Here is a 230,686-nt window from a genome sequence, read left to right as displayed (position 1 = left end):
TTACATTGAGAAATTATACTACTCACACCAGGCATTTACAACCAATAAATAATAAAATTTTCCATTTAGATTCGTTTTCATTTAATAGATAGAGATAACGTATAAACAGAAACATTAGGCGTATTTGTTTTTAGTACAAATGATTAGGCGATGCAAGGTAGATAATCGCCTGTCTATACATTTTGAGTTGGTTAAAATATATGTGAGTCACTTTCTCAATCAAGCGAATTAGCCGATTAGAGGGACTTTTGGCAATCTGGATTTAATTTGACAAAATTATCATTCTTTGGTAAGGTGTTTAATATTAATTTTTTAGAGGGGTGAGAAAATGAAGCAGAAGATCATTGTAAATACATTGATGTTTATCTTTATGCTGCTGTTTATTTCTTTTTTTCAAAATGTATTCGGTGTTTCTAACAAAATGGTTGGAATTACGGTTTTAATTATCGGACTTGGTATTTGTGAGAAAGATTTAACGTATAACTTGGGCCTTTTGGTGATTCGATTATTATGTTTTCTACTTGCAATGGGGATCTTTAGTTATTTAAGTTTATTAAATCCTATTTTGGGGTTAATTCTTAATTTCGGTTTTATTTTTTATGCAACGTATGTGATGGTTGAGGGAAATAAAAAACCTTATCACTTCCCCTTTATTTTAGGGTATTTATTCTTGATCTTTCTTTCACCCTCTGCACCGACTGATTTGCCAGGTCGTTTGATTGCTTTAATAGGAGGGGCCTTTTTAATCGTTGGATTGCAATGGTTATTTAATCATAAAACGTACGATAAAGTTTTAAATTCGCGATTGGATCAAGTTCTTAACCAATTAATTCATCGTCTTGAGCGCCTGTTGGCGAAAGATTCCGGTTCATGCGAGGAAGAAGTTCATGCTTTAAAAGCGAGTATGGGACGATTTATGAAGGCGATTTATGAGCGTTTTGGAACAAATGGATCGTTTAATAAAGAAGGCGTAGAACAGGTTACTCATATGGTCGCTTATGAAAAAATGTATTATTTATTAGACGAGGTCGCTAAAGATTACGAGGCTGGATTAATCGATGATGAGACGATAGAAGACTTAATTGTGTTTATTAAAGAACATCGAGGTGGGCATCATGCTTACTCAGGTGTATCGATGTTTGATCAAGGCGCGACGTCTGTGAAAGAGTTAAAACAGGTGCTACTTGTTTTACAGACAGCGGAGCGAGACGAGTATTCACATGATCAACGTACATTATGGGAGCAGTTTCTTAAACCAATAGATCGCGAATCTTATGCATTTAAGTTTGCGATGAGATTATCGATTTTATTATCGGTATGTTTGTTTATTAGTCAATTATTCGGATTAAGTTATGGGCGTTGGTTATGTTTTACAATTGCAGCACTTGTTCAACCGGATGCTGAATCTAGTCACAAGAAAACAATTGAACGTTTAATTGGAACAGGCGTTGGAGCGACTATTTTTGTTGCTTTGATTACGATTTTTAAAGAGGAATCTCAACAAATGATTATCGTCTTACTCTCTTCTTATATCGGAATGTATATGAACCGTTATGATTTTAAAATGATTTTTATTACGATCCAGGCATTAGGAGGGGCTCTTTTAACCGCAACAGGTTCAATTGTTATTGGTAATCGCTTGTTTTATATTGTAGTAGGTGCTGTCATTGCCTATCTAGGAAATAAGTGGTTATTTCCAATTCGAAGAAAAGACATTAAGGAACATTATATTGATTTATATGAGCAACAAAAGAATCATTTAATCAAGACTCCTCAAAACAATCCCCATGAGGCCATTGTCGATGCCTATCATTACCTTGAAATGGGAAAATTAGAGGATGAAAAGTATTCGGAATGGTTAGATGTCAGTTTTGAGGCTTTAGTTCGGGCCCAATCGTAAAACGAGTCACCTCTTCCCTTGTGGGAACAGGTGATTTTTTTATACACGGATATATTATTCGGTTGATTTTATAGAGCCTGTAGTCGGGGGATGTAAAGATAATGATTCCTTTATTAGTCAAGTGTTTGAAATAAGAGGGAACTTTTTGATGATTGGCTGGTCACGTCGTTTAAAAGTGGAAATCCCTAGAGGAATCTTTCGCTAGGAGTAAGGTCAAACGATTAATGGGCAATTTTTTTATGGGGAGAATGATGAGAAAATAAAACATAGTTTAACATTTTTTGATATAATGAAAGAGGAATTTTAACTTTTAGGAGGGTTACACATGAGACGTGAGTTGGCAATTGAGTTTTCCCGTGCGACAGAGGCAGCGGCTTTAGCAGGGTATAAATGGTTAGGTCGTGGAGATAAGAATGAGGCGGATGGTGCTGCCGTTCTTGCGATGCGTCATGTATTAAATGAAATTAATATTCGTGGTGAGATTGTGATTGGTGAGGGTGAAATTGATGAGGCTCCAATGTTATATATTGGGGAGCGAGTTGGAACAGGATTTGGTGATGATGTAGATATTGCTGTTGATCCAATTGAAGGAACACGCATGACGGCGATGGGGCAGGCCAATGCGATGACAACCCTTGCCGTTGGAGAAAAGGGTTCATTTTTAAAGGCGCCAGATATGTATATGGAAAAGTTAATTGTCGGTCCAAAAGCCAAAGGTGTTATTGACCTGGACTTATCTTTAGAAGAAAATATTAAGCGTGTCGCAAAAGCAGTTAATAAACCGTTATCTGCATTTACGGTGATGACACTTGCCAAACCACGCCATGATGAACAAATTAAACAAATGCAACAGTTGGGTGTGCGTGTATTCGCAATTCCAGACGGAGATGTTGCAGCCTCTATTCTAACGTGTATGCCATTTAGTGAAGTGGATATGGTTTATGGAATTGGTGGGGCGCCAGAAGGTGTTGTATCTGCTGCTGTTATTCGCGCTTTAGATGGAGATATGCAAGGACGTTTAGTTTTACGCAAAGATGTAAAAGGTGAAACGGAAGAAAACATTCGTATGAGTGAAGATGAAGCGCGTCGTTGTAAAGAAATGGGAGTTGAACCTGGTCAAATTTTAAAATTAGAAGATATGGCTAAAAGTGATAACGTCATGTTCTCTGCAACGGGAATCACAAAAGGTGATTTATTAGATGGAATTGTATGTGAAGATGGAATGGCGACGACTGAAACATTATTAATTCGTGGGAAATCACGTACCGTTCGTCGCATTCAATCCGTGCATTATTTAGATCGTAAAGATGAACAAATTAAAGAGATTATTTTATAAAAATTGGTTATGATAAAAAAAGAGCTCCCATCAACTAAATGGGAGCTTCTTTCATAAGAGGAGTGAGTCGATGTATAGTGTCATTATTTTAGCAGCAGGAATTGGGAGTCGCATGGGACTAGGCTATAATAAAATGTTACATTCGCTAAAAGGACAACCAGTCGTTGTTCATACCATCAAAAAATTCTTAAAAGATATAAACTGTGGACAACTTATTTTAGTAGTCAATGAGTTAGAACATCAAATGATGGAACAATTATTAGATAAAGCACAGATTAACGATGATCGGATTGAATTAGTGAGTGGTGGGAGTGAACGTCAATACAGTGTTTATCATGGGCTTCAAGTTGTTCGTGAAGAGGTGGTGCTTGTGCATGACGGGGCCCGTCCGTTTGTTACCTCACAGATGATCGCGGAATGTGTGTCATTGGCGCAAGAGGAAAAGGCAGCGATTGTTGCGGTTCCCGTAAAAGACACGATGAAGCGGGTGATTGACGGAGTCGTCGTTGAAACCCCTCGTCGTGATGAAATGTATAGCGTACAAACCCCTCAAGCAGCACCGACTTCGGTCTTGAAGCAGGCTCATTTAGGGGCAAGACAACATCATTTCTTAGGAACAGACGAGGCGAGTTTAATTGAGAAATTTACAGATACGCCGGTGCACATTGTGAAGGGCTCATACACGAATATCAAATTAACAACGCCAGAAGATTTAGTATTAGCTGAGCAACTTCTTCATCTAGAAAGTTAAGGATAAAGTTATCCACAAGAAATATTTTCAGTCATGTGATAACGATAAAAGAAAAAAGATTACCTTCTCATTTTTATGTATGGATTGTGGTAAAAAAAAGCTTAGTTGATTTGTAAAGAATAGTTATTATCTAAAGTGTGGCGCGAACCTTAGGTGAAGGGTGCACTCGTGAAGTGAATGGAAGACTAGAATCTCTTTAGGGAAATAATCAAACTCATCCTAAAAAGATTGGAAACGTTGGGTAACGCTATCATCAAATGTATAAGGAATTTTTTAATAGAAAATGTAAATTTAACCTTTTGGTGTTCGTATTTCTTGCTTTTTCGACACGGGGGGGGGGAGTTACAATCAAGTTGTTTATATTTGGAGAAAAGGAGATGTAGAAATGATGGATTTTAAAAAAGGATTATTAGCATTATCTTTATTCGGTGTATTTTCAGGGGGGTAACTTATTTGCTTCAGCAAGTACACTAGATCGAATTGAACCACAAGAGCCACTTCCAGGGTTCGGACTAGATTTAGTAGAGTATGATACTGCTATTTATAATGGAGAGGCTCCACAATCAAGAGTTGCTAAATTACTCAGTAGTGGTGTTTCACGTTATGTTGACCATAGTACGGGTCAGTACTATGCTAGTGGGGCAACTCGTGTTGTTGAAAGTACAACTGGTAAAGATTTGTACCATAAAACGACTGTTACGTTAGAAAAACGAGGATGGCTTTTTACAACGACGTATGTTAGGGAATCTGAGTGGGGAACGGGAGAAGTTTGGGCAACTACTGGAAAGACTCCTAATGCAGGAAGCCCTTATGTATATTGGGATGTGCAATAAGTAATAAGTTAAATAATAAAAACACAACAAGATAAAATGATATCTTTGTTGTGTTTTTTAGGAGGAATTGAGGATGAAGGAACGGGCGAAGGTTATTATAGTTTTTGCGATAGTCAGTGTATTATCTTTTGTGAGTCTTTTTATGATGTATCAAGAAAAAAATGATTTTGAAAAACAATATTTTCAATTAGTAGATTTAGATTTTAGGGAAGAAGGACATCTCAGACAGTTGTTAAATCAAGAGGACATTTTACCACGATTGAATGCATTTAAGGAAGATTTAAGAAACAATGAGCAGTTTACTTTTATTGAATTTTTGCCTAATGTTGTAGAGTTTATTGGAGAATGGGATAAACCAGATCAACTGGTCAATGGATATGAATATGGGAAAGATTTAAAAAATCAAACCGTTCATGTGAATAATAAAGAATTATTAATTACGCCGATTAATTGTATTTCTATGGATCAGGATGCATGGGATTTATATGATTTATCGTTAAGCGAGGGGAGTGAATTTACAGAGACGGATTATAGTTTAACTGAAAAAAAAATGCCCTTAATTTTAGGAAGTGAGTTTAAAGAATATTATGACATAGGTGACGAAATTCCTTTATTATATTTTTATGAGGAATGGACAGGGGTTGTCCAAGGATTTTTAGAAGATGATGAAGTCATCAAGCAGGACTGGACTGAATATTCTTTAGATACTAGAATTTTAGTTCCTTCTTTTAAGGAAGTGAGTGATAAAATAGGTGAAGAGTTACAAAAAAGGATAACTTATGCTCAATTAGATGCGTATGTTTTATTAGAGGATAAATCTGAATATTCAAAGGTAAATAGGGAAATAAAGAAATTATCACAAAAGTATAACTTACCGTATGGGTTATTGAGAGGCTATTAAATTTTTCAGTCAAGTCGTTGTGATGGTTTAGCGTGATAAGAAACGTTCTAGGAGCAAATTAAAAGGGAGGTTACCGATCATACGTTCGGCGACCTCCCTTTTAATTAGGTGGAGTTGGTGTATTCAATCATTGAAAAAGGGTGAGTCCTATTTTAGATAGGAAGACATGACCTCAGTTGTTGATTCGAAAACTAAAAAAACGTTCATGGGGGAATGAACGTTTTTTTAAATATATAAAAGTTTTGGGAGAGTAATATGTGAAAAAATTTTAGGGGGGGATGTAAGTTTATCACTTACATATTTGTTATGGTAAAATAAGTAAAAGTTATTCATTAAAATGAATAGATTTATAAATTTTTTTGATTTCTATCTTTGGTGGCCTGTTTCAGGGCGAATTTAAACGTTAGGGCTGAATGGTTGATGAAATTATCGCCCTTTTTTAGAAGAGGATTACGGAAGGTAAGCAAGCCATGTGAAAATCTATTTTACTTGGGAATAGAGTTTGTTTCACCGTATGAGAAGAGGGAGAAAAGGGTACGATATTTAGAGGTAGCGATAAATTTTAAGTGAGTGTACGGTTTTTTAACCTCATTACTATTAATGTGCAATTTTTAAGAAAAATTTTCCAAGGAATGAAAATACACTTACCCTATGCAATTTTCAACTCTTCAAAAATGGTTTTTAATTCCACACCTTTTTGAGCTTTATGATAAATTAATTTCACTAATTCTTGTTTTTGCTTTCGTTGACACTGGCGTAAACTGTCACCCAAACAACGATTATTTAACGTTATTCGTTTTAAATAAAGGTAAACGAATTGAATCATTAACATCAATCGTTTAATCCCTTGTAAAGTTCGAATTTGATAGTTCCCCATTCCGAAATTTTGCTTCACTTCTCGGAAGAAAATTTCAATAGGCCAACGTTTAGTATAGTGTTTAAGTAGTTGTTTGGCAGACATTTTCAAATCATGACTCATAAAACAACGTAAAGCTTTTTCTTCCAAAGGAGCCGTTTGGGGCCAACTTAAAATGATTTGGACGACATGTCCCCCTCTTATTCGTCCCTTATATAGATATGTATAATAACGCTCAGATCCGACGGTCACTAAGTCGAGATCATGAAGGGATAATGTTTTCGCAAATTGTTTCAGTTGAATTCCGTTGGGACGGTAACCTTTAGGAAGAATGATTCGATTCGTTTTAATCGCTCCTAAATAATGAAACCCGACTTGCTTAGCCGTTTGAAGGAGAGCTTCACACGTATACCAACTATCCGCTAAGACATAGCCTTTATAGGGAGGTTTGGGTAATTCCATCAGAGCTCTTCGAACGAGTTCGATTTTACTCTGTTTCTCTTTTTCATAGGGAATGATTTGATAAGGAAGAATTAAATCCTCACATTGAAGCATCAAGGCGACAAATTGATGACCATAAACGTGTTGATGATGAAGATGAGAAAAGTGCCAGCTACATCCTTGAATAGGATGTGTTGCCCGTGACGAAGGTTTAGTTTTAACACAAGTCGTATCATCAACCATCACGTAAATAGGTTGTTGAGTTTGATAAGAACGCTGATAGATACAGGATAAAACATAGGTTTGAATCTGGTGACTGATCGCCTCCTCATCCCAAGGACTATCCGTTAAAAATCGTCCAAAACTTGTCCGATGACAGTGTTTAACGGCAGAGATTTTCCCCTGATAATTTTCCTGAATCATCAAGTTTAGAAACTGGTTAACATGATTAAACTGAGGTTTAGATAAGAATAAATCTAAATCAAGTTGTTTTAAAAATTTGAAAATTGAATTTGAATCTGATATAATACTATCCATGAACATTAACTTAATTCCCCCTCGTTAATTGGTTGTAGGAGACTTAATTATACAGGGATTTAAGTTAATGTTTTTTCTTTTTTTACTGGTATTTTATAGCTGGAAATTAATTGGAAGTAGTTTTGCACATTAATAGCTCATTATTCTAGAAAGTTAGTTAGTAATGATCGGAATAAGGATTAAAGAATTTGATAAATGACTTTTTTTTTACACTACTGGACAATGTATAGTAGTTAATGGTATACTCTATTATGCTTTACACAGTAGATAAGAAGATGTTTCTTTTCATCAATAAATGAGGAGGTTTTAGAAATGAACAGGGTCTCTTTATGTTCAATGGTTGTGATGGGTGCCCTTTTATTGGGGTGTTCGAAGTCACCAGGTGATCTTAATCAGGAGCAATCATCGCTCTCTACGATGACCGAGGCTCAGGCAAAGGAGCTAGCGCTTCAGGAAGTAGGAAGCGGGAGCATTATTGATTTCTCCTATGATCATGACGATAAGTTGCCACATTATGAATTTAAAATTGTGAATGATGGGGTTGAACACGAAGTTGAAATTAGTGCGATTGACGGAAGTGTTTTAAAGCACCAGACAAAAAATCATTCGGAAGCTCCACTCTTAGAAGAGCCACGAGTACGTGAGATTGTCGAAACGTTAGGAAATGGAACGATTGTTCGCGTTCAGTTAGAGAAAGAAGACCATCATGCGAGTTATGAGGTAACAGTGGTTGATGAAACATATACGTATGAATATGAAATTGATGCACGAGATGGTCATGTCATTCATCAAGAAAAAGAATTAATTAATCAGGTGATTGCCCCTAATCAACAGGCGTTAACAATTGATGTCGAACAGGCGAAGTCAATGGCGAGTGCCCAGGTTCAAGGCGGAGTTGTAACGGAAATTTCTTTAGATACTGACGACGGAACTCCCATTTATGAAGTAAATGTTATAGCGAATGGGATAGAGTACGAATATGAGATTAGTGCAGTAGATGGCCAAGTGCTTCGGGCGAGTACAAAATAGACTAAGGTCGAGTTTTCAACGGGTGGCAGCGTCGTGAAGAGGGAGGTTTAATGTAACAGGATTGTTATAGAAGGAAAGATATGAATGCACAATATAAAAAAGGTGTTTTAGAATTATGTGTTTTACGATTAATTAAGCGTCGTGATTTATACGGGTATGAGATGGTACAACAAGTTTCTTTATATATTGAAGTGACTGAAAGTACGATTTATCCACTTCTTCGTCGTTTAACAAAGGAAGGGTATTTGCAGACGTACAATAAGGCGTCGTCAGAGGGACCGACGCGAAAATATTATTCGATGACGGTTGAGGGAGAGGTCTATTTAACGACTCTTTTAAAGGAATGGAATCAGATGGTGGAATCCGTGCAACGATTATTAGAGGAGGGAGACTAAAAGATGGAGATTTTGAATCAGTGGTTAGAGGAACTCGCCGGGGATTTACAACGCATTTCTCCTGAGGATCGGGAGGCCATTTTAGAAAGTTACCGGGAACAAATAAATGAGATGGTGTCTTGTGGGATAAAGGAATCAGATATTTTATCTGAAATTGGTTCTCCAAAGCAGGTAGCCAAAGAAGTTCTTGAGTCGTTTATCGTGGATGAGGAGTTAGAAGAAGAGGTAAAGGTTTGGAAAGGTCCCTCTCGGGAAACGAATCACGGTAAACAATTGTTTGGGGTTGCGGTGATGGGGATTTGTCTTTTTATTGCTTGCTGGTCATTTCTTATGATGCTTCGTTTAGTGATCGGAGGCTTTTTTATCTCACTAATCTCGTTGGGATTAATGATTGCTCTCTTTTTCGCCGCCATCGTGGCCTTTAATTTAGCAATTGCTTCAGGATATGTTGGGTGGTTAGTTTGGAATCGGGAAAAAAGAGAACGGGTTAGGAAAAAAGGAATTGAAAGGTATTTAATAGTTTCGAGTGTTGTTGCTATAATAGTGGGAAGTGCGGTCTTTGTTGGGAGTATTTATACGAATCCGTTTTTGAAGCAAGGGGTTTCGGAAGGGGAGTTATTTGACTTGATTGAAGAGAAGTCGCAGGGGATTCTTGATTTTGACGACTTATTTGAGATTGATTTTAGTTAGTTGGAAAGGAAGATAAGTATGATTCGAATTGGACATTCAACGGATATTCATCAACTGGTTGAAGGGCGAAAGTTAATTTTAGGTGGGGTAGAGATAGAGCATTCGAAAGGGTTGCTCGGTCATAGTGATGCGGATGTCTTATGCCATGCGGTGACGGAGGCTATTATCGGGGCATTAGCTAAAGGCGATATCGGAACTCATTTTCCTGATACAGATCCTAAATATAAAGGGGTAGATTCTCGCATTTTGTTGCGTGGGGCTAAGGAAATGTTAGATGAGGCGGGATATGTGCTTGGAAACTTAGATGCAACGATTTATGCTGAGCGTCCGAAAATGCGTCCCCATATTGATGCGATGCGTGCAAATATTGCCGCCGATTTAGGGGCGACGATGGAGCAGGTTAACATTAAAGCCACACGTGGCGAAAAGTTAGGCTTTGTCGGTCGTGAAGAAGGAATTGCGTCAGAATGCGTGGTTCTACTCTTTAAAAAGAATGCCTTGTAAATAAAGTTGAAATAAAAAAGTGATTTTCCAGTTACGGAAAATCACTTTTTTATTAGAATTTGTAACTCTCTTTTAAGGGGTCCCCGTTAGAATGGGAATAACGTTAGTAGTTATCAAAGGTGACAAATATAAGTCGCTTGAACAAAGTGGCAGTTATCCGCTGAGGATACTAGCCGTTAATCAGGAAGGATAACCTTGCAGAAAATGATTTATTAGACGAGCGTCGGTAAATGAATTAATGGATGACGTTGCAAGATAACTTCGGCTTTTTTTATTGCTAGAGCTCCTTAGTCAGTGGACGACGTAAAATAAATAAACTCGCCCAGTTATACTGCTTACCTTTTTTTATTTTTTTCTCTCCCTTCAAAACTTTTTCGACAAAATAATACATATAATAAAAAGCCAGAAATAATCGTAACAATACTTAAGCTTTTTATTACCCTCATATCATTAATATTAAAATTATAAAATCCCATGGTTTGTATAGGTACTCCATAAAGTGAAATTAAAAATATAGTTAGTAAAATAAAATAATCCTTATCATATTTAATTTTACTAACATTAAAAACTTTAAAAAAATATTCTTCTCTCTTTTTTTTCAATATACCACCCACTATACACTTTTTATGAAATTAATTCCAAATAGGGTTAAATTTATTATAAAAATAAAAAATTTAAAAGTAAATATTTTTCCTTTTAGGAGACTAGCCGTTAATCGGGAAGGGTAGCCTTGCAGAAAATGCTTTATTAGACGAGCGTCGGTAAATGAATAAATGGATGACGTTGCAAGATAACTCTGGCTTTTTTTATCGCTAGAGTTCCTTAGTTAGTGGACGACGTAAAATAAATAAACTCACCCATTTATAGCATTTAAATAGTTCCCAACCTTCCTTAGCTAATGAATTCATCGTGTTTTCGAAATTAGTTAATGTTTCCTCTCTTTTATAGAGTTTTTTTAATAGTAGAGGTAAAAAATTTAGGGTAAATAAATTTTTGATATGAATTAATTTATATTCATAGATGATATTTGAACGAGTTTTCTTTAAATACAATTGATGATTAAATAAATCTATTTCAAACAGTTCCCAACCGTCTTTGGCTAACGAATTCATATTAATTTCAAAAATCTTCTTTTTTATTCCATCATAAGTAAACATTCGTTTAATCTGAATGGTCCTATACTCCCTCATCTTACAGCCCCCCTCATCACGTAAAGTTTACTATAATAATATTGGATTTGTCCAATGTTTTATGATGCCACGGGGGACGCTATTAAATGAGGAAGTAGGCTGTCTAAACACGACTATTTAGGCCCTTAACGTTGGGCGATATTTTGGCTATCGAGGTTAGTGACTACTTTTTTGAATGGGTCCTCATTAATGGTTAGCATCAGTATGTCTGATGTTTAAAGTCAGACTAGTTACATGACTGATATTTGATTTGAAAAGAATCTTTTTTAACCGGTTATTGTCTTTTTATCGTCTAGGCTATGTTTCTAATTCCGATGTCCCAAATTTAGTAGAGATAGAACATGATCAAGTAATAGACTTCCTAATAGGGGTGATTCCATAAGATAATGAGATAAAAATTTTAAATTTAAAATAATAGGGTATATCCCCCCAGATTGTAAATAATGATTCTCCTGTTACGAGGAAAGAAGTTATCCACAAGCAACCGAACAGGAGAAAAAAGGGGGGAGAGCCTCTTAGAAAGCTTCCTTTTGTTATGAAGACTTTGTCGTTTTAGCGGGATTTAGGTCTTTCCAATCAGTGGGGGAAGGTGGTGAGAGAATTTTCTTAATCGGGACTCGTGCTTTTTTCGGTGAAAATATTTAATATTTTGTTTCAATCGTATATAATATGAAAAGAATAAAGTAGTATTTTAATTAGGAGGCAAGATTATGACAGTTCGTGTTCGTTATGCACCAAGTCCAACAGGATTTTTACATATCGGAAATGCTAGAACAGCATTATATAATTATTTATTTGCAAAGCACCATGGTGGTGACTTTATTTTACGTATTGAGGATACTGATGTTGAGCGTAATGTAGAAGGCGGAGAAGAATCGCAAATGAACTATTTACGTTGGCTAGGTATTGAATGGGATGAGTCATTTGATGTTGGTGGAGACTACGGGCCTTACCGCCAATTAGAGCGTTTAGATATTTACCGTAAATATGTAGACGAGTTAATTGAAAAAGGATTAGCTTATAAATGCTACTGTACAAGTGAGGAACTTGAAGCTGAACGCGAGGCTATGTCAACTCATGGGCATGATAATATTCATTACTCACGTCGTTGTTTAAATGCGACAGCTGAGGAACGTGCACAGTTAGAAGCACGTGGGGAATATGTTGTTCGTATTAAAGTTCCAGAAAATGAAGTTTATACATTCAATGACATCGTTCGTGGAGAAATTACATTTAACTCATCAGATTTTGGTGATTGGGTCATCATGAAGAGTAATGGAATTCCAACGTATAACTTTGCGGTTGTAGTGGACGATCACTTAATGAAAATTACTCACGTTTTCCGTGGAGAAGAACACATTACAAATACGCCAAAACAAATGATGATTTATCGTGCGTTTGGATGGGATGTCCCAACATTTGCACATATGACGTTAATTGTAAACGAACACGGGAAAAAGTTATCGAAACGTGACAAAGATACGGTGCAATTTATCGAACAATATGCGAACATGGGATATTTACCAGAAGCCTTATTTAACTTTATCGCCTTATTAGGATGGTCTCCAGGAATTGAAGAAGAAATTTTATCACATGAACAATTAGTGGAATTATTCGATGAAAATCGTTTATCTAAATCACCTTCAACGTTTGATAAAGCTAAATTAGCTTACATTAATAATCGCTATATTAAAGTGTTAGACGCTGAAGAATTACTTGAACTTTGTATGCCTCACTTAGTAGAAGCGGGAATCTTAGAAGGGCGTACACACCAATGGGCGGTAGAATTAGTTTCGTTATTCCATGACCGTTTATCATATGGTGCAGAAATCGTTGATTTATACGATGAATTTTTCTCAGAAGAATTAACATTAGATGAAGAAGCACAAGCATTCATTAATCAAGAAGGTATTTCAGCAACATTAAAGGCTTTCAAAGATCAATTAGAATCTTTAGAGGACTTTACAGCAGAAGGGATCCAAGCTTCTGTTAAAGCTGCTGGGAAAGCAAGTGGAGCAAAAGGAAAAATGTTGTTTATGCCTTGTCGAATTGCGACAACAGGTCAAATGCATGGACCAGATTTACCAAAAGCGTTAGCTTTACTTGGAAAAGAAACTGTCGTTTCACGTATTGAAAAATTTATTTAAGAAAAAAACCTCAGAATTTAGGCTCTTTGTCAAATCGTGTGGGTAAATAAAATCTATACATATAATCGGGAGGAATTAGGCCATCTTTTAGACGGCTTGATTCCTCTTCTTTTTTTGTTCAAAAGTGTATTTATGGATAATCAAAATTCTTGCTTTGACTACCCTACCAGTGGAGGAAACATGCTCCGCATGGCAGGTGACCCAGTGATAGAAACTCCGATATCCGAAAGCAATACGTTTAATGACTTTGATGTTATTGTTAATTCCTTCGAGTACTCCATTGGTATAAGGAGTTTTAATTGTATTTTTTACATAGTCTTGATAATGAGTGAGTGTTTTTAAAGCTGTTTTCATTTCGAGTGAAAGCAGGTCAGAGGGGTGTTGAATGGCATGATGAAATATTTCAAGGTTACGAAGTTTAATAGCCTGTTGGACAGTTTGGTAGAAATCATAAGTCTCCTTTAGTTCAGGAGATAAGTCTAGTAAAAAGTCGACAATTTCTTGTTGAGAAACCATCTTTTTAAAACAATTGGAATAGAAGAATTTTGTAGCGTTAAGATCTTCTTGCGCTTTAAGGAGAAGTCGACAATAATGTTTGAATTTATTATAAAACTCTTTATTTTGATTCATGAAACGAATGCGGGTTTTATTAAGGGCACGAGAGACTAGTTGAACGATATGAAATTTATCTAAAACAATCTTAGCCTTAGGGAATACCTCTTTAATGAGTGTCATATAAGGGGCGTACATGTCAATGACGATGTGGGTTACACCTTCACGAGTTTCCTTAGAAAACCGCATAAAATAGTCCTTTAGAGTACTTAAGCGACGGTCTTCAACGATATTAATTAGCTTTCCATTGGACGCATCACAAAAAATGAAGGACATTGCTCCGTTCCCTACCAATGGAGGATACATGCTTCGCATGGCAGGTGACCCTCGGCCGATTTAACCGACTTAAACTCGTCAAAACAAAGAACTTTTGGGAGAGAATTAAAGGGAAGCGGCTGTTCTTCATAGGAAGAATGAATGACGCGGTTAACGGTTGAATGAGAAACGTTAAGCTCACGTGCAATATCTGTTTCGGATTTCTTATGACTAGCTTCTAAAAAGATGGCTTGTTTTACGGGAGTGGAAATAAAACAATTAGGGTTAACAAGAGATGTTTCTAGGGTAAATGTTCGGTCACAATGACGGCATTTATAACGTTGTTTTTTTAAGTCTAGATAAGCATCAAATCCGGAAATTTTGACTAGCTTAATACGTGAAGTTTTGAAGCCGTGTTTAATGATATTTGAGTCAAAAGAATGACCACAGTGGTAGCAATGAGTCGGTTGAAAAGAAAGAGTTCCCAAAATAAGTTTAGAACGAACATTCTTAATCTGAGTTTCTTGGATACAATTTTTTGAAAAAGTAATATTTTTATCTTTTAAATCAAGTAAAGTTGAGATACAATTAGTGTGAGACATAAACCCAATCCTTTCGTGTTTTTTTGGTCGATTACATTGTATAGAATTTGGGACGTTATGTCTCTTTTTTTGTACTTATTTTTTAATTCCAATAAAAGAGGTGTGGGCATCACCCACACCAAATATTATAGAACCAGAATTTAATTCTGAGGTTTTTTCTTTTTAAAGGCGAGAAGGAAAAGGATTAAGTAGAGAGTAGTGATGATAAAGTAAATGACCCACACCAAACGATAAGTTAAATGATCGGCGATAAAACCAGAGATAACAGGACCTAAGGCACTTCCTAGTGTAAAAATCATATTAATAAAGCCGAGATGCATGGAGTAATGATCTTTTCCGAATAAGGCACTTGTTCCATAAGAGGGAAGGAGTGAGGGAAGACACAAACATAGTCCAAACAGGGCGGCAAAGATGAATAGAAGTGAGGGGTAAAATCCAAAAATGAGGCAAAGATAACCGATAAGCGCCATGGAAACAAAGGAGGCGATTGATGTTCTTAATCCGAGTTTATCGAAAACGATTCCGCCAACTAAGCTCCCGATGAGGGCGAAGATAGCTTGCGTAGAACCTACATTAGCATTAAAGCTTAGGGGATGGTGAAGACTTGTTAAATACGGTTGAATATGCATCTTTGTTCCCGAAACACTCATTCCTAGAAGAAAAAGCCCCAAAGAAAATAGAATCAATTGAGTGCTCCAATGGATATCGTTGAATGATAATTTTTCTTTTTTCTTCGACTCAATGGTTGCATCAGGTGGCAACGCCATGACTAATAGAGAGAGGGGCAGGCAAACAATTAAGATAATTCCGCCTAAAAGGGCATACGTTGTTTGATAGGTCAGATGATTTAACATCCGCGAGACAACCTGCATCCAAACAAAAGAGCCAGTTCCCGCACCCGCCATCGCAATACCTAAGGCAAATCCTTTTCGATCCTCAAACCAAGAAGTTAGTGCAGTGGCGATTGGAATAGTCGTTAGACACGAGATTCCGATTCCAACAATAATAGCAATCAGATAAAACATCCAGATCGTTTTGGCGAGGGCGTAACAAAAAAATCCTCCACCGGCTAAAATAGATCCAATGGCCATTAATAACTTTAATGGTACTTTTGAAACTAGATGTCCCGTTATGGGGGACATTAGTGCTGTTGTCACAGCCCCAATCGTGAAAATTAAAGAAAATGAGGAAATTGATAAACCTAGATGTTTCGTCACGGGGTCAAGAAAGAGTGAAGTAATATTATTAACGATACTAAACGAGACCGACATAATCAGAAAGCAGGCCATTAGCACGAGATACTTCTGAAATTTCAATTTATTTGACATGGATGTAAACCTCCGAATTCAACCTTTTTATTAGAATGGACGCCTAGGAATGAATTATGTAGCGATGAAAAGGAATAATGAAAATGATTTAAGAATCTTTCAGTTAAACGAAAAAAAGTTATCCACAAGGGACTTTTTTTGCTTTTATTTCAACAGGGGTTAAAGAAAGAAGGTAACTTTGTTTGAAAGGGAGGGCATGTTCTAATACGCGTGTTGAGTTTTTTCTCAATGTAAAGTAAAAGACGATTAACCTTGTTGTTGAAGAAGGTTAATCGTCGGGAGAGAACCGTTTAATTTCTAACGGCAATGGCCTCGATTTCAATTTTAACTTCTCGAGGAAGTTTAGCAACCTGCACACATGAACGGGTAGGTTTATGTGAGTGAAAGTATTGGCCATATACTTCATTGACAATTGAAAAATCGTTCATATCGGTTAAAAAAATCCCACATTTCACTACATTATGAAGCGAGTACCCCGCTTTTGTTAAAATGGCGTCAATATTCTTTAAACATTGGTGCGTTTGCGTAGCAACATCATCGGCAATAACTTCCATCGTTTGAGGATCAAGAGGTATTTGTCCAGAAATATAGAGGGTGTTGTTGACCTCGATAGCTTGTGAATAAGGTCCGATAGCTTGGGGTGCAGCGTTTGTTGAAATAATGTTCATTAAAATTCCTCCTTTTTAAGACAAGAGTGATGAGAATATCTCCCATCATTTTATAATAACATAGTCCTATAAATAGTGTGGTTTATTGGGGGCAAATTAATAGGCAAAAGAATAAGATAAGCTAGAAGTGCGAAAATAAAGGGGAATAATAATTGATTTATTGGAGGAATTTGAAATGGAAAATGTAACCTTTCAAATGGTCATTGAGGCGGCTAGAGAGTTAAAGGGAATCATTAAAGAAACTGATTTTTGTTATGCAGAAACGTTGAGTGGATTGACAAAGGGGGAAATCTATTTAAAGCTTGAAAACCTACAACAATCGGGATCGTTTAAAATTCGAGGGGCTTATAATAAAATGGTTCATTTAACAGAGGATGAGAAAAAAAGTGGTGTTGTAGCTTCAAGTGCTGGAAATCACGCGCAGGGGGTGGCCATTAGTGCAAGCAAATTAGGTCTTAAGTCCACCGTCGTGATGCCTAAGAATGCACCTTTCGCAAAAATTTCGGCGACGCGTAAATATGGGGCAGAAGTGGTGTTAGAGGGGGATGTTTATGACGAGGCCTACCAAAAAGCATTAGAAATTAAAGAGGCGACTGGCGCAACCTTTGTTCATCCGTTCAATGATCCGTATGTCATTGCAGGTCAGGGGACGATTGGTCTAGAGATGTTAAAGGAACAACCGGATTTAGATGTGGTGTTAGTTCCTATCGGTGGAGGGGGGATCGCGGCAGGGATAGCATTAGCGGTAAAAACGATTAATCCCAAAATTCGTGTGATCGGGGTACAAACAGAAAATGCACCTTCTATGTATGAATCGGTTCGATTAGGAAAGATAGAAAAAGTTAATATTCATCGAACCATTGCTGATGGCATCGCAGTTGGTAGACCGGGAGATTTGACGTTTCCCCTTATTTGCCGCTATGTAGACGAAATCGTGACAGTGACTGAAACAGAAATTTCTCAAGCATTTTTATTTCTTCTTGAAAATTGTAACCTAGTGTGCGAAGGCGCTGGTGCCGTTCCAGTTGCGGCGTTATTATCCGGTCATCTAGATGTTAGAGGTAAAAAGGTAGGGGCCGTTCTCTCAGGGGGAAATATAGATATTAATTTAATTGAAAGTATTATTAATCATGCGATGATTACAACCGGCCGTCGAACAGAAATTAAAGTTTTATTAAATCACCGGGCAGGAGAGCTAAGTCTCTTTTTAGATACTATAGCGAAAGAATTCGGAAATGTGTTGGTTATTCATCAAAATCGTCATAAGGAAGGATTATCGATGTATCAATTAGAAGTATCGGTTGTTATTGAGACGATTGATGAAGAACATAAAAAACGCGTCATTGAAAAATTATTAGAGGCAAATTATGAGATTGAGTATACAAACTAGCAAAGTTTGGTGAAATATATTAAAATGAAGATATCGTTTCGGAAGATAGGAGTTGGGACCTGTAATGTTAATTTATAATACGTATACGCGTCAGAAAGAGGAATTTAAGCCGATTGAAGAAAATAAGGTCAAGATGTATATTTGTGGACCAACTGTTTATAATTATGTTCACATCGGAAATGCACGTCCAGTTTTATTTTTTGACCTTGTTCACCGCTACTTTAATTATCTAGGATACGAAGTAGATTATGTCTCTAATGTGACAGATGTGGATGATAAGATTATTAATCGTGCGATTGAAGAAGAGGTAACAGAGGCAGAAATTGCGAAAAAGTATTTAGAATACTTTTTAGAGTGTAATCAACTTTTGAATGCCTTACCGTTTAATAAAATGCCTAAAGTCACGGAAAATATGGAAGAAATGATTGATTTTATTCATGCGTTAGTTGAGCGAGGGTATGCGTACGCAGTAGAGGGTGACGTTTATTTCCGTATCGATAAGGTTCGGGAGTATGGACAATTATCAGGTAAAAGGATAGAAGAATTAGAAGTTGGTGCACGTATTGCAGAAGACTCTAAAAAGGAAAATCCTTTAGACTTTGTTTTATGGAAAAAAACAGATAAGGGAATTACTTGGGATTCACCGTGGGGAGCAGGTCGCCCAGGATGGCATACAGAATGTGTCGTTATGATTCAGAAAGAATTTAAAGGTAAGATTGATATTCATGGAGGCGGAACAGATCTTCAATTCCCTCACCACGAAAATGAAATTGCGCAGTCATTATGTATGCATGGTCACAGTATAGCGAATTATTGGATGCACGTAGGACGTTTAGGTCTTAATAACGAGAAAATGAGTAAATCTTTAGGAAATGTGATTAATGTTAAAGATTTAATTGAGAAAATTGATGCTAATGCGTTTCGCCTATTTATGTTGTCGGTTCACTATCGTCAACCGATCAACTACACAGAGGAAAATATCCAGTTAGCGATGAAAGAGTGGCAAAAAATTAAAACAACGTTTAATCAGTTGCATCTGAAACTTGATGTGGCGGAGGCGCTAGATGTGAAAGAGGAAAAAGTCGACGCAATAGCGGCGTTAATGCAACAATTTACGGACGCGTTAGAGGATGACTTCAATACATCAAATGCTATTACAAGTTTATATGGAGTGGTTAAAGAAGTGAATAAGATGATGCGTGCGAAGGTTAGCGAAGGAGCCTATAAATATGCGCTGATGACTCTTCAAAATATGACGTATATTTTTGGTTTTGATTTGAAGAAAAAGCGTCTAACCTCTGAAGAAAGAGACTTGTTCAAGTCTTGGGAAGCTGCTAGAAAGGCGAAAGACTTTACGCAGGCTGACGCATTAAGAGAAAGATTACAGGCTTTAAATGTCATTTAAAATACGTTATGATAAAAAAGGTTCCATTTGAAAAGGTGGAATCTTTTTTATGTGGCTTAAGAAAATAAGGGCGTGATTGGGATAGAAAACAGGGTCGAAAAATGACTTTTTTCGCTGAAAAGCATTGAATCTAAGAAAGTGAGGGTAAAAAAATGCTTTTTCGTTAAAGCGGGAAAATTTAGTGTATAATAATGACGAGATTAGAAAAGGCGTGTGAGACAATGGAAGTAAAGCAAATGAATAGTACAATGTTGGCCTTTGTAGGGGATTCGTACTATGATTTAAGAATTCGAGAGACGTTGTGCCGAATGGGAATTAATAAACCTAAACGTCTGCATCAATTAGCGGTAAAGTATGTTTCTGCGCATGCTCAGGCAGCAACGTTAACCTACTTAATAGAAAATAATTTATTGAATGAGAAAGAAGTAGAGGTTGTAAAAAAGGGACGGAATACAAAGAGTCGATCAGTTCCTAAAAACACGGATGTTTTAACTTATACACACTCAACAGCTTTTGAAGCGTTGATTGGATATTTATATTTAACTAATCAGATGCAACGATTAGACGAGATTATTTCCTATAGTATTGAATCTAAGGGTGAGGTGACGAAATAATGAGCAAGTATCATAAAGGGAAAAAGAATGATCAAAACCCTAAACGCATGAATAAAAAAGAGGCGAAGCCAATGAATAAAAAAGATAGTGGACGCGAAGTCGTTTACGGAAAGAATACAGTAAACGAGGTTTTATCTTCAAATCGTAAAATATTTGAAGTTGTCGTCGCGGATGCGGTGTCTAAAAACGATGTGAAATTAATGGATTTATTGGCCGAGAGAAATATTACGTGCCGCGTGCTTCCTAAACAAAAATTTGAACAAGTTGTAAAGGATAAGTACGATGTTAAGGGAAATCATCAAGGTGTTTTAGCCATCGTAGAACCTTATGGATATCTTCCATTAGCAGACTTGATCCAAAGGGCGACTAATAAGGACGAACCGGCTTTTATTATTATTTTAGACGGCCTGGAGGATCCGCATAATTTAGGTGCGATTCTTCGAACTGCTGATGCGGCAGGGGTCGATGGAATCATTATTCGTAAAGACCGAGCTGTTGGGTTGACGAGTACGGTAGCTAAATTATCAACGGGTGCTATTGAACATGTTCCAGTTGCGTGTGTTTCGAATTTAACAGTTGCAATTAATCAGTTAAAGGAAGCGGGGCTTTGGATAGCTGGAACAGATGCTAACGAAGCACAAGACTATCGAACGTTAGATGCGCAATTACCTTTAGGTCTTGTAATAGGTAGCGAAGGAAAGGGAATTAGTCGTCTGGTTCGTGAAGCTTGTGATTTTAAAGTCTATTTACCGATGAGAGGTCATGTTACCTCGTTAAATGCGTCGGTCGCTGCTGCATTACTGATGTATGAAATTTATAATAAGAGAAATCCGATAAAATAGTGTCCTAGGAGGGATATGGTGAAGGTTAAGTGTAGTGATTATGAATTGGTACGTTTAGTTCGAGAACAAGATAAAGTTGCTTTGGATACACTCATCAAGAAATACTCACTGTTAATAAAAAAAATAGCCTATTCTTATCGTGGAATCGGTATAGATCCTGAAGATTTTTTTCAAGAAGGGCAATTAGCCTTCATCCAGTCTATTTACACCTATGACCAAGAGGCAGAGTTTAGTTTTTATTCTTATTCAATGACATGTGTAAGAAATGCGATTATAACAGAGTATCGTCGGGTTAAAAGAAGCGCCGGTCTGGATTTATTGACGGATTATAGCACAACAGAAGTTTGTGTTGTAGCGGAGTCACAGGCATCCTATTTAGATCGAGGGTATTTTAACTTAGATGAAAAATTATTTATGGAGTACGCCTTTAAAAAAGAAGGATTTTTATCCGATTTTGAAAAAATGTGTTTGAAATATTATTTGTTAGATAATACTTATATTGAGATAGCACAAATGTTAAGTGTGCCTCCTAAAAAAGTAGATAATGCTTTACAACGTTGTAAAATGAAATTAAAGGCATTAAATAAAAATAGTTCATCTACTGGGCAATATTGTTAGTTTTATTGACAATAGAAGATGTTTTTGATAGAGTAAATAGAGTTACGAAATAAGAAATTGTGAGGTTAAATCATGCGCACAAAAATAATTTTAGCTTGTGATGAATGTTTAAGTCGCAACTATTCAACCGTAAAAAATAAACAAACACACAATGAACGTCTTGTAGTTAAAAAATTCTGCAAGCGTTGTGGGAAACATACAATGCACAAGGAAACTAAATAAAGTTGGTATAGGGGGCCACAGGATGAGTCAGGTAAAAGGTTTTTTTAAAGGTGTGTCTGCTGAATTAAAGAAGATAACTTGGCCGACAGAGAAGGAGATGAAAACTTACACAGTACAAGTAATGTGTTTCGTTATTGTGTTATCAGTTTTCTTCTTCGCTGTTGACTTAGTGATTTCCCAAGTAATCGGGTTACTTGGATAGGAGGTCATATTAGTGGAAAAACGTTGGTATGTTGTTCAAACGTATGCTGGTTATGAAAATAAGGTAATGACCAATTTGTTAAAGCGTATTGAAACAATGAATATGCAAGAAAAAATCTTTCGAGTATTAATTCCGGAAGAAAAAGAAGTTAAAATTAAAGATGGTGTCCGTAAAGAAAAATTAAAGAAAACTTTTCCTGGATACGTTCTTGTTGAAATGATCGATACTGATGATTCTTGGTACATGGTACGTAATACACCAGGTGTTACGGGATTCTTAGGATCAAGTGGTAAGGGAACACGTCCAGTGCCACTTCCAACTGAAGAAATCACACCGATTCTTAAAAAGATGGGAATTACAAGCGTGGAAGTTTCAGTTGATATTGAAGTAGGTCAACAAGTATTAGTTGCAGCGGGTCCTTTCTCAGGGCAAGTTGGAAAAATTGAAACAATCGACAAAGAACATGGTAAGGTAAGTGTATTAGTGGATTTATTTGGACGTGAAACGCCAGTAGAATTGGATTTCGGACAAATTTGTGAAGTCGAATAAAAAAAATCCTTGCGAAAAATAAAAAAAGGTGATAAACTAGCGTAGTCGATATGAGATTCATATCAAGTGGGAGGGTGAAACACCCAAATAACCACATCACGGACTTAGAGGAGGTGTGTCGCGTGGCAAAAGCAGTAAAAAGTATTATTAAATTACAAATTCCTGCAGGAAAAGCAAATCCAGCTCCACCAGTAGGTCCAGCATTAGGACAAGCCGGTGCGAACATTCAAGGATTCTGTCAAGAATTCAATGAACGTACACGTGAACAAATGGGAAGTATTATCCCAGTAGTAATCACAGTTTATGAAGATCGTTCATTTACATTCGTTACAAAAACTCCACCAGCATCAGACTTATTAAAAAAAGCGGCTGGAATTCAAAGTGGATCAGCTTTACCTCATAAAGAGAAAGTTGCTACTTTAACTAAAGATCAAATTCGTGCAATCGCTGAGCAAAAAATGCCAGACTTAAACGCGAATACAGTAGAAGCTGCAATGCGTATTATTGAAGGTTCTGCAAGACAAATGGGAATCGTTGTAGAAGACTAATCTACCGTTTTAGGTTGTAGATTACAACCTAAATCTGTGGGAGGAGATTCCGTTAACCACAATTTAGGAGGTATTTGAGATGGCTAAAAAAGGTAAAAAATTCATCGAAGCCAAAAAATTAGTTGATTCTACTACTTTATACTCTGTAGAAGAAGCTGTTGAGTTAGTTAAAAAAACTAATGTTGCTAAATTTGACGCAACTGTAGATGTAGCTTTCCGTTTAGGAGTTGACCCACGTAAAGCGGATCAACAAATTCGTGGAGCTATGGTATTACCTCACGGAACTGGTAAAGATCGCTCAGTTTTAGTTTTCGCTAAAGGTGAAAAAGCTAAAGAAGCTGAAGCGGCTGGAGCAGACTTCGTAGGAGATAGCGATATGATCAATAAAATTCAACAAGGTTGGATGGATTTTGATGTAGTAGTAGCTACTCCAGATATGATGGCTGAAGTTGGTAAATTAGGACGCGTGTTAGGTCCACGTGGTTTAATGCCAAACCCTAAAACTGGTACAGTTACAATGGACGTAACAAAAGCAGTTAATGAAATCAAAGCTGGTAAAGTTGAATACCGTGTTGATAAAGCTGGTAATGTTCATGTTCCAATTGGAAAAGTATCATTCGATAACCAAAAGTTAATCGAAAACTTCAAAGCTATTTTTGGTACTATCTTAAAAGCTAAACCATCTGCAGCTAAAGGAACTTATGTGAAAAACATTGCTGTTTCTTCAACAATGGGTCCTGGTATCAAAGTTGCATCTGAATCATTAGAAAAATAATTTTTTCTTTTTGATAATTGAATAGAATTACCGTAGACAGTAGGGGCCTTGGGCTTAATGTCCTACCGAGGTTTTGGATATATATACTATTTATTTTCATGCCTTAGTTATACCCTTCTGTCCACAACTTAATGGATATAAGGGTTTTTCTACGGACTAATAACGAATATAGGAGGTGTGAATGATGAGCGCTACTGCAATCGAAATGAAATCTCAATTAGTTGCTGAATATGCAACACAATTCAAAGAATCAGCTTCTTTAGTTGTTGTTGATTACCGCGGATTAACTGTTGCTGAAGTAACTGAATTACGTCAACAATTACGTGCTGAAGGTGTTGAGTTTAAAGTATTAAAAAACAACATTTCACGTCGTGCTGTGACTGAAGCAGGATTCGAAGGTTTAGGTGAAGCATTCGTTGGTCCAACGGCTGTTGCTTATTCTAAAGGAGACGTTGTTGCGCCTGCACGCGTATTATACAACTTCTCAAAAGAACACCAAGCATTAGAATTAAAAGCTGGTTTAATCGAAGGAAGTGTTGCTTCATTAGAGCAAGTTATGGAATTAGCTAAGTTACCAAACCGCGAAGGTTTATTATCTATGTTACTTTCTGTATTACAAGCTCCAATGCGCAATATGGCTTGTGTTGTTAAAGCTGTTTCTGAACAAAAAGAAGCTGGTGTTGAAGCACCTGTAACTGAAGAAGCTGCTGAGTAATTTTTAAAATAAAAAAACCTATAAGGGTATAGCCCTATTTTGAAGGAGGAAAATATAATGGCAAAATTAACTGCTGCTGAAATGATTGAAGCAATCAAAGAAATGTCAGTTTTAGAATTAAATGATTTAGTTAAAGCTATCGAAGAAGAGTTTGGTGTAACTGCTGCTGCTCCTGTAGCTGTTGTTGGTGGAGCTGAAGCTGCTGCTGGACCATCTGAAGTAGATGTAATCTTAACAAGCGCTGGAGCTAAAAAAATCGGTGTTATCAAAGTAGTTCGTGAAATCACTGGTTTAGGATTAAAAGAAGCTAAAGAATTAGTAGATGGAACTCCTGCTAAAATCAAAGAAAAAGTTTCTCCAGAAGAAGCTGAAGAATTAAAAGCTAAATTAGAAGAAGCTGGAGCATCTGTAGAAGTTAAATAATTAACTTTTAAGAAGCTATAAAAAAATAAATTTAAAAACCTGAGTGAGTAGTATCGCTCAGGTTTTTATTTAATACATAAAAAATGTAATAATTTACTTTATTATGGCAATAATAGAACGTGTAAAAATGTTCATATTCTCTAATTTTTAGGTAAAATCAAAAGGGGTTGTGATCATGCATTATTATACTAACAATGTCGATGCTCACTCAGATGAGAAGAGCTTTAATTATAGGCTAAGAGGCTATGATTTTAGATTTACTACGGACGTTGGAGTCTTTTCTAAGAAGGAGGTTGACTTTGGGTCAAGATTATTAATAGAAAGTTTTACTGTTCCTGAAGTAGAGGGGGATATTTTAGATGTTGGTTGTGGTTACGGACCTATCGGTTTGAGTTTAGCTAAGAGTTATGAGAATCGAAATATTCATATGGTAGATGTTAACCACCGAGCGTTAGAGTTAGCTAAAAGAAATGCTAAAAATAATAACATTTTAAATGTTTCTATTTACGAAAGTTATTGTTATGAAGGGGTAAAGGGGAAGTTTGCGGCCATCTTATCCAATCCACCTATTCGAGCTGGTAAGAAAGTTGTTCATGGAATTTTAGAAGAGGCTCAACATCATTTAGTGGATGGTGGAGAGTTGTGGGTGGTTATTCAAAAAAAACAAGGGGCCCCATCGGCTAAAAAGAAAATGGAAGAGGTTTATGGTAATTGTGAGGTTATTTCTAAAGATAAAGGATATTTTATTTTAAGGTCTATAAAATCTTGACAGTATTGAAAAAAAATGATATTATTGTAAAATGCCTAATACTGCTTGTATTTAATGTGAGTTAAGTCGAAAAAAATTAGGTATTGAGGAAAAAAACAATAAAAGTTAACATAAATAAACAAAGAGGTGAAACGCGTGGCAGGGAAAATTGTTCAATATGGTAAAAAGAGACAACGTCGTAATTACTCAAGAATTAATGTTGCACTCGAACTCCCTAACTTAATTGAAATTCAAACTGCTTCTTATCAGTGGTTCCTTGATGAAGGTATTCGTGAAATGTTTAAAGATATTTCACCAATTGAGGACAATAATGGAAATTTAGCACTTGAATTTGTTGGTTACAGTTTAGGAGAACCAAAATATTCTGTTTTGGAAGCGAAAGAACGCGATGCTAATTATGCTGCCCCTTTACGTGTTAAGGTTCGTCTGCATATTAAAGATGAAGAAACACACGCGATTAAGGAAGTTAAAGAAAGTGAAGTATACATGGGTGATTTCCCATTAATGACTCCAACAGGGACATTTGTAATTAACGGTTCTGAGCGTGTAATCGTATCACAATTAGTTCGTTCGTCAGGTGTTTATTATAATAAAGAGATTGATAAAAAAAGTGGTAAAGAAAAATATGCAGCTCAAGTTATTCCAAACCGTGGTGCATGGTTAGAGTATGAGTTAGATGCAAAAGACATCGTCTATGTTCGTGTAGATAGAACACGTAAAATTCCAATCACTGTTTTATTACGTGCATTAGGGCTTTCAACGAAAGAGCAAATTATTGAAATGTTTGGTGAGAATCAATACATTTTAAACACATTAGAAAAAGATCAAACAGTGAATTCTGATGAAGCTTTATTAGAAATCTTCCAAAAACTTCGTCAAGGTGAGCATGCAACAATCGATGGTGCTCGTACGTTGTTTATCTCTCGCTTCTTCGATCCAAAACGTTATGACTTAGCTCATGTTGGACGTTACAAATTTAATAAGAAATTAAATGCCCAAGAGCGTTTGTTAAATCAAAAATTAGCTAGCGATATTTTTGATTCAGAAACAGGTGAGATTCTTGTAGAAGAAGGAACAGTTATTACTCGCCGAATTTTTGAAGAAGTTTTAGCGGATAAAATAGATCGTTTAAATATTAAAAGAGTTGAATTAGTAAATCCATTGGAGGATTCAGCTACATACATTCAGGAGTTTGAAGTATATTCTCCTAGAGTGAATGAAGGAGATCAAATTGTAAAAATTATCGGTAATGTGGAAGATGAGTGTAAATATATTACAACATCGGACATTTTTGCGTCGATTAGTTATTTCTTTAATCTTTTAGATTCTGTAGGATATTTAGACGACATCGACCATTTAGGAAACCGCCGTTTACGTTTAGTTGGTGAGTTGTTACAAAATCAATTCCGAATTGGTCTTTCTCGTATGGAACGTGTTGTTAAAGAGAGAATGTCTATTCAGGAAAGTGAAGGGATTACGCCATCGAGTTTAATCAATATCCGTCCGGTAACAGCGGCTATTAAGGAGTTCTTCGGAAGTTCTCAGTTATCACAGTTCATGGATCAAACAAACCCATTATCTGAGTTAACGCATAAGCGCCGTTTATCAGCTTTAGGGCCTGGTGGGTTAACACGTGAACGTGCTGGAATGGAAGTGCGTGACGTTCACTACTCACACTACGGTCGTATGTGTCCAATCGAAACACCAGAGGGACCAAATATCGGATTAATTAACTCGTTATCATCATATGCAAAAGTTAATGAATTCGGATTTATAGAGACACCATATCGTAAAGTGGTTCCAATTGAGGATAGTGTAACGGGAACAACTAAGATGCAAGTAACAGGAGAAATCCGTTATTTAACTGCTGATGAAGAGGATCGTTATGTTGTCGCTCAGGCAGGTTTAGATTTAGATGAAAATGATTGTTTACCAGAAAAAGTAATCGTGCGTCATCGTGGTGAGAACTTAATTGTTCCTGCAGAACGCGTAGATTTTGTAGACGTATCTCCAAAACAAATTGTATCTGTGGCAACAGCATGTATTCCTTTCTTAGAGCACGATGATGCCAACCGTGCATTAATGGGGGCCAACATGCAACGTCAGGCAATCCCGTTATTAATTCCAGAGGCACCATTTGTTGGGACAGGGATGGAGTATGTAGCTGCAAAGGATTCAGGGCAAGCCGTTGTTGCTCATAATACAGGTACGGTGGAATATGTAGATTCTAAACAAATCCGTATTCGTAGAGAAGCTGATGGTGGATTAGATCGTTATCCATTAATTAAGTTTGTTCGTTCAAATTCAAGTACGGTTCTTAACCAACGACCAATTGTTCGTTTAGGGGATAAGGTTAATGCTGGAGAAGTTTTAGCTGACAGTTCTTCAATGGAAAGTGGAGAATTAGCTTTAGGTCGTAACGTAGTAGTAGCATTCATGACATGGAATGGTTACAACTATGAGGATGCCATTATCATGAGTGAGCGTTTAGTGAAAGACGACGTTTATACTTCAATCCATATAGAGGAATATGAGTTAGAGGCTCGCGATACAAAGTTAGGTCCAGAGGAAATCACACGTGACATCCCTGGAGTCGGTGAAGAGGCACTTAAGAACTTAGATGATCGTGGAATTATTCGTATCGGTGCAGAGGTAAAAGAGGACGACATTTTAGTTGGTAAGGTTACAGCTAAAGGACAAACTGAGTTGACTGCAGAGGAACGTTTACTACACGCTATTTTCGGTGAGAAGGCTCGTGAAGTACGTGATACATCTTTACGCGTACCACATGGTGGAGATGGAATCGTACATGACGTTAAGTATTTCTCAAGACAAAATGGTGATGATTTATCACCAGGTGTAAACGAAGTTATTCGTATTTATATTGTTCAAAAACGTAAAATTTCTGAGGGAGATAAAATGGCCGGACGCCACGGTAATAAAGGGGTTATCTCTAAAATCTTACCTCAAGAAGATATGCCTTATATGCCAGATGGAACACCAGTTGATATCATGTTAAACCCACTTGGGGTACCATCACGTATGAATATCGGACAAATTTTAGAAATTCATTTAGGTATGGCTGCTAAGAAATTAGGAATCCATGTTGCTACACCGGTATTCGATGGTGTTAAAACGGAAGATTTAGAGGCAATTATCGCAGAAGCTGGCATGGATCCAGACGCGAAAACTGTACTTTATGATGGGCGTACAGGTGAAAAATTTGATAATCGAATTTCAGTCGGTGTAATGTATATGATTAAATTAGCGCACATGGTTGATGATAAATTACATGCTCGTTCAATTGGACCCTATTCATTAGTTACACAACAACCACTTGGTGGTAAAGCACAGTTCGGTGGACAACGTTTTGGTGAGATGGAGGTATGGGCATTAGAGGCATATGGTGCAGCTTATACATTACAGGAAATCTTAACAGTAAAATCGGATGATATCACAGGACGTGTTAAAACTTATGAAGCAATTGTACGCGGTGAGAATGTTCCTGAACCAGGTATTCCAGAATCATTCCGTGTATTAGTGAAAGAGTTACAGTCATTAGGTATGGATGTTAAAATCTTATCTGATGCGAAAAATGAAATTGAAATTCGCGATCTTGAAAATGTAAAAACTCATCAAATTGTTGTTCCAGAAACAGTTGAAGAATAATTAGCGGCAAGGAGGGAATCGCCTTGGTAGATGTTAACAAGTTTAAATATATGAAGATTGGTTTGGCATCTTCGGATACTATTCGTAAATGGTCTTATGGAGAGGTTAAAAAATCTGAGACGATTAACTATCGTACATTGAAACCTGAAAAAGATGGATTATTCTGTGAGCGTATTTTCGGTCCACAAAAGGACTGTGAGTGTGCTTGCGGTAAATATAAAAGAATTCGCCACGAAGGAATCGTTTGTGATCGCTGTGGTGTTGAAGTAACAGTAGCAAAAGTTCGACGTGAACGTATGGGGCACATCGAACTAGCTGCTCCTGTAGCTCATATTTGGTATGTAAAAGGAATTCCAAGTCGTATGGGGCTATTATTAAATATGTCTCCACGTGAATTGGAAGAGGTAATTTATTTTGTAAATTATGTTGTAATTGATCCAGGTAAGACTGATTTAGTAAAACAAAAAGTTTTAACTGAAAAAGAATACCGTGAAGTGTATGAAAAATGGGGTAACGAATTTGAAGTAGGAATGGGTGCAGAGGCCATTAAGAAACTACTAGAATCGTTAGACTTAGATAAATTAGCAAAAGAATTACGCTCTGAATTAAAGGTTGCACAGGGACAAAAGCGTGGGAAAGTAATCAAACGTCTTGAGGTAGTAGAATCATTCCGTAACTCAGGAAATCGTCCTGAGTGGATGATTTTAGACGTTTTACCAGTAATACCGCCTGAATTACGTCCAATGGTTCAATTAGATGGAGGACGTTTCGCAACATCTGACTTAAATGATTTATATCGTCGAGTTATTAATCGTAATAATCGTTTAATTCGTTATTTAGAAATCGGTGCCCCGAATATCATTATTAATAATGAAAAGCGTATGATCCAAGAGTCAGTGGATGCATTAATTGATAATGGACGCCGTGGTCGACCAGTTACTGGGCCTGGAAATCGCCCATTAAAATCACTTTCACATATGTTAAAAGGTAAACAAGGACGTTTCCGTCAAAACTTATTAGGTAAACGTGTTGATTACTCTGGACGTTCAGTTATCGTTGTAGGACCAGATTTAAAAATGTACCAATGTGGTTTACCTAAAGAAATGGCCCTGGAATTATTTAAACCGTTCGTAATGAAAGAGCTTGTTGAACGTGATTTAGCACAAAACATTAAAAGTGCTAAGAAGATGATTGAACGCATGGATGATGCGTTATGGGATGTTGTTGAAGATGTTATTCGCGAACATCCAGTATTATTAAACCGTGCCCCTACGTTACACCGTTTAGGTATTCAGGCATTTGAACCTAAAATTGTTGAGGGGCGTGCCATCCGTTTACATCCCCTTGTTACTACAGCATTCAATGCCGATTTTGATGGGGACCAAATGGCGGTTCACGTTCCATTATCTCAAGAGGCTCAAGCCGAGGCACGTTTACTCATGCTTGCTGCCAATAATATCTTAAACCCTAAGGATGGTAAACCAGTAGTAACTCCGTCTCAGGATATGGTACTAGGAAACTATTACTTAACGATGGAGGAAGTTGGAGCCATCGGTGAAGGGAATATTTATAAAGATACTAATGAGCTTATGATGGCTTATGCAAATGGTTATGTTACATTACATTCTCGTATTGCATTAAATGCAAGAGCATTAAATAATATGACTTTCACAGAAGATCAAAATAATAAATACATTATCACAACTTTAGGTAAGGTAATATTTAATGGGATCCTTCCTAAAACATTCCCTTATTTAAATGAACCTACAATGAAAAATTTACAAGGGGCTACTCCTTCTCAATATTTCGTTGAGAAAGGAACTGATATCAAGGCGTATTTATCAGACGTTAAAATTGTATCCCCATTTAAAAAGAAATTCTTAGGTGATATTATTTCGGAAGTTTTCCGTATTTATAAAACGACAGAAACGTCACGTATGTTGGACCGACTAAAAGATTTAGGATTCAAGTATTCAACTGTTGCAGGTATTTCTGTTGGTGTGGCGGACGTAGTCGTATCTTCAAAGAAAAAAGATTTATTAAAACAAGGTGACGATAAAGTTGCGCAGATCCAAGAGTTTTATAATCGTGGATTGTTAACTGATGATGAACGTTATCGTTTAGTTATCGATGTTTGGGCAAAAGTAAAAGACGAGATTCAACATGTATTAATGAATGAATTACCGGCAGATAATCATATTTATATGATGAGTGATTCTGGGGCCCGTGGTAATGCCTCAAACTTTACTCAGTTAGCTGGTATGCGTGGATTAATGGCCAACCCATCTGGTAAAACAATCGAATTACCAATTAAGTCTTCGTTCCGCGAAGGTTTAACTGTAACCGAGTTCTTCATCTCTACCCATGGTGCGCGTAAAGGGTTAGCCGATACGGCATTAAAGACAGCCGACTCAGGATACTTAACACGTCGTTTAGTTGACGTTGCACAAGATGTTATTGTACGTGAAGATGACTGTGGAACGGATAAAGGACAATATATTACTGAATTAAAACAACGTGGACAAACTGTTGAAACTTTATTTGACCGTATTGTGGGACGTTATACGGCTAAGCCAATCTACCATCCAGTAACTAAAGAAAAAATTGCTGATAGAAATGTTTACATTTCAGATGAACTTGGAAAAATCATAGTTGATGCTGGAATAGAGGGTGTGGATATCCGTACAATTTATTCATGTAATGCTCAGAAGGGTGTATGTAAAAAATGTTACGGTCAAAACTTAGCAACTGGTAAAGAGGTTGAGGTAGGGGAAGCTGTAGGTATTATGGCGGCCCAATCAATCGGTGAACCAGGTACTCAGTTAACGATGCGTACATTCCATACTGGTGGGGTAGCCGGAGCCGATATTACACAAGGTTTACCTCGTATTCAGGAGTTATTTGAAGCACGAAATCCAAAAGGGCGTGCTATTATTGCCGAGATTGATGGGGTAATTACTACAATTAAGGCTAATACTAAAAATCGTTATGAGATTACATTAACAAATAAATTAGAAAGTCGTAATTATTTACTTCCTTATGGTGTTCAACCTCTTGTTTCTGAAGGAGACGAGGTTTTAGCCGGAGATATGTTAACGGAAGGTTCAATTGATCCGAAAGAATTACTACGCGTTAAGGATGTCGCTGCCGTGCAAGCGTATATTTTGAAAGAAGTTCAAAATGTATATCGTGCGCAAGGGGTAGAACTATCTGATAAGCATATCGAGATCATGGTTCATCAAATGATGAAAAAGGTAAAAGTTATTGACGGTGGAGATACGGATATTTTACCAGGATCGTTAATTGATATTACGCACTATACTCGCGTTAATGCAGCGGCAATTCAACGTGGTAAACGTCCAGCAGTAGGTATTCCAACAATATTAGGTATTACAAAGGCATCTCTTGAAACGGAATCATTCTTATCAGCTGCTTCATTCCAGGAAACAACACGCGTTCTTACTGATGCGGCAATCAAAGGTAAAGTGGATGAATTAATCGGATTAAAAGAGAATGTTATCATCGGTAAATTAATTCCTGCGGGTACTGGTGTATTACGCGAAGACCATATCTTACCTGTTCATAAAAATGAGGATGAATTAGAAGATGATGTATTACCTTACGAATTAGAAATGTCAGGAATTTCTAATTCAGAAAGTCAAATTGATATTTCATTAGAAGATGATTTAGACGAATTAGATATAGAGCTTGATTTTGATGAAACAGATTTTTTAGATACTGATGAGGAATAAACGATATTTAGTAACTAATTTTTAAAAAAATTCATAGTTTTTCGTAGTTCTGTTGACATTAGTCGAAAAAAATGTTAGATTAATAAAGGCTTTTAAAAACGTAAAGTGAGTTTTGCTTAATAGCAAAGCTTACTTTTTCTAACAAAAATGAACCACCTGGATAAGTGGACTAAGTTTATGAGAGGAGGACTAATATGCCAACTATTAACCAATTAGTTCGTAAAGGACGTCAAAGTAAAGAAACAAAATCTAAATCTCGTCATTTAAATGTAGGATACAATAGTTTAAAGAAAGAACAAACTAACTTATATTCTCCGCAAAAACGTGGGGTATGTACTCGTGTTGCTACAATGACGCCTAAAAAACCAAACTCGGCTTTACGTAAATATGCCCGTGTTCGTTTAACAAACGGTTTAGAAGTAACAGCATACATTCCTGGTATTGGACATAAATTACAAGAGCACAGCGTTGTATTAATTCGCGGTGGACGTGTAAAAGACTTACCAGGGGTACGTTATCATATCGTTCGTGGTACATTAGATGCTACAGGTGTTGATGGACGTATGCAAGGTCGTTCTAAATACGGAACAAAAAAACCAAAAGCAGCTAAAAAGTAATTTAACTTTTTCGATAAATATGGAAGGGAGGCTAAATTATGCCACGTAAAGGACATGTAGCAAAACGTGATGTTTTGCCAGATCCAATTTATAACTCTAAATTAGTATCTCGTTTAATTAACAATATCATGCAAGATGGTAAAAAAGGTACTGCACAAACAATTTTATATAACGCATTTGATCTTATCGCTGAAAAAACTGGACGCGAGCCAATGGAAGTATTCGAAGAAGCAATCGAAAACATTATGCCTGTATTAGAGGTAAAAGCTCGTCGTATTGGTGGGGCTAACTATCAAGTACCAGTTGAGGTTCGTCCTGAACGCCGTATTACTTTAGGATTACGTTGGTTAGTTCAATATTCTCGCTCACGTGGAGAAAAAACTATGGAACAACGTTTAGCTAACGAAATTATCGATGCAGCTAATAATACTGGTGCATCAGTGAAAAAACGTGAGGATACTCACAAAATGGCTGAAGCAAACAAAGCATTTGCTCATTACCGTTGGTAATATTTTAAATAACTATAGGATTACTGGATTTCTAGTAATCCTAAAAGTTTAGTATTTTACTATGAGAGGAGTAACGAAACATGGCAAGAGAATTCTCTTTAAATCATACTCGTAATATCGGTATCATGGCTCACATCGATGCTGGTAAAACGACTACTACAGAACGTATCTTATACTACACTGGACGTATTCACAAAATCGGAGAAACTCACGATGGTGCTTCTCAAATGGACTGGATGGCTCAAGAACAAGAGCGTGGGATTACGATTACTTCAGCTGCAACAACAGCTGCTTGGAATGGTCACCGCGTAAATATCATTGATACTCCAGGACACGTAGACTTCACGGTTGAAGTTGAACGTTCATTACGTGTATTAGATGGTGCGGTTGCTGTATTAGATGCACAATCAGGTGTAGAGCCTCAAACTGAAACAGTTTGGCGTCAGGCTACTACATACGGTGTTCCACGTATCGTATTTGTTAATAAAATGGATAAAACAGGTGCAGACTTCTTATATTCTGTAAAAACATTACATGATCGTTTAGGGGCTAACGCACTTCCAATTCAATTACCAATCGGTGCTGAAGATGATTTCGAAGGTATTATCGATTTAGTTGAAATGAAACAATATATGTATACAAACGATTTAGGTACTGATATTCAAGTTGGAGAAATCGATGCAGCTCATTTAGAAGATGCTGAAATGTATCGTGACCAATTAATTGAAGCAGTATCAAACTTAGATGAAGAGTTAATGATGAAATATTTAGAAGGTGAAGAAATTTCTATTGAGGAATTAAAGGCGGCAATTCGTCGTGCAACAATTAATGTTGAATTATTCCCAGTATTATGTGGATCTGCCTTCAAAAATAAAGGTGTTCAGTTAATGTTAGATGCTGTTATTGACTATTTACCAGCTCCTACTGATATTCCTGCAATCAAAGGAACATTAGAAGATGGAACAGAAGTTGAACGTCATGCATCAGACGACGAGCCATTTGCTGCATTAGCATTCAAAGTTATGACTGACCCATTCGTAGGTAAGTTAACATTCTTCCGCGTGTATTCTGGTACAATTCAATCAGGTACATATGTATTAAACTCGACTAAGGGTAAACGTGAACGTGTTGGACGTTTATTACAAATGCACGCTAACAGCCGTCAAGAAATCTCAGAAGTTTATGCTGGAGATATTGCTGCAGCAGTAGGATTAAAAGATACTACAACTGGAGATACTTTATGTGATCCAGATCACGAGGTAATTTTAGAGTCAATGGTATTCCCAGAGCCAGTTATCTCGTTATCAGTTGAGCCAAAATCAAAAGCTGACCAAGATAAAATGGGTATTGCATTACAAAAATTAGCTGAGGAAGATCCAACATTCCGTACGCATACTGATGAAGAAACAGGTGAAACTATTATCTCTGGTATGGGTGAGTTACACTTAGATATTATCGTTGACCGTATGCGCCGTGAATTCAAGGTTGAGGCTAATATTGGTGCACCACAGGTTGCTTACCGTGAAACATTTACTCAAGCTGCTGACGTTGAAGGTAAGTTCGTACGTCAGTCAGGTGGACGCGGACAATATGGTCACGTATGGATCAAATTTGAACCACAAGAAGCTGGTGCTGGATACGAATTCGTAGATGCAGTAGTAGGTGGGGTTGTACCACGTGAATATATTGGATCTGTAGATGCAGGTTTAAAAGATGCATTACAAAACGGACAATTATCAGGATTCCCTGTTGTTGACGTTAAGGCTACTTTATTTGATGGATCTTACCATGATGTCGATTCAAGTGAAATGGCATACAAAATCGCAGCTTCTATGGCATTAAAAAATGCTTACGACAAATGTAAACCAGTTCTTTTAGAACCAGTTATGAAAGTAGAAGTTGTTATTCCAGATGAATACTTAGGGGATGTAATGGGTGATATTACTTCTCGCCGTGGACGTTTAGATGGAATGGAAGCTCGTGGTAACGCACAAGTTATTCGTGCTTATGTTCCATTATCAGAAATGTTTGGATATGCTACTGCTTTACGTTCAAATACACAAGGACGCGGAAACTATTCAATGGAAATGGACCACTACGAACAAGTTCCAAAATCAATTGCTGATGAAGTCATCAAGAAACATCGCGGATAATCCCTGTTAATTGATGTGTTCATATATACACTACTAATAAGAATGTACTTGCATTCTTATTAGTGGTATTGTAAAATAAAAATGTTAAATACAAAAATGTAACTTAGAGGAGGATATTAGCATGGCAAAAGCTAAATTCGAACGTACTAAACCGCATGTTAACATCGGTACAATCGGTCACGTTGACCACGGAAAAACTACATTAACAGCTGCTATCACAACTGTATTATCTAAAGCAGGTAAAGCAGAAGCTCGCGCATACGACCAAATCGATGGTGCTCCAGAAGAGCGTGAACGTGGAATCACTATCTCAACTGCACACGTTGAGTATGAAACTGACAACCGTCACTACGCACACGTTGACTGCCCAGGACATGCTGACTACGTTAAAAATATGATCACTGGTGCTGCACAAATGGACGGTGGTATCTTAGTAGTATCTGCTGCTGATGGACCAATGCCTCAAACTCGTGAGCATATCTTATTATCTCGCCAAGTTGGTGTACCTCGCTTAGTTGTTTTCTTAAACAAATGTGACATGGTAGACGACGAAGAATTATTAGAATTAGTTGAAATGGAAGTTCGTGACTTATTATCTGAGTACGATTTCCCAGGTGATGAAGTTCCAGTAATCCACGGATCTGCATTATTAGCTTTACAAGGACAACCTGAATGGGAAGCTAAAATCAACGAATTAATGGCTGCTGTAGATGAGTACATCCCAACTCCAGCTCGTCAAACTGATTTACCATTCTTAATGCCAGTTGAGGACGTATTCTCAATCACTGGACGTGGTACTGTTGCAACAGGACGTGTTGAACGTGGTGTTGTTAAAGTTGGTGACGTTGTTGAAATCATCGGTTACCATGAAACTAAATCAACTACTGTAACAGGTGTTGAAATGTTCCGTAAATTATTAGATCAAGCAGAAGCTGGAGATAACATCGGAGCTTTATTACGTGGTATTTCTCGTGAAGAAATTCAACGTGGTCAAGTATTAGCTAAACCAGGATCAGTTAAACCTCATACAAAATTTACTTCAGAGGTTTACGTATTATCTAAAGAAGAAGGTGGACGTCATACTCCATTCTTCGGAAACTACCGTCCTCAATTCTACTTCCGTACAACTGACGTAACTGGAGTTATCCAATTACCAGAAGGTGTAGAAATGGTAATGCCAGGTGATAACGTGGCTATGACTGTAGAATTAATCGCGCCAATCGCTGTTGAAAAAGGAACTAAGTTCTCTATCCGTGAAGGTGGACGTACAGTAGGTGCAGGTTCAGTTGTAGATATCATTGAATAATTAATATCTATCCTTTGAATCTTCTGTCCTAGAGGTTAAAACCTCTAGGACTTTTTTTATTTGGCTCTTTGTCAAATCGTGTGGGTGAATAAAATCTATACATGTAATCAAGAGGAATTAGGCCATTCTTTAGACGGCTTGGTTCCTCTTCTTTTTTTGTTCAAAAGTGTATTTATGAATAATCGTAAGCACGTAATATAAACATGTCTATTATGACCTTCAACTTTGAGCTATACTGTAGCTATCAAAGTAAAGGAGGTCTATTTTTTATGAAAGAAAATCCTATTATAGTTCCAGTCGCATTGAGTGACTCTAATTTAAAGTCTCATTCAGTATCTGAGACTAATAAAAATACACCTGTTTGTCACTTTAAAATTAAGGATGCTGAAGTCACGTTTTACAATGGTGTGAACAAATATATCTTACATACTGTTCTAGCGGAGATGTCTAAGTATGCTCGTTGATTTTACTACGGTTCAAAATATCTTTATCGTTTGTGGCCATACTGATATGCGTTGTGGGATTGACGGTTTAGCTAGTGTCGTCTCGGATAAATACAACTTAGATTTATTTAATGATGCTATCTTCTTGTTTTGTGGAAGAAAAAAGGATCGATATAAAGCTTTGTACTGGGATCGTGAGGGATTTATGTTATTGTACAAACGAATTGAAAATGGAAATTTACAATGGCCTAAAGATCAAGATGAAGTTAAGAAATTAACGGCCCAAGAACTCCGTTGGTTATTAGAGGGGTTATCCATTCAACAACCCAAAGCCATTAAACCTGCTAAAACAGGATGTTTATACTAATAGAAATAAGGGATTTTCGACAAAAATCTCTTATTTCTATTTTCATAAGTTGTAAGATTAGGTATACTAATCTTAACACGAAACCTTTTTGAAAGCAGGTGAATTTGATGACAGAACTTGAACAACAATTAATGGAACAAAATAAGGCACTTCTGGAACAAGTTCGCCAACTAACTGAACAAATTCAGTACCTAAATAAAAAGCTATTTGGATCTTCGAGTGAAAAGACTAAAGTAGCCGACGGCCAAATTTCATTATTTAATCCAGATAATTTTTTGAAGAGACAGAGACAACTGAAGACCAAACCGTCGAAGAAATAACCTATCGACGTAAAAAACAAAAGGGAAGGAAGGCAGAATTAATCAAGGACTTACCAATTGAGGAAATCCATTGTCAATTACATGGAGAAGACTGCTTATGTACAAATTGTGGAAACGAAATGAAACAGATAGGAAAAAAGATCATTCGTGACGAAGTTTGTTTCGTTCCAGCCCGATTATATAAAAAGCGATACATTAGCTACGCGTATGCATGTGATTGTCATGATGCATCGATCGAAGCTAAACCGATTCGTTGTGCCGAAACTCCAAAAGCTCCGATTCAAAGAAGCTTTGCCGGAGCGAGTATGTTAGCTGAAGTTTTTCATCAAAAATACGTCTTAAGTATTCCTTGTTATCGACAAGTATCAGAATGGGCACGCTATGGATTAAGTGTGAGTGATAAGACGCTCTCAAATTGGATAATCACTACCTCTTATGATTGGTTACTTCCGATTTATGAGCGATTGAGAGATGAACTAGTTCAACAGACCGTTTTACACGCAGATGAAACACCGTATCAAATTTTAAATCGAGCGGATGGAAAACCTGCCACCTCTCAATCAAGGATTTGGTTATTTAGAACCATCAAAAATGCCCAACATCCTGTAGCTTATTACCACGCTGATCTAACACGTGAACGCGCGGTGGCAACCACTATCTTAGAAGGATTTAAAGGTTATCTTCACTGTGATGGGTACTCCGGCTATAAAAATATTCCCAACGTGAAATTAGTTGGATGTTGGGCTCATGTCAGAAGAAAGTTTTTTGAGATACCTGGAAATAACGGTAAGGCAAAAAAGGCAGTCGAATACTGCGATCAAATCTTTCGTTTTGAAAAGACGATTAAAGATTTATCTCCTGAGCAACGTCAAAAACAGCGCCAACTGATCATCAAACCAGTCATCGAAGAATTTTTCAAGTGGCTCGAATCCTTCTATGTGATGAAAGGAAAACTTCAAACAGCGGTGATGTATGCCCTCAATCAAAAGGTAGAGCTTTTGCGCTTTTTAGATGATGGAAATCTTGAAGCCTCGAATAATCTAGCTGAACAAGCGATTCGCCCCATCGCGATTGGTCGTAAAAACTACCTTTTTTCAACCAGTATGAAGGGTGCGACTGCTAATGCGATGGCATACACAATCCTGGAGACAGCCAAGGCAAACAGTCTAAATCCATCCAAATATCTCACTTATCTTTTTCAAAAACTACCTAATACGGACTTCATACGAAATCCAGGCGTATTGGTGGACTTTTTGCCATGGGCGAAAACAGTCCAAGAGATTTGTCAGTAACAATATAAGATAAAAGCTACCAACTCTGTACTTTTAGTTTACAGGATTGGTAGCTATTTTTGTATCCGTGTTATTATTACGTGCTTACGAATAATCAAAATTCTTGCTTTGAAATGGTAGAAACTACGGTATCCGAAGGCAATACGTTTAATGACTTTAATGTTATTGTTAATTCCTTCGAGTACTCCATTTGTATAAGGAGTTTCGATAGTATTTTTGACATAATCTTGATAATGAGTGAGTGTTTTTAAAGCTGTTTTCATTTCGTGTGAAAGCAGGTCAGAGGGGTGTTGAATGGCATGATGAAATATTTCAAGGTTACGAAGTTTAATAGCCTGTTGGACAGTTTGGTAGAAATCATAAGTCTCCTTTAGTTCAGGGTCTAGGGCTAATAAAAAGTCAATAATTTCTTGTTGAGAGATCATCTTTTTGAAGCAGTTGGAATAGAAGTAATGAGTGGCATTAAGATCTTCTTGGGCTTTTAAGAGAAGTCGCCAATAATATTTGAATTTATTATAAAACTCTTTATTTTGATTCATGAAACGAATGCGTGTTTTATTAAGAGCACGAGAGACTAGTTGAACGATATGAAATTTATCTAAAACAATCTTAGCCTTAGGGAATACCTCTTTAATGAGTGTCATATAAGGGGCGTACATGTCAATGACGACGTGGGTTACACCTTCACGAGCTGCTTTAGAAAATCGCATAAAATAAGTCCTTAGTGTACTTAAGCGACGGTCTTCAACGATATCAATTAGCTTTCCATTGGACGCATCACAAAAAATGAAGGACATTGCTCCCTCGGCCGATTTAACCGACTTAAACTCGTCAAAACAAAGAACTTTTGGGAGAGAATTAAAGGGAAGCGGCTGTTCTTCATAGGAAGAATGAATGACGCGGTTAACGGTTGAATGAGAAACGTTAAGCTCACGTGCAATATCTGTTTCGGATTTCTTATGACTAGCTTCTAAAAAGATGGCTTGTTTTACGGGAGTGGAAATAAAACAATTAGGGTTAACAAGAGATGTTTCTAGGGTAAATGTTCGGTCGCAATGACGGCATTTATAACGTTGTTTTTTTAAGTCTAGATAAGCATCAAATCCGGAAATTTTGACTAGCTTAATACGTGAAGTTTTGAAGCCGTGTTTAATGATATTTGAGTCAAAAGAATGACCACAGTGGTAGCAACGAGTCGGTTGAAAAGAAAGAGTTCCCAAAATAAGTTTAGAACGAACATTCTTAATCTGAGTTTCTTGGATACAATTTTTTGAAAAAGTAATATTTTTATCTTTTAAATCAAGTAAAGTTGAGATACAATTAGTGTGAGACATAAACCCAATCCTTTCGTGTTTTTTTGGTCGATTACATTGTATAGAATTTGGGACGTTATGTCTCTTTTTTTGTACTTATTTTTTAATTCCAATAAAAGAGGTGTGGGCATCACCCACACCAAATATTATAGAACCTTTTATTTTTCGAAAAAGTTAGTATAAGAATGTGCAGGTAACTTTAACTATAAAGTTATTATCTTTTAGATTGGACCTATTCCAATGGAAGCAAGGAGTATTGAATTTATTTTGGATGCGGATACTTCATATGGAATTATGCTTTTACGGTAAATTGAGATATGATGTATCTATAAAACTACTCTTAATTACCTTATGGTTTGATGGAGATTAGTTTTTAAATTAGATTAGGTTGGGAAAAGATAAGCTAGGATTACTAATGATCGAATTATAAAATAAAAATTAGCATACTAAAGAGAAAAGATACAAAGAGAGCATTCCCATATCTATTTGCAGTTTGCTTAAATTATATTATTCATATAACATATATATTCAATAATCTAAACGTATTATATTTAGGGAATAATAAATTAATAATTTTAAAATAAAATTATTAAGGGTTGATACATAAAAAAATATATAAATTGGAGACTATGAGTAGCAGGGGCGCGTTGAATAACTTATTTAATACTAATAGATAGATTTATTAGATTTTTAGTAGCGTTCATTAATATTAAGAAAGATTAGTTGTAAAATAAAAACTGTTTCTTATACGAAGGTCATATTAGAGGAACTTTCTAAAAATGGTTGATAATGATATCTTTGTATTGTTGTATTCCCATCTCCCTGATGCAAAAAAATAAAGTGTATCATAGAAGAGCGCTAAAATTTTTAATAGTTGGATAGAATCTTTATAAGTAATTTAGACAATGAATAATTAGAATAAAGTATTACATAGATAAAGTGATTTTTTAAAAAATACACCAAACTCTGATTCAAAATACAATATTTACTTGTCATAAATATTTGATTATGGGTTAAAGATATGTTAAATTTATAAATGTAAATTAGTCCGAAAACAGTGAAGAGATAAGTTGATAGTCAATTATACATTAATAAACAAAAAAATATAAAAAACATTTGCTTTCTTTATTTTTTTCATGTATAATAGATATGTTGACTTAAGCGTTGAGATGAAAGGTTGCTGACACACCCGGCCGATTTGCCATGGCATTGTGACAGGTAATTTTCATGGAGCTAGTCTATTCCTAAAATAGGCGAAGGGAGGAAATAAAATGGCAAAACAAAAAATCAGAATTCGTTTAAAAGCTTATGATCACAGAATTTTAGATCAATCTGCAGAAAAAATCGTAGAAAGTGCTAAAAAAACAGGTGCTAAAGTAGCTGGACCAATCCCACTACCAACTGAAAAGCAAGTTTACACGATTTTACGTGCGGTACATAAATATAAAGATTCTCGTGAGCAATTTGAAATGCGCACTCACAAACGTCTGATTGACATTGTTGAACCAACTGCTCAAACAGTGGATTCATTAATGCGTTTAGATTTACCATCTGGTGTAGACATTGAAATTAAATTATAATATATGAAAAATAGGAGGTGTAACTCATGGCCAAAGGAATCTTAGGTAGAAAAATTGGTATGACTCAAATTTTCACTGAAGAAGGAAAATTAATTCCGGTAACAGTTGTGCAAGCAACACCTAATGTTGTTTTACAAGTTAAAACAAATGAAACTGACGGATATGAAGCTGTTCAGGTTGGTTTTGAAGATAAACGCGAAAAATTAGCAAATAAACCAGAAATGGGACATGTTGCTAAAGCTGAAACAGCGCCTAAGCGCTTCGTTCGTGAATTCCGTAATGTAAATGTAGCGGAATATCAAGTTGGTCAAGAGATCAAAGTTGACACTTTTGCTGAAGGAGAAGTTGTTGACGTAACAGGTAAGACTAAAGGTAAAGGATTCCAAGGGGTTATTAAACGTCATGGTCAATCTCGTGGTCCAATGGCTCACGGTTCTCGTTACCATCGTCGTCCTGGTTCAATGGGATCAATTGCTGCTAACCGTGTTTTAAAAGGTAAAAAATTACCTGGACAAACTGGTGGAAACATCGTAACTGTTCAAAACTTAGAAGTAGTTAAAGTTGATACGGAACGTAACGTTTTATTAATTAAAGGAAATGTACCAGGAGCTAAAAAATCATTAGTGATGGTTCGTTCTGCTGTTAAAGCAAAATAGTTTAGTACAGTAGGAAAGGAGGATTCATAATGCCACAAGTAGCATTATATAACCAACAAGGTGCTCAAGTTGGGGAAATCACGTTAAATGAAACGATTTTCGGTATTGAGCCACATAAACAAGCAATGTTTGATGCTGTAATTATGCAACGTGCATCAATGCGTCAAGGAACGCATAAAACAAAAACACGTACTGAGGTACGCGGTGGTGGACGCAAACCTTGGAAACAAAAAGGTACTGGACGTGCTCGTCAAGGATCTATTCGTGCCCCTCAATGGCGTGGTGGAGGAATTGTATTTGGACCAGTTCCACGTAGTTACGCATACAAATTAAACAAAAAAGTTCGTCGTTTAGCATTAAAATCTGCATTATCAACAAAAGTTGTTGAAAATGAAATTGTAGTTTTAGATGCATTAGCATTCGCTGCACCAAAAACGAAAGAAATGATTTCTGTTTTAGGGTCTTTAAATATTACATCTAAAGCATTAGTTGTTACAGCTGAAGAAAATTCATCAGTTGAATTATCAACTCGTAACATTCCTGGTGTTAAATTCTTAACTGTAGATCAATTAAATGTATTAGATCTTTTAGATGCAACTAAGTTAGTTATTACTCAAGATGCAGTTAAAAAGATTGAGGAGGTGCTTGCATAATGAAAGATGCTAGAGATATTATTAAGCGCCCAATTATCACTGAAAAATCATACGATTTAATGAATGAAGGTAAGTTTACTTTCGAAGTTGATAAAAAAGCTAATAAAATTGAAGTTAAAAAAGCATGTGAAACTTTATTCAATGTAAAAGTTGAAAAAGTTAACATTATTAACGTTCGTCCTAAAAAACGTCGTGTTGGACGTTACGAAGGATTTAAACCTTCAATGAAAAAAGCTATTGTAACATTAGCTGAAGGACAAACAATTGAAAAGTTTGAAGTTTAATTAATAAGTCGCAAAAGGAGGGAACAAGATGGCTATTAAAAAGTATAAACCTACCACAAATGGTCGTCGTAATATGTCTGTTTTAACTTTTGACGAAATTACGACTAATCAACCAGAGAAATCATTATTAGCTCCTTTAAGTAAAAAAGCAGGACGCAATAATCATGGTAAAATCACAGTACGTCATCATGGTGGTGGACATAAACGTAAATACCGTATCATCGATTTCAAACGTACAAAAGACGGTATTCCAGGACGTGTTGCTACAATTGAATACGATCCAAACCGCTCAGCAAATATTGCATTAATCAATTATGTTGATGGGGAAAAACGTTACATTATTGCTCCTAAAGGATTAAAAGTAGGAATGCAAATTGAATCAGGTGCTAATGCCGATATTAAAGTTGGTAATGCGTTACCAATTATGAACATCCCTGTTGGTACATTAATTCATAACATTGAATTAAAACCAGGTAAAGGTGGACAATTAGTTCGTTCTGCAGGAACATCTGCACAAATTTTAGGACGTGAAGAACGTTATGTATTAGTTCGTTTAGCTTCTGGTGAAGTTCGTAAAGTATTAGGTACTTGCCGTGCTACAATCGGTGAAGTAGGTAATGCGGATCACGAATTAGTTAACATCGGTAAAGCAGGACGTACACGTTGGTTAGGTACTCGTCCAACTGTTCGTGGTTCTGTAATGAATCCAAATGACCATCCACATGGTGGTGGGGAAGGGCGTACGCCAATCGGACGTAAATCTCCAGTTACACCTTGGGGTAAACCAGCTTTAGGTTTAAAAACTCGCAACAAGAAAAAAGCATCAACTAAATTAATTGTTCGCGGACGCAACAAATAATAAAAATATATGCTAATCTTAAATGTTCGAAAGGAGGAAATTAAGAATGGGACGTAGTTTAAAAAAGGGACCTTTCTGTGACGATCATTTAATGAAGAAAGTCGTAGCTGCTAACGAAAGTGGCGACAAAAAAATTATTCAAACTTGGTCACGTCGTTCAACAATTTTCCCTCAATTTGTAGGGCACACAATCGCTGTATATGACGGACGTAAGCATGTTCCAGTATATGTTACTGAAGATATGGTAGGACACAAATTAGGTGAATTCGCACCAACTCGTACTTATAAAGGACATGTTAAAGAAGATAAAAAAACTAGACGTTAATATTGAGAGGAGGACATGGCTATGGAAGCTAAAGCTATGGCTAGAACAGTTCGCATTGCTCCTCGTAAAGCACGCTTAGTGATTGATTTAATTCGAGGAAAACAAGTTGGCGAAGCATATGCAATTTTAAAACATACTCCTAAAGCGGCATCTCCTATTGTAGAGAAAGTTTTAAAATCAGCTATCGCAAATGCTGAACACAATTTAAACTTAGATATTAATTCATTATATGTTAAGGAAGCATATGTGAATGAAGGTACAACATTAAAACGATTCCGTCCACGTGCACAAGGTCGTGCATCACAAATTAACAAAAGAACATCTCACATCACAATCGTGGTTGCTGAGAAAAAATAATTAAAGGAGGGATACGAAGTGGGTCAAAAAGTTAGTCCAATTGGTTTACGTGTTGGTGTAATTCGTGATTGGGATGCTCGTTGGTACGCAAACGACAAAGACTTCGCTACTTTATTACACGAAGACTTAAAAATCCGTGATTACATTAATAACAAATTCAAAAGAGCTTCGGTATCACGCGTTGAAATTGAACGTGCAAAAAACCGTGTTAATATTATTATTCATACGGCTAAACCAGGTATGGTAATTGGTCGTGGTGGATCAGAAAAAGATGCAGCTGTTGCTCAATTAGAGAAAATGACAGGTAAACGTGTTTTCATCCGTATTGTTGAAATTAAACGTCCTGAAGTTGATGCGCAATTAGTTGCAAATTCAATTGCAGAACAATTAGAAAATCGTGCTTCTTTCCGTCGTGTTCAAAAAGTTGCAATCCAACGTGCAATTAAATTCGGTGCTAAAGGGATTAAAACACAAGTATCAGGACGCTTAGGTGGAGCAGATATGGCTCGTGCTGAAGGGTATAGCGAAGGAAATGTACCTTTACATACATTACGTGCTGATATTGATTATGCAACTGCTGAAGCAGATACAACTTACGGTAAATTAGGTGTTAAAGTATGGATCTATAAAGGTGAAGTATTACCTACAAAAAATCGTCAAGTAACAAAGGAGGGTAAATAATATGTTAGTACCTAAACGTACAAAATATCGTCGCCCTCACCGCTTGTCTTATGAAGGACGTGCAAAAGGTGGAACAACTGTAGTATTTGGTGAATATGGTTTACAGGCAACAACTGGTGCATGGATCACTAACCGCCAAATCGAAGCAGCACGTATTGCTATGACTCGTTATATGAAACGTAGCGGACGTGTTTGGATTAAAATTTTCCCTCATCAAGCTAAAACTGCAAAACCTTTAGAAGTCCGCATGGGATCTGGTAAAGGGGCTCCAGACGGATGGGTTGCAGTAGTAAAACCAGGAAAAGTAATGTTTGAAATTGGTGGAGTATCTGAGGAAATCGCACGTGAAGCTTTACGTCTTGCTTCTCACAAATTACCAGTTCAAACTAAGTTTGTAAAACGTGTAGACGGTGGTGATAGTAATGAAAGCTAATGAAATCCGTAATTTAACCACTACAGAAATCGAAGCTAAAATTAACGAATTAAAAGATGAGTTATTCAACCTTCGTTTCCAATTAGCTACAGGACAATTAGAAAATACAGGTCGTATTCGTGAAGTACGTAAAGGAATTGCACGAATGAAAACGATCATTAGCGAACGCGAAAATAATAAATAATGAGCTTGAGAGGAGGTTCAGTTATGGAACGTACTAAAAAAACCTTTACTGGACGTGTAGTTTCAGATAAAACAGATAAAACAATTACAGTACTTATCGAATCTTATAAAGTACATCCTCTATACGGTAAACGAGTTAAATATTCAAAAAAATATGCAGCTCACGATGAGTTAAATGATGCAAAAGTTGGAGATTTAGTTCGCATTGAAGAATGCCGTCCTATGTCAAAAACAAAAAAATTCCGTTTAGTTGAAATTGTTGAAAAAGCAGTTATTATTTAATTTATTCTATGAAATACTGGAGTCTTGAAAGGAGGTCCAATCATGATTCAACAAGAAACACGTTTAAGAGTTGCTGATAACTCAGGAGCTAAAGAATTATTAGCAATTAAAATTTTAGGTGGTTCTCACAAAAAAACTGGAAACATCGGTGATGTTATTGTTGCTACAGTTAAGTCAGCAGCACCAGGTGGAGTTGTAAAAAAAGGTGATGTTGTTAAAGCAGTAATCGTCCGTACGAAAACTGGAGCTCGTCGTGCTGATGGATCATATATTAAATTTGATGAAAATGCAGCAGTTATTATTAAAGACGATAAATCTCCACGTGGTACTCGTATCTTCGGACCAGTAGCTCGTGAATTACGCGATAAAGATTTTATGCGTATTGTTTCATTAGCTCCAGAAGTACTTTAATTAACACTTAATCCTTAAGATTAGGAGGTGCACGATATGCAAATTAAAACTGGAGATAAAGTAGTTATCATTTCAGGTAAAGATAAAGGAAAAGAAGGGGTTGTTCTTGCAGCACACCCATCTAAAAATAAAGTTGTTGTTGAAGGTGTAAATGTTGTTAAAAAGCATGTACGTCCTTCACAAATGAATCCAGATGGTGGAATCGTTGAATTTGAGGCACCGATCCATGCATCTAACGTTATGATTGTAGATCCAAAAAGCGGAAAACCAACACGCGTAGGATATAAATTCGTTGACGGTAAAAAAGTACGCTTCGCTAAAAAATCAGGTGAAGTATTATAATAAAGTTTAACAACGAAGGGAGGTAAACCTGCATGAATCGTTTACGTCAAAAATACGAAAATGAAGTAAAAAACCAAATGGTTGAAAAATTCGGATATAAATCTGTAATGCAAATTCCTACTATTGATAAAATCGTTATCAACATGGGGATTGGAGATGCTGTTAGCAACTCTAAAGTTTTAGATGAGGCTGTAGCTGAATTAGCTTTAATTACTGGACAAAAACCAGTTATTACACGCGCTAAGAAATCTATCGCTGGTTTCCGTCTTCGTGAAGGAATGCCAATCGGATGTAAAGTTACATTACGTGGAGAGCGTATGTATGATTTCTTAGACAAGTTAGTATCAGTTTCTTTACCACGTGTACGTGATTTCCGTGGTGTTTCTAAAAAATCATTCGATGGACGTGGAAACTATACATTAGGTGTTAAAGAACAATTAATTTTCCCAGAAATCGACTTCGATAAAGTAAATAAAGTTCGAGGAATGGATATCGTTGTAGTTACAACTGCCAACACAGATGAAGAAGCTCGTGAGTTGTTAACTCAATTAGGGATGCCATTTCAAAAATAATTAATGAAAGGAGGCGTCACTCATGGCTAAAAAATCTATGATTATTAAACAACAGCGTAAACAAAAATTCGCGGTTCGTGAATATACACGTTGCGAACGTTGTGGTCGTCCACACTCTGTCTTACGCAAATTTAAATTATGCCGTATTTGCTTCCGTGAATTAGCATATAAAGGACAAATCCCAGGTGTAAAAAAAGCAAGCTGGTAATAAACTTAATTCTCTTTAAACGGGAAGGAGGAAAAATAAATGGTAATGACAGATCCTATTGCAGATATGTTAACACGTATTCGTAACGCAAACCAAATGCGTCATGAAGTGGTTGAAATGCCAGCTTCAAAGATGAAACGTGAAGTATTAGAATTATTAAAGCGTGAAGGTTTTATTCGCGATGTAGAATATATTGAAGATAACAAACAAGGTGTTTTACGTGTTGCTTTAAAATACGGTAAAAACAACGAGCGTGTTATTACAGGTTTAAAACGTATCTCTAAACCAGGGTTACGTGTTTATGTAAAAAATAACGAAGTTCCTAAAGTATTAAACGGATTAGGTATCGCTATCTTATCTACATCTAAAGGAATTATGGCTGATAAAGAAGCTCGTCAACAACAAATTGGTGGAGAAGTATTAGCTTACGTTTGGTAATAAATAAAGACAGGAGGTGTCACATAAATGTCTCGTATTGGTAATAAACCAGTAGCATTACCTTCTGGTGTTGAAGTGATTGTTGCTGAAAATAATTTAGTTACTGTGAAGGGACCTAAAGGGGAACTTTCTCGTACATTTAATTCAAATATGCAAATTACAGTTGAAGGAAACGAAGTAACTGTAGTTCGTCCAAATGACAATAAAGAAAATAAAATGTTACACGGAACAACACGTGCTTTATTAAATAACATGGTTGTTGGTGTTTCAGAAGGATTCACTCGTGAATTAGAAATTATCGGGGTTGGATATCGTGCACAAAAACAAGGAGAAAAACTTGTTTTAAATGCTGGATACTCTCATCCTGTAGAAATGGAAGCACCAGCTGGTGTAACTATTGAAGTACCTAACAATACTACTGTTGTAGTAAAAGGGATCGACAAACAAGTAGTTGGAGAATTCGCTGCTAACATTCGCGCTGTACGTGCTCCTGAACCATACAAAGGAAAAGGAATCCGTTACAAAGGTGAACATGTTCGTCGTAAAGAAGGTAAAAAAGCTAAAAAATAATTGAAAGGGGTGGCCTGAATGATTAAGAAAGTATCACGTAATGAGTTACGTAAACAAAGACATTACCGTGTACGTGCTAAAGTTACAGGAACTGCAGAGCGCCCACGCTTAAATGTTTTCCGCTCTAGCAAACACATTTATGCGCAAATAATTGATGATGTAACTGGTACTACATTAGTTAGTGCATCAACTTTAGATAAAGATTTAAACATCGCTTCTACAGGTAACGTTGAAGCAGCTAAAGCAGTAGGTGCTTCAATTGCTAAGCGCGCTTTAGAAAAAAATATTTCATCAGTTGTTTTCGACCGTGGAGGATATATCTATCACGGACGTGTTGCAGCATTAGCAGAAGCAGCTCGTGAAAATGGATTAAAATTCTAATTAAAGAAGGAGGGACAAAGATGCGTCAAATCATTGACCCTAGTAACTTAACACTTGAAGAACGTGTAGTTACTATTAATCGTGTAACGAAGGTAGTAAAAGGTGGACGTCGTTTCCGTTTTGCTGCATTAGTTGTTGTCGGTGACAAAAATGGTCACGTTGGTTTCGGTACTGGTAAAGCTCAAGAGGTACCAGAAGCAATCAAAAAGGCAGTAGAAAGTGCTAAAAAGAACTTAATTTATGTACCTACAGTTGGAACTACAATTCCACATCAAATCATTGGGGAATTCGGATCAGGTAACGTATTATTAAAACCTGCTTCTGCCGGTACAGGAGTTATCGCAGGTGGACCTGTTCGTGCGGTATTAGAATTAGCTGGTGTACAAGATATCTTATCAAAATCTTTAGGATCAAACACACCAATTAACATGGTACGTGCAACAATTAATGGTTTAGAAAATTTAAAAACAGTTGAACGTGTAGCTGAATTACGCGGGAAAACTGTTGAAGAAATCTTAGGATAAGGAGGGAACTCCAATGGCTAAAGAATTACACATTACTTTAACACGTAGTGTAATCGGTCAAAATGAATCTCAACGTGCAACAGTTAAAGCATTAGGTTTAAAAAAATTAAACCAAACAGTTGTTAAGACTGATAATGTAGCTATTCGCGGAATGATTAATAAAGTATCTCATTTATTGACTGTAGTAGAGAAATAATTAAAGAGGAGGTGGCTTTCGGTGAAATTACATGAGTTAACGTATACTGAAGGGTCTCGTAAAGATAGAAAACGTATCGGTCGTGGACACGGTTCAGGTCAAGGTAAAACTGCCGGTAAAGGACACAAAGGACAAAACGCTCGTTCAGGTGGTGGAGTTCGCTTAGGATTCGAAGGTGGACAAACTCCTTTATTCCGTCGTTTACCAAAACGCGGGTTTACTAACATTAACCGTAAAGAATACGCCATCGTTAATTTAGATCAATTAAATAGATTCGAAGAAGGTACAGTTGTTACTGCAGAACTTTTATTAGAAACTGGAGTAATTAAAAAATTACACTCAGGGCTTAAGGTTTTAGGAAACGGACAACTAGATAAGAAATTAACTGTAAAAGCAGCTAAATTCTCAAAAACAGCAGAAGAACAAATTGTGGCTCAAGGTGGATCAATCGAGGTGCTATAATGACTACTTTCAGTAAAATATGGAAGAATGATGATTTACGCAAAAGAATCTTATTTACCTTATTGATTTTTATCGTATATCGTATTGGATCTTATATTCCTGTGCCAACAATTAATACATCGGTTCTTGAGGCAACACAAACTCCGATGCTTGGATTCTTTGATACGTTAAGCGGAGGGGCTTTAAAAAGATTTTCATTGTTTGCAATGTCAATCTCCCCTTACATTACCGCATCAATTGTAATCCAGTTGCTTCAAATGGATGTAGTTCCGATTTTGTCTGAATGGGCAAAAGAGGGTGAAACAGGGAAGCGTAAATTAAATCAACTAACCCGTTATGTTACTTTAGTTCTTGCATTTGTTCAAGCCATTGCGATGTCAATTGGTTTTGACTTAGGATATGGTGGAGTATTACTTGAAAGTCATTCAATTCTTACTTATCTATATATTGCATTAACTATGACTGCGGGGACAGCTGTTATGATTTTTCTTGCTGACCAAATTACTAGTAAAGGGATTGGTAATGGTACATCAATGATTATCGTAGCTGGTATTTTATCTCGAGTTCCATATATGCTAAACGATTTATACACAAAGTACTTGGTAAATATAACAGTTTCTAACGTGTTAGCATTTATCTCGGTGCTAGCATTGTTATCTCTGACTATTATTGCTGTTATTTATTTACAGAGCGCAACTAGAAAATTACCAATTCAATATGCAAATAGACATAATTCAGCTCAGTTATCGGGACGCAAAGATTCATTTATTCCGTTGAAATTAAATTCAGCAGGAGTAATACCGGTAATCTTTGCAGCTTCACTTGTGAGCTTACCATTAACTGTGGTTAATTTCTTGCCTGAATCAGGCGTTGCGAATGTAATTAAAGCTATCTTTAATTACCAGCAACCAATTGGATTTATTTTATATATTGTACTAATTGTTGCTTTTACTTACTTTTACGCTTTCGTACAAGTAAGTCCAGAAAAAGTAGCAGAGAATTTAAAAAAGCAAGGATCATACATTCCTGGTGTAAGACCTGGTGTTGATACTGAAGAATATTTATCAAAAATTTTATCTCGTATCACTTTTATTGGAGCTATTTATTTAGTGGTTATTGCAGGATTACCAATTATTTTTGGGGCAATCACTGATTTACCAAGTAGTGTTGAAATTGGTGGTACAAGCTTATTAATTGTAGTTGGTGTTGCAATCGAAACTGCTAAGCAAATCCAAACAAAAACAATGGATCAAAAATATAAAGGATTCATCAAATAATTGAGGTGATATGATGAAAATCGTATTTATGGGGCCTCCGGGTGCTGGAAAAGGTACTCAGGCAGAAAAAATTGTTGAAAATTATCAAATTCCACATATTTCAACTGGTGATATGTTTAGGAAGGCGATAAAAGACCAAACTGAATTAGGTATGGAAGCTAAGCGTTACATGGATCAAGGTGCATTAGTACCTGACCATGTTACAATTGGTATTGTAAAGGATCGTTTGTCTGAATCAGATTGCAAGTCGGGATTCCTATTAGATGGTTTTCCGAGAACAGTAGATCAGGCAAAAGCCTTAGATGAAATACTGACTTCTCTTGATTCGAAGATTGATTATGTAATTAATATTGATGTTGATTTGGACATTCTTAAAGAGCGCTTAACAGGACGTCGTATTTGTCGTTCATGTGGGGCAACATATCACATGATCTTCAATCCACCTAAAAATGCAGATGTCTGCGATAAATGTGGTGGAGAATTATATCAACGTAAAGATGATAATGAAGAAACGGTTGGTAATCGCTTAAATGTTTATGTTAGTCAAACTAAGCCTTTATTAGATTATTACTCTTTAGCAGGAAATCTTGTTAATATTAATGGTCAACAATCAATTGATCTTGTATTTGAAGAAATCCGTGAGGTGCTTGGAGGCAATAAGTAATGATTATTTGTAAAACTCCACGCGAAATTGATATTATGCGAGAAGCCGGGCGTATTGTAGCTTTAGCTCATCAAGAGGTTCAAAAGCATATTAAACCTGGTGTAACAACTAAACAATTAGATAAAATTGTTGAGGATGTAATTCGTAGTCATGGCGCAATACCTTCTTTTAAAGGTTATCACGGGTTCCCTGCAAGTATTTGTGCATCAGTAAATGATGAATTGGTTCATGGTATTCCTGGAAACCGTATATTAAAGGACGGAGATATTATCTCTATTGATATTGGTGCCAAGTATCATGGTTATCATGGAGACTCAGCATGGACTTATCCTGTAGGAAATATTTCAACTGAGGCTCAACGCTTACTTGATGTAACAAAAAAATCATTATTTGTCGGTCTAGAATATGCTAAAGCGGGGAATCGTTTATCTGATATTTCACATGCTATACAAGAATATGTGGAATCAAATAATTTCTCGATTGTTCGCGAGTATGCTGGACATGGTGTCGGCCAAGATCTACATGAAGATCCTTCGATTCCACACTATGGACCTCCTGGACGAGGACCAAGATTAAAAAAGGGCATGACTTTAGCAATAGAGCCTATGGTTAACTACGGGGAGAGATATGTTCGTACTCTACCTGATAATTGGACTGTAGTCACTCGTGATAAGTCACTCTGTGCTCATTTTGAACATACCATTGTCGTTACAGAGAATGGATATGAAATATTAACTAAGTTATAAAGGTAAGGAGGCATAATCAATGGCTAAGCAAGACGTTATTGAAGTAGAAGCTACCGTTATCGATAATTTGCCAAACGCTATGTTTAAAGTAGAATTAGAAAATGGTCATCAATTAATTGCTCACGTTTCTGGTAAAATCCGTATGAATTTCATTCGTATTTTACCAGGTGATAAAGTAACAGTAGAATTATCTCCTTATGACTTAACACGTGGGCGCATTACATATCGTCACAAATAGACTCCGATATACTGAAAAATGAGGAGGTTTTAATTCATGAAAGTAAGACCATCTGTTAAACCTATCTGCGATAAATGTAAAGTTATTCGCCGTAAAGGAAAAGTAATGGTAATTTGTGAAAATCCAAAACATAAACAAAAACAAGGATAAGCTTTAGGAGGTGCAATGTATGGCACGTATTGCTGGTGTAGATATTCCTCGCGATAAACGCGTTGTAATTTCATTAACATATATCTATGGAATTGGTAAACCAACAGCTCAACAAATCTTAGCTGCTGCTGGTGTATCAGAAGATACACGTGTACGCGATTTAACTGAAGACGAGTTAAACCGTATCCGTGTTGAAGTAGATAAATTAAAAGTAGAAGGAGACTTACGTCGTGAAGTTTCATTAAATATTAAACGTTTAATGGAAATTGCTTCATTCCGTGGTATCCGCCATCGTAGAAGTTTACCAGTACGCGGACAAAATACTAAAAATAATGCCCGTACTCGTAAAGGTCCACGTAAAACAGTTGCTAATAAGAAAAAATAGTTAGGAGGGTCATCATATGGCACGTAAACAAGTTAGTCGTAAACGTCGTGTTAAAAAGAATATTGCTACAGGTGTAGCACATATCCACTCGACTTTCAATAATACAATTGTTACGATTACTGATCCTCATGGTAATGCAATCTCATGGTCAAGTGCAGGTGCATTAGGATTTAAAGGATCTCGTAAATCAACTCCATTCGCTGCTCAAATGGCATCAGAAGCTGCTGCAAAAGCTGCAATGGATCATGGAATGAAAAGTGTAGACGTATCTGTTAAAGGTCCTGGTCCTGGTCGTGAAGCAGCTATCCGTGCTTTACAAGCTGCAGGATTAGATGTAACAGCTATTAAAGACGTTACTCCGGTTCCTCATAACGGATGCCGTCCACCAAAACACCCACGTGGTTAATCAGGAAGTTATTTGAAAGTAGTACCCTACTATTAAGCGATCCTGAGGAGGGAAATCGATGTTAGAAATCGAAAAACCAAGAATTGAAATTGAAGAATACATCAAAGATGAATTCTATGGGAAATTTGTTATTGAGCCTCTAAAACGTGGATATGGTACTACGTTAGGGAATTCCTTACGTCGAGTATTACTATCATCACTTCCTGGAGCTGCGGTAACATCTATTTCTATAGAAGGAGTTCAACACGAATTTACCTCTATTGATGGTGTTGTTGAAGATGTAACGCAAATTATTTTAAATTTAAAAAATTTAATTTTATCTATTGATTCAGAGGAAGTTAAAGAACTTCGTATTGATGTTGCAAGAGAAGGCGCAGTAACTGCCGCTGACATTGAGTGTGACGAAGAAGTAGAAATTATTAATCCAGATTTACATATTGCTACATTATCAGCTACTGGTCGTTTAAGAATGACTATGAAAGCTCGTCGTGGAAATGGTTATGTAGGTGCGGATGATAATAAAAAACTTTTAGAAAGCACTGGTGAAATTGCAATTGATTCTATTTATACTCCAGTAACACGCGTTTCATACGATGTAGAAAAAACACGTGTAGGACAAGATGCATCATATGATAAATTAACTTTAGAGGTATGGACTAACGGTAGCGTGAATCCTCAAGAAGCAATTTCTTTGGCATCTAAAATTTTAGTTGAACACTTCAGCATTTTAGTTAATTTAAATGAAGCTGGACAACTTGCAGCATTTATTGTTGAACGAGAAGATGAAGAAAAAAATAAAGTATTAGAAATGCCAATCGAAGAGTTAGATTTATCAGTTAGATCATATAACTGTTTACGTCGTGCTGGAATCAATACGGTTGAAGAGTTAGCTCGTCATTCTGAAGAAGATATGATGAAGGTTCGTAATTTAGGTAAAAAATCATTAAAAGAAGTTAAGGACAAACTTGACGAATTAGGATTAAGCCTAGGTTGCACTAAATAAATAATGTTATAATTCCATTTTCATATGGAAGGAGGAATTTTAAGTGGCTTATAGAAAATTAGGACGTCTTAGTCATCAACGTAAAGCAATGTTACGTGATTTATCAACAGATTTAATCATTAACGAACGCATTGTTACAACTGAAGCTCGTGCAAAGGAATTACGTTCAGTAGTTGAAAAATTAATTACTTTAGGTAAACGCGGAGACTTACATGCTCGTCGTCAAGCAGCTGCATATGTACGCTCTGAAGTTGCAAACGATGAAACTGGAGCAACAGCTGTACAAAAATTATTCTCTGATATCGCACCTCGCTATGCTGAGCGTAACGGTGGATACACTCGTATTTTAAAAGTTGGACCTCGTCGTGGGGATGCAGCTGAAATGGTAGTTATCGAGTTAGTATAATTTTTAGAACCATAGAGGACTTTATCTTCTATGGTTTTTTTTATGCTATAATCCTGAAGATGAATTTGAATTGTTAGTATGAAAAAATTAAATTTAAAATCCTAGTGCTTATATCGCTAGGATTTTAAATTTAATCTTAGACATATTTTACTATATCGTTGAATTCTAATAATCAGGATATATAGTATAGAAAATGTGTTATACATTTGGTGAGATAAGCATTTGTATCCATTTAACGGTAGTTAATATAATATTTATTTAAAATATATGAAAATGTATCTTATAAATAATAAAATTAACTCAATTATTTTATTCAATCAAAAGAATAGGATCTAGTAGTATAAATGTCAATAAAAAAGTGATTCTTCCGCTATTTTGGTGAAAAGCCCTTTCTAGGAATAGAGCACTTTAATACGTAGAAGTTCAAAACTTGCTCGTCCATACATTTGGCGTTTAATCATTTTAATTCGGTTGACATTCCCTTCACAAATCGCATTAGTGTATGGATAAACTAATGCGTTACTGATCGATTGCTCATCACGTTTCATTCGAAGACAAAACTCACGCAGTAATTTAATCTCATGAGTAGCGTAACGTTCTAGCCATTGAGATAATTTGAATACTTGCCCCATCGTGACCAAATCTCTAAATACTTGGATGGCTGTATATAGTTCACTTAAGTCTGCATGAGCTTGAAAGAGTTCATTTAATAAATTTAATTCTGGTTGAGTTAAAGACGTTGGTTTTCGCCAAATGAATGAGGTGAGTTGAAACTTCGTTGCTTTCAATAATTTACTAGATTTTTTTGATATTTTTTCTGTTGCCTTCTCACTTGTTTTTACGGGGAGATTTGCTTTAATTTCTTGAACTTTTCGACGAGTTGAAGAAGCTCCTCCTTTAAACCCTTGGTGGATGAGTTGTTCATGAATCCAACGAGCAGTTTTTCCCTCCTGACACCATTGTGTGATTTGATTTAAATAGGGGACAAATTGATTAACACGGGGCTTTCGTATTTGCTTGGGAGGTTCAGATAACTGAATATACTTCGCTACGGTTGTCCGACTTAACTTAAGTTGTCTGGCTGTTTGACGAATAGAGCCTACTTGTTGGTAGACCTTTTGAATCTCCAAAATGAGTGCCCATTTTGCTTGTTCCTTTTCAGATAATGATTCATGACTGGATATTGAGTTCACGTTAGTAATCGTTATATCTGTCGCTGGATCTGTTTTTTTAGTGATTGAAGATTCAGGCATGATAAACCATCCTTTAGGAAAACGAGAACTAATGGTTTCTTTAACAACCGTTAATAGGTTTTTAAGAAAGTGCCACTTGTCGGCAACCTGAATAATGTTAGGATTCGTTAAATGAATGGCTTTAGTATAAGTTGTTGCACGATCACGTGTCACTAATTCAACTGAGGGATGTTTTTCCAACCATTCTTTAAACGCTTGAGTCGAACGAGAGGCCAGAATTTCAACCGGACGATGCGTTTCTAAATCACAAATAACCGTTCCAAAGTCGACCCCTCGACGAAAAGAAAAGTCATCAACCCCAATATGGGTTAATGACTGATTTTTTATATCTTTTTCAGTAGAATCGATACGTCGTAATAAATCTAATAGTGCATCTCCACTTCGTTTATATCCAAGTTTAAAAAGAAAGCGTGATAAAGCTTCCGCACTCATCGATAATGATAATTGAAGAAAAACCTCTTCAAGACGAATGGTTAAACGCCGATAGGCATTTAAAAAGCCAGTAAATCTTTCAGTAAAAATTTGACGTTTACAGTTAGGATTTAAACAAAAAAACTTTTTAGCTTGTATCCTTAATTGAACAGGTTTATTAAGGATAGACGCATCTAATGGTTTTCTAAGATACGTACTGTGTACCTGGTGACTTTTCATCCCACATAAGGGACAGTGGTTAAATTTTGATTCAGATTTTAAACAAATCAAGATTATATGCTCATTATTTTCAATGGATTGAATCATAAGATTTTCAGGGAAAAAGACATTAAGATTCATGATGATATACCTCTCTACGATGTCTTTTCATTATATCAGGTAAAGCGTTTTATCACCAAAAGTCAGGAAGAACCACATTTATGTTAGCATTCATATAGTAGTTTTAAATATTTTCTTCGCCAACGGATAATTAATAAAAAATATATTTTTAGTAAATTTAGAATGATTATTCTAATACATTAGAGTATTGCTTAGTAGAACAGATGGTAGATAAAATATCGTTTTATAAGCATATACTGGAATATTATCTATAAAAGACTAGAGGTTTATTTATATTTGATTGAATTGTGTTATAATAAAACTAGTAGAAAAAAGGAGGCTCTGATTTGATTAATACGGTAGAAAACTTTACATTTTTTGAACTGTTATTAGTATGTTTAGATGTCTATTTCGTATGGTTGATTATATACTACATATTAAAATTGATTAAATCAAATGTTCGTGCTGTTCAAATCCTTAAGGGAGTTATGCTCATATATTTGATTGATATTATTAGTCAAATATTTGATTTATATACTCTAAGTGCATTAATCGGTAATATTATTGATTGGGGATTACTTGCTGTCATTATTATTTTTCAACCAGAAATTCGTAGTGGTTTAGAGCAAATTGGACGTAATAGCACGATGAATCGGGAAAAGAATAGCCTTGCCGTAAATGATATACATAGTATACTAGCCAATTCAGTAGAGTTTCTAGCAAAGCGACGTATTGGGGCATTAATTGTTATTGAGAGAGGCGTAAAATTAGATGAATTTATAACACCGTCTACAATCATTGATGGTGAAATCTCTCAGGAGTTGTTGACGACTATCTTTGTACCCACCACCCCACTTCATGATGGTGCCGTTATGATTAGAGATGGAAAACTTTATTGTGCTGGTGCCTATCTTCCCTCGACGAGAAGAGAGGATATTAATAAGGCATTTGGAACAAGGCATCGGGCAGCTATCGGAATTAGTGAAATTTCTGATAGTTTAACCTTGGTTGTATCTGAAGAAACTGGAAGATACTCGATTGCGTACAAGGGGGAGCTAAAGGTTTACGATCGTATAGATACATTTAAGGCCGATTTAGAGAAGTATTTAGGTTAGTTAATCCAGCGATTGTAATCTATAAAGGTGGTGTTTTATGAAAAAAGAGAATATGCAGGAACAGCGCGAACATGAGGAAACTAATCAAGCATACGGGACAGAAAAATTTATACATAAAGTTATAGACTTTTCCAAAACATTGGGAAGAGTTTTGACTAATCCGGGAATGTTATTAAGTGTGTTAAGGTTTCAAAAATTGGACCATATATACGAAAGCTTACTTCGTAATGAAAGATTAATTAAGTTACTAGCGTTAGTAGTAGCGATCGTATTTGCTATAAATATAAGGTATGTTCCCAATGCTAAGGAGCGGTACTCTGCGGATATTAATAATTATCCACTGAGTCAGTATTATGACCAAGACAGAATGGTAGTTGATGGATTACCTGCTACTGTAGATGTTACACTAATTGGTGATCGAGGAAAAGTTGATATTGCTAAAGCAAAATCTAACTTTGAGGTTTATGCCGATTTAAGGAATCTACCTCCAGGAACCCATAAGGTTAATTTAGAATATAGTAAACTCAGCAATGACCTGGACGTTAAGTTAGATCCTAGTACGATTGTTGTTACTATCATGTCCTTAATAGAAACGGATAAGCCGATAAGGGCAGACTTTGTAAATTTAGATCAAATTGATGAGATGTATGTATTAGGTGATCCTCAAGTGGCTGTCGATACCGTGAAAATAAAGGGTCCTCAAATTGTTGTAGATCAAATAGCTAGTGTTAAGGCTATAGTGGATGTTTCGGATCTTTCTAAACTTTCTGATTACGAGGCTCCGGTTTATGCTTACGATAGACTTGGTAATAAGCTTGATGTTGAGATTAGGCCAGAAAGGGTAATGGTTTCAACACAAGTGACCACTCCAAGTAAGGTTATTCCTATTAAGGAGGTTATTACAGGAAATCCTCCAGAGGGTTATAGCATAGAATCCATTAGTATAGAACCATCAAAAGTTAAATTGTATGGTGAATCTGATGTAATCGATGTGTATACTGAACTGATAGCTCAGGTTGATTTATATCAGTTAGATGAGAATAATGAGATTATAGTAAAGCTCGAAAAACCAGAAAATGTACATAAAATGGATACTGATACTGTAAAGGTGAAAGTGAAATTTGAAGAAACAAAGAAGAAGATTCTAGAGGATGTTCCGATTGAATTTAAAAATTTGGACTCTCGCTATAAAGTAAAGGCCAAATCTCTAGATGATGCTATGGTTGATTTAACATTAAGCGGAGCTAAAACACGTTTAGATTTGCTCTCTAATGAAGATATTAAGGTTTTTATTGATTTAAACGGATATACGCCAGGTGAATATCAAATTCCGGTTACAATAGAGACAGTTGATAACGTAATCATTGATCCAAGTAGGGCAAAGATAAATATTATTATTACAGAATAAAAGTGAGGTTATGATAAATGGGAAAATATTTTGGTACAGATGGAATTAGAGGAATTGCTAATACTGAATTAACTCCAGAGTTTACATTGAAATTAGGAAGAATTTTAGGGAACCATTTAAAGTCTAAGAATACTCGCCCAAAGGTATTAATTGGCCGTGATACACGAATTTCAGGTGAGTTATTAGAAAGTGCATTAATTGCCGGATTAGTTTCATCTGGTGCAGATGTTCTTACGCTAGGGGTTATTACTACTCCTGGGGTTGCCTATTTAACAAAGAGTTTAGATGTAGATGCGGGGATAATGATTTCTGCGTCTCATAATCCGGTACAGGATAATGGAATTAAAATTTTTAGTCATAGTGGTTATAAATTAAGTGATTCAGAGGAAGAAGAAATTGAGAATTTAATTGATTTAGCTGATGAATTACCTCGACCTATAGCTGGTGAGATTGGGCGTATTGAAGATTTTCAAATGGGATCTCAAAAATATGTTAACTTTATTAAAGGGACTGTAGGTCAAAAATTAACAGGATTAAAAATTGTATTAGACTGTGCGAATGGCGCTAGCTCTGCATTAGCACCCCAATTATTTGCAGATTTAGATGCAGATATTGTAACGGTTTCTTCAAATCCGGATGGAATTAACATTAATCATAATTGTGGATCAACACATCCAGAGGCGTTAGCAAAAGAAGTTGTTAAGCACGAGGCAGACTTAGGTTTTGCGTTTGATGGCGATTGTGATCGATTAATTGCAGTTGATCATACGGGAGCTATCATTGATGGAGATCATATTATGTTTATTGTCGGTCAGTATTTAAATGAGAATGGGTTATTGAAAAAAGGTACTGTCGTCTCAACAGTAATGAGTAATTTGGGATTCTATCATGCTATTGAAGAGAATGGGCTACATAGTGTTCAGACCAAAGTGGGTGACCGCTATGTTTTAGAGGAAATGTTAAAGAACGATTATAACTTTGGTGGTGAACAATCAGGACATTTAATTTTTCTAGACTATGGAACAACGGGAGATGGAATGTTAAGTGCTGTTCAACTTGCTAAAATTGTTGCAGAAAAGGAAAAGAGTTTAGCAGATTTAGCTAAGGCAATGCCAAAGTATCCGCAATTATTAAAAAATCTTCGTGTTGAGGATAAAAATGCGATGATGACAAATGAAGCCATCTTAAAGGTAATAGCTGAAGTTGAGGCCGAAATGTCTGGTGAGGGACGAGTGTTAGTTCGTCCTTCTGGAACAGAACCGTTAGTTAGGGTAATGGTTGAAGCTAAAACCCAGGAGTTATGTGAGTCATATGTAGAGCGAATCTTAAATGTTGTAGAACGTGAATTGAAATAAGGATAAAAAGGGAGACTTGTGTCTCCCTTTTTACATGTTTAAGACGTTGTTAAATGCTACATTCCTGTAAAAATTCTAATAGTAGGATGGGTAATTTTTTATATCTCTAAATAAATCTACGTGCCTTCAATTAGAGACGGCTTTTTTCTGAAAAGAATTATTTTGTTTGGGACTAAAATAACATACTTTTTTTTGTCGCATATGATATAATTGAGATGTTGCTTTCTATGGGGAAGGAGGATTTGGGGTAGATAAGTTTTGTCTATTCATAAAGCGCCAGAGCTCTTGAATATATTTCATTAGCTGACGAGGTGAAGGTTAATCGATTATTCGGCGGATGCCTTCCGGCTGTATACCTCAGTCGTGGTCTTCAAACAAAACTAAGGGGTAACCCTTACGACAAAATTGAAGAAAAGGTAATTAAGAAAGCGACTCTATTTTTGTATCTATTAAAAAAAGAAGGAGTTGTTATAAATATGTGTGGAATTGTAGGATATATTGGTACACAGGATGTTAAAGATATTCTGTTAAATGGTTTAGAGAAGTTAGAATACCGAGGGTATGACTCTGCGGGAATCGCAGTTGTGAATGAGAATGGTGTACATATTTTTAAAGATAAAGGCCGTATTGCACATTTACGTACGGTTGTAGATGAAACTGTTTTATCTACTGTAGGAATTGGGCATACACGTTGGGCAACTCACGGTGCCCCTAATCAACGTAATTCACATCCTCATCAATCAAGTACAGGACGTTTTACGATTGTCCATAATGGGGTTATTGAAAATGAACTAGAATTACGTCAAGAATTTTTACCAAACTATAAATTTATTTCTGATACAGATACTGAAGTGATTGCCGCTCTAATTGAACACTTTGTTTTAGAGAAAGAGGATGTAGAATTAGCAATTCGTCACGTTATGAGCCTATTACATGGTTCTTATGCATTAGGAGTCATTGATGCAGAGAATCCAGATGTTTTATATGCAGCTAAAAATAAGTCTCCAATGTTAATTGGATTAGGTGAAGGATTTAACATGATTGGATCTGATGCCATGGCAATGCTTCAATGTACGAATCAATTTGTTGAAATTGAAGATGAGGAATTTATTAAATTAACTCGTGAGGGAGTTACTATCTATAATCTGTTAGGAGTTCCTGTTAAACGTTCACCATTTACTGCTGAATTAGATGCTTCAGATATTGAAAAGGGGACATACCCTCATTACATGTTAAAAGAAATTGATGAACAACCTTATGTTATCCGACGAATTGTAGAGCAATACTTTGAAGATGGTCAAATTAAAATGGATCAAAAGATTGTAGATGCGGTACAATCTGCTGATCGTTTATATATTATTGCTGCAGGGACAAGTATGCATGCTGGTTTTGTTGGAAAACAATTATTTGAACAGTTAGCTGGTATCCCAACAGAGGTGCATATTTCATCTGAGTTTGTTTATAATACACCTGTTATAAGTAAGAATCCATTATTTATCTTTATTTCTCAATCAGGTGAAACTGCAGATAGTCGTGCCGTATTAGTTAAGATTAAACAATTAGGATATCCATCTCTAACTATTACAAATGTACCGGGATCAACGTTATCACGTGAGGCTGATCATACATTATTATTGCATGCAGGGCCTGAAATCGCAGTTGCTTCAACAAAGGCTTACACAGCCCAGGTAGCAGTCCAGGCGGTTTTAGCTGCTAAAGTGGCTGGAAAGTCAGATTTAGATTTATCTCGTGAATTAGCGATTGTAGCTAATGTGATGGAAAGTATTACAGATCACAAGGAACAATATGAAGAAATCGCGAAAGAATATTTAACACAACGAAATTGTTTCTATATTGGGCGACATGTGGATTATTATGTCGCATTAGAAGCAGCTTTAAAATTAAAAGAGATTTCATATATCCAAACGGAAGGGTTTGCGGCTGGAGAATTAAAACACGGAACTATTGCTTTAATTGAAAAGGGAACACCAGTCATTGCAATTATCTCTCAAGAGGCAGTTAATTTAAATACGCGTTCAAATGTTAAGGAGGTTAAAGCGCGTGGGGCAAATACAGTTATTATTTCCTTACGTTCATTAAGCTCTGAAACAGACCAAATTGTCATCGATGATGTGCATCCATTATTAACGCCATTAGTAACGGTTGTTCCAACGCAATTAATTTCTTATTATGCAGCATTACAACGTGATTTTGATATTGATAAACCACGTAATTTAGCAAAATCAGTTACTGTGGAATAATAGATTTAGTAGTAATGTCGGAAAGGTGTGAGCAATGTCTCACACCTTTTTTTAAGAGATATTGTATCTGAAAATTATTAATGATAGTATAGGTATTGGTAGTAGAATTATCTTGATTCGTTAAATACGATCAGGTGCTTTTAATATGCATAATTTTATAGTAGAGGAGGAATTATTAAGTGAATAAACAACAAATGCTAGGGGAAGAGAAAGTAACTAAGTTGCTTTTCCAATTCTCGGTTCCTGCCATTATAGGGATGATGGTGAACGTCTTATATAATATTGTTGATCGAATGTTTATTGGAAATATACCGAATGTCGGAGGATTGGCTTTAACCGGTGTCGGAATTACGATGCCTATTATGACAATCATATTAGCTTTTGGGATGCTTGTAGGTCTTGGAGCAAGTGCGCGTATTTCTTTAAAGTTAGGAGAACATAAACGCCTAGAAGCCGAAAAACATTTGGGAAATGCCTTCACATTAATTCTACTGATCAGTATTTTCATTACTGTTTTAGGATTATTTTTTATGTCCCCGATTCTTAAAATGTTTGGGGCAAGTACTGAAACTGAGGAATATGCTGCTCAATACATGCAAATTATTTTTATAGGTACTATTTTTAATATGCTTAGCTTTGGATTAAATCATTCAATTCGTAGTGATGGCAATCCTAAACTGGCTATGTTTTCGATGTTAATAGGGGCTGGAACTAATATTTTATTAGATCCTATTTTTATTTTTGGACTTGGAATGGGGGTGCGTGGGGCCGCTTTAGCCACTATTATTTCTCAAATTGCTTCCACCATGTGGATTCTTTATTATTTTACTAAGGGAAAAAGTACTATTAAGATTTCACGTGAAAGTATGAAATTAGAATGGTCTACTGTAATGAGTATTTTTTCAATTGGAATGAGCCCTTTTTCTATGCAAATTGCTCAAAGTATTGTTTTAATATTAGCAAATAATGCTTTAAAGCAGTACGGTGGTGATTTAGCGATTGGGGCTATGACTATTGTAAATAGTATATCTATGATTTTTATGATGCCATTATTCGGTTTAAATCAGGGATCACAACCGATTATTGGGTATAATTATGGAGCTAAAAAGTATAATCGTGTTAAAGATGCAGTTAAAATTCCTGTCATCATTGCAACGGTTATTGTGACGTTTGGCTGGTTATTAATCCAGTTTGCTCCTCAGATGTTGATTAGAATCTTTAGTAATGATCAAGAGTTGTTAGGAATGGCCATTGAGGGTACAAAGATATTTTTATTTATGTTTCCTGTTCTTGGGTTCCAAGTTATTAGCTCTAATTATTTTCAATCCATTGGTCAGGCAAGAATTTCTATGTTTTTAAGTTTATTACGCCAAGTTATTTTATTAATTCCTTGCTTGCTTATTTTTCCTCATATTGGTAACTTTGGATTGATGGGGGTTTGGTTATCAGGTCCGGTTGCTGATGGATTGGCTTCTATTATTACAGGAATTGTTTTCTTCTCTTCAATTAGAAAGTTACATGTTGTTTCTTCAGATAATTATACTAGAGATAGAGTGTCTTCTGCATCAGAGGGGGCATGATTTTAAAAGTGGGCTAGAAATGAATTTTTCGTATTCTTTTTAGAAAAGTCTCTATCTATAAGGTAGCGACATTTAAACGTAATATAATAATTTTCCATTGATTGTTTAGTAGGGTACAGTTTAAAGTGTTCTTACTAAACAATTTTTTATAGGTATTGTAAAAATAAGCAAGGTGAAGTATAGAGTTAATTCTATCACGGGTGTGAATTGGTGCTTGATTTTCGAGTTTATATTGATTCCGTTTATAGTGGGAGGTCTTTATTTTAGTATACTTTTTCTTCTCTTCGATTGAAGGAGGAGGAGAATGGGGTGAATCACCATAATTATTTTGGAGACGGATCTTTTTTGATGGGGGATATAAAATCCCTTTTAGGGGATTTAAAAGGTTGTGAACTTCCGAGAAGACGATAGAAGTCTTGTGCTTTATTATAGTGAAAATTGGCTTCCTTATCATTTTGTAGTGCATGAAAGGCTAGGGAAGTAAGAGCGTGTAAATCACCTACATAGATATAAACAAACTTGCAATGCGCCAAATCAATTCCTTTTTTAGCTACCTCGAGGCAAAAATTAATTTGCTGAGTTTCTAAATAAAACTTTGCGAGATAGAAGTGTGCTCGTAATAAATGATAGGTTTCGGTATTTTCATAGATGGCAAGCCTGTTGTTTATAATTGATACTAAAATATTAATAGCTTGTTCCGTATCCCCTAATTGGAAAAGGCAAATGGCTTTATCAATGTTTATATTTTTTTCTTCTAACGTTAGAAAATGGGATGAACTACTTCCCTCGTATCCTTTTTGAAATGCTGTGGATAGAGACTCTTCTATATATTCGAGCGCCTGGGAAGGGTTATGGTACTTTTTTAATTGGATGATTCCCTTTTGATAAGTGAGAAATTGTTTGGCAATCCCATTTTTAAAATCATCGATCGTTGAACAAAAATTAACCAGCTCTTCTAACCTATCAAAATTTCCTTGCGTAATACATTGTTTCATACGATGGATATAGTTAGATGTTTGTTCGTAATTAACGTAATAGCCCTGTTCAATTAGTAAGCGAATATCAACGTTTAATTTGTTACATAATTGATAAAGGAGAATTAAACTCGGATTTCGCTTTCCATTGAGTATTTTATTTAAATGTTCTCGGGGGGTAATCCCTTCGGCTAATTCACTTTGTGTCATGCCCTTTTCATGGGCAATTTCTTTTAATTTTTGGGTTAATTGTTGGAAGTTAATATAATGTCCATTTAAATTTGAAAATGTTTGATCCCTCATAATAACCTTCTTTCTAATGCTTTAAGTATATTATTAATAATAGGGTACCCAATAACGGAAATATATTAGCAAATGACCCTAAAAAAGTAAAAATTAGAGTCGAGGATGAAGAGGATACTACAGTTTTAATATTTTTCGTGTTATAATATGAAACATAACAAGAATAAAATCCTCATGCTGTTGGCAGAATCCAGCGTTATCAAAAATAGGAGGTCTAATCTAGTAAACGTTACAGGTTGATGTACGTTTATTTTGCTGTGATCTTATATCTGCTCCTGTTTGTTTAGGAGTTTTTTTGTTGTTATAATTTATAAGGTAAGGGAGATTAGTATGACAAATGAATTAATTGCTCTAATGTTTATTATCGTAAATTTTAGCTTAGTGGTTTTAAGCTATAAACTCTTTGGGCGGAAGGGATTGTACGCATACATTGCAATGAGTGTAATTGCGGCTAATATTCAAGTCGCGAAGACAATTACCATTTTTGGAATTACGGCAACACTAGGTAATACAATGTTTAGTGGAATCTTTTTAGCGACCGATTTACTGAGTGAAAAGTATGGAAAAAAGGCAGCGATGACGGCCGTATTTATCGGCTTTTTTATGCAATTATCTTTTTTAGTGGTGACCCAGTTTTCTCTATGGTTTGCTCCGGATGCTTCTGATTGGGCTCAACCGCATATGGAGGGATTATTTTCTTTAGCATTACCCGTATTCACAATTGCAGGGCTGAGTTCATTTATTGTTTCACAAAATGTGGATGTGTTTATTTTTCATATTATTAAGGCAAAGTTTCCAGAAGATAAATGGTTATGGTTACGTAATAATGGGAGTACGTTAATCAGTCAATTTATCGATACATTATTATTTACGGCAATTGTAGTGGCCTTTGGTTTATGGACAGTGGGGGATTCGATTGAAATTTTTATCGTTACCTACTTATTTAAAGTTATTTTAAGTATTTCAGATACTCCGTTTGTCTATTTATTAAAAAAGGTTAATCCACTTGATTTATAAACCGGTCTATGAACCGGTTTTTTTATTGGGGAAAAGAGGAAAGTTTAATTAGGTTATTTTAGATATACATTCAACTGTACAGACGAAAATAAAAAGTAATATTATAGAGGAAAATGAGGATCAAAATCATTTGACTATACATTAAACTATACATACGTTGTTATTGTGGATAACGTTATATCAAGGAATATTAAGCTATCCTTATTCGTTTGTTAGAAAAAAATAATTTTTAAAAAGTAGTTCATCGTCTATAAAAAAAGACATGAATCAAGATGATTCTTGTCTTTTTTTAGTCGCCAACTCCAAAATCGGTATTGTTCCATAAGATTTCGAGATGTTTGATATCATCGAGCCATTTGTACTCGTTGTAAAACCATTCCTTTAATTGAGGATCAGGTTTGATGGCCGTTGTATTTTCACAGTAGACATTTACTGTTGCATGATTAAATTGATTAAGGACGATGTCTATATCTCGTTTTATCATATCTTTTGTTTGACCTTTAACACCTACCATGATACAAGGGGAATCAAAATATTGCTTTAACTCATCAACACTTTGAAAAGGGGCCCCTTTTTTTAGAACTTTTTCGCGAAAATCGTAATCAAATGTTTCGACCCCAGTTTTAAACATTATATCTACATCGAGCCGATTTCGCATTTTCGTTAGATGATTACGAAATATCCAGTGGGCCTCTGCAAATAACTTATCAAATTGATGAATCTCTACTGTTTCTTTTACTAGCGCCAAAGAATCTTTAGGTAAATCGAATATATTTCCAGAATTGATTACTTCTAACGTATTATAAATACCTTTAACATTGGCTAATACTTCTTGATTTACTTGGTTGATTTTAGCCACATTAGTGGAATTATCATCGATGTAATCACAAAAGGCACATTTACCATATGAACAAGGCTTACTTTTTAGAAGAACAATTTCTCTAGGAAACTTTTCCGTTATAATATTATATCTTTCCATTTTTATCACCGTTTTTAGTATATCAAATATTCGCGGTTGATGCGCGTAAAGTGTCCTAATTTAATGTCTATTTTTTGGTAATTATTAAATAATTTTATGGTAAAATGGTAGTAGTCTTTATGGTTAGGTGTGATAGTGTGTTTAAAGGTACTATAGGTTTAAGAAAAATAGTGCAGTTCATTACAATTATTTTTTTAGTTATATTTGTTGGTCTTGTTTTTACTGGGGGGCCTATGGATATTATAGGGGGGCAATATGTTGAAAATTATTTATCTATTTATACGAACGCCCATGTCTTATTATCCCGATCAGAAATTCCGATGTGGTCTTCTAATTTCTTTTTAGGTGGAAATTTTTTAGGGGCACAAAATGTATATTCTATTTTTAATCCCTTTTTTTTAATTACCTTATTTTTTCAGAGTACGATGCTACCTAAACTTTATTTTCCTCTATTATTTTTAAAAACCATTTTGTCCGCAGGGGCATTATTCTTTTACATGAAGGAGACAGGCTGGTTTAAACCCTATACGATTATAATTGCATGCATTTTATATTTATTTAATGGATGGTATTTGAGTAATTTGACTGAATTTGTGACCATAGAATTATTGTTTTTTGTCCCATTAGTCCTATATGGAGTGGAAAAGTTAATTAGACTCGGGAAAAAAAGATATTTTGTTGCGTTCTTTTCGCTATTGTTAATTTCCCATTTTACATTTACACTTCTTTTTTTAGGTTTTTTAATCGGATATATTATCATCCGCTTGTATATGAGTAAGACAGATATTAGGGATCGGACAAGGCACCTTCTTCAGGCATTTGGTTTAATTATAGGGGGGAATATGATTGTAATTTTACCTCTTTTTCTCGCGTTAAATGCCGTATCCATTGAGTTGCAGGAGGGAATGACGCTCTCATCTTTATTGTTATTTTGTATTAAAGGGTTATTTCCTCCGCTCAATGATCGTTTTACTGAATCGTTAAATATTTTTTCGGTGGATGTAAGTATTGTAGCGTTGTACCAGTCAGTAATCGTTATGTTAATGTTGCCTCAAGCAATAAAGGGGATGCGAAAAGAGGTAAGAAGAATAGTACTTTTTTCTTATAGTGTGACTTTGTTTATCGTGTTTGTTACCCAGTCATTGGAGCTAGTTAATATAACTTCTTTGGCGCCTTTAAATACCAATGTTCTCTCAATTTTATTGATTTTATTTAATTCATTATTAGTGGCTTATTCTTTTAATCATCCACTGCAGTTAGATACTCGATTATTAAGAAAGACCTCTTCGGTTCTAAAAGTCGGGTTGATCAGCCTTTTAGCAGTTATTCTTATTTTTGAAGTCCGCTTAGGTGGGGAAGAGAGTTTAAGTCCCTTTCTATCTGAGATAGGGAGAGGGTTTATGTTGTTATCCCCATATTTTATGTTGGGTCTAGCCATGATATTGTTGATTAACGCCTATACGTTTATTATGATAAATTTATTTAAAAGAGATTTAAAGGTAGGGCTTCATTTGACTATCCTTATTTTAACTGTAGAGTGTGTTTCGGTGGCCTATATTTACTTTGCCACGGATATGGATAAATCCTATTTTGCGAGTCATTATATAAAGGATAATGATTCGATTGGGAATAAAACCTACGCAGTGGCAGACTATCTTCAAACAATGGACTCTGATTTTTATCGAATTATTAATAGCTATGAAGTGCAGTATAATGAACCGCTATATCAAAATTATAATGGCTTTTCAATCGCTAATCCTTATTTAATTGTGTCTTCCCAAGATGTTTCATGGATGTTAGATAGAAAAGTTGAGGAAAGTTTATCTATCTCTCCGACGGACTATATGTTAACAACCGCTCTGTCCGCCAAGTATTACTTTACCCCTGATTATGAGACGCAACTTCCAGGTTATGAATATTATGATCGGATTGAGGGGATTACGATATTTAAAAACAATTATTTCTTGCCGGTGGGAACAAGTAGTCCATTTTATATGCTTAAATCTGATTTTAATCAGTTAAGCCGAGCACAACAACATTACGTGTTTTTAAAAGCGATTATTTTAGATGATGAGGAGTTTGCTAATCGTTATCACTTAGAACGACTGGATATTAATGATATAGAAAAGAATCCAGGGGAAATTCAATATTTTGATGCCGCTGCTATTCGTCAACAACTAGGTGTAGAGAATGTACGATATAGTCAAAATAGAATCATGCATGATTACGTGATAAGTGAGCCTAAATTAATAACGTATACGATCCCATATAATAAAGGATGGAAAGCTTATGCAAATGGTAAACAAATTCCCTTGTATGAGGTTAATAACGGATTTATAGGAATAGGATTGTTAGAAGGTGGCACTTATGAAGTGGAATTGATCTATTCTTCACCAGGGGTTATAATCGGGTGTGTTTTATCGGGGATAACTATCTTGATTATCTTATCGACGTTTTCTTATCGATATAGTCGTCGTTTAAAAATTGTCTCGAATTAATTTGAGACAATTTTTTTCGTTAGTGTATATACTAAAAGTAGGTTTCATTTCTGCAGTCATTGGACTTTTTTTGAGGATTACAAGAAAAGTAAGATTTAAACGAGGGGGGAACGTTTATTAAAGCATGTAATTCTTAGTTTTTTTCGGATATGCCCTTAAATTTTATGGACGATTATCATATAATAATAAAGAATATAGGTGAGGAGTGATGAATTGTGTTCATTAAGATAGATGATGTGAAGGTTTATTATGAGGTGGAAGGACAAGGGCATCCGATTTTACTATTACACGGTTGGGGGCAAAGTGTTGCGGCGTTTAAACCTGTGTTCGATTATTTAAAAAATAATTTTCAGGTATATAGTTTAGATTTTCCGGGATTTGGTCAAAGTGATGAACCGAAAACGGTATGGTCAATTTATGATTATGCGGATATGGTAGAAAAATTTGTTGAAAAGTTGGGGATTGTTCATCCGACTATTTTTGGACATTCTTTTGGGGGACGAGTTGCTATTATTTATGCTGGGCGCAAAAATGATTTAAACAAACTGGTTTTAATCGATAGTGCTGGGGTTAAACCTAAACGTGGATTAGATTATTATACCCGAGTATACACATATAAATTAGGTAAAAAAGTTTTAGGATTACCTGGTCTACGAGCATATAAAGAAAAAATGATGGAGAATGCAGGTTCATCAGATTATAAAAACTCGACCCCGATGATGCGACAAATTATGAGTAAGGTTGTAAACGAAGATTTGCAACATCTTATGCCTTCGATTGAAGCTGAGACATTACTCGTGTGGGGGGAGTTAGATGATGCGACACCTCTAAGCGATGCTAAAATAATGGAGCGAAAAATTCCCGGGGCAGGATTAGTTGTTTTTAACGGAGCGGGTCACTATTCATACTTGGATTGTCTTGGTCAATTTTTACGTGTCATGGATGTATTTTTAGAGAAAGAGAGAGGTGAATAAAATGATGATTATTACATCATTATTACTTTTGGCTATAGGTTTTACATTGGTTTTTACATTATGGAAACGAATGGCGCATGCCCTTCAAATGCTTCAACAATGTCATTATATGAATGACCGTTTTACGACATGGATTGCAGGCCATCGTTTAGTTGCTTTTCCATTACCACTTAGTGTTTTAGTAGTGATTTATTGGGGACTGATGGTTCTAACGAGCCTCTCAACGGGTATATCAGAGGTGGCTTTGACTTGGGGAGCCTTAATTATTAGTCTCTTAGGAGTGGGAATGATTAAAATTAGTAGCGGGGTTTCTAAGGAATCTAAAAAGCCATTAAAAATTACAGCTCGCGTTTGGCGAATTATTGCTACTGGTGTTGTAGTAATGTTATTATTCTCTGGATTAGGTTTAGCGTTGTTAGAATCTCATATTGAATTAGTAGGGGTACAAGTCATTGGTTGGTTATTAATATTTAATTTATTTGCGTATTTTCTTATGCTAGTAGCCAATTGGCTTAATAAGCCGATGGAGAATAGTATTCGTTTAGGATTTATCAATGATGCCCGTCGAATTATTAAAAATTCTCAATCATTAGATGTAGTAGGGGTTACAGGAAGTTATGGGAAAACAAGTACGAAGCATGCTTTAAATGCCATTTTATCCGAACAGTTTAATACGTTAATGACGCCAGAGAGTTATAATACACCGATGGGAATTACAATTACCATTCGTAATTATTTAAAACCCATTCATAGTAAGTTTATTGCAGAGATGGGAGCTTACAAAGTTGGCGAGATTAATGAGTTATGTAATATCGCATACCCTAAGTATGGAATTTTAACTTCTGTAGGGCCGCAACATTTAGAAACTTTCAAGACGATTGATCATGTTAAACAAACAAAATTTGAATTAATTGAGTTCTTACCTGCAGATGGAATTGGTTTTATCAATATAGATGATGAAAATATTCGTGATTATTATGAAAATAAATTTAAAGGTGTTTGTACCGTATATACTTATGGGATTAATCAGAAGGCAGACTATCGTGCAAAAGATATTGTCGTTAGTGAAAAGGGAACGACTTTTAATGTTGTTTTTCGAGATGGAAGTGTTCATGAATTTCAAACGAAATTATTAGGTCTTCATAATATTTATAATATCGTTGCAAGTATAGCTTTAGGAAATGAACTCGGAATTCCGGTTGAAAAGATGAAAATTGCCGTTCGCAAAATGAAACCTGTGACCCATCGATTAGAATTGCGCCGTAATGGAAACTTTACTATTATTGATGATGCCTTCAATTCAAATCCAGTAGGATCTAAAATGGCACTTGAGGTTCTAGGTCAAATGAGTGGGAAGCGCATTGTGTTAACCCCAGGTATGGTTGATTTAGGATCTGCTCAATATGAGTTGAATAAGGCCTTTGGAACGTACATGAAGGATACTTGTGATTATGTTATTCTTGTTGGTAAAAAGCAGACAGAACCAATTCAAGAAGGGCTAGCAGAAGTTGGATTCCCTAAAGAGAATATTACGGTAGCGGAAAATTTAACAGAAGCTTTTAAAGTAATGTATGAGGTAGTTGAACCAGGGGCATTTGTTTTAATTGAGAATGACCTGCCTGAACTATTTGCAGAGTAGGACTATTTAGTTTTTGAAGAAGGTAGGGAAGCGGGATGGAAAATCAGGTGTTAGAGTTTATAAAAAAGGTTCAGTCTATTGCACAAATCGGGCTATCTTTTTCGACGGATCCATATGCTATCGATAATTATGAAGAGTTAAGAAAGATTAGTATAAGAATGTTAAAAGAGTATACCTCTCTTCCAGATGACGAATGTGAGTTGTATAAAGATTTTATTTATCCAACACCACAACCAGCCGTACGTACCCTTGTCGTAAGAGATAATAAGCTTTTGCTTGTAAAGGAAAAAGACAGTGGTCTTTGGTCGTTACCTGGTGGATGGTGTGACATAGACTGTACGCCAAAGGAAACGGCGATTAAAGAAACTTATGAAGAGTCTGGTTATGTTATAGAGTGTACAAAGTTACTTGCGGTATTTGATAGAAGACATTATATTAAAAAGTCATTATATGATGTGTATTGTCTTTATTTCCTGGGGAATGTTGTCGCAGGTGAGGCGAAGTGTAATCATGAAACGGAGGATATAGGCTGGTTTGAGGTTTCTAATCTTCCAAGTTTATCTCGTAAGAATTCAATAGAAGAGATTCAAAAGGCATATCATGTATATAAGGAAAAATTGGAAACATATTTTGAATGATTTTTTGAAAAAATAGTTCTTCTGAATGTTATTTCTTGATAAAATAGACGTATGTTTTTACGTTCATATAGAGTATACTTAAAAGAGATACTAAACTTAAATAAAGGGGGCTTCCTCATGAAGTTAAAAGTTGGTGTGTTTTTCGGCGGTGAGTCGGTAGAGCACGAAATTTCGATTATTTCTGCTAACCAGGCAATGCATGCCATTGATAAAACTAAATACGATGTTGTACCAGTATATTTATCAAAGAAGTGTGAATGGTACACAGGAGATGCGTTATTTGATGTAAAGGAATATAAGAATCTTGAAGGCTTATTAAAAAAATGTCAGCGTGTTGTTATCGTTCCTAATAATGGAAAAATTCAAATGGAACGTTATCCAGCAAAAAAATTTGGGAATAACGTGGTAAATACAATTGATGTTGCTATTCCAGTTATTCATGGTACAAATGGTGAAGATGGAGCGTTACAAGGATTTTTCGAGTTAAATGGAATTCCGTATTCAGGATGCGAGGTTGCCGCGGCCGCTGTTGGGCAAGATAAAGTGTTTATGAAGAATATTTTGCGTGACTCAGGATTACCGATTACTAAATATGTCTGGTACTATTCATCTGACTGGTTCGCTGATCAGGAATCTTGTCTAGACACGATTGAGGAGAAATTAAATTACCCGGTAATGATTAAACCAGCAAGCTTAGGATCAAGTGTGGGAATTTCTAAGGCTACTGATCGTGCATCACTTGAAGAGGGAATTACAGAAGCTATTGGTTTTGACAAAAAATTTATTGTTGAGGAAATGGTAACACAATTAGTAGAGGTTAACTGTTCAGTTATTGGAGATTTCTCATCTGCTAAGCCTTCGGTTCTAGAAGAGGTGATGGGATCAGATGAATTCTTAAGTTTCCGTGATAAGTATGAAGGCGGGGGAGGTTCTAAGGGAGCTAAAACTTCTGGAACTAAATCTCAAGGAATGGCTAGTACAAACCGCATTATTCCGGCCCGTTTAACAGAGGAAGGAACGAAGTATGTTCAGGATCTTGCAGTACAAACTTTCCGCGTGTTAGGAAGCGCAGGGGTTGCTCGTATTGATTTCTTAATTAACGCTGAAAACAATGAGGTTTATGTTAATGAAATTAATACAATTCCGGGATCGTTATCTTTCTACTTATGGGAAAAAACAGACCGTAATTTTACGGAGTTAATGACAAGTTTAGTGGAGTTAGCATTGAAGCGTCAACGTGAACGTGAAAATTTAACTTTCTCATTTGAATCTAATGTTCTTTCATTACAAGCGGGGGGAACAAAGGGAGCAAAAGGAGTAAAGGCCTAAAATATTATTAAAGGAGAGCCAGTATTGGCTCTCCTTTAATAATGATGATGATATTTTTCATAAAAAAAGTAGAGATGAAGATCTCTACTTTTTTTATTTATTCTCTGAAATATCGACAGGACGTGTGACTACTTGGTCGATTAATCCGTAAGCAACAGCTTCTTCAGCAGACATGAAGTTATCGCGTTCTGTATCCTGTTCAATTTTTTCAAGTGGTTGACCTGAACGTTCAGATAAAATGTGATTCAATTTATCACGAGTTTTTAAGATATGTTTTGCAGCAATTGCAATTTCTGTCGCTTGCCCTTGTGCACCACCAAGTGGTTGGTGAATCATTACTTCACTATTTGGTAATGCATAACGTTTACCTTTTGTACCAGCTGAAAGTAAGAAGGCCCCCATTGATGCTGCCATTCCGACACAAATTGTTGAAACGTCGCATTTAATGTAATTCATTGTGTCAAAAATAGCAAAACCAGCTGTTACAGATCCACCAGGACTATTAATATAAAGGTTAATATCTTTATTTGGGTCTTCAGCAGCTAAAAATAAAAGTTGTGCAACCACGATATTTGCGGTATAATCGTTAATTTCACCACTCAGCATGATGATACGGTCTTTTAATAGACGAGAATAAATGTCGTACGCACGTTCACCGTGGGCTGTTTGTTCAATGACTGTCGGTACTAAATAACTACTCATAAGGCACCCCTCTTTTTCTTGAAAGTTTTATATAGCACATTCTACCACAACCATACGAAAAATCATAGTATTGTGATGGCCATACTCTATTCTAATGTGATGGAAGGCGAGATATTCATTTTTATTAATAAAAACTTTAATAATTTATTATAAACGCTTACATAACTTTATAACTTGATTATTATGGTACAAATTGTTAGAATAAAAAACGTAGTAATTTTTCACAATATATTATGTGTTCTTTGAACGTATGATGTGAAAAGTAACCAATTTGATAATATCTTAGGAGGAATCTTTACATGGCAATTAAAGTAGCGATTAATGGATTCGGGCGTATCGGACGCTTAGCTTTACGTTTAATGATCGAAAACAACGACTTCGAAGTAGTTGCAATCAATGACTTAACTGATGCTAAAACATTAGCTCACTTATTCAAATACGATTCAGCTCAAGGACGTTTCAACGGAGAAATCGAAGTTAAAGACGGAGCTTTCGTTGTTAACGGTAAAGAAATCAAAGTTACTGCTGAGCGTAACCCAGAAGCATTACCTTGGGGAGAATTAGGTGTAGATGTAGTATTAGAATGTACTGGATTCTTCACTTCACAAGAAAAAGCTGGATTACACTTAAAAGCAGGAGCTAAAAAAGTTGTTATCTCAGCACCAGCAACTGGAGATATCAAAACTGTTGTTTACAACGTAAACCAAAATATCTTAGACGGATCTGAAACAGTTATCTCAGGAGCTTCTTGTACAACTAACTGTTTAGCTCCAATGGCTAAAGTATTAAACGACAAATACGGTGTACAAAAAGGATTCATGACTACAATCCATGCATACACTAACGATCAAAATACATTAGATGCTCCTCACGGAAAAGGTGACTTACGTCGTGGACGTGCAGCTGCTGCATCAATCGTTCCTAACTCAACTGGAGCTGCTAAAGCAATCGGTTTAGTAATCCCTGAATTACAAGGAAAATTAGATGGTGGAGCTCAACGTGTTCCTGTAATCACTGGTTCATTAACTGAATTAGTATGTACTTTAAACACTAAAGTAACTGCTGCTGAAATCAATGAAGCAATGAAAGCTGCTGCTAACGAATCATTCGGATATACTGAAGATGAAATCGTTTCTGCTGACGTAATCGGAATTTCTTACGGATCATTATTTGATGCAACACAAACTAAAGTAATGGAAGTTAACGGTGAGCAATTAGTTAAAGTTGCTGCTTGGTATGACAACGAAATGTCTTACACTAACCAATTAATCCGTACTTTAGGATACTTCGCTTCTTTAATTAAATAATTTAAATTAAGCGAATAATTTACAAAGCTATCTCAATATGAGATAGCTTTTTTCATTTTCATCTATGAATTCGCATAAAAAGATAGAGAGTAGGTCATTTTAAACGGTTCTTTGTCAAATAGTGTTGCTGATTAATTTGTAACCTGTTACAACGAAAATTCAAATCGAAATCCTAGTAGCTATGCTGCTAGGATTTTCGTTTTAGGCTTTGTTAGATTTTGAACCATGAGAATACGAGATTTAAAGTGATAGAAACTACGATATCCAAAGGCAATACGCTTAATGACCTTAATTTTATTATTAATTCCTTCGATGGGACCATTTGTGTAATGAGTTGAGAGTGTATTTTTAATATAGGATTGATAAGTTTTAAAGGTTTGGAAAGCCGTTTGAAACTCAGGAGAAACAAGCGGATGTTCCGTTTCGAGTAAATGATTAAATCGTTTTAAGTTTTTTGTCTGAAGAGCGAAAAGTAACTCTTGATATAAATCATAGGTTGCTTTTAATTCAGGAGATAAATCAAGTAGAAAGTTTAAGATATCAATTTCACGCATGGGTTGTTTAAAGCAGTAAACTGATCGATAAGTGGTGGTATTAAGTAAAGCGTGAGATTTTAAAAATAAGCGCCAATAACGTTTGAATTTACGACCATGCTTTTTGAACTTTTTCATGAATCGGATTCGAGTTTTGTTCAGTGCACGAGAGAGATGTTGAACGAGATGAAATTTATCAATGATAATTTGGGCATGAGGAAAAAGATCCTTAATGAGGCTGATGTAAGGAGCGTACATATCAATCACAATATTTTTTACTCGATGACGTGCTTCCTTTGTGTATCGTTTAAAATAAGCTTGAAGGGAGTTTAAACGACGATCTTCAACGATATCGATGATTTGTTTTGAGTCAGCATCGCAAAAAATAAAAGACATATGCCCCTCAGCAGACTTAACGGATTTAAATTCATCAAAACAGAGATTTTCAGGTAAATAATTAAGGTTTAAGGTTTGAGATTCATAAAAGCTATGGATGATTCGATTGACGGTTGAATGAGAGACCTGATGGCGACGTGCGATATCACATTCAGAAATTTTATTTTGGGCCTCTAAAGCAATGGCGTGTTTCGTATGATAAGAAATGTAACAGTTCTTTTCAACAATTGAAGTACTTAGTGTAAAAGTAGACTGGCAATGCCCACAATAATAACGCTGTTTTTTTAGGTCTAAGTAGGTATCGTGAAGAGAGACTTTTGGAATGACAATTCGAGAGGTTTTAAATCCATGCTTCTTAAATTTTGAATCAAATAGGGTTCCGCATTTTTGACAATGAGTCGGTTGATACGTAAGAATACCTTTAAAGATAAAGCTAGTAATTCCGTTCAACTTCACTTCCTCAAGATAATCTTCTGAAAATGTAATATTTTTATCTTTAATATTTAAAAGTTTTCTAGTAAAATATGAGTGAGACATTAAATCTTATCCTTTCAATATTGTTTTAGTCGATAACATTGTAACAGGATTGAGACTTGAAGTCTCTTTTTTTTTATCCTATGAAAAAAGTGCTGCTTAATCAGCAACACTAAATATTATAGAACCTTTTAAACAAGAGGTGAAAAAGGGTGAAGGTTGCAATTTTAGCAGTAGGTAATGAGGTTCTCTGTGGAAAGACCCTTAATACCAATAGTATGTTTATTGCGCGTGAAGTGGAAGGCATGGGCGGAAAGGTCACTCATCAACAAGTAGTACCAGATCAAATAGAGGAAATTGTTAGAGGACTAGAGATAGCATATACTTATGCAGATTTAGTGATTACCATAGGAGGTCTTGGACCTACTGTGGACGATTTAACGCGTGATGGTGTGGCGAAGTATTTTGAGGTTGAATTAGTATATGATGAGGATATCTATCAGGGAATTTGTGACTATTTTAAAAGAAGTCATCAAGATATTCCTGAGAATAATGTCCGTCAAGCATATAAATTTGCGGGTGGATTGGTACTTCCTAATAATAACGGAACAGCCCCAGCTTTATTTTTGCAAAAAGATCTTCAAACTATCTTTTTACTTCCAGGTCCACCATCAGAACTAGAATTAATTTTTAATGATAGTGTTCGCCCTTATTTAGTTAGCCAAATCGAAGAACGAAAAATAACTAATAGTTATAGGCTATGCGGAATTGGAGAATCGGTTGCAGAGGGTAAAATTATACACCTATATAAACAATACCCTCACTTGAATATTGCCCCCTATTGTGCGGTAGATAAGGTAGACTATATTGTTACTACATTAGAACGTTATAGAACGGAATTAGAGGCCTTTGACGAAGAGTTTAGGACTATTATGAAGGATTACTACATTGGAAATCAAAGTACGGATCTTCCAAACGAAATCGTGCGTTTGTTAAAGGAAAAAGGTTTAACTTTAGCAACGGCTGAAAGTTGTAGTGGGGGTTTGCTCTCATCTACCCTAATTAACGTTGAAGGTATTTCGACTGTATTTTTAGAAGGAATTGTTTCCTATAGTTATGAATCTAAGTTAAAACGTCTAGATATTAATGTTGACCGATTAATGGAATATGGGGCAGTTTCGGAAGAGATTGCTCATGATATGGCGGTAAATTTAAGGGAGATAAGTGGAGCAGATGTGACGGTGAGTATAACAGGGATAGCTGGTCCAGGTGGTGGTAGTGAATTAAAGCCAGTCGGGTTAGTTTATATGGCTATCGATGTTTGCGGTCAAATTTTCTTAAAATCATACATTTTTAATGGAAACCGTGAAAAAATAAGACAGCGTACCGTTGCCGAGGCATTATATTGGCTTTACTATCATATAAAAGCGCTTTAATAAAAGGTAATGTTTGAATTATATGTTAAAAAGCGTTAAAATAATATTTGTGAAAAATAATCTAAGGAGGACTCATCACATGAACAAAAAAACTGTTAAAGATGTTGAGTTAAACGGAAAAAAAGTCCTTGTACGTGTAGACTTTAACGTACCAATGAAGGACGGAAAAATTACAAACGATAATCGTATCGTAGCCGCTTTACCTACAATTAAATATATTTTAGAAAATGGTGGACGCGCGATTTTATTCTCTCACTTAGGAAAAGTTAAGTCAGAGGAAGATAAAGCATCTAAGTCTTTACGTCCTGCAGCTGAGCGTTTAGCTGAGTTATTAGGAAAAGACGTTAAATTTATCCCTGAAACACGTGGGGCTGAATTAGAAGCAGCAATTGCAGAATTAAAAGATGGAGAAGTCTTAATGTTTGAAAACACTCGTTTCGAAGATTTAGATGGTAAAAAAGAATCTAAGAACGATCCTGAATTAGGAAAATACTGGGCTTCATTAGGAGATGTATTTGTAAATGACGCATTCGGTACGGCTCACCGTGCACATGCTTCAAACGTGGGAATCTCTGCTAACTTAGAAGCAGTAGCTGGATTCTTATTAGAAAAAGAAATCGAATTCATTGGTGGAGCTGTTGATGCACCACAACGTCCAATGGTAGCAATCTTAGGTGGAGCAAAAGTTTCAGATAAAATCGGAGTTATTGAAAACTTATTAGATAAAGCAGATAAAGTATTAGTTGGTGGAGGAATGATGTTTACATTCCTTAAAGCACAAGGTAAAAACATCGGAAAATCTTTATGTGAAGAAGATAAATTAGACTTAGCTAAAGCATTATTAGAAAAAGGTGGAGATAAGTTAATCCTTCCTATCGATACTGTTGCGGCTAAAGAATTCTCTAACGATACTGAATTCCGCATTGTTTCAGTTGATGAATTAGCTGATGACGAAATGGGATTAGACGTAGGGCCAGCTACTGTAGAATTATTCTCTAACGTTTTAAAAGATGCTAAAACAGTAGTATGGAATGGACCTATGGGTGTATTCGAAATGTCTAACTTCGCAAAAGGAACAATCGGTGTTTGTGAAGCAATCGCTAATTTAGAGAATGCAATTACAATCATTGGTGGAGGAGATTCAGCTGCAGCAGCAATGCAATTAGGATATGCTGATAAATTCTCTCACATCTCAACTGGTGGAGGAGCTTCTTTAGAATATTTAGAAGGAAAAGAATTACCAGGTGTAGCTTCATTAAGCGATAAATGCTGCGGATGTGGATGCAAATAATTTTTAACTAAAACTCAAAGGAATTCGCCTTTTTGTGAATTCCTTTTTTAAAACGCACACTTACACACACTAAATTACGAAAAAAAATATTTAACTGAGGTGAGTTTCATGAGAAAACCAATTATCGCAGGAAACTGGAAAATGAACAAAAATTATGACGAGGCTGTAGAATTCGTAAAAGCGGTTGCTAATAAAGTGCCTAGTTCAGATAAAGTTGAAACAGCAATCTGTGCACCAGCATTATACTTACGTTCATTAGTAGAACATCAAGGAGAAAACTTACGTATTGGTGCTCAAAACATGCACTTTGAAGCAAATGGAGCATTTACAGGAGAAATCGCTCCAGGAATGTTAAAAGACTTAGGGGTTACTTATGTAATTTTAGGTCACAGTGAACGTCGTGAGATGTTTAATGAAACGGACGAAACAGTAAACAAAAAAACTCATGCAGCATTTGCTAATGGATTAATTCCAATCGTATGCTGTGGAGAGTCATTAGAAGAACGCGAAAACGGAACAACTAACCAAGTTGTAGACGCGCAAATTAAACGCGCTTTAGCTGGATTATCTTTAGAACAAGTTAAAGAAACAGTTATCGCATATGAGCCAATTTGGGCTATCGGAACAGGATTAACTGCTACAAATGAACAAGCAAATGAAACAATCGGATATATCCGTTCAGTTGTTGCACGTGAGCATGGACAAGAAGCTGCAGATGCAATTCGTATTCAATATGGAGGATCTGTTAAACCTAGCACAGTAGCAGGATTAATGGCTCAACCAGAAATCGATGGGGCATTAGTTGGTGGAGCATCATTAGATGTAGAATCATTCTTAGGATTATTAGAATTCTAATATAACGGCTCAATCGTTAAAAAAATCTTGATCTAGTATGATTGCTAGATCAAGATTTTTTAATAAAATAAGAAATTTGATAAAATTTAATTGACAATAAGATTCTAGAATGGTATTATAAATGAGTCGCCAAAAGGGCGATGGAAAAGAAAACAAAAAAAGTTAAAAAGTGTTTGACAGAAGTTGTTGAACATGATAAACTAGAAAAGTCGCCAAGAGAGGTAGACAATAAATCTTACAAAAAAAAGATAAAAAACATTTGACAGAAAAAGTCGAATGTGGTAAGATAAAGAAGTCGCCAAAAGGCGAGAGAAGTTCTTTGAAAACTAAACAGAACGTCAAGAATCATGAGCGAAAGAAATTTCGCAAGCTAAGGAAACAAACAATTATGGAGAGTTTGATCCTGGCTCAGGATGAACGCTGGCGGCGTGCCTAATACATGCAAGTCGAGCGAACCACTTCGGTGGGAAGCGGCGAACGGGTGAGTAACACGTAGGTGATCTGCCCATCAGACGGGGACAACGATTGGAAACGATCGCTAATACCGGATAGGACGAAAGTTTAAAGATGCTCCTGGCATCACTGATGGATGAGCCTGCGGCGCATTAGCTAGTTGGTGGGGTAAAGGCCTACCAAGGCGACGATGCGTAGCCGACCTGAGAGGGTGAACGGCCACACTGGGACTGAGACACGGCCCAGACTCCTACGGGAGGCAGCAGTAGGGAATCTTCGGCAATGGGCGAAAGCCTGACCGAGCAACGCCGCGTGAATGAAGAAGGCCTTCGGGTTGTAAAATTCTGTTATAAGGGAAGAAAGGTGATAGGAGGAAATGACTATCAATTGACGGTACCTTATGAGAAAGCCACGGCTAACTACGTGCCAGCAGCCGCGGTAATACGTAGGTGGCAAGCGTTATCCGGAATTATTGGGCGTAAAGAGCGCGCAGGTGGTTAATTAAGTCTGATGTGAAAGCCCACGGCTTAACCGTGGAGGGTCATTGGAAACTGGTTGACTTGAGTGCAGAAGAGGGAAGTGGAATTCCATGTGTAGCGGTGAAATGCGTAGAGATATGGAGGAACACCAGTGGCGAAGGCGGCTTCCTGGTCTGCAACTGACACTGAGGCGCGAAAGCGTGGGGAGCAAACAGGATTAGATACCCTGGTAGTCCACGCCGTAAACGATGAGTGCTAAGTGTTGGGGGTCGAACCTCAGTGCTGAAGTTAACGCATTAAGCACTCCGCCTGGGGAGTACGGTCGCAAGACTGAAACTCAAAGGAATTGACGGGGACCCGCACAAGCGGTGGAGCATGTGGTTTAATTCGAAGCAACGCGAAGAACCTTACCAGGTCTTGACATACCATTGACGCCTCTAGAGATAGAGGGTTTCCTTCGGGGACAATGGATACAGGTGGTGCATGGTTGTCGTCAGCTCGTGTCGTGAGATGTTGGGTTAAGTCCCGCAACGAGCGCAACCCCTGTCGTTAGTTGCCAGCAGTGAGATGGGGACTCTAACGAGACTGCCAGTGACAAACTGGAGGAAGGTGGGGATGACGTCAAATCATCATGCCCCTTATGACCTGGGCTACACACGTGCTACAATGGTTGGTACAAAGAGAAGCGAAGCGGTGACGTGGAGCAAACCTCATAAAGCCAATCTCAGTTCGGATTGTAGGCTGCAACTCGCCTACATGAAGTTGGAATCGCTAGTAATCGCGAATCAGAATGTCGCGGTGAATACGTTCCCGGGTCTTGTACACACCGCCCGTCACACCACGAGAGTTTACAACACCCGAAGTCAGTGGCCTAACCGCAAGGAGGGAGCTGCCTAAGGTGGGGTAGATGATTGGGGTGAAGTCGTAACAAGGTATCCCTACCGGAAGGTGGGGATGGATCACCTCCTTTCTATGGAGAAAGAGACGTTCTGTTTAGTTTTGGGAGAATTTCGATTTTCCTAGAATTGATCTTTGAAAACTAGATATCTTCTGAAGAAGAAAAGTTAAGTAATAAAGGGCGCACGGAGGATGCCTAGGCACTAGGAGTCGAAGAAGGACGCGACAAACGGCGAAACGCCTCGGGGAGCTGTAAGTAAGCAAAGAGCCGGGGATATCCGAATGGGGAAACCCGCTAGTGGTCATACGCTAGCACCGTATGGTGAATCAATAGCCATAGAGGAGACAGACCCAGGGAACTGAAACATCTAAGTACCTGGAGGAAAAGAAAGAAACATCGATTCCCCAAGTAGCGGCGAGCGAACAGGGAGGAGCCCAAACCGGAGTAATCCGGGGTAGAAGGACCTTCAGAAATGACTGAACATGATAGCCGAATGGTCTGGGAAGGCCAACCGGAGGGGGTGAGAGTCCCGTAGGTGAAATTGTGTGAAGCAGGGAAGGGATCCTGAGTACGGCGGGACACGAGAAATCCCGTCGGAAGCAACGAGGACCATCTCGTAAGGCTAAATACTACCTAGTGACCGATAGTGAACCAGTACCGTGAGGGAAAGGTGAAAAGAACCCCGGAAGGGGAGTGAAAGAGAACCTGAAACCGTGTGCCTACAACTAGTCAGAGCCCGTTAAAGGGTGATGGCGTGCCTTTTGTAGAATGAACCGGCGAGTTACGATATCGTGCAAGGTTAAGTTGAAGAGACGGAGCCGAAGCGAAAGCGAGTCTGAATAGGGCGAGGAGTACGATGTTGTAGACCCGAAACCGTGTGAGCTAGCCATGAGCAGGCTGAAGGTCAGGTAACACTGACTGGAGGGCCGAACCAGGGCACGTTGAAAAGTGCTTGGATGACTTGTGGCTAGGGGTGAAATTCCAATCGAACACGGATATAGCTGGTTCTCTCCGAAATAGCTTTAGGGCTAGCCTCGATAAGAGTCTACTGGAGGTAGAGCACTGAATGGGTGATGGCCCCACCTCGGGGTACTGATCTCAATCAAACTCCGAATGCCAGATAGATATGATCGGGAGTCAGACTGTGGGTGATAAGGTCCATGGTCAAAAGGGAAAGAGCCCAGACCGCCAGCTAAGGCCCCCAAGTGTCCGTTAAGTGGAAAAGGATGTGGAGATGCACAGACAACTAGGAGGTTGGCTTAGAAGCAGCCATCCTTTAAAGAGTGCGTAATAGCTCACTAGTCGAGTGACTCTGCGCCGAAAATGTACCGGGGCTAAACGGACCGCCGAAGCTGCGGATTGACACGAAGTGTCAGTGGTAGGAGAGCGTTCTAACAGCGGAGAAGCAGTACCGGAAGGAGCTGTGGAGCGGTTAGAAGTGAGAATGCCGGTGTGAGTAGCGAAAGATAGGTGAGAATCCTATCCATCGAAAGCCTAAGGTTTCCAGGGGAAGGCTCGTCCGCCCTGGGTAAGTCGGGACCTAAGGTGAGGCCGAAAGGCGTAGCCGATGGACAACAGGTAGAGATTCCTGTACCACTTAATAAACTGAAGGAGTGACGGAGAAGGCTAAGTTGAGCGTGTGAATGGATTCACGTGTAAGCAGTGAGGTGGTCATGTAGGCAAATCCGCATGGCGAAACATTGAGCTGTGATGCCGAAAGCCCGAAAGGGTGAAGTCAGCTGATGTCACGCTTCCAAGAAAAGCTTCTAGGGATAATTTATTAGGTGCCCGTACCGATAACCGACACAGGTAGGCGAGGAGAGAATCCTAAGATGAGCGAGAGAACTCTTGTTAAGGAACTCGGCAAAATGACCCCGTAACTTCGGGAGAAGGGGTGCTTGTGAAAGCAAGCCGCAGTGAAAAGGCCCAGGCGACTGTTTATCAAAAACACAGGTCTCTGCTAAACCGCAAGGTGATGTATAGGGGCTGACGCCTGCCCGGTGCTGGAAGGTTAAGAGGAGAGGTTAGCGCAAGCGAAGCTTTGAATTGAAGCCCCAGTAAACGGCGGCCGTAACTATAACGGTCCTAAGGTAGCGAAATTCCTTGTCGGGTAAGTTCCGACCCGCACGAAAGGCGTAACGATCTGGGCGCTGTCTCAACAAGAGACTCGGTGAAATCATAGTACCTGTGAAGATGCAGGTTACCCGCGACAGGACGGAAAGACCCCGTGGAGCTTTACTGTAGCTTGATATTGAGCACTGGTGACACATGTACAGGATAGGTAGGAGACGAAGAGACCAGGACGCCAGTCTTGGAGGAGTCGCTGTTGGGATACTACCCTTGTGTTACTGGGGTTCTAACCCGTGGCCATGAGCTGGTCAGGGGACAGTGTCAGGTGGGCAGTTTGACTGGGGCGGTCGCCTCCCAAAGAGTAACGGAGGCGCCCAAAGGTTCCCTCAGAATGGTTGGAAATCATTCGAAGAGTGTAAAGGCAGAAGGGAGCTTGACTGCGAGACCAACAAGTCGAGCAGGGACGAAAGTCGGGCTTAGTGATCCGGCGGTACCGAATGGAAGGGCCGTCGCTCAACGGATAAAAGCTACCCCGGGGATAACAGGCTGATCTCCCCCAAGAGTTCACATCGACGGGGAGGTTTGGCACCTCGATGTCGGCTCATCGCATCCTGGGGCTGTAGTCGGTCCCAAGGGTTGGGCTGTTCGCCCATTAAAGCGGTACGCGAGCTGGGTTCAGAACGTCGTGAGACAGTTCGGTCCCTATCCGTCGTGGGCGTAGGAAATTTGAGAGGAGCTGTCCTTAGTACGAGAGGACCGGGATGGACACACCGCTGGTGTACCAGTTGTTCTGCCAGGAGCATAGCTGGGTAGCTACGTGTGGAAGGGATAAACGCTGAAAGCATCTAAGCGTGAAGCCCCCCTCAAGATGAGATTTCCCATTCGAAAGAAGTAAGATCCCTTGAAGACGACGAGGTAGATAGGTCAGGAGTGGAAGTTTGGTGACAGATGAAGCGGACTGATACTAATCGATCGAGGACTTAACTAAATAGGAAAGGCAAAAACGAGCGGTTATCACAGGCAGAAAGTGAAAAGAACTGAGGAATCACGAAGGTGATGAACAGTTATTGAACTTTACCACTGTGATGCGAGAGTTGCCGGACAAGAAGAAGTAAGCAGAAGATATCTAGTTTTGTGAGATTGATAAGATCTGACAGAAGGTCTAGTGATAAGGGCAAGGAGGGCACACCTGTTCCCATACCGAACACAGAAGTTAAGCTCCTTAGCGCCGAGGGTAGTACGCAAGTGCGAGAGTAGGACGTCGCTAGGCCATAAAAAAAATGCGGGTGTAGTTTAATGGTAGAACTTCAGCCTTCCAAGCTGACTGTGAGAGTTCGATTCTCTTCACCCGCTCCAAATAGCCAATCAACATCCTTCGGGATGTTTTTTTTATTTTGTAGATAAAATATGTGGGGTGCTAGATAAAGATTTAAAGATGAAACTATTATAAATTATAAGGATAAAATTTCAAAAACATGTTAAAATGAAAGAAATATTGTTGCTTCATAACTAGTATTTTATATTAGGAACATAAATACTAAATTTGAATTTGTAAAGTTAATTGTGTAATGTTATGATAGATTTATGATGTTTTATCTAGTTATAACAAAATGGTTTAAAAGTGATAGTAGAAATGATCTTGAGATATAAATATTAAGGAATGTCAGCAAGGAGTGGAGGAATGGCTGTGAATATAATTGATCATTTACATAGTAATTATTTATTTGCTGTTATACGTGGGGCCAGTGAAACGGACGCTATTGAAATTTCAAAGGCGGCTATTATGGGGGGAATAAAAAATATTGAGATTACATTTACAACGCCAAATGCTCAAGTAGCCATTAGTGGCTTACGTTCTCTTATAAAGGATAGGGATGTCTTTGTAGGAGCTGGAACAGTGATGACGGTGGAGAATGCAAAACTGGCGATTAATTCGGGAGCGGAGTTTATTGTAAGTCCTCACTTTTCATTAAAAATAGCTGAGTTTTGTCAAGAACATAAGGTTCCATATTTTCCGGGCTGTGCAACTATAACAGAAATTTGTAATGCCTTAGACCATGGAATTGAGGTTGTAAAACTATTTCCGGGCGGTATTTTAGGCCCGGATTTTATCAGAGATGTTCGTGGACCGTTACCTGATGTTAGGTTGATGCCATCTGGTGGTGTTTCATTAGAAAATATGCAGTTATGGTATCAAAGTGGGGCCTGGGGAATTGCGATTGGTAGTTCTTTAACTGAAAATATTAAATTAGGGGGATATGAATCGGTTTATAGGGTTGCCAAGACATTTGTAGAGAAATACAGGGAATTACTTAATTAATAATTGTGAACAAGGAGATAACTTTTCTTAATTCCTTTAAAATAGAATATTGCAGGATAGTAAAATAAAAAATTATTTGATAAATTGGTTGAATGAGTTAGATATTTATACGATTACTTTTAGTGTTTAATGATGAATGAAAAAGAGTTATAACATTTGTTATAACTCTTTTTGTTTTATCCTTTCGTCCAAATTTTACATAGTACAACTTTATTCGAGAATACTAATAGAGATAATTTAACATTTTGAGGTGGTCAGGATGAAGATACAACGTTTTTGGTTATATGGACTATTGTTTATCTGTTGTATGACGACATTGGTTTTTCAACCTATTTTGGTTAAGGCAGAGGAAGAAAAATCAGAGTTAATCTCTAAAACGATTCAGGCGACTCAGGATATTCCGTATTTACCTGATCATTATCGCTATATTGATTGGCGCCAAAGGGCGGTAGAGTTTAATAACTTTTTGTTTAAGACGAATACAGCGGATATAATATTTAATCAGGAAGAAAAAAATACGGGTCGTGCCGCGCTTGGGATTAAAACATATCTCGATGAAGGAATGGAAGCGCCGTCTCAAGCATTAACCCTAATTGGGGCTCTTTTATCCACAGAAGCGTTGGATTTAAATATCCTAAATGAGGAAGAGATAAGCAAATTAATGGAGTCTCTAGAGTCTTATTATAATATTGAAAATGGAGAGGGAACCTTTTTAAATTATCAAGAGGGTAATAGTAAAGAAATGAGTTTTTGGCAACAACTTTATCCCTCAATCGTTTATTTTATGTTAATGGATCGTTATTCTCCAACCGTTGATTCCGATGCGATGTTACAAAATATTGCGGATACGTGGTATGAAGTAGTCATGGATTTGGGAGGAAGTGATGGAATCGTCGATTTTGGATACACAGGCTATGATTTCAAAAATAGGATCCCATTTGATAATGGAAAGTGGATTGAACCTGATGCAGCAGCAGGGGTTGCACTTCTTCAGTATTATGCTTTTGAAAAGTTTGGGGATCGTAAGTATATGAAGGCGGCAAATTTATGTATGGAATATATGGACGATTTTGATCGGAATCCAGGATATGAATTATTATATTTATATTTGCCCTATCTGTCCGCCCGTCTAAATTCAACGGGTGATTATCACTTTAATACAGCGAAGTATATGGAGTTTTTCTTTACCGAGAGTGACTATCGTCGGGAATATGGTATTTTCAACGATGATTATGCCACCGGATTAATAGGTGAGCGTACTCAATATGGTGGTAGTCCAGCGTCATTTCAAAGTATTATCGGGGCAACCGCACTAGTACCGATGTTAAAATATGACCAACGTTATGCGATTGAAGTGGGCCGATACCTTTTGAATGTGACAAATAATTTGAATTTATTTTATGATGAGGATTCATCAGATAATGCTAATATCGTTCCTCTAGAAAGGGTCGAAAAGGATGGGGATGCAAGACAACGGCACTCTATTTTGAGTGGGACTTATTTGGGATTACTAGCCACTATGATTGAACCAACAAACGTTGAGGGAATTTTAAAAGTGGATATTAATCAAAATGATTATTATGTAGAAGAGGCTAAAGAACGTCCCTTATACTTATTATTTAATCCTCATGAAGATCAGAAGGTAGTTGAGTACGAGCCTCAGACAACGGGATGCGTAAGTTTATATGATGTCGTGAGTCATCAATTTCTTAAAGAGAATATTAAAGGAAAAACAGATATTGAAATTAAAGGCAATGAGGCGGTGATGATATTAGAGATTCCAATAGAGGAGGGAGAAAATCAGTATAGTATCGATCGGAAGGTAGAGCACGGGGTAAGTGCCGATGTTCCATTGGCGGTAAATATTTTAGATATACCGCGTTATGGAGTTATTGATGATAAATACCCGATTAATATTGATATTCAAACGACAGATGAGGCAGCCGTTTCAAATATTAAACTTTCACTAGACGGGGAGCCTATTTTCCAAAATGTTAATTATACTAAACCATACGAATTAGAGGCTACAAAGTTGGAGAATGGATATCACTTGTTGGAGGTTGAGGTTACTGCTAAAGGAGGATTAAAGGATTATTCCTATGCACGCGTATTTATCCAAAAAGACGATCAGCCGTATATTTTAAATAATCAGGCAATCGATATTACCAAATGGGAGTATGATTCTGAGAGGGATATTTCACTTACCAATGAAGATAAGGATGCCTTAATTCAAGGAAGAATCGTAAGTCAACCTTTTGCGATTGATTTTAGCCAGGTTCCACTTCTTGATTTAGAGGTAGCAGCATTTAGTGGGTCTTGGTCAGTACTCTTAAGAGATGTTGAAAGTGGACATGAATTTTATTTATTAAAGGATAGTACGGATGCGGGTCATATCATATCTAATATGAATTATGTACTTCATCGATTAAATCCGGGCAAATTTAATTTACTTGGAAAACATGAGGTGCAATTAGTTGTTCTACCGGATGAGAATTCAACGGTCACATTAAAACAGGTACAGATATTTAATGAAGGAATTCAAACGATTGAGGAGAGCAAATGGAAAACCTCATTTCGAACAGAAAAGATTACGCATTGGCAATCGCGGTTTAATGCGTTAGCACGACTAAATTACTATAAAGGTCAGGCAGTTATTCGAAATTTAAATCCAGACGGGAATGGAGGCATGCAAACTCACTATTTTGAGGTGGATTTAAGTAAACATCCAAGATTTAAAATTAAGGTGGATGAGGTAGACGAATTATGGTCATTACTCGTTTATATTGAAGGTGAGAATCGAGGCTATTATTTACAATATCCAACGGATAAGACAGGAACCTTTAGTTATAATATCAGTGAGGTATTAGAGAAGGCTTTACCGGAAGGTGATTTAGATAATCAGGTGAATCTTCAATTTTGGGTTGTTTGTAATGGTCATTATGATTCTACCGTAAAAGTAGATTATCTAAGATTAGATTATGAAAAAAATTGGTTTGAATTAACTGCTATTATTTTGTTATCGGTACTCAGTGTGACGGCAATATGCGTCAACGTGAATAAAGAAAATTAAAAGGGGAGCCTCAAGGCTCCCCTTTTAAAAATATTAAGTCTAAATAAATTTAAAATGGATAAATTTTGTAGATGTTTAGGTGAAGGACACAGTTAGTTATTAAATTATGGTAAAATAGGAGGGAAGGGGGAAACCTGAATGATTATTAAAACGGAAATTATAGATTCATTTTTAGAGTATGGGAATTTGAATGCCGTAAAGGACCATTGGATTTACCAGGCTATTGTCCCTGGACAATTCACTTTCGAAGAACCTAAAAATGTTAATAGGGAATTACTAGTCCATTTATATGAGACAATTAAAAATAGATTGTATAATTTTAAACCGTTAAATGAGAGACTATGGCATAAAATATTTAGTAATCTTCAAATTCCGGATACTACTGCGATTTACCTGATTGTCGGTTTACCTCAACCATACGATGCCGTTGTGAGGGAAGATAAGGTGGGAATGAGATGTATTATTTTGGATTTGGTAAGGTTATGTACTTATGCAGATAGTTTGGAAGAACTTGACTTTATAGCCGCTGATTTTTTAACGCATGAGCTTTCCCATGTGCTTGTGAGTCAAAAGTATCCCTATTCTAAGAAGGTTCCTAAAATAGAGGTTTTAAAACAACTCGTTTTTGATGAAGGAATTGCCCATTTTCTATCTTATGAGGAGGATGTATTGTCGGTAGATTGGCATACAGATAAAATGAATAACCGCCGAAATTCAGTTTATCAAAAATTACGTTATTATTTGACACAGGAAGAGGCATTAACACATGAGGCTTTTAGGAACGCGAACACCGGGTCATTTTGGGATAAATATGCCTCAATATCCGGAATGTTTGCTGTTATCTCTTATTGTGAACGTGGCGGATGCCTTGAAGAGTTGTTAGAAAAGGGGCCGGATGCCCTGCTAGATATTATTGAAAAGGGAATTTAAAAAAAGAGACGTTTGCGTCTCTTTTTTTATACACATTTTAGTTTTAGATCGTCAGTTCTACAACGTATTTATATTTGTCTGATCGATAATAAGTTGTCGTATACTCGATGCTTTGATTGTGTTGGTCTTTACTGATTCTAGTTCTTTTTAATACGGCATCGTTTGTAGAAATTTCTAAGGCATCAGCAATGACCTCATTTGCTAACATGGCTTCAATGTATTCTTCAGCATGGGTAATGTGTATATTTTTTGTCGCTAATAAATCGTATAAAGAACCATATTGTTCTGCATCAAATGGAAGGTTTAGTGATTCAGGTAAATAAGAGATAGAGTACATGATAATATCGTTGTTAACCATACGAATGCGGTTTAATCGTAAAACTTTTTCATTTGTAGAAAGGTTTAGAGCGGATTTAATTGTTTCATCAGGAGTTACTAAAGAGATATTTATTTGTTTATTTTTAAGGAGTAATCCTTGTTCCGACATTTTTTGTGTAAAACTTTTTACTGTGGATAACTTATCAGCAATAGCATTTGAAAGAACAATAGTTCCTTTTCCGCGCCCACGCTCCTTTTTTAGAAGGCCCTCGTTTACTAATTCGTTGACCGCCTGTCGAATAGTCATGCGGCTGACATCAAACATATCTTCTAATTCATTTTCGGAAGGAATAGTACTTCCAACAGGATATTCATTGGTTATAATCTTGTGTTTTAGGACATCTTTAATTTGTAAATATAAAGGTTTAGAATCCTTTGAACGATCAAGTATCACAGATGATTCCTCCAATTCTATTTAAAACGGTATCATATAATAATATCATAATGTTTTTAAGGCTTTTTTTCAACTCTCATATAACATTCTAAATAAAACATCATTATGTCATATGAGTAAAAGATTTTACAAGGAATAAGATTTTTCTTAGATATTTAATAATCTTTTGATGAGATAAGTAGCCATAAAAAAAGGTAGTCTCGTTTAAAAAATGGACTACCTTTAATTTACCATATAAAAATGTTTTCATTGTATAAAAATATTCAAATTCATAAATTATCCAATAATAATGTCTGCTTTTGGATAACGAACTTTTGCTGGGTGAGCATTTGCTCTGAAGATGAGTAGGAAGGTAATAATACCGATGCGGCCAATAAACATCGTTGCAATGAGAACAATCTTAGCAAATGAAGTTAGGGCCCCCGTTATTCCCATAGATAATCCGGTTGTTCCAAAAGCTGAGCAAACTTCAAAGAAAATTTCCATTAATGAGAACGAATCACTCATACAAATAAGAAGTGTCGACAGACAAACAATTAAGGTAGCGACAATATAAATCATAAAAGATTTATAGACCGTTTGAGTTTCAATTTCTCTTCCGTAAATATTCACATACTGTCTTCCACGTGCAAAGGAGAGGATAGCCAGCACCATGATGGCAAATGTTGTTGTACGAATTCCGCCTCCTGATGAATTAGGTGAAGAACCAATGAACATAAGTCCACAGAACATCGTTAATGTAGCGGGAGAGAAGGCATTCATATCTACGGTTGCAAAACCTGCATTACGTGTACTTAATGAGTTAAATGTTGCAAAATAGAATCCTTCAATTAATCCTCTATCTGTAAGAAAGTGATTGTATTCAAAGAGATAGAATCCAATAATCCCAACAATCCACAGGATAAGCGTTGTTACCATCGTTAATTTTGTATAGATGGAGAATTTGAAACGTTGATTCGTTCGTTTGCAGTGGACGTATTTTTGAATATCTAAAATTACCGGGAATCCCATGGCTCCAAAAAACATGAGCATCATATGAAGCGTTTGGACGAAATAGTCATGTTGAAAAGGAATCAATGACGCCCCTGTAATATCGAATCCAGAATTGGTGATGGCAGAGACGGTTGTAAAAAATCCCTGAAGCATCGCAATCCAATAGACAGGATAATAGCCTGCAAAATAATAATAGTGTCCTAGAATAAGCATGAAGATAAGCTCAATCACTAGAAAGGAGATTAAGACGGATTTAACCAATTTAACAACACCACTTAGATTAATTTGGTTTTGATCTGTCATAATGAGGGCACGTTCTCGAGTAGAGATTTTATGTCCTGCTAATAACCAGATGGCTGTGGAAATCATCATTAATCCCAATCCACCAATTTGGAGGTTGAGTGCTAAAATTAAGATTCCTGGAAGACTAAAAGTTTCAACTGTTGAAATCGGTGATAAACCGGTATTACTTAATCCGCTCGTTGATACAAAGAGAGCGTCAAGAAAGGAAAGAGATGCTCCCTCTTGCAAGCTGAAAGGTAACCAAAGCAAAATAGCAAATCCGACCGTGAATAGAAAGTAATAGCCGGCAATTAAACGTGTCGGGGTAGAATGAAGCAGTCCCCGAATCTTTTGAAAAATGAACATGATGGCACTCCTTTTAATAGTTGATAAACATAGCATAATGCTAGTGATTTGAATTTGATTATATCATTAATAGCAACAAAAAAAGTGTAAAATTTATGACGCAATCCAATAAAAACGTTATTATATGGCAATGATGATAATTGATTCCATGAGTAGGAGATGCATAGTGTTATCTGCAGATAGGATTTCAATAATCCACAACTTAAGATGACGGCCTATTAAACATTTTTAATAATATAGTAACTTGTTGGTTTATTAGGCGTGTAAACGACAATGAGATAGTGTAGATCATTGACTGGAATTAATTGGTCATTTAAGTAAATAGGTTCGACCACAGCATATTTAAAGATATCAGGTAATGTAATTTGGTGGGTATTAAGTAGGGTCATCATAGTTGGTGAGTGTTCAGCTAAATGATTAACGATTTGACGACGTTCCTGTTTATGGAGTCGGTCTTCCCACCAAATTTTTGGTTTGATTTTACTTTGAGTGAGGTAGTCGACTTTCATATAAGAAAGAACAGTTTTTAAATGAGGAAAATCAGTCGCGATTAAATAGTCGTATAGCCTTGTGTATAAGTCACTTAATTGATAGTTTATCCAAGGGTAGCGGGATTCCCAAAAGGCACCGAAATCTTGCATAAAAGCAAAAGGCGAAGCGGCGAATGGTCCATCTACTAAGTACTTCATTGTATGGTCTAAGCGATGGGCATTCCAGTAACGTTCTAGAATCTCCTCAGCCAAGTGGATGTTGTGAACATCTGTTTCTGATAAGGTGTTGTTACGTTTCATTTGGTAAGGTGCGAATTGGTCGTACTCATATCCAAATTCATCGGCTTGTTTACGTAATCCGGTTCCGCGTAGTAGTTTTAGGAATCCAAGTTGTAGTTCTTCAGGACGGAGTGCGAATACGTCGTTAAATGATTGTTCAAATCGATCGTAAGGTTCTTCTGGAAGACCTGCAATTAAATCAAGGTGTAAAATGATTTTTCCACCTTCTTTAATTCGTAGAATATTTGTTGTGAGTTTATCAAAGTTTTGGCGGCGCTTCACGAGTTTATTTGTTAAGTCATAGGTAGACTGAATTCCGATTTCGAATCTAAATAGACCGGCAGGAGCATGTTCATTTAAGTAGTCAATCAGTTCGGTTGGCATAATATCCGCGGTAATTTCAAATTGGAACTGTGTTCCTTCTACGTGTTCTTCAATAATGAAGTTAAATACGTCGAGTGCGTATTTTTTGTTTATATTAAAGGTTCGATCTAAAAACTTAAATGTTTTGGCTCCGTGACTCATTAAATAACGGATTTCGTCTTTTACTTTTTCGATATCGAAGTAACGAACTTTATTATCCACAGATGCAAGACAGTATTGACAAGAATATGGGCATCCGCGAGAGGTTTCGATATATTGGATTCGTGTTGGAAGCAAAGGGATATCCTCTTCAAAATAAAAAGGTGACTGAATTTCTTTAGGGTCGAGAATAGGAGCGGGAGGATTTTGAACAAGCTCCTTCGTTAATAAGTTACGATAGACGATGCCACGAACATCCGCAAGGTCACGTCTCCCATGTAAATATTCCATTAGCTCTTTAAACGATAATTCTCCTTCCCCATAGATAATATAATCCACAGAGCTGCGAGAAAACCAAACATCAAAATCGTAAGAAACCTCGGGTCCTCCCATAATGATTGTTAAGGTTGGATCTTTTTCTTTAAGAAGGTTGATGAGTTGTAACGTTTTTTCAACGTTCCAGATATAAACACTAAAACCAATAATTTTAGGACGCATCGATAATAGATTATTAAGTATGTTATCGAGAGAATCTTTTAACGTATATTCTTTTAGCGTAATATCAAAATCTTTTGCATTAGCTTTAAGATAGCGGATAGCCAAATTGGTATGAATATATTTTGAATTTAACGTACTAAGTATAACTGACATTATTTAACACCTCATTTTTTTATCCTTTTCATTTTAGCATAAACCGACTTTAGATACCTATATCTTTTATGGTCTTTTAGATAGGAATTTAAAGATTTTGGATATAAAAAACAACTTTACCACTTTTTTGAACAATGGAAGTTTAAAATCACTTATTTTGTTAATAATGAAGATAAAATATGGTTGGAAGTAGGTGGGAAGATGTTGATTTCTCTTCAAAATGTTTGTAAGGAATATCAATTAGGTGAAGTTACAACGACGGCGTTAAAAGACGTAAATTTAGAAGTAAAAAAAGGGGAATTCGTTGTCGTATTAGGTCCATCGGGTTCTGGAAAGTCGACGCTGCTTCATGTAAGTGGTGGATTGGATCAAGTGAGCGATGGAAAAATCATTGTTAATGGGAGTGAGATTACGAAAATGAAATCATCGCAGCTCACTAATTTTCGTCGTAAAGAATTAGGTTTTATTTTTCAACAGTATCATCTAATGCCTAATATGACGGTATTTGAAAACGTAGAGGTAGGTGCGAGATTAAGTCGTTGTCCACTGGACGTGCAAAAGGTATTAAAAGAGGTAATGCTTGATGAAATGTTACATCATTTTCCGTATCAGTTATCCGGGGGTCAGCAGCAACGGGTAGCAATTGCAAGAGCTATTGCTAAAAATCCATCGATTTTATTTTGTGATGAGCCAACCGGGGCGTTAGATGAGGAAACCGGAAAGTTAGTCCTAGAAGTATTACAGCGAGTTAATGAAGAGTTTCAGACGACGATTATTTTAATTACCCATAATTTAGGTATTGCACAAATGGCGGATAAAGTCATCAAGATGAAATCAGGAATGGTTGTTGAAGTGATGCAAAATCCTCATAAAGTACGTGCAAGCGAAGTGAGTTGGGCCTAATGTTATCTAAAAATAGTATGAGGTTTATTCGTCTGAAACCTTTCCAATTTTTATCGATTGTAACTTTCATTGCAATGGCTTCATTTATTTATGTTTGTTTGCAAGGCTCTATTGATTCTGTCACCTATTTTTTAAATGATTATACGCATCAAACACGACAGGAAGACTTTTTTGTGGTTTTATCTGCTCCGAGTAAAGAGGATTTAAACAAACTAAACCGTAGTAAACGTGAGGATACCTCTGTTTTTCTAAATCAATTATCTTCACAAAAGAAAACATTACAGAACTATAGTTTGATTGATTATTATAATCTGCAAATTGAGTCATTAGCAGAGGAGTTTGATGTCACGTTAGAAGGTCGTTTTTACCGGGATGTGGTAAATGATGTAGACGGAAACACGTTTAGATACCGAGTTATAAATCCCACGGACTCAGTAAATTTGACCTATTTATTAGAGGGAAAACTGCCGGCTAAGGAAAATGAAATTGCTGTGTTTAAAACATTTGCCGATGGAAATCAGTTGAATATAGGAGATACATTAACCTTAAATCAACGATCATTTACGATAACAGCGTTCATAGCTGTACCGGATTATATTTACCCAATCTTTAATTATGATAGTCCCCTATACGAGCCTACACGTGAGACGGTAGCCATTGTCACGGAAGCCGCGTATCAACAATTTGATGAGAAGCAATGGGTTTTATATAGTGGCTATTTTAATCAGGAAATCGGAGACCTAGAGGAGGCTGTTTCTAAAATTTCAAATGCTGATGGGGTTTCCTATGCCATGAGTAGAGACCAAAATGTTAGGATTAATGCGGTAGACATTCATCTAAATAGTAATCAATTATTATCAATGACATTTACCGTTCTTTTATTAGCCATGTCTGTTTTCGTTATTTTATTGGTCATGAAAAAACGGATTAACTCAGAACGAGTTCAGATTGGCATCTTAAAGGCGATGGGATATCGTCGCTATGAGATTGCACTTAGTTACTTGGGGTATCCATTGTTATCCACAGTGTTTGGAAGTTTAATTGGATTCTTTTTAGGAATTGGTCTGTCTATTCATTTGGCTAATACCTATATGACAAACTATGTGGTTCCCTTTGTAGGATTTTACTTGACGTCAAAATTAATCATCGGGGGAATTATTTTACCATTGATCGTAGTTGGGGTTTCGAGTTTGATTATCTTACTTCTTTTATTGAAAGATGATCCTTTGACGTTAATGAGGGAAAGTAGTCATTTAAAGGTGTCGAGAGGTTCAAGGATGGTTATGCGAATATTAAAGCCATTTAAATTCGAAACACGGTTTAAATATTCGTTAGCTTTTCGTAATATCGGAAAAATTACTTCTCTATTTAGCGTCGTTGTGGTGGCAAGCATCTTTTTAGTCTTTTCCTCGATTGTTTTTCATTCCTTTGAAAGTATTGTGGATAAAGCATTTAAGGGGGCCAAGTATAGTTATCAGATTAAGTATAATCGGCTTATCGATGCCTCTTTAGCTGACACGGAATCTCCGTTTTTACAGTATACGACCCACCCGGTGATTGGAGAAAAGACGACCCCATTTTATTTATATGGAATCATACCCGAAAATAAAGTAAGTCCTCTTTACAATAGTCAAGGGGAGGAAATTACCGCGATGGCGCAACATGGATTAATCATTAATGAATTTATTGCCCGGGCTTATGCGCTTCAAATAGGAGATCGTTTATCCTTTGAAGTGAAGGGAATGGAATTAACATATCCGATTGTTGAGGTTGTGGATCATTATAATGGGCCAATGATGTATACCTCCCTAGAGAAATTAGCGACTGACCTAGGTTTGAATTCGAATCTATATAACGGGAAATGGAGTTCTGAGAGACCGTTAAATGATAAGAATATTTCCTATATTTTTTCTATTGATGACTTAACAAGAAATATTAAAGTAGGCATGGAAATGATTCGTATTTCACTATTAGTAATGGTTGTTGTGACGGTTATTTTAGGAAGTCTGATGATGGTATTAATTACGACCTTTATCATTGAGGAAAATCAACGACAAATTTCAATTTTAAAGGTGATGGGATACAGTAGAAAGGAAGTTTCTAAACTCGTTTTAACCATTTATTTTCCATTTGTGATGCTCGCCTATTTCGTCAGTGTCCCGCTTACTAGGGTGGGGATAGATTACATTATGACCCAAATAGCTTCTGAGCTTCCAATGGCTATTCCGACGGACTTTACATTGACCCAATTTGTAATTGGAGTGCTGACTGTAGGAGTTACTTACTGGATTTCTCTTTTGCTATCTAGAGGACAGTTGGATAGAGTATCATTGCATGAAGTGTTGAAAGTTTAACTAGAAATAAATTCATATAGGGAACGGCATTCATCTTTTTAATGTGGTTCTCATCGTCAGTTCTTTTGTTAGGTAAAGAATCGGATGAATTCTTTGAATCGTTTAACGTTGTAAAACACCTAAGCTACATCATTAGAGAGGTAGTTGCAGGTTTAAAAAATAATGATAGCTTGATTCGATTTTGTAGGTTGTAGTAAGTTTTTGATGATGGAAAAGGATGAACGTGATTGTTCATCGGGTGTCCCTCGCATCGAAAAGTAGCTAAGTCTGTTTTATTAAATAGAAAGTCTTCAACCTGTTTTAGTGCCTCCTCATTGGGGTGGGGACAGGTTGTGGATAATTAGTTTAATTAGTGGATAAAATATATTCAGCTTCCCCTTTATCGGTCGTTTAATATTTAAAAACGCTATATTTTATGATATTCTAAAGACAGTGAACTTCTTTGTACGAAAGGTGGGTTTAATAAGATGAATAAGGTATTGTTTGACCATGATACGATTATGCGTTCTTTAAAGCGAATTGCACATGAAATTTTAGAGAAAAATGATGATTTAAATGATATTGTCATTATTGGAATTAGAACGCGTGGGGCTTATTTAGCTGAGCGTCTAGTACGTTTAATCGAGGTATTTGAAGGTGTAACAGTTCCTTTAGGGGAATTAGATATTACAAAGTATCGTGATGATATTACACGCGAAATGAAAGAGGTTATTGTGAATCAGAGTACGGTTCCAATGATGCTTAACGGTAAAACGGTTATTTTAGTAGACGATGTGTTATACACAGGTCGTACGGTTCGTGCGGCATTAGAAGCGGTTCTAGAATATGGACGTCCTAAAAATATACAATTAGCTACTCTTATCGATCGAGGTCATCGAGAACTTCCAATTCGCGCGGATTATGTAGGGAAGAATATACCGACTTCTCATTCTGAAGCTGTCCAGGTGTATTTAACTGAACTTGATGAGAAGGATGCTGTGGTATTATCAAAATAATCATGGAATATGGGACGTAGAAGTATTCTTTAGTTAAGTATAAGAATAATATTTAAAGGAGTATCGTATTTCATTTAGAAAGAATAGAGTGGTGGATAATACCACTAGTATTTTCATAAAGAGCAGAGTATAATGCTAATTAAGATGAAACTATACCTGGGTTTACGATGATAGTTTCAGCGAGTTTATAAAAAAGCACCGAACTGTACCTAAAGTCCTGCAGGTGCTTTTTTTATTTCAATAGATCTCCGTTACTTTGTTGGGTTTAGGGGGATGAATACGAACAGAAATCAGTAGTAGAATAAATGATTAAAAAAGTAGGTGAAATGATTGATAGAACAATACATCGAACATTTAGATATAGACGGATTTCAACGTGATTTAATTCAGTGGTACCATTCGGTAAAACGCGATTTACCTTGGCGAATAAATCAAGATCCTTATCGAATTTTAGTTTCTGAAATTATGTTACAACAAACGCAAGTGGCAACAGTCATCCCGTACTATGAACGTTTTATGAAACTATTCCCAACGACTAAAGGGTTAGCAATGGCAGACGATCAAACATTGCTTAAGGCATGGGAAGGTTTAGGTTATTATTCTCGGGCTCGTAACTTACGTGAAAGTGCACGAATGATTGAAGAAATGGGTGGATTTCCAAAAACGCATGAGGAAATTTTAAAATTGAAGGGAGTTGGACCCTACACAGCGGGGGCAGTGAGTAGTATTGCCTTTGATATTCCGGTACCAGCTGTCGATGGAAATGTTTTTCGTGTAATGAGTCGAGTATGTTGTATTTACGAGGATATCGCAAAGGCGAAAACGAGAAAAACTTTTGAGGCTGTTGTATCACGCGTAATTTCACATGAAGATCCAAGTGCATTTAATCAGGGATTAATGGAATTAGGGGCAACGATTTGTACACCTAAATCTCCAAAGTGTTTACAGTGTCCAGTTCAGTTTTATTGTCAGGCTTATCATCAGGGGGTTGATGATTTATTACCCGTAAAAACAAAAGCAACTTCCCAAACTAAAATGAAATTAGTTGTAGCCGTTGTAAAGAATCAACATGGAGAGTATTTAGTTAGTAAACGTCCTAATACTGGATTGCTCGCTAATTTTTATGAATTCCTAAATTTTGAGTACCTAGGGGAGAAGGAATTTTTAGTAGAAAAGTTATCCCCAATTTGTAAAAAGGTTGAATCGGTTCAATTTATCGGAACATTTAATCACGTTTTTTCACATCGGATTTGGGAAATGGAAAGCTATTTTATTTCAATTCAAACTGGATACGAAGAAGTCATCGCTGAAAATGACTACTTGTGGATAAGTGAACAACAAATGACGGACTATCCATTAGTAACTGCCCATCAACGTATTTTAAAGAATATTGAATCTTGAAATATTTGCTAATTATTGAGTCGTATGATAGAATAAAAAAGGAAACGAAATACTAGGGGTGCCTTACGGCTGAGAGTGCATGATGCATAACCCTTTGAACCTGAACTAGTTAGGACTAGCGGAGGGAAGTAGACGAATTTTTTATTTTTAATAAATGGGATATTCTTATACTTTTAATGATGCCGTAAAGCCTCCTAATGAAAGGGAGGATTTTTTTATGAGAAATTCAAAAACCAAAAAGAGTGTGGAAATCAGTATCTTAATTGCTTTGGCATTTATCCTTGATTACGCATCAAATCTTTTTATGGGGTGGTTATGGCCACAAGGAGGATCTATTTCTATTTCTTTAATCCCTATTGCAATCATTGCTTTCCGTTATGGATGGCTTGCCGGAGTGATGGGTGGGTTTATCATGGGGTTATTACAATTGTTAACGGGGGCATATATTATGCATCCTATCCAGGTGTTATTTGATTACCCATTACCTTATGCTGCCCTTGGATTTGCTGGGGTATTTGCAAATAAAGTAAATGGGACAACAGGGATTAAACAGATGGTTTATATTTGGTGTGCAACAGGTTTAGGTTCATTTCTTCGATTGATTTGTCACGTTATTTCAGGGGCAGTATTTTTTGCACCTGTCACGGGGGAGAATCCATGGGTCTTTTCGATTGTTTATAATACACCTTATATTATAATGTCTTATATTGTGAGTACCGTCTTATTAACCATTCTTTATCGAAGAAATAGCGAGCAACTTCTGGTCAAATAACGCTTTTAATTTAATATTGCAAAAAGACGACAAATTTGTCGCTCTTTTTTTGTTCACTTTATAGTTTCGCCCAAATATACTATAATATAGAATATATTACAATTATAAGGAGGGAATTTGGATGAAAGAGTTTAGCATATTTATCGCACCACTTGTATTTATGTTCTTAGGATTAATTACTTATTTAGAATCTGATTTACCACATCAAAAAATTGGCTATCGTGTATTAACCGTTAAGCAAACCGTTGAGACGTGGCAAGTATCTAATAAATTTGCGGCAAAAGTATTACTTGTATTCGGAGGATTATTACTGATTTTTGGTGTTATTTTAAATTCTTATTTTCGAACATTGGCCATCTGGGAATTAATTGTTATTAACGTAATCGAACTCATTATTATTGGGGGGCTAGTCATTGGGTTAACAGAATGGCGTGTTAATATTTCATTTAATAAAGAAGGTAAAAAAAAATAGTGATGGAAACTACTACGCAAAATATAAGGTCGACGTTTAATTAATGGTTAATTAAACGTCGACCTTTTTATCTAGATGAATTATTTTTCATGATAAAGTCATATCCTTTTAAGAAGAGAAACGTTAAAATTGATACGACGGCAAGTAAGATAATAAGATTGCTACCGATGTAAGTAAAGGCTTGTAGTGGGGTATTAATTGATTCTACTGGCATATATGTTTCCTCCTTTATACTTCAGTATAAGTAAACAGGGAGGAGTTCATACATAGAATAGTTTTTTTCATGAATCTCATAAGCGATATTTTTTTAAGAAGAGGGCGTTCCTTTTTTTATTTTGTTGGATTTGGGCGTGTTTTTGTAGTATTCTATGAATATTGACACATAGGAGGGATTTTAAAGATGAATATTAAGGTAGCGTTTTTTGATGTGGATGGAACAATCGTGGATAATCATTCAAAGCAAAATCAATCGTCTGATATGGAGCTTGTCCCACAATCAACGATTGAGGCACTTCGTTTATTAAAGGAAAAGGGAATCACCCCTTTTATTGCGACGGGGAGATCCCCATTTATGATTGAATCCTTATTAGAGGGACTTTCAATTGATAGTTATATTTGTACAAATGGACAGTATGCGGTGATGCATAATCAGGTTATGTATGAGGCTCCGTATAAGAAAGAGTTGCTTGACCGTATTGTTGAGATTGCGAGTCAAAATAATGTCCCGTTATTATGGATGCCTAAGACGCATTATATTTTATCGGGGGAACATCAAGAATTTTTGCTCGAAGCTTTAAAGAATATGAATTTACCAGAGCCTTTAATTGAAACAGGAATGAAATCAACTAACGATAAGATTTATCAAATGGTAGCAGGGGTAACTGTAGAAAATGAGCATATTTTTTATCCACTAGAAGAAGTTCGCGTCGTAAGATGGCAACCTAAAGGGGTTGATTTACTTCCTCGTACGGGATCAAAGGCTACAGCTATTTTAGCTATTTTAGAAAAGCTAGGATTAGGCCCTGAACAAGCGATTGCTTTCGGCGATGGATTAAATGATATTGAAATGTTGCAAGCCGTTGGATGTGGTGTTGCGATGGGGAATGCGCATGAGGAACTGAAAAAACATGCAGATTATGTAACCAAACCAGTGAGTGAAGATGGAATTTATTATGCGTGTAAAGAATTAGGATTGATTTAATTGTGGATAAGACTGAATGCCTCATAGTGAATGGTAGTTTTTCGTTTTTTAGGCGAACGACGTTAGATATAAAAAAGAGTTAAGGTTTTGCTTTAATCTCAGACTCGTTACTTATTGAAGCCTAGAGCAGTATTGAATTTCTACAATAATCATTATATTTCTACATAAATTATATAACTTTATTTAGTAAACTATGGAGGTAATCTATTAAATATTCGTTCTATCGTTCGTTTAATAATATATAAGAGTATGTTTAAATAATCACTAAAAAAAGATGTTATCCGGATTGGATAACATCTTTTTTTCTATTGAAGGTGAGTGATAACGTCGTGAAGGCTAGTTAATATCTTTAAGGTTTTGTTTGCAAATTCTTCTTCTGGATATTTCATATCCGGAATACAGATGACATCAATTCCACCACAATGGGCCGCAGTTATTCCTGCCTCACTATCTTCTAATACTAACGCTTCATCAGGAGTAACCCCAAGCTTTTGACAAGCGGTTAAAAATATTTCAGGATGGGGTTTTCCACAGGTTACTTCATCACCACAAATGATATCGTCAAAGTAGTTTCTTAAACGTGCCGCAGCTAATATTTTTTCTGCACGTTCTTTTGAACTACTTGTTGCTACGATTGTTTTATAATGATGGTCTTTTAAATAAGTTAGTAATTCAACAATTCCATTTTTTAATGGAGTAGATGTCGTCAAACGATCGTCTAGCGAGAGATGGACATCTTCCCAAATTTCTTGCATCGGAAATTCTTCGCCGTATTGTTGGGTGAATAGCTGACAAATCGTTGTTCTATTTTTTCCAAGACAACGGAGATAAAAGCTTTTATCAAAAGGATAATTAAATTTTTTCATTGTCTTCGTGTATTCTTCATAAGTTACTCTTTCACTATCAATCATTAAACCATCCATGTCAAAAATAATTGCCTTTTTCACGAAAAGCCCCCCTTGTATATGCTATCTGTTTGCATTATAGCAACTCATCAGATAGAAGACAAGAGGGGCGAGAATTAATTTGACTGGATATTTAGTTTAGATAATATTTGATGAAACATATGTTTTAAAACAAAGAAAAGGAGAGCATAAAGTGGGACGATTAGAAGTACCCATTGAATAAGTTGAATAGGCGTCACATGACTTAACATAAATAGGTTTGAAAATTTAAGAACTGAAAGGGTAATACCGGTGATACTAATGAAGAGAATGGCTATTTTTTTTAGGTTAATGGGAAGACAACTTCTGATGAGAACCCAAAGACCGCTAACCATTGCGATACAAAAACAGTACGTATCAAACAAAGCGTGATTTCGATGAAGACTTGGAATCATAAGTCCAATTAACAGACATCCGATAACGGAAAATCCCGCTGGAATGGCTATTTTTGAAACCTCAGTTAAAAAGTTTCCTTTAATTCTTTCTCGACTGGGTTCAATCGCTAAGAAGAATCCTGGGAGTCCGATTGTAAAGAGATTAATTAGCGTCATTTGGATCGGGACAAAGGGATATCTAAGCGGGGTAAGTAAAACGATAAAGGCAATTAAAATCGAATAAACTGTTTTGGTTAAAAAGAGCGTTGAAACTCGTTGAATATTATTGATGACCCGACGTCCTTCAAGCAACGCAGCGGGAAGTGAGGAAAAATCGGAGTTAAGGAGTAGAATGTCGGCAATACTTTTAGTGATTTCACTCCCATTATTCACTGTAATACTGCAGTTGCTTTCTTTCATTGCTGGAACATCGTTAATTCCATCTCCCATCATAGCGACGAAATGTCCTTGTTTTTTCAAGGCCTGAATCAGTGATTTTTTTTGTTTAGGACTGACACGACCGAATACGGTATACTCATTGACTAAACCGTCTAAGTGATCGTCTGGGTATTGTGACATATCCACAAAACGATCAGCATTTTTTAATCCTGCTTGTTTAGCAATATGTGCGACCGTTTGAGGGTGATCCCCCGAAATTACCTTTAAATCAACCCCTTGGTTTAAGAAATAATCGAAAATTTGAGGGGCATTTTCACGAATGGGATCAATGAGAGTAATGAGTGCAAGGACTTCATGATGGTCATTAACGGTTTTAACAACAGTTAGGACACGATATCCACAACTTGCTAGGGCTTCAATCTCCTTCGTTATTTGTTCATCCGGATGCTCGACTATATGTGGATAAGATCCAATTCGGTACACGCCATCACTGTACTTTGCACCGCTATATTTATTAGCAGAAGTAAAGTAATAAAGTTCACTCGGTGTTGCTTGATCATTTTCTGTGAAGTAGGCTTTAAGGGCCTGCGCTGTAAAGTTAGTCTCGTTTAACTCGTGGAGCAAGTTTCCGATCCGACTCGAAATCTTTTGATCCACATACCATTTAACTTCATGGACTTGCATTTTTCCTTGGGTAATCGTTCCTGTTTTATCAAGGCAAAGTGTATCAATTCGGGCCATTGACTCAATGCAAAACATTTCTTGAACGAGTGTTTTCTTATTAATGAGTTTAATGACCCCGACGGTAAGGGAAATACTACAGAGGAGGAATAGACCCTCGGGAATCATTCCGATAAGGGCAGCAGCCGTTTTTAAAATGGCATCATTCCATGGGAGATGATTGAAAACGAGGGATTTACCTAGCATCAAGAGTCCAACGGGAATAATGAACAGGCTCACTGTCTTTAAAATAAGATTTAGTGTTTCTCTGAGTTGCGAAGGATGTTTTTTATATTCCTTTGCTTCTTTTCCCAATTGATTAGCATAGGTTTGTTCCGCAACGGCAGTGACTTCAATAAGGGCGCTTGAGGCCACCACGTAGCTACCGGAATAGACTGTATCTCCAACGTTCTTTATGACTGTATCACTCTCACCCGTTAGTAAGGCTTCATTTACTTCAAGGTGTCCATCGACGACCTGTCCATCCACAACGATTTGATTTCCGGTAGTGAGATAGAGAATATCACCTAAAACGAGGTCCTCTGGATAACATTCTTGTTTTTTTCCTTCTCGTTGCACGAAAACTTTTGTACGGGTAATGAGATTAATTTTATCGAGGGATCGTTTTGCCCGAAGTTCGACTGCAATCCCAATAATAATATTGCACACAATAACGCCCAAAAATAAAAGATTTTTGTAAGAACCTGTGGTTAAAATAAAGAGCCCTAAAATAAAGTTAATCATATTAAAAAATGTGCACAAGTTATCAATCAGGATTTGTTTAACTGATTTTGTTTTGTATTCAATAAGATGATTATCTTGCCCAAGTGAGCGACGTTTTTGAACCTCTTCTTGAGTTAAACCGTATTTAATATCTGTCATAAGCATTCCCCTTTAAAACGATGTCATTTCTTTTAGTTTGGTAAAAACTAACGTTTTTTATAACGTTTGTTGCGAGATTATTCCGTAATTATAAAGGGAAATCGGGGAAATGGAATGTGATTTTTGAATAAAAATAAAGGAGACAATAAGGATTATTAGATTTTAGAGGGAGGGTTAAGGGATTATGTAGAATTTTAGCAAAAAATGAGGGATTACTTCTTTATTTTAAGTTTTGTGATACAATATTTTACGTTATTGATAGAAAATCGAGCAATCTTTTTTTGGAGTAAAGATAGAGGAGGGGCACAAGTTAAATGGAACAACAATTTATGCAAAAATTATATAAACAAATTGCAAAGCAGTTAAATATTACAACAAACCAGATTAACGCGGTTCTTAAATTATTAGAAGAAGGTTCAACTGTTCCGTTTATCGCACGTTATCGTAAAGAAGTAACGGGGGCACTTGATGAAGAACAGATTCGTGAAATTTCTAAGACGTATGAGTATGGTGTTAACTTACAACAACGTAAAGAAGATGTTATTCGTTTAATTGATGAAAAAGGGATGTTAACAGAAGCCTTAAAACAGGATATTTTAAAGGCTGAAAAGCTAACAGAGATTGAGGATTTATATCGTCCGTTTAAAGAAAAGAAAAAAACACGCGCCACACAGGCGAAGGCGAAAGGATTAGAGCCGTTGGCGAAGTATTTATTAACTTATCCAGAAGGTGAGTTACAAACGGAAGCAGCGAAATATTTAAATGAAGAAGTGACGAGCGTTGACGAGGCTTTACAAGGAGCGCGAGATATTATTGCAGAAATGATTGCAGATCATGCGGATTACCGAAAATGGATTCGTGAGTATATGACGAAAAAGGGTCAAATTCAATCAAAGGTTCGTGATGCCACTTTAGATGAGCGTAAAGTATATGAGCAATACTATGAGTATAGTGAACCTGTTTTACGCGTAGTGCCACACCGCGTACTTGCGATGAATCGAGGGGAATCTGAAAAGATTTTACGTATTTCTATTTTAGATGATGCAGAAGGTGTACATCGTTATTTGGTCAAAGAATTAATTCCAATACGCGAGGTTACAGAAGCAACGAAACAAGTTCGTTTAGCAATTGAAGATGCGTATAAACGTTTAATTAAGCCATCAATTGAACGTGAGATTCGTGCTGGTTTAAAAGAAGTGGCTGAAAATCAAGCCATTCATATCTTTTCTGAAAATGTTCGCCAGTTATTATTGCAACCACCGATGAAAGGAAAGGTTGTTTTAGGTGTTGACCCGGCTTATCGTACGGGATGTAAGTTAGCTGTGGTGGATGAAACAGGGAAAGTTTTAGATATCGATGTGATTTATCCACATGAAAAATCTAAAGGTTCGAAAGCAGATCCTGCTCTTGTGCAAAAGGCTCGTGCGAAAGTCATTGATAAAATTAATAAATATCAAGTGGAGATTGTTTCTATCGGAAATGGAACGGCTTCTCGTGAAACGGAAAGTTTTATTGCCGATGTTTTAAAAGAGATTAAGCATCCTATTTATTATATTATTACGAATGAGGCGGGGGCATCTGTGTACTCGGCGTCAGAATTGGCCCGTAAGGAGTTTCCAGATTTACAGGTTGAGGAACGCTCGGCGGTTTCGATTGCAAGACGTCTTCAAGATCCGTTGGCAGAGCTTGTAAAGATTGATCCGAAATCGATTGGTGTTGGTCAGTATCAACATGATGTGACACAATCTAAATTGAATGATTCTTTAAACTTCGTGGTTGAGACGACGGTGAATCAGGTAGGGGTTAACGTCAATACAGCTTCTCCAGCGTTACTTAAATATGTAGCGGGACTTTCAACAACGATTGCCAATAATATTGTTAAACACCGCGATGAAGTTGGAAAGTTTACAAAGCGTGAGGAATTAAAGAAAGTTTCTCGTTTAGGGGCGAAAACTTATGAGCAGGCCATTGGGTTCTTGCGTATCGTGGATGGTGTAAATCCGTTAGATAAAACGGGGATTCACCCGGAAAGCTATAAAATAGCGGAACAAGTATTAAAGACATTAGGATTTACAAAAGATGACTTAGGGACGGAGGCGCTAAAGTCGGCAGTAGAGAAAGCGAATCGTTCTGTTTTAGTCGATGAGCTCGGTGTCGGAGAGCATACATTGAATGATATTTTAGATGCATTTGTTGCCCCAAATCGCGATCCGCGTGATGATATAGAGGCCCCACTTTTACGTTCAGACGTCTTAAAGCTTGAAGATTTAAAACCAGGAATGGAGCTTCAAGGAACAGTACGTAATGTCGTTGACTTTGGTGTCTTTGTTGACTGTGGGGTTAAAGAGGACGGACTTGTCCACTTATCAAAAATGTGCAAACAATTTTTAAAACATCCGATGCAACTTGTTTCAGTAGGTGACATTGTTAAAGTCTGGGTAGAATCTGTTGACTTACAACGTAAGCGATTGGCTCTAACCATGATTGAACCAGAAGCGAAATAAAACAAAAAAGGCTACGTTTAGAAGTAGCCTTTTTGTTTTGCCGATAAAAATAGATTCTAGAGCCCTTATTGAATAGTGATTGAACCATTATCGGACAACGCATTCTCGATCATTAGAGATGAGTTAGTTATTTAAAGGTTTGAAGAAGCAAAAGGGCTCTATCTCTTCATCATTAATAGGGGAGATAGATCCGTGAGATAAATTGTAATAGAGTGAATAAGTATATGGAAATTGAATAGAGGTGCTTGCGTAGTAAGTCGTTTCATTGGCATAACCTGTTGAATAGCTATGACTTGTAGGAGCCCTTAGTGTTAAAAAAACATTTCGTGATAGCAGCTTAGTAGTTAGAATGAGAGTCGTCTTCGTTTATGGAAAGGAATATACAATAATGGATGATTCTGAATAATTATGTTATAGTTTGTTAAAAAGGGGTGAAAGAATTGGATAAAGAAAATATGTCGTTGATTTATTCTATCATAGGATGTTTTGTGCTGGTTTTAATAAGGAGCTCGCCATTTCAAGACGCTCTAGGATTTTCTCACGTATATGCTTTAGGAATTTCGGATGACCTACGGAATGGTTTTTTAGGAAATTTAATAATGTTCGGTAGTTATCTAGGGGATTGCATATTTTACATCACACATTTGATTTCCTTCATAGGGGCTATACTGTGTATCTTATTATCAATCAAACTTATTATAAAAAATATAAAAAAATAAATGAATCAATCTATAATAATCCATTAAAGGAGATGAGGTCATGGATCGGAAGCAACCGATAGGGAATAAATGAATAGGTTGTTTTCAAGCACAGACTCAACCTTTCATTGGAAATGGGATCTATGCGTTCATTGTTGCGATTTATACGTTAGGACACTTTAAAGATTTTAATATTAATTTGAAATAAAGGCTCTGTTTTAAAATAGTGTTGATGTTTCTATGGTATTATATGGTGAATTTGTAGAAGGAGGGGGGAGAGTTATGAAGTTTAAAATATTGTTACTTATCTCAATTGCATTCTTTTCATATGCAATATATTTTTATCCTGTTCAAAAATATTTTGCAGAAAAAAATTTAGAAGAATATATGATTATCCAAGGAACATCGAGTGCAGTTATACAATCTAAAGAAATTCTTAAAGATTACAAAATAGGTGGATACACAATATCTATAGTATATGCAGATGACCCAGATTATCGATATGAATATATATATTTTCCAGGTGAAAAAGAATTAAAAGATAGTATGCGATGCTTTGTTTATGACAGTGAAAATGTGGAAATAGGAGTAACCAACAAAACAGTTAAATATCCGCCTATTAATTAAACGGTAGGGGTTAGATTCGGAGTGCGTTTGAATTGGAATAATTTAATTTTTTTAATTAATTGGTTTCCCATCGGGGACTGTCTTATTTAGTACTTAAGATAAATAACGAAAAAAGAGAGAATTTTGATGAAATAATATTTTCTCTTTTTTATTTTTTTTTGAATGAATAACTAGATAAACGATAGATTTTTAAAAAACAAGACTTTTTTGTTGGTAAATGTCTATATATAGTAAGAGAGATGAGATAACAAGAGAAAAAGAGGAACGTAGGATGAGTTATGAATTGCCAGAAATTTATATTGTTATTTCCCAAACAGGGACTCTTTTTTCCCGGGCATTAAAGGTAGCTACACGGCATCCTTACAATCATGTCTCGATTTCGTTAGATCGGGAATTAAATGCGATGTACAGCTTCGCCCGAAGAAATATTTATTGTCCATGGATTGCTGGATTTATTGAAGAGAATCCAGATGAGGGAATGTTCAAGATAAAAACACAAACACGATGTCAGGTGTACAAATTACCATTAACCCCAAAGCAGTATGAGCAACTCTTATTAGCATTAGATCCATTTTTAAAAAATCCCGAGCAATACCGCTATAATTTTTTAGGATTACCTTTTATATGGATGGGGATTCCACTCAATCGTCGCTATCACTTTGTTTGCTCCGAGTTCGTCGCTCATTTATTAATGCAAGTGAATATTATTCGTGAATCTCATTCGGGACGAATGATGAGACCTTATGATTTTTCAATGATTGAGGACGTTGAGTTAATTTATGAGGGGTATTTAAGGGAGTACACCAATGATCAAGAAGAATACGTGGTCTTTTAATACAAAAAAATAGGTATAATGATAAAGGTTTCATGAATAATCTGGGATATAGGTTTACTTAAATAGGAATAAATAATACAATAGGTTTATAAAAGAAACCTGAAAGGATGTTACAGACTATGTCAAAAGTATTAGCAAAAGTTAAAGATTATGCGATTACTGAGGAGATGTTAAATGAAACAGTTGATGCGTTACGTACTCAACAACATATTAACATTACATCAGAAGAACAAAAGCAAGATTTATTAGATGAATTAATTGCTCGTCAGTTAGTCGTTGAAGATGCGATTGAATCTGGTTTAACACAAACAGAGGAATTCCAAAAATTATACCGTGAGTTTGTTTTCCAACACAGCATTGGACAAATGTTTAAAACAATTACGGTAACAGATGCTGAATGTGAAGCTTACTATAATGAAAATAAAGAGCAATTTAAAGAAGAAATGGTTCGTGCAGCTCACATTTTAGTTGAGGAAGAAGCACAAGCTAAAGAATTATTAGCAGCTATCGAAGGGGGAGCAGATTTCCACGAGTTAGCAAGTGCCAACTCTAAATGTCCATCAGGAGCACGTGGAGGAGACTTAGGTGATTTTGGACGTGGACAAATGGTTCCTGAATTTGAACAAGCAGCATTTGCTTTAAACATCGGAGAGGTTTCAGGAATTGTGAAAACACAATTTGGATACCATTTAATTAAATTATTAGATAAAAAAGATGAGGTTCCATTTACAGACGTAAAAGGACAAATCGAGCAATATTTAATGTCTAAAAAACAAAATGAGATGTATTCAAACTTCACTCAAGGATTAAAATCAAAATACACAGTTGAAAAAGCGTAAAAAACTATTTACTTTGTAGTTCAAACTAATTATAATAATATTATAAGTTAGATGAAGGAGGAAGTAAAAATGGTATTTAATCGCGTGAAAGAAATTATTGTAGATGAATTAGGTGTAGAAGAGGCATCAGTAACAATTGAATCAACATTAGAAGATTTAGGGGCTGACTCATTAGATGCTGTAGAATTAATCATGGCTTTAGAAGAAGAGTATGATTTAGAAATCGCTGAAGACGATGCAAAAACAATGAAAAGCGTTAAAAACATCGTTGATTATATTGAAAGTCATCAATAATTTGATTCCAAACTAGGAGCGTGATTTGAGTCATTCTCCTAGTTTTTTAAACAAGAAGATAAAAGTTATAATTTAGATAAATTCGCTCACTCTAAGGGTAGAGATTAAATAATGTAAGCGATTGTGTTTTTTAAAGAGAAAGATATAAGGAGGTGAGGCTAATGGATCGTTCGAGAAAAGTGGTCAATGATTTGTTAACTGACGTCTTTAACCAAATTTTGATTTTAGAAGAGCGAAATTTAACAGAGCATGATGCAGTCGATGTGACGATGACCGAGATTCATGTCATTGAAGCGATTCGTAAATGTGAACCGCCGACCATGGGAACCGTGTCTAAGCGATTGATGATTACGATGGGTACATTAACGACTTCAGTGAATCGATTAGTGGAAAAAGGATATGTCACACGTAAGCGTGATGTGAATGATCGTCGTGTTGTTCTACTCGATTTAACAGAGAAAGGTCAACAGGTGTTTGAAATCCATGAGGCTTTTCATGAAGAGTTAGTGAATGCTGCTTTAAAAGATTTAGAGTTTCGCGAAGATTTAGTTCTAGCTTTAGAAAGTATTTACCGCTTCTTTAAAAAGTTGCAGGAAAAACATCAACAGTAAAAAGACGTATCCGTCGGGATTACATCAAACGGAACCGACTTCAACAGATAGGATGAAGTGATGGAACAAAAATTGGAGTGAATCGAGTAAAACTTGTTCGACTATCACTAATTAAGGAAAATGATGTCAAAAAAATTATAAGGAATCAATTTCGATTATATGGTTTAATAGACATATAAGAGGAGTTGATTTTTTTATGTGGAAATTAGGAAAGATAACATCGGGAGTTCTAGTATTAGGATTAGCGTTAAGTGGGGGATTCCATGCGTTAGCGATAGATAAAGAGCAAATGGAGTTTCATTTGACGTATAAAGATTTTTATCAAACGAATCGGCAAGAGGTAGTAGATATTATCAAGTATGGATTCGGGTTTAATGATCGTCATGCCTTAATGGAGACAGATGTTGATGTTCCTTTAAGGAGCGATTATGCACTGCTTGTTAATTTAACAACGAATGAGGTTATTTATGAAAAACGGGCACATGAACGAACGTATCCAGCTTCATTGACGAAAATGATGACGGTTCTTGTGGGACTGGAACATCGAATGGATGTTGATATTGTGATGGACGTTGATTTTGCAATATTAGCCGATGAGGGGGCAGCCATTGCTGGCTTTTATAATGGACAATCGGTAAGTTATGATGATTTATTATACGGTGTCATGCTACCCTCAGGGGCCGATGCGGCACAGATGTTAGCTAAAGTTGTGGCAGGTTCGGAGGAAGGGTTTGTTGAACTGATGAACGAGAAGGCCCAACGTTTAGGCATGAAAGATACTCATTTTACGAATGTCGTTGGTCTTCATGATGATAATCATTACTCCACGCCATGGGATTTAGCGATTTTAGAAAAAGTAGCCTTATCAAATGATGAGTTTCGTGAAATTTTTTCAGCACCATCGTACCAAGCAAGCGTCGCGGGTAGTAATGGGGAACCATTAATTTTTACGAGCCGAATGTTTGATCGCATGGGAGATCCAAACTTCGAGGGCGGTCAGGTTCTTGGTGGGAAAACAGGTTATACACATGAAGCGGCCCTTTGTCTTGCAAGTTATGCAACAGATGGGGAGAACGAATATGCGCTTGTAACGACCCATGCCAATGGAAATTCATATACGCCACAATATCATGTATTAGATGCCTTAACTGCCTATGATTATTTTTTAAATGATGAGGAGTCAGAGGAAGTTTTGATTGAAGATTTACAAAGTGGTGCCCAGTACTTGATTGCGAAATAGAGGAAGAAGGAAGATAGAATCTTCCTTTTTTAGTTCAAACTAATTAAATTGGTATATAATAAAGGTAGAATTTAATGATAATGGAGTAGAATGGAATGAATAAACGAATTTTAATTGTGGATGACGAACCAGAAATTTTGGAGTTGTTGGCGCTTTATTTAAGAAATGAAGGATTCTCGTGTTTTTTATTTCCTAATGGGAAAGATGCATTGGACTCACTCCAAGAGAACACCTATGATTTGGCAATCTTAGATTTAATGTTACCTGATATGGATGGATTTACGATTTGCTCAAAAATTCGCGAACATTATAAGTTTCCGATTATTATGTTAACGGCGCGAAACGAAGATATGGATAAGATAACGGGATTAACACTAGGAGCGGATGATTATGTGACGAAGCCTTTTAATCCATTAGAAATTGTGGCACGCGTGAAAGCTCAGATGAGACGTCTGACTCAGTATCATGAAATCACTGTCTTAAAAAATGAAGAGGTGATTGATATTGCGGGATTATCGATCAATTATCAAACTCATCAATGTTTTTTGAATAATCAGCCTATTTCTCTTACCCCAACAGAATTTTCGATTTTATGGTATTTATGTCAGAACCGTGGATGCGTGGTAAGTTCGGAGCAGTTGTTTCAGGCGGTTTGGAAGGATAAGTATTTTAAAAACGAGAATAATACGGTGATGGTCCATATACGGCGCCTTCGTGAGAAGTTGCATGAGCCACCCGGGAAACCTAAGCTGATTAAGACGGTATGGGGAGTAGGTTATAAAATTGAAGGATAATTTTAAAAAGTTAAAACGGAAGTTGCTTTTAGAGGCGATTGGTCTCATTGTGATGAGTGTCATTTTGGGCGCGATATTTTTACATTTATTTGTGGATGGTGTCTTGGAATCATGGTTTGCTGAAGGATTTGTGACGTGGCTTCAAAATTGGATGGGGCTAGATTATTATGCGGCACGTCAGATTTATCTTAAAATCTTTGTCTACAATAAGCCGATGATTTTAGGTGGAGCTTTTTTATTGTTACTTGGCGGGGCTCTTTATGTGATGGGGATGAGGTTAACGCGCTATTACCAAGAAATGGCCCAAGCGGTGCACAAATTATTAGATGAATCAGATGAGCCGATTGTCATGAGTGATGGTCTCGAGTTTATGGCAACTGAGTTAAACGAGGTGAAGCGCGTTCTTAAACATCGCGAACGAGTGGCCCGAGAGAGTGAACAGCGTAAAAATGATTTGGTCATGTATTTGGCTCATGATATTAAGACTCCGTTAACTTCTATTATTGGATATTTGAGTTTACTTGAGGAATCTCAAGAATTACCGAGCACCTTTAGGCAGAAGTATACGGGGATTTGTTTAGATAAATCTTATCGTTTGGAAACATTAATTAATGAATTTTTCGAGATTACTCGCTTTAATATTCACGAAGTCGTCCTTGAAAAAGAGACATTTAATTTAACCTTTATGATGGAACAATTAGTGGATGAGTTTTATCCTCTTTTGCTAGAAAAGAACTTAAAGATTAATCTTATGTATGAAGAAGAAGTTGAATTTTATGGAGATGTGGATAAGTTAGTGCGGGTGTTTAATAACCTATTGAAAAATGCCGTTGCTTATAGTTATCCCCAATCGATCATTGAACTTCATATTTTTAAAACGGTAGCGGAAGTTACATTGACCTTTAAGAATCAAGGAAAGACGATTCCTAAACACAAACTAGAAACGATCTTTGAAAAATTTTATCGTTTAGATACTTCAAGAACCTCCCAAACTGGGGGATCGGGACTTGGATTAGCCATTGCTAAAGAAATTGTCGTTGCTCATAAAGGAACTATTGAAGTCGAAAGTAGTGAAGCGGGAACGATCTTCACTATTAAGCTTCCTTATTCTAAATAAAGAAACCCCTTCTTGTTACGTGTGGATAGCAAGAGGGGGTTTTTAGTATGGGTATTAAGCACTTAGTTATTAATTTTTATGGGGAATTAAAGTTCCAGGATTTTAATAAAGAAAGTGAGGGCTACTATTAAACTAGAGCCCGCACTTGATTAACAAATTCGCCATCTTTTAAACCAAAAACATTTTCTGCATTAATTTGATTAAATGCTGATTCATAAGATTCCTTTCATGACAGATATATATTATTATTATTATTTTCCTATTATAAAATCGTATAAATCTCTCCCTAAAAAAATATAAGGAATTCCATTAGAGAAATCACTTATCCCCAATGAAATTTTTATTGCTATTCATAATGATGAATGACCCTACCAGAACAAAATCTTCATTTTTTATAGGCCTTACATTCGAGTTATCGGTATAAATAGATGTCCTAGATGAGATAATAGCTTTATAAGGATTTATAGTAACCTATACTAAAAATAAATAATAACATCTTAAAATCTAATCAAAACGGGGTTAAACTATGTCAAAAAAAATATGGAATTACAATAATTTTAATGTTATTTTTAACCATACTTATTGATTTAAAAATACATAATAAATTTCCAAGTAATATTTTTGCAAATGATAATTCAACTTCATTTAATTCCTTATCTTATGAAGAACAAATATCAGAATATCAATTAATGGTAGAAAGAATTCTTTACAAATCCATTGAAAAATCAGTAAACAATGTTTATGGAGAGAATAAAAGAACATCTTGGGATTATAGAATCATAAACATTGAACGTGGATATTATCCCGAACCCTATTTGTATAGAGTAACGATAGAATTTGAAACATTTACTGGAGCTCATAACCCACCTTTTGATACTAATGTTGCAGTATACGACATCATAAGTTTTGATCCAACAATAGTAAAAGAAATAAGTTATGAACATTATTTAAATGAAAGATAGACTAGGGATATGTGCACATATCTCTAGTCTATCTTGTAGTATAAGAAAAAATGTAGAACTTTTTTCAATGTCATTAAGTTAATAAATTAATCATTAAAATCGCTCAAAGGGAGGTGTACTAAAATGTACATCTCTTTTTTATATAAATGAACGCGTATTTACGCGTCCATTTTAGCTATCAACATCTATCTGTCTATGATTAATATTTTTGTCTAATACAACTTAATATTATTATGGAAGGAATAAAAGGTTATAAAGTAAAACGACCCCAAGAAAAAGAACAAAGAATACCCCTAAAATTGTTACTAAAACAATTAGTGTTTTTTTAACTGTGTTATTCATAAAGTACCCCTACCTATCTGCTTACGAATAATAGTCTATCACAATTTGGAAATTTTATAAAGTGAAGGGGGCATGGAGTGGGAGGGATTAAATAAAAAATCCCTCTTCTGTATTTAGAAGAGGGGAGTTGGATTAGTAAAGTTCGATGAGTTTTAAGACAAACTCACTTGAGTTTTTCGCTGCTAAAGGTAAAAATTCTTCATAGGATAAGTCGGCCCCACCGTCAGCTTTATCAGAAATTGAACGAATGATGAGGTAGGGAATTTCGTTTAAGTAGGCAACCTGTGCCATTGCTGCACCTTCCATTTCTACGGCCGAAACTTCACCGAAATGATCTTTAATTTTCTGTGCTGTTTCACCACCAGCAACGAATTGGTCACCTGATGCGACGTCTCCTTCTACGACTGAAATGTCAGTTAGAGTGCTGGCCGCTTTCTTTGCAGTTGCTAAGAGTTCTTGACTTGCTGGGAAAAAGTCGATCCCTAAACGATCAATTTCACCTAATTTTCCACCAACCGCTGTTGTATCAAAATCATGTTGTACTGCTGCAGTTGATAGAACGATATCACCTTGATTTAATTCAGGATTTAGTGTTCCGGCAACACCAGAATTAATTAGGGCCTCCACATTAAATTGATCGATTAAAAGTTGTGTACAAGCAGCCATATTGACTTTACCAACTCCTGAACGCACTAATACGATTTCTTTCCCATCAATTGTTCCACGATAAAACGTCATATTGGCGATTTCAACAGTCTCTTGAACATTCATTTTTGATTTAATTATTTCTACTTCTTCCTCCATTGCTCCGATAATCCCTAACGGCTGCACATCCTTTGCTGATGAATTTGAGCATCCAACCATTGCTGTTAGTGCGATAACCGCAATAGCACATAAAGTTATTAATGATTTTTTCATGTTGTAAAACTCCTTTAGTTATAAATTGACAATTGTCCTCACTCATTGCCATTTATTTATAACATGGTTTATGCATTTCATCAATCAAAAATATACATTTTTCTACAAGATAGTTAGTCGATTTTTGTTTTTTATCGATAAAAATCCTTTAATAAGGAAGAAATTTAATAAAAAAAGGTTTTTTACACCTTATATGTAAATAATGATAGAACGCATAGATAGGGTGTGGTAATATTAGGATATTAAAAGGGAACTAAATGAAAAAAAGGTTGATGATTTTAATTCTATTTATGGTATTTGCTGAAGAAGAACTTTTGTCGGCCGTTGAAACGGTGAGCATCGTAAATCATCATGAAAATGTGATTAAATATAAGGTTAATTCTAAATTAAAAGATAAAGTAAATCTTTCAGATTTTGATGACTTCATTGAAGGTAGCACCGAGGACATTAAAATAATGGTTCATGATGGGATGAAGAAAAAATTTTATTGATAAAGGGGACTTAAAATGGTAGAGCAAATTTTAAATGATTCAGAAATTGTAGCGATTTATCATGAAATAGAAAAAATGGAAGTAGAGACCGGAGGTTGGGCATATCATAATCTTACACATGTTAAAAATGTAGCGAATTTAACGGAACAATTACTTCGTCATTTAAATCAAGATGAATTTTTCATTGAAGAAGTTAAAGTAGCGGCTCTCTTACATGACATTGGTAGTCTAGATGGGAAAGCAGATCACGCTCAACGGAGTTACGAATATGCTAAAAATTATTTTAAGCATCACCGTTTAAATTTAAGACATGAAAAACTTATTCTTGATGCGATTAAAGAACATAGTAATGGTTTTGAATGTAATAATCTCATGACACTTGTTCTCATTCTTGCAGATAAACTTGATATTACAAACCAACGTCTTGCTCCAGCAGGTTATCAGATTGATGGATTAAATGAAATCCAATACATCGATAGTATCGATGTATCCATTATTAATGGGGCACTCTATGTCCATTTCATCACACAACCAGACTTTAATAAAGAATCTTTTGAAAAATTCTATTTCTCTAAGAAAGTCTTTCAGGCGATTAAATCTTTTTCAACAAAACTAAATCTAAACTACCATGTCAAACTGAATCAACGAGCCTGGGACATTAAATAAAAAAATATGTTTTAAAATTAAATAAGAGAGGTTATTTTATACCTTGTGAAAAAATAAGGGGTTAAGTGGATCCTAAAATATCAAAAGATAGGAGGAAGGAAATGAAACAAAAGGAAGACGATAAACTTTTTTTCTTCATAAAAATAAGTAAAATAAAAACAGATAAAGATTACTTTATTTTAGTCGTTCTTTTTATATGCTTTCTTTATGCGATTCCTATACAAAGGATGGGGTTTTATGACTTTTGTTTTGAGGAAATGAGAGTGAAGAGAAGTTTAGTCGATATCATTATTATTTCTATTATTTTATTTTATGTATTATTTTGTTCGAAGAATTTTAAGAGGGATAAGTAAAAAAAGTTAGGGAGATTTTAATAGTTTTAATGTTATTCATTATTGTTGTAGTAGGTTCATTTAAATTACTTCCTCATCTTGGTGATGATACTCTTGTGGGGAAAAAAGCTTTTCAAGATAATGAAAAAGTTATTTTTGGTGATTTATTTTTTAATCTATCTTATCTGTTGTCGTATCTTCATGTTGAATATAGAATATTGGGACATTATTTAATCCTTAAAGATTGGGAGTTTAAGGGAATTAGAGGTATTACTCAGAAGAAGTTAAGTGAAAGTTATTAAGTGAGACGACTTAGGAAAGCGGATATTAGATAAAGGAGTCAAAGGAGTGAAAAATATTAATGAGCCTTTAATGTTTTGGGTCAGGGTTATGTGTGTTAAGGGATGTTAAAGAGGTGATTAAGCTGATCTTAACATAGGCGAAAGATAGATGTTTATACTAGTTGATGGATGAAAGGGGCACGACATGAGTTGGTGTCTTTTTTTATGCCTGTTATTAGGCATGTGTGTTGAAAAAGATTATCGCAAGTTGTGATATTTTTTCACGCTTCTTGATTTGTTAATCACGAAAGGTAGATGCGATCGTAAGAAATTCGTAAGGTTTTTGAAAGACGCCGTTAAACAACTTTCTCATCAATGATGGTTAAATAAAGGTATCCGGAAATAAGGGTTGGACCGGAGTAGAGAATGAGGAGATAACAGAATGGGTTGATTCAATGGATGGAAACCCGTATCTCTGTTTTCAAATACATCATTTATGAGAGGGCGTGAAAAAATGAAACGAGCAAAAATTTTTTTAAGAGGGATTGTTTTAATCACTTTAATGGGATTACTATTTCATTTTGGACAAGGAATATTTGATCCACAAGAGAGTTTATCTCTCCAACGACACTCAAATCAACAACCTGTTTTTGATCTTAATGACTATCAACCCGTGGACGATTCTTCATGGAATATTCAGAGTCGATATGCTTTGCTTGTGAACCGAGAAACCGGACGTGTCTTATACCAACGAAAAGCAAACCAAAAGATGTATCCGGCATCTTTAACTAAGATCATGACTGTGTTAGTGGCCATTGAGCAATTAGAAGAGGAAGAGATGACTGTTATTTCTGATTTTACAAATTTATATGAGTCGGGGGCGGCGCTTGCTGGATTTTTCCCAGGAGAGACTGTTCGTGCGATCGATTTACTGTACGGAACCATGCTTTCATCAGGGGCAGAGGCGGCAGAAAGTTTAGCACAGAATATTTCGGGTTCTGTGGATAATTTTGTTGCATTGATGAATCAAAAAGCACGAGAACTTGGAATGAATCAGACCCATTTTGAAAACGTGACAGGACTTCATGACAAAGGACATTATACAACAGCGAAGGATCTCGCCATTTTATTAAATGACGCGCTTTCGAATGAACGATTTAAACAGATTTTTACCGCTATTCAGTATGAAATGCCATCCACAACCAATCACCCTTCAGGTCTATTCATGGCGAGTCGAATGTTCGCTAAATTAAATGATGTGACCTTTAGGGGCGGTCAATTTTTAGGTGGGAAGACGGGATATACAGAAGAGGCGGGCCTTTGTCTTGCGAGTTTAGCGTCAGATGGTGAGTCTGAGTATATTTTAGTTACTGCGGGGGCACCAGGAGGTCCAAGAACTGAACAAACCAACATCTCTGATGCGATTAATTTATATGAACGTTTCTTTAATGAGTAAAGGGATTACCAGCTGGCAATCCCTTTTTCCTAATTGAGAATAGTATAGTAGTCTAAACGCCCTTCAACTTTTTGGATAAACCAAAATTCCTTTGAATCAACGATTTCTTTTTTTATAGTAATGATTTGCGTTAATGGATGAGGGGCATATTCGTTAGAAACGAGGCGTTCCTGAAATTCAACCGTATAGATGACTTCATCATCAGAAGGCATCGTAGCAGAGACGACGTGGGCTGTTTCTAATGATGGAGATGATCCCCCTGTTACGAATCCATTTGTTTGAATATAGGATAGGACCTTAGATCTTAATGGTTTAGAAAGTGCGACGTATTGAAGTCCCCCGTTACGATATTGAAGCCCGTGAATCCACAAAGCAAGTGCTTCTTCTTTAGTCAAAGGGGAGAGGACGCGTTGGAAATGAGTGATTTTTTCGTCTAACATGTCACGGGTTGGATAAGTAATGTGAACTTCCGATTTTGTTTCATCAATGGTTGCGAGAAATAAAGTGTTTAACCAGTTAGCACCCACATACAGTTGTTCTGTGCCCAGTTGGTAATCGTAAAGGGTAAACGTAATCGCAAAGGAACCGGAATGGATTTCAAGGTAAAGGGGCGTCTGATTAAGAATAGCGGGACTGTCATTAGAAATAGGGTAGGGCGATAGGGTGAATCCTTGAAGTCGACTTGCAAGAGGGTAATCTAAAGAGGCATTGGCCAATCCATTGAGGTAGGATAAGTATTCTTGTTGTTTGAGATAATTATCAACAGTAACAGAAATGGTTTTTGTTTCTGGGTGATAGGAGTAGTTAGTGCCGCCCATATTTTTTATGAACCATTCGAATGGAACTAGCAATTCCTGTTTATGATGAATGAGTTTATAGGGACAATCCGCAGCCGTCTTGTTTAAAAAAATCTGCTTTTCATCTGCCGCATGGACAGGAGGGCGCCCAAAATTAAAAAGGATAAGGTAAAGAAAACCGAGTATGAATAGCAAAGAAAGTCGTTGTTTTTTCATGAAATATTCCTCATTATTAGTTGTCATTTATGTTGGGTAAGAAAATTAGGAGTCTTCATCTAACGGATAAATTTTTGTTTATCTATAGCTTGTCCTAAATAGGAGGCACTTATTCTCATTAAAAGTGTTAAACGCTCGAATAAAAATTGAGAAATATTGTAAGAATAAGAGTACTATAAGATAGGGAATGATATTATGAATTTAAAAAAGGAAGTTGCGCATCAACCATTTTCATGTGAAATTGCAGGCGCTAAAACGGCCGTTATTTTTATCCACGGAATTTTAGAAGGTCCGTATCAATTTCATGGATTATCTGAGAAAATTTTAGACTTAGGGGTTTCCTCATTTGGTCTTTTACTCCCAGGTCATGGAGGAAGTGCGAGACAGTTTGCGAAAAGTCATCGTCGTCAATGGGTCCGTTATGTCGATTGTCAAATTGAGGCGATTTCAAAAAGATATCCACAAATTATTTTGGTCGGACATTCAATGGGGACTTTGCTTTCATTACTTGCTTGTCGTAAGCATCCCTCGATTATTGGTGTCGTTTGTTTAGCAACCCCTTTAGCAGTAAAGGTCAATTTAAAAGGGTTTATTTGTTCATTAAAGGTTTTAACCGGGCGATATAGTCAAGAGGATGATTACGTTTTGGCCAGTTATCGGGCATGGAGTATTTCGAAGGGATCGTGGGGCGATTATCTTCATTGGATTCCAAGGTATTTGGATTTATTTCATTTAATGTACGAAACGAAAAGAGAGCTTCCTTCGGTGAGACAACCTTTGCTTTTTATTCACTGTCAACAGGACGAATTTGTCCGCGGTAAAACCACAAAAATTTTAAAGAATAAATTGAGAGGACATGATTACGAACTGCTTGAATTATGCGAATCGGGGCATTTCTACTATCGAAATGATGAGGGGACACAATTAGAAGAGGCAATCTTAGCTTTTATTACTAAGTGTCAACAACAACATAATAAAAAAAGATGACTTAGGTGGTCATCTTTTTTTTGATTTATTTTACCCCAACGATACTAAATAGGCTATAAGGATGGTTTTTATGTTTTAATGGCTTGTATCCCGAATAAAACTTACGTCCGAGAACGTCTTTTAGTCCGGCATCTGTTAAATGAGTCACCATTTCATTAATTTTAAATCCATGATGTCCTTCAAAATTTGGTTCTTCAGAGTAAAAGGCTCCGTTATCACGAAGTAAATCGACAATAATGAGTTTTCCATGTTTTTTTAAATAACTCGCTAACTTATTGATGATAGGTTGGACGTCTTTGATAGGACTCATCACCATGGCGGCGTAAATAACGTCAAAGGTTTGATCGAAGTTAGACGTTAGAATATCTCCCGTAAATGTTTTAATATGACTAATATGATGTGCTTTAAGTGTGTTCTCGAAGACTTCTATGTCTTGTTTTGAGCTATCCACCATGAGTCCTGATGCGATTTTGTGTTGTAGATTTAAGGAGATTAGACCTGTTTGACATCCGAATTCCATGACTTCAAGTGGACCATGACCGATATAGCTTTCAATTTCTTGACTAATCGCATGTACGCGTTTTTTACAGATATCTGTCTCTGTTTTTTCTTCAACCTGATTGAAATTCAAACTTTATCACTCCCTTTAAAAATTTTCGTAATAGTACTATTCTATCACATTTCAGTTGTTTTAGAAGTTTTTAGAGGAGATTACTTATCATCATTAATTGACAGTGGCCCCTTCAGCTTAGTGACTGTTGGGGAGAGAATTTGTTGTTTTATTTTATAAAAAATGGGGCATAATTTTAGGACAGAGTGAATAGAATGTGGTATCAAACGCCAGGATGGAGGAGGAGTATTCGTTTGAATCAGTCTATAGACTTAGCCCCGTAATGGTGGTAAGATAATGGCAACAAGAGGTCGATGTGGCGTTGAATAAAGCTTTGAATAGTTTATTGTCTAATTAGACCGTTCTTCTATCATCCTAATCAAACAACTGAATCCGTTTCATCAGGGGTGAAAGTCATTTACCTTATTTAAAGAAGCTATTTTGTATGATGAAATAATATTATTTAAAGGGAGAGTTAAGAGATGTTAAAGCGTAAGTCAATTAAAGAAGTCGTTGTAGAGGGAGTAGGCGCCATTTGGTTTTTTTTAGCGCTCGTTTCAACGGTGGTATTAATTGTACTAAATTGTACTCCAATTTATCGATATGTGATTAATCGGTACCAATTAACAACGATAACTGGGTTATCAGAGGAAAAACTAATGCTCAATTATAAAAGTATGATTTCCTATTTACAAAGCCCTTCACGTGGGATGTTACAGTTACCGGATTTTTCAATGAGTGAGGCGGGAATGATACACTTTGCGGAAGTTAAGCATATCTTTCTTGTGTTATACGTGATTGTTCTGTTATTTATTCTAGCATTTGGGGTATTTCTTGTCACACGACATCATCATAAGGATAAATGTATTTTATCGACGTTTAATCGAGGGGCTAATTTAACCTTCTTAACGTTTGGAATTTTAATCTTCTTTATTACTATCAATTTTTCGGGAACATTCACTGTGTTTCATAAACTCTTTTTTAATAATAATTATTGGATGTTTGATTATCGAACAGATCCTGTTATCTTAGCGTTACCTGAGCAACTATTTATGATTATTAGCATCATTATTATTATGAGCTTATTCGCTATTTGTGGATATATTAAGTATGTTTATTATAAAGGAAAGAAAAGTCTAGCTGCTCGTTAGACTTTTTTCATCATCTATGGATGTGAACTAGGAGGGATACGATGATATTTCGTGGACGAAAGCTATTTAACTTGAAAGTTGGTTTAGTATTAGCAGGTGGAGGGGCTAAAGGGGCCTACCAAGCAGGAGTCATACGCGCATTGTGGGATCTAGACTTAATTAATAATATCGATGTCGTATCCGGCGTTTCAATTGGTACATTGAATGCCCTTTGCTTATGCATGAAAGATAAGGATTTGATCGAACGTAGCTGGCGATCACTCTCGTATTCGAAAATCGTTACTAAATCGGACTCCATTAAACTTAGTTATCTGAGTGACCTGATTAAACGATTTACAACGCATACCGGTGATTTCACTAAAGCTTCCGGTCTTGAGTTAAGTGAGTTAGGATTAATCTCGCAAAAAGGTATCCGTGATTACATTCAGGAGTTTGTAGACGTTGGGACACTAAATCAAACGAAGATAGAGGTTTATTGTTGCGCATATAACGTGACAGATGGTTATCCAGAATATTTTAAATTAAACGAGTATAGTGAAGAAGAGGTCATTGATATTACACTCGGCTCATGTGCGGTTCCGTATATTTTTCCATCAATCACGTTTAAAGGAAAGCAGTATGCTGATGGGGGGATTAATAATCCTCGATACAGTCGGGCTAATGCGGATAATGTCCCCATTGCCCCGTTAAAAAATCATGATTTAGATTTAATTATTGTAGTCCACTTAACTTATACGGATAAAGTCGACCGACGACTTTATCCACATGCCCGCTTGATTGAGATTTATCCCTCTAACTCATTAGAATTAATCAATGGATCAGGAACTCTAAACTTTAATCAGGCATCAATTACAGAAAAGATTCAAATGGGTTATCGGGATACATTAGTAACTCTTTCCCCGATGTTGATTGCCCTTTTAAAGGGAAAAGACATTACGCCATATATTAGACAACACGCTAAATGGAACGAACAATTTTTAAAAAAATACCAAAAGTAAAGACCATTTTTTATTCATGAACATAAACTATATAAGTCTATATACCATGCACAACGGATGGCATATGTGATAACACGCCCTGTATTCAATGGCTTACTTGGAAGATGCCGAGAATCAAAGATGGGGCCAGTGATAACAGAACCGATACTTTTTTGACAGGGTTAACAGGTCTAGTTGTATCATCATCTGATGGGTGTTGGAATTAGGTCTATAAAGGATGAAGGGTGGTTTTGTTTATATGTAAATGGGTTTGATAAAAAAATAGCTTTTAACGTTGGGCGGGAGTCTTTTCGGTATTGCTAAAAGTCCTTATATTAATGGGTAGGAGGAAGGTTATGATGTTAACCTTAACGTGTTTAATTATATTTTTACTCCTTATATTGAAGCTATCCGGCGCTATTGTAAAAGCGGGGTTTAAATATGGATTGCCCGCTTATCTTCTCTATAAGTTTGTGGAATATCAAGGGGAAATCGGTTAAGCTAATGGGGATGGATAAGGTTTAGGTAATCGTCTCATTCTTTTTCCCCTTAGGTCTATTTTGAAGCGATGGCAGGATTGTCATCGTTTTTATCTTAAATTTTTTAATGATTTAAGGACTTTATCATAAGATATAAGGAGGGAGAGAAGAAATATTAAGAATCTCGTTCGTTAGACTTGATTATCTCGGATTATTTTTTTATGATAGAGAGGTAATGTCGAAATTTGACCACTTGGGGAGAAAGTAGGAAAGCTATGTTTATTGTAAAGGCGGCTGTTTTATTTAGTTTTATTTTTCTAACAATTAGGAGTATTCGATCGATTATTAGACGTGAGCGATTAATCTCATATAAAAGATATGTAGAGGGAGTAAAATCGGGGATTGCGGAATTAAATACTGATATTGTTCAGGTAGCGACGGAGACGTATCAGGAAGCGGGGATTGTTGTAGATGTTAGCGCACTGATTAATCGGATTGTTCGATTAATGGGAATGGCATTGGTCTTCCATCCTGTGATTGGGGCCTTTATTTATCAACGTCCTGGGGTGACAATGGCCTGTTTTTTATTATCGATGTTTCACTTAATTGGTGATTTTGCCTTAGAACAGTTAATTGCCGGAAAAGAAAAAGCGAGTTATTTTATGATTGGGTATTTAACCGATCACTTGGTGTTGATTTTAAATATTGTTATTTCGGTACTTATGGTAATTTATTTATAAATGACGAAAGCCACGAAGGGGAATCCATCGTGGCTTTCTTTTTGTTTAGGAAGTAGAAAGAAGGCTAAAAGTTAGAATTACTTAGCATATAAGACTATAGATAGCCGTTTATTATATTGTCCTAAAATATTAAAATCATACCTCTAATGATAAATAGTGTTAAAAAGTTAAGTGTAGATGATCAGAATAATAGGAAAGATAAGTTTAATGAATAGGACGAAGAGTAGGGTAATTCCTAAGAAGAGGTAAGCCTTAGAGCGACCACTAGTCTCACGCAAGCGATGACAGGTTTTAATTAACCGCTCCTTTTTCCTATCCGTCAAAAGATCATAACAAAGAGAGAATCCATTAATCAGAAGCAACAGCGTGGCTAAACCCAAGTGTGCCTTTAAGAAAATAATTAGAAATAAACCGAGTAAAAGGCTAGAATAGACCATCACCTTTCGAATCTTCAAAAATAAACTTATTTTACCAGTTAAATCGTCCATGGAATCCTCCCTAGTTTAAAATTGCTTGCCCTAGAAAAGTTTAATAGTAATCTTTGGCATCGATAGGCAAATCGAGAGTTTTCATAAAATCCATTAACTGCTCAGGGCGACTTGCGCCGGCCAATGCACACATTGGCAGTGTTTGCGTCGTTAAATAACCCATGATGATTTGTGATAGCGTTGCGTCATACTTTGTTGCTAAATGATTTAAGTGATGAGCAAGACGAAGATTCTCTTCTGTATAGTATGGGCTTTGACTCACATCAACGCCATTGTTAAGCTTTGTAAAGAATCCGCTACATAAACTAAAATAAGGCATAGCTAACACGTTGGATTCCTTGTGGAAGGCTAGCATTTCCTCATCCATCGTCACCATTGTTTCATCGGGATAAGGTGCCATCGTGTTAGAAGCTACATTATAAAGTGCTTGATTAGCAACGAATCCGCGGTACCCTTTTTCTTTACAATAGTCCATGGCCTCTTTTATTCGCGCAGTTGTCCAGTTTGAACAACCGTAATATTTTATTTTTCCGGCACGAACAAAGTCCTGCATCGTTTCGATGAGTTCGGCAACAGGACGATTTAGATCATCACGGTGGTAAAAATAAATGTCCAAGCAGTCAATTCCGAGGGCCTCTAAACTTTTATTTAAGTCGTAGGTCATCTCTTCTTTACTGAGTCTGCTCGTGTTCATTTCGTTTAGTGGGGGATGACCTCCCTTTGAAATGATAACTAAATCCTCATGATGTCCTCGATGTTTTAACCAATCACCGATGACACGTTCAGAACGGCCAATTTCCCCAGCAACCCAATCGCTATAAATACGGGCAGTATCGATGACATTTCCACCTAGTTCCACATATAAATCTAGCATTTTAAAGGCCTCTTCATTATCCCAAGCAATTCCGGCATTTGCGGTTCCAAAGCCAATTGGACATAAGGATAAGGTCGTATCTTTAATTTGAATTCGTTTCATAACTTCACTCCTTTAGGCGATATCGTTAAAATTATGTCATGACTTTAACGATGAGTCTAGACATCAGGGAAAAAAAGGGTTCCTATTGTTTAAATTTTGAGAAGTTCCTTAAGAAAAACAAGAGGTGCGCATTGTTAGCGCTAAGCGATGCACTGTATAAAAGCGAACCGTGTGAAGGGTTCGCTTTTATGGTTATCGTATTGAATTAAAATTCTTGAAAAGGTTGTTCAGGAGAAGTAGAAGGATTCGTAAAGTCGAAAAACCATTCTTCTAAAAACTCTTCAATTTCAGTTGGAAGGTCCCCCGGAATTTGAGAATCAAAGTAATAAGGGTTTCCATTCATGTAATTTGCGATAATTTCTTCGCGAGACGGTTGTGGTTGTTTCAGCGTATAGTAGGCAATCGTTCCAGTAAAAAGGCACGATAGTGCACTGACAACAAGTAATCCCGTCAGCAACGAACGATTATCTTTTCGTAAAGTATCTAACCCCTTTTTAATTGAGGCCCCCATTAGGTGAGTCATAGAATCAAACAGTGTGCGCATCATTCGTGTTTCTGATTCGACCTTCTCCTCCTGATACTCGTGTGATCGCGTGTCCGTTGTATGCATTAAAATCCCCTCCAATAAACGCTTAACCTTAGTATATCATTATTACGTCCTAAAAAGTGTAAGAAAACTTTATTTTATTGGTATAAATAACTTTTAAACCCTGTGAATATACTGGGTAAAAGAGAGGAGGAGAGAGAATGCAATCACTCGATACGTTAGTTAGTCAGTTGTCGTTAGAGGAAAAAGTAGCACTCTGCTCGGGAGAAGATTTTTGGCATACTAAATCAATTCCTCATGTTAATATTCCGAGTCTGATGATGTGTGATGGTCCTCATGGGCTAAGGAAGCAACCCGGGGATGCTCATTTTTTAGAGATGAATGATAGCGAAGAAGCCATCTGTTTTCCAACGGCTGCCACGACAGCCTGTTCGTTTGATGTCCAGTTATTGAAAAGATTAGGGCAAGCGCTTGGGGAGGAGTGCCAAGCTGAAAAGGTAGGTCTTTTACTCGGTCCTGCCATTAATATTAAACGTTCGCCGTTAGGAGGAAGAAACTTTGAATATTTTTCAGAGGATCCTCATTTAACAGGTGAGTTGGCAACCGCGTATATTTTAGGTTTACAGCAAAAAGGGGTTGGAGCGTGTCTCAAACACTTCGCTTGCAATAATCAAGAAAGTTATCGGATGACGGCGAGCTCAGAAGTTGATGAGCGGACGTTGCATGAAATTTATTTTCCTGGATTTGAGAAGGCAATAAAAGAGGCAAAGCCTTGGAGTGTGATGTCTTCGTATAATCGTTTAAATGGGGAGTATGTTGGCGAGTCTTACTCGCTACTAACGAATCTTCTAAGAGATAAATGGGGATTTGATGGATTTATAGTCAGCGATTGGGGTGCCGTGAATGACCGGGTTTCTGCTTTAAAGGCGGGGATGGATTTACAGATGCCGGGTCATCATGGAATGAATGACGATGTTTTATTAAAGGCAGTAAAACATAACGAAATAGATGAAGAAGTTTTAGATCAGAGTGTGAAGCGCCTATTAAAAAAGGTTTTTAAGTCTTATGAGAATAATAAGCAGGTTGTAGTTAGTAAAGATCAACACCATCAACTGGCGAAAGAAATTGCGGTAGAGAGCGCGGTCTTATTAAAGAACCAGGGGGTATTGCCACTTAAAGAATCGGGAAATCGACTTGCGTTTATTGGGGAGTTTGCCAAGGCGCCGCGGTATCAAGGTGGGGGGAGTTCGCATATTCACCCTTATCAGATAGATACGGCATTAGAAGCGGTGAAGGGGATAACGGATGTGTCGTTTGCTCAAGGGTTTTTACTCGAGGACCACCCGCTTAATGAGCGTTTATTACATCAGGCGATTGAGTTGGCAAAATCGTGTGACGTTGCTGTTATTTTTGCAGGGTTGCCAGAATCCTTTGAAACGGAATTTTATGATCGTCCCCATATGAAGTTACCTGCTGTTCAAAATAAACTGATTCAGGAGGTTGCGAAGGTTCAGAAAAATACGGTTGTTGTTCTTCATAATGGAGCACCTGTGGAGATGCCGTGGGTGAATGAAGTAAACGCCATTTTAGAGATGTATTTATCTGGCGAGGCTGTTGGGGAAGCGACGGTGGATTTATTATTTGGTCGGGCGAATCCATCAGGGAAGTTAGCGGAAACGTTTCCTCTTCGTTTAGAGGATCATCCAGCTTACTTATCCACAAAAGTGGTTGACCATCGCGTGTATTATAATGAGCGTCTGTTTGTGGGGTATCGTTATTATGATGCAAGAAAGATGGATGTTTTATTTCCGTTTGGTCATGGATGTAGTTACACGACTTTTCAGTATGATCAATTAAAGCTCAGTCGGGGACAAATAGCTGAGGATGAGCCGTTGGTGGTTCAGGTGAATGTAACGAATACAGGAAATTATTTTGGTAAAGAGGTTGTCCAACTCTATGTTGAAAATCCCACTGGTGATACAATTCGTCCAGTGAAGGAGTTACGTCAGTTTAAGAAAGTTGCATTAAGTCCTAAACAGACGCAGACGGTGACTTTTACGTTAACTAAACGTGATTTTTCATATTATCATCCGACGCTTCATGATTGGTATGTAGAGACGGGGGAGTATGGAATCCTTTTAGCTAAATCATCGAGAGATATTGTTCTTAGGGGAACCATTAAAGTAAAAGGGAAAACAAAGTTACCAACAGGAATAACGACGAATACAACGTTTAATGAACTTATTAAAAACCCGAAGTTGAGTCAAATGATAACGGAATTAATTGAGACGATGAAAGAAGATTATCAATTAGATATAGGGATGATCCAAGAGATGCCTATTCGCGCCCTTGCAAGTTTCCAAGTCGTTGATCAAGAAATGGTGAATCGATTAGTCACCATTTTAAATATCTTAAACAAATAACGCATAAAGGTTGGAACAGTTTGGAATATTAAGACTGTAACTTAATATTAAAGGAGGCGCGTGTTATGAAATTAGCACCTGCTCAGTTACATAGTCTTAATGAATTAAATTTAAAACGAGGAAGTACGCTTACGAAGGCAGCGGTTTATAAAGATCACCTTAAATCGAAAAGCAAAGATGAGCAAACTCGTTAACCTGTTTAATGGCCATGTATTCTTTTAATGTATTGAAGTTACTAAAAACCACTCCTTAAGGAGTGGTTTTTAGCGAAGACCGATAGAGTGAAGAGGGTTAGGAGTCATTATTTTAAAAGAGGATAGATTCCTTTGTTCACGTTGCTATATTTTATCAACAGGTACTCATTGAGTTTTTGGTTGATGCATCTCGCTAGTTTAAAGGGAGGATCATTATTTTTGAACGCGAAAAGCCCACGTCAATGATCAGTTGGCGTGGGCTTTAAAATAGGAGCGTAAAATCAGATAAAAGGAGGAACTTTGGTTAGAAGATTAATCTCTAACCATTTATAGTTTTTACAATGTAATATAAACTATTTATTAATTAAGAAAAAAAAGTTATAATTTTTTATAGCGAGATAAAAATAGGAAATTTTTTCATATTTCATAAAAAACTAATACCATCCCTTTGTTTCATTGGGTGATTAAAAGGGGGGGAAAAAGAATGGGGTTAAAAGCAAAACGAAATCTTTGGTTGTTAATTGGGGTTATATTAGCGGTATTTATTCGGATTTCAATCCTATTCCCAGGTGTTAATTTTGTTTTAGCGTTCCTATGCTTCATGCGAGCTTATACGTTGCAACGACAGGTGAGAAATGCAGAAGTAGGTTAAAAGGAAACAGAAAAAGCATTCTAATTGAACGACGCCCTAAGGGGACGTTTTTCATTAGAATGCTTTTGTTTATTTTAAAAGAAAGAAAAGCAATGGGGAGAGAAGGAGGAAAGGGAAGATAAATTTAAGAAGTGAAGAGAAAAGTTTAGGGGTTAGCGACGGCAGGGCGACAATAAGGAATAGAATAATTAAAAGTAAAAACCCGATGTTTGATAATTTGATTTCCTTCAGAACATTAATGATTGTTTTTTTGAAATCGGCAATCATAAACGTGCCATCCTCCTTCTATTAATTTTAATTATTTGGAATCATTATCTGTAAAATGAAGTTCGTAATCCTCTGTTAATCCTTGCGTTAAAGAGGTATCTAGTTTTCCTTCGTAAACTACTTCATTTGTTTTTGGATTGATGATGGCAATAAACTCTGCACTTGATGTGTTTTTACGTCCGACGTATGTGACATAAAGGAGATCATCGTGGGAAACCATCGATTTTATATAACTTAAATCATACTTTTCATTTAATGTCGCAAGAAATTTAGGTTGAACCATTTCGACCAGCTCAATCGATTTCGATTCCTCATTGACCATACCTTTAACTAATATATCTGCTAGATTGAAGAAGTAATCGTTATTTAATGGAACAAGCTCATTGATAGAGGCATTTTCATCTTTATAAGATAATGAATAAACCGTCGATTCATTCGTTTTTAAGTTGCGTACTTTTAATTGTCCAAGTGATAAATCTACCTCATACATCTTACCGCCTTCTACAAAAATGGCAGGGTAGTTAGTTGCTGAAAATTCCTCTTCGAATTTAAGTGTTAATTCTAATGTTTGAGGATTTAATTGATAGATTAAAAGTTTATTATTTTTATCTGCTAACTGACTATAAATTCTTGTGATGTAATAATAGTCTCCCTGATATTCAGTTAAATATTCATCTAATGTACTTTCTCCGTAATTTAACTCTTTTAAGATAATATCTTTTTTAAGCACTTCGCCTGTACTCAATTCTTTTGAGCGAAGTCTTAAAAGAGGCTCTTCATTCGTATAAAGATAAGACGAGTTAAAGTCTGCAAGCACAATATAATCTGTTGTTTCAAGTTTTGTTGCCCATCCTAAATGACGAAATAAATCGCGGTTATTTAAAACCTGTTCACCAGCACCTCTTAAAGGGTCATACTTTGTTTTTGTCAGTTGTGCGCCATCATGGGTTAAGACAACCTTTGAGTATTGGTTGGGCCCCGTTTTCGCAATGGCTTCGAATTGTAAATCGGCTAGAAGATTCGCATCGCCCGATAATGTTTCAATTTTATACTCAACGTTTTCTGGAACCTCACTCTTAGGTGCCATAAATCCAAGGGCCGTTAGTGATAATAGGCCAGCCGTACCTAATCCAATCATATGATATAACTTCATTTCTCTCACCTCACCTAAATTGAAACTTTCTTATTGATTAACCATGTACATAAGCCCATCGTCAGTGCACTCATAACAAACACAAATCCGTAATCGACGATTAAACGTTCATCCATATATAAGTATAGTGTTTTAGTGTAGAGGAAGAGAGCGATATTAGCCAATAAAAAGGCACCGCCACAAATAATTCCAATCACTTTTTTTGAACGATCGCACAAGACGAAGAAAGAGATCAGACTAAACATTAAAATAATGAATCCTAGTTTATAAATAAAATCTCCCATAGAAAGTGGTAAAACAAGACCAATTGAGTTAGAGTAATGCAATAAACTCGTTACCGGTTGGGGAGCAATTAACTCTTTAGGGAAGACAAGCGTCATGACAAAACTTAAAATCCATAAAATGAATAGAATTAATCCATAAAAGCAAAAAACCGAGAAGACGGTGACGAGTAATTTAGAGAAGAAGATTTTCAGACGACTTCCTTTAAGTGTCAGTAACATATAGATTCGTTTTGATGCACCAAACCATTCTTTATACCAAAGATAAAAGGCAAAACAAACTAATAGAATGGCACTTAATAAAAAGAGAAGGGGAACGGGTGTTGAATCAAATAATAGTGTTAGACTGACACGACCATTTTCTTTGACATAGGTTTCTAAAGAGCTCTCCATAATTTGTGGGAGAATTTCTTTTTGATAAGTTTTATTAATGAGTTTATAAAATAGGCCGGTCGATACGGCACTTAGTGTGATAAATAAGGTTAACATCCATGGAAGCAGCTTCTTTATCTCAATTTCAATTAGTGTTAAAAATTTCATAATTATACCCCGCTATATAAAGATTTCATTTTTTCAACAATCGTCAATCCTTCTTTTTCAGCCTCATCTTTTGAGAACGTTGCAAATACTTTTCCGTCTTCAAGGAGAACGATATGATCGGCAATGTCTTGAACTTCATCAATTTCATGAGTTGTTAAGATGACGGTTTGATCTTTTTCTAAAAACTCTGATTTAAGTAAATTGATAAATGTTTGACGGGTAAAGACGTCAATTCCACTAAATGGCTCATCTAATAATAGATAAGGGGTGTTTTGGCATAATCCAATAATAATGTTAAAGCGAGCTAAATTTCCCTTTGAAAGTTCCTTTAGTTTTTTATCAGTAGGTACCTTAAAAAATTTAATCATTCGCCACGCTTTTTCAATATCGAATCCTTCATAAAAGACTTGGGCAAATTCTAAGTTTTTAGGAATGGTCCATCCTAAATCATGAATTGGAATATCAGGAACATAGGCTAATTGGTTAATATTTTGTGACGTAATGGGGGTTTGATCAATTAAAATTTCTCCCTTATTAATAGGGACGAGTTTCATGATTGATTTCATTGTCGTACTTTTCCCCACCCCGTTGAGTCCAAGTAAACAAGTAATTGCTCCTTTTTGAAATTGAATGGAAACATCATCGAGAACAACTTTTTTCCCATAACGTTTCGTTACATTTTTCATCTCTAACATAAGAAACCTCCTTTAAAATGCTCATCTGCGTTCTTGAATCAAGTATAGCGTGTAAATATTAAGAAACAGCCATCCAAATTATAAAGAAATTCTTAATAAATTCTTAAGGCGGCGAAGTTTGATAAAGATAAGTGGTGATTTTAAAAGACTAAGATTTAGTATTTCTGTGTTCAAGGATATTTATTAGCATATTACTTAATTTATTTTTGGCGCTATGATATAGTAAAGATAAGAAAAATCTAAGAAGCGGTGGGGGTGTAACGATTGATGTTTAAGGATATTTTATTTAAGTTAGGTCAGGACGAGTTGCACATTTATGATTATTTTACAAAGAAGTTTTTAAACTCAGTTAAGCTTGGGCAAAAGCTTCAAATTGAATGTTATGATGAAATGGTCTATCTTTCAGGTGAATTAAAGAAAGATTCCATGACGGATAAATTATTTTTACACGATCGGAATGGATTTACGTGCTATATTGAATATGGACAAGTGTATGAAAAAGTATGGATTTTAAATGATTAAAGGGACGGCTTTTAAACCGTCCCTTTTTTGGAAGAATTCAGTCTGTTGAGTACGTAAAGTGTGTGCAACATCCCCCCCTTTTTTTATCGTAGAATCGTTCAAGCTATTAGTTTAGAAGAGAAGGTGATTAGGTTTACGGTGAATCAAACAACCGGGTGAGCGTCCGAAATAGAGGGTCATGGGCTCTTGCGTATATCCCTAAGGAGAGCTTAAACGGAAGCTGTATACTGATGATGTTGTGATGGATAAATGAAGTGGACAAGAAATAGGGTGCCCTTTTAGGAAGTAGCTACTACAGTAAACACGTCTTAAAAAAATGGGCAGAAGTGGCAACGATAGAGACTTCAACAAAGTAAAAGCTAGCGCCCTAGAACGCTAGCTAGTAATCAAGTCTTACCACACGATAGATAACGATTAATGGATTCTTACGCCATATGTTAGGATTCCAACTTTCTGATGCGGATAAACATGTCTAATATAATAATCAACATCAACGTCACTGGAATTGCTTTTTTTAATAGATAATGCGTATCTTGGAGTACTTCTAAAATAAAGGGGCTAACGAATATAACGACTGCAGCAAAGATAACATGTAATCCTATAATTTTACAAATTTTTTGATTTGAAGAATAGTTCACATTAAAAAGAATATTAGATTTATATTGTAAAAATCCAATTCCTCCAATGATTAAAGATAATAAACAACAAATGATCATATTTCCCACGAACTCATTGGTCATAACCTATCCCTCCACAAATGTTTGATGGTCATTTAATTGATAAAAGTTTACAGTAATCTAAAGTTTGAACATCTAAATTTTCCTCAGGTCTTGAACTTATCAACACGATATGGTAAAAATTACATGATTATTATGCCATATCGTGTTGATAAGAAGGATAACAATGTTAATTAAACAAATGAAATATTCCTGATTTAAGTGAATAAGTTGAAGAGTATAGGAATTATCCGAAAGCTATAAATTTAGGGGGATTAAAATGAAAGTGTCAAAGAGATGTCCAAAATGTGAGAGTACAGAGATGATTCGCGTAGAGGGGACTGCCGGCCCTTACGGAACGGGGAATAATATAGCAATTGGCGCTACGATTTTTTCTTATGTCAAAGTACCGAGATATGTTTGCTGTGAGTGCGGATACGCCGAAGAGTGGATTGATCCTGAGGATCTTCCAAAATTAAAAAAGAAGTTTGGTTAAAACGTTCTATTACAGGATTAAATATCACCTAAACGTTGTATAATAAAGGGAGTTAAAGTTGGAGGTGATGACATGAAAGTGACAAGTTCGGGTATTGTAAACGGTGTGATTATGGATCAATATGGATGCCGTGGCGAAATGAACGAGTATGAAATGCCGACCTATTCTTTACCCCTTACGATTAAAGATGCCCCTCAGGGGACAGTGTCTTATGCACTGGTGTTAGAAGATAAAGATGCCTTTCCGGTATCAGGATTCTCGTGGATTCATTGGACAGCTGCTAATATTGTGCGAACGGTGATTGAAGAGAATGAGAGTCAAACTGCAACAGATTTCGTTCAAGGTGTGAATAGTTGGATCAGTGATCAGGGGGGAAATACCCCAGCACAGGCTTGTTCCTACTATGGAGGAATGGCACCACCGGATGCTCCACACCTTTACGAACTTCATGTGTATGCCCTAGACAAAATGCTAGATTTAAAACCTGGCTTTTACTATAATGAACTCTATCAACAGATGGAGGGCCATATTTTAGCACAGGAAACCATCAAAGGAATTTATTCAAACTAAAAATAGCCCAGGCTCATGACTTGGGCTATTTTTTGATTTAAAGACTGCTATTGGGTTTGTTTAAAAAGTAACCAGCCAGTGCTGCAACTAAGGCAAGCATCGCAACAATAAAGAATAGTTTCCAGGAGTATAAGAGAATTCGATCTAACGATTTAAAAAATAGACCTAGAATTAAGTTAAGAACTAAAAGAAATGCTTGAATGAAAAATCCTAACACACTAATCACTCTTAATCCATATAATGTTCGTTCCATGAAAAGGCTCCTCCTTCAACGTGAATAATTTTATTGTATCAAGAGAAATCAGGTGAAGATGTCGACAGGAGGAAACTTTTTTAAAATATTTTTTATTTGTGGATAAGTGTATTAAATAATTAGGATAGGGAGAAGGAATAGAGGAAGGCATAGGACTTATTCTTTAGCGTTTATCCACATCTCATGTGGAATGAAAAATATGGATGAATTTGGCTAAGTATTATGTGTGATTTTCGTCGATATTTGTGCTATTATTGACAACGTTCAAACTTTTTAAAACATCATTTTAAAAGTTTTATCATTTTAAAGGACAGTATGAAAGGTATGGGTGAATAATGTTGATTACAATTGGAGCGATGATTGGTGCAGGAAAAACAAGTTTAGCAGAATTGGTGGCTAAACATTTCAATTCGGAAGTTTTTTATGAGAGTGTGGATGATAATCCGATTTTACCTTTATTTTATACAGCATCTGATGAAGAGATTCAAACCAAACGATATCCTTTTTTACTACAATTATGGTTTTTAAACACTCGCTTTAAAAGCATTAAGCAAGCGTTAGTTGAGGATAATAATGTATTAGATCGAAGTATATATGAAGATTGGTATTTTGCAAAGGTAAATAAAGATTTAGGACGTATTTCTGACTTAGAATTCAGTTTATACGAATCACTTTTGAATAATATGATGGAAGAGTTAGAGGGGATGCCTAAAAAGGCACCGGACTTAATGATTTATTTATCAGGAAGTTTCGAAACTATTATTGACCGTATTAAAAAACGTGGACGTGAATATGAATTAGATGAAGGACTTGTTTCTTATTATTACGAACTTTGGAAGGGATACGATCAATGGATTGAGCAGCATTATCAAGCAAGTGAGGTGCTAGTCATTAATATTGATGAGGTTGACTACGTTAATAATGAAGATGATAAGAAAAAAGTATTAAAGATGATTGAAGATAAATTAAATGAAATTCGTCAATCATCATCAAATGCCTAATAAAATAAAAGAGAGCCGGGTCCTAATGGGACCCGGCTTCTTTTGTTTCCTTTTGCAAAAACTTATCACTTGTTAGTTTAATTCCAATGGCACCAATTGGAGCTGTAATTAGCACACTTAAAATAGCGATTGCTTGCATAATTTCTCCGCCGGCAACCCCCATTTCTAACGGAATGGCGGCCTTTGCTGATTGAACAGTTGCCTTTGGAAGATAGGCAATCACACAAAATAATCTTTCTTTATAGGAGAGGTTTGTTCCAATTAGGGCAATTAAAACCCCAATCGAGCGAAGGGTTAATGAAACAATTAAAAGGGCGCAACCAATTAAGAAAAATTGCCCGACGAGATTTGGATTAATAGCCATCCCTACAAAGGCGAATAAGTAGAGTTTCCCAACTTTCCAGATTGAATTCATGAGCGCTAAAATAGAAGGGGCGTTATCAACGATGAAATTTCGAATCCAAAATCCGTAAATCATAACTGTTAAAAGTGAATTAAATAATTCAAGGTGAAACTTTTTTTCGATGAAACGTAAAATTAAACAAATTCCAAAACAAATCAAAGTTTTTATATAAATGGAAGTCGTATGTTTTAGAAGGGGCTTGGTAAGAAGATAAAGAAGGTATCCAATAAAGAGACTAAAGATGATGGAAATTGGAATCATTAAAATTTGTAATCCAATTGATGGGGTACGTCCTCCTTGGGTATAAATTCCTAAAAAAGTAGTAAATAAAGTAATGGCTATGGTATCATCCGCACTTGCCCCGACTAAAAGCATTTGAGGAATGGCCTTATCTTGTCCGATTCGACGATCAATTAAATCAATCATAGAGGGAATAAGGACGGCTGGACTAACAGCTGCAATAATAAAACCTAAAATAGCCCCCTGAATAAAATTAAAATGAAGCAGGGGCATCGCTAAAAGGGCGATCGTGAATCCCTCAAGAGTAGCGGGAATGGTACTTAGTAAAATAGCAGGGCGTCCAATTTGTTTCATTTGTTTTAAGCTTATCCCAAGTCCACCGATAAATAAGACGGTAACGAGTGCAATATCTTTTAAGGTTGGTGAAAGTTGAAGAGTCACATTAGGAACAATATTTAAGAAAGAGGGGCCAATTACCATTCCGAGTAGCATCATTCCAATTAATGAAGGTAGTTTAATTCGTTCAAATAAACGACCACTATAATGGGCACCCATACCAATGAGTATTAGGCTAATAAATAAGTAAAAAATCATTCTTTTTTTCCTCCAAATTATAAATGTATGTAGGATGTAAAAAAGGCGTTATAGGTGCTGAAATAGATTCATTGAATCGTAAGTCTAGCAACGTTATCCTAAAAAGTTATATCTATTTGCTTTTTTTATCATACGCTTATTTTCCGTTGATTATCACAAAAAAAGGATGCCCAATAGGGCATCTTTAAGTTGCGTTGTGGGTATTACGATACTTTCGGGGGCATGTTCCCGTTACTTTTTTGAATATTTTAGAAAAGACAAGTGCATCCGTATACCCGACTGAATGTGAAATCTCTTTGATGCTAAGCGTTGATTGTTTAAGAAGTTGACAGGCCTTGTCTATTCGATAATGAATGAGATAATTTTTAGGAGAGTTATCCATTCTTTCATTAAATAATTTTGTTAAATATTTGCGATTGATTCCGATATGATTTGAAATCTCTTCGATCGTAATCGGTCGTGAATAATTGGTTTCAATATATTCGATGGCTTGACGAATATAATCCGATTGTCGATTAGATGCTTTAACTTTAGGCGGTTGTGGCAAGCTGTGGTCACAAAGTGCCCCAAGTAGAGAGTAAAATCCACTGATTGCTTGTAAATCTGCGCTTTTTGGATGTTTAGCAGATTCTAAAATATAATCAAAGCACGTTTCGATTTGTTTGCTATTTTGACAGTTTAAAATAGGTGTTTTCTCCGATAAACCAATTCGCTCTAAATATTCTGGGACGTGTTCACCATTAAAACTCACAAAGTAGTAGGTCTGGTTTATAGTTAACGATTGCACCGGGCGGAACTAAAAAACACGTTTCCTCCACTAGCGTATAATCTTGTCCATCAATAGTTAAGTAGCCAGACCCCTCCGTTACATAATATAAACTATAGTAGTCACGAATCCCCGGTCCCCAAGACTGATGTTTTTCTACTTGACTTGTTCCACAGTAGTAAAGCATAAAGTCTAGTCGTGAGTAGTCAGCTTTTGGTTTGAAGCAGTACATAGTCTAAAATCCCCTCCTTCTCGAAGACATTATACCATATTTTAAATAAGTAAGTAAGATTATTTGTAAGCACTTTTTTGCATATGTTATAATGAGAGTTAATGAAACTGTATGCGCTTTAATAAAAGGGGCCCATCAGTTAATTAGTGTAAAAATGAAGGGAAGTCGTGTTGATTGAATAGAGATTGCTTTTATAAGATTTATGATAATAGACGGGGAGGGAATTTAGTGGAGGTTAGACGAGGAAATGTAAAAGATGTATTGGATGTAGCCCAATTGGCCCTTGTATTGTGGCCAGATCATTCGTTACATGCGATGGCACTTAACGTATTAGAATCGATTCAAGGAAAAGACGCGGCATACTTTTTAGCCATTTTGAATCATGAGGTAATTGGTCTAGCGTATGTGAGGTTAAGACAGGGGGAATCTTATTTAGAAGGTTTATTTTTAAAGGAAGACTATCGATGTCGGGAATATTTAATGCAATTAATTAGGGCCTGTGAACAATGGGCGAATGAAAAAGGAACCAAAACATTAATAAGTGGCCTTAACGTGGGAATGCAAGAGGGGAATCCTATGTATCGTTATGTACATTTAGAGTGGGGATTATATGACCGACCATTGGTGTAAGTTTAAATGGAGCGTTGTCAGTTGACATTCATAGGCAATAAAAAAACAGGTGGATGACTCCATCTGTTTTTTTATTGCCTATCATGTGAGTGGCGTTTAACGTAGGTAATCTCATCATCTGAAACCGTTAGAAATTTATTTTGAATCAGGGGCCGTAAATGCGAATCATGTTTTATCAGGAAAAAAATTTAATCGCATCACGTGGGAAAAGTTACTTGTTGAATAAAACGAATAGGCGATTTCTTTAGTCGGAGACAGTTTAGACGAGTACGGTAGGACGTATCTTTTAGTTTATTTTCTCCTTTTGAGCAATTAGGAATAAATCTTTTGCGCAAGATGTATTCTCTGACTTCCTGTTTGAGTCATAATTTGGGTCATAAGAAAAGGTACCAGTCGTATAGTTCATACATGAAACCGAAGACGAAGGTACCCTTTATTATCGTCTTACCGTTTAATTTCATCAAAGAAATCAGTGTATAACAAGGCAAAGACGATGAATAGAATAATACAAATAGCAGCCGTTCTTCCGTTAAACCATCCCATGTTATCACTTCCCCATGAAAGGATTTAAAGAACTCATTCTTGTACAGTAAAGGATATGCTAAGATAAATTAATAAATGAAACTTTGAATGATTCAATGTAGATAAAAATGGCATGGTCATTAGGACGGATGTATATAATAAAAATAAAAAGGTTGGGGAGATGATGAAATGGAAATTCGCACTTATCAACAGGAGGATGAGCGTGGGTGGTTACATTGTCGGGTGTTATCTTTTCTAGATACAGCCTACTATGATATTGTCCTTAATCAAAAGGAAACCTATAGAAACCCGGCTATTGAACTCGTTGCGATAGAGGATGATAAAGTCATTGGTCTTTTAGATATCGAGTGTGAAGAGAAACCGATGACTCTTTGCACGGCGGATCAGACGTTAGGGGGGATGATTACGCATTTGGCCGTGCACCCGGATTATCGTAGGCAAGGGGTAGGGCAGGCTTTGTTATTAGAAGCACAAAATAGATTAGTTAAGAGTGAGATTACTTATCTCGAGGCGTGGACCCGTGACGATCTATGGGTTCATGAATGGTACCTTCATCAACAATTTGAAAAATTAGGGACCTATTTACATGTTTACATTGAGGGCAGTGATGGGATCGCATCCAAAGTTGATGGATTAATTCCGGTACAAACTTTTTGTCAGTATGTTGGAAAGGATAGTGAGAAGATAAAGAAAAAGTACAAACGTGTTCACGAATGTACCGGGTTTTATAAAAGGATTCAATAGTCATTAAAGCAACCAAAACAATCCGTCCGATTTAGGTGGGAATCTTGGGATTGGAAAAAAACATAAATAGGGGCTTGTAGAAACTGGGGATAGAATTGAAAAAAGGATTCATCCCCCTTTTTAATAGCTTTTAATGCTAAAGGGAGTTCGCGTAGAAAGATTTCATTTCTTTTTTCTGTTGAGGCAGTTCCATCAATTCCATCAAGCCGAATGTAAATATAAAAGTAAGGGTGACCAGACTGATGAGCTAACCATTCACCAACGACCTCATCACGCTTTGTTGTTAGTTGTTCATAGGCAAATTCGGATCCAATGACTAAAAAGAGTTCTCCCGTCTGATCAGAGTGGGTCAATGTGTACCGTCTAGGGTGTAATTGGTATAAACGGTTTAATCGGTTATTGACCCATAACTTATTCTCATTAAAGGTACTCATTAAATCGCCCCCTTCAATGTAGTTTATGATGGGAATTAAAGATTGTTATTTTTTTCGAAAATTTTTTGATTCAAAATAATAATCGCTTTTTTAATGGATACCGACCGCTTCATCCGCTCGATCTCATTAAAAAAATAGTTTGATGGATGAGATAAGACATAAAATAGAGTGAGTCTATCTTGTGCCTTTTTCCACAGTTTGATTCAATTATCCACAGGTTTGGGATAGATTATCCACAACGCTATTCCGCCTACATATAATATCTTTTTTCGACATTTCGAAGGGATAAAACATAAAATAAATGATAATTTTCTATTTTTATGCGTATTAATCGATAAAAATAGAAAATTTGACATTTTAACGGATATAAAACGTTGTATTTAGTTGAAAAGTAAGATAAAATGACAGTGTAATTAAATACGTTGTGGATAGCATTGCGAAGATTAACTATCTTATTGACGGATTAGGACGAATGCTTGATAAGAAATTAATTTTTGTAAGAAACCGTAATGAAACAGTGGAAATTAGGATGAGGGAGTTAAGTCAAACAGGGTTAACCCAATTCAATGTATATCTGTGGATAATTTATGGATCGCTATCATTTCGCATTTAAATCATCCCAACTTAGTACGGTTATATCTAAAAAGTCCTGATATGGCTCTCAGGGCTTTTTAAAGAATTAAATAAAAAAGAGAATTAGGGTTGGGGAGCAATCTATTATGATAAATCACAGGGGAATCCTGTTAGCATATTATCATGGAAAAAGAATCAAACAGTGGATCTGTTTGATTCTTTTTTTTAGTTTAATTAAACAGAGAGCGTATTCATTGAAAAAACAGGAGTAGGACAGGGAAATTTAATGAAAAGGACCTTGTCTTTCACTAGGGAATAGGGTATGATAAGAACATATTTATTTGAATAGTTTTTAGATAGAGGTGCGGTAATTAAGAGTACTATTGAGGAGTGAAGATGTTGATGCAATAGGAAAGGAATTTTCGCCGAAGCCTATAATTGATACTTTAAGATTATAGAGCTGGTGTTAAATAAAATATATTTAACATTGTCACGGTTTAATCATCGTGGAGAGCTATCATTTAAGAATCCCCAATAGGAATCGTGTATTCTTTTTGAGAAGTCTTGAGTGAAAAGCTCAAGGCTTTTTTTATCTAGAACTATTTAAAATTTAAAGAGTAGGGGGAGTATTATGATCAGTTTAGAAAACAAAACAACATGTGCAAGTGTGAAAGAAAAAAAACAGTTTAAAGTTCCACACACGTTGGTGATTGTAACTGCAATTTTAGTTTTGGTTGCCATTGCAACTTGGATTATCCCAGCCGGAACGTATGAACGTGTCGTAAATGATTTAGGAAATACGGTCGTTGTAAATGATTCATTTTCATATGTTGAATCAACACCTCAAGGATTATTTAGTTTACTACAGGCTCCAATCCATGGAATCGTGGGGGCAGCTGAAATTATTGCCTTTTTATTTATTGTGAGTGGTTCGATTGCGATTATTACTAAAACTCGTGCTATTGACGCGGGTATTACTAACGCGGTTAAATCATTTAAAGGAAAAGAATTATTAATGATTCCTGTTATTATGGGTCTTTTCTCATTAGGTGGAGCTGTCTTTGGGATGACGGAAGAAGCAATTCCATTTATCGCCATGTTAATTCCTTTATGTTTAGCATTAGGTTATGACAGTATCATGGCGATGGCGCTTTCTTATATGGGATGTATTGTCGGATTTGCTACGGCAATGTTAAATCCATTTTCTGTTGGGATTGCTCAAAGCATTGCGCAAGTTCCAGCCGGAACAGGTGTTGGTTTCCGTACAGTTATTTGGTTAGTGACAACCATCGTTTCAACCTTATATTTAATGTGGTACGGACGACGTATTAAAAAGAATCCAACTTTAAGTCCAGCTTATGAAATCGATCAAGCTCGTCGTCAGGATATGGATGCAATGGAGTCAGAACAATTAGAATTTACGATGCGTCATAAAGTAATTTTAGCCTCTATCTTAGTTTGTTTAGGCATTATCATTGTAGGGGTCTTGAAATTTGGTTTTGTTATTCCTGAAATTTCTGCGGTGTTCTTAGCGACAGGAATTGTTTGTGGAATCATCGGACGTTTAAGTTTTGATGATATGGCTACAGCATTTATTCACGGTGCAAAAGATATGATTAGTGCTGCTGTTGTTGTAGGTTTTGCCCGCGCGATTGTGATTATTGCCCAAGACGGTCAAATTATTGATACCATTTTATATAATTTATCGAACGTTATTGGTCAATTACCATCATTAGTAGCAGGTTATGTGATGTTCTTTGTTCAAATGTTTATTAACTTCTTTATTTCATCAGGTTCTGGACAAGCGGCATTAACGATGCCAATTATGGCTCCACTTGGTGAATTAGTCGGTATTACGCCACAAACATCAATTTTAATTTTCCAATTTGGAGACGGATTCTCAAATGCGATTTTCCCAACAAGTGCTGTCTTAATGGCTTGTCTTGGTGTATCGGGAATTCCATGGTCTAAATGGATGAAATGGATTTGGCCATTACAATTAATTTTTGGTGCTTTAGCTATTATTTTTATTACTATTGCTATTCTTATGGGATGGTCGTAAGGGGGATTTATCATGAAAGAACAATTAAAAGTAATTAGTGAGTCGTTAAAAGATCGTTTAGTTGAAATGAATCGATATATTCATGACCATCCTGAACTTGGAAATCAGGAACACGAAGCGGTAAATGTATTAACAACTTTTTTACGAGAAAATGGATTTGAAATTAAATGTCCAGTTGCCGGATTAGACACAGCCTTTGAGGCGGTTTATGATAGTAAAAAACCTGGATTATCAGTGGCTTATTTGTGTGAATATGATGCCCTACCTGAACTTGGACACGGTTGTGGACATAATATGATCGGTGTAATGAGTGCAGGGGCGGGTGTTGCATTAAGTAAGGTAATTGATGAAATCGGTGGAAAAGTCTATGTCTTCGGAACACCAGCAGAGGAAACAAATGGTGCTAAAGTTACAATGACAGAGGCCGGATTGTTCAATGGAATGGATGCTGTAATGATGGTGCACCCTTCGGGATTTACGACAGAGAGCGGGACATCGTTAGCAATGGAGGCGTTGCAATTTGATTACACAGGCCGTCCAGCGCATGCGGCCGCCGCACCAGAAAAGGGAATTAATGCATTAAATGCGGTGATTCAATTATTTAATGGGATTGATGCCTTACGCCAACATGTGACGCCAGATGTAAGAATGCATGGAATTATTACGAACGGTGGAGTGGCAGCAAATATTGTACCGGAACATGCAACCGCCCAATTTTATATTCGTGCAGCAACGAAAGAGTACCTAGCCGTTGTGAAGGAAAAGGTATTAGGGATTGCTAACGGCGCTGCTTTAATGACGGGAGCCACTTTAGAGGTGAGTAACTACGAGATTTCATATGACGATTTAAAAACAAATGAACTTCTTTCAGAGACATTTAATGAGAATATTCGTTCATTAGGAATCGAAGAAATTAAAAAGCCGTCTAAGAGCACAGGGTCAGTAGATATCGGAAATATTAGTAATATTTGTCCAACTATTCATCCGTATATCGGAATTGCTGATTGTGAAATTACGGGACATTCTCAACAGATGGTAGATGCAACTGTTACAGATTTTGCCCATGATCGCTTAGTGATAGCAACAACGGCTCTTGCTTATACGGGATATGATGTATTAGCAGGAAATGTTAAATTAAAATAAAAATCATCTTTGGTGTGCACCCCAAATGTTAGACTAAAAATCTAATGTTAGGGGTGCTTTTTTTATTGTTTTATTCTCCTTATAGCGATATTCAAGATACGGCTATTGAAAGGGGAGATACAATGCTATTTATCTCCGTGATGATGTGCATTTAACTTTTTATAATGGGAATCACCGGGATGTTTATCATTTACACAGTTTTTCTATTTTAGATCCATCATCCAAAATGTATGAGCGCTACGTATAGATGTAGAAAAAAATTATAAAAATATCCATAAATATATAAGTTTATTTTGTTTTATGATATATATAAGTATATAAGTCTAGATAAGTTTTTTACATCATAAAAAAACCTTGTGTTGTAGATGAGGTTCTCTTAACTAATCTCTTCAGTTTAGATATTGGTTGTTGTATTAAATGTAGAAAACGGCTCTGTTTTTATATCGTTAGGTAGTGGCATAAAAATACTAGGGAAAGTTTGTTTTAAGGAGGAGCTATGAAAATCAATTGGGATAAGAAGTATACAACAATTGCTGTTTATGCATTAATTGTGATTAGTTTAAGTATCGTATTTAATAATGTGATTTCTAAACTAGATGTTTTTACTGGAAAGTTAAATCAAATCCTGGTCGTTTTCCAACCGTTTATTATTGGATTTGTTATTGCTTATTTATTAAATTTTATTCTTAAGTTTTATGAAGAAAAAGTCTTTAAAATAAAGATGATAAAAAAAATAAGAAATTTTCCTTCCCGAGGATTAGGGATTTTGTTTTCTTATGTGACAGCACTCATCATTGTTTACCTCTTTATGCAATTTGTTCTTCCTCAATTGATTGAAAGTATTAGTGGATTAATTAATGATATTCCACGATATGTAAGAGAGTTAACAAGTCTTATTGAAACAGAACTATATGAAAGAAATATAGATCAAGAATATATGGCCATTATTAATGAAAAATTTGTAGAAATTACTAACTGGGTCATCCAGTTGTTAACGAATATTCTTCCTTTAATAGGAAATATGGTCATGTCGGTAGCCTCAAGTATTTGGAATATTATTTTAGGAGTTATTATCTCTATTTATTTGTTAACGGATAAAGAAAAATTCTTTGCTTTAGGTAAAAAGATAGTAACTTCACTCTTTAATTCAAAACATACAACCATTATTCTTGATTTAGCGAATCGAACTAACTTAACATTTGGAAAGTTTATTGGAGGAAAAATTGTCGATTCGGTGATTATTGGGATCCTCACCCTGATTATCTTGGCAATTTTTAAAATGCCATATATGGTTTTAATTTCGGTGATTATTGGTATTACGAATGTTATTCCATTCTTTGGTCCGTTTATTGGAGCTATTCCATCGGCCATCATTATCTTATTTGTTTCACCTATTCAAGCTTTATGGTTCTTAATTATTGTTCTTGTCATTCAGCAGGTGGATGGAAATATTATCGGACCTAAGATTTTAGGTGATTCCATTGGAATCTCAGCATTTTGGATTTTATTTGCGATATTAGTTGCTGGAAAATTATTTGGATTGATAGGAATGATTATTGGGGTGCCGATGTTTGCGGTTATTTATTCAATTATTAAAGATATTATTGAGGCGAGATTGCGTTATAAAGGATTACCGGTAGAAACGTCTCATTATACGAATTAAAAGGATGCCTTTTAGGCATCCTTTTTTAGTTCCATAAAAATGTAAAAAAGAGAAGTTTTAAAAATAATTCATAAATCGTCCTTTAACGACACATATTAAAAATAACAAATTTTTGAAAGGAAGTAATCGAAATGAGAAAGAGACTTCTTCTAATGACAAGCCTGATTAGCTTTTTATTTATTTCCTCGTTGAATGTTTATGCGAGTGAGTTTATTGAATTTCCAGATGAGCGTTTAGAAGTTGCGATTCTTGAGGAAATGGGGAAAAAGGAAAACGATAAGATTTCAGTAGCAGAGGCACAAAAGGTACAATTTTTACCCCTTTCAAATAAGGGAATTCAAAATCTAGAGGGGATTCAGTATTTTGAAAATGTTAATCATCTACAATTAGGGTTTAATCAACTAACAGACATCACCCCATTACATAAGTTGGATAACCTTAATATTTTAGATTTACAAGGTAATCAACTTGAAGATATTTCCCCCCTAGAAGGCCTAGAACATTTAGTCTCTTTAAATCTTAATGGTAATAACTTAGGAACGTTAGAATCTCTTACTAAGATTCATGGCCTAGGTTATTTGTATGTGAATAATAACCAAATTAAAGATATTTCCCCGACAGCTCATTTGGAAAAACTAGATGTATTTGATTATTCAGGTAATCAAGTCAGTGATATTAGTTGTCTAACCCGATATCATGAATTACGATATGGGGATTTAACTAAACAACAGATAGTCCTTCCTACTCAAAAGGTGAAAAAAGGGAGCGATGTGATTATCGACAATCCAATAAAGACTGTTGAAGGGGGAGTCGAGGATATTACGGTTAAAAACGGAATATATGATGAGTCTACCAATCAGATTATGATAGAAAATGTGACGGAGGATCAAACGGTGGAATACGCCTTTGAAGCGACGATTGACTATCCTAAGTATGGGGGGAAAATTGATTTCACTGGTACGGTGACAATGGATATTCAAACAACATTAGGCGGGTTGCCTATTTTATACGGGGTAGATGATATTGAGATTCCATATGGTAAAGAATTTGATTTATTAGAGGGAGTTACGGCGCAAGATGCTGAGGGGGTAGATTTAACGGAACAAATTGTAGTTGAAGGAGAAATTGATGTTTTTACAGCAGGGGATTATGAAATTATTTACCGCGTAACGGATAGTGAGGGTCAGATCGAAACCGTGCACCGACTTGTGACTGTTGCGACTCCAGTTATCGGAAACCAATCTCCAGTTATTAATGCACAGAATCGTATTGTTAACAAGGGAGATAGCTTTAATCCATTAGAAGGTGTGACGGCAATGGATGAAGAAGACGGCGAATTGACTGCTAACATCGAAGTAATTAATAATACTGTTAATGTCAATGAAATAGGTATTTATGAAGTGACCTATCGCGTACAAGATTCTAATGGGGCGACCACTATTATAACGGTTGATGTAGAGGTACATGATATTCCAACCACCGGATTTTCACTATTTTAAAAAGGGTCTAATTATGATGTGCACCCCAAATGTTAGACTAAAAAATCTAACGTTAGGGGTGTTTTTTCTATGGCTAAATATAGTCCAGAATTCAAATTAAGGATTGTTAATGAATATTTACAAGGGACTTTAGGTTATCGATCGCTTGCTAAGAAATATCAGATTCCAAGTCAATCACAAATTGAAACATGGGTTAGACAGTATAAACAAGAAGGAAAAAACGGATTACAACCAAAAGAAAAACAAGTATATACTGGAGAATTTAAATTAAATGTATTAAACTATATCAAGACAACAGGTGCTTCATATAGCCAAACTGCTATTCATTTTGGAATATCAGATATAGGAACGATTGCGAATTGGAATGCAACGTTTCTAAAAGGCGGTGTAGAGGCATTACTTAAACCGAAAGGAAGGTCTCAAAGCCCTATGCCAAAATTAAAAGCATCTAAACAACCGAAAACTTTAACACGTGAACAACAATTAGAAGAAGAAATTAAATTACTCAGAATTGAGAATGAATACTTAAAAAAGTGTCACGCCCATGGGATTACGCCATGGAACCAAAGAATCAAATCGAGACAAGAATCATCCAAGAATTAACGGCTAATTTTAAATTAAGTGATATTTTAAAGGTCACAAAATTTCCTAAATCAACCTATCATTATTGGGTTAAAAAGATGGCGCAAGAGAATCCAGATCAAGAACTTGAAAATCTTATTTTAAGCATTTTTAAAGAAAATGATGAGAATTATGGTTATCGTCGAATCACAGATGAGCTTCATCATCGAGGTCATCGGGTTAACCATAAGAAAGTCTATCGTCTGATGAAAAAGCGTGGAATTATTTGCGTTAAGTTTAGTCATAAATCACGTAAATATCGTTCGTATAAAGGAACTGTTGGAACAGTGGCTAAGAATCGAATTAACCGCCGATTTAATACCCCTTATCCGTATCAGAAATTGACAACAGATGTGACTGAGTTTAAAACGCAGGAAGGAAAGAAATTATATTTAAGCCCAATCATGGACATGGCAACCGGTGAAATTTTGTCCTATTCAATGAGCCATAAACCTGACTTGAATTTTGTCATGGAATCTCTGAATCAGGTCCTACCTATTCTCAAACAAGCAAAATATAGAATAACCCTTCATTCCGATCAAGGTTGGCAGTATCAACATCAAAAATGGGTTAAAGCATTAAAAACACATAAAATTTTTCAAAGTATGTCACGAAAAGGAAATTGTCTAGATAATTCACCGATGGAAAACTTCTTTGGAATCCTTAAACAAGAAATGTACTATGGAAAGACATTTAAAACCTATGAGGAGTTAAAAGAAGCCATTGAAAACTATATCTACTACTATAATCATAAACGAATTAAAAGAAAATTGGCTGGTATGAGTCCAGTCAAATACCGAATTCGTACCAGCCAATTAGCTGCATAATATTAAGTTCAACTTTTGGGGTTCACTACATTAAGACCCTTTTTTTTCATGATGTATTCAGCTTTACCTGAATCTACATTCAGTTGACGATCGATGATTTGAAATCCCATTTTTTTATAAAACAGGACGGCATTTTTGCTCTCTTCATAGACAGCTAGGGTAAGTTCTGATTGGTGCCGAAAAACAGCTTCTAATAGTTTTTTGCCAATTCCTTGATGTTGATAGCGAGGCAAGATAAAGAGTGCACCAATAAAAGCTTCCTCTATAAGGCTAATAAATCCTTTGATGACTCCGCCTTCTTCAAACACTAAAGTTTTTGATTGTGGAAGATATTCCCGCTTCACAACTTCATAACTTTTTTCCCAATAGTGAAGATCAATAAAGGGATGGGCATCTACCGTACTTTGAAACCAAATATCCATTATCGAATCAATATCCGAATCTCCCATTTTTCTTATTATTGTCATTTATTACCTCCTAGAAAATAGTCGTTTAACTGCTTCATCATGTAAGGTTTATTATCTTCTAATTGTTTAAAGCGGTGGGCATTGGCCCCAGATGGATGGGGAAACCCCCGGAGGATTTGCTTTTCATTTATCATCTGGTGATTTGCTAGGTATAACAAAGCTTCCTCCACGCCTTTTCCTAACGGAATAATGAGTACATTATGGAGATTTGATAGTTCATCCACAAAGTAGTGTTCGATATATTTGAGTAAAATGGGGGTTTTTAATAATTTAGGTTGATGCCCGGTATAATTTTTTCCTTTTACAAATACAGGGTAGGGAATGAGGGACAGGGTGTGGAGTAATTCATCGTGAGTTGTGAAGAGTTCCTCCACATCGTCGATGTGGAGAAATTCATTTAGTTTTAATTGGCGAAGTAAGTCTAATAGGTTTTTACGTAGTGCCCCACTAAACCTTGCCTGAACTTTACATTGATATTTTATTTCCTCAAGTGAACATCCTGTTTCGAGACAGGAGCGGGCTGTGCTAATAGCCGTGTTCATTTGCTCGAACCCCGGTGTAATACCTACAATAAAAATTTTAGCGTGGGGATTGATATATTCATTGTGAGGAGCGTAATAAATTTGAACACCATTTCCTTCTTCAATTAGAAAATCACGTGTGAGTAATTCCTCTTTTGTGTATTTTTTTTTCAAGGGCAATTGTTTAATAGCGGGCACGTAGTTTTGAAGAAATTGTTTCATGTGAATAGACCTCCATTTCTTTCGTTCATCAATGAAGTGATTTAGTAATGAATATCTTCATTAGGATTCCACCCTTGTGATAGGTAATACTTCCTTTTAGGCTTTTTTAAATCGTTAATGATGTGAAATCTTCCGTAGTAACCGTCGTCTACTTATATATTACAGCTTTTTAATAATAGAAGCTAGCCATACTGAGTGGAGATTCGATTGTGGTGATAAACAGTTTTTAAATCATAGTGCCGAAAGAGGGGGGATAAGTTGGAACGAGCGGCTACATTTCTGTGAAGACGTTATTTATACGGTATTCGTGTAAATTTTAATTTCTTCTACTTAAAAAGCGGTTTTGGTGAGTTTTTTTCTCCTTTGATTAGGGAGGTATTTGCTAAAAATAAGGCCTAATGTTCAAAAAAAAAGACGCTAAACATATAGTTAATGGGTGAGATAGAGAAATAAATGTTTCCTATTTTCACGAGATAATGTAAAAAAACTTTGAAATTCAAAAAAATAATCTCCTTTTAGAAAAGAGATGTGCTATAATTCCACCATAGTTAATAAATAGAGTATTTAAACCTATTATATAGTTTTAAATACTACATAATTATAGGTGGTGGATAAAATGGAATTTAAATCATTAAAAATTGGAAAATTCGAATTGGATCTTCCAATCGTTCAAGGTGGAATGGGAATCGGAATTTCGCGCTCAAATTTAGCGGCGGCTGTCTCAAATAGCGGTGGGCTAGGTGTCCTATCAGGTGCACAAATTGGCCATGATGAACCTGATTTTGAGACGAACACGTTACAAGCAAATCTAAGAGCCGTTAAAAAACATATTAAAAAGGCAAAGGAAGCAACCAATGGGAAGATGATTGGAATTAATCTGATGGTTGCGATGGAAAACTACGAGGAACATGTACAAGCTGCTGTTGATGCGGGAGTTGATATTATTATTTCGGGGGCTGGATTACCGCTTACTTTACCAGGGTTGCTAAAAGGGTCTGATACAATGTTTGCACCTATCGTTTCAAGTGCCCGTGCTGCCAAAGCGTTACTTAAAAATTATGACCGTAAATACCAAGTTGCACCGGATATGATAGTGATAGAGGGCCCTAAGGCTGGGGGACACTTAGGGTTCAAATTAGAGGATATTGAGAAGGATACTATCGATCTAGATCAAATTGTTAAAGATGTTATCGAAATTTCAAATGATTATGCGCAAAAGTATCAGAAGGAGATTCCAGTTATTGTTGCAGGGGGAGTTTTTGACGGAAATGATATTGCTCATTATTTAAAATTAGGAGCCGCTGGTGTTCAAATGGCAACTCGATTTATTGCAACAGAAGAATGTGATGCGCATATAAATTTCAAAAACGCCATTATCAATTCAAAAAAGGAAGATATTATTTTAGTAAAAAGTCCGGTTGGAATGCCAGGACGAGCAATTTTAAATCCATTTAGTCAAAGGTACGGAATTAAACGTGAAAAAATTAGAAAATGTTATAACTGCGTAAAACCGTGTAATCCGGCGACGACCATTTATTGTATTAGTAAAGCCTTATTACATGCGGTGCGTGGTGAGGTAGATGAAGCATTACTTTTTTGTGGGTCAAATGCCTATCGAGTCAATGAGTTAACGACTGTCGATGATCTGATGCAAACTTTAAAGCAGGAACTCTTATCTGCCTAATAAAAAAGTAAAAGAATAGCCCTCTAGGGTTGACAGATATCTAACTGTCCTTTATATTAAATAATATATTTGAACTTCAAAATATTTGAAAAGGTTAATATTTGATTTTGGAACAAAGGAGGAATAGAGATGAGTCAATCAGTGAAAGAATTAGATCGTAATGACGTAACGACTGATTATATGGATAATGTCTTACAGTTAATGGATCGATTTTCAAATAGTGATATGACACAGTTAAAGGTAGAAGTTGAGGGGTTTAAAGTTTCACTTCAAAGAGAGGTTAAGGAGATTATTCAGACAATTTCATCGGTTCAACCTTCGGTGACGGAAGTTGTTCCAGTGACACAAACACAGATTGTTTCGGTTAATAATGAGGGGGTTGAAGTTTCTTCGACGAATAACCTTAAAGAAGTGAAGGCGCCATTAGTAGGAACGTTCTATAGTTCTAATGAACCTGGTGGGAAACCATTTGTTTCTGTCGGTGATACCGTTAAAAAGGGACAGGTTTTATGCATTGTTGAGGCAATGAAAGTCATGAATGAGATTGAATCGCCTTATGATGGGGTTGTGAAGGACATTATGGTTGAGAATGAAGAGGCTATTGGATTCAATCAAGTATTAATGCGTATTGAATAGAATGATTAAGTTTTTGGTGAAAAAGGTGAGGTGTAAAAATGTTACACAAGATATTAATTGCGAATCGTGGAGAAATTGCGGTTCGAATTATTCGAGCATGTAAGGAAATGGGGATTGAAACCGTAGCAATTTACTCAACGGCAGATGATCGGGGATTACATGTTGATTTAGCTGACGAGGCGATTTGTGTAGGACCTACTAAAATTCAGGATAGTTATTTAAATATGAATAATATTTTGAGTGCTGCTGTTGCTACAGGGTGCGATGCTATTCATCCGGGATTTGGATTCCTATCCGAAAATAGTACCTTTGCAACATTAACAGAGGAGTTAGGTCTTAAATTTATCGGTCCTAAAGGGACTGTCATTGATCAGATGGGGAATAAGGCTAAAGCACGTGAGATGATGATTCAATCAGGCGTACCGGTTGTACCGGGCTCAGATGGATTAATTGAAACTGTTGAAGAGGGGAAAGCAATTGCAAATCGAATCGGTTATCCTGTGTTAGTCAAAGCCTCTGCCGGCGGCGGAGGACGTGGGATGCGTATTATTCGTGATGATTCTGAATTTGAAGAGCTATTTCAAACGGCTAAGTTAGAAGCCAAGATGGCATTTGGGGATGATTCGATGTATATGGAGAAGTTTATTGAGAATCCAAGACATATCGAATTTCAAATTTTAGCTGACCAATATGGAAATGTCGTTCATTTATATGATCGCGATTGTTCAGTACAACGACGTAATCAAAAAGTTATTGAAGAAGCACCGTCTCCTGTTTTAGACCAAAAGACTCGTCAGCGGATGGGAGAGATGGCGGTCCTTGCTGCAAAAACGGTTGGCTATGAAAATGCGGGAACCATTGAATTTTTATTAGATAAGCATCATCAGTTTTACTTTATTGAGATGAATACACGAATTCAAGTTGAGCATCCGATTACAGAGATGATCACGGGAATTGACTTAATTAAAGAACAGATTAAAATTGCTTCTAATTTACCGTTATCTTTTACACAGGATGAGATTAAGATTCAAGGGCATGCCATGGAATGTAGAATTAACGCTGAAAATCCGCATCAAAATTTCAAACCTTCTCCGGGGACAATAGAGGTTTTAAATCTACCGAGTGGATTTGGTGTACGTGTTGACACGGCTGTTTATCAAGGATATGAAATTCCTCCATTTTATGATTCAATGGTTGGAAAGTTAATTGTTCACGGGGAGAACCGTGATGAGGCTGTGGCAAAAATGAAGCGTTCATTAGAGGAATTGGTAGTAACGGGGATTGATACAAATATTGATTTCCAATATGCAATTATGGATCATCCAGATTTTATTAGTAATGATTATGATACGAGTTTTATTCAACAACATATGCGTGAATTGGAGGTGGGATAATAAATGGGATTTTTTCTACAACGGCAGAAGAAGTTAAAATCATCAACTCCTAAACGAGATATCAACGAGGGAGTTTATACAAAATGTGAATCATGTAAAGAGGTTGTATCGGTTAGACAATTAAACACTAATTTAGGAGTTTGTCCAAGTTGTGGATTTCATCATCGGATGACGGCACAACAACGGTTGGATAGTCTGATTGATCCGGGAAGTTTCAAAGAAATAAATCGTCGCTTACATACGCTTAATCCGTTATCCTTTCCAGGATATGAGAAAAAAATCGAAGGATTAATGGAGAAAACTCAATTAAATGAAGCAGTAGTGACCGGAATTGGTAAAATTGCCGGATACAGCGTTGCTATCGGTATTATGGACAGCCATTTTTTAATGGCAAGTATGGGCTCAGTCGTTGGTGAAAAGATTACGCGTTTAATCGAGGTCTCTACTTCACGTAAAATTCCACTTATTATGGTGTGTACATCGGGTGGTGCGCGGATGCAGGAGGGAATTTATTCCCTTATGCAGATGGCTAAAACATCGGCGGCACTTGCTAAACATAACCAAGCAGGCTTGTTATATATTAGTGTTTTGACCCATCCAACGATGGGTGGAGTTACTGCCTCATTTGCTACTTTAGGAGATATTATCATTGCAGAAAAGGGTGCCTCTGTTGGATTTGCGGGGCGTCGTGTTGTTGAACAGACGATTAAACAAAAACTTCCTGATCATTTTCAAACAGCTGAATTTTTACAGGAAAAAGGACTAGTGGATTTAGTTGTTAGTCGATATGAGTTAAGAGATAAACTTGCAATGTTAATTGAATTGCACGAAGGGAGTGAATGTTAGATGTCTATTCTTGATTTAGAAGTAAAGATTTCTGAGATTGAAATGAAATTAAATGAAATTTCATTAGACGATCAGGAGGAGATAGAGGAACTACAGCAACAATTAAATCGTTATAAAAAACGCGCCTATCAACATCTAACAGCATGGGATCATGTTACATTAGCCCGTCACTCCAAACGTCCTAAGGCACGTGATTACATAGAATATATTTTTGATTCTTTTATTGAGTTACATGGTGATCGGTTATATCGTGATGATGAAGCGATTATTGGGGGAATTGCAAAGTTAGGGAATCAAGCAGTCACTGTTATTGCCCACCAAAAAGGATGTACAACAGCTGAAAATATTAAGTGTAATTTTGGAATGCCTCATCCTGAGGGATATAGAAAGGCATTACGTTTGATGAAACAGGCTGAAAAATTTAATCGTCCGATTATCACTTTTATTGATACACCAGGGGCCTATCCGGGACCCGAGGCCGAGGAACGTGGGCAAGGTCATGCTATTGCAGAGTGCTTACGTGAGATGTCAAATTTAACGGTTCCAACTTTATCAATTGTTATTGGTGAAGGTGGAAGTGGTGGGGCTTTAGCCTTGGGAGTTAGCGATGAAATTTGGATGTTAGAGTATGCGATTTACTCTATTTTATCCCCAGAGGGATTCGCCTCTATTTTATATAAGGATGGATCACGCGCGCAGGAAGCGGCCGAGGTGATGAAACTAACAGCTAAGGAATACTTAGATCGAGGAATTATTGAGAAAATTATAAAAGAACCTATTGGTGGGGCCCATCAATTTCCACAATACGTATTTGACCAATTAAAAGAACAACTCAATAGGTACCTTTCACAGGTGAAAAAAATGACAACAAGACAATTGTTAAATAAACGTTATAAAAAATATAGATTGATTGGGGAATACGATTCCCTTAATCGTTAGCATTTAAGAAAGCAGAGGTGAACTGAGTGGGGATTAAGATTTTAGGGAGTGGATATTGCGTTCCCGCTGCTAAATTAAGTAATAAGCAGATAGAGTCCATTGTGGATACAACGGACGAATGGATTTTTACACGAACCGGGATATCGAATCGTTATATTGCTACAACCGAAGATACAACGGATCTAGCTTATGGTGCAGCCAAAGGTGCGATTGAATCTGCGGCTATTGATTTTGATGAGATTGGTTTAATTATTGTTGCCACATTTACTCCTGAGCAATTAACACCGTCAACAGCATGTCTAATTCAGGCAAGGTTAGGTATTAGTCAACCTGTTATTGCATTTGATATGAATGCTGCCTGTACCGGTTTTGTATACGCACTTGTAACTGCGGAACAATTTTTAAAAGCTAATCCAATCAAGAAAGCTTTAGTGATTGGTGCAGAAGTTTTATCGAAAATTATGGATTGGAATGATCGTTCAACCTGCGTATTATTTGGTGATGGTGCAGGTGCGGCTGTTATTGAGTATGATGGTACGCCGTCGCCAAGCTTTTATTTAAATTGTAAGGGTGACGAAGAAGGTGTACTAGGTACAAGTAAATTTCCTGTTAACAATCCGCTTTATCAAACGGAGATAACACCTATTTCTTTTCATATGCATGGTGCGGCAGTCTTTAAATTTGCCGTAACAGCGATTAAAGAAACTATTGAAAAATTATTAAAGGAAAATCAACTAACATTAGAAGATATTGATTTAATTATCCCACATCAGGCTAATAAAAGGATTATTGATAAAGTTGTTAAAGATTTAAGCGCGTCATCTGAGCAATTCTTTTTAAATGTCTCCGAATATGGAAACACATCGGCAGCGAGTATCCCAATTGCATTAAATGAAGCAATGAATAAACAGATAGTTAAATCTGGGGATCGTGTCATGCTAATAGGATTCGGTGGGGGATTAACATGGGGCGGATGCATCGTCTCTATTTAAAATATGAACATAAGGGAGGATAAAAAGATGTCTTTGACAACTTTATTAAATATTAAATATCCAATTATTCAAGGAGGAATGGCGAATATTTCTTTAGCGGAGCTAGCAGCAGCAGTTTCTAATGCAGGCGGATTAGGTATTATTGGTTCTGGTGGCTGGGATGCCAATCGATTAAGAGATGAGATTGTAAAATGCAAGAAGTTAACAGATAAGCCATTTGGGGTTAATTTAATGTTAATGAACCCACATTGTGATGAGCTGGCTAAAGTTATTGTAGAAGAGGGAGTTAAAGTTGTTACTACGGGTGCTGGAAGCCCCGGTCCATATATCGAGATGTTTAAAGCAGCTGGAATCAAAATTATTCCTGTCGTGCCTTCGGTGGCTCTTGCAAAGCGTGTTGCGCGATTAGGTGTAGATGCTATTATTGCTGAAGGAACAGAATCGGGCGGACATGTAGGTGAGCTAACAACGATGGCCCTTTTACCTCAAGTAGTTGATGCCGTTGATTTACCGGTTATTGCGGCAGGTGGAATTGCCGATGGTCGCGGAATGGTGGCGGCGATGGCTCTAGGAGCTTGTGGTGTTCAAATTGGAACAAGGTTCTTAACAGCAAAGGAATGTCCGGTTCATGAGAACTATAAACAGGCTATTTTAAAGGCGAAGGATACGGATACAGTTGTTACGGGACGAAGTGTTGGAGTCCCTGTTCGTTGTTTGAAAAATCCAATGACTAGAGAATACGTGGCTCTTGAGAAAAAAGGAGTTTCTGCTGAGGAACTTGAGTATTTAACATTAGGATCATTACGTAAGGCTGTTCTTGATGGGGATGTTAAAGGTGGTTCGGTTATGGTTGGACAAGTGGCCGGAATGCTTTCAAAAGTACAAACAGTGTCTGAAATTATTGAGGATATTTATAACCATGCATCAAAGGTTATGGAAGATTTAAAAGTCAGCTAAGAGAGAAAGGGGCAATCATATTATGGCGAAAATCGCATTTTTATTTTCTGGTCAGGGATCACAATATGCTGGAATGGGTAAATCTTTTTATGAATCTAATGAGAGAGCGCGTCAATTAATGGATAAAGCGAACGAAATCTTACCCTTTAACATAAAGGAATTATGTTTTGAAGATGCGGAAAAAAGATTAAATGAAACGACTTATACACAACCCGCTATTTTCGTTGTTTCTCAAATGGCATTATCATTATTAGAAGAGGCGGGGGTTAAACCAGACGTTTTAGCGGGATTTAGTTTAGGGGAATACTCAGCCCTTTGTGCAGCAGGAGTGTTTGATTTTAATGCAGGTGTTTCATTAGTTGCAGATCGTGGAGCTTTAATGGGAGCAGTTACGAATGGAAAAATGGCAGCTATACTTGGACTAGATAAAGAAAAGGCAGAGGCTCTTTGTCAGGAGGCATCAGATAAAGGAATTGTTGAAGTCGCTAATTTAAATTGTCCAGGACAAATTGTGATTGGTGGAACGGTAGAAGCAATTGACTATGCCTGTGAAATTGCCAAAAATTATGGAGCAAAACGAGCCATTGTTTTACCGGTCAGTGGTCCTTTCCATACCTCTTTATTACAAGAGACGGCAAAAGATTTTGGTGAACTTTTAGAGTCTAAAGAGATAAATGAGCCTCAGATTCCACTTGTTCTAAATGTACTCGGGGATTACTATCGTTCAGATAGAGACTTAAGGGAGTTAATGGTTTCTCAAATGGCGACGAGTGTTGAGTGGGAAAAAAGTATTTGTCAAATGATGGATGCGGGAGTGGATACTTTTATTGAAATTGGTCCCGGAAAGACATTAAGCGGTTTCGTGAAAAAAATTAATCGTCAGGCTAAAGTCTTAAACGTTGAAGATATGGATTCATTACAAAAAACATTAAATGAATTGAGCGCATAGGAGGAATTTTAAATGAAACTACAAGGGAAAGTAGCTCTAGTAACGGGAGGATCACGTGGAATTGGGGCCGCTATTGCGTTAAAGTTGGCATCACTAGGATGCCATGTGGCTATTAATTACGCGGGGAATGTTAACAAAGCAGAAGAAACATTAGCTCGTATTCAATCGTTAGGTGTAGATGCTAAAATTTATCAGGCTAATGTGGCTAATTATGACGAGGTAGAGGTCATGACTAAGCAAATTATCAAAGATTTTGGACATCTCGATATTATTATTAATAACGCAGGGATTACGGCGGACAATTTAATGATGAGAATGGATCAACAATCTTTTGATTCTGTAATAGATGTTAATTTAAAAGGAACGTGGAATGTTTGTAAAAGTGTGACACGCCCTATCTTAAAACAGCGAGAGGGAGTTATTATTAATCTATCGTCTGTTGTTGGAATGAATGGAAACATTGGACAAGCAAACTATGCAGCCTCAAAAGCTGGAGTTATTGGATTGACTAAATCATTAGCGAAAGAGTTTGCATCACGTAAAATTCGAGTAAATGCGATCGCTCCAGGCTATATTAAATCGGATATGACAGCTAAACTATCAGATGATGTTACTGAAAAAGTTTTGGAAAATATCCCGTTAGGTCAACTTGGAGAAGTAGAGGATATTGCAAATGCCGTGGCCTTTTTAGTAAGTGATGAGGCACGATATATTACAGGGCAAGTCTTAGTTGTAGACGGTGGAATGGCTATTTAATGAAAGAGGGTGTAATGACTGTGAATAAGCGTAGGGTTGTAGTGACAGGATTAGGAACTGTTTGTCCCGTTGGTAATGATGTTGATACGATGTGGGAAAATATTAAAAATGGTGTTTGTGGAATCGATGAAATTACTCATTTTGATACAACTGATTTTAAAGTTAAATTAGCTGGAGAAATTAAAGATTTAAATATTGAAGATTATATTAATAAGAAAGAAGCTAAACGATTGGATCGTTTTAGCCAACTGGCCTTAATAGCTGCTAAGCAAGCCTATGAGGATTCAAAAATTAATATGGATGAGATTGAAGCCAATCGCTTTGGAGTTATTTTAAGTTCGGGAATTGGTGGAATTGGAACAATTGAATCGGAAAAGGAAAAAGGAATCAAAAAGGGATATGAACGTGTATCACCATTTTTTATCCCAATGGCTATTGGAAATTTGGCTGCCGGAAATGTTGCTATTATGCTAGGGGCTAAAGGAGCTTGTTTAGATATTGTAACTGCATGCGCCGCTGGGACTAATTCAATTGGTGAGGCCTTTAAATATGTCCGTGATGGATATGCTGATATTATGTTAGCGGGTGGTGCAGAGGCTTCAATTACACCGCTTGGTATCGGTGGATTTTCTTCAATGAAGGCCTTATCTACAGCAACAGATAAAAATCGTGCATCTATCCCTTTTGACGCTGAGCGTAATGGGTTTGTTATGGGAGAAGGTTCAGGAGCATTAATTTTGGAAGAATACGAGCATGCCAAAAAACGTGGAGCAACTATTTATGCCGAGCTTATTGGATATGGTGTAAGTTGTGATGCATTCCATATGACAGCTCCTGATACAGAGGCAAATGGTGCTGCCGCTTGTTTTACAATGGCATTAAATGATGCAAATATTACAGCAGATCAAATAGATTATATTAACGCACATGGAACATCGACGCCATTAAATGATAAGTTAGAAACTCTAGGAGTAAAAAAGGTATTTGGTGATCAGACAAATGTGATGCTTAGTTCAACTAAAGGGCATACAGGGCATCTTCTAGGGGCAGCGGGAGCAGTGGAGGCCATTATTACAGTTAAATCGTTACAGGATGGTTTTGTTCCAGGAACTATTAATTATTCACAGCCTGATCCTGAATGTGATTTAGACATTGTTCCAAATCAGGGACGTAAAATGGATATTGAATATGCGTTATCAAATTCGTTAGGATTTGGTGGACATAATGCGTGTGTTATTTTCAAAAAATATGCCGGATAAAAGATTAACTTTTCTTTCTATATTATATGTATTAAATGGAGGGTGCTTAAATGGTTTTAAATAGTAATCAGATTCAGGAAATTATTCCTCATCGTTATCCATTTTTATTAGTTGATCGTATAGATGAATTAGAACCTGGTAAGAGAGCATTAGGGACGAAATGTGTTTCTGCAAATGAAATGCAATTCATGGGACATTTTCCGCAACAACATGTGATGCCTGGGGTTCTTATTATTGAGGCCCTTGCTCAAGTAGGGGCAGTTGCCATCTTAAGTTTGGAAGCTAATAAGGGGAAAATTGCCTATTTTGCAGGTATTAAAACGGCGAAGTTCCGTCAAAAGGTTGTTCCTGGAGATGTGTTGACTCTAGAAACTGAACTAGTTAAAGTGAAGGGGAGTATTGGAGTCGGTAAAGCAATTGCAACTTTAAATGGTAAGGTTGCTGTAGAGGCCGAACTAACATTTGCGATTGGATAATAAAATAAAAAACTGTTTTAAAGCGGGTGATTTGTCCATGCTTTGAAACAGTTTTTTTATGAGTTTTTAATAGTTAGTATTCGTAACTGATGATAAGAATGATTTTTGAATCTATTTAAAAGGGAAAGTTACTAACTCTGAAAGTCGTCTTTTATTAATGGATTCTTTATGACGCATAGGTGTAGGCTAATGTTTGGACATAATTTTAAAAAAACAATGATTATAAATTCGTTATTCCTTTTTAATCCTGCTATAATAAAGGAAATGGAAAAAAAGTAGGTGTAACAATGTCATTAGCATATGGTTTATTATTAATAGTATTTATTTTTATTGTACTATTTTACTATCTTATTCAGTCTAAAAAGTTAAATTTTCAAGGAAAAGACCGTTGGGTACAATTAGCAATCGTTTTTAATATCATAATCACTCTTTTGTTAATAATAAGCGGAGGGATAGGAATAATCACGTATTTGTTTATTGTTTTATTATTAGGAAGTGGAGGGTTTTACTATCTGTATAAAATTAAATATGAGAAAATTGGTTTTATAGGGAGTTTGTTTTGCTCTTTCTTTTTGTTTGTTTTTTTAGTTTTACAGCTTTGGATTTACGGTGTGGGGATTTAAGTTAACCGCAATTAAATGTATAAAAAAGGTAAAAGGATGATGCGCGTATCTTGCATACGATATTTTTAAAATTGGCATACTATTATTAGACTATTAATAAAGAGGAAATGATGATCCTGTTAGGAGACTTTAGTACCTTTCTGTTTATTAGTAAAGTAAATTCAATTTTGGAAATGGGTGAAAATATGAAGCATAGACTTTTAATACCACTGTTACTGTTTGTTATAGTGTCCATTCCGAATCTGATTGTTGATGCCGAAGATAGTAATCATGAAGCACGATTAAAAATGTATAAGGATTATGAATTGGCATCAGGGGTTCCATGGTATGAAATCGCGGCTATCGATCAATATGAAAGAAATACATATAAATTTAAAGAGGGATCAGATAAGTTGAAGTATGATACCATTTCTATTTTTATTACAAATGAGCGATGGTCTGGTCCTGAAAATCCTTACTATTATGATAATGATAGTTATACGATTAACTTGTTTGGGGGAATTGGAAAAGACGGAAATGGGGACGGGGTTGCTGATATTAATAATGAGGAAGATGTGATGTATACGATGGTTGAGTACATCAGATCATTTGATACATTTAAAGAAGCCTTGAACTCTTATTATCAACAGGATCAGGCGGTTAAAATTATTGAAGAAATTGCACAGCTTTTCAAACATTTTGATACTATCGTATTAGATAAGCGATGCCTTCCAGTTTCTAAAAGATATAGTTATAGTTTTCAAGATAATTATGGTACTGCTCGAAGTTGGGGAGGTGCTCGGTCTCATGAGGGAATTGACATCTTTGCAAATTATTCAACTCCCGTTTTAGCAACTGCATATGGAGTGGTAGAAATAATGGGATGGAATGATTATGGTGGCTATCGTATAGGTATTCGTGATATTTATAATACTTATCAATACTATGCTCATTTACAAGGTTATGAAGGCGATTTGAAGGAGGGGGATATCGTAGAACCGGGGCAAGTTATTGGATATGTTGGAAGTACAGGATATGGTAAAGAAGGGACGAGTGGGAAGTTTCCACCTCACTTACACTTTGGATTATATAAATATGATGGACGCTGTGAGTGGGCATTTAATCCTTATCCGCATTTAAGACGTTGGGAAAAAGAAGAACAGTAAGTAAATGAGGCCTCTCATAGTGATATGGGAGGCTCTTTTTAGATAATATTTCTAGGGATAAATGTTGTTTATGAGTTAATAAAAGTGGGGATAAAAGCTATTATTCTAATAAAATATAAATTTTTAAAAAAACTTTATAAAAAGTGTTGACCTTTAATGGGGGACATGGTATTATAAATGTGTGCTCAGGGATGAGCTAAAAAAACAAACGGAGTAGTACTCAAGTGGCTGAAGAGGTGCCCCTGCTAAGGGTATAGGTCGGGCAACCGGCGCGAGGGTTCAAATCCCTCCTGCTCCGCCATAATAAAAAATGTTGTATGGCCCGTTGGTGAAGCGGTTTAACACACATGCCTTTCACGCATGCATACACGGGTTCGAATCCCGTACGGGTCACCATTTAATAAAAGGTCCAGTGGTGTAGCGGTTAACATGCCTGCCTGTCACGCAGGAGATCGCGGGTTCGATTCCCGTCTGGACCGCCATTTATTCGGGAAGTGGCTCAGCTTGGTAGAGCACCTGGTTTGGGACCAGGGGGTCGCAGGTTCGAATCCTGTCTTCCCGACCATATATAAGCGGGTGTAGTTTAATGGTAGAACTTCAGCCTTCCAAGCTGACTGTGAGAGTTCGATTCTCTTCACCCGCTCCAATTTTTTTGGTGAAATGCCGTTAAAAAGCCATGATAGGCGGTCGTGGCGGAATGGTAGACGCGCCAGCTTGAGGGGCTGGTAGGAGCAATCCTGTGGAGGTTCGAGTCCTCTCGGCCGCACCATAAAAACAACTAGAAAAGCGCCCATAGCTCAATTGGATAGAGCGTTTGACTACGGATCAAAAGGTTAGGGGTTCGACTCCTCTTGGGCGCGCCATAATAAAGATAACAGTAAGAGTTTGTAAGAACTCTTTTTTTGTTTTTATAAATAAAAATATTTGCTGAGAGAAGAAAAATATTTAGAAATTAATATCATTCGTAAAAAGAGACATTAAACTTATAATTTATTGAATATAAATAAATAGGTTCTTTGTCAAATAGTGTGGGTGAATAAAATCTATACATATAATCGGGAGGAATTAGGCTATTCTTTAGGGTTCTTTGTCAAATAGTGTTGCTGATTAATTTGTAACCTGTTACAACGAAAATTCAAATCGAAATCCTAGTAGCTATGCTGCTAGGATTTTCGTTTTAGGCTTTGTTAGATTTTGAACCATGAGAATACGAGATTTAAAGTGATAGAAACTACGATATCCAAAGGCAATACGCTTAATGACCTTAATTTTATTATTAATTCCTTCGATGGGACCATTTGTGTAATGAGTTGAGAGTGTATTTTTAATATAGGATTGATAAGTTTTAAAGGTTTGGAAAGCCGTTTGAAACTCAGGAGAAACAAGCGGATGTTCCGTTTCGAGTAAATGATTAAATCGTTTTAAGTTTTTTGTCTGAAGAGCGAAAAGTAACTCTTGATATAAATCATAGGTTGCTTTTAATTCAGGAGATAAATCAAGTAGAAAGTTTAAGATATCAATTTCACGCATGGGTTGTTTAAAGCAGTAAACTGATCGATAAGTGGTGGTATTAAGTAAAGCGTGAGATTTTAAAAATAAGCGCCAATAACGTTTGAATTTACGACCATGCTTTTTGAACTTTTTCATGAATCGGATTCGAGTTTTGTTCAGTGCACGAGAGAGATGTTGAACGAGATGAAATTTATCAATGATAATTTGGGCATGAGGAAAAAGATCCTTAATGAGGCTGATGTAAGGAGCGTACATATCAATCACAATATTTTTTACTCGATGACGTGCTTCCTTTGTGTATCGTTTAAAATAAGCTTGAAGGGAGTTTAAACGACGATCTTCAACGATATCGATGATTTGTTTTGAGTCAGCATCGCAAAAAATAAAAGACATATGCCCCTCAGCAGACTTAACGGATTTAAATTCATCAAAACAGAGATTTTCAGGTAAATAATTAAGGTTTAAGGTTTGAGATTCATAAAAGCTATGGATGATTCGATTGACGGTTGAATGAGAGACCTGATGGCGACGTGCGATATCACATTCAGAAATTTTATTTTGGGCCTCTAAAGCAATGGCGTGTTTCGTATGATAAGAAATGTAACAGTTCTTTTCAACAATTGAAGTACTTAGTGTAAAAGTAGACTGGCAATGCCCACAATAATAACGCTGTTTTTTTAGGTCTAAGTAGGTATCGTGAAGAGAGACTTTTGGAATGACAATTCGAGAGGTTTTAAATCCATGCTTCTTAAATTTTGAATCAAATAGGGTTCCGCATTTTTGACAATGAGTCGGTTGATACGTAAGAATACCTTTAAAGATAAAGCTAGTAATTCCGTTCAACTTCACTTCCTCAAGATAATCTTCTGAAAATGTAATATTTTTATCTTTAATATTTAAAAGTTTTCTAGTAAAATATGAGTGAGACATTAAATCTTATCCTTTCAATATTGTTTTAGTCGATAACATTGTAACAGGATTGAGACTTGAAGTCTCTTTTTTTTTATCCTATGAAAAAAGTGCTGCTTAATCAGCAACACTAAATATTATAGAACCTTCTTTAGATGGTTTGATTCCTCTTCTTTTTTTGTTCAAAAGTGTATTTATGAATAATCAAAATTCTTGCTTTGAAATGGTAGAAACTACGGTATCCAAAAGCGATTCGCTTAATGACTTTGATATTGTTGTTAATTCCTTCGAGTACTCCATTGGTATAAGGAGTTTCAATTGTATTTTTGACATAGTCTTGATAATGAGTGAGTGTTTTTAAAGCTGTTTTCATTTCGTGTGAAAGCAGATCAGAGGGGTGTTGAATGGCATGATGAAATATTTCAAGGTTACGAAGTTTAATAGCCTGTTGGACAGTTTGGTAGAAATCATAAGTCTCCTTTAGTTCAGGGTCTAGGGCTAATAAAAAGTCAATAATTTCTTGTTGAGAGATCATCTTTTTGAAGCAGTTGGAATAGAAGTAATGAGTGGCATTAAGATCTTCTTGGGCTTTTAAGAGAAGTCGCCAATAATGTTTGAATTTATTATAAAACTCTTTATTTTGATTCATGAAACGAATGCGTGTTTTATTAAGAGCACGAGAGACTAGTTGAACGATATGAAATTTATCTAAAACAATCTTAGCCTTAGGGAATACCTCTTTAATGAGTGTCATATAAGGGGCGTACATGTCAATGACGACGTGGGTTACACCTTCACGAGCTGCTTTAGAAAATCGCATAAAATAAGTCCTTAGTGTACTTAAGCGACGGTCTTCAACGATATCAATTAGCTTTCCATTGGACGCATCACAAAAAATGAAGGACATTGCTCCGTTCCCTACCAATGGAGGATACATGCTTCGCATGGCAGGTGACCCTCGGCCGATTTAACCGACTTAAACTCGTCAAAACAAAGAACTTTTGGGAGAGAATTAAAGGGAAGCGGCTGTTCTTCATAGGAAGAATGAATGACGCGGTTAACGGTTGAATGAGAAACGTTAAGCTCACGTGCAATATCTGTTTCGGATTTCTTATGACTAGCTTCTAAAAAGATGGCTTGTTTTACGGGAGTGGAAATAAAACAATTAGGGTTAACAAGAGATGTTTCTAGGGTAAATGTTCGGTCACAATGACGGCATTTATAACGTTGTTTTTTTAAGTCTAGATAAGCATCAAATCCGGAAATTTTGACTAGCTTAATACGTGAAGTTTTGAAGCCGTGTTTAATGATATTTGAGTCAAAAGAATGACCACAGTGGTAGCAATGAGTCGGTTGAAAAGAAAGAGTCCCTAAAATAAGTTTAGAACGAACATTCTTAATCTGAGTTTCCTGGATACAATTTTCTGAAAAAGTAATATTTTTATCTTTTAAATCAAGTAAAGTTGAGATACAATTAGTATGAGACATAAAACCAATCCTTTCGTGTTGTTTTAGCCGATTACATTGTATAGGATTTTGGGGACTATGTCTCTTTTTTTTGTCTCAATATTTATGGCAATCAAAAAGGTGTGAGTAATCCCACCCACACCAAAAATTATAGAACCAATAAATATTGATTGAAGATGGAGCTTTTGAATTTCCTATTTTAGAGATAGAAAGAGGAGGGGCGGAATCACGATTTATATGGTTGTTATGCGATTATCTATACGAGCGAGAGATCAGTAAAATAATTGACTGTGTTTTTCAAAAAAAAATATTGACATGAAATGTGAACTATGATAGTATAATTCATGTTCTTGGTCCAGTGGTGTAGCGGTTAACATGCCTGCCTGTCACGCAGGAGATCGCGGGTTCGATTCCCGTCTGGACCGCCATATTATATGGCCCGTTGGTGAAGCGGTTTAACACACATGCCTTTCACGCATGCATACACGGGTTCGAATCCCGTACGGGTCACCATTTAATTTTTTAATAGGATAATTATTTTATTAAATTATTTAGTGGTTAGAAAAAAGTTAAAAAGTGTTTGACAGAAGTTGTTGAACATGATAAACTAGAAAAGTCGCCAAGAGAGGTGGACAAGAAATCTTACAAAAAAAGATAAAAAAACATTTGACAGAAAAAGTCGAATGTGGTAAGATAAAGAAGTCGCCAAAAGGCGAGAGAAGTTCTTTGAAAACTAAACAGAACGTCAAGAATCATGAGCGAAAGAAATTTCGCAAGCTAAGGAAACAAACAATTATGGAGAGTTTGATCCTGGCTCAGGATGAACGCTGGCGGCGTGCCTAATACATGCAAGTCGAGCGAACCACTTCGGTGGGAAGCGGCGAACGGGTGAGTAACACGTAGGTGATCTGCCCATCAGACGGGGACAACGATTGGAAACGATCGCTAATACCGGATAGGACGAAAGTTTAAAGATGCTCCTGGCATCACTGATGGATGAGCCTGCGGCGCATTAGCTAGTTGGTGGGGTAAAGGCCTACCAAGGCGACGATGCGTAGCCGACCTGAGAGGGTGAACGGCCACACTGGGACTGAGACACGGCCCAGACTCCTACGGGAGGCAGCAGTAGGGAATCTTCGGCAATGGGCGAAAGCCTGACCGAGCAACGCCGCGTGAATGAAGAAGGCCTTCGGGTTGTAAAATTCTGTTATAAGGGAAGAAAGGTGATAGGAGGAAATGACTATCAATTGACGGTACCTTATGAGAAAGCCACGGCTAACTACGTGCCAGCAGCCGCGGTAATACGTAGGTGGCAAGCGTTATCCGGAATTATTGGGCGTAAAGAGCGCGCAGGTGGTTAATTAAGTCTGATGTGAAAGCCCACGGCTTAACCGTGGAGGGTCATTGGAAACTGGTTGACTTGAGTGCAGAAGAGGGAAGTGGAATTCCATGTGTAGCGGTGAAATGCGTAGAGATATGGAGGAACACCAGTGGCGAAGGCGGCTTCCTGGTCTGCAACTGACACTGAGGCGCGAAAGCGTGGGGAGCAAACAGGATTAGATACCCTGGTAGTCCACGCCGTAAACGATGAGTGCTAAGTGTTGGGGGTCGAACCTCAGTGCTGAAGTTAACGCATTAAGCACTCCGCCTGGGGAGTACGGTCGCAAGACTGAAACTCAAAGGAATTGACGGGGACCCGCACAAGCGGTGGAGCATGTGGTTTAATTCGAAGCAACGCGAAGAACCTTACCAGGTCTTGACATACCATTGACGCCTCTAGAGATAGAGGGTTTCCTTCGGGGACAATGGATACAGGTGGTGCATGGTTGTCGTCAGCTCGTGTCGTGAGATGTTGGGTTAAGTCCCGCAACGAGCGCAACCCCTGTCGTTAGTTGCCAGCAGTAAGATGGGGACTCTAACGAGACTGCCAGTGACAAACTGGAGGAAGGTGGGGATGACGTCAAATCATCATGCCCCTTATGACCTGGGCTACACACGTGCTACAATGGTTGGTACAAAGAGAAGCGAAGCGGTGACGTGGAGCAAACCTCATAAAGCCAATCTCAGTTCGGATTGTAGGCTGCAACTCGCCTACATGAAGTTGGAATCGCTAGTAATCGCGAATCAGAATGTCGCGGTGAATACGTTCCCGGGTCTTGTACACACCGCCCGTCACACCACGAGAGTTTACAACACCCGAAGTCAGTGGCCTAACCGCAAGGAGGGAGCTGCCTAAGGTGGGGTAGATGATTGGGGTGAAGTCGTAACAAGGTATCCCTACCGGAAGGTGGGGATGGATCACCTCCTTTCTATGGAGAAAGAGACGTTCTGTTTAGTTTTGGGAGAATTTCGATTTTCCTAGAATTGATCTTTGAAAACTAGATATCTTCTGAAGAAGAAAAGTTAAGTAATAAAGGGCGCACGGAGGATGCCTAGGCACTAGGAGTCGAAGAAGGACGCGACAAACGGCGAAACGCCTCGGGGAGCTGTAAGTAAGCAAAGAGCCGGGGATATCCGAATGGGGAAACCCGCTAGTGGTCATACGCTAGCACCGTATGGTGAATCAATAGCCATAGAGGAGACAGACCCAGGGAACTGAAACATCTAAGTACCTGGAGGAAAAGAAAGAAACATCGATTCCCCAAGTAGCGGCGAGCGAACAGGGAGGAGCCCAAACCGGAGTAATCCGGGGTAGAAGGACCTTCAGAAATGACTGAACATGATAGCCGAATGGTCTGGGAAGGCCAACCGGAGGGGGTGAGAGTCCCGTAGGTGAAATTGTGTGAAGCAGGGAAGGGATCCTGAGTACGGCGGGACACGAGAAATCCCGTCGGAAGCAACGAGGACCATCTCGTAAGGCTAAATACTACCTAGTGACCGATAGTGAACCAGTACCGTGAGGGAAAGGTGAAAAGAACCCCGGAAGGGGAGTGAAAGAGAACCTGAAACCGTGTGCCTACAACTAGTCAGAGCCCGTTAAAGGGTGATGGCGTGCCTTTTGTAGAATGAACCGGCGAGTTACGATATCGTGCAAGGTTAAGTTGAAGAGACGGAGCCGAAGCGAAAGCGAGTCTGAATAGGGCGAGGAGTACGATGTTGTAGACCCGAAACCGTGTGAGCTAGCCATGAGCAGGCTGAAGGTCAGGTAACACTGACTGGAGGGCCGAACCAGGGCACGTTGAAAAGTGCTTGGATGACTTGTGGCTAGGGGTGAAATTCCAATCGAACACGGATATAGCTGGTTCTCTCCGAAATAGCTTTAGGGCTAGCCTCGATAAGAGTCTACTGGAGGTAGAGCACTGAATGGGTGATGGCCCCACCTCGGGGTACTGATCTCAATCAAACTCCGAATGCCAGATAGATATGATCGGGAGTCAGACTGTGGGTGATAAGGTCCATGGTCAAAAGGGAAAGAGCCCAGACCGCCAGCTAAGGCCCCCAAGTGTCCGTTAAGTGGAAAAGGATGTGGAGATGCACAGACAACTAGGAGGTTGGCTTAGAAGCAGCCATCCTTTAAAGAGTGCGTAATAGCTCACTAGTCGAGTGACTCTGCGCCGAAAATGTACCGGGGCTAAACGGACCGCCGAAGCTGCGGATTGACACGAAGTGTCAGTGGTAGGAGAGCGTTCTAACAGCGGAGAAGCAGTACCGGAAGGAGCTGTGGAGCGGTTAGAAGTGAGAATGCCGGTGTGAGTAGCGAAAGATAGGTGAGAATCCTATCCATCGAAAGCCTAAGGTTTCCAGGGGAAGGCTCGTCCGCCCTGGGTAAGTCGGGACCTAAGGTGAGGCCGAAAGGCGTAGCCGATGGACAACAGGTAGAGATTCCTGTACCACTTAATAAACTGAAGGAGTGACGGAGAAGGCTAAGTTGAGCGTGTGAATGGATTCACGTGTAAGCAGTGAGGTGGTCATGTAGGCAAATCCGCATGGCGAAACATTGAGCTGTGATGCCGAAAGCCCGAAAGGGTGAAGTCAGCTGATGTCACGCTTCCAAGAAAAGCTTCTAGGGATAATTTATTAGGTGCCCGTACCGATAACCGACACAGGTAGGCGAGGAGAGAATCCTAAGATGAGCGAGAGAACTCTTGTTAAGGAACTCGGCAAAATGACCCCGTAACTTCGGGAGAAGGGGTGCTTGTGAAAGCAAGCCGCAGTGAAAAGGCCCAGGCGACTGTTTATCAAAAACACAGGTCTCTGCTAAACCGCAAGGTGATGTATAGGGGCTGACGCCTGCCCGGTGCTGGAAGGTTAAGAGGAGAGGTTAGCGCAAGCGAAGCTTTGAATTGAAGCCCCAGTAAACGGCGGCCGTAACTATAACGGTCCTAAGGTAGCGAAATTCCTTGTCGGGTAAGTTCCGACCCGCACGAAAGGCGTAACGATCTGGGCGCTGTCTCAACAAGAGACTCGGTGAAATCATAGTACCTGTGAAGATGCAGGTTACCCGCGACAGGACGGAAAGACCCCGTGGAGCTTTACTGTAGCTTGATATTGAGCACTGGTGACACATGTACAGGATAGGTAGGAGACGAAGAGACCAGGACGCCAGTCTTGGAGGAGTCGCTGTTGGGATACTACCCTTGTGTTACTGGGGTTCTAACCCGTGGCCATGAGCTGGTCAGGGGACAGTGTCAGGTGGGCAGTTTGACTGGGGCGGTCGCCTCCCAAAGAGTAACGGAGGCGCCCAAAGGTTCCCTCAGAATGGTTGGAAATCATTCGAAGAGTGTAAAGGCAGAAGGGAGCTTGACTGCGAGACCAACAAGTCGAGCAGGGACGAAAGTCGGGCTTAGTGATCCGGCGGTACCGAATGGAAGGGCCGTCGCTCAACGGATAAAAGCTACCCCGGGGATAACAGGCTGATCTCCCCCAAGAGTTCACATCGACGGGGAGGTTTGGCACCTCGATGTCGGCTCATCGCATCCTGGGGCTGTAGTCGGTCCCAAGGGTTGGGCTGTTCGCCCATTAAAGCGGTACGCGAGCTGGGTTCAGAACGTCGTGAGACAGTTCGGTCCCTATCCGTCGTGGGCGTAGGAAATTTGAGAGGAGCTGTCCTTAGTACGAGAGGACCGGGATGGACACACCGCTGGTGTACCAGTTGTTCTGCCAGGAGCATAGCTGGGTAGCTACGTGTGGAAGGGATAAACGCTGAAAGCATCTAAGCGTGAAGCCCCCCTCAAGATGAGATTTCCCATTCGAAAGAAGTAAGATCCCTTGAAGACGACGAGGTAGATAGGTCAGGAGTGGAAGTTTGGTGACAGATGAAGCGGACTGATACTAATCGATCGAGGACTTAACTAAATAGGAAAGGCAAAAACGAGCGATTATCACAGGCAGAAAGTGAAAAGAACTGAGGAATCACGAAGGTGATGAACAGTTATTGAACTTTACCACTGTGATGCGAGAGTTGCCGGACAAGAAGAAGTAAGCAGAAGATATCTAGTTTTGTGAGATTGATAAGATCTGACAGAAGGTCTAGTGATAAGGGCAAGGAGGGCACACCTGTTCCCATACCGAACACAGAAGTTAAGCTCCTTAGCGCCGAGGGTAGTACGCAAGTGCGAGAGTAGGACGTCGCTAGGCCATAAAAAAACGCGGGTGTAGTTTAATGGTAGAACTTCAGCCTTCCAAGCTGACTGTGAGAGTTCGATTCTCTTCACCCGCTCCAAATAGCCAATCAACATCCTTTGGGATGTTTTTTTTGTTTTGTAGTCCCTATTACTACTTTATTTCATATAGTATCTTGTAATAAAGTAAAGGTAGGGATAGAAAATGAACTTTTTAGCTATTCTATTATTTTCCGCATCGGTTACCTGTGATAATCTCATAATAGGTTTAAGCTATGGTGCAAGAAAAATAAAAATTTGCTTTTTAAGCAATTTAATTGTTGGTTTGATTTCATGCCTAGGTACCCTAGGTGGAATGTATATAGGTAATTTATTTGATGGATTTTGTGTTGGTTCGATTGCCCAGTATATAGGTAGTGCCTTACTATTTTTATTTGGTATTTATATGTTTTATCAGTCATTCAGGAAGCATTTAAAAACTAAAAATGATCGCGAAATCTTAGATGATGCTGCCAATGTTGCTGAACAATTTGATATGGATCATTCTAAATCTATCGATTTACGGGAAGCGTGCATGCTAGGTTTTTTTCTATGTATAAATAATTTTGGACTTGGGATCGGCGCTGCTCTTACAGGCCTTAATATTTATTTGACATCAATAACCTGTCTGATTTTAAGTATATTTTTTATCGAACTAGGATGCCGATTAACATACAATTTGTTGAGCCAAAATACTGTTAAGTATGCCGAATACGTTGCGAGTATTATGATTATTTTATTAGCTTTATATCAGTTAATTTCTTGAACGATTAAACAGGCGAGAATTAAATTAAATCCTGTGGATATAAGTAGCTGTATTTCCCCCTTATCCACAGGAATTTTTTATTTGTTGTCGATTAAATATAGGATGGTACATAATTATCTTAGAGATTTTCTTTATACGTCCATAGTTAGCTGTTCTTCTATAGAGGGACAGAGTACAATGAAAAGGGTTTCTAATTTAAGGTGTCTATTATTTAATTAAAGTTTTTTATTATACCCATCGGTTTAATTGTTAACCTTTATAAATAGAAAAATAAATAATTTTTAGATAGCTACATCGTGTTACCAACAGGATAGAACATTTAGAATGCTGTCGTTTTCTATCATTTTTCAGTGCTTTTATAGATAAATGTCGTATTAACAATAATTATGTGATATAGATATGTTATAATATAATTAGAAAATATTATAGATTAGAAAGTTATTTTTGATGAAAATTAATCCATAATAATGTAAGTTTTATTCTATGAGGTATAAGGTGATAGTATGACATATAAAATCAGAACGACGTCGTTGGAACAGACGCAAGATATCGCATATAAAATTGGTAAATGGGTAAGTAATGGAATGATTTTAACATTAGAGGGTGATTTAGGTGCCGGAAAAACCACTTTTACTAAAGGGCTCGCGAAGGGATTAGGAATTAATCGCAATGTAAACAGTCCAACATTTAATATTATAAAGGAGTATCAAGGTCGAATTCCTTTATATCATATGGATGTCTATCGCTTAGAAAGTGGTGGAGATGATATCGGATTAGATGATTACTTGTTTGGTGATGGGGTATGTGTTATTGAATGGGCAAGTCGCATCGAGGATTTACTTCCGATGGAAAGATTAGATATAAAAATATTTAGAGAGGGAGAAAATCAACGTTGTATTGAATTAACTCCTATAGGAAAAAATTATGAAACGATTGGAAAGGTGTTGTAAATATGTTAACAATCGCTATTGATACGTCCAATACTACTTTATCAATTGCCTTAGTAGAAGATAATCAAATATTATATGAGATCATTGAGACAACTAAAAATGATCACTCAAGACGCTTAATGCCTGCAATTGATCGTATGTTTAAACAAACTCAACGTTTTCCTAAAGATTTAGATTTAATTTCGGTTGCAAAGGGACCAGGATCTTATACGGGAGTAAGGATAGGTGTTACTGTTGCTAAAACATTGGCGTGGACGTTAAAGAAACCATTAGTTGGAGTTTCAAGTTTAGAGATATTAGCTCGTAATCTCTATGAAGAGGGCTATGTAGTCCCTTTATTTGACGCGCGCCGCCAATCAGTTTTTGCGGGAGTCTATGATGGGAAAACATATGAATCAGTAATTGCCGATGGTCACTATGATTTATCTCAGTTACTAGAAATTTTATCGAAAAAGGATAAAAAAATATATTTCCTAGGTAATGATGTTGTTAAGTATTGGGAAGTAATTACACAAACTTTAGGAAATAAGGCGATTAAGGTAGAAGATGCCGATTTAAATATTCCGCATGCTTCGATATTAGCTCAAATTGCTGTGAATAGGAAACCTGTTAATGATATCCATCATTTTTGCCCGACGTATCATCGCTTACCAGAAGCTGAGGTTAATTGGTTAGCGGAGCAAAAAATAAAGGAATAGATGGTTATGTTAATTAGATTAATGACAGTAGAGGATATTCCAGAGGTCTCATTATTACATGAGAATTTATTTTCCCAGGCCTTTAACTTTATCGATTATGCGGTGCAGCAAGACTTTTATTATGGTATTGTCATTGAAGTAGATTGTACGATTGTGGGCTATTTGGTTGGGCAAATTATTTTTGAAATGGCAGATTTATTTTACGTCGCGATTGACCCACGGTATCGCTCACTAGGTTATGGTAAACTGCTTGTGGAACGTTTTATTCTGGATGCCTCTGAAAATGGAGGAGAAAATATGACGTTAGAGGTTCGACGTAGTAATTATGTAGCTATTCATTTATATGAACAGTGTGGATTCCTTTCAGCAGGGATTCGTAAAAATTATTATGCGGATTCTGAAGATGCCGTATTAATGACTCGTAAAATTAATTAGAAGTAGGTGATGGTCATGGACAAGGATATTATAGTATTAGCTGTTGAAAGTAGTTGTGATGAAACAAGTGTGGCCGTTATTAAAAATGGTATTGAGATATTGTCGAATGTTGTTTCTTCACAAATTGAAAGTCATAAACGTTTCGGGGGGGTGGTGCCAGAGGTGGCAAGCCGCCATCACGTTGAGAATGTAACGATGGTATTTGAAGAAGCTTTATTAAAGGCTAATATAGATTGGAAAGATATAGACGCTATCACGGTAACAGAGGGGCCGGGATTAATTGGTTCATTACTTATTGGGATTAATGCTGCTAAAGCACTTGCCTTTGCACATGATATTCCACTTGTGGGGGTACATCACATTGCCGGGCATATTTATGCTAATCAACTTGTAGAACCTCTTCAATTTCCTTTACTTGCATTGGTTGTTTCGGGGGGACATACGGAATTAGTTTATATGGAAGACCATTATCAGTTTAAGGTTATTGGTGAGACGTTAGATGATGCTGTAGGGGAAGCCTATGATAAGGTTGCGCGCACTTTAAAATTACCGTATCCGGGAGGTCCGCATATTGACCGCTTAGCTGCTTTAGGGGAAGACACTTATAAATTACCACGGGTTTGGCTGGATAAGGATTCGTATGATTTTAGTTTTTCTGGACTGAAGTCAGCAGTAATCAATACGGTGCATAATGCTAAGCAAAGGGGCGAGGAGATTATACCTGAAAACTTAGCGGCAAGTTTCCAAGCGAGTGTGGTAGAAGTTTTAGTTGAGAAAACGATGCGTGCGGCAAAAGAGTTTCATGTTAAACAAATTATTGTAGCCGGTGGTGTTTCGGCAAACAAAGGATTGCGACACGCACTTGAAAATGCGGTTAAGGCACAGGGGCAATTCAAACTAACAATTCCACCGCTTTCGTTGTGTACCGATAATGCTGCAATGATTGGAGCCGCTGGAACACAGGCTTATTTAAGAGGTCATCGTAGTAATATGGAGATGAATGGGCAATCAGGTATGGAATTAAAATCTATTTAAAGGAATAAAAAAACGGACGACATTGGTCCGTTTTTTTATATAAAAGACATCGTCTAAGATTTTGATCAAGATGATTGTCTGACATCTCTACCGCCTAATGATTAGTACCCAAAGTAGGTAATAAAAGATGAAGGAGCCTTTTCTTTATATAGAGTTGATTCGTTTAATAGTTAGCTCTATTAATTAAGTCATCTTATAAATCATGACGATCTCATCCCCATTGAGCTATATTTATCAATAAGGAGAAACACTATAATTGAGCAATTATTTTTTGCGTATATTCTAATCTTTCTAACCCCATTTGTTTTCCTATGGAAGTGAAAAATTGAAAATCGCCCTCTATTATTTTATGAATGAGACTAGAATTTAATCCTTCTGTTGAAATGACTTTCATGAGGGTAGAGGCGCTAATCTGTTCAATATAATAAAGATCATGGATTATTTTTTCTTCCTCTGTAAGAGGTGTGGATAACTGTCGAGCTAAGCTATGTAATGCCTCGTTAATTTCTTTAGCAGACCAATTTAGATCGTTTAATTTAATTAGGGTTTCATGAATAAACTTACTATTAGTTTGTAGTTTTTCAAGTAATCCACAGAATGTTGCTAGAAAGTATAATTTTGAAGTATTTAACTGCTCGGGATTAAAAAATCCAAGATGGTTTATGATAGAGTAAAGCGATTCAGGATTGTGATAATGTGGAAGTGCATAATCGAGGTAGTCCTGTAACTGTCTGCTTGGTTCTTTTTTTATTTGTCCATATAGATGTATATCTTCATATGACCCTTTGTTGTAAAATGCTTGTTGTCGAATGCCTTCATGCCTAAATCCTATTTCCGTTAAAAATTGATGGTGTATAGGTTTTAAGAGGGGAGTCTCAATTTCGATTCGATGAATGTCCTCTTCAAATAGTTGGGTGATTAGTCGTGTTAAGACCCTCTTCATTTCTATGTAGGAATGTTCTAAATCGAGTTCGAATTCTAAACGAAGACAGCGGTTATCTTGATTTGAGCGATCAAGTTGAAGTATACCTTGTATTTGATTTTCTATACTTTTAAGTAAGTATGATGTCGAATTTTCAGGGTTATCCCCAGATTGAATGACACAATCAAAATCAGGAGAGATTGTCTGACAATGATTATCATTTTTCCATTGACTCCATTGTTGATAAGTTAAAAATGCCTTCTTGTGAATAGTTATTTCTTTAGCTTCCATGCCTGTCCTCCTGTAGATAAGATGATTCATTATATGAAAAAACTCTATCTCATATGAGATAGGGTTTTTATTAATCTATTTGTGCTAGTGATTCCCAGGTGTCCATAGCTTCTAAAAGAAGTTCCTCCAATTCTTCAATACGAGATTGGACTAGAGCCGATTTTTGCGAATCTAAGTAAACTTCTTCTTGGAAGAGCTCAGCCTTTTTGTAAGCCAGTTCTTCTTCATACGCATTTATTTTATTTTCAATGTCTTCTAATTGTCGTTTACGTTGTTGTTCTAATCGTCGTTGTTCCTTTTGTTTTTGATAGTCGGTAATGCTATTTGTTGAACTGTTCGCCATTTCATTTTGTTGAGACGCCATTTGTTCATTAATCAGACGTTTCTTTTCGATATAGTCAGAATAGTTTCCTAGATAAGAGACGACCCCATGTGGCGTTACTTCTAAAATACGTGTAGCAATTTTATCGATAAAGTAACGATCATGTGAAATGAAAAAGAGTGTACCTTCATAATCTTCGAGGGAAAGTTCTAACATTTCTTTGCTATCGATATCAAGGTGGTTAGTTGGCTCATCTAAAAGTAAGAAGTTATTTCTTTGGAGCATGAGTTTACATAGGGTAAGACGGACTTTTTCTCCACCCGAGAGTTGGTGCACTGTTTTAAATACATCATCACCGGTGAATAAAAAGTTTCCAAGTAGAGTTCGAATATCTTTTTCTAGTCTATTCGGGAAAACGTTCCAAACCTCATTTAGTACTGTATTATTTGAGGTTAAATTAGCCTGCTCTTGATCAAAGTATCCCATATCAAGGCTTTTTCCGTAGAAAATATCACCTTCTAGTGGTGGAAGGTCCCCGGCGATTGTTTTTAAGATTGTAGATTTTCCAATTCCATTGGGTCCGATGAGAGCCACGCGTTCAAGGCGATTGATATGGAAATCCAAATGATCTGAGATTGGCTTATTATCATCATATCCAACGGCTACATTTTCTACCTTGAGAACATCGTTTCCACTACGACGATCGATTTCAAAGGTAATCCCTATAGACTTATCATTTAATTTAGGCATTTCGATTCGTTCCATTTTATCTAGGAGCTTTCTACGCGATTGAGCTCTTTTAGTTGTTGAGGCACGAACTATATTTCGGCTAATAAAGTCTTCCATCTTCGAGATTTCTTTTTGTTGCTTTTCATATTGTTTCATTAAGGCAGCGTAGGAAATGGCCTTTTGATCCATATAGTCTGAGTAATTCCCCTTATACTTTGTACATTTACGGTACTCAATTTCATAGACGGTTGTGGCTATCTGGTCAAGGAAGTATCTATCATGGGAAACAATAACAACAGCACCTGGGTATTTTTTTAAATAACCTTCAAGCCATTCAATGGTATCAATATCTAAATGGTTGGTTGGTTCATCGAGAATTAAAAGATCAGGTTTTTGAAGTAATAATTTAGCGAGTGCTAATCTCGTTTTTTGTCCTCCACTGAGGTTAGAAATTTTTTGGTCGAATCCGATTTCGTTAAATTTAAAACGATTTAAAATATTATTAATTTCTGATTCATAAGTATACCCACTCATTAATTCAAATTGATGGTTTAATTGTTGATATTGATCAATAATTTTTAGATAGTTCTCGCTCGTTGGATCTTCTTCAGCCATTTTTAAACTTAGTGCTTCTAATTGACCTTTAAGCATAATTGTTTTTTGGAAAACCTTTAACATTTCATTATAAATGGTATCATTTGAATTGATATGGCTAGATTGCGCAAAATATCCGAGGATGACGCTTTGCGGCTTATGGATTTCCCCACTATCATAGTCAATTTCATCTGCAATCATTTTTAGTAAGGTAGACTTTCCTGCCCCGTTACGCCCAACAACGGCAATGCGTTCCCCCTTTTTTACCTCAAATTGAACATTTTCAAGAATTGGGGTCCCCGAATAAAGTTTAGTTAGTTTACTTGTTTGTAATAAAATCATTTTGTTTCTCCTTTACTAACTTCTTAGAAGATTCACTCATTTAAGATAATATCTTAAGTATAATGCTTAAATCAGAGATAGGCAACGGAGTGCCTCAAATAATCTTTAAAATTTAACATATAGATGTTTTATTTGTGGATACTATTCACAATGATTTGTTTTCATGTTATTATTTAAATATGATAAAGGAGGTTTTGTATGCTATCAAATATACCAAACGCAACACTTAAACGATTAGCACTTTATCGTCGTTGTTTCGTAGAACTCGATGAGATGAGAGTGAGACGAATTCAATCGGGAGAGTTAAGTCAAAAAATAGGGATTGATTCTGCAACTATCCGACGTGATTTTTCATATTTAGGTGAATTAGGTCGCCAAGGTTATGGATACGAAGTACGTGTGGTATTAGAGGCATTTAATAATTTATTGAAACCAGGTGACGCGCAACGTTGTATTTTGATTGGGGTTGGAAACTTAGGGCGCGCTTTAGTAAAGTATTTTAGTTCGGATAAGTTTAAAAGACGATTATTTAGAACACCTGTTAATTTAGTCGCAGGATTTGATATAGATGAAAGTTTAGTGGGTCAGCATATTGGGGAGTTGCCGATCTATCATTTAGATAATTTATCTTCATACATTGAAGAGAATCATGTAACCTATGTGATTTTAGCGGTTCCACCATTTGTTGCTCAAAAAGTAGCGACTTCATTAGAGGGATTAGGTATTAAAGGAATTCTGAATCTTTCTTCAACTGTTATTAATGTGAGTGAGGATATCCTTGTTCATGAAGTTGATTTAAATATGGAGTTAGAAACGTTATTCTTTTATGTTTTTCAACGCGAACAGCTAAAAAATAAGTCGAATGAAAAATCTATTCTCATATGAGAATAGATTTTTTCTATTAATGGTAAATTGTTGCTATTATTCATAAAAATAGGTATAATTGTGGGCGATGAGAATGTTAGCGGTTGTTAATGGTGATTATTTTGACATCAATTAAGAAGAAGCTAACGTTTTTCATACGATTATTCGAGACGTTGCATCTAAAGGAGAGCGACAGTGGAGGAGAAGATAAGATGAATCAGGCAAGAAAGAGAATGAAGTTTTTAATTTTAGTAACTATGTTTTGCAGTATCCAGGTTATTTTAATGTTAACCCCGCTTGGGTATATTCCTTTAGGACTTGTACGTGCTACAACGATGCATATTCCTGTTATTTTAGCTGGAATTTTGTTAGGCATAAAAGGTGGGGCTATAACAGGTTTAGTTTTTGGGGTAAGTAGTGTCGTTATTAATACATTGACGCCTACGATTACGTCTTTTGTGTTTACTCCTTTTTATTCATTGGGCGATTATAGCGGAAATTTTTGGAGTCTTGTGATTGCGATTGTGCCGCGCGTATTACTGGGTGTTTTAGCTGCGATAATCTATCAATTATTTAAACATAAGGGCAATAAATTATCCGTTATCGGAAGTAGTTTTACGGCATTAGTGTGCACAATTATTCATTCTATTTTAGTATTAGGCATGATTTATGTATTTTTTGGCCCAAGCTATGCGTCGGCAAAGGGTGTTGAAGTTTCAGCATTGTTTGGTTTATTATTAGGTGTTATTACAACAAATAGTTTATTAGAAGCTATTTTAGCGGTTGTTATCGTGGCACCACTAACTAAGGTTTTAGAACCTATAACTAAGAAGGTGATGTAAATGGAAAAAAAAACAGTAGTCATTGGAATCTGTGGGGGGATTGCCGCTTATAAGACTGCACAGTTAGCGAGTAATTTATATAAAAAGGGCTATGATGTCCATGTGATTATGACAAAAAATGCAACGGAGTTTATTACTCCGATGACGTTTGAAACGTTAACGCATAATCGGGTATCAGTAGGAACATTTGATCGAAATTTTCAGTATGACGTTAACCACATTTCATTGGCTAAACGTGCGGATGTATTTGTCTTAGCACCTGCATCAGCCAATTGTATTGCGAAGATTGCCCATGGAATTGCTGATGATATGTTAACAACAACTTTTTTAGCTGCCAATTGTCCTAAATTAATTGCTCCGGCAATGAATACAGGGATGTTGAATAACCCAATTACTCAACGTAATATCCAGCAATGTAGGGAATTTGGGATGACTATTATTGAATCTGCTAGTGGTTACTTAGCTTGTGGAGATGTCGGAAAAGGTCGCCTGGCAGAAATTGAAGATATTGAGGATGCCATTGAGTGTTTATTGATTAAGGATAAGCCTTTAGCTGGGATTAAGGTTGTTGTGACGGCCGGGCCTACACAGGAGGATATTGATCCTGTACGATTTATAACGAATCATTCTAGTGGTAAAATGGGGTACGCCTTAGCGAGAGCCGCACGTAATTTAGGTGCTGAGGTGACGCTTATAACGGGGCCTACTTCTTTGAGAAAACCTGTTTTTATGACGATTATCGAAGTAAGAACAGCAGATGAAATGTTTCAGGAAGTATCTGGATTAAAAGATCAGTATGATATTTTAATTAAATCTGCCGCAGTCTCTGATTATAGGGCCTCTTTTGTGAATCCACATAAGTTAAAGAAACAAAGTCAACAGACGACACTTGATTTAGTCATGAACAAAGATATTTTATTAGCTATGGGGAAAGAAAAAAAAGATAGCCAAGTGATATGTGGATTTGCAATGGAAACTGAAAATTTAGAAGAAAACGCCACTAAAAAATTGTTAGGTAAAAATGCGGATTTAATCGTTGCCAACCAATTAAATGAAGAATTTGCAGGTTTTAAGGGGGATACAAATGTGGTGACGCTTATTCAAAGAAATGGAATCGTGAAATTGAATAAGATGTCTAAGGAAGCCCTCGGATATGAAATTATGGAACAGTTATTGAAGATTTTAATAAAGAAAAGGGGAACAATATGTTAATCGTTATTGATGTCGGAAATACTAACATTACGTTAGGGGTATATGATAAAGACGATTTAATTGCTACATTTCGTTTAACAACTAAATTACAAAGAACATCTGATGAGTTTGGAATTACGTTATTTTCTTTTCTTCAAACAAAGGATATTAATCCCCAAGCGGTAGAGGCTGTTTTAATTTCGAGTGTAGTTCCTAAAATTATGCATTCATTAACTAATGCTATTCGTAAATATTTTAATATTGAACCAATGATTGTAGGGCCTGGAATTAAGACTGGAATTAGTGTTAGAACGGAAAATCCTCGTGAAGTTGGGGCGGATCGTATTGTAGATATTGCGGCTGCTTATTATATTTATGGAGGCCCTGCGCTTGTTATTGACTTTGGAACTGCCACAACTTATGATTATGTAAATGAGAACGGGGAGTTTGAATTTGGAGTAACTTCTCCAGGGATTGAAATTTCGGCACAGGCGCTATGGACGCAGGCAGCTAAATTACCAGAGATTGAAATTAAGAAGCCAGAAACGATTATGTGCCGTAATACGATTACTAGTATGCAAGGTGGTTTGGTTTACGGTTACATTGGCCAAACAGAATATATTATTAAGAAGGTAAAAGAGGCAGTTGGAAAGGATATCAAAGTAGTGGCCACAGGGGGATTGGGGCGCATTATATATAACGAAACTGATATGATTGATGTTTATGATCCAGATCTTGCATTTAAAGGAATGAGAATCATTTATCATAAAAATAAAGGCGGATTTTAAACCTTTTAAAAAATAGGGACCAAGTGCCACACTTGGTCTTTTTTTATCATAAATAAAAGGCTCTCCCATGTATTTGGAATAAATAGATCTAAGAAGCATATTAATCAGTAGGTAGATAATAATAAAAAGGATTTTTTCTTAAAATTATTGCCATTATTTATTCATCTCTGTATAATTTATTTAATAGCACTCATTATAATAGAGTGATAAAAACGAGGAGGGAAAGACATGTTAAGACCATTAAACGATAATGTTGTTATCGAAATTGTTGAGCTTGAGAAGAAAACGGCAAGTGGGATCATTCTTTCAAAAGAGACTTCAAAGCCGAGTCACTCAGAGGGTGTTATCGTGGCCGTTGGGGAAGGAAAGTGTTTAGAGAATGGAACGCTTAAGACGCCTTCTGTTAGTGTAGGACAACGTGTCATTTATAATGGATTTGCGGGAACAAAAGTTTCCCATCAAGGAAAAGATTTAGTTATTTTATCATCGGATGATGTTTTAGCGGTTGTTGAGTAAGTTATAAATAGATATTAATATAAGGGAGGATTTTATAGTATGGCAAAAGAGATTTTATTTGCAGAAGATGCCCGCCGTGCAATGATTCGTGGTGTGGATAAGTTAGCTGATACGGTGAAGGTAACTTTAGGACCAAAGGGACGAAATGTTATTTTAGAACAAAAGTTTGGAACGCCCCAAATTATTAATGATGGTGTCTCAATAGCTAAGGAAATTGAGTTAGAGGATAAATTTGAAAATATGGGAGCTAGATTAGTTGCTCAAGTTGCAAGTCGAACAAATGATGTTGCGGGTGATGGAACGACAACAGCGACAGTTTTAGCACAGGCGATGATTAGGGAAGGAAATAAAAATATTGTGGCTGGAGCCAATCCAATAACGATTCGCCGTGGAATTGAGCGTGCCGTGAAAGTAGCGGTAGAAGCATTAAAGGCTAATTCAAAACCAATTGAAGGCAAAGAATCAATTGCTAACGTAGCAGCTATTTCAGCAGCAGATGAGGAAATCGGTAAACTGATTGCTGAGGCAATGGAGCGAGTTGGAAATGATGGTGTTATTACACTTGAAGAGTCAAAAGGTTTTGAAACGACAATGGATATTGTTGAGGGGATGCAGTTTGACCGCGGATACTTATCTTCTTATATGGTGACTGATACGGATAAAATGGAAGCCGTTTTGGATAATCCCTATATTTTAGTAACCGACTCTAAGGTAGGTACTTTACAGGATATTTTACCTATTCTTGAACAATTGGTTCAAACAGGACGTCCAATGGTCATTGTAGCAGACGATATTGAAAATGAGGCATTGGCAGCATTAGTTGTTAATAAGTTACGTGGAACATTTAATGTTGTAGCTGTTAAGGCTCCAGGTTTTGGTGATCGTCGCAAACGCATGTTAGAAGATATTGCTATTTTAACGGGTGCACAGTTAGTAACAGAAGAATTAGGATTAGAATTAAAAAATACAACGTTGGATCAGTGCGGACGTGCTGGACGAGTGATTGTAACCAAAGATCATACAACCGTTGTTGAAGGAACAGGTTCACAAATGGACATTAATGCTAGAATTGCTCAAATTCGCGCAGAACTTGAAAATACAACATCGGAGTTTGATAAAGAAAAATTATTAGAGCGTTTAGCGAAGTTAAGCGGTGGTGTGGCTGTTATTAAGGTTGGAGCCGCAACGGAAACGGAGCTTAAAGAAAGAAAATTACGCATTGAAGATGCCCTTAATGCAACTCGTGCAGCAGTTCAGGAAGGAATTGTCGCAGGTGGTGGAACAGCCTACATGAATATTTATAATGAGGTATCAAAAATTGAGGCATCAGGTGATGAAGCAACAGGAATTCAGATTGTATTGAAGGCATTAGAGGCTCCAGTTCGTCAGATTGCTGAAAATGCGGGAATTGAAGGATCTATTATTATTCATAAATTGAAAGAGTTAGAGGCCGGATATGGATATAATGCTGCGACAGATGAGTTTGTAGATATGTTTAAAACCGGTATTGTTGACCCAACGAAGGTGACTCGCTCAGCATTACAGAATGCAGCTAGTATTTCTGCTTCTTTCTTAACGGCTGAAGCAGCGGTTGTAGAAATTGAAAAACCTCAAGTTTCGCCGGCATCACCTGACATGAGCGGTATGGGAATGATGTAAAAAAAAATCTCTAGATTTTTCTAGAGATTTTTTTTATTATAAAGGAAAGAGGAAATGGAGGTTTTTTTATGAAGGGAATTGGTACTGATATCATTGAGATTAAAAGAATAAGTGAAGTGCGGCAAAAGGAACGATTTATTGATAAAATTTTAAGTGAGGAAGAAGTCACTTTGTATTCCCAATTTGTTAGTGAAAAGAGAAAAAATGAATTTATTGCAGGGAGATGGGCTGTTAAAGAGGCCTTATATAAGGCATTAGGGTCATTTTGCCACGGGAAAAAATATCAAGATTTTAGTATTGTCAATGATGAGACGGGGAAACCCTACTTATTAAAGCCAGTAATAGAAAATGTTCATCTTAGTATAAGTCATTGTGATCATTATGCGGTGGCTTTTGTTGTTTGGGAATAATTAAAATAGGAATCGTTTCAGGCAACTAATGACGATTCTAGACAATGTTAGTTGTCTGAAGGGCAACCTTTTCTAAAATGGAATAAATTTTGCGTAATAAAGATATAATTCTTATTTTATTTTAGGATAGGAGAGGTAAGTGTTTACTTCATCGATAAGTTTTTCTTTTAGTAAAGCATAAATTCAGTTGCTTCCTCATAGGATTAATTGAAATTGAACTTAATAAAGAGGTGGATAGCGATGAAGAAATTATGTTTAATGTTCACAGTAGTACTTACAGTGCTATTAACTGCATGTGGGGAAATGTCGCAGCAAGATGTTGTTGACAAATTAACTAGTAACGTAGAAGATGCTAAGTCTTATTATGCAACAGGGGTAATGGAAGTTGATAATAATGGACAAGTGTATCAGTACAACGTAGAAGTGGCTTATCAAAAAGATAACAAGTACAAAGTAACACTAAAAAATGAAACAACGAACAATGAGCAAATTATTTTAAAAAATGATGAGGGAGTTTTCGTTTTAACACCTGCATTAAATAAACAATTTAAATTCCAAAGTGATTGGCCATTATCAAGTTCACAAGTTTATTTATACCAATCATTAATTACGGATATTTTAAATGATGCAGAAGCTAAATTCGAGGCCACAGAGGATGCATATACATTCGAAACTAAAGCGAACTATCACGGAAATCGCGATTTAGTCTCTCAAAAAATTACTTTTGATAAAAAAGAATTAACACCAACAGAAGTTTATGTTTTAGATTCTAAAGGTGAGCCACGTATTTCAATGAAGTTTTCATCATTTGATTTTGATAAAAAGTTTAAAGATGGATATTTCGATTGCCAAAAAACAATGGAATATTCACAGGAAACAATGGGAGAGGGAGCTTTAGCAAATTTAGAAAGTGAACTCTATCCTGCTTATTTACCTGAAGGAACAACATTAGTTAATAAGCAAGCTATCGATATTCAAGATGGGGAGCGCGTGATTATGACATTTAGCGGGGATCAAGAGTTTACAATGATTCAAGAACCTGCTGCATATAATGAGTCTACAGGGGTAGAACCTGTTTCAGGACAACCTGTAATGATTAATGGTACAATTGGAGCATTAAGCGATAACTCAATTACATGGGTTGAGGGAGGCGTTGAGTGCTTCTTAGTTTCTGAAACATTAGAGACAGAGGAGTTAGTTTCAGTTGCTGCATCAGTTTCTAATCTCGCAGAAAAATAATAAATAAATCAAATACGTATGGTAAGGTACCCTGAACTTTTAGGGTGCCTTTTTACGATGGTCGATGCATGGTCTTTTGATCAAAGGGAAAGAAGAGAGGGCAACGAAAAAGGGTCATGGGATGTAGGATAATCTCAAAGGGAGTGTATACCTTTTAATTGTCGAACAAAAGAAGTAATTGGTGAATAAGGTTGAATCCGTAAATTTTAGATTTATTAATAATTTTACAATCGGGATATGTTTGATTTAGTTGTTTTAAATAACCGTTATTTTTAGATGTGACGATTAGTTCGCATTTATCACTTATTGGGTGTGAAAGTTGAATAGTCGTTTGAAGGTTCTCGTCCGAGATATGATTTTTTTTTGTTTCACCTGGAAAAACAAGTAATTCTGAAAGAAGTGAGTATAATAGAAAGATAAGGGTAATTAATGTACAGGTGAGTAGAACAACAATAATTTTCTGATAATTAATTCGATGAATGGTAGTTCCTCCTCATTTTTTATGAATTTATTTAGCAAGGAAAGATGAACAGTGGTTAGAGTAAGTGATTCAGTCAAAGGCTTATAAAATATAATCATTGGATTTACCTATTAGGAAGGCCCGATAAAGGCGAAGTTACCTCTATATATAATAATAAAAAAATTATGTTTTTCTTGTGTACAAATTGTATCCATTTATGTTAAATTTTAAAGAGAGATTTTTTTCCTATTGGAGAGTGTTAGGATGAGTATAAAATATAAGGTCTTAGTGGCTGAGGATGAGTTAAAGATTAGAGAGATTCTTGTAGACTGCTTAATGGATGATTACGAGGTGATTGAGGCAAAAGATGGGCTAGAAGCACTTCGGTTATTTCATTCACAACAGTTTGACTTAGTTTTATTAGATGTTATGATGCCTGAGAAAGATGGGTTTTCTGTTTTAAAAGAGATTCGTTTGGTTTCTAAGGTACCTGTCATTATGTTAACGGCACGTTCTAGTGTGGAAGATCAAGTGCGTGGTTATGATTTAAAGGTAGATGATTACGTCACAAAGCCGTTTGATAATCAGGTTTTATTAGCAAAAGTTCATCGATTGCTATCTCGTATTAATGAAGACGATGAAGTAGAAACTTATGAATTAGCTTTTGATGGTCTGGTTGTTAATAAATTATCGAGGACGGTTCGTGTGGATAATGAACTGATGGATTTTAGACCTAAGGAATTTGACTTATTAGTTTTTTTAATTGAAAATCACCGAATTGCGTTAGATCGCGATCGAATTTTAGATGCGGTTTGGGGAATCGACTATTTTGGTGATACTCGTGTTGTGGATACGCATATAAAAAAAATTCGAAAAAAATTGGGGGACTATTCGAAATATATTCATACTGTTTTTGGTGTTGGGTATAAGTTTGAGGTGATATAGTCTTGCGTTTAGCAACAAAGATTTTTTTACTTTTATTTGGTTTGTTTTTTACGACGCTTCTTTTAGATATTGTTGCCCAATACTATTTTTATGATTTTGCTTATCCGGGTTATAAACAAAATCAAATTTATCGCTTGGTTTATGAAATAAAAGATGAGGTTCCGAACTTTCAACGTTTCACGAATGATTTTTTTTCGTATATGAATGGGATCGAAGATAAATATTTGATTAAATATAAATTACATAGTTCAAATACTTCGCAGCTAAATTTAGAATATTTAACGGATAATGATATCTTTTTCGAATCGACGACTGATAAAAATGTGACAACGTATCATTACTATACTAAAATTAAATTTAAGGAAGGAGAAGAATGGATTATTGAAATCTCCTATTCTTTACAAGTTTTAGGTGAAATGTTATCCGTTTTTACGAATTATTATATCTTTATCTTTATGATTTTAGCTATCTTGGTACTCATTTTTGCTATTTGGTTAACAGAGCATATTACTAAACCTTTATTGCATATGAAGCGGGTTACTACTAATATTGCAAATATTGATTTTAGCGAAAAATGTGAAGTAAATTCAGATGATGAGCTAAGAGAGTTAGCAACAAATATTAATGTTATGAGTGAGAATTTAAACAGGACGTTAACTGAATTACAAGTAGCGAATGAACGATTAAAAGATGATATTGCTCGCGAGCGAGAATTTGAACAAATGCGCTCAACTTTCTTTTCCACAATTTCGCATGAATTAAAAACTCCACTTACAATTATTAAGGGAATTGCTACTCGAATTCAATCGCGTTCAATGTCTCCCGACGAGGTTAAGGTGCAATTAAGCTCTATCATAGAAGAGGTTAATCGGATGACGGTGATGGTTCAAGATACATTAAATTATATGAAGATGGAAAATCCGGAGGATATTTTAGAATACAGTAGTTTCAATTTAAAAATGTTAATTGAGCATTTAAATAATAAGGTTAAGCATATAATGGGAGAGAAGAAATTACATATTCATTTAGATTTGGACGATGAATATGTAGAGGCAGATTCTTCGAAGATTATGACCGTCGTTACAAATTTATATTCTAATGCTATTCGTTATACTCCTGATGGTGACCACATTTATGTAAGTCTTAAACGCTTTGGAAGTAAAGTTCAGTTTGAAATTGAAAATACGGGGATTTTTATTCCAGAAGAGGAATTGGATCGAATATGGGAACCTTTTTATCGTTTAGAAAAGTCAAGAAATAGGGACAGTGGGGGAACAGGTCTAGGACTACTAATTACGAGTAAAATTTTGCAGATGCACCAAAGTCATTACGGGGTCGTTAATACCTCACGAGGTGTAAAGTTTTATTTCGATTTAAATGTAGATCCAGACTTTGATGAATAGGGGGAATATATGAGGGTCATTTGTTATTTACAAATGGCCTTTTTATTATTTTAAAATTAGGGGGATGATCAAATGGAATTAAAAATTAATCGGTACGCTTCAATGCTAAAACCTTCATTGATTCGGGAAATGAAAGTGTTAGCGGATAAATATAATGATGTTATTGATTTTACATTAGGGGAACCCCATATATCTCGGCATACCTATGAGGTTATTCAAGAGGGGTTACATCATAAAATGATGGAATCTTCGTTGGGTTATTCTCATCAATATGGAATTATAGAGTTAAGAATGGCAATTTCAGAGTATTGTAAGCATAATTACGGCCAGATTTATGATCCATATTCAGAGATTATCATTACAACAGGTGTTTCTGAACCTATTAGTGCGGTTTTTAAAACAATTTTAGAGGAAGACGATGAGGTTATCATTTTTTCTCCATCCTTTACTTTATACAATACGAATGTTCAAATGTATGGGGGAAAAGTTGTTTTATATGATATGGTGGAAAATGATATGCAGGTAAAGGAAGAGGTATTAAGCAGGTTAATTACTGCAAAAACGAAAGCTATTTTAGTGAATTCTCCATGTAATCCTACGGGGAAAATATTTTCTGAAGAGGAAAATGAGGTGATATACAACTGTATAAAGGATAAACCTATTTTTGTGATTAGTGATGAGATATACCGTGAAATCGTGTTTGAACAGAAAAAATGTTGTTCGCTTTCAAAATATCCACGATTAAGGGATCGTTTATTTATTTTAAATGGTTTCTCTAAGTCATATGCGATGACGGGATGGCGGATAGGGTACGTATTAGGCCCAAAAGAGTTTATCAATACGGTAGCCGTTGTTCATCAAAACTTCGTTGCTTCTGCTTCAACTATTTCTCAATATGCGGCTCTTGAGGCATTAAATCACCCAGAATTGACGAAAAACATTCAGCAACTTTACGAAAAAAATAGAAATTATGTTTACCAACAGTTAAAACCGTATTTTAAGCATGTTGTATTGCCGGAGGGAGCCTTTTATCTCTATATAGACGTAAGTAATTACGGGTTAACTTCATATGAGTTCGCAATGAATTTACTAAAAAGTAAACAAGTAGCCATTGTTCCTAGTATGGCCTTTGAACCAAATGATTCGGGATATGTTCGTTTATCTTATTGTTGTGACTTTGAAACGTTGCGAGCAGGCGTTTTACGTATACAAAATTTTATAAAAAGTTTGTAAAAGAGTTAATTTACCCGTGACCTATGATAAAATACTGAAGGACTTGCATGTGATAAAAGTCATGCGATGATAGTTTAAAAATGCGGTATCTTAACATGAAGCAGTATCTCAATTAATTATTTGATAAATTTAATGTTAATGGTAAACCTAGAGATAGAACAACCGACTTTAGGAGATACGTGATACAATATAGCTTTATTTTTTAGAGACATTATTAAGGAAAATAAAATTTTTTGTTGTATAGACGAAAGACGATTAACCGCAAGAATATTTAATGTAATGTTGAAAGAGAGATGGCAATGAAGAAGAAATATAGAAGTTATAGTTATTATCCCAGTCAGAGAAAAAAGAAAATTAAAATTAATAAGGTAAGATTTACGCTATTTATCTTAAGCTGTTTACTTATTCTTAGCGGTATCGGTTTTGGATTAAAGCTGATATTAACCGATAAGGTTGATGTTTCCTTAGCGTTAACGGACGATCTTAATCCTAAGGAAGGGGAAAGTTTGTATCGACTATCGTTGAGTTGGGAGCCGTTGAAAAAAGATGCTTATAAGGAAATTCAAATCAACATTAATGATAAGTCCTACGTATTAGATAATACGGCTACAAGATTCGATGTTGATTTGTCGGCTCCTAACACCGATTATAAAATTACCTTCCAGGCAAGGAGGAAGGGGCTGTTCTTTTCTAAAAAGGTAAAAGACGTGATTCGTACATTTGCCGATAATGAAAGGATAGAACAATCAATTGCTGATTTAAAGATTAAGGATCATGTTTTATTATTTAGTCACGCGCTAAAGAAAACTAAAGAGATGAAATTTGATTCCGAAGAGATTCGTTATGAAATCATCGATGTGATTAACCAATCTGTCATTGAGGGTGATGTTACCATCACGAGCGAGGATAGAGAAGAGGTTAATCTTCAAGTCGAAATACCGATTGAGAAGTTAGTGCAGGCACCCGTGTTAGCTTTAAGAATGAGAATGGAGATAAATAATCATATCCTCTCGATTCCTGTTCAAGTAAATAAAGGGAGTCAGGTATTCAAAGGTTTAGATGGCTACGAATTATTACCTCAATCAGATAACCTTATTTTAGTTAATAAGGAACTTCCCCACCTGAATTACAAAAATCATCAATTTTATGCAGAATCCTTACACCTCAATATAGGGACAACGGATATTTTAACGTATCAACTAGTTGATGCATCTCGTAATATTATTGTTGATGAGGCTTACTTAGAGGGTGGAAATAAAGCGATTGAATTGTCGGATCTTAAGGAAGGAAATTACGTGGTTAAGTTAAACGATCTTCCTTTATACACGGATGAAGTCTTAAGCGAGCAGTGGTACTGTATTCTGAGAAATGGTGTAGCTAATCATGTGACGCTGAAATCAGAAAATGGCTTACTCTATCTTATCGTTCGTTCAGTGAAGGAAGTTCCTGAAGATGTGTATGATATTTTAATTGATCCTGGTCATGGGGGATTGGATGGCGGAACGGTTGCAGGTGAATTAACGGAGGCAAATGAGGCGCTTAAGCTGTCTAAGTATATAGCTTCAAGATTGGAGGATCATGGACTGAAGGTTAAGTTAACTCGTACTGAGGATGTAGATCCTGCTGGTCCTGGTAAATCTGATTATGGAAAATCGCCTTTTTATGACGAGGGAAGGGTTGAGCAAGTTTATCGTTATCAGACAAAATATATGATTTCTAATCACTTGAATTCTTTTAATGAGTCATTAGAAGGATTTGAGGTTTATAGTTCTGTTATCAATGACGATGATTGGTCTTCAAGGGTCTCTACTGCCTTAAAGGAGGCGGGACAAGATCCCCGTGATTCGGTAAAGAGTGAATTTCGTTCTTCAGAAGGGTCATATAAAAAATATTTTGTTTGCCGCGGATCTTCTTATGAAGAAAAATATGGTTGTCTTAATGATTCTCTTGACTATTTATACATTATTCGTGAAACAGGGGGGGCATTATCACAGTCTTCAGAATTAGTTGAACATAATAATAGCTATGATTCAATTCCACATTATGGGTCAGAAACGCTACTCATTGAATATGCATATCTCGATAATCCTAAAGATTATAAGGAATGGATTGCGGATTGGAAATCATGGGGCGAAGCGGTTGTAAAAGCAACGGTGGAGTATCTTGGAGTAAAATACCAAAAATAAAAAGGGGGAATCCCCCTTTTTATTTTTGGTAGAGTTTCCTATGTTGAATGTGGGAGTGGAGTATAGAATGGACGTATAATCTTAACGGAAAAGGTAAAGGTTATTATGGTAAATTAACATTTTAATTAAGAGGTGCCTGACAGGTGTTAAATTAATGGATATTATTTCTTAATAATGGATACAAAATATTTTTTATGATATCATATTATTTAGATTTTTAACATTTTATAGTAATAGAGATTAAGTGAGAGGGAGAGGAAATAATGAAAAATCAAAAGAAAGTATTAATATTAACTGCTCCTTTTGGTAGCGGGCATTTACAAGTGTCTAGTTCACTAACGGAAGAATTCTCCAAGTACGAAAATGTTATTGTAGAAGAATATGATTTATATTCTGAAGAGTTTCCGACATTATCTAAAACTATTCAAAAGGCTTATTTAAAAAGTTATAAACCGATTGGTAAAGACGTTTATCGCATGTTATATTACGGGTCTAGTTACGCCGTTCATGATTCATTTCAAGCTAAAATTTTGAAACCCTATTTGGAGTTTGGAATGCGATCATTGCGAAATAAAATCGAGTCTTTTAATCCCGATGCTATTATTAGTGTCTTTCCGGTAACTTCCTTATATACATTAGAAGATAAAGGATTTAAAATTCCAATCTACACAGTTATTACTGATTATTACGCAAGTGGGCTATGGCTTTACAAGGGGGCACGCCGTCACTATGTGGCCAATAATCGAATGGTGGCTTGGGGAGTCGCTAATGGATTGACACAAAGTCAATTTATGTTAACAGGAATACCTGTTCATGGGAAGTTTTATAAGGAGCTTAACCGCCAAGAGATTTATAAAAAATATGGGTTAGACCCTCAAAAGCGTACAGTTTTAGTTGCAGCAGGGGCACATGGTGTTGTTTCACATGTTGATGAGATTGCAGCCCGCTTAGCTTCCCAACCTCAGATTCAGGTTATTGTTGTCTGTGGAAATAATACAAAGTTATATGATCAAGTAATTCAATTGTTGGATGAATATGAAAATCTCAAGGTATTAGGTTACTGTCAGGAAATGCATGAGCTGCTCTCAATTGCTGATTTAATGGTTACGAAACCAGGTGGAATCTCACTAACTGAGGCTGCAATTAAAGGTGTTCCGGTTATTTTATATAATCCAGTTTACGGACAAGAATTAGAGAATGCAAAATATTTCTCAGATAAAAATGCTGCCGTGATTGTGACGAGTGAAGCAGAGTTAATCTATCATGTATTAATCATTTTAAATGAAGACGGGTTACTGGACGAAATGAAATGTAATATTAAACAGTTAGCGCGAGCATATTCGGCTAAAACAATTGTTGAGGATGTGTTGAAAGATAGTGATGAGTACTACGAACAACAACTATAAAGTATTAAAGCTTACCCATGTAAATGGTCCCGATTATGAAATTGCTTTAAGAGTTCCGAATGGGCAAATTGTTTTGTTGCCCGTTCATGAAGAGCTCGTTTTAAAGTTTAGGCTAGTCGTTGGGAAAGAATTAGACGAGTTACAAATTGATGAATTGAACGGTAAGTTGGATTTAGGTGATGCCTATCAATACACGTTAAAATTATTATCACGGCGCTCTTACACTACTGCTCAAATCCAAGAAAAATTAGAATCTAAAAATTATGCTGCTCATGTTATTAATGAGGTTTTAGGACGTTTAATTAATGCTGGATTATTAAATGATGGAGAATATGTAAGATCGTATATTCATCAAGAAATGGTAATGGGGAAAAAGGGTCCCAATAAAATAAAGTTAGAGTTAATAAGAAAAGGGGTATCTGAATCGGTAATTGATCAGTATCTTCCTGCGTATGGAGAGGAATATCAGACTGAACATGCATTAAAAATTGCCCATCGTATAATCAATAGTAACTATAAATACGGAGTGCACGTTATTAGACAAAAAGTTATAAATCAGTTAATTAATAAAGGATTTAATCAACAAATAATCGATAGGGTTATGAATCAGTTAGAAGTGGAAGATACTCAAGATAATCAACAAGCTATTTTAAGGAAAGAGGTGCAAAAGTATTATCAAAAGCACCGGAGTCTAAATGACTATCAACGTAAAACAAAGGTTGTTTCGGCTTTAATAAGAAAAGGATTTAATTATGAGGATGTTTTAAGTGTTTATCATAATCTGATGGAGATTGAATAGTTAGAGGGGCGATTCGTCCCTTTTATTTTATGAAAGAGGGTTTTGGACATGACACAGCCAATTTATTTAAAGGTAAAGGGGTTAATTGAAGAGGAAATTAAACAATTGGTACCTAATGCTATTATTCAATCAGAGCGTGACTTAGCCGTAAAATATTCGGTATCTCGCATGACCGTGAGAAAGGCGATTGAATCATTAATCCAGGAGGGGAAGCTATATCGTAAAGATAAGGTGGGAACATTTGTTGCTGATGATAAACTGCATGAACCTATTGCAGAATTAGTAGGTTTTACTTCTGAAATAAGTAGTAAGGGAATGAGACCTCATACAAAGGTTGTTAGTTATGAGCTAATTGAGGCGGACGAGAGATTAGCCCAAAAGTTAGAAATTAAGATTCATGACCGTGTACATAGTTTATTAAGACTTCGTATGGCGGATAATCGTCCAATGACATTGGAACATAATTACATTCCTGTATCTGTGATTAAAGAGTTACCTCAATCAGTTATTAATACCTCGATTTATGCATTTTTGGATGAGGCATTAAATGTTAAAATTGCATCCGGGTCACAAACTGTAACAGCCATTAAGGCTAACGAGGAAGTATCTCGATTATTAGAGGTACCATTAAATGAACCTTTACTCTATTTAGAATTAACTTCGGTTTTAATGAATGGCCAAGTTTTGGAATTTGTTGAAACATACGCTAATCCCCAAAATTATACGGTACGTATTCATTCGCGAAGAAAATGGTAAAATAAAGAAATAATCCGTAGGGGATTATTGACATGAGAGTCATAAAGGGGTAAAATGACAGTGTAAATTGAATCCATTTAATAAATCTTCGAGGCAGGGTGAAAATCCCTACCGGCGGTAAAGCCCGCAAGCCGTAAGGTTGATCTGGTATAAATTCCAGAGCCGACAGTTAAAGTCTGGATGGGAGAAGATTCGTTTTTGATATACTCTTTTTAGGATATATCTCACGAAGGTTTATTAACGTGAGATCTTTTTGCATTTCACTAAAACTTTAAATGTATTGGAGGAGAGTGTATGAAAAACGCAACAACAAGTTTCAAAGAAACAAAGAATTTAATTTTACTAGGGGTTTTTATTGCATTGGGGACAATTTTAATGCTCATTGAAATTCCTTATCCATTAGTTCCCTTCTTAAAATTTGATTTAAGTGAATTAATTGTACTATTAACTGTTGAATTATTTGGATTGATTCCGGCAATTATGGTGGCTTTCTTTAAGTCCCTATTAAATATTATGCTAGGTCTTAGTGCAACACCTATGCATATCGGATCTATTACAGCCTTTATTGCTTCTACGACCTTAGCGTTTCTGTACGTTATAATAAAAAAATATATTTCTGGATCAAAAATAGGACAAAAGGCATTACGATTCATTTTAGTTATTACAGGGTTTTCTCTTATTTTAACGATATGTAATTATCTCTTTATTACACCTATTTATTTCGGGGGATTATGGTTTACAGATGTTATAGAATGGGCAACTTTGGATTCTTTTATTCCAGGATTACCTTTTAACTTAGGTTATGGAGCTGCCATTGCGCTTGTTTATGTTCCGTTTAACGCATTGAAAGGTTTAATTGTATTGGGTGTATATGAATTAATTTCCCCTCGATTGTTAACAGCATTACGGTTTAGTACGAAGCATAAGAGAGTGTCGTCAGTAACTGCCAAATAAACTTAGGTTACTCTATAACTTTAATATAAATTATATTTATCCTTTATATAGAAAAGAGGTGGTGTTTGCCACCTCTTTTTTTGATATAATAAACATCAGATAAATGGAAATGATAGTTAAAAATAATCCTTTATAAATGAATATGAGAGGGTGTTTGGATGAAGAGAATGGTATATCTGATTTTTTTAATTTTTATAATGCTAGGTTTATATAAGTACATTAATCAAATTAATCTACAGTCATCTGAGGTATTGCAAGTATGGGTTAATGAATCGGATTATGAGGTATTAGAAACTGTAAATCCTATTTTTGAGAGTATGTATAACGTAGAGGTTCAATTGAAAATTATTCCCTCCGATAAAGTCATAACCAATCTGCCGCTATATAAAAAGTCTAATGAGTATCCGGATATTATTAATGTTTCACATACTTTAATTTCTGATCTAGTAGAAATGAATGCCATTCATCCAATGAGTGATATTTTCGATTCCTTTAATATATTGCCTAATGTAAAATCGGCTTTTAAGGTAAAGGGCGAGTATTATGGGGTACCTTATAATGCGCAGACCGATATTTTGTATTATAATAAGGAAATGTTTAAATACGGCATACAATCTTTTTCGCAGTTATTTGATGAGGACATATCTTTAGCGATTGATTATCAAAGTATATATCATATTAATCCATTTGTTACTGGATTTGGGGGATATACCGTGGGTGTTGATAATTTTGGTGATACTAATTTTTATGATATTGGGTTAAACAATGAGGATGCTATTCGAGGAATAGCCGCAATGTTTTATTTATTAGATAAATCATTGGTTTATCAAACCGAATTTGAAGTGTATCGATCGTTTATCAATCAGTCATCAGATTTGTTAATTGCTCCAGCCTCATTAGTATCTTCTCTATTAGAGGTGTATCCTAATTTAGGCTATCAAGCGATTCCTAACTTTGTAGAGGATATTTTACCGTATACATATACAAAAATCGACACGTATCAAATAACTCAATCGTCGAAGAATCAGGAGTTAGCTGCCAAGTATTTAAATTATTTATTAACCGAAGAGGTGGCGAAAGTACGATATGATTTAACAAAGGGAATAGCCCCTGTAGATTATGCTACTATTATCTCTCAGGAGGAGTATTATAATGTCGTGAAAAAACAATTACATCGCTCAATCCCATTGCCTAATCAAGTTGAATTTAGTTTTGTGTACCTTCCTTTTCAAAGAGCTTCCCAACAAATGTTACGACTTCCGTATCAGATTGAAACGATTATGAATGAGACGGTAGACTGCATCAATAGTGAATTAGAAAAGGTAATTAAATAACGGGAAATAAAGTGCCCTTATAATAGATATAAACCAGAAAAATGATATTTTATGATTAGTCTGGTTTTAGTTCTATGAGAGAGGTGCTTTTTCTTATGTAATGACACGGTTTCGGTATTATTTAAACAAAGACAAATAGAAATCCTATAACTCGGTATCTAATTGATTAGAGTGGATACCTTGAGAAACTTAAAATTTTCTTCTTTATCTTAAGATATAATGCCTTAAAGTTTATAATAAAAAATACTTAAAAAGGTAAGGCTTGGAATTACTAAGGGTAAATATTAATCGTTAAAAATTAATTAAGCATTACTAAAGGAGACACGCTTTAATATTTTTAATTAAATAGAAAAAATTCAACAATTAATGTGGAAAAGATGTATAATTTCTGATAAAATTGTTCATTTATAGTCGTTTTATTAAGAAAATCTTTAGAAAGACACAAATTGGACACATTTGTGTGAAAAAATTAAAGTCAGAGAGGGAACTTAGATAAAAAATTAATTTTATATAGATTCTAACAGTCACCAAGACTAAAAAATTACCTTATTGTATTGTGAAATAAGGCGTGGAGGTCGTAATGATATGAAGAACAAGATAATTGGTGCATTAATTGTCACCATGTGTATAACGGGGAATAGGCAAAAACTAGTGGAGGCAGCTCCAGTAACAACACAAAATGTTGTTTATCGTGTATATGTAGATGAAGAGCCTATTGGGCTTATAACAGATAAAAGTGAATATGATAATTTAGTAAATAAACAAAAAGAGGAATTATCAAAGAAATATGAAAAGCAAACAGTTATTAAATCGCCGACTAATGTTCGACTTGAAAAAGAGGTTACTTTATTACCGTTAAATACGCTAGATAGTCAATCCGTTTTAGAAACAGTGGCTGAAAAAGCAAATTTCCAGGTTTCGGCCTATAAAATTTCAATTAACGAGGAACAGTTTGTAGTAGAGGATGCCAATGTAGTGACTAATACACTTTTAGAGTTAATGGTGCATTACACTGGAGTGGAAGATATTCAGAAAATAATGGATATTGAAAATGAGATTACTCCTTTAACTGAGGCGGGTTCACAATATATTGGTGCAAAACTATTAGAACCGGTTAAGGTAGAAACTGAATATGCTAATTTAGATGGTATTTTAAGTCGTGAGGAAACGCGAAGAATGGTGTTATATCGTCAAACGCAGCCTCAAAAGACGGTACTTTTTAATGAAGATTCATCATTATGGGATATTGCCACAGAGAATGGTTTGACTGAAGAGGAATTACACTTATTAAATCCTCAAATCAACGGTTTATCTTGGAATGAGCTATTAGGAATGGAGTTAGATGTAACGCCATTGAATCCAATGATTATTGTAGAGACTGAAAAAGAAAAAGTTGAAATTACAGAATTGCCATATGACGTGGAATATATTGATGATAGTACGTTACCAAAAGGAGAGACTGTCATTGAACAAGAAGGCCAAAATGGGCAAAGTTTAAAGCGGCTGAATATTGTCTACGAAAATGGCGTACAATCTTCTTTATCAGTCGTAGAAGATTCACAACTATCAGAACCGGTTAAACAAATTGTAAAACGAGGGACAAAGGTTATTTCTGGTGTAGGAAGTGGGAATTGGATTTGGCCAACGACTACGCGTTCAGTAACCTGTGGCTATTTATGTTATAGCGGACACTATGCTATCGATATTCAGGCTTATATTGGGCAACCTGTTTATGCAGCTGATGGCGGTGTTGTAATTAGTGCTGGATATAGTAATGGATATGGAAATAATATCTTAATTGATCATAAAAACGGTTATTATACTCGTTACGCGCATTTAAATTCATTGAATGTATCGGCAGGAGACAGTGTCCAAGGTGGACAGACGATTGGTGAAGCTGGAAATACCGGAAACTCAACAGGACCACATTTACATTTTGAAATTCGTCCAAATACGGGAAGTCAACCAAGCTACGCACCTAATCCGTTAGATTTTTATTAATTAAAGGAATGAAAACCCCTAATAATTAATATACTCTAGAGCATATTAATTATTAGGGGTTTCTTTTTGTTATCTAGTTTGTAGTGAATTTGTATAAACCTGGACGTATTATTGACAAATACCCTTGAAATTGATATAGTAAACTACATAATAAAAATAGAAAATTATAGGAGTGTGAATTGCCTTGGACCCGTCCATGTATTATGTAATACTTGTTATCATGATTATTCTATCTGCCTTTTTTAGTGCCTCTGAGACTGCCTTTTCAAGTGTAAATTTAATTCGTTTACGTCAATATGTAGACGATGGTAGACCTGGAGCTAAAAAGGCACTAAATGTAGCGGAACGATTTGATGAAGTATTATTAGCAATTTTAATAGGAAATAATATTGTTAATTTAGCCTCTGCATCGCTTGCAACGATTGTCGCAACAGAAGTTTTAAATCTAGGTGCTTCGGGTGCTCCAATTGCGACGGCTGTCATGACCGTTTTAATTATCATTTTTGGTGAAATTTTACCCAAATCTTACGCAAAGGAAAACTCTGAATCGTTAGCATTGTCAATAGGTACTATCTACTATTATATGATAAAAGTAATGAAGCCTTTAATCTTTATCTTTATGGTATTAAAGGATTTTGTAGCTAAATTATACAGTAAAAAAGAAGACGAACCTTCAGTTACGGAAGATGAACTGAATGTAATTATCGATACTATGGAAGAAGAAGGGGTACTCCAACAGGATGAGGTTGAAATGTTACAGAGTGTTCTTGATTTAAGTGAAACATTCGTAAAAGATATTATGACTCCTCGTGTTGATGTTGTTGCCGTAGATGTTCATGATTCTACTGAAAATGTTAAAAATGTATTTTTTGAAGAAAAATATTCACGTATTCCCGTTTACGATGAATCGCGTGATAATATAGTTGGTATTCTTTATGAACGTGACTTATTTTCTGCTATTATTGAAAATGGATCAACAGATGATCTTTTAATTGCAGATGTGATGCGTGATCCAATGTATGTTTCCTATACAATGCGCGTTTCAGATTTACTTACCCGGTTACAATTAGAAAAACAACATTTAGCAATTGTTGCGGATGAGTACGGAGGAACTGCCGGATTGGTTACGATGGAAGATGTTCTAGAGGAAGTCGTAGGGGAAATATATGATGAACACGATGAAGAGGAACAATTGGTCGTTAAAAAAAGTGATACTCTCTATGAGGTGAAGGCCGAAATAGAGTTAGATGAATTATTTGATATCATGGATATTGATTTAGATATTCCAGAAGACGCTTATTCATTAGGAAGTTGGATGTATTCTAAAATAGAAGATATCCCGGAAATCGGAGATATGTATCAGTATCATAACCTGATATTTACGATTATTGAAGTAGAAGATCGCCGAATTATTAGGGTTAAAATTGAGGTTGTAGAACCTGAGAATGCACCTGAGGAATAGATTGAAAGAGTGGTAGGGCTAGTTAGCTTAATACCGCTCTTTTTGATTTTAGAGTCAAACACGCAGAATATTACAAGTTGAGAGATGAAAAGCTCATGCACGCATAAGATTCCGAACATATAGGAAATGAATTTTAGTTAGATAGCAATTTAAGGATTATACGAGAGATGGATGATTAGTAGGTAACCTGGCATGATAACTATCAACTGGATGAGTATGTCACGGAAAATGGTTCATTGTAAAAAAATATTTTGTAGTGTAGATCAGATGTACGCGTGTACGTGAGAGAATAGTTTTCGTGATTAAAGCTTTTAAAAATACCCTCATAGAGTGTAGGAGATAGAATCCTTTATGTGAAAGCTGATTATATAGGACCCTTGAATGGTATAAAAAAATGTTAAATAATGAAAAAATATTTTATTTCGACGATATCTTATTTAATTTATTAAAAAATATAAAAAATCGGTTGACTACTAGATGACAAGATGTTATTATAAATGAGTCGCCAAAAGGGCGATGGAAAAGAAAACAAAAAAAGTTAAAAAGTGTTTGACAGAAGTTGTTGAACATGATAAACTAGAAAAGTCGCCAAGAGAGGTGGACAAGAAATCTTATAAAAAAAGATAAAAAAACATTTGACAGAAAAAGTCGAATGCGGTAAGATAAAGAAGTCGTCAAAAGGCGAGAGAAGTTCTTTGAAAACTAAACAGAACGTCAAGAATCATGAGCGAAAGAAATTTCGCAAGCTAAGGAAACAAACAATTATGGAGAGTTTGATCCTGGCTCAGGATGAACGCTGGCGGCGTGCCTAATACATGCAAGTCGAGCGAACCACTTCGGTGGGAAGCGGCGAACGGGTGAGTAACACGTAGGTGATCTGCCCATCAGACGGGGACAACGATTGGAAACGATCGCTAATACCGGATAGGACGAAAGTTTAAAGATGCTCCTGGCATCACTGATGGATGAGCCTGCGGCGCATTAGCTAGTTGGTGGGGTAAAGGCCTACCAAGGCGACGATGCGTAGCCGACCTGAGAGGGTGAACGGCCACACTGGGACTGAGACACGGCCCAGACTCCTACGGGAGGCAGCAGTAGGGAATCTTCGGCAATGGGCGAAAGCCTGACCGAGCAACGCCGCGTGAATGAAGAAGGCCTTCGGGTTGTAAAATTCTGTTATAAGGGAAGAAAGGTGATAGGAGGAAATGACTATCAATTGACGGTACCTTATGAGAAAGCCACGGCTAACTACGTGCCAGCAGCCGCGGTAATACGTAGGTGGCAAGCGTTATCCGGAATTATTGGGCGTAAAGAGCGCGCAGGTGGTTAATTAAGTCTGATGTGAAAGCCCACGGCTTAACCGTGGAGGGTCATTGGAAACTGGTTGACTTGAGTGCAGAAGAGGGAAGTGGAATTCCATGTGTAGCGGTGAAATGCGTAGAGATATGGAGGAACACCAGTGGCGAAGGCGGCTTCCTGGTCTGCAACTGACACTGAGGCGCGAAAGCGTGGGGAGCAAACAGGATTAGATACCCTGGTAGTCCACGCCGTAAACGATGAGTGCTAAGTGTTGGGGGTCGAACCTCAGTGCTGAAGTTAACGCATTAAGCACTCCGCCTGGGGAGTACGGTCGCAAGACTGAAACTCAAAGGAATTGACGGGGACCCGCACAAGCGGTGGAGCATGTGGTTTAATTCGAAGCAACGCGAAGAACCTTACCAGGTCTTGACATACCATTGACGCCTCTAGAGATAGAGGGTTTCCTTCGGGGACAATGGATACAGGTGGTGCATGGTTGTCGTCAGCTCGTGTCGTGAGATGTTGGGTTAAGTCCCGCAACGAGCGCAACCCCTGTCGTTAGTTGCCAGCAGTAAGATGGGGACTCTAACGAGACTGCCAGTGACAAACTGGAGGAAGGTGGGGATGACGTCAAATCATCATGCCCCTTATGACCTGGGCTACACACGTGCTACAATGGTTGGTACAAAGAGAAGCGAAGCGGTGACGTGGAGCAAACCTCATAAAGCCAATCTCAGTTCGGATTGTAGGCTGCAACTCGCCTACATGAAGTTGGAATCGCTAGTAATCGCGAATCAGAATGTCGCGGTGAATACGTTCCCGGGTCTTGTACACACCGCCCGTCACACCACGAGAGTTTACAACACCCGAAGTCAGTGGCCTAACCGCAAGGAGGGAGCTGCCTAAGGTGGGGTAGATGATTGGGGTGAAGTCGTAACAAGGTATCCCTACCGGAAGGTGGGGATGGATCACCTCCTTTCTATGGAGAAAGAGACGTTCTGTTTAGTTTTGGGAGAATTTCGATTTTCCTAGAATTGATCTTTGAAAACTAGATATCTTCTGAAGAAGAAAAGTTAAGTAATAAAGGGCGCACGGAGGATGCCTAGGCACTAGGAGTCGAAGAAGGACGCGACAAACGGCGAAACGCCTCGGGGAGCTGTAAGTAAGCAAAGAGCCGGGGATATCCGAATGGGGAAACCCGCTAGTGGTCATACGCTAGCACCGTATGGTGAATCAATAGCCATAGAGGAGACAGACCCAGGGAACTGAAACATCTAAGTACCTGGAGGAAAAGAAAGAAACATCGATTCCCCAAGTAGCGGCGAGCGAACAGGGAGGAGCCCAAACCGGAGTAATCCGGGGTAGAAGGACCTTCAGAAATGACTGAACATGATAGCCGAATGGTCTGGGAAGGCCAACCGGAGGGGGTGAGAGTCCCGTAGGTGAAATTGTGTGAAGCAGGGAAGGGATCCTGAGTACGGCGGGACACGAGAAATCCCGTCGGAAGCAACGAGGACCATCTCGTAAGGCTAAATACTACCTAGTGACCGATAGTGAACCAGTACCGTGAGGGAAAGGTGAAAAGAACCCCGGAAGGGGAGTGAAAGAGAACCTGAAACCGTGTGCCTACAACTAGTCAGAGCCCGTTAAAGGGTGATGGCGTGCCTTTTGTAGAATGAACCGGCGAGTTACGATATCGTGCAAGGTTAAGTTGAAGAGACGGAGCCGAAGCGAAAGCGAGTCTGAATAGGGCGAGGAGTACGATGTTGTAGACCCGAAACCGTGTGAGCTAGCCATGAGCAGGCTGAAGGTCAGGTAACACTGACTGGAGGGCCGAACCAGGGCACGTTGAAAAGTGCTTGGATGACTTGTGGCTAGGGGTGAAATTCCAATCGAACACGGATATAGCTGGTTCTCTCCGAAATAGCTTTAGGGCTAGCCTCGATAAGAGTCTACTGGAGGTAGAGCACTGAATGGGTGATGGCCCCACCTCGGGGTACTGATCTCAATCAAACTCCGAATGCCAGATAGATATGATCGGGAGTCAGACTGTGGGTGATAAGGTCCATGGTCAAAAGGGAAAGAGCCCAGACCGCCAGCTAAGGCCCCCAAGTGTCCGTTAAGTGGAAAAGGATGTGGAGATGCACAGACAACTAGGAGGTTGGCTTAGAAGCAGCCATCCTTTAAAGAGTGCGTAATAGCTCACTAGTCGAGTGACTCTGCGCCGAAAATGTACCGGGGCTAAACGGACCGCCGAAGCTGCGGATTGACACGAAGTGTCAGTGGTAGGAGAGCGTTCTAACAGCGGAGAAGCAGTACCGGAAGGAGCTGTGGAGCGGTTAGAAGTGAGAATGCCGGTGTGAGTAGCGAAAGATAGGTGAGAATCCTATCCATCGAAAGCCTAAGGTTTCCAGGGGAAGGCTCGTCCGCCCTGGGTAAGTCGGGACCTAAGGTGAGGCCGAAAGGCGTAGCCGATGGACAACAGGTAGAGATTCCTGTACCACTTAATAAACTGAAGGAGTGACGGAGAAGGCTAAGTTGAGCGTGTGAATGGATTCACGTGTAAGCAGTGAGGTGGTCATGTAGGCAAATCCGCATGGCGAAACATTGAGCTGTGATGCCGAAAGCCCGAAAGGGTGAAGTCAGCTGATGTCACGCTTCCAAGAAAAGCTTCTAGGGATAATTTATTAGGTGCCCGTACCGATAACCGACACAGGTAGGCGAGGAGAGAATCCTAAGATGAGCGAGAGAACTCTTGTTAAGGAACTCGGCAAAATGACCCCGTAACTTCGGGAGAAGGGGTGCTTGTGAAAGCAAGCCGCAGTGAAAAGGCCCAGGCGACTGTTTATCAAAAACACAGGTCTCTGCTAAACCGCAAGGTGATGTATAGGGGCTGACGCCTGCCCGGTGCTGGAAGGTTAAGAGGAGAGGTTAGCGCAAGCGAAGCTTTGAATTGAAGCCCCAGTAAACGGCGGCCGTAACTATAACGGTCCTAAGGTAGCGAAATTCCTTGTCGGGTAAGTTCCGACCCGCACGAAAGGCGTAACGATCTGGGCGCTGTCTCAACAAGAGACTCGGTGAAATCATAGTACCTGTGAAGATGCAGGTTACCCGCGACAGGACGGAAAGACCCCGTGGAGCTTTACTGTAGCTTGATATTGAGCACTGGTGACACATGTACAGGATAGGTAGGAGACGAAGAGACCAGGACGCCAGTCTTGGAGGAGTCGCTGTTGGGATACTACCCTTGTGTTACTGGGGTTCTAACCCGTGGCCATGAGCTGGTCAGGGGACAGTGTCAGGTGGGCAGTTTGACTGGGGCGGTCGCCTCCCAAAGAGTAACGGAGGCGCCCAAAGGTTCCCTCAGAATGGTTGGAAATCATTCGAAGAGTGTAAAGGCAGAAGGGAGCTTGACTGCGAGACCAACAAGTCGAGCAGGGACGAAAGTCGGGCTTAGTGATCCGGCGGTACCGAATGGAAGGGCCGTCGCTCAACGGATAAAAGCTACCCCGGGGATAACAGGCTGATCTCCCCCAAGAGTTCACATCGACGGGGAGGTTTGGCACCTCGATGTCGGCTCATCGCATCCTGGGGCTGTAGTCGGTCCCAAGGGTTGGGCTGTTCGCCCATTAAAGCGGTACGCGAGCTGGGTTCAGAACGTCGTGAGACAGTTCGGTCCCTATCCGTCGTGGGCGTAGGAAATTTGAGAGGAGCTGTCCTTAGTACGAGAGGACCGGGATGGACACACCGCTGGTGTACCAGTTGTTCTGCCAGGAGCATAGCTGGGTAGCTACGTGTGGAAGGGATAAACGCTGAAAGCATCTAAGCGTGAAGCCCCCCTCAAGATGAGATTTCCCATTCGAAAGAAGTAAGATCCCTTGAAGACGACGAGGTAGATAGGTCAGGAGTGGAAGTTTGGTGACAGATGAAGCGGACTGATACTAATCGATCGAGGACTTAACTAAATAGGAAAGGCAAAAACGAGCGATTATCACAGGCAGAAAGTGAAAAGAACTGAGGAATCACGAAGGTGATGAACAGTTATTGAACTTTACCACTGTGATGCGAGAGTTGCCGGACAAGAAGAAGTAAGCAGAAGATATCTAGTTTTGTGAGATTGATAAGATCTGACAGAAGGTCTAGTGATAAGGGCAAGGAGGGCACACCTGTTCCCATACCGAACACAGAAGTTAAGCTCCTTAGCGCCGAGGGTAGTACGCAAGTGCGAGAGTAGGACGTCGCTAGGCCATAAAAAAACGCGGGTGTAGTTTAATGGTAGAACTTCAGCCTTCCAAGCTGACTGTGAGAGTTCGATTCTCTTCACCCGCTCCAAATAGCCAATCAACATCCTTTGGGATGTTTTTTTTATATATGTTTATAAGTGATAGGACTAATAGTAAAAGAGGGGATAAGATAATGATTGGGTTATATCTTTTAATAATTATTTTAATTGTATTAGTTGTAATGGGGCTAAGAAATCAAAGTTTAAAGAATAGTGAGCATTCCTATTCGCTTATTGAAAATCAACATAAACAGTTATTGGATGAGCAACAACGTATGGAAAAAAGATTACAACAAGCCAATTTTCAAATGATTGATACGATTGGTCAAAATAATGAACGTATTATCGAAAGATATGCTCAATTTGAACGTACGATACGTGGGCAATTATTACAACATAGTACGATGGTTACGGAGAATTTACAAAAAGATTTTGAACAATTAAATGAACGAATTGAAATAAATTTAACACGTATTAATGATAAAGTGAATGAAAGATTAGACAACTCATTCAATAGAACAAATGAGACATTTCAGAGTATTTTAATGCGATTAGCAAAAATAGATGAGGCTCAAAAAAAAATTGAAAGTTTATCAACAGATATTGTCTCATTACAAAATTTATTAACGGACAAAAAAAGCAGAGGAACTTATGGGGAAATTCAACTCTATCAAATACTTGCCTCAGTTTTCGGAGATAAAAATGATCGGCTTTATCAAATGCAATATCGTCTATCTAATGGAACCATTGTAGATGCTATTTTATTTGCACCCGCTCCATTAGATAATTTACCTATCGATTCAAAATTCCCTTTGGAAAATTATCAACGCATGATGGATCGCAGCTTATCTCAGTTAGAGAGACAGGTAGCCACTAAAAAATTTAAATCTGATGTTAAAAAACATATTGATGACATTGCATTAAAATACGTTCAGGCTGTGGAAACTTCAGATCAGGCGATCATGTTTATGCCAGCCGAGGCTATTTTTGCGGAGATAAATGCATATCATTCCGATTTAATTGATTATGCACAACAAAGAAGGGTCTGGTTGGTATCACCTACTACATTAATGTCCACATTGACCACCATTCAGGTAATTCTAAATAATATTGAGCGTGATCGCCATGCGCTAGTGATTCAGCAAGAACTTAATAAACTAGGAGACGAATTCAAAAGATATAAGGAGAGATGGGATAAGTTAAGTAAACATATCGACACCGTTTCTAAGGATGTAAAAGAAATACATATTACAACCGAAAAAATTGGGACTAGATTTGATTCTATTTCAAATGTTGAGTTAGATTTTAAAGAATAATTTTTACAATTGACAAAATGTGATTTTATACTTATAATGATAGAGAAAATTAAAATATATAGAATATACTCTTATTCAGAGCGATGGAGGCATAGGGGCCTATGAAGTCGCGGCAACCTCCTTATAAAGGAAGGTGCCAACCCAAGCGAGTTTAACTTGAACAATAAGAGGGTTTGAATGAATTAGTTATTCAAGTCCGCTTATGGCGGGCTTTTTTTTATTAACTAAGAATGTTACATGAGTGATGACCCGTTTTATTATCGTTAATGAAGTATTAGGATAGAGTATAGCGTAGCAAAATTAAAGGAGGACATTATAATGTCAGAACGTCGTTTATTTACATCAGAATCTGTAACAGAAGGACATCCAGATAAAATTGCAGACCAAATTTCAGATTCTATTTTAGATGCCATTTTAAGTAAGGATCCGATGGCCCGTGTGGCATGTGAAACATCAGTTACTACTGGATTAGTTTTAGTTTTTGGAGAGATTACTACTTCGTCTTATGTGGATATTCAAAAGGTGGTGCGTGAAACAATTCGTGAAATTGGATATGATCGTGCTAAGTATGGGTTCGATGCCGATACATGTGCTGTACTAACTGCTATTGATGAGCAATCAGGAGATATTGCTATGGGAGTTGACAATGCACTTGAGGCAAGAAATGGTGTTATGACCGATGAGCAGATTGAAGCAATTGGTGCTGGTGATCAAGGTCTGATGTTTGGGTTTGCAACAAATGAAACAGAGGATTATATGCCATTACCTATTTCATTAGCGCATAGATTAGCTCGCCGATTAACAGAGGTACGTAAAAATGGAACATTAGATTATTTAAGACCTGATGGAAAAACACAAGTAACGATCGAATATAATGAAGATGGAAAACCAGTAGCGATAGATACTGTGTTACTTTCAACACAACATTCACCAGAAGTTAGTCATGAGAAAATTGAGTCAGATATAAAAAAATATGTATTTGATGCTGTCTTACCCGAACATTTAGTGACTGATAAGACACGTTATTTAGTTAATCCAACAGGACGTTTTGTTATTGGTGGACCACACGGGGATGCGGGATTAACGGGACGAAAAATTATTGTTGATACTTATGGAGGATATGCTAGACATGGTGGAGGTGCATTTTCTGGAAAAGATGCAACGAAAGTTGACCGATCAGCTGCTTATGCTGCCCGCTATGTAGCGAAAAACTTAGTTGCTGCCGGATATGCAGATAAGATTGAAATACAACTTTCATATGCAATCGGAGTAGCACAGCCTACCTCTATCATGGTAGATACATTTGGAACGGGGAAATTATCCGATGCAAAGATTGTGGAGATTATTCGTCGTAATTTTGACTTACGCCCAGCTGGTATTATTAATATGTTAGATTTAAGAAAACCAATTTATCGAAAAACAGCAGCTTATGGACATTTTGGTCGCAGTGATGTAGACTTTCCTTGGGAGCGTTTAGACAAGGTTGAAGTTTTAAAAGAGCAATTATAATTGTTAAAAAAGAGTCTGGTTAAAAATAAAACTAGACTCTTTTTTTGTAGGTTTAATTATAAAATCGTAGGATATAAATTTACATTTTTTATTTAATTGGTGATATAATATAGTATAAAATTACTGTTTGATGTTTGAAAGGATGTGCCTCTGTGCTTAAAAGGTTATTACTTATTATTAATCCTACTTCTGGACGTGGGATGATAAAAGACTACTTATTATTGATCATTAAGGAGTTAAGTTTGGCAGGATATGAGGTAGTTGTATATCCGACTAAGTCCAAAAATGATGCAACCAATAAAATGAAAGAGGCAAAATCCTATGATTTAATTGTTGCCAGTGGAGGGGATGGTACTTTAAATGAGGTTATTACAGGTTTAATTAAAGCAAATGCCAATACACCAATTGCCTACATTCCAACAGGGACAACGAATGATTTTGCTACAACATTGGGGATACCTAAAAATATCCCGCGAGCTGTTAAATTATGTACAGAGGGTAAAATTGCCCCTATTGATATCGGGCAGTTTGATGAAAGATACTTTACATACGTCGCAGCATTTGGAGCGTTTACCGATGTTGCTTATGAAACTCCACAACCTCGTAAAAATATGTTAGGGGGATTAGCATACTTAATAGAGGGGTTATTAAAGTTACCAGCTATTCAATCTTATAAATGTCGAATCACATACAGCGGTGGTGTGATTGAAGGCGATTATATTTTTGGAATGATTTCAAATTCGGATTCTGTTGCGGGAATTAAAAATGCGTTTGGAAATCATGCTGATTTAAGTGATGGCTTATTCGAGGTCACTTTAATTCGTGCCCCTAAAAATTTATTGGATATACACCGAATTTTAACTGATTTTTTAAATACGACGTATGATCCGGAGTATGTAGTTACCCTAAAGACAGATCGGATAACTGTAGAGAGTGAACAAGATGTAAAATGGACGTTAGACGGTGAAGACGGTGGGGTACTAAAAAGTGTACACATTAGAAGCTTACAACACCGCGTTCAAATTTGTTGTCCTAAATTATAATATTATAAAATCTTTAAATTACTAGATGGTGGGGGCCGTCTAATGATTTAAAGATTTTTATTTATACGGGAAAATCTGAATGGAATAAAAGCCCATTGAAAAGACCATTCTATTAGTAATCAGAGTCTTGAGGTGATGAAATGATTGTTACTTTATTTTTAGTACTATCAGTACCTATTTTACTTTTATTTTTCCTTAATCAATTAAGAATTGCACAAATTTCTTTGAATCACTTATTTTCATGGTTAAAGTGGTATGGGCTATGTCTCATTGTTTATTATGTATTATCATCTAACCAGTACTATTTTGATAAAGTCAACTATTTAATGGTAGACGTGGTGAATTTGAGCGTGCTAATTATTATATCATTTGGTATGATTATTTATGTTCATCAATATTGTATTGATAAAGAAAGAGAAAATAAAATGAAAGAACTGGCAATAGCATACGCCCTACTGCAAAAGGAAGAGCAGGAGCGTGAGAATGATTCCCTAAAAAAAGAGTAGGACTATTATTTTATGAGGGATGATTGAATTGGATAACGTGACGGAGGTTTTCATGAGAAAAGTAACTGTAAGTAAGAATTTAAAAGAAAAAGTACCGGGGTATTGTTTAGCAGTGTTATCTTTTGATATCAAAATTGAGTTAACCTCGGATGCTTTAAAAGAAGAGATGACTAATTTAGAGCGTGAAGTGCAACAAATGCTAACGTTAGAAAACCTATTAAAACAACCACGGATTGAGGCTGCACGAGTCGGTTATAGAAGCTTGGGAAAGGATCCTTCTCGTTATCGACTGGCAACAGAGGCCTTGTTACGCCGACTCATAAAGGGAAATGGTTTATATCATATCAATAATGCTGTCGATATTGGAAATATATTATCTGTACGTACTCAAAGAAGTGTAGCAGTACTAGATGAGGATAAAATAATGGGAGATATTTTAATTCGAATTGGGGAAGATGAACCGTATGAGGGAATTGGTCGAGGAAATATAAATATAAAGAATATACCCGTATATTGTGATAAAAAGGGACCCTTTGGTACACCGACGTCGGATACACCTAGAACCCGCATTACGGAAAATACCCATAAGATATTATTGTTTATTACTTCCTTTAACGGTACAGAAGGATTGGTGACTGATGTGGAGTTAGCTAAAGAGCTGTTTTCTAGATTTAGTGTCTCATCAAATTTTTCAGTTGAAATAGTGGAATAAGGTACTATGTAGGACAGACTTATGATATAATTTTAAAATAGATTTTTATACAAAAAATGTTTAATTTTACATTTTTGATATGTAAGCGAGGTGTTTTTTTATGGAAATGATTAATGAAAATTCCAATTTCATTAAGACGATTATGAAGGAAGACTTAGAAAGTGGTAAACATAAAGAAATTATTACACGTTTTCCACCAGAACCAAATGGTTATCTCCATATTGGACATGCAAAAGCCATTTTAACTAACTACTTATTAGCTAAAGAGTTTAATGGAAAAATGAATTTACGTTTTGATGATACAAATCCCGTAAAGGAAGATGATGAGTTCGTTCAAGGGATTATAAATGATATTAAATGGTTAGGTGTAGAATATAATCAATTATTATTTGCTTCCGATACATTTGAAAAGATGTATGAGCATGCTGTTGAGTTAATCAAAAAAGGGAAGGCATATGTCGATGACCAAACGCCTGAACAAATGCGTGAAAATCGTGGAACCTTAACACAACCGGGAGTAGAATCTCCTTATCGAAATCGTACAGTTGAGGAAAATTTAGAGTTATTTGAGAATATGCGTAACGGACTTTATAAAGATGGTGAGAAGGTTTTACGTGCTAAAATTGATATGAGTTCTCCGAATATGAATCTTCGTGACCCAGCTATTTATCGTATTTTACATACCTCACATCACAATACAGGGGATAAATGGTGTATCTATCCAATGTATGATTATGCTCATCCACTTGAAGATGCCTTTGAAGGAATTACTCATTCCCTTTGTTCATTAGAGTATGAGGATCATCGTCCATTATATGATTGGGTGATTGAAAATTGTGAGACTGAAGCAAAACCACGACAAATTGAGTTTGCACGTCTTAATATGAAAAATACTATTATGTCTAAGCGATATCTTAAACAGTTAGTGGATGAAGGCGTGGTATCTGGTTGGGATGATCCGCGTATGCCAACAGTAGCAGGATTACGTAGAAGAGGTTATACACCAGAATCAATTACTAATTTTATTCAAGAGGTAGGTCTTTCTAAGGCAGTAAGTACAGTGGATCCTCAAATGTTAGAACACTTTGTGCGAGAGGATTTAAAGTTAAAAGCACCACGTACAATGGCAGTTTTACGCCCATTAAAGGTAGTTATTACTAATTATCCAGAGGGTGAAGTTGAATACCTTGATGCAGAAATTAATCCAGAGGTTCCAGAAATGGGAACACGCAAAATACCTTTTTCACGTGAAATCTATATTGAACAAGAAGATTTCATGGAAAATCCAATTCCAAAATATTTCCGTTTATTCCCTGGAAACGAAGTCCGTTTAAAACATGCTTATTTTATTAAGTGTACAGATGTGATTAAGGATGAGGACGGAAATGTGATTGAGATTCACGCAACTTATGATAAGGATACAAAATCGGGATCAGGATTTACGGGTCGTAAAGTAAAAGGAACAATCCATTGGGTGGATGCGAATCATAATATTCCAGCTGACTTCCATTTATATGAACCGTTACTTATTGAAAATGAAGAAACAGAAGGATTACCATTCTTAGAACGTATCAATAGAAACTCAGAAGAGGTTGTTCATGGTTTTGTAGAAGAAAACATGAAGGATGTAAAAGCGCAAGATAAATTCCAATTTTTCCGCCATGGTTATTTTAATGTTGATCCAAAACGTACTCAAGACGGTAAGTTATCGTTTAATCGTATCGTTTCATTAAAATCAAGCTTCCGTATTTAATTTATTTATTAATTTTAATGAAAAGCTCGTAGATTAAATCTATTTATTTAATCTGCGAGCTTTTTTATGGATAAGAAATGGTTAGGAAAGAAAAAGTTTCATTCTGACATTGCATAAGCTTACTTTATTTTTCCTAGACTAATAGGTAGAGTTAGAATTTTTATTAATATTTTGATAAAACATTAATTAGGGAATGACTGTTTATTTAATTTGAATACTAAAATTGTTATAATAAAACAGATTATGTTTAATAATGTTGAAACTTTGATAGTGCAGATGACTTTTATATAGAGGTGAAATAATGAATCAATTACTACATAATATGAACCCTCAACAGAAAGAGGCAATTTTAACAACTGAGGGACCGCTTTTAGTGATGGCCGGGGCGGGATCTGGGAAAACCCGTGTTTTAACCCATCGAATCGCTTATTTAATGTCGGAAAAGCAGGTTTCTCCTTACAATATTTTGGCGATAACTTTTACGAATAAGGCAGCAAGAGAGATGAAGGAACGCGTAGAAAAACTAATTGGGGAACGCGGAAAAGATGTATGGATTTCTACTTTCCATTCGATGTGTGTTCGTATTCTGAGGAGAGATATTGATTTAATTGGGTACGATTTGAATTTTGGAATTTTAGATGATGCGGATCAATTAAGTGTGATAAAGACTGTAATGGAAGATTTAAATCTTGATCCTAAGAGACAATCTCCAAAATATTTTTTATCTCAAATTAGTAACGCTAAAAACGAACTTAAATCTCCACGTGATTTGAGCAAAGAATTTGAAAATGAAGACGTAATTCGTGTATATGAAAGATATCAACAGATTTTATTTAAAAATAATCGTGTTGATTTTGATGATTTATTAGTGCTTACGGTCCACTTATTTGAAAAGCATCCGGAAGTGTTAACATTTTATCAAAATAAGTTTCAGTATATTCACATTGATGAGTACCAAGATACGAATAATGCACAATATCAAATTGTTTCATTATTGGCTCAAAAGTTCAGAAACATCTGCGTCGTTGGCGATTCGGATCAATCTATCTACAGTTGGCGCGGAGCAAATATTGAAAATATTTTATCATTTGAACACGATTATCCTGATGCAAAGGTTGTATTATTAGAGCAAAATTATCGTTCAAAGCAGATGATTCTTAATGCAGCAAATGATGTGATTCAAAATAATAGTGGCCGCCTGGACAAAAGATTATGGTCCGATCGTGGTGAAGGGAATCAAATTGAATATTATCGAGCGCTAGATGGGGATGTTGAGGCAACCTATATCGCGGATAAAATTTCATATATGCGCCGAGATAGTTATGATTATCATGATTTCGCTATTTTATATCGCACAAATTCACAATCACGAGCGATTGAACAGGCATTTTTAAGACAAAATATTCCGTATCGTTTAATAGGAGGACAGAGTTATTTTAAACGAAAAGAGATTAAAGATTTAATGGCTTATTTACGTTTAATTTGTAATCCTGATGATGATTTATCATTTAAACGTATCGTCAATGAGCCTAAGCGTGGAATTGGTGCAGCTTCAATTGAAAAATTAACTCAGTTTGCGAATGAGGCCGAATTATCATTAATGGCTTCAATTGATGAGGTTGACAACGGCATTGCCCGAGCAACTTTAAATAAATTTATTGATTTTAAACAGATGATTTATATGCTACGTTCTCAAATCGAAGCTTACTCTATCGCGGAATTCATTGATTTAGTTTTAAGACAAACTGGATATTTAGAGATGCTTGAAAATGAAAACACGATTGAGGCGGATAGCCGTATTGATAACTTAGGTGAGTTTCAATCGATGGCGACCCAGTTTGAAGAGGTAGATTTAAATGAAATTTTGGCTGAGGAAGAGAGTGAGGAACGCGCTGATGAACTCTCAACTATGACTAAACTTGTCATATTACTTAATGATTTAATGCTTCAAACCGATACCGAAACGGAAGAGGAGGCAAATGAATCCAAAGTTACCTTAATGACGATTCACGCGGCTAAGGGATTAGAGTTTCCAGTTGTGTTTATTTGCGGATTTGAAGATGGAATTTTCCCATTACATTCGGCTTTAGAACAAGGAGGAGACGAACTTGAAGAAGAGCGACGGTTAGCATACGTAGCTATTACTCGTGCGGAAGACATTTTATTTATTACAAATGCACAAAGTCGCTATCAGTATGGTCGACGTTCCGCAAATCGAGAATCGATGTTTATTCATGAAATATCTGATAAGTATTTAAATAAAACAGGAATCGAAACTCGTTCAAAACGCCCATCATTTACGTTACAGGAAGCACTAGATAATAGAAGTCCGAAAAAGACTATCCAAACGATAACCCTCACAACAGATTCATCTTGGAAAAGCGGGGATAAGGTTTTACATGATAGTTTTGGAGAAGGAGTCGTTGTCGGAGTTAAAGGTGAAATTGTTTCGATTGCATTTAGTTCCCCACATGGGATAAAAAAATTAATGGGATCACATCCCGCTTTGAAAAAACGAGGATAAGGCATATAATCAACCTAAATGTATCCGGGTGTATCTGTAGGGAGGATAACCTTATATAGGTATAAATCATTATTTTTAATAGGGTATAGACTGAGTAAGTTTTTATTGAAATCACGTTTTTACTTAATAGGGGGAAATAGGATAATTGAACGCCACTAGGATAGATAGAAATTAAAGAATATTATTTTTGATTGGAGGATTTAATGATGTTGAAGCAGCGTGTGGAAGAGTTAACAAAGCTATTAAATCAATATAACACAGAGTATTATGTCTTCGATAATCCAAGTGTTAGCGATCGCGAGTATGACCGGCTTTTACAGGAATTAATTGAAATAGAACAAAAAAACCCTGAACTTAAGACTCCAACATCCCCGACAGTGCGTGTTGGAGGCGCCGTTTTAGAAGGTTTTGATAAAGTGTTACATACGAATCCAATGTTGTCGTTAGGAAATGCTTTTAATGAAGGTGATTTAAGAGAATTTGATTCACGGATAAGGAAAGTGACGCCTAATATTAATTATGTTTGTGAATTAAAGATTGATGGGTTAGCAGTGACACTTCATTATGAGAATGGCCAGTTTGTTCGCGGTGCGACACGTGGGGACGGGACAACTGGAGAGGATATTAGTGAAAACTTAAAAACGATTCGGGCGATTCCGTTAACGATACCTTATAGTGATTTATTGGAGGTTCGTGGAGAAGCGTATATGTCAAAAGAGACGCTAGAAAAGTTAAATAAGCGCCGTGCGCAGAATGGAGAAGAGTTATTCGCCAATCCCCGTAATGCGGCTGCAGGGTCACTACGACAATTAGATTCTAAAGTGACGTCTAAACGTGAATTAAGTATGTTTTGTTATGCTGTGCCTAGTGCTAAACAATTAGGATGTAAAACGCATGCTGAAAGTTTAGATAAAATTAAGGAAATGGGATTTAATGTTAATCCAAATTATGAAGTATGCCAGTCTATTGATGAAGTATTAGCGTATATTGAAAAGTGGTCTACGATGAGAACGGAATTACCTTATGAGATTGATGGAATTGTGATTAAAGTGAATCAATTGGATGATCAGGAGATTTTAGGTAATACGGTTAAAAGTCCTAGATGGGCCATTGCATATAAGTTTCCTGCCGAGGAGGTTGAGACTGTCTTAAAAGATATTATTTTTACAGTTGGTCGAACGGGGATGGTGACGCCTAATGCCGTGTTAGAGCCTGTTCGTGTAGCGGGAACACGGGTAAGTCGTGCGACGTTACATAATGAGGATTATGTAAAGGAACGTGACATTCGCGTTAATGATCGTGTAATTATTCGGAAGGCAGGGGAAATAATTCCTGAAGTAGTGAAGCCTTTAATCGAAGAAAGAAACGGTGATGAGGTACCTTTTGAGATGATTCATGAATGTCCACGCTGTGGAAGTGTTCTAGTTCGCGAGGAAAATGAGGCGGATTACTATTGTTTAAACATTGACTGCCCGGCACGTATTGTGGAAAGTTTATGCCACTTTGTATCACGTAATGCGATGAATATTGATGGATTAGGGATTAAGGTAGTACAGCAATTATATGAGCAACAGTTAATAAAAAATGTGGCCGACATTTATAAACTAGAGCGAAATCAGTTATTACCGCTTGAACGTATGGGCGAGAAAAAGGTCTCGAATTTATTAGCGGCTATTGAAAATAGTAAACAGAATAGTTTAGAACGGTTATTGTTCGGATTAGGAATTCGTCATGTGGGGAGTAAAACGGCTAAAGTTTTGGCAACTCACTTTGAAGAGATAGATAAATTAATAGGGGCCACTTTCGAAGATTTTAAAGGAATACCTGAGATTGGTGAAGTTATTTCAAAGAGCGTTATTCATTACTTTGCGGATGAATCAAATAAAATGTTGATCGAAGAATTAAAGACATTAGGATTAAATACGCTTTATACAGGAAATAAATTAGTGGCTAATACGCAGGAAAGTGCCTTCTACGGAAAAAGCGTGGTGTTGACTGGAACATTGACAACCTTATCGCGTAAGGAAGCGAGTATGAAGTTGGAGGAATTAGGGGCAAGAGTTTCAGGAAGTGTAAGTGCTAAAACAGATTTCTTAGTTGCAGGTGAGAAAAGTGGTTCAAAGCTTAAAAAGGCACAGGAGCTTGGAATCACGGTGATTGATGAAGAAACGATGTTAAAAATGATTGGTGAATAGGAGGGGTATACAATGAAATTAAAACGCGGATTTTTGTTAGCTGTTATCTGTTGTTTAGTTGTTTTGGTGGGGTGTTCTGCGCCCCCAACACCTAAGGTAGAAGAAGGGGGTTCAGAAGATGATTCCATGAAACGCCAACTCTTGTCTAACGAGGCAACGGCGGAATATTATCGGACGATGCTTCCCTATAAGACAAGTCCAACGAGGGGATTAGTTTATTCACGATATTCTAAAATGAATAACCGTTATGATATTGACGCATTTGAACTTGCCTTAATGCGAGAATCACAATCATATTTTTCTCCAGATCAAGTCTATTTCCAAGAAGGGCAAAACCTGACAAAAGCGATGGTTCAACGACTCTTATCTAAACGTTTAACCGAGGCGGAATTAGCTCAAGAATTAGAAGTAGACGCTAATTATAAGGATATCGGGTTAAATCCTACGAAAGATGAGGGAATTAATATTGATGGAATGGATGTCAATCCTGTTTACCTAGCATATTTACTTGAACAGGATTACGTGGTGACAAAAGATGAGAATACGGTTCTCGAAGGGGTAACCATAGGGTTAGCTTTAAATCCTTATCAAAATTGGAAAAATGAATTAGGTTACGATCAGACGATTGTATTGGATGAAGAAGCCTTAATTGAAAAAGGAAAAGAGATTGCTACTAGATTAATAGATATTCTCAGACAGGAAGAAGCTTTCAAGGATGTTCCAATTATGATTGGCTTATTTATCGTTCAAGAGGAAAGTGCGGTAACGCCAGGACATATGGTGGCGAAGACTTTAGTTGGTAAAAATAGTTCAACGATAAAAAATTGGGAATCAGTGAATGAGAAGTATTATTTGTTACCAGATAGCGCGATATTGGCGGTAGATGCTAACTTATCTAATCAGTTTAGTTCCTTTAAAGATACGATTAAAGAATATTATCCACATTATTATGGAGTCATAGGTCTTGCTCATGTTTTAAATAATAAAGTAGATAATTTGGAGATTATTATTAATATAGATTTTTATGGTTTAGCCGAAAAATTGTCTTTTCACCAGTTAGTGGCTCAGTTAATTCCCGATTCTTTTTCATCGGACTATGACATTGATGTGGTCATTCGTTCTAGTGATGAAATTTATGGAATATTAAAAAAATCAGCTAATGAACGCGAGGTAACATTAAAACTTACAGGTTGGAAATAAAGGATTATTTAGGAAGAGGTTAAAATGAAAAAATTATTTTGGCGTATAACAATGACGTTTTGGGTTCTATTCGGAATCGTTGTCGTCTCTTTTACGCTAACTTTCTATTGGAATTATGAAAAAATTTATTCTCAAAAATTGTTAGAGATTGATAGAGACGTTAATAAAATAGGAACTCAAATAGATCGTAATATCGTTTCATATGAACGGTTGCTTAAAACAGAGGAGTATAAACTTTTAACATTAACCGAAGATAATTTAAGGGTGTTGGAATCCTTAAATGATGAAGCACGTCATCAACTAATGAAGGATGGGGGTTTTGTAGAGTCTGACGATTTATTTGAATCTGCGTACCTAAGTGCGATTAATAGTATGAATGATATCTTACAAAAAAATCGGGAACTTTACGTGGACGATCATCGAGTATTAGATTTTCAAATCGTACCGATATTCGATCAGGGATATTCGGATGTTATGTCTAATAACTATCCAGAAGGGACTGAAACAATTAAGGTAGGTGATGCCCTTTATCTGGTCAATGATAAATTTGCGGATAAACGGAATTGGACAATCTACAAGCTTATCGAAAGTCAAGGAATATTATTTGGGTATATAAAATTATCAGTTGTATCGATTGGTCCGGGTACGTATGGGATTAATAGTGATCAGATTGTTGAAATGATTTATTATATTGGTAATAATCAATATATCGACGAAGAATTACCTACAAAGTTAAGTTCCCGAATTAAGGAATCAAATTTTGAGGAAGCATCTCAGTTATTAAAGGATAATGGGTATTATACGAATCGGTATATTTCATCCAAAAATAATATTAAAATGATTTATTACGTTGCCAATAAAGATTTAAGGAAAGCTATATTGAGGGAAACAATTAGTCTATTTGAATTTAGTACAATTTTGTTAACTTTACTATTTTTCTTTGCAGCGTATACATTATTTATCGTAATTATTAAGCTATGTTATTTATTAATTGAATACGTTGAACGTTGTGGAAATGGGGATTATTCTATGCCACCTAGAATTAATCCAGCATGGAAGACATCATTCTTAATGGTCCGTAATGCTTATTTAGAAAATGAACGCTTATTAAAGGTTAAGGATAATCAAAGTCAGGAATTAGAGCTTGCTTGGCAACGGTCCTTGCTCGCTAGCCAGGCGAAGACGTTGTTTTTAGCTAAAGTGTCTCATGAATTAAAAACGCCATTAAATGCGATTAAAGGTTATGTACAGTTATTGAAGTTAAGTATTGAGCAACCTAAGCAAAGAAAACAATTAGAAATTATTGAACATTCGAGTGATATTTTATTAAAGCATGTTAATGAATTATTAGACTTTTCAATGATCGAGGATGGAAAGGTGAAACTTACGGTTACGCAAATTAATGTTTTCCACATGGTAGACACTATTAAAGAGCTATTTTTTGTAGAAACAGCCAATAAGGGAATTAAGTTTATTGTGAATACGGATTCGACGATTCCAACTGAATTGTACGGTGATGAGGGACGAATTAAACAGATTATTATCAATTTAGTTTCAAATGCGATTAAGTTCACTGAGCAGGGAGAAATCAGGATTGACCTTACCTTGGATTATCAAAATGAATCAGATGCCTATTTAAGTATTAAGGTTACGGATACTGGAAAAGGAATAGCCCCAGATAAATTAGAATCGATTTTTGAGGCATTTACTCAAGAGAATAATACGATATCAAGACGTTTCGGTGGAACAGGCTTAGGATTAAGTATTTCAAAAAGATTAGCTGAGGCAATGGGGGGACGGTTAACCGTTGAAAGTACGGTTGATATTGGATCAACGTTTACTCTATTTTTACCACTTTCGAAATCTTTAGTGGAAGAGCAAGACATTTAACGTAAATGCACGAGGTGACTAATCATGAATGACAAAATTATTGTAAAAGGTGCACGTGAACAGAATTTAAAAAATATTGATGTTGAAATCCCACGTAATCAGTTAGTTGTATTGACTGGTTTATCGGGGTCTGGAAAGTCCTCTCTTGCATTTGAAACAATTTATGCTGAGGGACAAAGGCGTTATGTAGAGAGTTTATCAGCCTATGCAAGACAGTTTTTAGGTAATATGGAAAAACCGGATGTTGATTCAATTGAAGGGTTGTCTCCGGCTATTTCGATTGATCAAAAGACGACGAATCGTAATCCAAGATCAACCGTCGGAACTGTAACGGAAATCTATGATTATCTTCGCTTATTGTTTGCAAGGATTGGTAAACCCACTTGTCCTGTTCATGGAATTGAGATACAGGCGCAATCGATTGAGCAAATGGTTGATCGCCTATATCAGTACGAGGAACGGACAAGAATGCAAATTTTAGCTCCCGTTATTGTCGGTAAAAAGGGTAGTCACGTCAAAACGCTTGAAGGATTAAAAAAAGATGGATATGTACGTGTACGTGTTGACGGAGAGATGCTGGATTTAGATGATGAAATTAAGTTAAATAAAAATAAAAAGCATACGATTGAGGTTATCGTTGACCGCATTTCATTAAAGCCAGATACTCGTTCAAGGGTTGCGGATTCATTAGAAACTGCTTTGAAACTTGGAGCAGGTAAAGTATTAATTGATGTTGTAGGCCGTGAAGAATTAATCTTTAGTGAGCACTTTTCGTGTCCTTATTGTGATTTCTCCGTCGATGAACTTGAGCCGCGCATGTTCTCATTTAATTCTCCTTTTGGTGCTTGTCCTGAGTGTAGTGGCCTAGGGGTACAAAAGAAAATTGATATTGACCTATTAGTCCCAGATCAGCGATTATCTATTAGTCAAGGGGCTATTCGTGGATGGGAAAAAGAAGAAACTCATGGGCGTAAGTTATTAGATACCGTATGTCAACATTATGGGATTGATTTAGATAAACCATTTGAAGAATTGAGTGACGAGGAAAAGAACATTATTTTTTATGGAACATCAGAGCCTATTCATTTTCAACTTCAATCAGAGAGTGGAGTTAAACATGAGAAGGTGGATACTTACGAAGGGGTTATTAACAATTTAGAACGAAGATATATGGAAACGAGCTCTTCATTTATGCGGGAATGGATTGAAGGGTTTATGTCTGAATTAAAATGTAATAGATGTCATGGAAAACGACTCTCTGAACAAGCATTATCCGTATTAATTGATGGAAAAAATATTGATGACTTTACGGAATTATCGATTCAGGAAGCTTTAGATT

Annotated in this window: 211 protein-coding genes, 12 tRNA genes, 9 rRNA genes, 4 riboswitches and 1 other annotated feature (1 of these 237 only partly in view); of the genes, 192 read left to right on the top strand and 40 right to left on the bottom strand. The window is 36.6% G+C overall.

Translation table 11 applies throughout. The features are described 5' to 3' along the window. The first annotated feature begins 328 nt into the window (after positions 1-328). The 5 genes from VXM77_RS11760 (at position 329) to VXM77_RS11740 (ending at position 5,721) form a co-directional block, all read left to right on the top strand. Positions 329-1,900, top strand: coding sequence for an FUSC family protein (locus VXM77_RS11760; RefSeq protein ID WP_262950120.1), 1,572 nt, complete (start codon positions 329-331; stop codon positions 1,898-1,900). 325 nt (positions 1,901-2,225) lie between these two features. Beyond that, a complete protein-coding gene (gene glpX, locus VXM77_RS11755) occupies positions 2,226-3,236 on the top strand; it encodes a class II fructose-bisphosphatase (RefSeq protein ID WP_161832630.1) in 1,011 nt (336 codons plus the stop codon). A gap of 70 nt (positions 3,237-3,306) precedes the next feature. Continuing rightward, complete coding sequence (ispD, locus tag VXM77_RS11750; RefSeq protein ID WP_161832631.1) at positions 3,307-3,987, top strand: 2-C-methyl-D-erythritol 4-phosphate cytidylyltransferase; 681 nt, start codon at positions 3,307-3,309, stop codon at positions 3,985-3,987. A 428-nt stretch (positions 3,988-4,415) separates the two neighbouring features. Then, entirely contained in the window at positions 4,416-4,820 is a 405-nt protein-coding gene (locus VXM77_RS11745; RefSeq protein ID WP_338506440.1) for a hypothetical protein, read from the top strand. Between the two features lie 73 nt (positions 4,821-4,893). Beyond that, on the top strand, positions 4,894-5,721 hold the full coding sequence (locus tag VXM77_RS11740) for a hypothetical protein (protein ID WP_338506437.1): 828 nt from the start codon (positions 4,894-4,896) through the stop codon (positions 5,719-5,721). Between the two features lie 649 nt (positions 5,722-6,370). Here VXM77_RS11740 and VXM77_RS11735 read toward each other — a convergent pair. Beyond that, positions 6,371-7,561: a transposase gene (locus VXM77_RS11735; RefSeq protein ID WP_161832744.1), complete on the bottom strand. Its 1,191-nt coding sequence runs from the start codon at positions 7,559-7,561 to the stop codon at positions 6,371-6,373. Between the two features lie 306 nt (positions 7,562-7,867). Here VXM77_RS11735 and VXM77_RS11730 point away from each other — a divergent pair, with 306 nt between their 5' ends. From VXM77_RS11730 to ispF, 4 genes are all read left to right on the top strand, one after another. Continuing rightward, a complete protein-coding gene (locus VXM77_RS11730) occupies positions 7,868-8,584 on the top strand; it encodes a PepSY domain-containing protein (RefSeq protein WP_338506433.1) in 717 nt (238 codons plus the stop codon). 80 nt (positions 8,585-8,664) lie between these two features. After that, positions 8,665-8,979: a PadR family transcriptional regulator gene (locus tag VXM77_RS11725; protein WP_161831800.1), complete on the top strand. Its 315-nt coding sequence runs from the start codon at positions 8,665-8,667 to the stop codon at positions 8,977-8,979. Positions 8,980-8,982: 3 nt separating this feature from the next. Continuing rightward, positions 8,983-9,669, top strand: coding sequence for a DUF1700 domain-containing protein (locus tag VXM77_RS11720; protein ID WP_338506429.1), 687 nt, complete (start codon positions 8,983-8,985; stop codon positions 9,667-9,669). 18 nt (positions 9,670-9,687) lie between these two features. Beyond that, positions 9,688-10,173 (top strand): 2-C-methyl-D-erythritol 2,4-cyclodiphosphate synthase, encoded by a 486-nt coding sequence (ispF, locus tag VXM77_RS11715; protein WP_161831798.1) that lies wholly within the window; start codon positions 9,688-9,690, stop codon positions 10,171-10,173. Positions 10,174-10,508: 335 nt separating this feature from the next. On the opposite strand, the gene VXM77_RS11710 is transcribed toward ispF, so the two are convergent. Together VXM77_RS11710 and VXM77_RS11705 are read right to left on the bottom strand one after the other, a co-directional pair. Next, entirely contained in the window at positions 10,509-10,775 is a 267-nt protein-coding gene (locus VXM77_RS11710) for a hypothetical protein (RefSeq protein ID WP_161831797.1), read from the bottom strand. Positions 10,776-10,985: 210 nt separating this feature from the next. Continuing rightward, positions 10,986-11,363, bottom strand: coding sequence for a hypothetical protein (locus VXM77_RS11705; RefSeq protein WP_338506426.1), 378 nt, complete (start codon positions 11,361-11,363; stop codon positions 10,986-10,988). Between the two features lie 710 nt (positions 11,364-12,073). Between VXM77_RS11705 and gltX the strand changes: the two genes are divergently transcribed. Continuing rightward, positions 12,074-13,510 carry a glutamate--tRNA ligase gene (gene gltX / locus VXM77_RS11700; protein WP_262950114.1) on the top strand — a complete coding sequence of 479 codons (1,437 nt, stop codon included), beginning with the start codon at positions 12,074-12,076 and terminating at the stop codon, positions 13,508-13,510. Positions 13,511-13,597: 87 nt separating this feature from the next. Here gltX and VXM77_RS11695 read toward each other — a convergent pair whose 3' ends face one another. From VXM77_RS11695 to VXM77_RS11680, 4 genes are all read right to left on the bottom strand, one after another. Further along, on the bottom strand, positions 13,598-14,437 hold the full coding sequence (locus VXM77_RS11695) for an ISL3 family transposase (protein ID WP_338506422.1): 840 nt from the start codon (positions 14,435-14,437) through the stop codon (positions 13,598-13,600). Next, complete coding sequence (locus VXM77_RS11690; RefSeq protein WP_338505899.1) at positions 14,410-14,979, bottom strand: transposase family protein; 570 nt, start codon at positions 14,977-14,979, stop codon at positions 14,410-14,412. The genes VXM77_RS11695 and VXM77_RS11690 overlap by 28 nt, the downstream gene beginning before the upstream one ends. A 140-nt stretch (positions 14,980-15,119) precedes the next feature. Further along, positions 15,120-16,307 (bottom strand): MFS transporter, encoded by a 1,188-nt coding sequence (locus tag VXM77_RS11685; RefSeq protein ID WP_338506420.1) that lies wholly within the window; start codon positions 16,305-16,307, stop codon positions 15,120-15,122. 290 nt (positions 16,308-16,597) lie between these two features. Then, the gene (locus VXM77_RS11680) at positions 16,598-16,975 is read right to left on the bottom strand and encodes a RidA family protein (RefSeq protein ID WP_161831776.1); all 378 of its coding nucleotides are present in this window, start codon (positions 16,973-16,975) and stop codon (positions 16,598-16,600) included. 175 nt (positions 16,976-17,150) lie between these two features. Between VXM77_RS11680 and ilvA the strand changes: the two genes are divergently transcribed. From ilvA to VXM77_RS11565, 23 genes are all read left to right on the top strand, one after another. Then, positions 17,151-18,365: a threonine ammonia-lyase gene (gene ilvA / locus VXM77_RS11675; RefSeq protein WP_161831775.1), complete on the top strand. Its 1,215-nt coding sequence runs from the start codon at positions 17,151-17,153 to the stop codon at positions 18,363-18,365. A gap of 64 nt (positions 18,366-18,429) precedes the next feature. After that, positions 18,430-19,770: a cysteine--tRNA ligase gene (gene cysS / locus VXM77_RS11670; protein WP_161831774.1), complete on the top strand. Its 1,341-nt coding sequence runs from the start codon at positions 18,430-18,432 to the stop codon at positions 19,768-19,770. Between the two features lie 191 nt (positions 19,771-19,961). After that, positions 19,962-20,384, top strand: coding sequence for a ribonuclease III domain-containing protein (locus VXM77_RS11665; RefSeq protein ID WP_237658909.1), 423 nt, complete (start codon positions 19,962-19,964; stop codon positions 20,382-20,384). Further along, a complete protein-coding gene (rlmB, locus tag VXM77_RS11660) occupies positions 20,384-21,226 on the top strand; it encodes a 23S rRNA (guanosine(2251)-2'-O)-methyltransferase RlmB (protein ID WP_161831773.1) in 843 nt (280 codons plus the stop codon). The genes VXM77_RS11665 and rlmB overlap by 1 nt, the downstream gene beginning before the upstream one ends. Before the next feature lie 18 nt (positions 21,227-21,244). Then, entirely contained in the window at positions 21,245-21,844 is a 600-nt protein-coding gene (locus tag VXM77_RS11655; RefSeq protein ID WP_161831772.1) for a sigma-70 family RNA polymerase sigma factor, read from the top strand. Between the two features lie 72 nt (positions 21,845-21,916). Next, positions 21,917-22,066, top strand: coding sequence for a 50S ribosomal protein L33 (gene rpmG, locus VXM77_RS11650; RefSeq protein WP_161831771.1), 150 nt, complete (start codon positions 21,917-21,919; stop codon positions 22,064-22,066). A gap of 22 nt (positions 22,067-22,088) precedes the next feature. Then, positions 22,089-22,268 (top strand): preprotein translocase subunit SecE, encoded by a 180-nt coding sequence (secE, locus tag VXM77_RS11645; RefSeq protein ID WP_161831770.1) that lies wholly within the window; start codon positions 22,089-22,091, stop codon positions 22,266-22,268. A 12-nt stretch (positions 22,269-22,280) separates the two neighbouring features. Beyond that, the gene (gene nusG / locus VXM77_RS11640; protein WP_161831769.1) at positions 22,281-22,817 is read left to right on the top strand and encodes a transcription termination/antitermination protein NusG; all 537 of its coding nucleotides are present in this window, start codon (positions 22,281-22,283) and stop codon (positions 22,815-22,817) included. A 122-nt stretch (positions 22,818-22,939) separates the two neighbouring features. Continuing rightward, positions 22,940-23,365, top strand: coding sequence for a 50S ribosomal protein L11 (gene rplK, locus VXM77_RS11635; protein ID WP_161831768.1), 426 nt, complete (start codon positions 22,940-22,942; stop codon positions 23,363-23,365). A 79-nt stretch (positions 23,366-23,444) separates the two neighbouring features. Beyond that, positions 23,445-24,140, top strand: a complete 696-nt coding sequence (gene rplA / locus VXM77_RS11630) for a 50S ribosomal protein L1 (protein WP_161831767.1) — start codon at positions 23,445-23,447, stop codon at positions 24,138-24,140. 12 nt (positions 24,141-24,152) lie between these two features. Then, positions 24,153-24,299 (top strand) — a sequence feature (ribosomal protein L10 leader region). Positions 24,300-24,324: 25 nt separating this feature from the next. Continuing rightward, the gene (gene rplJ, locus VXM77_RS11625) at positions 24,325-24,855 is read left to right on the top strand and encodes a 50S ribosomal protein L10 (RefSeq protein WP_161831766.1); all 531 of its coding nucleotides are present in this window, start codon (positions 24,325-24,327) and stop codon (positions 24,853-24,855) included. 57 nt (positions 24,856-24,912) lie between these two features. Further along, a complete protein-coding gene (rplL, locus tag VXM77_RS11620; protein ID WP_161831765.1) occupies positions 24,913-25,278 on the top strand; it encodes a 50S ribosomal protein L7/L12 in 366 nt (121 codons plus the stop codon). A gap of 175 nt (positions 25,279-25,453) precedes the next feature. After that, on the top strand, positions 25,454-26,047 hold the full coding sequence (locus VXM77_RS11615; RefSeq protein WP_161831764.1) for a class I SAM-dependent methyltransferase: 594 nt from the start codon (positions 25,454-25,456) through the stop codon (positions 26,045-26,047). A gap of 126 nt (positions 26,048-26,173) precedes the next feature. Beyond that, positions 26,174-29,716, top strand: a complete 3,543-nt coding sequence (gene rpoB, locus VXM77_RS11610; RefSeq protein ID WP_262950108.1) for a DNA-directed RNA polymerase subunit beta — start codon at positions 26,174-26,176, stop codon at positions 29,714-29,716. Positions 29,717-29,739: 23 nt separating this feature from the next. After that, positions 29,740-33,468: a DNA-directed RNA polymerase subunit beta' gene (gene rpoC, locus VXM77_RS11605; protein ID WP_161831762.1), complete on the top strand. Its 3,729-nt coding sequence runs from the start codon at positions 29,740-29,742 to the stop codon at positions 33,466-33,468. 194 nt (positions 33,469-33,662) lie between these two features. Next, positions 33,663-34,085, top strand: a complete 423-nt coding sequence (gene rpsL / locus VXM77_RS11600) for a 30S ribosomal protein S12 (RefSeq protein ID WP_055243034.1) — start codon at positions 33,663-33,665, stop codon at positions 34,083-34,085. Positions 34,086-34,123: 38 nt separating this feature from the next. Beyond that, positions 34,124-34,594: a 30S ribosomal protein S7 gene (rpsG, locus tag VXM77_RS11595; protein ID WP_161831761.1), complete on the top strand. Its 471-nt coding sequence runs from the start codon at positions 34,124-34,126 to the stop codon at positions 34,592-34,594. An 80-nt stretch (positions 34,595-34,674) separates the two neighbouring features. Next, the gene (gene fusA / locus VXM77_RS11590; RefSeq protein ID WP_161831760.1) at positions 34,675-36,747 is read left to right on the top strand and encodes an elongation factor G; all 2,073 of its coding nucleotides are present in this window, start codon (positions 34,675-34,677) and stop codon (positions 36,745-36,747) included. 121 nt (positions 36,748-36,868) lie between these two features. Next, entirely contained in the window at positions 36,869-38,053 is a 1,185-nt protein-coding gene (gene tuf / locus VXM77_RS11585; protein WP_161831759.1) for an elongation factor Tu, read from the top strand. Between the two features lie 269 nt (positions 38,054-38,322). Next, on the top strand, positions 38,323-38,517 hold the full coding sequence (locus VXM77_RS11580; protein ID WP_338505923.1) for a hypothetical protein: 195 nt from the start codon (positions 38,323-38,325) through the stop codon (positions 38,515-38,517). Then, positions 38,507-38,863 (top strand): IS66 family insertion sequence element accessory protein TnpB, encoded by a 357-nt coding sequence (gene tnpB / locus VXM77_RS11575; RefSeq protein WP_338505925.1) that lies wholly within the window; start codon positions 38,507-38,509, stop codon positions 38,861-38,863. Before VXM77_RS11580 ends, tnpB begins: the two co-directional genes overlap by 11 nt. A 107-nt stretch (positions 38,864-38,970) precedes the next feature. Beyond that, a complete protein-coding gene (locus VXM77_RS11570) occupies positions 38,971-39,183 on the top strand; it encodes a hypothetical protein (protein WP_338505928.1) in 213 nt (70 codons plus the stop codon). Further along, positions 39,180-40,475, top strand: coding sequence for an IS66 family transposase (locus VXM77_RS11565; protein WP_338507421.1), 1,296 nt, complete (start codon positions 39,180-39,182; stop codon positions 40,473-40,475). The genes VXM77_RS11570 and VXM77_RS11565 overlap by 4 nt, the downstream gene beginning before the upstream one ends. A 53-nt stretch (positions 40,476-40,528) precedes the next feature. On the opposite strand, the gene VXM77_RS11560 is transcribed toward VXM77_RS11565, so the two are convergent. After that, entirely contained in the window at positions 40,529-41,809 is a 1,281-nt protein-coding gene (locus tag VXM77_RS11560; protein ID WP_338506405.1) for an ISL3 family transposase, read from the bottom strand. Between the two features lie 1,250 nt (positions 41,810-43,059). Between VXM77_RS11560 and rpsJ the strand changes: the two genes are divergently transcribed. Genes rpsJ through rplQ form a run of 30 tightly spaced genes read left to right on the top strand, consistent with a single transcriptional unit; the run spans position 43,060 to position 57,460 of the window. After that, complete coding sequence (rpsJ, locus tag VXM77_RS11555; RefSeq protein WP_055243029.1) at positions 43,060-43,368, top strand: 30S ribosomal protein S10; 309 nt, start codon at positions 43,060-43,062, stop codon at positions 43,366-43,368. A 26-nt stretch (positions 43,369-43,394) separates the two neighbouring features. Further along, positions 43,395-44,024 carry a 50S ribosomal protein L3 gene (gene rplC, locus VXM77_RS11550; protein ID WP_161831758.1) on the top strand — a complete coding sequence of 210 codons (630 nt, stop codon included), beginning with the start codon at positions 43,395-43,397 and terminating at the stop codon, positions 44,022-44,024. Between the two features lie 29 nt (positions 44,025-44,053). After that, positions 44,054-44,677 carry a 50S ribosomal protein L4 gene (rplD, locus tag VXM77_RS11545; RefSeq protein ID WP_161831757.1) on the top strand — a complete coding sequence of 208 codons (624 nt, stop codon included), beginning with the start codon at positions 44,054-44,056 and terminating at the stop codon, positions 44,675-44,677. Further along, entirely contained in the window at positions 44,677-44,961 is a 285-nt protein-coding gene (gene rplW, locus VXM77_RS11540) for a 50S ribosomal protein L23 (RefSeq protein ID WP_161831756.1), read from the top strand. Before rplD ends, rplW begins: the two co-directional genes overlap by 1 nt. A gap of 28 nt (positions 44,962-44,989) precedes the next feature. Continuing rightward, positions 44,990-45,820: a 50S ribosomal protein L2 gene (rplB, locus tag VXM77_RS11535; protein WP_161831755.1), complete on the top strand. Its 831-nt coding sequence runs from the start codon at positions 44,990-44,992 to the stop codon at positions 45,818-45,820. Between the two features lie 46 nt (positions 45,821-45,866). Further along, positions 45,867-46,145 (top strand): 30S ribosomal protein S19, encoded by a 279-nt coding sequence (gene rpsS, locus VXM77_RS11530; RefSeq protein WP_161831754.1) that lies wholly within the window; start codon positions 45,867-45,869, stop codon positions 46,143-46,145. A gap of 21 nt (positions 46,146-46,166) precedes the next feature. After that, positions 46,167-46,502 (top strand): 50S ribosomal protein L22, encoded by a 336-nt coding sequence (gene rplV / locus VXM77_RS11525; protein ID WP_055243020.1) that lies wholly within the window; start codon positions 46,167-46,169, stop codon positions 46,500-46,502. Between the two features lie 18 nt (positions 46,503-46,520). Beyond that, positions 46,521-47,183, top strand: coding sequence for a 30S ribosomal protein S3 (rpsC, locus tag VXM77_RS11520; protein WP_161831753.1), 663 nt, complete (start codon positions 46,521-46,523; stop codon positions 47,181-47,183). A 1-nt stretch (position 47,184) separates the two neighbouring features. Then, complete coding sequence (gene rplP, locus VXM77_RS11515; protein WP_161831752.1) at positions 47,185-47,616, top strand: 50S ribosomal protein L16; 432 nt, start codon at positions 47,185-47,187, stop codon at positions 47,614-47,616. Beyond that, positions 47,606-47,800, top strand: coding sequence for a 50S ribosomal protein L29 (gene rpmC / locus VXM77_RS11510; RefSeq protein WP_055243015.1), 195 nt, complete (start codon positions 47,606-47,608; stop codon positions 47,798-47,800). The genes rplP and rpmC overlap by 11 nt, the downstream gene beginning before the upstream one ends. 23 nt (positions 47,801-47,823) lie before the next feature. Further along, a complete protein-coding gene (rpsQ, locus tag VXM77_RS11505; RefSeq protein WP_161831751.1) occupies positions 47,824-48,081 on the top strand; it encodes a 30S ribosomal protein S17 in 258 nt (85 codons plus the stop codon). A 42-nt stretch (positions 48,082-48,123) separates the two neighbouring features. Further along, complete coding sequence (gene rplN / locus VXM77_RS11500) at positions 48,124-48,492, top strand: 50S ribosomal protein L14 (RefSeq protein ID WP_055243011.1); 369 nt, start codon at positions 48,124-48,126, stop codon at positions 48,490-48,492. Between the two features lie 36 nt (positions 48,493-48,528). Further along, entirely contained in the window at positions 48,529-48,834 is a 306-nt protein-coding gene (gene rplX, locus VXM77_RS11495; RefSeq protein ID WP_161831750.1) for a 50S ribosomal protein L24, read from the top strand. 32 nt (positions 48,835-48,866) lie between these two features. After that, a complete protein-coding gene (rplE, locus tag VXM77_RS11490; RefSeq protein WP_055243008.1) occupies positions 48,867-49,406 on the top strand; it encodes a 50S ribosomal protein L5 in 540 nt (179 codons plus the stop codon). A gap of 22 nt (positions 49,407-49,428) precedes the next feature. Continuing rightward, positions 49,429-49,614: a type Z 30S ribosomal protein S14 gene (locus tag VXM77_RS11485; protein ID WP_055243006.1), complete on the top strand. Its 186-nt coding sequence runs from the start codon at positions 49,429-49,431 to the stop codon at positions 49,612-49,614. 39 nt (positions 49,615-49,653) lie between these two features. Continuing rightward, positions 49,654-50,052: a 30S ribosomal protein S8 gene (gene rpsH, locus VXM77_RS11480; RefSeq protein ID WP_161831749.1), complete on the top strand. Its 399-nt coding sequence runs from the start codon at positions 49,654-49,656 to the stop codon at positions 50,050-50,052. A gap of 27 nt (positions 50,053-50,079) precedes the next feature. Next, positions 50,080-50,622 carry a 50S ribosomal protein L6 gene (gene rplF, locus VXM77_RS11475; RefSeq protein WP_161831748.1) on the top strand — a complete coding sequence of 181 codons (543 nt, stop codon included), beginning with the start codon at positions 50,080-50,082 and terminating at the stop codon, positions 50,620-50,622. Between the two features lie 18 nt (positions 50,623-50,640). Next, a complete protein-coding gene (gene rplR / locus VXM77_RS11470; protein ID WP_161831747.1) occupies positions 50,641-51,003 on the top strand; it encodes a 50S ribosomal protein L18 in 363 nt (120 codons plus the stop codon). Positions 51,004-51,023: 20 nt separating this feature from the next. Then, the gene (rpsE, locus tag VXM77_RS11465) at positions 51,024-51,527 is read left to right on the top strand and encodes a 30S ribosomal protein S5 (RefSeq protein ID WP_161831746.1); all 504 of its coding nucleotides are present in this window, start codon (positions 51,024-51,026) and stop codon (positions 51,525-51,527) included. A 13-nt stretch (positions 51,528-51,540) separates the two neighbouring features. Further along, positions 51,541-51,723 carry a 50S ribosomal protein L30 gene (rpmD, locus tag VXM77_RS11460; protein WP_161831745.1) on the top strand — a complete coding sequence of 61 codons (183 nt, stop codon included), beginning with the start codon at positions 51,541-51,543 and terminating at the stop codon, positions 51,721-51,723. 21 nt (positions 51,724-51,744) lie between these two features. Then, positions 51,745-52,185, top strand: a complete 441-nt coding sequence (gene rplO, locus VXM77_RS11455; RefSeq protein ID WP_161831744.1) for a 50S ribosomal protein L15 — start codon at positions 51,745-51,747, stop codon at positions 52,183-52,185. Next, a complete protein-coding gene (gene secY / locus VXM77_RS11450; RefSeq protein WP_161831743.1) occupies positions 52,185-53,462 on the top strand; it encodes a preprotein translocase subunit SecY in 1,278 nt (425 codons plus the stop codon). Before rplO ends, secY begins: the two co-directional genes overlap by 1 nt. A gap of 13 nt (positions 53,463-53,475) precedes the next feature. Then, positions 53,476-54,126, top strand: a complete 651-nt coding sequence (locus VXM77_RS11445; protein WP_161831742.1) for an adenylate kinase — start codon at positions 53,476-53,478, stop codon at positions 54,124-54,126. Then, positions 54,126-54,872, top strand: coding sequence for a type I methionyl aminopeptidase (gene map / locus VXM77_RS11440; RefSeq protein WP_161831741.1), 747 nt, complete (start codon positions 54,126-54,128; stop codon positions 54,870-54,872). The genes VXM77_RS11445 and map overlap by 1 nt, the downstream gene beginning before the upstream one ends. A 19-nt stretch (positions 54,873-54,891) precedes the next feature. Next, positions 54,892-55,110, top strand: coding sequence for a translation initiation factor IF-1 (gene infA / locus VXM77_RS11435; RefSeq protein ID WP_006784453.1), 219 nt, complete (start codon positions 54,892-54,894; stop codon positions 55,108-55,110). A 36-nt stretch (positions 55,111-55,146) separates the two neighbouring features. Continuing rightward, positions 55,147-55,260 (top strand): 50S ribosomal protein L36, encoded by a 114-nt coding sequence (gene rpmJ, locus VXM77_RS11430; protein ID WP_006784454.1) that lies wholly within the window; start codon positions 55,147-55,149, stop codon positions 55,258-55,260. A gap of 19 nt (positions 55,261-55,279) precedes the next feature. After that, a complete protein-coding gene (gene rpsM / locus VXM77_RS11425) occupies positions 55,280-55,645 on the top strand; it encodes a 30S ribosomal protein S13 (RefSeq protein ID WP_161831740.1) in 366 nt (121 codons plus the stop codon). A gap of 16 nt (positions 55,646-55,661) precedes the next feature. Beyond that, entirely contained in the window at positions 55,662-56,051 is a 390-nt protein-coding gene (gene rpsK, locus VXM77_RS11420; protein WP_055242986.1) for a 30S ribosomal protein S11, read from the top strand. Between the two features lie 58 nt (positions 56,052-56,109). After that, complete coding sequence (locus VXM77_RS11415; RefSeq protein WP_161831739.1) at positions 56,110-57,054, top strand: DNA-directed RNA polymerase subunit alpha; 945 nt, start codon at positions 56,110-56,112, stop codon at positions 57,052-57,054. A gap of 43 nt (positions 57,055-57,097) precedes the next feature. Continuing rightward, a complete protein-coding gene (rplQ, locus tag VXM77_RS11410) occupies positions 57,098-57,460 on the top strand; it encodes a 50S ribosomal protein L17 (protein ID WP_338506390.1) in 363 nt (120 codons plus the stop codon). Between the two features lie 392 nt (positions 57,461-57,852). On the opposite strand, the gene VXM77_RS11405 is transcribed toward rplQ, so the two are convergent. Further along, positions 57,853-59,484: an ISL3 family transposase gene (locus VXM77_RS11405; protein WP_304407259.1), complete on the bottom strand. Its 1,632-nt coding sequence runs from the start codon at positions 59,482-59,484 to the stop codon at positions 57,853-57,855. A 326-nt stretch (positions 59,485-59,810) separates the two neighbouring features. Between VXM77_RS11405 and cdaA the strand changes: the two genes are divergently transcribed. The 5 genes from cdaA (at position 59,811) to VXM77_RS11380 (ending at position 67,182) form a co-directional block, all read left to right on the top strand. After that, positions 59,811-60,578, top strand: coding sequence for a diadenylate cyclase CdaA (gene cdaA / locus VXM77_RS11400; protein WP_161832862.1), 768 nt, complete (start codon positions 59,811-59,813; stop codon positions 60,576-60,578). A 37-nt stretch (positions 60,579-60,615) separates the two neighbouring features. After that, entirely contained in the window at positions 60,616-61,986 is a 1,371-nt protein-coding gene (locus VXM77_RS11395) for a CdaR family protein (protein WP_161832861.1), read from the top strand. Between the two features lie 17 nt (positions 61,987-62,003). Further along, a complete protein-coding gene (gene glmM / locus VXM77_RS11390; RefSeq protein WP_161832860.1) occupies positions 62,004-63,341 on the top strand; it encodes a phosphoglucosamine mutase in 1,338 nt (445 codons plus the stop codon). Positions 63,342-63,817: 476 nt separating this feature from the next. Beyond that, positions 63,818-65,602, top strand: coding sequence for a glutamine--fructose-6-phosphate transaminase (isomerizing) (gene glmS / locus VXM77_RS11385; protein ID WP_161832859.1), 1,785 nt, complete (start codon positions 63,818-63,820; stop codon positions 65,600-65,602). A 179-nt stretch (positions 65,603-65,781) separates the two neighbouring features. Next, positions 65,782-67,182 carry an MATE family efflux transporter gene (locus tag VXM77_RS11380; protein WP_338506387.1) on the top strand — a complete coding sequence of 467 codons (1,401 nt, stop codon included), beginning with the start codon at positions 65,782-65,784 and terminating at the stop codon, positions 67,180-67,182. Positions 67,183-67,505: 323 nt separating this feature from the next. Here VXM77_RS11380 and VXM77_RS11375 read toward each other — a convergent pair whose 3' ends face one another. Next, positions 67,506-68,459 carry a helix-turn-helix transcriptional regulator gene (locus VXM77_RS11375; RefSeq protein ID WP_161832857.1) on the bottom strand — a complete coding sequence of 318 codons (954 nt, stop codon included), beginning with the start codon at positions 68,457-68,459 and terminating at the stop codon, positions 67,506-67,508. A 330-nt stretch (positions 68,460-68,789) separates the two neighbouring features. Here VXM77_RS11375 and VXM77_RS11370 point away from each other — a divergent pair, with 330 nt between their 5' ends. Next, the gene (locus VXM77_RS11370; protein WP_262951022.1) at positions 68,790-69,476 is read left to right on the top strand and encodes a queuosine precursor transporter; all 687 of its coding nucleotides are present in this window, start codon (positions 68,790-68,792) and stop codon (positions 69,474-69,476) included. Between the two features lie 289 nt (positions 69,477-69,765). Here the strand turns inward: VXM77_RS11370 and VXM77_RS11365 are convergent, their stop codons facing one another. Further along, positions 69,766-70,455 (bottom strand): radical SAM protein, encoded by a 690-nt coding sequence (locus VXM77_RS11365; RefSeq protein WP_262951024.1) that lies wholly within the window; start codon positions 70,453-70,455, stop codon positions 69,766-69,768. A 104-nt stretch (positions 70,456-70,559) separates the two neighbouring features. Between VXM77_RS11365 and VXM77_RS11360 the strand changes: the two genes are divergently transcribed. From VXM77_RS11360 to VXM77_RS11340, 5 genes are all read left to right on the top strand, one after another. Then, the gene (locus tag VXM77_RS11360) at positions 70,560-72,953 is read left to right on the top strand and encodes a YfhO family protein (RefSeq protein ID WP_338506384.1); all 2,394 of its coding nucleotides are present in this window, start codon (positions 70,560-70,562) and stop codon (positions 72,951-72,953) included. A gap of 215 nt (positions 72,954-73,168) precedes the next feature. Next, complete coding sequence (locus VXM77_RS11355) at positions 73,169-73,927, top strand: alpha/beta hydrolase (protein ID WP_161832754.1); 759 nt, start codon at positions 73,169-73,171, stop codon at positions 73,925-73,927. Position 73,928: 1 nt separating this feature from the next. Then, on the top strand, positions 73,929-75,566 hold the full coding sequence (murF, locus tag VXM77_RS11350; protein WP_338506383.1) for a UDP-N-acetylmuramoyl-tripeptide--D-alanyl-D-alanine ligase: 1,638 nt from the start codon (positions 73,929-73,931) through the stop codon (positions 75,564-75,566). A 35-nt stretch (positions 75,567-75,601) separates the two neighbouring features. Next, entirely contained in the window at positions 75,602-76,204 is a 603-nt protein-coding gene (locus VXM77_RS11345) for an NUDIX hydrolase N-terminal domain-containing protein (protein ID WP_161832752.1), read from the top strand. Positions 76,205-76,321: 117 nt separating this feature from the next. Then, entirely contained in the window at positions 76,322-77,533 is a 1,212-nt protein-coding gene (locus VXM77_RS11340) for a D-alanine--D-alanine ligase family protein (RefSeq protein WP_262951025.1), read from the top strand. 93 nt (positions 77,534-77,626) lie between these two features. Here VXM77_RS11340 and clpP read toward each other — a convergent pair whose 3' ends face one another. Continuing rightward, positions 77,627-78,235 (bottom strand): ATP-dependent Clp endopeptidase proteolytic subunit ClpP, encoded by a 609-nt coding sequence (clpP, locus tag VXM77_RS11335; RefSeq protein ID WP_161832750.1) that lies wholly within the window; start codon positions 78,233-78,235, stop codon positions 77,627-77,629. A 299-nt stretch (positions 78,236-78,534) separates the two neighbouring features. On the opposite strand from clpP, the gene gap reads away from it, so the two are divergent. After that, positions 78,535-79,542, top strand: a complete 1,008-nt coding sequence (gene gap, locus VXM77_RS11330; protein WP_161832749.1) for a type I glyceraldehyde-3-phosphate dehydrogenase — start codon at positions 78,535-78,537, stop codon at positions 79,540-79,542. A gap of 179 nt (positions 79,543-79,721) precedes the next feature. Here gap and VXM77_RS11325 read toward each other — a convergent pair whose 3' ends face one another. Beyond that, on the bottom strand, positions 79,722-81,008 hold the full coding sequence (locus VXM77_RS11325) for an ISL3 family transposase (protein ID WP_289461271.1): 1,287 nt from the start codon (positions 81,006-81,008) through the stop codon (positions 79,722-79,724). A 149-nt stretch (positions 81,009-81,157) separates the two neighbouring features. On the opposite strand from VXM77_RS11325, the gene VXM77_RS11320 reads away from it, so the two are divergent. From VXM77_RS11320 to VXM77_RS11275, 10 genes are all read left to right on the top strand, one after another. Continuing rightward, positions 81,158-82,381, top strand: coding sequence for a competence/damage-inducible protein A (locus tag VXM77_RS11320; protein WP_338506380.1), 1,224 nt, complete (start codon positions 81,158-81,160; stop codon positions 82,379-82,381). A 79-nt stretch (positions 82,382-82,460) separates the two neighbouring features. Then, the gene (locus tag VXM77_RS11315; protein WP_338506378.1) at positions 82,461-83,672 is read left to right on the top strand and encodes a phosphoglycerate kinase; all 1,212 of its coding nucleotides are present in this window, start codon (positions 82,461-82,463) and stop codon (positions 83,670-83,672) included. 108 nt (positions 83,673-83,780) lie between these two features. Continuing rightward, positions 83,781-84,527, top strand: a complete 747-nt coding sequence (gene tpiA, locus VXM77_RS11310) for a triose-phosphate isomerase (protein WP_338506376.1) — start codon at positions 83,781-83,783, stop codon at positions 84,525-84,527. A gap of 385 nt (positions 84,528-84,912) precedes the next feature. Next, a 16S ribosomal RNA gene (locus VXM77_RS11305) occupies positions 84,913-86,429 on the top strand. 92 nt (positions 86,430-86,521) lie between these two features. Further along, positions 86,522-89,415: ribosomal RNA gene (locus VXM77_RS11300) — 23S ribosomal RNA — on the top strand. Positions 89,416-89,588: 173 nt separating this feature from the next. Then, positions 89,589-89,697, top strand: a 5S ribosomal RNA gene (gene rrf / locus VXM77_RS11295). Together the 16S, 23S and 5S rRNA genes with 1 tRNA gene alongside form the textbook arrangement of a ribosomal RNA operon. 12 nt (positions 89,698-89,709) lie before the next feature. After that, positions 89,710-89,783: transfer RNA gene (locus VXM77_RS11290), tRNA-Gly, on the top strand. Positions 89,784-90,108: 325 nt separating this feature from the next. Next, entirely contained in the window at positions 90,109-90,747 is a 639-nt protein-coding gene (gene eda, locus VXM77_RS11285) for a bifunctional 4-hydroxy-2-oxoglutarate aldolase/2-dehydro-3-deoxy-phosphogluconate aldolase (RefSeq protein WP_338506374.1), read from the top strand. Positions 90,748-91,006: 259 nt separating this feature from the next. After that, positions 91,007-93,817: a hypothetical protein gene (locus VXM77_RS11280; protein WP_338506373.1), complete on the top strand. Its 2,811-nt coding sequence runs from the start codon at positions 91,007-91,009 to the stop codon at positions 93,815-93,817. 138 nt (positions 93,818-93,955) lie between these two features. Then, the gene (locus tag VXM77_RS11275; protein ID WP_161830961.1) at positions 93,956-94,747 is read left to right on the top strand and encodes a hypothetical protein; all 792 of its coding nucleotides are present in this window, start codon (positions 93,956-93,958) and stop codon (positions 94,745-94,747) included. Positions 94,748-94,790: 43 nt separating this feature from the next. On the opposite strand, the gene VXM77_RS11270 is transcribed toward VXM77_RS11275, so the two are convergent. The 3 genes from VXM77_RS11270 to VXM77_RS11260 form a co-directional block, all read right to left on the bottom strand. Further along, a complete protein-coding gene (locus VXM77_RS11270; protein WP_161830962.1) occupies positions 94,791-95,519 on the bottom strand; it encodes a GntR family transcriptional regulator in 729 nt (242 codons plus the stop codon). A 276-nt stretch (positions 95,520-95,795) separates the two neighbouring features. After that, entirely contained in the window at positions 95,796-97,160 is a 1,365-nt protein-coding gene (locus tag VXM77_RS11265; RefSeq protein WP_161830963.1) for a TrkH family potassium uptake protein, read from the bottom strand. A 218-nt stretch (positions 97,161-97,378) separates the two neighbouring features. After that, entirely contained in the window at positions 97,379-99,103 is a 1,725-nt protein-coding gene (locus VXM77_RS11260; RefSeq protein ID WP_262951015.1) for a radical SAM protein, read from the bottom strand. Positions 99,104-99,304: 201 nt separating this feature from the next. On the opposite strand from VXM77_RS11260, the gene VXM77_RS11255 reads away from it, so the two are divergent. The 6 genes from VXM77_RS11255 (at position 99,305) to VXM77_RS11230 (ending at position 106,000) form a co-directional block, all read left to right on the top strand. Continuing rightward, complete coding sequence (locus VXM77_RS11255) at positions 99,305-100,006, top strand: ABC transporter ATP-binding protein (protein ID WP_161830965.1); 702 nt, start codon at positions 99,305-99,307, stop codon at positions 100,004-100,006. Continuing rightward, positions 100,006-102,360: an ABC transporter permease gene (locus VXM77_RS11250; RefSeq protein WP_161830966.1), complete on the top strand. Its 2,355-nt coding sequence runs from the start codon at positions 100,006-100,008 to the stop codon at positions 102,358-102,360. The genes VXM77_RS11255 and VXM77_RS11250 overlap by 1 nt, the downstream gene beginning before the upstream one ends. A gap of 467 nt (positions 102,361-102,827) precedes the next feature. Then, complete coding sequence (pyrR, locus tag VXM77_RS11245; RefSeq protein WP_161830967.1) at positions 102,828-103,355, top strand: bifunctional pyr operon transcriptional regulator/uracil phosphoribosyltransferase PyrR; 528 nt, start codon at positions 102,828-102,830, stop codon at positions 103,353-103,355. A gap of 330 nt (positions 103,356-103,685) precedes the next feature. Beyond that, on the top strand, positions 103,686-104,756 hold the full coding sequence (gene mutY / locus VXM77_RS11240; RefSeq protein WP_338506370.1) for an A/G-specific adenine glycosylase: 1,071 nt from the start codon (positions 103,686-103,688) through the stop codon (positions 104,754-104,756). Positions 104,757-104,800: 44 nt separating this feature from the next. Continuing rightward, positions 104,801-104,900: riboswitch (TPP riboswitch) on the top strand. A gap of 73 nt (positions 104,901-104,973) precedes the next feature. Beyond that, positions 104,974-105,528 (top strand): energy-coupled thiamine transporter ThiT, encoded by a 555-nt coding sequence (thiT, locus tag VXM77_RS11235; RefSeq protein WP_161830969.1) that lies wholly within the window; start codon positions 104,974-104,976, stop codon positions 105,526-105,528. Positions 105,529-105,649: 121 nt separating this feature from the next. After that, positions 105,650-106,000: an SdpI family protein gene (locus VXM77_RS11230; protein WP_161830970.1), complete on the top strand. Its 351-nt coding sequence runs from the start codon at positions 105,650-105,652 to the stop codon at positions 105,998-106,000. A 67-nt stretch (positions 106,001-106,067) separates the two neighbouring features. Here the strand turns inward: VXM77_RS11230 and VXM77_RS11225 are convergent, their stop codons facing one another. Next, entirely contained in the window at positions 106,068-106,214 is a 147-nt protein-coding gene (locus tag VXM77_RS11225; RefSeq protein ID WP_161830971.1) for a hypothetical protein, read from the bottom strand. Between the two features lie 186 nt (positions 106,215-106,400). On the opposite strand from VXM77_RS11225, the gene VXM77_RS11220 reads away from it, so the two are divergent. After that, positions 106,401-107,201 carry a Cof-type HAD-IIB family hydrolase gene (locus VXM77_RS11220; protein WP_161830972.1) on the top strand — a complete coding sequence of 267 codons (801 nt, stop codon included), beginning with the start codon at positions 106,401-106,403 and terminating at the stop codon, positions 107,199-107,201. Positions 107,202-107,506: 305 nt separating this feature from the next. On the opposite strand, the gene VXM77_RS11215 is transcribed toward VXM77_RS11220, so the two are convergent. Both VXM77_RS11215 and VXM77_RS11210 read right to left on the bottom strand, forming a co-directional pair. Next, the gene (locus tag VXM77_RS11215) at positions 107,507-108,148 is read right to left on the bottom strand and encodes an HAD family phosphatase (protein WP_262953709.1); all 642 of its coding nucleotides are present in this window, start codon (positions 108,146-108,148) and stop codon (positions 107,507-107,509) included. 74 nt (positions 108,149-108,222) lie between these two features. After that, on the bottom strand, positions 108,223-110,520 hold the full coding sequence (locus tag VXM77_RS11210; protein ID WP_262953708.1) for a cation-translocating P-type ATPase: 2,298 nt from the start codon (positions 110,518-110,520) through the stop codon (positions 108,223-108,225). A gap of 314 nt (positions 110,521-110,834) precedes the next feature. Here VXM77_RS11210 and VXM77_RS11205 point away from each other — a divergent pair, with 314 nt between their 5' ends. From VXM77_RS11205 to VXM77_RS11160, 10 genes are all read left to right on the top strand, one after another. After that, complete coding sequence (locus VXM77_RS11205) at positions 110,835-113,024, top strand: Tex family protein (protein WP_338506367.1); 2,190 nt, start codon at positions 110,835-110,837, stop codon at positions 113,022-113,024. 980 nt (positions 113,025-114,004) lie between these two features. After that, positions 114,005-114,349, top strand: a complete 345-nt coding sequence (locus VXM77_RS11200) for a DUF3139 domain-containing protein (protein WP_161830976.1) — start codon at positions 114,005-114,007, stop codon at positions 114,347-114,349. A 271-nt stretch (positions 114,350-114,620) separates the two neighbouring features. Next, on the top strand, positions 114,621-115,184 hold the full coding sequence (locus VXM77_RS11195; RefSeq protein WP_161830977.1) for a hypothetical protein: 564 nt from the start codon (positions 114,621-114,623) through the stop codon (positions 115,182-115,184). 119 nt (positions 115,185-115,303) lie between these two features. Further along, entirely contained in the window at positions 115,304-116,023 is a 720-nt protein-coding gene (locus tag VXM77_RS11190) for a peptidylprolyl isomerase (protein ID WP_161830978.1), read from the top strand. A 69-nt stretch (positions 116,024-116,092) separates the two neighbouring features. Then, entirely contained in the window at positions 116,093-116,317 is a 225-nt protein-coding gene (gene acpP / locus VXM77_RS11185; protein ID WP_161830979.1) for an acyl carrier protein, read from the top strand. A gap of 161 nt (positions 116,318-116,478) precedes the next feature. Then, positions 116,479-116,928, top strand: coding sequence for a MarR family transcriptional regulator (locus VXM77_RS11180; protein ID WP_161830980.1), 450 nt, complete (start codon positions 116,479-116,481; stop codon positions 116,926-116,928). A gap of 196 nt (positions 116,929-117,124) precedes the next feature. Then, positions 117,125-118,168 (top strand): serine hydrolase, encoded by a 1,044-nt coding sequence (locus VXM77_RS11175; RefSeq protein ID WP_161830981.1) that lies wholly within the window; start codon positions 117,125-117,127, stop codon positions 118,166-118,168. A gap of 95 nt (positions 118,169-118,263) precedes the next feature. After that, positions 118,264-118,962, top strand: a complete 699-nt coding sequence (gene vanR / locus VXM77_RS11170) for a VanR-ABDEGLN family response regulator transcription factor (protein ID WP_161830982.1) — start codon at positions 118,264-118,266, stop codon at positions 118,960-118,962. Next, a complete protein-coding gene (locus tag VXM77_RS11165) occupies positions 118,952-120,079 on the top strand; it encodes a HAMP domain-containing sensor histidine kinase (protein ID WP_262951151.1) in 1,128 nt (375 codons plus the stop codon). The genes vanR and VXM77_RS11165 overlap by 11 nt, the downstream gene beginning before the upstream one ends. A 560-nt stretch (positions 120,080-120,639) precedes the next feature. Next, positions 120,640-121,041 carry a DUF3888 domain-containing protein gene (locus VXM77_RS11160; protein ID WP_338506363.1) on the top strand — a complete coding sequence of 134 codons (402 nt, stop codon included), beginning with the start codon at positions 120,640-120,642 and terminating at the stop codon, positions 121,039-121,041. A 474-nt stretch (positions 121,042-121,515) separates the two neighbouring features. On the opposite strand, the gene VXM77_RS11155 is transcribed toward VXM77_RS11160, so the two are convergent. Beyond that, positions 121,516-122,301 carry a 5'-methylthioadenosine/adenosylhomocysteine nucleosidase gene (locus VXM77_RS11155; RefSeq protein ID WP_202618689.1) on the bottom strand — a complete coding sequence of 262 codons (786 nt, stop codon included), beginning with the start codon at positions 122,299-122,301 and terminating at the stop codon, positions 121,516-121,518. A 257-nt stretch (positions 122,302-122,558) separates the two neighbouring features. On the opposite strand from VXM77_RS11155, the gene VXM77_RS11150 reads away from it, so the two are divergent. The 5 genes from VXM77_RS11150 (at position 122,559) to VXM77_RS11130 (ending at position 125,527) form a co-directional block, all read left to right on the top strand. After that, the gene (locus VXM77_RS11150; protein ID WP_161830985.1) at positions 122,559-122,792 is read left to right on the top strand and encodes a hypothetical protein; all 234 of its coding nucleotides are present in this window, start codon (positions 122,559-122,561) and stop codon (positions 122,790-122,792) included. Positions 122,793-122,807: 15 nt separating this feature from the next. Continuing rightward, on the top strand, positions 122,808-123,458 hold the full coding sequence (locus VXM77_RS11145; RefSeq protein ID WP_161830986.1) for an HD domain-containing protein: 651 nt from the start codon (positions 122,808-122,810) through the stop codon (positions 123,456-123,458). 101 nt (positions 123,459-123,559) lie between these two features. Continuing rightward, positions 123,560-123,811 (top strand): hypothetical protein, encoded by a 252-nt coding sequence (locus tag VXM77_RS11140; protein ID WP_161830987.1) that lies wholly within the window; start codon positions 123,560-123,562, stop codon positions 123,809-123,811. 29 nt (positions 123,812-123,840) lie between these two features. Further along, positions 123,841-124,092: a hypothetical protein gene (locus VXM77_RS11135; protein WP_161830988.1), complete on the top strand. Its 252-nt coding sequence runs from the start codon at positions 123,841-123,843 to the stop codon at positions 124,090-124,092. A gap of 493 nt (positions 124,093-124,585) precedes the next feature. Continuing rightward, entirely contained in the window at positions 124,586-125,527 is a 942-nt protein-coding gene (locus tag VXM77_RS11130) for a serine hydrolase (RefSeq protein ID WP_338506362.1), read from the top strand. 29 nt (positions 125,528-125,556) lie between these two features. Here VXM77_RS11130 and VXM77_RS11125 read toward each other — a convergent pair whose 3' ends face one another. Beyond that, the gene (locus VXM77_RS11125) at positions 125,557-126,540 is read right to left on the bottom strand and encodes a hypothetical protein (RefSeq protein ID WP_262953854.1); all 984 of its coding nucleotides are present in this window, start codon (positions 126,538-126,540) and stop codon (positions 125,557-125,559) included. A gap of 195 nt (positions 126,541-126,735) precedes the next feature. On the opposite strand from VXM77_RS11125, the gene VXM77_RS11120 reads away from it, so the two are divergent. Then, complete coding sequence (locus VXM77_RS11120; protein ID WP_161830991.1) at positions 126,736-127,527, top strand: alpha/beta fold hydrolase; 792 nt, start codon at positions 126,736-126,738, stop codon at positions 127,525-127,527. A 25-nt stretch (positions 127,528-127,552) separates the two neighbouring features. Here the strand turns inward: VXM77_RS11120 and VXM77_RS11115 are convergent, their stop codons facing one another. Next, positions 127,553-128,158, bottom strand: a complete 606-nt coding sequence (locus VXM77_RS11115; protein WP_338506360.1) for a class I SAM-dependent methyltransferase — start codon at positions 128,156-128,158, stop codon at positions 127,553-127,555. Between the two features lie 461 nt (positions 128,159-128,619). Here VXM77_RS11115 and VXM77_RS11110 point away from each other — a divergent pair, with 461 nt between their 5' ends. From VXM77_RS11110 to VXM77_RS11095, 4 genes are all read left to right on the top strand, one after another. Beyond that, entirely contained in the window at positions 128,620-129,288 is a 669-nt protein-coding gene (locus VXM77_RS11110) for a TIGR01906 family membrane protein (protein ID WP_161830993.1), read from the top strand. Positions 129,289-129,329: 41 nt separating this feature from the next. Then, positions 129,330-130,286, top strand: coding sequence for a patatin-like phospholipase family protein (locus tag VXM77_RS11105; RefSeq protein ID WP_161830994.1), 957 nt, complete (start codon positions 129,330-129,332; stop codon positions 130,284-130,286). Positions 130,287-130,621: 335 nt separating this feature from the next. Then, positions 130,622-130,765 carry a hypothetical protein gene (locus VXM77_RS11100; RefSeq protein ID WP_338506359.1) on the top strand — a complete coding sequence of 48 codons (144 nt, stop codon included), beginning with the start codon at positions 130,622-130,624 and terminating at the stop codon, positions 130,763-130,765. Positions 130,766-131,019: 254 nt separating this feature from the next. Then, complete coding sequence (locus VXM77_RS11095) at positions 131,020-131,484, top strand: hypothetical protein (protein ID WP_161830996.1); 465 nt, start codon at positions 131,020-131,022, stop codon at positions 131,482-131,484. A gap of 528 nt (positions 131,485-132,012) precedes the next feature. On the opposite strand, the gene VXM77_RS11090 is transcribed toward VXM77_RS11095, so the two are convergent. Then, positions 132,013-132,948, bottom strand: a complete 936-nt coding sequence (locus VXM77_RS11090; protein ID WP_161830998.1) for an aldo/keto reductase — start codon at positions 132,946-132,948, stop codon at positions 132,013-132,015. Positions 132,949-133,153: 205 nt separating this feature from the next. Continuing rightward, entirely contained in the window at positions 133,154-133,558 is a 405-nt protein-coding gene (locus tag VXM77_RS11085; protein ID WP_338506358.1) for a hypothetical protein, read from the bottom strand. A gap of 137 nt (positions 133,559-133,695) precedes the next feature. Between VXM77_RS11085 and VXM77_RS11080 the strand changes: the two genes are divergently transcribed. The 3 genes from VXM77_RS11080 (at position 133,696) to VXM77_RS11070 (ending at position 136,764) form a co-directional block, all read left to right on the top strand. Continuing rightward, complete coding sequence (locus tag VXM77_RS11080; RefSeq protein WP_262950992.1) at positions 133,696-135,918, top strand: glycoside hydrolase family 3 C-terminal domain-containing protein; 2,223 nt, start codon at positions 133,696-133,698, stop codon at positions 135,916-135,918. 65 nt (positions 135,919-135,983) lie between these two features. Beyond that, positions 135,984-136,112 carry a hypothetical protein gene (locus VXM77_RS11075; RefSeq protein WP_262950994.1) on the top strand — a complete coding sequence of 43 codons (129 nt, stop codon included), beginning with the start codon at positions 135,984-135,986 and terminating at the stop codon, positions 136,110-136,112. Positions 136,113-136,596: 484 nt separating this feature from the next. Then, positions 136,597-136,764, top strand: coding sequence for a hypothetical protein (locus VXM77_RS11070; RefSeq protein WP_338506357.1), 168 nt, complete (start codon positions 136,597-136,599; stop codon positions 136,762-136,764). 298 nt (positions 136,765-137,062) lie between these two features. Here VXM77_RS11070 and VXM77_RS11065 read toward each other — a convergent pair whose 3' ends face one another. The 3 genes from VXM77_RS11065 to VXM77_RS11055 are packed head-to-tail and all read right to left on the bottom strand — an operon-like array spanning position 137,063 to position 139,700. Beyond that, on the bottom strand, positions 137,063-138,184 hold the full coding sequence (locus tag VXM77_RS11065; protein WP_262950997.1) for a hypothetical protein: 1,122 nt from the start codon (positions 138,182-138,184) through the stop codon (positions 137,063-137,065). Between the two features lie 14 nt (positions 138,185-138,198). Then, entirely contained in the window at positions 138,199-139,005 is an 807-nt protein-coding gene (locus VXM77_RS11060) for a hypothetical protein (RefSeq protein WP_161831003.1), read from the bottom strand. Positions 139,006-139,007: 2 nt separating this feature from the next. Beyond that, complete coding sequence (locus VXM77_RS11055; RefSeq protein WP_338506356.1) at positions 139,008-139,700, bottom strand: ABC transporter ATP-binding protein; 693 nt, start codon at positions 139,698-139,700, stop codon at positions 139,008-139,010. Positions 139,701-139,967: 267 nt separating this feature from the next. Between VXM77_RS11055 and VXM77_RS11050 the strand changes: the two genes are divergently transcribed. After that, complete coding sequence (locus tag VXM77_RS11050) at positions 139,968-140,222, top strand: hypothetical protein (RefSeq protein WP_161831005.1); 255 nt, start codon at positions 139,968-139,970, stop codon at positions 140,220-140,222. 437 nt (positions 140,223-140,659) lie between these two features. Here VXM77_RS11050 and VXM77_RS11045 read toward each other — a convergent pair whose 3' ends face one another. Then, the gene (locus tag VXM77_RS11045; protein ID WP_161831006.1) at positions 140,660-140,962 is read right to left on the bottom strand and encodes a hypothetical protein; all 303 of its coding nucleotides are present in this window, start codon (positions 140,960-140,962) and stop codon (positions 140,660-140,662) included. Between the two features lie 256 nt (positions 140,963-141,218). Here VXM77_RS11045 and VXM77_RS11040 point away from each other — a divergent pair, with 256 nt between their 5' ends. Together VXM77_RS11040 and VXM77_RS11035 are read left to right on the top strand one after the other, a co-directional pair. Beyond that, positions 141,219-141,434 carry a hypothetical protein gene (locus VXM77_RS11040; protein WP_161831007.1) on the top strand — a complete coding sequence of 72 codons (216 nt, stop codon included), beginning with the start codon at positions 141,219-141,221 and terminating at the stop codon, positions 141,432-141,434. A 72-nt stretch (positions 141,435-141,506) separates the two neighbouring features. After that, positions 141,507-142,004 (top strand): YbhB/YbcL family Raf kinase inhibitor-like protein, encoded by a 498-nt coding sequence (locus tag VXM77_RS11035; RefSeq protein ID WP_161831008.1) that lies wholly within the window; start codon positions 141,507-141,509, stop codon positions 142,002-142,004. Positions 142,005-142,041: 37 nt separating this feature from the next. On the opposite strand, the gene VXM77_RS11030 is transcribed toward VXM77_RS11035, so the two are convergent. Continuing rightward, positions 142,042-142,257 (bottom strand): hypothetical protein, encoded by a 216-nt coding sequence (locus tag VXM77_RS11030; protein ID WP_161831009.1) that lies wholly within the window; start codon positions 142,255-142,257, stop codon positions 142,042-142,044. A 338-nt stretch (positions 142,258-142,595) separates the two neighbouring features. Between VXM77_RS11030 and VXM77_RS11025 the strand changes: the two genes are divergently transcribed. After that, a complete protein-coding gene (locus tag VXM77_RS11025) occupies positions 142,596-143,258 on the top strand; it encodes a deoxynucleoside kinase (RefSeq protein WP_262951002.1) in 663 nt (220 codons plus the stop codon). 22 nt (positions 143,259-143,280) lie between these two features. Here VXM77_RS11025 and VXM77_RS11020 read toward each other — a convergent pair whose 3' ends face one another. The 3 genes from VXM77_RS11020 to VXM77_RS11010 form a co-directional block, all read right to left on the bottom strand. Continuing rightward, a complete protein-coding gene (locus VXM77_RS11020) occupies positions 143,281-144,495 on the bottom strand; it encodes a cation:proton antiporter (protein ID WP_161831011.1) in 1,215 nt (404 codons plus the stop codon). 184 nt (positions 144,496-144,679) lie between these two features. Then, a complete protein-coding gene (locus tag VXM77_RS11015) occupies positions 144,680-145,246 on the bottom strand; it encodes an AraC family transcriptional regulator (protein WP_338506354.1) in 567 nt (188 codons plus the stop codon). Next, positions 145,236-145,493, bottom strand: a complete 258-nt coding sequence (locus VXM77_RS11010; RefSeq protein ID WP_338506353.1) for an AraC family ligand binding domain-containing protein — start codon at positions 145,491-145,493, stop codon at positions 145,236-145,238. Before VXM77_RS11010 ends, VXM77_RS11015 begins: the two co-directional genes overlap by 11 nt. A gap of 228 nt (positions 145,494-145,721) precedes the next feature. On the opposite strand from VXM77_RS11010, the gene VXM77_RS11005 reads away from it, so the two are divergent. Beyond that, on the top strand, positions 145,722-146,123 hold the full coding sequence (locus tag VXM77_RS11005) for a GNAT family N-acetyltransferase (protein WP_161831013.1): 402 nt from the start codon (positions 145,722-145,724) through the stop codon (positions 146,121-146,123). A 711-nt stretch (positions 146,124-146,834) separates the two neighbouring features. Further along, positions 146,835-147,410: a GNAT family N-acetyltransferase gene (locus tag VXM77_RS11000; RefSeq protein WP_262951004.1), complete on the top strand. Its 576-nt coding sequence runs from the start codon at positions 146,835-146,837 to the stop codon at positions 147,408-147,410. Here the strand turns inward: VXM77_RS11000 and VXM77_RS10995 are convergent. Next, a complete protein-coding gene (locus VXM77_RS10995; protein ID WP_262951005.1) occupies positions 147,404-147,844 on the bottom strand; it encodes a staygreen family protein in 441 nt (146 codons plus the stop codon). The genes VXM77_RS11000 and VXM77_RS10995 overlap by 7 nt on opposite strands. A 922-nt stretch (positions 147,845-148,766) precedes the next feature. Beyond that, positions 148,767-148,942, top strand: a riboswitch (Lysine riboswitch). A 106-nt stretch (positions 148,943-149,048) separates the two neighbouring features. Between VXM77_RS10995 and VXM77_RS10990 the strand changes: the two genes are divergently transcribed. The 6 genes from VXM77_RS10990 (at position 149,049) to VXM77_RS10965 (ending at position 156,232) form a co-directional block, all read left to right on the top strand. Next, entirely contained in the window at positions 149,049-150,479 is a 1,431-nt protein-coding gene (locus tag VXM77_RS10990; protein ID WP_161831016.1) for a YfcC family protein, read from the top strand. Positions 150,480-150,491: 12 nt separating this feature from the next. Further along, positions 150,492-151,622 (top strand): M20 family metallopeptidase, encoded by a 1,131-nt coding sequence (locus tag VXM77_RS10985; RefSeq protein ID WP_161831017.1) that lies wholly within the window; start codon positions 150,492-150,494, stop codon positions 151,620-151,622. A gap of 496 nt (positions 151,623-152,118) precedes the next feature. Further along, on the top strand, positions 152,119-153,285 hold the full coding sequence (locus VXM77_RS10980) for an AI-2E family transporter (protein WP_161831018.1): 1,167 nt from the start codon (positions 152,119-152,121) through the stop codon (positions 153,283-153,285). 131 nt (positions 153,286-153,416) lie between these two features. After that, the gene (locus VXM77_RS10975) at positions 153,417-154,784 is read left to right on the top strand and encodes an immunoglobulin-like domain-containing protein (protein WP_161831019.1); all 1,368 of its coding nucleotides are present in this window, start codon (positions 153,417-153,419) and stop codon (positions 154,782-154,784) included. Positions 154,785-154,853: 69 nt separating this feature from the next. After that, a complete protein-coding gene (locus tag VXM77_RS10970) occupies positions 154,854-155,387 on the top strand; it encodes a helix-turn-helix domain-containing protein (RefSeq protein ID WP_161832943.1) in 534 nt (177 codons plus the stop codon). Continuing rightward, on the top strand, positions 155,342-156,232 hold the full coding sequence (locus VXM77_RS10965; protein ID WP_161832944.1) for an IS3 family transposase: 891 nt from the start codon (positions 155,342-155,344) through the stop codon (positions 156,230-156,232). The genes VXM77_RS10970 and VXM77_RS10965 overlap by 46 nt, the downstream gene beginning before the upstream one ends. Positions 156,233-156,240: 8 nt before the next feature. On the opposite strand, the gene VXM77_RS10960 is transcribed toward VXM77_RS10965, so the two are convergent. Both VXM77_RS10960 and VXM77_RS10955 read right to left on the bottom strand, forming a co-directional pair. Beyond that, positions 156,241-156,699 carry an N-acetyltransferase gene (locus VXM77_RS10960; RefSeq protein WP_338506349.1) on the bottom strand — a complete coding sequence of 153 codons (459 nt, stop codon included), beginning with the start codon at positions 156,697-156,699 and terminating at the stop codon, positions 156,241-156,243. Beyond that, on the bottom strand, positions 156,696-157,442 hold the full coding sequence (locus VXM77_RS10955; RefSeq protein ID WP_338506348.1) for a hypothetical protein: 747 nt from the start codon (positions 157,440-157,442) through the stop codon (positions 156,696-156,698). Before VXM77_RS10955 ends, VXM77_RS10960 begins: the two co-directional genes overlap by 4 nt. Positions 157,443-158,058: 616 nt before the next feature. Between VXM77_RS10955 and VXM77_RS10950 the strand changes: the two genes are divergently transcribed. The 20 genes from VXM77_RS10950 to VXM77_RS10855 all read left to right on the top strand — a co-directional run bounded on the left by VXM77_RS10950 (position 158,059) and on the right by VXM77_RS10855 (position 170,961). After that, complete coding sequence (locus VXM77_RS10950) at positions 158,059-159,126, top strand: nitronate monooxygenase family protein (protein WP_262953848.1); 1,068 nt, start codon at positions 158,059-158,061, stop codon at positions 159,124-159,126. A gap of 129 nt (positions 159,127-159,255) precedes the next feature. Further along, the gene (gene accB, locus VXM77_RS10945; protein WP_161832719.1) at positions 159,256-159,762 is read left to right on the top strand and encodes an acetyl-CoA carboxylase biotin carboxyl carrier protein; all 507 of its coding nucleotides are present in this window, start codon (positions 159,256-159,258) and stop codon (positions 159,760-159,762) included. Between the two features lie 38 nt (positions 159,763-159,800). Then, positions 159,801-161,156: an acetyl-CoA carboxylase biotin carboxylase subunit gene (locus VXM77_RS10940; protein WP_161832718.1), complete on the top strand. Its 1,356-nt coding sequence runs from the start codon at positions 159,801-159,803 to the stop codon at positions 161,154-161,156. A 3-nt stretch (positions 161,157-161,159) separates the two neighbouring features. Then, the gene (gene accD / locus VXM77_RS10935; protein WP_161832717.1) at positions 161,160-162,002 is read left to right on the top strand and encodes an acetyl-CoA carboxylase, carboxyltransferase subunit beta; all 843 of its coding nucleotides are present in this window, start codon (positions 161,160-161,162) and stop codon (positions 162,000-162,002) included. Further along, positions 162,003-162,941 carry an acetyl-CoA carboxylase carboxyltransferase subunit alpha gene (locus tag VXM77_RS10930; protein ID WP_338506346.1) on the top strand — a complete coding sequence of 313 codons (939 nt, stop codon included), beginning with the start codon at positions 162,003-162,005 and terminating at the stop codon, positions 162,939-162,941. 26 nt (positions 162,942-162,967) lie between these two features. After that, positions 162,968-163,933, top strand: coding sequence for a beta-ketoacyl-ACP synthase III (locus VXM77_RS10925; RefSeq protein ID WP_161832715.1), 966 nt, complete (start codon positions 162,968-162,970; stop codon positions 163,931-163,933). Positions 163,934-163,960: 27 nt separating this feature from the next. Beyond that, on the top strand, positions 163,961-164,890 hold the full coding sequence (gene fabK, locus VXM77_RS10920) for an enoyl-[acyl-carrier-protein] reductase FabK (RefSeq protein WP_161832714.1): 930 nt from the start codon (positions 163,961-163,963) through the stop codon (positions 164,888-164,890). 22 nt (positions 164,891-164,912) lie between these two features. Continuing rightward, positions 164,913-165,839: an ACP S-malonyltransferase gene (fabD, locus tag VXM77_RS10915; RefSeq protein WP_161832713.1), complete on the top strand. Its 927-nt coding sequence runs from the start codon at positions 164,913-164,915 to the stop codon at positions 165,837-165,839. Positions 165,840-165,851: 12 nt separating this feature from the next. Further along, positions 165,852-166,595: a 3-oxoacyl-[acyl-carrier-protein] reductase gene (gene fabG / locus VXM77_RS10910; protein ID WP_161832712.1), complete on the top strand. Its 744-nt coding sequence runs from the start codon at positions 165,852-165,854 to the stop codon at positions 166,593-166,595. A 20-nt stretch (positions 166,596-166,615) separates the two neighbouring features. Then, on the top strand, positions 166,616-167,854 hold the full coding sequence (gene fabF, locus VXM77_RS10905) for a beta-ketoacyl-ACP synthase II (RefSeq protein ID WP_161832711.1): 1,239 nt from the start codon (positions 166,616-166,618) through the stop codon (positions 167,852-167,854). A gap of 50 nt (positions 167,855-167,904) precedes the next feature. Further along, complete coding sequence (fabZ, locus tag VXM77_RS10900) at positions 167,905-168,330, top strand: 3-hydroxyacyl-ACP dehydratase FabZ (protein WP_161832710.1); 426 nt, start codon at positions 167,905-167,907, stop codon at positions 168,328-168,330. Between the two features lie 287 nt (positions 168,331-168,617). Next, positions 168,618-168,953 (top strand): hypothetical protein, encoded by a 336-nt coding sequence (locus VXM77_RS10895; protein WP_161832709.1) that lies wholly within the window; start codon positions 168,618-168,620, stop codon positions 168,951-168,953. A gap of 185 nt (positions 168,954-169,138) precedes the next feature. Beyond that, a complete protein-coding gene (locus VXM77_RS10890) occupies positions 169,139-170,098 on the top strand; it encodes a M23 family metallopeptidase (protein WP_161832708.1) in 960 nt (319 codons plus the stop codon). A gap of 210 nt (positions 170,099-170,308) precedes the next feature. After that, positions 170,309-170,399 (top strand) — tRNA-Ser (locus VXM77_RS10885). A gap of 18 nt (positions 170,400-170,417) precedes the next feature. Further along, positions 170,418-170,494: transfer RNA gene (locus tag VXM77_RS10880), tRNA-Glu, on the top strand. Between the two features lie 10 nt (positions 170,495-170,504). Then, positions 170,505-170,580, top strand: a tRNA-Asp gene (locus VXM77_RS10875). A 6-nt stretch (positions 170,581-170,586) separates the two neighbouring features. Continuing rightward, positions 170,587-170,663 (top strand) — tRNA-Pro (locus VXM77_RS10870). A 7-nt stretch (positions 170,664-170,670) separates the two neighbouring features. Continuing rightward, positions 170,671-170,744, top strand: a tRNA-Gly gene (locus tag VXM77_RS10865). A gap of 37 nt (positions 170,745-170,781) precedes the next feature. Further along, positions 170,782-170,867: transfer RNA gene (locus VXM77_RS10860), tRNA-Leu, on the top strand. 17 nt (positions 170,868-170,884) lie between these two features. Next, positions 170,885-170,961 (top strand) — tRNA-Arg (locus VXM77_RS10855). 292 nt (positions 170,962-171,253) lie between these two features. Here the strand turns inward: VXM77_RS10855 and VXM77_RS10850 are convergent. The 3 genes from VXM77_RS10850 to VXM77_RS10840 form a co-directional block, all read right to left on the bottom strand. Beyond that, the gene (locus tag VXM77_RS10850) at positions 171,254-172,540 is read right to left on the bottom strand and encodes an ISL3 family transposase (RefSeq protein WP_289461271.1); all 1,287 of its coding nucleotides are present in this window, start codon (positions 172,538-172,540) and stop codon (positions 171,254-171,256) included. Between the two features lie 130 nt (positions 172,541-172,670). Continuing rightward, positions 172,671-173,465 carry an ISL3 family transposase gene (locus VXM77_RS10845; RefSeq protein WP_338506342.1) on the bottom strand — a complete coding sequence of 265 codons (795 nt, stop codon included), beginning with the start codon at positions 173,463-173,465 and terminating at the stop codon, positions 172,671-172,673. Next, complete coding sequence (locus VXM77_RS10840) at positions 173,438-174,007, bottom strand: transposase family protein (protein WP_338506340.1); 570 nt, start codon at positions 174,005-174,007, stop codon at positions 173,438-173,440. The genes VXM77_RS10845 and VXM77_RS10840 overlap by 28 nt, the downstream gene beginning before the upstream one ends. A 331-nt stretch (positions 174,008-174,338) precedes the next feature. On the opposite strand from VXM77_RS10840, the gene VXM77_RS10835 reads away from it, so the two are divergent. The 11 genes from VXM77_RS10835 to tsaD all read left to right on the top strand — a co-directional run bounded on the left by VXM77_RS10835 (position 174,339) and on the right by tsaD (position 183,470). Further along, positions 174,339-174,414: transfer RNA gene (locus VXM77_RS10835), tRNA-Asp, on the top strand. Positions 174,415-174,422: 8 nt separating this feature from the next. Next, positions 174,423-174,499: transfer RNA gene (locus VXM77_RS10830), tRNA-Glu, on the top strand. Positions 174,500-174,778: 279 nt separating this feature from the next. Then, positions 174,779-176,295: ribosomal RNA gene (locus VXM77_RS10825) — 16S ribosomal RNA — on the top strand. Positions 176,296-176,387: 92 nt separating this feature from the next. Then, positions 176,388-179,281, top strand: a 23S ribosomal RNA gene (locus tag VXM77_RS10820). Between the two features lie 173 nt (positions 179,282-179,454). Next, positions 179,455-179,563 (top strand): 5S ribosomal RNA (gene rrf / locus VXM77_RS10815). 11 nt (positions 179,564-179,574) lie between these two features. After that, positions 179,575-179,648, top strand: a tRNA-Gly gene (locus VXM77_RS10810). A gap of 104 nt (positions 179,649-179,752) precedes the next feature. Beyond that, positions 179,753-180,352, top strand: coding sequence for a sporulation membrane protein YtaF (gene ytaF / locus VXM77_RS10805; RefSeq protein ID WP_338506339.1), 600 nt, complete (start codon positions 179,753-179,755; stop codon positions 180,350-180,352). A 503-nt stretch (positions 180,353-180,855) separates the two neighbouring features. After that, entirely contained in the window at positions 180,856-181,302 is a 447-nt protein-coding gene (gene tsaE, locus VXM77_RS10800; RefSeq protein ID WP_161832315.1) for a tRNA (adenosine(37)-N6)-threonylcarbamoyltransferase complex ATPase subunit type 1 TsaE, read from the top strand. 2 nt (positions 181,303-181,304) lie between these two features. Beyond that, on the top strand, positions 181,305-182,000 hold the full coding sequence (gene tsaB, locus VXM77_RS10795; protein ID WP_161832314.1) for a tRNA (adenosine(37)-N6)-threonylcarbamoyltransferase complex dimerization subunit type 1 TsaB: 696 nt from the start codon (positions 181,305-181,307) through the stop codon (positions 181,998-182,000). A 6-nt stretch (positions 182,001-182,006) separates the two neighbouring features. Beyond that, positions 182,007-182,435: a ribosomal protein S18-alanine N-acetyltransferase gene (rimI, locus tag VXM77_RS10790; protein ID WP_161832313.1), complete on the top strand. Its 429-nt coding sequence runs from the start codon at positions 182,007-182,009 to the stop codon at positions 182,433-182,435. Positions 182,436-182,450: 15 nt separating this feature from the next. Next, entirely contained in the window at positions 182,451-183,470 is a 1,020-nt protein-coding gene (gene tsaD, locus VXM77_RS10785) for a tRNA (adenosine(37)-N6)-threonylcarbamoyltransferase complex transferase subunit TsaD (RefSeq protein WP_161832312.1), read from the top strand. Between the two features lie 250 nt (positions 183,471-183,720). Here the strand turns inward: tsaD and VXM77_RS10780 are convergent, their stop codons facing one another. After that, entirely contained in the window at positions 183,721-184,683 is a 963-nt protein-coding gene (locus VXM77_RS10780) for a GNAT family protein (protein WP_262953927.1), read from the bottom strand. A gap of 70 nt (positions 184,684-184,753) precedes the next feature. Then, the gene (locus VXM77_RS10775; RefSeq protein WP_161832310.1) at positions 184,754-186,670 is read right to left on the bottom strand and encodes an ABC-F family ATP-binding cassette domain-containing protein; all 1,917 of its coding nucleotides are present in this window, start codon (positions 186,668-186,670) and stop codon (positions 184,754-184,756) included. A gap of 198 nt (positions 186,671-186,868) precedes the next feature. Between VXM77_RS10775 and VXM77_RS10770 the strand changes: the two genes are divergently transcribed. From VXM77_RS10770 to uvrA, 34 genes are all read left to right on the top strand, one after another. Further along, positions 186,869-187,555 (top strand): redox-sensing transcriptional repressor Rex, encoded by a 687-nt coding sequence (locus VXM77_RS10770; RefSeq protein ID WP_338506337.1) that lies wholly within the window; start codon positions 186,869-186,871, stop codon positions 187,553-187,555. Positions 187,556-187,746: 191 nt separating this feature from the next. Then, positions 187,747-188,376, top strand: a complete 630-nt coding sequence (locus VXM77_RS10765; RefSeq protein WP_161832308.1) for an ECF transporter S component — start codon at positions 187,747-187,749, stop codon at positions 188,374-188,376. Beyond that, positions 188,377-189,588: a bifunctional phosphopantothenoylcysteine decarboxylase/phosphopantothenate--cysteine ligase CoaBC gene (gene coaBC / locus VXM77_RS10760; RefSeq protein ID WP_338506335.1), complete on the top strand. Its 1,212-nt coding sequence runs from the start codon at positions 188,377-188,379 to the stop codon at positions 189,586-189,588. Then, a complete protein-coding gene (locus VXM77_RS10755) occupies positions 189,582-190,355 on the top strand; it encodes a type III pantothenate kinase (RefSeq protein ID WP_161832306.1) in 774 nt (257 codons plus the stop codon). The genes coaBC and VXM77_RS10755 overlap by 7 nt, the downstream gene beginning before the upstream one ends. Positions 190,356-190,583: 228 nt before the next feature. Continuing rightward, entirely contained in the window at positions 190,584-190,871 is a 288-nt protein-coding gene (locus tag VXM77_RS10750; protein WP_161832305.1) for a co-chaperone GroES, read from the top strand. Between the two features lie 39 nt (positions 190,872-190,910). Continuing rightward, the gene (gene groL, locus VXM77_RS10745; RefSeq protein ID WP_161832304.1) at positions 190,911-192,530 is read left to right on the top strand and encodes a chaperonin GroEL; all 1,620 of its coding nucleotides are present in this window, start codon (positions 190,911-190,913) and stop codon (positions 192,528-192,530) included. A gap of 68 nt (positions 192,531-192,598) precedes the next feature. Beyond that, positions 192,599-192,940, top strand: a complete 342-nt coding sequence (gene acpS / locus VXM77_RS10740) for a holo-ACP synthase (protein WP_161832303.1) — start codon at positions 192,599-192,601, stop codon at positions 192,938-192,940. Positions 192,941-193,180: 240 nt separating this feature from the next. Further along, on the top strand, positions 193,181-194,179 hold the full coding sequence (locus VXM77_RS10735) for an outer membrane lipoprotein carrier protein LolA (protein ID WP_161832302.1): 999 nt from the start codon (positions 193,181-193,183) through the stop codon (positions 194,177-194,179). A gap of 724 nt (positions 194,180-194,903) precedes the next feature. After that, entirely contained in the window at positions 194,904-195,584 is a 681-nt protein-coding gene (locus VXM77_RS10730) for a response regulator transcription factor (RefSeq protein WP_161832301.1), read from the top strand. 2 nt (positions 195,585-195,586) lie between these two features. Next, a complete protein-coding gene (locus VXM77_RS10725) occupies positions 195,587-196,987 on the top strand; it encodes a HAMP domain-containing sensor histidine kinase (protein ID WP_338506330.1) in 1,401 nt (466 codons plus the stop codon). 72 nt (positions 196,988-197,059) lie between these two features. Continuing rightward, positions 197,060-198,220 carry an aminotransferase class I/II-fold pyridoxal phosphate-dependent enzyme gene (locus VXM77_RS10720; RefSeq protein WP_161832299.1) on the top strand — a complete coding sequence of 387 codons (1,161 nt, stop codon included), beginning with the start codon at positions 197,060-197,062 and terminating at the stop codon, positions 198,218-198,220. Between the two features lie 299 nt (positions 198,221-198,519). Then, positions 198,520-200,406 carry an N-acetylmuramoyl-L-alanine amidase gene (locus VXM77_RS10715; RefSeq protein ID WP_262953922.1) on the top strand — a complete coding sequence of 629 codons (1,887 nt, stop codon included), beginning with the start codon at positions 198,520-198,522 and terminating at the stop codon, positions 200,404-200,406. 263 nt (positions 200,407-200,669) lie between these two features. Then, positions 200,670-201,812: a glycosyltransferase gene (locus VXM77_RS10710; RefSeq protein ID WP_161832297.1), complete on the top strand. Its 1,143-nt coding sequence runs from the start codon at positions 200,670-200,672 to the stop codon at positions 201,810-201,812. Then, complete coding sequence (locus VXM77_RS10705; RefSeq protein ID WP_161832296.1) at positions 201,787-202,611, top strand: RecX family transcriptional regulator; 825 nt, start codon at positions 201,787-201,789, stop codon at positions 202,609-202,611. Before VXM77_RS10710 ends, VXM77_RS10705 begins: the two co-directional genes overlap by 26 nt. Positions 202,612-202,659: 48 nt before the next feature. Continuing rightward, positions 202,660-203,367 (top strand): GntR family transcriptional regulator, encoded by a 708-nt coding sequence (locus VXM77_RS10700; protein WP_161832295.1) that lies wholly within the window; start codon positions 202,660-202,662, stop codon positions 203,365-203,367. Between the two features lie 80 nt (positions 203,368-203,447). Then, a riboswitch (FMN riboswitch) is annotated at positions 203,448-203,563 on the top strand. 98 nt (positions 203,564-203,661) lie between these two features. Beyond that, entirely contained in the window at positions 203,662-204,321 is a 660-nt protein-coding gene (locus tag VXM77_RS10695) for an ECF transporter S component (RefSeq protein WP_161832294.1), read from the top strand. A 158-nt stretch (positions 204,322-204,479) separates the two neighbouring features. Then, positions 204,480-205,655 carry an extracellular solute-binding protein gene (locus VXM77_RS10690; RefSeq protein ID WP_161832293.1) on the top strand — a complete coding sequence of 392 codons (1,176 nt, stop codon included), beginning with the start codon at positions 204,480-204,482 and terminating at the stop codon, positions 205,653-205,655. Positions 205,656-206,240: 585 nt separating this feature from the next. Beyond that, positions 206,241-207,656 carry a M23 family metallopeptidase gene (locus VXM77_RS10685; RefSeq protein WP_161832292.1) on the top strand — a complete coding sequence of 472 codons (1,416 nt, stop codon included), beginning with the start codon at positions 206,241-206,243 and terminating at the stop codon, positions 207,654-207,656. Positions 207,657-207,840: 184 nt separating this feature from the next. Further along, the gene (locus VXM77_RS10680; protein WP_161832291.1) at positions 207,841-209,118 is read left to right on the top strand and encodes a hemolysin family protein; all 1,278 of its coding nucleotides are present in this window, start codon (positions 207,841-207,843) and stop codon (positions 209,116-209,118) included. Positions 209,119-209,879: 761 nt separating this feature from the next. Beyond that, positions 209,880-211,396, top strand: a 16S ribosomal RNA gene (locus VXM77_RS10675). Between the two features lie 92 nt (positions 211,397-211,488). Beyond that, a 23S ribosomal RNA gene (locus tag VXM77_RS10670) occupies positions 211,489-214,382 on the top strand. Between the two features lie 173 nt (positions 214,383-214,555). Then, positions 214,556-214,664: ribosomal RNA gene (rrf, locus tag VXM77_RS10665) — 5S ribosomal RNA — on the top strand. Between the two features lie 11 nt (positions 214,665-214,675). Continuing rightward, positions 214,676-214,749, top strand: a tRNA-Gly gene (locus tag VXM77_RS10660). Between the two features lie 84 nt (positions 214,750-214,833). Beyond that, complete coding sequence (locus tag VXM77_RS10655) at positions 214,834-216,015, top strand: DNA recombination protein RmuC (protein ID WP_161832934.1); 1,182 nt, start codon at positions 214,834-214,836, stop codon at positions 216,013-216,015. A 68-nt stretch (positions 216,016-216,083) separates the two neighbouring features. Then, positions 216,084-216,185, top strand: a riboswitch (SAM riboswitch). A gap of 148 nt (positions 216,186-216,333) precedes the next feature. Beyond that, positions 216,334-217,524 (top strand): methionine adenosyltransferase, encoded by a 1,191-nt coding sequence (gene metK / locus VXM77_RS10650; RefSeq protein WP_161832933.1) that lies wholly within the window; start codon positions 216,334-216,336, stop codon positions 217,522-217,524. A 152-nt stretch (positions 217,525-217,676) separates the two neighbouring features. Then, on the top strand, positions 217,677-218,567 hold the full coding sequence (locus VXM77_RS10645; RefSeq protein ID WP_262950885.1) for a YegS/Rv2252/BmrU family lipid kinase: 891 nt from the start codon (positions 217,677-217,679) through the stop codon (positions 218,565-218,567). 140 nt (positions 218,568-218,707) lie between these two features. Next, complete coding sequence (locus VXM77_RS10640; RefSeq protein ID WP_161832317.1) at positions 218,708-219,073, top strand: hypothetical protein; 366 nt, start codon at positions 218,708-218,710, stop codon at positions 219,071-219,073. A gap of 52 nt (positions 219,074-219,125) precedes the next feature. Then, on the top strand, positions 219,126-219,785 hold the full coding sequence (locus VXM77_RS10635) for a phenylalanine--tRNA ligase beta subunit-related protein (RefSeq protein WP_161832318.1): 660 nt from the start codon (positions 219,126-219,128) through the stop codon (positions 219,783-219,785). A gap of 100 nt (positions 219,786-219,885) precedes the next feature. Then, a complete protein-coding gene (locus tag VXM77_RS10630) occupies positions 219,886-221,538 on the top strand; it encodes a glutamine--tRNA ligase/YqeY domain fusion protein (protein ID WP_161832319.1) in 1,653 nt (550 codons plus the stop codon). A gap of 301 nt (positions 221,539-221,839) precedes the next feature. Beyond that, the gene (pcrA, locus tag VXM77_RS10625; RefSeq protein WP_161832320.1) at positions 221,840-224,062 is read left to right on the top strand and encodes a DNA helicase PcrA; all 2,223 of its coding nucleotides are present in this window, start codon (positions 221,840-221,842) and stop codon (positions 224,060-224,062) included. Positions 224,063-224,268: 206 nt separating this feature from the next. Beyond that, the gene (gene ligA / locus VXM77_RS10620; protein WP_338506324.1) at positions 224,269-226,257 is read left to right on the top strand and encodes an NAD-dependent DNA ligase LigA; all 1,989 of its coding nucleotides are present in this window, start codon (positions 224,269-224,271) and stop codon (positions 226,255-226,257) included. A gap of 12 nt (positions 226,258-226,269) precedes the next feature. Next, complete coding sequence (locus tag VXM77_RS10615) at positions 226,270-227,457, top strand: CamS family sex pheromone protein (protein WP_262953680.1); 1,188 nt, start codon at positions 226,270-226,272, stop codon at positions 227,455-227,457. 24 nt (positions 227,458-227,481) lie between these two features. Next, a complete protein-coding gene (locus VXM77_RS10610; RefSeq protein ID WP_338506322.1) occupies positions 227,482-229,347 on the top strand; it encodes an ATP-binding protein in 1,866 nt (621 codons plus the stop codon). Between the two features lie 24 nt (positions 229,348-229,371). Continuing rightward, positions 229,372-230,686, top strand: partial view of an excinuclease ABC subunit UvrA gene (gene uvrA / locus VXM77_RS10605; RefSeq protein WP_262953678.1) — the 5' portion only. 1,526 nt of this gene lie beyond the right edge of the window; the window shows 1,315 of its 2,841 coding nt (coding positions 1-1,315); its start codon is at positions 229,372-229,374; its stop codon lies off the right edge, out of view.

The organism is Turicibacter sp. KK003 (genome assembly GCF_037014675.1).
Taxonomy (GTDB): domain Bacteria; phylum Bacillota_I; class Bacilli_A; order MOL361; family Turicibacteraceae; genus Turicibacter; species Turicibacter faecis.
This window is presented reverse-complemented; position numbering and strand designations above follow the sequence as displayed.

Coding starts and splice junctions, on each gene's coding strand:
- VXM77_RS11760 (WP_262950120.1), top strand. CDS start 329: ATGAAGCAGAAGATCATTGTAAATACATTGATGTTTATCTTTATGCTG.
- glpX (WP_161832630.1), top strand. CDS start 2,226: ATGAGACGTGAGTTGGCAATTGAGTTTTCCCGTGCGACAGAGGCAGCG.
- ispD (WP_161832631.1), top strand. CDS start 3,307: ATGTATAGTGTCATTATTTTAGCAGCAGGAATTGGGAGTCGCATGGGA.
- VXM77_RS11740 (WP_338506437.1), top strand. CDS start 4,894: ATGAAGGAACGGGCGAAGGTTATTATAGTTTTTGCGATAGTCAGTGTA.
- VXM77_RS11735 (WP_161832744.1), bottom strand. CDS start 7,561: ATGTTCATGGATAGTATTATATCAGATTCAAATTCAATTTTCAAATTT.
- VXM77_RS11730 (WP_338506433.1), top strand. CDS start 7,868: ATGAACAGGGTCTCTTTATGTTCAATGGTTGTGATGGGTGCCCTTTTA.
- VXM77_RS11725 (WP_161831800.1), top strand. CDS start 8,665: ATGAATGCACAATATAAAAAAGGTGTTTTAGAATTATGTGTTTTACGA.
- VXM77_RS11720 (WP_338506429.1), top strand. CDS start 8,983: ATGGAGATTTTGAATCAGTGGTTAGAGGAACTCGCCGGGGATTTACAA.
- ispF (WP_161831798.1), top strand. CDS start 9,688: ATGATTCGAATTGGACATTCAACGGATATTCATCAACTGGTTGAAGGG.
- VXM77_RS11705 (WP_338506426.1), bottom strand. CDS start 11,363: ATGAGGGAGTATAGGACCATTCAGATTAAACGAATGTTTACTTATGAT.
- gltX (WP_262950114.1), top strand. CDS start 12,074: ATGACAGTTCGTGTTCGTTATGCACCAAGTCCAACAGGATTTTTACAT.
- VXM77_RS11695 (WP_338506422.1), bottom strand. CDS start 14,437: ATGCGAAGCATGTATCCTCCATTGGTAGGGAACGGAGCAATGTCCTTC.
- VXM77_RS11690 (WP_338505899.1), bottom strand. CDS start 14,979: ATGTCTCACACTAATTGTATCTCAACTTTACTTGATTTAAAAGATAAA.
- VXM77_RS11685 (WP_338506420.1), bottom strand. CDS start 16,307: ATGTCAAATAAATTGAAATTTCAGAAGTATCTCGTGCTAATGGCCTGC.
- VXM77_RS11680 (WP_161831776.1), bottom strand. CDS start 16,975: ATGAACATTATTTCAACAAACGCTGCACCCCAAGCTATCGGACCTTAT.
- ilvA (WP_161831775.1), top strand. CDS start 17,151: ATGGAAAATGTAACCTTTCAAATGGTCATTGAGGCGGCTAGAGAGTTA.
- cysS (WP_161831774.1), top strand. CDS start 18,430: ATGTTAATTTATAATACGTATACGCGTCAGAAAGAGGAATTTAAGCCG.
- VXM77_RS11665 (WP_237658909.1), top strand. CDS start 19,962: ATGACGAGATTAGAAAAGGCGTGTGAGACAATGGAAGTAAAGCAAATG.
- rlmB (WP_161831773.1), top strand. CDS start 20,384: ATGAGCAAGTATCATAAAGGGAAAAAGAATGATCAAAACCCTAAACGC.
- rpmG (WP_161831771.1), top strand. CDS start 21,917: ATGCGCACAAAAATAATTTTAGCTTGTGATGAATGTTTAAGTCGCAAC.
- secE (WP_161831770.1), top strand. CDS start 22,089: ATGAGTCAGGTAAAAGGTTTTTTTAAAGGTGTGTCTGCTGAATTAAAG.
- rplA (WP_161831767.1), top strand. CDS start 23,445: ATGGCTAAAAAAGGTAAAAAATTCATCGAAGCCAAAAAATTAGTTGAT.
- rplJ (WP_161831766.1), top strand. CDS start 24,325: ATGAGCGCTACTGCAATCGAAATGAAATCTCAATTAGTTGCTGAATAT.
- rplL (WP_161831765.1), top strand. CDS start 24,913: ATGGCAAAATTAACTGCTGCTGAAATGATTGAAGCAATCAAAGAAATG.
- VXM77_RS11615 (WP_161831764.1), top strand. CDS start 25,454: ATGCATTATTATACTAACAATGTCGATGCTCACTCAGATGAGAAGAGC.
- rpsL (WP_055243034.1), top strand. CDS start 33,663: ATGCCAACTATTAACCAATTAGTTCGTAAAGGACGTCAAAGTAAAGAA.
- rpsG (WP_161831761.1), top strand. CDS start 34,124: ATGCCACGTAAAGGACATGTAGCAAAACGTGATGTTTTGCCAGATCCA.
- fusA (WP_161831760.1), top strand. CDS start 34,675: ATGGCAAGAGAATTCTCTTTAAATCATACTCGTAATATCGGTATCATG.
- tuf (WP_161831759.1), top strand. CDS start 36,869: ATGGCAAAAGCTAAATTCGAACGTACTAAACCGCATGTTAACATCGGT.
- VXM77_RS11580 (WP_338505923.1), top strand. CDS start 38,323: ATGAAAGAAAATCCTATTATAGTTCCAGTCGCATTGAGTGACTCTAAT.
- tnpB (WP_338505925.1), top strand. CDS start 38,507: ATGCTCGTTGATTTTACTACGGTTCAAAATATCTTTATCGTTTGTGGC.
- VXM77_RS11570 (WP_338505928.1), top strand. CDS start 38,971: ATGACAGAACTTGAACAACAATTAATGGAACAAAATAAGGCACTTCTG.
- VXM77_RS11560 (WP_338506405.1), bottom strand. CDS start 41,809: ATGTCTCACACTAATTGTATCTCAACTTTACTTGATTTAAAAGATAAA.
- rpsJ (WP_055243029.1), top strand. CDS start 43,060: ATGGCAAAACAAAAAATCAGAATTCGTTTAAAAGCTTATGATCACAGA.
- rplC (WP_161831758.1), top strand. CDS start 43,395: ATGGCCAAAGGAATCTTAGGTAGAAAAATTGGTATGACTCAAATTTTC.
- rplD (WP_161831757.1), top strand. CDS start 44,054: ATGCCACAAGTAGCATTATATAACCAACAAGGTGCTCAAGTTGGGGAA.
- rplW (WP_161831756.1), top strand. CDS start 44,677: ATGAAAGATGCTAGAGATATTATTAAGCGCCCAATTATCACTGAAAAA.
- rplB (WP_161831755.1), top strand. CDS start 44,990: ATGGCTATTAAAAAGTATAAACCTACCACAAATGGTCGTCGTAATATG.
- rpsS (WP_161831754.1), top strand. CDS start 45,867: ATGGGACGTAGTTTAAAAAAGGGACCTTTCTGTGACGATCATTTAATG.
- rplV (WP_055243020.1), top strand. CDS start 46,167: ATGGAAGCTAAAGCTATGGCTAGAACAGTTCGCATTGCTCCTCGTAAA.
- rplP (WP_161831752.1), top strand. CDS start 47,185: ATGTTAGTACCTAAACGTACAAAATATCGTCGCCCTCACCGCTTGTCT.
- rpmC (WP_055243015.1), top strand. CDS start 47,606: ATGAAAGCTAATGAAATCCGTAATTTAACCACTACAGAAATCGAAGCT.
- rpsQ (WP_161831751.1), top strand. CDS start 47,824: ATGGAACGTACTAAAAAAACCTTTACTGGACGTGTAGTTTCAGATAAA.
- rplN (WP_055243011.1), top strand. CDS start 48,124: ATGATTCAACAAGAAACACGTTTAAGAGTTGCTGATAACTCAGGAGCT.
- rplX (WP_161831750.1), top strand. CDS start 48,529: ATGCAAATTAAAACTGGAGATAAAGTAGTTATCATTTCAGGTAAAGAT.
- rplE (WP_055243008.1), top strand. CDS start 48,867: ATGAATCGTTTACGTCAAAAATACGAAAATGAAGTAAAAAACCAAATG.
- VXM77_RS11485 (WP_055243006.1), top strand. CDS start 49,429: ATGGCTAAAAAATCTATGATTATTAAACAACAGCGTAAACAAAAATTC.
- rpsH (WP_161831749.1), top strand. CDS start 49,654: ATGGTAATGACAGATCCTATTGCAGATATGTTAACACGTATTCGTAAC.
- rplF (WP_161831748.1), top strand. CDS start 50,080: ATGTCTCGTATTGGTAATAAACCAGTAGCATTACCTTCTGGTGTTGAA.
- rplR (WP_161831747.1), top strand. CDS start 50,641: ATGATTAAGAAAGTATCACGTAATGAGTTACGTAAACAAAGACATTAC.
- rpsE (WP_161831746.1), top strand. CDS start 51,024: ATGCGTCAAATCATTGACCCTAGTAACTTAACACTTGAAGAACGTGTA.
- rpmD (WP_161831745.1), top strand. CDS start 51,541: ATGGCTAAAGAATTACACATTACTTTAACACGTAGTGTAATCGGTCAA.
- secY (WP_161831743.1), top strand. CDS start 52,185: ATGACTACTTTCAGTAAAATATGGAAGAATGATGATTTACGCAAAAGA.
- VXM77_RS11445 (WP_161831742.1), top strand. CDS start 53,476: ATGAAAATCGTATTTATGGGGCCTCCGGGTGCTGGAAAAGGTACTCAG.
- map (WP_161831741.1), top strand. CDS start 54,126: ATGATTATTTGTAAAACTCCACGCGAAATTGATATTATGCGAGAAGCC.
- infA (WP_006784453.1), top strand. CDS start 54,892: ATGGCTAAGCAAGACGTTATTGAAGTAGAAGCTACCGTTATCGATAAT.
- rpmJ (WP_006784454.1), top strand. CDS start 55,147: ATGAAAGTAAGACCATCTGTTAAACCTATCTGCGATAAATGTAAAGTT.
- rpsM (WP_161831740.1), top strand. CDS start 55,280: ATGGCACGTATTGCTGGTGTAGATATTCCTCGCGATAAACGCGTTGTA.
- rpsK (WP_055242986.1), top strand. CDS start 55,662: ATGGCACGTAAACAAGTTAGTCGTAAACGTCGTGTTAAAAAGAATATT.
- VXM77_RS11415 (WP_161831739.1), top strand. CDS start 56,110: ATGTTAGAAATCGAAAAACCAAGAATTGAAATTGAAGAATACATCAAA.
- VXM77_RS11405 (WP_304407259.1), bottom strand. CDS start 59,484: ATGAATCTTAATGTCTTTTTCCCTGAAAATCTTATGATTCAATCCATT.
- VXM77_RS11395 (WP_161832861.1), top strand. CDS start 60,616: ATGAAAAAAGAGAATATGCAGGAACAGCGCGAACATGAGGAAACTAAT.
- glmM (WP_161832860.1), top strand. CDS start 62,004: ATGGGAAAATATTTTGGTACAGATGGAATTAGAGGAATTGCTAATACT.
- glmS (WP_161832859.1), top strand. CDS start 63,818: ATGTGTGGAATTGTAGGATATATTGGTACACAGGATGTTAAAGATATT.
- VXM77_RS11375 (WP_161832857.1), bottom strand. CDS start 68,459: ATGAGGGATCAAACATTTTCAAATTTAAATGGACATTATATTAACTTC.
- VXM77_RS11370 (WP_262951022.1), top strand. CDS start 68,790: ATGACAAATGAATTAATTGCTCTAATGTTTATTATCGTAAATTTTAGC.
- VXM77_RS11365 (WP_262951024.1), bottom strand. CDS start 70,455: ATGGAAAGATATAATATTATAACGGAAAAGTTTCCTAGAGAAATTGTT.
- VXM77_RS11360 (WP_338506384.1), top strand. CDS start 70,560: ATGGTAGTAGTCTTTATGGTTAGGTGTGATAGTGTGTTTAAAGGTACT.
- murF (WP_338506383.1), top strand. CDS start 73,929: ATGATGATTATTACATCATTATTACTTTTGGCTATAGGTTTTACATTG.
- VXM77_RS11345 (WP_161832752.1), top strand. CDS start 75,602: ATGGAAAATCAGGTGTTAGAGTTTATAAAAAAGGTTCAGTCTATTGCA.
- VXM77_RS11340 (WP_262951025.1), top strand. CDS start 76,322: ATGAAGTTAAAAGTTGGTGTGTTTTTCGGCGGTGAGTCGGTAGAGCAC.
- clpP (WP_161832750.1), bottom strand. CDS start 78,235: ATGAGTAGTTATTTAGTACCGACAGTCATTGAACAAACAGCCCACGGT.
- gap (WP_161832749.1), top strand. CDS start 78,535: ATGGCAATTAAAGTAGCGATTAATGGATTCGGGCGTATCGGACGCTTA.
- VXM77_RS11325 (WP_289461271.1), bottom strand. CDS start 81,008: ATGTCTCACTCATATTTTACTAGAAAACTTTTAAATATTAAAGATAAA.
- VXM77_RS11315 (WP_338506378.1), top strand. CDS start 82,461: ATGAACAAAAAAACTGTTAAAGATGTTGAGTTAAACGGAAAAAAAGTC.
- tpiA (WP_338506376.1), top strand. CDS start 83,781: ATGAGAAAACCAATTATCGCAGGAAACTGGAAAATGAACAAAAATTAT.
- eda (WP_338506374.1), top strand. CDS start 90,109: ATGGCTGTGAATATAATTGATCATTTACATAGTAATTATTTATTTGCT.
- VXM77_RS11280 (WP_338506373.1), top strand. CDS start 91,007: ATGAAGATACAACGTTTTTGGTTATATGGACTATTGTTTATCTGTTGT.
- VXM77_RS11275 (WP_161830961.1), top strand. CDS start 93,956: ATGATTATTAAAACGGAAATTATAGATTCATTTTTAGAGTATGGGAAT.
- VXM77_RS11265 (WP_161830963.1), bottom strand. CDS start 97,160: ATGTTCATTTTTCAAAAGATTCGGGGACTGCTTCATTCTACCCCGACA.
- VXM77_RS11260 (WP_262951015.1), bottom strand. CDS start 99,103: ATGTCAGTTATACTTAGTACGTTAAATTCAAAATATATTCATACCAAT.
- VXM77_RS11255 (WP_161830965.1), top strand. CDS start 99,305: ATGTTGATTTCTCTTCAAAATGTTTGTAAGGAATATCAATTAGGTGAA.
- VXM77_RS11250 (WP_161830966.1), top strand. CDS start 100,006: ATGTTATCTAAAAATAGTATGAGGTTTATTCGTCTGAAACCTTTCCAA.
- pyrR (WP_161830967.1), top strand. CDS start 102,828: ATGAATAAGGTATTGTTTGACCATGATACGATTATGCGTTCTTTAAAG.
- thiT (WP_161830969.1), top strand. CDS start 104,974: ATGAGAAATTCAAAAACCAAAAAGAGTGTGGAAATCAGTATCTTAATT.
- VXM77_RS11230 (WP_161830970.1), top strand. CDS start 105,650: ATGAAAGAGTTTAGCATATTTATCGCACCACTTGTATTTATGTTCTTA.
- VXM77_RS11225 (WP_161830971.1), bottom strand. CDS start 106,214: ATGCCAGTAGAATCAATTAATACCCCACTACAAGCCTTTACTTACATC.
- VXM77_RS11220 (WP_161830972.1), top strand. CDS start 106,401: ATGAATATTAAGGTAGCGTTTTTTGATGTGGATGGAACAATCGTGGAT.
- VXM77_RS11210 (WP_262953708.1), bottom strand. CDS start 110,520: ATGACAGATATTAAATACGGTTTAACTCAAGAAGAGGTTCAAAAACGT.
- VXM77_RS11205 (WP_338506367.1), top strand. CDS start 110,835: ATGGAACAACAATTTATGCAAAAATTATATAAACAAATTGCAAAGCAG.
- VXM77_RS11200 (WP_161830976.1), top strand. CDS start 114,005: ATGAAGTTTAAAATATTGTTACTTATCTCAATTGCATTCTTTTCATAT.
- VXM77_RS11195 (WP_161830977.1), top strand. CDS start 114,621: ATGAGTTATGAATTGCCAGAAATTTATATTGTTATTTCCCAAACAGGG.
- VXM77_RS11190 (WP_161830978.1), top strand. CDS start 115,304: ATGTCAAAAGTATTAGCAAAAGTTAAAGATTATGCGATTACTGAGGAG.
- acpP (WP_161830979.1), top strand. CDS start 116,093: ATGGTATTTAATCGCGTGAAAGAAATTATTGTAGATGAATTAGGTGTA.
- VXM77_RS11180 (WP_161830980.1), top strand. CDS start 116,479: ATGGATCGTTCGAGAAAAGTGGTCAATGATTTGTTAACTGACGTCTTT.
- VXM77_RS11175 (WP_161830981.1), top strand. CDS start 117,125: ATGTGGAAATTAGGAAAGATAACATCGGGAGTTCTAGTATTAGGATTA.
- vanR (WP_161830982.1), top strand. CDS start 118,264: ATGAATAAACGAATTTTAATTGTGGATGACGAACCAGAAATTTTGGAG.
- VXM77_RS11160 (WP_338506363.1), top strand. CDS start 120,640: ATGTTATTTTTAACCATACTTATTGATTTAAAAATACATAATAAATTT.
- VXM77_RS11155 (WP_202618689.1), bottom strand. CDS start 122,301: ATGAAAAAATCATTAATAACTTTATGTGCTATTGCGGTTATCGCACTA.
- VXM77_RS11150 (WP_161830985.1), top strand. CDS start 122,559: ATGAAAAAAAGGTTGATGATTTTAATTCTATTTATGGTATTTGCTGAA.
- VXM77_RS11145 (WP_161830986.1), top strand. CDS start 122,808: ATGGTAGAGCAAATTTTAAATGATTCAGAAATTGTAGCGATTTATCAT.
- VXM77_RS11140 (WP_161830987.1), top strand. CDS start 123,560: ATGAAACAAAAGGAAGACGATAAACTTTTTTTCTTCATAAAAATAAGT.
- VXM77_RS11135 (WP_161830988.1), top strand. CDS start 123,841: ATGTTATTCATTATTGTTGTAGTAGGTTCATTTAAATTACTTCCTCAT.
- VXM77_RS11130 (WP_338506362.1), top strand. CDS start 124,586: ATGAAACGAGCAAAAATTTTTTTAAGAGGGATTGTTTTAATCACTTTA.
- VXM77_RS11125 (WP_262953854.1), bottom strand. CDS start 126,540: ATGAAAAAACAACGACTTTCTTTGCTATTCATACTCGGTTTTCTTTAC.
- VXM77_RS11120 (WP_161830991.1), top strand. CDS start 126,736: ATGAATTTAAAAAAGGAAGTTGCGCATCAACCATTTTCATGTGAAATT.
- VXM77_RS11110 (WP_161830993.1), top strand. CDS start 128,620: ATGTTAAAGCGTAAGTCAATTAAAGAAGTCGTTGTAGAGGGAGTAGGC.
- VXM77_RS11105 (WP_161830994.1), top strand. CDS start 129,330: ATGATATTTCGTGGACGAAAGCTATTTAACTTGAAAGTTGGTTTAGTA.
- VXM77_RS11100 (WP_338506359.1), top strand. CDS start 130,622: ATGATGTTAACCTTAACGTGTTTAATTATATTTTTACTCCTTATATTG.
- VXM77_RS11095 (WP_161830996.1), top strand. CDS start 131,020: ATGTTTATTGTAAAGGCGGCTGTTTTATTTAGTTTTATTTTTCTAACA.
- VXM77_RS11090 (WP_161830998.1), bottom strand. CDS start 132,948: ATGAAACGAATTCAAATTAAAGATACGACCTTATCCTTATGTCCAATT.
- VXM77_RS11085 (WP_338506358.1), bottom strand. CDS start 133,558: ATGCATACAACGGACACGCGATCACACGAGTATCAGGAGGAGAAGGTC.
- VXM77_RS11080 (WP_262950992.1), top strand. CDS start 133,696: ATGCAATCACTCGATACGTTAGTTAGTCAGTTGTCGTTAGAGGAAAAA.
- VXM77_RS11075 (WP_262950994.1), top strand. CDS start 135,984: ATGAAATTAGCACCTGCTCAGTTACATAGTCTTAATGAATTAAATTTA.
- VXM77_RS11070 (WP_338506357.1), top strand. CDS start 136,597: ATGGGGTTAAAAGCAAAACGAAATCTTTGGTTGTTAATTGGGGTTATA.
- VXM77_RS11065 (WP_262950997.1), bottom strand. CDS start 138,184: ATGAAGTTATATCATATGATTGGATTAGGTACGGCTGGCCTATTATCA.
- VXM77_RS11060 (WP_161831003.1), bottom strand. CDS start 139,005: ATGAAATTTTTAACACTAATTGAAATTGAGATAAAGAAGCTGCTTCCA.
- VXM77_RS11055 (WP_338506356.1), bottom strand. CDS start 139,700: ATGTTAGAGATGAAAAATGTAACGAAACGTTATGGGAAAAAAGTTGTT.
- VXM77_RS11050 (WP_161831005.1), top strand. CDS start 139,968: ATGTTTAAGGATATTTTATTTAAGTTAGGTCAGGACGAGTTGCACATT.
- VXM77_RS11045 (WP_161831006.1), bottom strand. CDS start 140,962: ATGACCAATGAGTTCGTGGGAAATATGATCATTTGTTGTTTATTATCT.
- VXM77_RS11040 (WP_161831007.1), top strand. CDS start 141,219: ATGAAAGTGTCAAAGAGATGTCCAAAATGTGAGAGTACAGAGATGATT.
- VXM77_RS11035 (WP_161831008.1), top strand. CDS start 141,507: ATGAAAGTGACAAGTTCGGGTATTGTAAACGGTGTGATTATGGATCAA.
- VXM77_RS11030 (WP_161831009.1), bottom strand. CDS start 142,257: ATGGAACGAACATTATATGGATTAAGAGTGATTAGTGTGTTAGGATTT.
- VXM77_RS11020 (WP_161831011.1), bottom strand. CDS start 144,495: ATGATTTTTTACTTATTTATTAGCCTAATACTCATTGGTATGGGTGCC.
- VXM77_RS11010 (WP_338506353.1), bottom strand. CDS start 145,493: ATGTACTGCTTCAAACCAAAAGCTGACTACTCACGACTAGACTTTATG.
- VXM77_RS11000 (WP_262951004.1), top strand. CDS start 146,835: ATGGAAATTCGCACTTATCAACAGGAGGATGAGCGTGGGTGGTTACAT.
- VXM77_RS10995 (WP_262951005.1), bottom strand. CDS start 147,844: ATGAGTACCTTTAATGAGAATAAGTTATGGGTCAATAACCGATTAAAC.
- VXM77_RS10990 (WP_161831016.1), top strand. CDS start 149,049: ATGATCAGTTTAGAAAACAAAACAACATGTGCAAGTGTGAAAGAAAAA.
- VXM77_RS10985 (WP_161831017.1), top strand. CDS start 150,492: ATGAAAGAACAATTAAAAGTAATTAGTGAGTCGTTAAAAGATCGTTTA.
- VXM77_RS10980 (WP_161831018.1), top strand. CDS start 152,119: ATGAAAATCAATTGGGATAAGAAGTATACAACAATTGCTGTTTATGCA.
- VXM77_RS10975 (WP_161831019.1), top strand. CDS start 153,417: ATGAGAAAGAGACTTCTTCTAATGACAAGCCTGATTAGCTTTTTATTT.
- VXM77_RS10970 (WP_161832943.1), top strand. CDS start 154,854: ATGGCTAAATATAGTCCAGAATTCAAATTAAGGATTGTTAATGAATAT.
- VXM77_RS10965 (WP_161832944.1), top strand. CDS start 155,342: ATGGAACCAAAGAATCAAATCGAGACAAGAATCATCCAAGAATTAACG.
- VXM77_RS10960 (WP_338506349.1), bottom strand. CDS start 156,699: ATGACAATAATAAGAAAAATGGGAGATTCGGATATTGATTCGATAATG.
- VXM77_RS10955 (WP_338506348.1), bottom strand. CDS start 157,442: ATGAAACAATTTCTTCAAAACTACGTGCCCGCTATTAAACAATTGCCC.
- VXM77_RS10950 (WP_262953848.1), top strand. CDS start 158,059: ATGGAATTTAAATCATTAAAAATTGGAAAATTCGAATTGGATCTTCCA.
- accB (WP_161832719.1), top strand. CDS start 159,256: ATGAGTCAATCAGTGAAAGAATTAGATCGTAATGACGTAACGACTGAT.
- VXM77_RS10940 (WP_161832718.1), top strand. CDS start 159,801: ATGTTACACAAGATATTAATTGCGAATCGTGGAGAAATTGCGGTTCGA.
- accD (WP_161832717.1), top strand. CDS start 161,160: ATGGGATTTTTTCTACAACGGCAGAAGAAGTTAAAATCATCAACTCCT.
- VXM77_RS10930 (WP_338506346.1), top strand. CDS start 162,003: ATGTCTATTCTTGATTTAGAAGTAAAGATTTCTGAGATTGAAATGAAA.
- fabK (WP_161832714.1), top strand. CDS start 163,961: ATGTCTTTGACAACTTTATTAAATATTAAATATCCAATTATTCAAGGA.
- fabD (WP_161832713.1), top strand. CDS start 164,913: ATGGCGAAAATCGCATTTTTATTTTCTGGTCAGGGATCACAATATGCT.
- fabG (WP_161832712.1), top strand. CDS start 165,852: ATGAAACTACAAGGGAAAGTAGCTCTAGTAACGGGAGGATCACGTGGA.
- fabZ (WP_161832710.1), top strand. CDS start 167,905: ATGGTTTTAAATAGTAATCAGATTCAGGAAATTATTCCTCATCGTTAT.
- VXM77_RS10895 (WP_161832709.1), top strand. CDS start 168,618: ATGTCATTAGCATATGGTTTATTATTAATAGTATTTATTTTTATTGTA.
- VXM77_RS10890 (WP_161832708.1), top strand. CDS start 169,139: ATGAAGCATAGACTTTTAATACCACTGTTACTGTTTGTTATAGTGTCC.
- VXM77_RS10850 (WP_289461271.1), bottom strand. CDS start 172,540: ATGTCTCACTCATATTTTACTAGAAAACTTTTAAATATTAAAGATAAA.
- VXM77_RS10845 (WP_338506342.1), bottom strand. CDS start 173,465: ATGCGAAGCATGTATCCTCCATTGGTAGGGAACGGAGCAATGTCCTTC.
- VXM77_RS10840 (WP_338506340.1), bottom strand. CDS start 174,007: ATGTCTCATACTAATTGTATCTCAACTTTACTTGATTTAAAAGATAAA.
- ytaF (WP_338506339.1), top strand. CDS start 179,753: ATGAACTTTTTAGCTATTCTATTATTTTCCGCATCGGTTACCTGTGAT.
- tsaE (WP_161832315.1), top strand. CDS start 180,856: ATGACATATAAAATCAGAACGACGTCGTTGGAACAGACGCAAGATATC.
- tsaB (WP_161832314.1), top strand. CDS start 181,305: ATGTTAACAATCGCTATTGATACGTCCAATACTACTTTATCAATTGCC.
- rimI (WP_161832313.1), top strand. CDS start 182,007: ATGTTAATTAGATTAATGACAGTAGAGGATATTCCAGAGGTCTCATTA.
- tsaD (WP_161832312.1), top strand. CDS start 182,451: ATGGACAAGGATATTATAGTATTAGCTGTTGAAAGTAGTTGTGATGAA.
- VXM77_RS10780 (WP_262953927.1), bottom strand. CDS start 184,683: ATGGAAGCTAAAGAAATAACTATTCACAAGAAGGCATTTTTAACTTAT.
- VXM77_RS10775 (WP_161832310.1), bottom strand. CDS start 186,670: ATGATTTTATTACAAACAAGTAAACTAACTAAACTTTATTCGGGGACC.
- VXM77_RS10770 (WP_338506337.1), top strand. CDS start 186,869: ATGCTATCAAATATACCAAACGCAACACTTAAACGATTAGCACTTTAT.
- VXM77_RS10765 (WP_161832308.1), top strand. CDS start 187,747: ATGAATCAGGCAAGAAAGAGAATGAAGTTTTTAATTTTAGTAACTATG.
- coaBC (WP_338506335.1), top strand. CDS start 188,377: ATGGAAAAAAAAACAGTAGTCATTGGAATCTGTGGGGGGATTGCCGCT.
- VXM77_RS10755 (WP_161832306.1), top strand. CDS start 189,582: ATGTTAATCGTTATTGATGTCGGAAATACTAACATTACGTTAGGGGTA.
- VXM77_RS10750 (WP_161832305.1), top strand. CDS start 190,584: ATGTTAAGACCATTAAACGATAATGTTGTTATCGAAATTGTTGAGCTT.
- groL (WP_161832304.1), top strand. CDS start 190,911: ATGGCAAAAGAGATTTTATTTGCAGAAGATGCCCGCCGTGCAATGATT.
- acpS (WP_161832303.1), top strand. CDS start 192,599: ATGAAGGGAATTGGTACTGATATCATTGAGATTAAAAGAATAAGTGAA.
- VXM77_RS10735 (WP_161832302.1), top strand. CDS start 193,181: ATGAAGAAATTATGTTTAATGTTCACAGTAGTACTTACAGTGCTATTA.
- VXM77_RS10730 (WP_161832301.1), top strand. CDS start 194,904: ATGAGTATAAAATATAAGGTCTTAGTGGCTGAGGATGAGTTAAAGATT.
- VXM77_RS10720 (WP_161832299.1), top strand. CDS start 197,060: ATGGAATTAAAAATTAATCGGTACGCTTCAATGCTAAAACCTTCATTG.
- VXM77_RS10715 (WP_262953922.1), top strand. CDS start 198,520: ATGAAGAAGAAATATAGAAGTTATAGTTATTATCCCAGTCAGAGAAAA.
- VXM77_RS10710 (WP_161832297.1), top strand. CDS start 200,670: ATGAAAAATCAAAAGAAAGTATTAATATTAACTGCTCCTTTTGGTAGC.
- VXM77_RS10705 (WP_161832296.1), top strand. CDS start 201,787: ATGAGTACTACGAACAACAACTATAAAGTATTAAAGCTTACCCATGTA.
- VXM77_RS10700 (WP_161832295.1), top strand. CDS start 202,660: ATGACACAGCCAATTTATTTAAAGGTAAAGGGGTTAATTGAAGAGGAA.
- VXM77_RS10695 (WP_161832294.1), top strand. CDS start 203,662: ATGAAAAACGCAACAACAAGTTTCAAAGAAACAAAGAATTTAATTTTA.
- VXM77_RS10690 (WP_161832293.1), top strand. CDS start 204,480: ATGAAGAGAATGGTATATCTGATTTTTTTAATTTTTATAATGCTAGGT.
- VXM77_RS10685 (WP_161832292.1), top strand. CDS start 206,241: ATGAAGAACAAGATAATTGGTGCATTAATTGTCACCATGTGTATAACG.
- VXM77_RS10655 (WP_161832934.1), top strand. CDS start 214,834: ATGATTGGGTTATATCTTTTAATAATTATTTTAATTGTATTAGTTGTA.
- metK (WP_161832933.1), top strand. CDS start 216,334: ATGTCAGAACGTCGTTTATTTACATCAGAATCTGTAACAGAAGGACAT.
- VXM77_RS10640 (WP_161832317.1), top strand. CDS start 218,708: ATGATTGTTACTTTATTTTTAGTACTATCAGTACCTATTTTACTTTTA.
- VXM77_RS10635 (WP_161832318.1), top strand. CDS start 219,126: ATGAGAAAAGTAACTGTAAGTAAGAATTTAAAAGAAAAAGTACCGGGG.
- VXM77_RS10630 (WP_161832319.1), top strand. CDS start 219,886: ATGGAAATGATTAATGAAAATTCCAATTTCATTAAGACGATTATGAAG.
- pcrA (WP_161832320.1), top strand. CDS start 221,840: ATGAATCAATTACTACATAATATGAACCCTCAACAGAAAGAGGCAATT.
- ligA (WP_338506324.1), top strand. CDS start 224,269: ATGTTGAAGCAGCGTGTGGAAGAGTTAACAAAGCTATTAAATCAATAT.
- VXM77_RS10615 (WP_262953680.1), top strand. CDS start 226,270: ATGAAATTAAAACGCGGATTTTTGTTAGCTGTTATCTGTTGTTTAGTT.
- VXM77_RS10610 (WP_338506322.1), top strand. CDS start 227,482: ATGAAAAAATTATTTTGGCGTATAACAATGACGTTTTGGGTTCTATTC.